Origin of the sequence: Candidatus Chlorohelix allophototropha (genome assembly GCF_030389965.1) — a bacterium.
Classification (GTDB): domain Bacteria; phylum Chloroflexota; class Chloroflexia; order Chloroheliales; family Chloroheliaceae; genus Chlorohelix; species Chlorohelix allophototropha.
On the sequence record NZ_CP128399.1, the window covers coordinates 2,127,955 to 2,358,640 of the forward strand.

Below are 230,686 nucleotides of genomic sequence, written 5' to 3' on the forward strand. Positions count from 1 at the left end.
AATATGATAAAGCCGATGATTTTCTGGCTGCGCTCGGCTATGGCGGTATAACCATAAATGCTGTAGCTAACCGCTTGCTAGAAGAGAAGAAAACCCAACAGAGCCTGCCAGAGTTTGCCCAACCCAATAGCATCGTTACCAGCGGTAACGACAAAGCGCCCGTACTAACTGCTAATATGCAGGTATCGGGGATGGATGGGTTACTTACCAGCCTAGCTAAATGCTGCCATCCCGTACCCGGTGATGAGGTGGTTGGTTATGTTACCATGACCAAAGGCATCTCAGTACATCGCTCGGATTGCTCGAATATTCTCCACATTCCAGAGAAAGATCAGGGTCGCCTGATGCGGGTAAACTGGGGAGATAAAAGCGTTCAATACTATCGCGTGCCTATACGTATGGAAGCAATGGATAGAGTAGGATTATTGCGAGATATTTCGGTACTTGTAGCGGACGAAAATATCAACATGAGCGATTTTCGAACGCTTCAGACCAATTCGCGTGGCATTATAACCATCCTTTTCAATGTGGATGTTACTAGTGTTGATCAACTCTATCGGGTGTTTCACAAACTTCAGGGTGTAAAGGATGCGCTTGAGGTGCGGCGTGACGTGCCCAATAGCAGTCGTACAAAAAGCTAAACTATCTACTTTCATCTTTATTTAAATATATCGGGACTATTATATGTCTTCAGTAATCCGACCACGTCTCGACGAATTCTTGTTAGCAGTGCTTTGGCTGGTTACTGTTCCTGTTTGGGCTTATTTTGGTCTAGCCGGGTACTTTATAAACCTGTCCGAACCCCCGAATTTCAAATTGCCCGGTTTTATCATCGGTTTCTTTTTTCTCTGTTTGATGGTATTTGGGCTTCGGTTTACCATAAAAATATTCTTGAGACTTCCCAAAACCCCACCAAAATGGGTTGATAGCGCCGCTCCGGTTGTTATGGGTATTACCCTTTTGCTGGGTTCTTTATTCAGCTTTTTCACTTTGGGAGTGGTGCTATATTATGTATTCTCAACCACTCTTGAGAAATTAATGTTTGCGTGGGGTTTCATTACAGCAGTAGGCATATTGGTATTTGGTATTTATCTGCTGCTGGCAGCCCTTTATAGTTTTGAGCCGTTTCTTCTGCTGTTTGATAAGTCGAACAATCAAAAACCGCCTTGGTTCTTGAATTGGGCTATCTGGATAAATCAATTTAGAGTAAAAATGCTTTCTAGCGGTTTGGCAAGGTCACAATCGGAACGTCGGTTGCATGGGCCGCTGGTGTTTGAGTCAGATTCACTCTCTATTATCCATGACGAAAAAGCAGGTGGTCGTCCTGCTCTGGAAAAGACCTTGATTGGGCAAGGTGGTTGGCACGTCACTACTTTGGGTATTACGGCTAATGCCTCAGTTATTTTCGCCGCCAGTGATGGCTCAGTCCCACACTTTCAGGCAGGTGGAAGAAAAGGGATTTTGTTCCCGCCCGAAATCAAGTTCTGGGATTGGCATAGCAATAAGGTACAAACTACCACTCTCGGCAAAACTCAGTCTTTTATAACCCGAAATCAGCAAGTACCCGAATCACTCCTTAATTATGCTTTCCTTGTGCCGGCGGGCGGAGGGAAATTTACTTGGATTACCCCCACTGCGGTTTATTTGGGTGACTGGCAAAATGATACAGTCAAAGTTTTAAAGCCGGAAGGTGAGCTATTCTTAAAGGGAAACGGGGGGTTTGCGCCCGTAGCTATCAGCCCTGAAGGCACAAAATTTGCGTGGTGTGATGCCACAGGGCAAATCTTTTTCTGGGATGTAGTCGCTGACCAGACCCGCCCACTGCGTTCGTATCCCATCGGGCACAATGCTCAATTTGGCAATGAAGAAGGTATTTGGGGTTTAATTTTTAGCCCTGACGGTACAAAAATAGCAACTATTGCTAAGAAAGGCGTATTGCTACAAAATGTTTATACCGGCTGGCGCTGGTTTGCCGAATTAAAAACAAGCGTAGAAAAACTGACTACCTTTGCTTTTAATCATGATGGGTTTGAAATGGCTATCGGTATAATGATTCTGGAAGAAGCGATTCGCCGACCTTCGAAACGTTCCAAATATAGCCGCCCACCTGTTCTCCAGCAATTGCCGCCCGGTAGTACCGATTCTTCCGGTAAGACATGGTATTCAGTAGTACGCATCTGGGATTTAAGAGCAGCCGATTATATTGATATTGTGGTTGGAGCTAGTCCCATCCGCGACCTCGCTTTTAGCCCCGATAATCGGGTTCTCGCGGCGGTTGACGAGGAAGGGGTTTTGAAGCTGTGGGATATTATGCCGGAAGGCAGCGCGATTAATCCCCCTCGCTTGGCGGCTTTGCTGGAATTGGGTATAACCGGGCGAAAGACTAGGGTAATTTTCTCACCCGATCTCAAACGCCTGATTTGCGCCACCGATAATCGCATTTTAATCTGGAATATTGAGAAAGTGCGGCAGGAGTGGAAAGCCGTGGATTCTCAAAAATCAGTAACAGATGTATGAATCAGGGATTCGCTTAGAGTAGTAAGAATGTGAAGACAAGGGGCTTAAACCCCTTGCCTGAAATCGCCTATAATTCCTTGCTGGAATAACCGAGCATGCGCCGTGCCACTACCAGACGGTTAATCTGTCCTGTGCCTTCGTACAGGTCGTTAATCTTGCCGTCACGCATCCACTTTTCGACCAAAAGTTTGCAGTCGTAGCCCTCTGCGCCTAGCAATTCCACCGCTTTCTGCGTAACCCACGTTACCGCTTCGCCCGCTTTCACCTTGCACATCGAGGCTTCCAGCGAATTGGAGATACCGATATCCATTTGCCATGCGGCACGTATGGTCAGCAACCACGCTGCCCGCAATTGCGCTTCCATCCGCATCACATCGCGCTCAACCGCCGTCAGTACATTAGGGGGCGCATCGTAGCGAATAGTAACCCCCTGTTTGAACAGGAAATCTTTAGTGAAATCGAGCGCGGCGCGTCCCACTCCGATGGCGCTGGCGGCAACCAAGGGGCGAGTGGCATCAAAGGTTTTCATTGCGCCTGCAAAACCCTTGCTATCCTTACCCTCTGCTTTTGCCAGTTCGGGGCTACCGATAATATTATCATAGGGGATGCGGCAATCGGCGAAGGTGAGGGCGGCAGTATCGCTGGCGCGAATCCCATGCTTTTTCTCCAAACGCGCTACCGTCATACCGGGAGTGTTGCCTTCTACCACGAAAGCGCGCATCCCGGCGCGACCCGTACCGGGGGCAATAGTAGCCCACACCACCACGATTCCGGGCGATTCCTGCGCTGCCATCAAACCGTTGGTGACGAAAATCTTTTCACCGTTGAGAATCCATTCCTTACCGTCTTCGGTCAGTTTGGCGGTGGTGCGGATATTGGCGGTATCGCTTCCGGCTTGCGGCTCGGTCATTGCCATTGCGCCCCACTTGGGTTCGCCCCCTTTGAAACGGGTGAGGAAGCGTTCGCGCTGTTCGGGGGTTCCGGCTGCTTCTACGGCGGCTGCCCCTAACGCGCCTCCGGCAGTGGAGAGGTATAAACCGCAATCGCCGTAGGAGAGCATCTCCACGGTGTACATCAGCGCGAGGTTGCGGATTTTCGGACCGCTGACCTTTTCGCCACCTTCGCCACCCGACATGGAGAGCAAATCGCCGCTTCCGGCACGTCCCCGATACCCGGCGTTATTGCCACCATCCCACATCAGCTTGATATAATCCCACGGGCGATCATGCTCATGCACATCAAAATGGCGGGAAGCAGGACGCATTACGTTTAACGCCACCTGCTCTAGAATTTGTAACTGTTTGCCTAAAGAGGCTGGAATTTCAAAATCAATCATCGTTTTGCCTCTTTCTTTCTACAGCATTGCCGCGCCGGTAAGGCTGGCAAAAGCGCGCGCGTTGCGTAAAAGCTGTTCAACCGGATTCTCACGGATGTAGCCGTGTCCGCCCCAAATCTGAACTGCTCGGTCTGCCACCGTCATAACCGTATCGTTAGCATAGTTCAAGCCTAACACACATTCGCGGGTAGCTTCGTTGCCTTTATCCAGATTCCAAGCCGCTTCCCATGTCATCAGTCGCGCCGAGTCAACTTCCATTTGCATTTCCGCCAACATAAAGGCGATGCTTTGGAACTGGGCGATAAATTTGCCGAAAGCCTGACGTTGTTTGGCGTATTCAAGGGCATGCTCAAGGGCTATGCGGGCTACTCCCACGCCCAAGCCCGCCACCGTCACGCGGGAAACGTTTAGCAAGTGGCAAATGTCGCACCCGCTATCCTCACCGAGACGTGCTGTTGCCGGAACGCGACAACCTTTCAAGGTAACGCTGTAAGTGGGCAAGGCGCGCAAGCCCATCAGCGATTCGCGCTGGCTTATCTGCAAACCCTCTGTGCCTTTTTCTATGATAAACGCTTGGGTTGCGCCGTTTTCATTGGCATAAACTAGAATGGCATCTGCCCCTTCTGCGTTTGCAACCCGTACCTTTACGCCGTCCAATATATATTCATCACCCTCACGGCGAGCGGTGGTTTTCATACTATTAGGGTCAAAACTCCAGCCGTTTTCGGTAAAAGCCGCGGTAAGGGCGGGTTGTTTGTCTTCGCCCAAAAGGGGCAACCAGCGCGCTTTTTGGGCATCGCTGCCGAATTTGAATACCGGCAAGCCAAACAACGCGGGGGCAAGCACCTGCAATGCCAGCGCAAGGTCACCGTAAGCCAATTCCTCAGCGTAAATAGCGGCGCTAATTGCCGAATGTGGCTCACCCAAACCGCCAAATTCTTCGGGCAGCCAGCCGCCTACTATACCGAGCCGCCAGCCTTCTTGTACCAGCGCGGGTGTAAAAGCGTTATTTTCGTCTGCATCATGGCGCGCCCGGCTTACCTTGTCGCGGGAAAAGCGGCGGATAGTATCAATAACCGCCTGTTGCTCTTCAGTTGGCGCAAAGGAAATCATTCTTACTCTCCAATTTGGTTTTATAGGGTCTTTTTGAACCGAGCACCACTGCTCGGCGTTACCTGAGAATAGTGGATTGAGCCGAAGGTGTCAATTACAATTACTTGTGATAAGATAAACGTGCAGGCAATACGGTAGTGTTAGATGGGGGCGCTACTGCTCCGTTTTTTAGCGAAGGAGAATGAGACGTGGATTTAAGGGACTGGATTCGCGATGTGCCAGATTTTCCCAAGCCGGGTATCCTTTTTAAGGATATTACGCCACTGCTGCAAAACCACGAAGCGATGACGTTCGCTTTTGATCAGATGGCGGGTTTATTCAAAGGGCAACCAGTTGATTTGGTAGTCGGAATTGAATCACGCGGTTTTATCTTTGGTGCGCCTCTTGCCGATAGATTGGGCGCAGGTTTTGTACCCATTCGTAAGGTTGGGAAGTTGCCTTACAGCACTATCTTCGAGGAATACGACCTTGAGTATGGCACCAACAAGATTGAAATTCATGAGGATGCCATCAAGCCGGGTCAGAATGTTTTAATCGTGGACGATTTGCTAGCTACGGGCGGTACGGTAACAGCTGCTGCCAATCTGGTAGAGAAGTTGGGCGGGAAAGTGCAGGGTATGACTTTCCTGATAGAGCTAAGATTCCTCAATGGGCGTGAGAAGTTAAGCCGTTTTGAGGTTAAGTCGCTGGTAGAGTATTAGAAGCCGAATTTAAGAGCAAAGGGTTCTTTAAAACTCCCTTTGCTCTTTTCTGTTACACTTGTTTTGCTTACCTTCAAAACTCTTGCAAAAATAGCAAGACTTATAAGCTGCTATATACATTATTTCAAAGAATCATAAGAGTAATCCTTGATGTCGGAAAATAACCTGCGAAAACTACGAGTAGCGAGCCTGCAACTGGAAGCGCTCGACCTCCCACGGGCGAATGAGGCATTGCAACGCGCTTTGGCTTTGATTGACCGCGCCGCCGCCGAATATCAGCCCGACCTGATTGTTACCCCCGAATGTACCTATCCCGCCTATGTGTTGGGTAATGAGAAAGAATTCAAGACACATTATCCCGGCGACCCGCTTCCTCACTTTGCTGAGAAAGCGCGTCAACATAATTGCCATATCATAGTGGGTCTTGCCACTCCCACCGAAGACCCGGAAGGCAAGTTGCTTCTATATAATGAAGCGGTACTGATTTCACCTGCTGGGGATGTAATCGGGCGGACTGCCAAGAGCCTGTTATGGCACTTCGATAGCAAATGGTTTTGCCCCGGCACAAGTTATCCGGTGTTTGATACGGAAATCGGGCGTATTGGAATGATTGTCTGTGCCGATGGACGGCAGCCCGAAATCAGCCGTATATTGGCGTTGCAAGGCGCACAAATCATCGTTGACCCAACGGCGTGGGTGACTTACGGCACAGACCGCCAGGCTCTTACCAACCCCCAAGCCGATTTTATGTTGGCAACCCGCGCTTTTGAAAATGGCGTTTGGTGCGTGGCTTCGGACAAGGTAGGTTTAGAACGCGGCACGGTGCTTTACGCCGGACGCAGCAGCATTATCAGCCCTGAAGGTAAGAAAGTAGCGGTAGGTTCATCCTATAAAGAAGAAATTGTTTTTGCCGAAATCGAGTTGAAGCCTCGCCCCTTGCCTTCTGCCCCACGTTACCCAAGCCTTTATCACGATCTAGTAAAACCTATTGAAAATCAGCCCATCCATTTTATTTTGCAAGAAGCAATTGTGCCACACCACGCCCATATTCGGGCAACCGTAGCGCAATATCGCTCTTTTACCAGCACCGAGGAGATGGGCGAAGTTGCGCGTACCCTGCTGAAGCAACTGACCCGTGAATCGTCTGATTTGGTGGTATTGCCCGATATTGCGCCCGGTTTTGCCGATGAAGCGGCACAGCGCGGCGATTTGGTCTTTCCTTTTTATCGTATTCTCAGCAAACTGAGCGGCGTGGCTATACTGGCGACTGCCGTTGAACACGAGGGTATTCGCCGCTACAAGACGGCGCGTCTATTTCAGAATGGAATAGAACTCGGTATGTGGCGGCAAACCCATTTTACCGCACAGGATGAGGGTTACTGGACACCTGCCACCGAGATTGGTGCTGTTATCAAGCTGAACGGTAGCGAGGCACGTATTGGGGTAATGCTAGGCGCAGATGGCTATGGTCCGGAAGTAGCGCGGTGCTTGATGCTCAAAGGGGCGGACGTGATTTTATATCCAACCCGCGCTGTTTTGCCTACTACCGATTTCAGCTTGGCACAGTTGGTACGTTCGCGCGCTTCTGAAAACAGGGTATATGTGCTGGCGGCTACTCCCTTGGAAACGCTTAAAGATTTGTCTGGAAATAGCCTGATCGGTTCATCGCTAATTGCCGACCCATCCGGCGCGGTAATTGCCCCTGCCTTGCCCGATACTGCGATGGCGGTCAGCGCACAACTTATGTTAGGCTTGAGCCGCAACAAATTAAGCGCACCCGGTACGGATGCAGTTTACAATCGTATGCCTGACGCTTATCATATGTTGGTAGAGGATGAGAACTCCGGGACATCAGAAAAGAATCCGGAATAAGCGGTAAGGGCTTTAAGCCTTATGCCCGATTGACTTCTGAATACTAGAACCAGGAGATGCTCGAAGATGATTGAGATAGAATTAGCTTCTACTACCGGTAACCGCCGGATTGATAATATTTTGGGTGGGGTGGTCGGTTTGCTGGAAATTGTTTTTCCCGGCAGAATCTTGAGTTATTACCTTACCGGAAGTTACGCTGATGGCAGCCAGGTTGAAACCAGCGACCTAGATATAGAGCTAATATTCAAAGGGGTTTTGACTTCGCAGGAGCGTGACCTAGTTAGAGATATAAGCATGCAACTTTCTTTGCTTGCTCAAATATTCATAGATGTGCATCCTCAAGGTGAAAGCACCTTGCAAGAAAAGGTTAACTATTTTATAAAATTGGGAGGACACTTTATCTACGGTGAAGATATTCGGGATACAATTCCAGAAATATCCACCGAAAAATATGTACATTGGGCGGCGCATACCCCGATCAGTCGCATGTTATTCTGGCGTGGTGTTCCCCAATTTTTGCGCTATCCGCTTGAGGCGGTAAATCCGGCTGAGGAATTTTATGGCTATGCTCAGCGCGAACTAATCTTGCCAGATGGCGAACATGTGCATAGTATCAAAGAAATGGTGGCAGCAGTGGGCTGGATGGCTACTGCAATCATTGCTATGAAAACCGGGAGAGTTGCCATTGGCAAGGAAAACTGCTTGCGGTTATACCTTGAATTGGTGGCAGATGAGTGGGCTGGTTTTGTAGAGGACGCTTTTTATAAGGGTCGCAACCTATGGCATTATTTAATACCACAGGAAGTGCAAGACCGCGAGGCATTGCGTGAAATCTGTGGACGTGTCCCGCTTTTTGAGAATCATTACCTGAACCTATATCGTAATTTCTTGTTAGATGAAATTAAATCTCCAGATCGGGATGCCCGTAGAGTGGCAATTCATCGGTTAGGAGAAATAATTTATCCCGGTGACGAAGCGTTAATAGCTTTAAAAGGCTTGGAATCGGGTGATGACCTAGAGTTGCAATCGGAAATTAATCAGGCTATATATAACATTCAAGAGGCGCAAAGCTTAAATGAGCAAAAAGGGTAACTTGCTAATCGGGCAATCGGGTGGCGCTACCGCTGTAATAAATAGCAGCTTGGCAGGCGCGCTCAGTGAAGCTCTAAAAAACGACAAAGTCGGCGAAATCTATGGCATGCTCGAAGGTGTGCAGGGTTTATTGAACGACCGCATTGTTGACCTGCGTATGCAAGCAGGCACTCCTGCCGTGCTTGAACATCTCAAACGCACTCCTGCTGCGGCGTTAGGGATGTGCCGCTTAAAATTGGGCGAAGCGGAAGCCGAACGGGTATTGAAGATTTTGCAGAAACACAATATCCGCTATTTCATTTATATCGGTGGCAATGATAGCGCCGATACTTGCCATCGCCTTGCCTCACTGGCGAAAGCGCAAGGTTATGATCTTTATGCAATCGGCATCCCCAAAACCATTGATAATGACCTGCCTGATATGGATCATTGCCCCGGCTACGGAAGTATTGCCCGCTACATTACCCAAGCAACACGCGACACCTCGATAGATACTGCGGCTGCGGCAGTAGTACATCCGGTCAAGGTGCTTGAAGTGATGGGTCGCAACGCCGGGTGGGTGGCTGCCAGCGCGGCTATGGCAAGGGTGAATGAGAATGACCCGCCGCATCTGATTTATACCCCCGAACGTGGCCTAAACCCTGATGATTTTCTGCGGGACGTAAAACGCACCTATGCGTTATACGGCTATTGCGTGGCGGTAATCGGTGAAACGGTCAAGGACCAGCACGGTAAGCCTTTGTCGGGTAGGGGCGAGCCTTACTTCGTGGATAGTTTTGGGCATCGTTATTATCAGGGTCCTGCCAGTTACCTGACCGGGTTGGTGATGAAGGAACTAGGGTTAACCAGCCGTTTTGATAAGCCCGGCACACTTCAGCGCATGAGTATGAACTGTGTGAGCGAGGTTGACTTAGAAGAAGCTTGGTTGGTAGGGGCTGAAGGGGTGCGCTTGGCTCTTTCGGAACACTCTGACTTGATGGTTACTATCCAGCGAGTAAATGCGCCAAACGAGGAATATGCAATAACAACCGGGACAACTCCTCTTTTGAATATCGCGCATAGCGAGCGCAAAATGCCTGCCGATTATATTAATAGCGCGGGCAATAATGTTACTCAGGCTTTTCTTGATTATGCGAAACCGCTAATCGGTAGCGCCATACCGGACTATTTCCACTTCGATAAAACTCGCCTTGTGGCGAAGAAGTAGAAAAGCTTCAAAATTTGGATTAGGGCGAGTCATAAGGCTCGCCTTTATTTATTCGGCTGCTTCCAGACATTTAGAGTTATCAGGAGGTTATCCGCTTGAAAAGTCTTACAAAGTATCTGACCGTCAATACCCGTAACGAGCATGAGTATATCAATATTACCCGTGAGGTTGCGGATGCAATTCGGGAAAGCGGTATTAAGGAAGGGCTGGCATATGTCGGCAGTATGCATATCACCAGTTCAGTTTACATAAATGATGCAGAAGATGGTTTAATCCACGATATTGAACAGTGGTTGGAGAAGCTTGCGCCCGCTCGCTCAGACTATCTGCATCATCGCACCGGAGAAACCAACGGCGATGCCCATCTTAAAAACCTGTTGCTACATTCTTCGGTAACGTGTCCGGTTACCAATGGCAAACTCGATTTCGGACCGTGGCAGCAGATATATTATGCCGAATTTGATGGTCGCCGCCAGAAACGAATCATAATAAAAATAATTGGGGAGTAGCGAATTATCATTGGGGGTTTGGTTAACTAACATTATATGGTAGAATACTCCTCAATTACCGCATTTATTATGATGTAGGGGCTACTCCTGAATGTGAGGTTTTGAAAGTTTGACTGAAATTAATCGGTATCCTACGCGCCATTTGAGCGACAGCCTGAAAGAATTACCCTTTAACCCTGATTATCGTGAGGGCGCGCTTAACGCGATCAATACCTGCCTTAAGGTTCAACCCGGCGAGGTAATGACGGTTGTAACTGATGAAGAGACAATCGAAATTGGGGCATCGCTGTTTGAGGCTTCCGTAAAAGCAGGCGCAATTGTTACGCCCTATGTAATAGAGGATTACAGCACGCGCCCGATGGTAAATATGCCTAAGCCCATCCTTGAAGCTATTGCCAAAAGTCAAGTGGCGCTTTACGCGGTGCAATCTCAGCAAGGCGAGTTACCTGCCCGCAAACAGTTTGTAAACATCATCGAGCAAAAGCAAATTCGCTATGCCCATATGGTGATGATTTCGCCCGAAATAATGCTGCAAGGTATGCGGGCTGATTACACTGTGGTAGATAGTATTGGGTCTAAAATCCATAGTATGGTATCTGCTTGCCACACTATCAATTGTAAAACCGCTGCCGGAACCGATATTGAAGCTACTTTTGACCCCGATATTAAGTGGATTAAGACCTGCGGGATGATTACCCCGCAAATCTGGTCGAATCTACCTGCCGGAGAGGTTTTCACTGCCCCGCAGAACGTGAACGGCATCTACGTAGTGGATGGCACAATCGGCGATTACTTTTCCCAGAAATACGGTAATCTTGAAGAATTTCCGATTACACTGGAGATTGAAAATAATCGGCTACGTTCGGCGCACTGCGATAACAAATATCTGCAAACCGAGTTCTGGCGTTATGTACATCTGAGCGAGAACAGCGACCGCATTGGGGAGTGGGCAATCGGGGCTAATATCGGCGTAAAGAAGATGATTTACAACCTGTTGCAGGATGAAAAACTGCCGGGTATGCACATTGCGCTTGGTGACCCCTATGGTAGCCAGACCGGCGCCGATTGGAGCGCACCTACCCATGTGGATGCCATTGCTAAGAATTGCAATATCTGGGTGGATGGCAACGAGATTATGCGCGGCGGCAAATTCACCTTCCTCGCACAATAGGAATCTGCGCGGTTCGTTCTTTAGGACGCGCCGCTTTTTAATTACCTCTGGTTCTGATACATTCCAGCATGTGGTAAAGTTCGAGGGTACGTTCGGCGGTTTTGCGCCACGTAAATTTTTGTGCCTGAATCGGACCTAGTTCTGACAATTCCCGGCGTGCGCTTGGGTCGGAAGCCACTTTTACGATAGCATTTGTCCAGCCTTTTTCATCTTCGGGCGCAACAAGCAATGCCGCTTGCCCCACTACCTCCGGTAGTGAAGTGGCATTTGAGCAGATAACCGGCGCGCCACTGGCTAAGGCTTCTAACGGATCGAGTCCAAACCCTTCGTAGCGGGAAGGAAAGACATACATATCTGCCTCGCAATAGAACAAAGGTTTATCGGCTTCGTCTATAAGCCCGGTAAAATGGACGCGCTTGGCATCCTCGCCCTCACCCAAAGCTTTGCGGATAGGCGTTTGCAAGTCTGGATACATAATCGGATTGCTACTATGCCGCTTGCCGCCCAATACCAACGTCCAACGTCCGCCGTCGTCCTGTTGTTCCAGTTCTTTTAAACGGGGGAGGGCGCGGGCAAAAGCGTTTACCAACATGGGTAAATTCTTTCGTACATCAAAGCCGCCCAGATAAAAAATAATGCGCTCATTCCCGTTCAAACCGTAGCGTTTTAAGAGGGCTTGCCGCTCTTGCTCAGCCACACGCCCCGCTTGATAACGCGCTTCTACCCCCAGATAGACAACTGCAACTTTAGAGGGAGGCACTTTAAGGAATTTCAGAATATCTTGTTTGCTGTACTCGGAGTCTGCAAAGATGAGGTCGGCACGTCGGGCTGCCGCGCTTACAAGACGAAAATATAACGAGGCAGCGCGACCGGAACTGTAAATCGGTAGGGCAAGAGGAATTAAATCATGGATGGTTACGGCTAAGGCAGCATTTTTTTTCAAACCGAGCAGTGGAGCAGCAAAATAGGGGTAATGCACCACATCGAGCGTTTGTTTGAGGGTAGAATTACGCTCTACTAGGGTGGGTAAGCCTATTTGCTCCCACCAAACCTTTTGAACATTACCCCCAGCGCGTCGTAGCGGAGCGAGCGGTTGTATCTGGAATTGTTGGTCGGTGGCAACCCCCTTAAAGGATACGCCATCGCCAAGCAGGTAATACGAATCTTCAAGCGCGGTATTGAGTTCTAAAAGTTCGTTCCAAAGGTGACGAGTATATTGCCCGCTTCCGGTAAATTCCTGATTCCAGAACTGCCCGTTTATTGCAACCCGCATTGAGATTAATTAATGCTCCAATTGTAAGCTATTCTACTATCTACCAGCGTGTAACCGGCTACGCTCGAAGAGGGCGTATAGATAACAGCTTTTTTAGGGGCGGGATTTGCATCCGCGTAACGCGCCCACTGTACTCCTAGCAAAACCAAACTTAACACGGCAGCGAACAATAAACCTAATAGTAAAGCTGTTCCAACTATTCTTGACAAGGCTTTTCACCTCTTTCATCTAGATAAAAAATCTGTAATGCTATAGATATATTTATTACATTACACATTACGTATCCTGCATTATAATTATTAAGTGGAGATATTGTACAGAAATTCACAGCCTCTATATTATAGCATAATTTTATTTGACCGATTTTGAGTTAATGTAATTAATGGGTTGTAATAATTCCTGTCACAAATAAATTTAACCCATCATTGGAGTATAAATGTCCCAGACGCTTAAAGAAACGTCTTTAAATCAAGAAATAAAGGAATTGCTAGGGCAGATTTACCCGGTAGAAGATGTTTATTGCCGAGTAGGTGCGCTACAAGTACATTATCAGGTCAGTGGCGCGCTGGATAAGCCACCGCTGATTTTGATACATGGTATTGGTGGCAAGCTGAACTGGTGGCATGAGAACATGCCCTTGTTCAGCAAGTTCTATCGTACTTATGCGTTGGATTTGCCCGGCTTTGGCAGGAGTAAAAGGCTGCCCGGTAGGTTTACGATTAATCGGGGCGCGGATTTTGTAAAAAGCTGGCTGGATTTAGTCGGATTAAAAAAGGTTCATTTGGTAGCGCATAGCATGGGAGGGCAAATAGCCGCAAGGTTAGCGGCGAATCACCCTGAAATGCTGGATAAATTGGTGTTGGTTGCGCCCAATGGCATTCCGCTCTCTTTTAAGGCTTGGGCGAGTTATGTCAGCAAAGTCCCAAAAGTGAAAGTGCCGCTGAACCAGACTATCTCAATTGCGGTTGGCACAATGCGCACCGATATGCTGGCGCTTGGGCAAAGTATTTATGCAATTTTCAATGACCCGGAAGTGGAAGAAACCCTGCGTAAAGTGGTTACGCCTACGCTGGTGGTATGGGGTACTGCCGATTCGGTATTGCCTCCACAGTTAGGGCAGCGCACCTTAGCTTTATTGCCGAATGCCCGTTTGGCTTTGATCGAAAACGGCACTCACAGCTTGATGTTTGACCAATCTTATGTTTTCAATAGAGAAGTTCTGACGTTTTTAAGAGCTGAACATTAGAGAAAAATTAACTTGATACTCTTTGACGTTAAAAGATGGTAAAAACGCATTGGTTTAGTTGCAGTCGTGTTTGATTTGGGTTATTCTTGGTTTCTAGGGACTGTTGCTTAACATTATCTCTCAGTTGAGGTTTGTTATGTAATGTAAAAAAGTTAATCGGCAACGATTTATCGCTTGATTAACTTTACCGAGTAGCAAATGCGCTTACCATTTTTGGATACCCACTTGCTAGAGGTTGTTTGTGAATATCTTGACAATTCTAGTAAACTAGAATTAGAGGGAAATATTCTAGGATCCAAAGGAGTATCGGAAGTTATCAAGGGGTATTCCAAGCCCATCCGCTCTTTAGGGAGCGGGGATAGCAATGGCTCAACCTGATTGAACGTTACAGAATCAATTCAGCTGGTTCCCGTATATGCGGTTGAGTCAGACTCTTTTTGGAGAAAATTCATAATGATTGTTAAGGAAGAATTCATCATCGATTGTCCCCACGCGGATGCTTGGGAGTTTTTATCTAATTTTCCTTCTCCTATTCTTGTCATTCCCGGCGTAATTAAAGTTACCGAAGCTAGTCCACTTCACTATTTAGGTGCAGTGAAGGTTCACATCGGTCCTTTTAATTTTGTGTTTACCGGAAACATGAATATCACCCTGATAGATCACAGAACCTGCCGGGTTGATATTGATGGGGGCGCAACCGATTGTATGACCGGGGCGCACTTTAAGGCTACTGCCAGAACGCAAACCTTACCGTTGGGGGAAAAACGTTCGAAGGTTACGATCGAGGTTGAGGTAGGTCTTGGGGGATTATTGGGCAAAATGGGTTGGTATATATTGCGCCCTAAAGCCCGACAGGTAGTGCAAGCTTACGCCAAATTGGTGCATAATGATATAGTAAGCCGTAAAAGGGCGCATCATGTCCCGGCACTACAATTGGCTGCTGTATAAGACCTGATGAAAATATTGACCGTTACGAAAGCCGCGCTTGGTGTAGGGCAGCGCAAGCTCGAAGAACTTGCCGCCATACCGGGAGTAGAGCAACTTACTCTTATTGTTCCACCTTATTGGGAAGAACCGAGAGTTGGGCGCACTTACCTAGAAAAGCTTTACACCAGCGGGTACGAACTTATTGTTGAGCCAATGACGCTCAACGGAAATTTCCATCTCCACTTTTACCCCGGTCTAGGAAAATGGATAAAACGCCTTCGTCCCGATATTGTGTTCATGGAGGAAGAGTCGTTTAATCTTGCCACCGCGCATGGTAGTTGGCTTGCGGAGAAATATGGGGCTGTTTCGGTCTTTTTTAACTGGGCTAACACCTATCGAGAGTATCCCCCTCCTTTCAAAAACTTCGAGAGCTACAATTTCAAGCATACTGCGGGCGCACTTGCCGGAAACGATGAAGCCCGCGCCTTACTACGGCGTAGGGGTTATGCTGGGGCGTTGGCGGTTTGTCCTCAGTTTGGGGTAGATACCACCCTATTTCAACGCTGCGAACCACCTACCGGATTCAAAAAGCCGGGTGTATTTACGGTGGGTTATATCGGCAGGCTCGTGCCGGAAAAAGGTTTGGTTACTCCGGTGGAAGCCTGCGCTCGTCTAAAGGGTGATTTCAGGCTCGTATATATCGGTGCAGGTCCGCAAAAAGCGGTTATCGAGGAAGCGGCGCAAAGGCTTGGCATTGCGCAAAAGGTCGAATTTATTCCGGCTGTCAGTAGCATTGAAATTCCCGCTTACATGAGTGGGCTGGATGCGCTTGTGTTACCTTCGCTCACTACCTCGAACTGGAAAGAGCAGTTCGGGCGAGTATTGGTGGAGGCAATGGCTTGTGAAACTCCGGTGGTGGGCAGCAGCAGCGGAGAAATCCCCTATGTGATTGGCGATGCCGGGTTGGTTTTCCCCGAAGGCAGTGCTCTTGCGCTGGCGGAAAACCTACAAAAGCTGATGGATGATAGCACCTTGCGCACAGAGTTAGCACAACGCGGCTTGGAAAGGGTCAACGCCAATTATACCCAAGCTCAAGTAGCACGTCGCCACTATGATTTGTTTGCGCAAGCGCTGAACACCTCAAAGAACAAGTAACTATTCATCCCCTAACCCCCGATGACATCCCGATTTATGTGTAGAGCAGCCTAATCTACAAATAGAATGACTTATAGATTTTCCGGTTACGACCTGCTAAGAATGATTGCGAATTTCCTTCAATAAAACCAAAATAAAATTGCTGATCGAAGGCCTTTTCCCCTCTTTAGGCACAAAAAGCCCACCTCCAACCTAACCACCAACCAGTGGTCTTGTTCTATAGCTTAAATTTTACCTGGAATGCGCCGGCTAGCATGGTTTCAATCCCCTTCCGAGGATTAGGTGTCTTCCGACCTTAAAGCCCGGTCAGAGCCTAGAAAAACTTCTAAGCTCGACTTATATAATAGTTTTGAAGAAAGAAGCCATCGTAGTTTGTCAAGCCACCTGAGCAACCAATGGTAACTCTTTGGCCACAAACTTAGCACCGATCCAGACTTTTTTCGGGTCGAAGGTGCTGTCGTTCTTTAACAAAGAGTAAGCTGTGATTAACATCTTACGCATAACCGCCATCAATGCACTGCGCCCATTCATGCCACGCTTCCTTAATTCGCGGTAATAGTCCCCAAAGGCAGATACTTTAAGACGCAAACTGACTAATGCCACCATGTATAACAGGCGCCGCAACCGACCACTGCCACGCTTGGAAAGTTTCACCTTGCCTTTCCATTTTCCGCTTTCCTTCACGGTTAAATCTAGCCCAGCGTAGGCCACCACCTGATTACAATTGGTAAAACGTCCAACTTCGCCTAGCTCTGCCCGTAACCCTGCGATGGTTTTTGGTCCAAATTCGGGGATTTCAGCCAACTTCTTGGCTGCTTCATCTTTTTGCAGTAGTTGAGCAATTTCACTTTCTAAAATCTCAAGGTTAGCCTGGGTATGTAGCAATTGGTCGCACAAAATCACTAAGCCATGGGCACGGGCATTACTGGCAAGCCCACTACTGGCAGATTTTTTACTCAATGTAAGTAGCCGTTCAGCGGTTTTCAAACCATAATGACCGTTACTTAATTCAATGAGTTTAGCACTTAGAATTCCTATAGGAACTTCTGCAATTGCTTGACGGCTAGGATATAAGGACAGGGCAGTGGGGCGGCAGGGGTCAGCAAAGACCTGAGTATATTCTGGAAATATAACAAAAAGTAAGGCGTGAATTTCATTTCGATAGCGACCAATTTCATCGGCTAGGTTGGAATGAAGCCGAACTAATTCGCGATAGGTCGCCACCAAATCACCTGGCACATAAGCTGGTCGAGCCTCATCGCTTAGGACTACCCTGGCAATCGTTCCAGCATCCAAGGCATCAGTTTTAGCCCGTAAACCACGACGTTGTGCGAACTGATGGGTTTGGACCGGATGTAAAAGAATTAAATTATAACCCAATCTGGCTAGATAGTGATACAAGTTTTCCCAGTAACGTCCAGTCGCTTCCAAGCCGATGGTGATTTGAGCTGGTATTACCCCTAAACTTTCGAGCTTAGTCAGCACAAAAGCATAACCTTGCGCGTCATTAGTAAATTCGAGAGGCTTGATGACTACTGTTTTGTCAGGGCGAAGTACACTTATACTACACTTCTCACAACCTACATCAATACCCACGGCAAACAGCCGACCTATTGAGGCTTGCTTTGGGGTTTCACATGGAGGAGTAATCATTTTTTGCACCTTAGTCCAGCTAAAAGGGCTGCTACACAATGCACTATTGAACTTACGGGACACCCAACCATTCAGCGCGTGCGTAAGCTTATCGCGGATAGCCAGTCGCATAACTGCGCTGTAACAAGCCTAATTGCCGCTACTAGCGCTAATGGTCGGGGAACAGTCTTTGCAAGTCGGTCTTCTCCACTGCTATCCAGTTATGAAGCCGTAAGTCGAGACCTCGGTTCTCCCGTTACCATCAGTCTATTAGCTTTTGAGTACTTTGCTGTAGTCTAAGCTTTTCTTTGTTCAAAACTATTATATAAGTAGAACTCACATCGAGACCAAGCAGAACCGGGGGAGATTTTTACAGAACATTTTGTTGAGCGATAATAAAGACTGGCTCATCCGCAATCTCGCTGATTCAGCTACATTTTGAACCGGAATTGTGTAACCTTAACCGTAATCTAATCTCAAAATGGATTACACATCAGCGAACCTGCGGATGAGCCAGTTTTGGTTCTGTCTCAATCTTGCTGATTCGGGGGGTAGGTACATACACTCAACTTTAAGTGTAATGATTAGGACTAGATCGGACACATATGCTAAACTAAAACCAAACACTAGCAGAAGGAGTGTCCGATGTCAGCCGAACAAAAAATCATTAAAGCCCGCGTGGGCTTGCTCAAATTAGCCGAGGAGTTAGGCAATGTCAGCCAGGTCCTGGGCTATTCCCGCGATACTTTCTACCGCTACCGCGAACTGTTCGAGAGCGGTGGTGAACTGGCCCTGCTCGATGTCAGCCGCAAAAAGCCTCTCCCGGCTAACCGGGTCGAACCCTAGGTCGAAGAAGCCGTGGTCACCTTCGCCTTTGACCAGCCGGCTTTCGGTCAGTTACGGGTCAGTAATGAGCTCAAGATGTTGAAAGTCAATTAGAAAGGTATGCGAATTGCCTCAAGAAAGAATCTTACCGGAGAGAAACCATTGCCTCACGAGTAATATTACCACTCCGAATAGCACAATTGATTGCTTCATTATAAATCTTACCCTACTCTACCACAATATCCTTCAGACTTTTACTATTTGCGACCGAAGAGCGGCCAGCTTGTCTGGTCGCGGTGAGGTCGGGCTGGCGGCACAAATGCCGCCAGCCTTTTCTTAAAATTACTTAACCCTTAACCGCGTGAGCAAGCTAAAATCAAACTTGGCTGGGCTCATTTTCCAGTATTAGAGTCATCTCACTCGCCCGTAATGGCCGTGGTAAAATCTCCTGAATAGCCAGATCTTCCTGCAACCAATCATCATCAAATTCGATTATCATCTCGGCCCGCCACTCTTTCATCCGACGCTGCAAAGTTCGCACTTGCACCGCCGGAAACTTACCAGGGTACTTCCTTTGTAACTTTTGAAACAGCGACGTTATCGTGCCACCAGGTTCTTCTCGAAGCCAGGTTTTCAATTCGTCGTTTACCTCTAAAAAAGGATCTATTCGGGTGCGATAGCTACGTGGTACTGCTGATTTCTGGCTACAATGATAGTGACGTTTACCTCTGGTTAAATCAAGGGCTATTTCTAGCGGCTGCAAAGTTAACTCGCCATCACCACTAATTATTCGACTATTTGCACCCACGCAACTTTTGACATCAAATTTGACGGCATTCGTAGGTGTAGTTGCTACCACTCCTACCGGCTCAAAAGCTTTTGCTGGTAAGAGAGCTTGCTTCTACAAAGCATTTTGTAATGTTTGGAGTTGCGCCAGAAGTTGTACCGGGTCAAGAGCACGGGCTACCTCTTCCAGCTGATTTTTAGCCTCAGCGGTCAGTATCTGAGCGTCCCCAAGCCGTTGGAAGGGAGTTTGGGCTTGATCATATTTACGGTAGAGGCTACTCCCTTTCCGAGTTTTAACCGGTAGTTTCATCGAGGGTTGGAAAAAATTGACATAGAGCCGCGTGGCCCGATAGACCTCCGCTAATTGCCGGTAGCTTTTTTCGCCTTCAAAACGGTCATAACCAATCAGTTGGCGTACCATCGCACCATTTTTCTGCTCGACAAAACACTGATCATTCTTTTTGTAAGGTCGCCCACGGGTGAAAGTAATTTTCTCCCGTTCACAATAAGCAATCAGCTCGTTATTAATAAACTCACTTCCATTGTCAGAGTCTATTCCCAGTATTGGAAAAGGTAAAAGTAGCCGGACCCGATCTAAAGCCTGAATTACGGTGTGTTGACTACGCTGAAGTAAAGCCTGACATTCAGTCCAGCCGGTGGCGACATCGGTTAGGGTCAGGGTGTAAAGGTAACTACCTTCAGCACTATTGCCACAATGAGCCACCAGATCAATTTCCAGAAAACCGGGTTTGACCTCATTCCATTCGGCGAAAGTGCGGATTGGCACCTGATGTTTAAGCAACTTCCCAGCTTTAGTGGTACTAATGCCGTGAGGCTGGTCAGCTTGTCGGGCAGCTTTAAGCAGGCGGTCAGCCGTAGCTGGACTAATTGAAAGGAGTTGAGCGCGAAGGGAATTGGTAAGGGTTAAATGACCGTGCCGCTCGAGAGCAAGGATTAGTTCTGGCAAGAATGGTACCAATCGTTTAGCACAAATAAAATTAGCGGCGGCCCAAGCAGTAGTCAGGGCATCTTTAACCGCTGGACCATAAATTGGTGGGCGAGGGCGGCTAATCCGAGTTAGTGGGGTGAGAGTAGGATCAGTCTGAGGCTGGGTAAGTAACCGAATAGCATATTTACGGGCATAACCAGTGGTAGCGATAAATTCGTCGAGGATCAGCGATTTTTGGGAAAGGTTAGCTTCCCGATACCGAGGGGCTACCCGATCCAGAAGTTCACGTTTGGATCCATAACTCATAGTTGATTTCATTTATTACCCTCCACAAGATTTTTTAGCTAGAAATGTTAGTAAAAAATGTTTCGGGTAATATTACTCGTGCGGCAAATTTCAGGTCAAGGTTACTTTTCCCGCGAGGAAGCGCGGTACAGAGCTTCAGCCTGATAGCAGAGAGCAAAAGCCGCCAAGATGACGATCCGCCCATCGGTAATCAGGCACAGGTGCAACCACTCCAACTGGCAGGAGTAGTGGCAGGCAAGAAAAGCAGCAGCCGCAAAAGCCGGAAAGCGGTCTAGCGGGAGAAGGGTCGGTAACCACTCCGACCCTTAAAAACTCACAAATCCCCCCACACTCCTCATACATCTCCATCGCGCCCCTTGCGAGCCAGCAGCGGTCAGTCCCGAAACGGATTGACCGCTAAATTGTTTTCAGTTCAATCCAACTCGGCTTTCATAGGATTTAGCTAAGTGAAGCGCTGCAGAATAATTAAGGGCTTTGACCTGGACGCTTATTTCTACTTCACGCCCAATGGGCATCCGGTTGAAGTTCAAGCCAAAATCCCTGCGAAGAAGAGTAGTTGCTGCCCTGAATTGGGGTGCTTCAATATTGGATTCTTCAATTAAGGTAACGTCTAAAGTTACCGTACGGGTTATATTTCGAATAGTAAGCCCCCCCTTTACCGATAAATGAGTCTCATCCGACTGTTCAATACTGGCGCTTCGGAAAGTGATGAGCGGATAGCGTTCTACCTCGAAGAAATCTGCTGTTTTTAGGTGTTTATCGCGTCGGGCATTTCCGGTATTTACGCTTGCAGGGTCTATCTCGGCGTAAACTGACCAATTCCCTGGATTGACCCCCTCAAGATTAAAATTAGCCAGTCGCATTGTCATTTTTCCCCTGACTTTAACCAACCCCCAAAACTTCTTAACCCTGAACTCAATCAGCGTGTTTTCACCTTCTATTTTCCAGCCCATTTTTGTTATCCTTTCTAAATCTGTTGGTACTCAGTAATTCAAGCTTATTTTTCTTTTCTGGAGCGCCAGCCACACGCTCATATATATCTACGGTAAAAACATTGAAGGTTTTTTTCAATCCAACACCTTGCGCATTATGGACTGAGTTTGGACAAAACCTTCGCGGCGGTAAAAGCTGATGGCGCGCTGATTGCTGGCGGTTACATAGAGTTGCACTACCGTCTGCCCCTTTTCCAACGCCCATTCACCAGCGGTTTCTAGCAAAGCTTCAGCCATGCCACTGCCCCGCCACTGATTCTCGATAAAGAGCGCTTCTACTTCTGCCCACTCCCGGCACCGCCAGAGAACTGAATCCCGGTGGATCGCCGCGATCAACATCCCGCAAGCTTTGCCACTTTCTTTATCGCGCGCCAGCCAGCAAATCGCCTTGTTTCCTTCCACTATTTCGGCTAGGTGCGTCTCAAAACAGCTTTCCCATTCCTCGGATAGAGCAAAACGATGATCCAGCGCAGAGTTAAAAGCGTGCAATTTCCAGAAAAGCGCCTTGATCTCAGCTCGATCATCAGCGGTGGCGGATGTCACCGTCCAGGTCAGCGTTTGTTGCCCGTTTTTGGCACGGGCGGTGTTCTCGAAAAGTTTGTTTGAACTGATTGCCGCTACCATCGCCTGCCTCCTTGAAAACTTTAGTTGAATTACCTGTTTAAGCTGGTTTCAGTTTAGCGTGGCAAACTAAAGTAGGCATCGGTGAGTACACCTAACACTCTCACCTATTCGCCCGCTTAGACTGAATAGGTGAGGTTACTTATTGTGGTTCAGGCATAAATGGAAGAGTTATATCAGGTGAGCTTATTTTCCACCGCGAAACGGGTGGCAGCAGTGCGAGAGGTGACATCTATTTTGGCGAATATAGAGCGTAAATGCGCCTCCACGTACTTCTACCTCGCGTTCTGATAGGCCCGCAGGAGAGGTTGAACCAGACGGGGATGTATCAGCCGGATAAGGTTTTAGTTCGGGTTCTGAGTTAACGATTTGTTGCGCCAGCGCCAGCGCTTCCTCCATTGCCAACCGTTTGCCTTCTGTTACCATAGCCTCGTAGGTGGCTTCGTCCAATTGAGAGCGAATAGCCTGCAGCAGCGGTTCTCTGATTCTTTTTGAGAAAGGCGGCTCATCTCCTAGGGTCCAGTTTTTTCCTAGCTCCATGGAGGCACTCATTAACCGTGCACCTAGTCGGGCGCTTTCCGGTCCTGTCTCATTGGCTTCCAAACCCGCCAACCCCGCAATATGAACCAGCGCCACCAGCATCGCAATTTTATTTTTATATTGTAATATCAGTGGTAAATTTTCCTTAAAAAGTTTTCTTGCTGCCTTGTAATCTCCCGCCACCAGCATCATAGAGCTAAGCCCAATGAAACCGGTGGTGGCGCTGTAGAAATCTCCCGTCTCCTGAAAAAGCCTGTTCCCTTCATAAGCCAGCGGAATAGAACTGACCGGGTCTTGGTCGGCGATAGCCAGCAAGCAACGTAAAGTAAGTGCGGCAGCGATGCGCCATTTATCGTTTAATTGGCGGGCTAATGCCTCGCTTTCCCGGCTCAAGTGGTGGGATTTCGCCAGATCATGCTGGTAATTGAAATATACCCAGCCCAACCCGTTATAGGCATCGGCAATGCCAGCTAGGTCGTTCATCTCTTGTCGCAAGCGCAGGTTTTCCTGGTGATAATATAGCGAACGTTCAAAATCCAGCGTGCTCAATAAAATAGCCAGCCCGTGATAAGCCCTCGCTTTAAGCTGAATCGGCACGGGTTTTCCTTCTGCCAACGCTACCGTTTTTTCCAGCCAGCGCGAGCCTTCTATGGTGTGAATATGCAATTGCCAAAAACGCCAGAGCGCCCCGCCTAGCCGTAGCCCCACCAGATAAGGCTCAGAGAAGTCAGGCGAAATTGAATCGTTTGTCTGCTCTGGTACAGGGGCAGTAGCCCAGCCCAATACCGCCCTCAGATTATCGTGCTCGGTTTCCAGCCGCTCCAGCCAGTAAATCTGCTCCGATCCGGTGAGTCTGGTACGGGCTTGTTCTGCCAGTTCTAGGTAATACGCGGCGTGACGTTGGCGGGTGACTTCAAGGTCGCCGCTTTCAGAAAGCTTTTCCAGCGCGTACTGGCGAATAGTTTCGAGCATGCGATAGCGCACATTTGGAGTCTGCTCCATCTGTACCAGCGACTTATTGATTAACTGACTCATTAGATTTAGCACTTCAGCCTGATCAATTTGCTTTTGCCCCGTTTTAGCTTGAAATCTACCGGCGCACACGGACTCTGCTGCCTCAAGAGTCCAACCTCCCGTAAATATTGACAGTCGGAGAAATACAACCTTTTCCCTTTCAGGTAACAGACTATAACTCCATTCAATAAGCGCATAAAGGGTTTGCTGGCGTGGCTCCGCAGTGCGGTCGTAATTGGTAAGAAGATGGAAGCGGTGATCCAGCCGTTCGGCAATCTGCTCTACCGATAAAGACCGAGTGCGAGCAGCCGCCAGTTCTAGCGCCAGCGGTATGCCTTCCAACTTCCGGCAAATCTGTGAAACCGGCTGCGCATTATTAGCATTAATAACAAAGTTGGGATGTACTGCCCGCACCCTCTCAGTAAAAAGCTGAAGCGCCTCGGAACCGTTAAGCCCTGTTTCAGCGGTTGGCAACGATAGAGGCTGAATAAGTAGAGTATTCTCGCCTGCAATAGATAACGCCTCTCGACTGGTTGCCAGAATTTGCAGATATGGGCAATTTTTCAAAAGTTGGGAGGTAATCCGGGCGCATTCCTCCACCAGATGCTCGCAGTTATCCAGAATTAATAGAATCTTTTTATCCCGCCAGTACACGGCCAGTGCTTCAAGCAGTGGGGTATCTTGCTGTTCAAGCAAGTCCAGCGCGCGGACGATAGTCTGGGGTATCAGTGTCGGGTCGGAGATAGCTGACAGCTCGATGAACCAGACTCCGTCGCGGTAGTTTTCAAGCAAAGAGGTAGCCGTTTCTATCGATAATCTGGTCTTGCCAGAACCACCCGGTCCGATGAGGGTAAGCAGTCGGGCGGTATTCATAAGTTGTCTGATCTGTTCCAGTTCTTTGCGGCGACCCACAAAGCTGGTTAGAGAGGCAGGAAGGTTATGCTTTTGACCGAAAATACTCATCATCTGACCAACTCACTTTCAAACTGATTGGAGCAAACCGTTTTCCACCGCAAAACGAGCCGCCGCTGTTCGGCTGGTTACGTCCAGCTTATTGAAGATAGAGCGCAAGTGCGCCTCCACAGTGCGACGACTGAGCACCAGTTTTTCAGCAATTTCCGGGTTAGATAATCCCTGCGCCACTAGCCGTAGCACTTCCACCTCCCGCTCAGATAGGTTTGCGGGATAACCAGTATCCGATTCAGGTTGCACTTCGGGTATATCTGGTTTTAGTATCTCAGCGGCTAAAGCTTTGAATTCTTCAAGAGTAAGCTTTTGACCGGTGGCGGTCTCCAGCGCGTATCTTTCTTCCCCAAGCCCCTGCCTTATTTCTTCAATTATTGGATTGAGAAAAGCTACTACATTGGGCGGTATTACTTGTAATTGATAATTTGATAAGTACCAATCACGTGTCTTGCCCATCAAGCGGGCGGCTTGAACCAGCCCTTTCGGTCGATTGTTTGCTTTAACGGCAATGGTAAATAACAAATTGCCCAGCATACCGCTTGCAATCGGGTTAGGTAATAGTAACAGGTTTTCGGCTAACAAAGATTTGGCTTCTTCGTAATGGCCCTGTTGCATCTGGATAATTAATAGTGTGGCGGAGCTTGAAAGCAAACTGCCGGCATCGCCCAATTCGCGCCAGAGCGCCAGCGCTTCTTCTTCTACCGGAAATACTTCATCAAATCTTTGGCTATGAAGCAGGGTAATCCCTTTGAGATGAAGCGCCGCCGCAATCGAGCGTTTATCGCCCGTTTCTCGCGCCACTGCCAGGCTTTCCTCAGCATAAGCCCGCGACTCGGTCAGTTTTACCTGGATAAAGTAGCACCAGCCCAGATCCATTAACGCTCTGGCAATCCCGACCCTGTCAGCTAATTTCTGCCAGATAGCCAATGCCGCGTGGTGGCACTCGACCGCCAAACTGTAGCGTCCGGTATTATGATATAAAATTCCAAGCCGATTCAGTAAATTAGCTTGTAAAGGCGCTGCGAGTGGCTGTTTTTTTATTGATTGGTGGATTAAATCTAACCAGTAAATCCCTTCAATCGGTATGGAATACATCCAAAAGTTATGGAGCGCGATTGCAAACCGGGCTGCAAAATCCATTTCCCCCTGTTCAATTGACCAGCCAATAGCTGCTCTCAGGTTATCGAACTCCTGCTCAAGTTTCCATTTCCAGCTTAGTTGTTCCGGGCCTTCCAACTCCCGCTCGACCGCTTCAGTCCATTTCAGGTAATAATCTCTGTGACGCCGGAAGGAGGTCTTTTCTTCTCCAGCCTCCTGTAATTTTTCCAGGGAGTATTGCCGGATAGTCTCCAGCAAGTAATAGCACCCTTCCTCCCGCTCCAACTGCACCAGCGATTTGTTGACCAGTTCCAGCAAGGTATCTAAAACTTCCCCCGTAGTAAGAATTCCGCCACCCGCATATTCTCCACTGCAAATTGCCTCGGCCGCCACCAGCCTCCATTTGCCGCTAAATACCGCTAGCCGCCTTAGCACTACCTTTTCTCGCTCTTCCAGCAGATCAAAGCTCCAATCTACCAATGCTTTAAGAGTTTGTTGCCGTGGAAGGGCCACCCGATTACCACTACTTAACAACCGGAAACGGTCGTCTAACCGCTCGGTTAGTTGCTCTACCGTCAGGCTGCGCAATCTGGCAGCGGCCAGTTCCAGCGCCAGCGGTATACCGTCCAGCCGTACGCAGATCTGGACCACCGGTCGAGCGGTTTTCCCGTTCAACTTAAAATCCGGTACAGCCTGTCTCGCTCTTTCCAGAAACAGCCGAACCGCTTCATAACCGGCCAGTTGCTCAGGGTTGTCAGGTAAATTGAAAAGGGCGGGCACGGGCAGGGAGGGCACTCGCAGAGTGGTTTCACCATCTATCATAAGTGCTTCACGGCTAGTAGCCAGAATTCGTAAGTCAGGACAGCTTGCCAGAATATTACTGGACAACCTGGCACACTCTTCCAGCAAATGCTCGCAATTGTCCAACACCAGCAAAAGGGTTTTATTATGCATGGAAGCCTTCAGCGTATCTACAACCTGATTATCGGTAGTTTCTTTCAAGCCAAGCGAACTGGCTACTTTTTCAGGAACCAGATTAGGATCGTTAAGCGTGGCTAATGGTACAAACCAGACCCCGTCCGGGAAAGTATCCGCCAGAGAGGCAGCAGTTTGGATGGCCAACCGGGTTTTGCCAACGCCGCCGGTACCGGTGAGAGTAACGAGTCGCTGATTAAGCACTAAAGTCTTGAGTTGCGCCAGTTCTGCCTGGCGGCCGATAAAACTGGAAATCTGGTGGGGTAAATTATGCAAAGGACGCGCAGGTTCTATCGTCATAAAAATCACTCTCCACAATGCAGCCGTGAAATTTAAACTGATAAAGTCAATTTTTGCTCCAGAAATGAATATGCTAAAAATTATATGATATATAAACGATAATTTCCACCAAAATTAAATTTCTGCAGTAACCAGAATATGGTTAAGGGTGTTTATGATAATTTAAAAATGGTTCTGGCGCACTATGCGTGAATCGGTGGAAAGGGTAGCTAGCTATTATTGGTATAATTTAGGGGGTAGTAATTGTGTTCTAATTCCTAGAAATAGCTAGCCTATGTTAGAAGAAATTGTTTTACCTACACGCTGGGAAATTCAGCTTGATGCCTGTAAAGAAGAAGGCAGTACCCTGCTTCTCGAAGCACATTTAACATACCAGACTACACAATGTCCGAGTTGTAGATTTACGGCGGAGCGGGTGCATAGCCGTTACAAAAGACAACCGACAGACTTGCCGTTAATCGGGCAACAAGTAAGCTTGAGTTTAACCATACGCCGTTTCTTTTGTGATAATTCTGGTTGCCCGCGTCGCACTTTTGCGGAACAAGTACCAATTCTGCTCGAAAGAAAAGCCAGGCGTACCATTCGCCAATATCATTTGCTCGAAAATCTGGCTTTTGCGCTGGGAGGTAGACCGGGTGTTCGGCAAGCTGCTAAAGAGGGTGTAAAAGTAAGCCGTGATACTCTATTACGCATTATTCGAAAAACGCCGATCCCTTTACAACCTACTCCTCGAATTCTAGGAGTGGACGATTGGAGTTACAAGAAAGGGGTCGAATACGGCACGATCTTGATCGATTTAGAGCAACATTGCCCGGTAGATTTACTAGCTGACCGAAAAGCCGACACATTAGCTAAATGGCTGGAGGAACATCCAGGGGTGGAGGTAGTCAGTAGGGATCGTGCCAGTGCTTATGCTGATGGTGCCAGGCGAGGAGCACCAGAAGCGATTCAGGTGGCTGATAGATTTCACCTCTTGGTGCGCCGTATAGACGCTTGTTGGATACCTTTTAGAGAAAGGAGCGGTTGAGAGTAACAGACCGTTAGGACGGTGGCTTACTCGATGGGGAAAACCCAGACAGGACAGTAGCATGCCACAAAACCTCAGCAGACTGAAGACGTTTAGGTCTGGTTGAGGGTGTCCTGCTCGCTATGGTGAAGCTGAATTGCCGAACCTAATCTACCAACGGTGGTAAGGAACACTCAGCGTTAATAACGTTTATCGCGCTGTCACCGAAATATGCATCAGATTACGAGGGATGCAAAACACTCTCTTCGGTGAGTGATGGGTAATGAACCCATTCAAGGAGATGAAAGGGCACCTAAGGCGAGCTAGAACGTCTAACAAGTGGGATGCGGGATGACCTACGGGTCGCGAGACCTACGGTCACGGAACCCCCATAGTAGTCCGGGCTGAGGAAAACTCAGTACATGGCGAAGGGGCAGCCTTTGAAAGAAGGCCAGAGTTGACCCTTTGACAAAGGTCAGCAGGGTAGGTGTCGGCGAGTTGAGTATAGAAAGGGGCGCGTGATGCGTGAAGCCCGTAATATCCTCGAACTCATCCAAAAGCGCGGTACTCAAAACTTACCACTAGAAAGAGTGTATCGCCTTCTCTACAATCCTAATCTCTACCTAATGGCTTACGGTAAGATATATCGGAACAAAGGAGCCATGACGGCAGGAGCGGATAAAGAAACCGCTGATGGGATGAGCCTGACTAAAATTGAAGCTATCATCGAGAAATTACGTCAGGAGAAATACCATTGGAAACCAGCCAAACGAGTTTACATTCCACGCAAAGATGGCAAACAGAGACCGCTCGGTCTACAATCTTGGTCGGATAAACTGTTACAAGAAGTAATTCGCCTCATTCTTGAAGCTTACTATGAGCAAAGTTTCAGCAACTTCTCACATGGATTTCGACCAAAACGAGGTTGTCATACCGCTTTACAACAAATCTATCATAATTGGGTTGGCACAGTTTGGTTTATAGAAGGAGATATCTCAAAATGCTTCGAGAGTCTGTCTCATGAAAAGATTGAGGCCAGGCTCAGAGAGGATATTAAAGATGAGAGGTTTGTTCGGCTCATCAGCCAATTGCTAAAAGCAGGCTACCTGGAAAATTGGCGATGGAATGCCACCTATAGCGGAGCACCGCAGGGTTCAATTCTTAGCCCCCTTTTGTCGAACCTACTTTTAGACCAACTGGACAAATGGGTCGAAACTACACTTATTCCAGAATACACCAGGGGCGAACGAAGAAGACTTAATCCACAATACGAGAAGATCAAGCACAGTGCCTATTACCAAACTTCCAAAGGGCGAACGGAAATAGGACGCGAACTATGGAAACAGGTTCAAAAACTGCCTTCGCAAGACCCTGATGATCCAAACTACCGACGTTTAAGATACATTCGGTATTGCGACGACTTTCTATTAGGTTTTATTGGCTCTAAGGCGGAAGCAGAAGAGATTAAGCGAAAAATCGGAGAGTTTTTAAGCCAGAAATTGGAATTAAAATTATCCGAGGCTAAAACGTTGATCACGCATGCCAAAACCCAAAAAGCCAACTTTCTCAATTACGAGATACACACAATCCACGAAAACAGTCGGCGCGATACAACTGGTCGTCGTTGTGTCAATGGAAACATTGGCCTCAGAGTGCCAAAGGAGGTTGTGAAAAGTAAATGCCAGCGTTACAAACAACACAGCCGCAAAGTTTTACAAAGAACGGAACTAATTAACGATAGCGTTTTCACCATCATAAATCTGTATCGTTATGAGTTTCGAGGGTTAGTCGAATACTACCGACTAGCCTACAACCTCCACACGTTTACCCGATTAGATGGGGTAATGGAAACTTCCTTAACCAAAACAATAGCGGCAAAACTCAAATTGTCGGTACCTAAAATCTACCAGAAATACCAGACAGAATATGAGTTAGAAGGAAAACGTTACAAAGTCTTGGAAGAAACCATTGAAAGACCAGGGAAGAAACCGTTGGTAGCACGCTGGGGCGATATTTCACTGAAGTGGGATATTAAAGCCTCGATTGAAGACGAGAAGAAAGTTTTCAACTGGCCACCTCGAACGGAATTGGTCAAACGACTTTTAGCGGACAAATGTGAAAATTGTGGAGCCAGCGGAAAAGCTGAGCGAATACAAGTCCATCACATTAGAGCGTTAAAAGAGCTTGAGCGATACCCTGGGCGAGAGAAGCCAGGCTGGGTCAAAGTAATGGCGGCAAGAAAGCGCAAAACTTTAGTTTTATGTGAAAGTTGCCATCAAGATGTAACCTATGGACGACCATTTCGACGAGTACCGAAGTCCGCGACAGGCTAGACCGATGCTGGAAAGCGGTGTGCATTGAAAGATGCCCGCACCGTTTGGGAGAAGGCCGTTGGAAAAGTGCTTTTCTTTGGAAGAGTAACTCGCTGGCGGCCCATCTCACGTGAATCTGGGAGACCATCTCAAAACTATGTTTGAGCGTAAAAGTGCTTGTTTACTCCCCAGGCAAGTTAAGACGGAGCAACTGGAATGTAGCCGGGTAGAACAAGTTGAAAACCAAGAATTTGAGCCTGTAATTCTTTCAGAGAACGAACAAAGAAGGAAGGTAGGGCTAAAACTTGAGACTGCTTTAACCACCCTAGAAAATGAAGATAAGGAAATTTCTGCTGAAGAAACGCCACTAACCATACCAATTAGTCGCAAAGATTATTTATTTGAACATATTAAGGCACTATGTGAGGAGGGCTTAACCCAACGCAGAATTGCCAGGGAATTAAGAATTAGCAGGCAAACTGTAAAGAAATATTTGATAGCCGAACAAGTACCACGTTACACTCCCCGTGCCTCCGGGCCAAGTATATTGGATTTGTACAAACCTTATATTGCACTGAGATAGGCAGAAGGAGTTTACAAAGGGGTACAACTTTTCCTTGAGATTAAAGAGCGTGGTTACACCGGGTCGTGGGCACTTATGGCTCAATATCTGGCAAAATACCGATTGAATCATCCTCCGCCAAAACCACTGAAAACTGGTCGTGGAAGACCACCTGGAGCAAGTAGTGCAGAAGGTAAGGCGCTCCCTAAGCTAAAACCACAACCACTGCTAAGTGCCAGAAAAGCCAGTTTTGTAATGTTGAAGAATACAGAGGATTTAACCGAAAAGCAGCAGGAGTTGTTGATCCATCTACGAACCTTTGATAGTGAAATAGAGACAGCTTACCAACTCAGTCAGGAATTTGTGAAAATGCTGCGAGGGCGGCAAGGTCAGAATTTAGAAGAGTGGCTGAAAAAGGTGGAACAGCAGGTGGGGCTGGCACAATTACAGGAATTGGGAAGTTTTGCGAATGGGATAAGGCAAGACCAGGCAGCAGTGAAAGCTGGTCTAACCTTGGAGTTCAGCCAAGGTCAGGTAGAGGGTCAGGTTAATCGATTGAAAACGATTAAGAAAACAATGTTCGGTCGCGCTAGATTCACGTTGCTAAGGGCGAGGGTATTACGCCCTACTGCGGCTTAACTAATCTGGGTTATCGCCCATATTTTCACGCAAAGTGCGCCAGAACCCTTTTTCCCTTGACAAAAACATGTCTAGGGCAAACTGGGTTAACACAGCGAAAACGGCGTACCGCAAGTAACAGACGAACTGCTTTATCAGTGACAGGCAAATCTTTAGGTCTACGAGTGTAATAACTGTGAACTCGGTTCGACAGGGTCTGACAAATGGGACAAGCGGCTTCCCTGGAAGTTGCATTAGCTGAAATCAATAATTTGGAATCATTCTGGTAAAAGCGGTTAAAGCTAAAGCCAGCTAAATTAAATGGAATAGTTATCAAGATTTCCACCGTTCTTCTAGACTTTGGGTTAAGTAATATTGGTCTATTCCATGTACGATTCACGGTTTCGTTACTTTTAGCACTAGAGTTGCGGCTGAACCGAATTTTCTAACCCATTATAAAATGCATGCCGCGCCACAGGTGAAAAAATCCGCCGAATCTTTATTGCACTGTGTTAAGGGGACAAATTCCCCAAGATATAACTTTTGACAACCGTGATTGTCATAAGTTACATGGAAATGTGGTATAATTAACTCCATTACAGAGGGAGAATCGCCTTATAAGGAGGCGTGGAACCTCTACCTATTAGATAGTGGATATTGCGATACAGTTAACTTGCTGGATTGAGCAACCGAAAGAAGTGCCCTAATATGCCAGAGCCTCAAGAGATAAATTCCGAGACCATCATTCTGCCTGCCGATTCCATGGAGTTGGTCACAGTAGAACTGCCCCCGTCGCTGCCCCTCGACCAGAACCCCGCTGCCATCTACCTCGCCTCCCTCCGTCCAGTTGGTCGGCGTGGCATGCGACGTGCTCTGGCTGCCATTGTTGAGACCATCAAGGGGGAACCCTCCGACCCACTCGACTTCCCCTGGCACTCTCTCCGTTTCCAGCACACCCAAGCCTTGCGCGCCAAACTGGCCGAACGCTACCGTCCCGCCACCGTCAACCACATGCTCTCCGCTTTACGGGGGGTACTCTCCCAAGCCGAGAATCTGGGGCTTATCTCCGCCGATGATTTCCGCCGCACCACCAAGCTTAAAGGCATCAGAGGCGAGAGCCTACCCAAAGGCAGGGCGCTGATTCCCAACGAAGTGACCCTCCTCTTACGGGTCTGCCAGAAAGATAAAAGTCCCAAGGGGGCAAGAGACTTGGCGCTGGTGGCGGTGCTGTACGGCGCAGGTCTCAGACGCAGCGAGGTGGTCAAGCTGGACTTGAAGGATTTTGATACCAAAGACAATTCCTTGAAAGTTCGCTCCGGGAAGGGGGGCAAGGATCGGATCACCTATCTAGGGCAGGGTTCGGGTACGGTGCTGGCAGCGTGGGTTAAAGTCAGAGGGGAAGAGAGCGGACCACTGTTCTTGCCGGTGAACAAAGTGGGAAAGCTGCAGAAGCGGCGTTTGAGCGACCAGGCGGTGCTATGGATCTTGTCGCAGCGGGGCAAGGAGGCGGGGCTGGAACATTTTAGCCCGCACGATATGCGGCGCACCTTCATTTCGGATCTGTTGGATGCGGGAGCGGATATTGCCACCGTGCAGAAGTTGGCGGGACATGCCAGCGTCACCACCACCGCCCGCTATGACCGGCGGGGAGAGGTTGCCAAGCAGAAGGCCGCCGAGTTGATCAAGCTGCCCTTCGACCAGGAGTAAAGTAAGGGATTGCCTTTCTTTGAGCGAATGTGTCCCCAATAGCAGGGGGTGAAGCCAGTAACAAGGCAACGCGATAGGCTGAAATGGGTTTACTAAAGAGGAGCGTAAGCAAGTAACCCCCGTTATGAGCGCTAAAGTAATAATCAGGGTTCCAACCCACTTGCGAAATTCTTCAAAATACAATGGAATAAAATGATACAATACTCAATACCTTGTACTCAGCAATCTGGGAATTGAGTCAGTCTATTCCGTTGCTGATAAAGTGGGTTCAGTTCCTGGTAAAGTGGCAACTAAAGAAACCGAAACCCTTATTTTGATTGAATTTGCCCTTCAATTCCGATAGTCTTCGGCAAATGAATGAGTTGATAGGTTCTATTTTTTGAGTGTTATCAACTCGCTCGGAAGACTACCAGAAATTCTATATATTCTTATATCTAACTTTTTTACTATTGGAGCAAACCATGCTGGTGCGTGCAATCCAGGTTAATAAATATTTCGGTGGCAATCTAGTTTTTGATAACCTGGACTTTGAAATTAAAAGGGGCGATAAAATTGCCTTGATCGGTGAAAACGGCAGCGGAAAATCCACGCTGTTTAAAATCCTGGCTGGCAAACAGCCGCCCGATTCTGGGACGGTGGTTATTCCACGAGGTACCTCGATTGATTATTTAGAACAAGAACCGCAGGCTAATCCGGATGATACCGTACTGGATATGGTAATGAGCGCAGACCCAAAAATTGTCAGTCTCCATAAGCAACTCCAGGAATTGGAAGCCCACATGGGTGACCCTGCGGTTACCGCTGACCCAGCCCAGTTCCAGAATATTTTGGACAAGTACGGCCTAATCCAGGAGCAGTTCGACCGGAGCGGGGGTTACAATTACGAGGCCAAAATTAAGTCGGTTCTTAAAGGTATCGGCTTTTCCGAGGAACAACTCAGCCAACCGGCTACCAAACTGAGCGGTGGTGAGAAAAAGTTAATCGGCTTAGCCCAGTTGCTGGTAAAGGAACCGGACTTACTTTTACTGGACGAACCGGATAATCATCTGGATATCAAAGCTAAAGACTGGCTAGAACAATATATTATGTCCCACGATGGCGCAGTAGCCACCATTTCCCACGACCGCTATTTTTTAGACCGTTTTATCAACCATATTTTCGAGCTGGAAGATGGCAAGATTTACGAGTACCACTGTAACTATTCGGGTTTCCGAGAGGCCAAACAACGCCGGTTGGAAAAAGAAGCCCAGCTTTACGAAATGCAAAAACGCGAGCTAAAGGAGTTGGAAAAAACCGCCCGTCGGTTGAAATTATGGGCTTCTTTGAACCTGAAGTTTGCAGGTCGGGCTCAGAGCAAAAAGCGGCAGCTCAATGCCCGCAAAGCCGAACTGGAAAATACCCCCAAGCCGACCCTCAACCGGAACACGGTCGAGCTTGAATTCGGGCAAGAGGAACGCAGCGGCAAAATAGCCTTGCGGCTGAAAGCAGTAGCAATGACCTACGGCACCCGCCAACTATACGCCCCTTTTGACCTTTCAATCCACTATGGTGAAAGAATTGGCCTGGTTGGGCCAAATGGCAGCGGAAAAACTGCTCTTTTCAAATTGATCCTTGGCGAAGAAATACCAACCACCGGCACCGTCCAACTGGGCGCTCGGGTAAAAGTGGGCTACTATTCACAAGAACAAGAAACACTCGACCTTCGTCAGACCCCGGTAGATTACGTTCGCTCGATCCAACCCATGATTGATGAAAAAGCAGTAGCCCTGCTTAAGGGCCGTCTGCTACTCGATTATGACGAATGTTTTACCCCCATCGGCAATTTGAGCGGCGGTCAGAAAAGCCGTCTGCAACTGGTCGGGTTGGGTCTGAAGGGTATCAACTTTCTGCTTTTGGATGAGCCTACTAACAACCTGGATATTCCTTCAATGATCGTGTTGGAAGATGCCTTGATAGATTTCGAGGGTACTATCCTGGTAATTTCGCATGACCGATATTTCCTTGACCAGGTGGTGGATAAAATTGTAGCTATCGAAAACGGACAGATCAAAGAGTACCTTGGCAACTTCACCGATTTCTACGAACGTACCGCCGGGAAGATCGACCTGGGTACTCTGAACATGCCCAAACGCAAAAGCTAAGTTTCAAGCTGGGGTATTAAATATCTAAGCTCGACTTATATAATAGTTTTAGGTAGTAACAGTTAGGTACAAAGAAGCCATCGTAGTTTGTCAAGCCACCTGAGCAACCAATGGTAACTCTTTGGCCACAAACTTAGCACCGATCCAGACTTTTTTCGGGTCGAAGGTGCTGTCGTTCTTTAACAAAGAGTAAGCTGTGATTAACATCTTACGCATAACCGCCATCAATGCACTGCGCCCATTCATGCCACGCTTCCTTAATTCGCGGTAATAGTCCCCAAAGGCAGATACTTTAAGACGCAAACTGACTAATGCCGCCATGTATAACAGGCGCCGCAACCGACCACTGCCACGCTTGGAAAGTTTCACCTTGCCTTTCCATTTTCCGCTTTCCTTCACGGTTAAATCTAGCCCAGCGTAGGCCACCACCTGATTACAATTGGTAAAACGTCCAACTTCGCCTAGCTCTGCCCGTAACCCTGCGATGGTTTTTGGTCCAAATTCGGGGATTTCAGCCAACTTCTTGGCTGCTTCATCTTTTTGCAGTAGTTGAGCAATTTCACTTTCTAAAATCTCAAGGTTAGCCTGGGTATGTAGCAATTGGTCGCACAAAATCACTAAGCCCTGGGCACGGGCATTACTGGCAAGCCCACTACTGGCAGATTTTTTACTCAATGTAAGTAGCCGTTCAGCGGTTTTCAAACCATAATGACCGTTACTTAATTCAATGAGTTTAGCACTTAGAATTCCTATAGGAACTTCTGCAATTGCTTGACGGCTAGGATATAGCTTTAATAAGGACAGGGCAGTGGGGCGGCAGGGGTCAGCAAAGACCTGAGTATATTCTGGAAATATAACAAAAAGTAAGGCGTGAATTTCATTTCGATAGCGACCAATTTCATCGGCTAGGTTGGAATGAAGCCGAACTAATTCGCGATAGGTCGCCACCAAATCACCTGGCACATAAGCTGGTCGAGCCTCATCGCTTAGGACTACCCTGGCAATCGTTCCAGCATCCAAGGCATCAGTTTTAGCCCGTAAACCACGACGTTGTGCGAACTGATGGGTTTGGACCGGATGTAAAAGAATTAAATTATAACCCAATCTGGCTAGATAGTGATACAAGTTTTCCCAGTAACGTCCAGTCGCTTCCAAGCCGATGGTGATTTGAGCTGGTATTACCCCTAAACTTTCGAGCTTAGTCAGCACAAAAGCATAACCTTGCGCGTCATTAGTAAATTCGAGAGGCTTGATGACTACTGTTTTGTCAGGGCGAAGTACACTTATACTACACTTCTCACAACCTACATCAATACCCACGGCAAACAGCCGACCTATTGAGGCTTGCTTTGGGGTTTCAGATGGAGGAGTAATCATTTTTTGCACCTTAGTCCAGCTAAAAGGGCTGCTACACAATACACTATTGAACTTACGGGACACCCAACCATTCAGCGCGTGCGTAAGCTTATCGCGGATAGCCAGTCGCATAACTGCGCTGTAACAAGCCTAATTGCCGCTACTAGCGCTAATGGTCGGGGAACAGTCTTTGCAAGTCGGTCTTCTCCACTGCTATCCAGTTATGAAGCCGTAAGTCGAGACCTCGGTTCTCCCGTTACCATCAGTCTATTAGCTTTTGAGTACTTTGCTGTAGTCTAAGCTTTTCTTTGTTCAAAACTATTATATAAGCTTGAGCTAAATGTCCCTTTTTAGCCTTAACCACCAACCAACCCAAAGGTAAAGCCCGCCCCTGATATACTACACTGATTACTAAGCCCATTCCACCAGCACCAACCTGACTGCCATCTATCACCAGTACCAGTGGACAATGACACAGGCTACTCAGCAATTGTTTGGCGAAAGGAGCATACACCACTTTTTGGTTAAAGTTATCATTTTTGAGCAATCGGCGCATTCGGATGATGCGGCTTTCCCGTTTAGTTTTATCTGGCACTTTGGCGGCGATATTAGGCAACGCACTATGCCGACTACCTACAATCCCACTGATCACCATCGCTAGAATTGTTAAATATTGTAATTCGCGCCCCTGCGCTTGTGGGTGGAGTTGCAACAATTGCTGTTTTATGGCACGATGTCGGCGAAGGTTGTCACTCATTTTGGTATCCTTTTGCTTTCTACTTTGGTCGGTAAGAAAACTACAGTTTACCACTCTGCCTCAACCTTCTCCTCCTTTTCCTCTCCTTTATATCTGTACGGTAGCAAAAAGATTAAAGACCAAATTTGATGCCGCTGCTCAAAAAACTCTAGTTTCTAGGGGTTGGTTAGTCTCGAGGAGGATGCCAACCCGTCTTTACCCATATACGCCTCGAACGCACCAGGTAATAGCGGTTTAGGTTCAGGGCTACTATAGTGGCTCTTCCGGTACTGGTTAACCCAATAATCCTATCGCCTTCAGGCGTCCAACGAAAATGTTCATTCCAAACTTGTTTGCGGGGGTTGAACAGCGCTACTTCTTCGTCTGTTAAAGGGTCACGGGCGGTTGTACGGTCATTTTTCGCGTTATTACAGGCTGAACAGGCTAGCCATAGATTTTCTTCGTTGGTTTCTCCCTGTTGTGCTCTTGGAACCAAATGATCTAATTCCATTTCCATTCCCACAACTTCTTCTTGGGTTAGGCAATAACCGCAACGATATTTAGCTTGCGCTGTCACCCGTTTTCTGAGAGCTTTCGGAATATATGTGCCGCTCACGCGATTTTCTTATTTGTCAGCTTTGTCAGCTTCGAAATATCGTAACCTCGCTCAATCAGAATATCCATTGCTTCGGAGCGGAGCACAATAACCTTTTCATAATCATTGATCAGGTCAGTCAATTCCTTTTCTTCAGCAACTGTCAACGAGTTATTACGGCGTTTATCATGCAGCTTTTCCATCCTACCTATTTGCTTTGCTGAGAGATGAGTACGAGCTGCCTGCCATACTGTTTTGTCATCTAATAATTGCAAAGCTGCTACTGTATTTGCCAAATCTGCTGGTAATTTCTCATCTTCCGGGATGATGGTGGCCGCAATCTCAACCAACTCGTCTTCAACGCTTCGTCGGGTTTGTTCTGCCCGTTCTTTAAGGCGCTGGTAGACCGGTTCCGGCAAGTTTACAGTTATCTCCTGGCTCATAATCTCGTTACCTTCTACGCTTTTAGGCAAGAATTTCTAATTTTTGAATCTTATCTACCCAGAATGAAAGAAATATACAAAATCACTTGATATCAAGCTGATTATACTTCAGAATGAGCTGGATAACCATAATTCTTACAATTGTGCTTTCAAAAACAGCGATGATTGTGGGAACAAATGAGGCTAACTGATTTCTGCAATCACTGATTGCAGTTTTTCAGAACCCATCTTTGGAGGCATTGTTCACAGTTTGGTTGATTTTAGAAGGTAACAAAGGGAACAACTTATGGGAAGGCTTGTTAGAGAAGCTTGAAAACATTTTTTCTATGCCAGTGCAGCGCTTCGAGGTCTGGCAATCTCTCTTCAATGTCAGGTTTGAAAATCGGTCTATCGCGTACCATCAGAAAAACACCCGGAGCATTACCGCTTAAATTAAGTTGCTCAGATGCTAGCACCAGGTAATTATTAGAAATTCCCGTCACCCCATCATCAAAAGCCCAGTGGCATAAATGACAAAGGGCAATTCCATTAGTAATACTATCGTTTTTACTGATACTCCAAGGAACAATATGCGCTGCTGCTACTGCGGTATGCCCTTCCGCTGTAATCACCCTTAAGCCACAAATAGCGCAACGATGATTGTAGGCTTTCACTACCGCTTTTCTGAAAGCCTGATCTCGCACCTGTTTTACATATTCTACCGAACCGTCTGCCACTTCCTTAATATTTAAGTTTTGAGCAGGCTTTTTAAGTAAATTCTCACTATACTCGAAAGCAGCTTTATTCACCTGGCTCAATTCTATGAGTTTATGCTGAATGCTCTCTGAAAAATACTTTTGGACCAAAAGATTTCTAAAAGCATCGCGGACTTCTTTAATAACTAACAAGCTGAATAGTGCATCGTCAAATTTTGCCCCGATCAACACTTTTTTCAATCGGGATGCGCTGGGTTTATCACCAGACAGATTTTCAAAACCCGGCTTCGGTAGAAGATGCCAGAAACCCTCGCCTGTCAGGTGATAAAAAGGCATTCCAATATTGCCTATCTTTTCCGGCGATAACACTTTTGAGCAATATAGAGTAAAAAGCTCTCCCAGTTCCTGGCTAAGCTCGATTAGATTTGTTCTTATGAACCCTTGTTCGAGGAGGTCTAAAATTGACAATAAAAGGATAGGTTTGTATGGGGCAGCATACAGAGTCTCCGCAGGCCATTGGCTGCGATCCTTACTCTGGCGCAAAGTTCCAAACATCTTCAAATAATTTTCAAAAGGTTCGCTACTCAAACTAATTCCTGATTTACTTCAAAATGCTTGAATCCTGAAATGAAATCTTCTATCCAAGATCTGTAGGGATAAAGTGACAATTTTTCCTTATAATATACTATGTAGTAGGCTGGACGTGAAGGTATCAAAAAACCGCGGAAGCGAAGTATCGTCAAAGTACGCTTCCGTACATAACAAAAGACCACTATATAGTGGTCTTTGTTTGGGCTTATCACAATATATTGTGGTATATATTGTGAAAAATTTTACGGAAGCGACGGGATTTGAACCCGCGATCTCATCCTTGACAGGGATGCATGTTAGGCCGCTACACCACGCCTCCACACTTAGATGATATTACCAGAAATGTACCATGTTGTCAAATAGGTTTTGAGCCTAGGTAATACCCTAACACTTCTTTTAGCTAGCAACGTCAAACTTGGACTTGAATTTAGCTACCAAACGAGATTTGCGACGAGCAGCCTGATTCTTATGAATAATGCCCTTTTGAGCTGCTTTATCCAATTTACTTATAGCAATTCGAACGCTTTCCAGGCTAGATTCCTGGTTTCCATTTTCAACGGAAATATTAGCGTTTTTCACATAGGTTTTAAGAGAGCTACGCACCGGACCGTTACGTAGGGTCTTGCGCTCATCCTGGCGGATTTGTTTAATTGATGCTTTCAGGTTAGCCAAAGCTTCCAGTTCCTCCTGCCCCATTCTATAAAGGGGTTCTAAAAATTCGCACTTCAGACTGATGGAGAAGTATTATATCAGAAAGATTAGTGCCTTGCAAACCGGCCAGGGCGTTTCAGAGAATAACAAAACAAGCAAAAGTTTCGATTCGCTAAAATGGTAGTGACCAAACAAACCAAAATAACGAAAGGAAGCAAGATGGATTTTAACAAATTTTTGGATGGGATAAAGTTAAGCGCCACTAAAAAGATTGAACCGAAATCGATGTGCGCTGCTCTGGAAAAAGTGACGGATAAACGAGGTGAAAAATGGTTTATCGCCAATTTATGTGGTAACTTGCTTTGCTTGCTGCTCAGATCTGATTCTCAAGCTCGCTTTATAGAAGTCATTGTATTCGTACCACACTGCTTGATGCTGCTATGAAAATCCGTTTCCGCCCTAACCAAATAGAGAATGCGGTCAGAAAATGATCAAGCTAATTTGGGTTCAGGGTTTTTAAGATTAACCTGATAACCCAGCCGCTCTAACTGTGTACTGTTTACCCGTAGCAACACCCTCTACTACTCTTCGAGACTTCGTAGCCCCCCTCAAATCCGGTGGAAAAGAGTTATATACTGAAAGTAACTTGTACCTTCGCTTGCTCGCTGTCCAGTGTAGGTGAAAGGATTAAAACAATGCAAGATGAAATGCACTGGCAAGCTGACCGGGTCCAACTTCGGTATCTGCAGCAACAACATCCCGATTGGTCTCGCCCTACTCTCGCCCAAACGCTCCACCGCTCCCTCTCCTGGGTCAAAAAGTGGCGCAAGCGTTTGCGTCTGGCTCCTCCCACCGACCATGCGGTGCTGCGCAGCTTTTCCACTGCCCCTACCCCACCCGATCCTTGTCTGGTAGAGCGTATTCTTTCCATCCGCGATAAACCTCCCGAAAACCTCCACCGTACCCCAGGTCCAAAAGCAATTGTCTATTACCTCCAGCGTGACGAGGGATTGCGACAGCAGGGGCTCAAACCCCCTACTTCCCTTGCTTTTATCTGGAAAGTGCTACACCAGTTCCAGCGTATCTTCAAACCATCTCCTAAAAAGCCCCACCAACCCAAGGTCAGACCAGCCCCTTTATCCCATTGGGAAGTGGATTACAAGGATGCTTCCACCGTAACTATCGGTCCTGAAGGTAAGAAACAGCATCTGGTAGAAGTTCCCACACTATACATTATCTGTAGGGGAGTAATGGAGTGTGTATCAAGTAAACGAAGTAGCCTAACTGACATTTTTGGTACTTTGTAGAAGAATTATCTAGAGCGGTTCTACAAAGTAAACCATCTATACAACGTGAGGCTACTTAACTATGAAAGTACAACGTTTAAGCCTGTCCGGGCCTGACCACCAAGTGGCGGGTGTAAGCTGGCTGCTTCTGGATGACAATTTTCTACCAGTCATTCCAGTGCAAGAATTTCTGTCATACCTGCATAACCTGGAGCGCTCTCCCAATACTATTCGATCCTATGCCCATCACCTCAAACTTTACTGGCAATATCTGACCGAATCCCAGCTGGACTGGAGTAAAGTCGGTTTAGATGAGTTGGCCGCCTTCGTTGCTTGGTTGCGCAACCCCTTGCCGGGCATTATTTCTCTTCAGCCGCGCCTGGCTAAGCGAAGTGAGTCAACTATCAATACCATAGTAGCGGTAGTCTCCGCTTTCTATGACTATCAGCAACGGCGAGGTTTTGCGACGGATTTGGCACTTTATCGTTCACAATCGTTTCCCCAACGCCGTTACAAAGATTTTCTCTACCATATTTCCAAATCCAAACCAGTGACCACCAGGCTCATCAAACTCAAGGTTCCTAAAAGGCTGCCTAAAACTCTGACTAATGCACAAGTTCAGCAATTGCTAGAGGCCTGCCACAATCTGCGGGATCGCTATCTGGTCAGCCTGCTTTACCAGACGGGAATGCGGGTGGGACAGGCTCTCGGTCTGCGACATTCAGATATTCACTCCTGGGATAACCTTATTCGGATCGTGACACGTCAAAATAACCTTAATCAGGCGCGGGCTAAAACCCTCCAGCCCTATTCCATCCACGTCTCACCTGAGCTTATGTCGCTTTATACCCGCTATTTGCTGGATGAATTTGGCGATACTGACAGCGACTATGTTTTCGTCAATTTGTGGGAAGGGGCAATAGGGCAACCCCTGCACTATGAGAGTGTAATCGATTTGTTTCACCGCTTAAGTAAGCAAACCGGTTTGGCAGTCCATCCCCATATGCTCAGGCATACGCATGCTACTGAGCTTTTCCAAAATGGCTGGGATGCAGCCCTTGTCCAAAAACGCCTGGGGCATGCTCAGGTACAAACCACCCTCAATACCTATGTTCATCTGACTGAAGCTGACTTAAAGAAAGCCTATCAGATCTATCTGGAAAGGAGAGCCCCACGTGACGAATAATCTGGAAACAGCCGGGGTAAGTACCCAGCAACAGCATTTAGCCGAGCAACCTCAAGGCTGGTGGGCACAGGACAGGTGGAAAATGGCAACTTGTCCCTTATTTGCTGGCAAGCCTGAGTTCTTAGCTGACAACCGCATAATTGAGTTTAGCTGCAAGTCTCCATTTCTCAATATTGAGCTAAAGTACGGTTGCTGGTATAAACTTGAGAGAGGGGATTGGAACATCCAAACCTGGTCTGGACCAGCCTTGGTAGCCAGCCTGAGCGACTGGCTGAATTCCACAGCACCCAAAGCAACTTCATTGATGATCTATAACCTGGATAAATGGCTTTTTTCCTTGAGAACTTACCTTGTCAGCATGGGTCGCGCCTATAGCCATCAGAGTGCCTATCTGGATAGCTCACAAAAGACCCGGTTCAGTCACTCCAATTCTCAACTTGTTTCAGCCTTTCGCCAAATTTATCTGGTAATTCAAGAAGCTTATGACGACCGTCCCGAATATGAGCGAGAAATCTGGGATTTGCGGCGATTAGGGGTAACACTCAACCCCGCTATTTCCAATTACAAGCTTAATTTCACTAAAATATCCCAACCCTGGTTAGTGCAAGCGGCTAAGCATTTTATGCGCTATAGCCTAGCCAGTTGTACCGCTGGTACCTGTAAAAGTCGGCTGATAGCGCTAACAATCTTTTCTAGTTTTCTAAAGGAGCAATATCCTTTACTAGAATCGGTCGATTTAAACCGAAGTGTGATAGAAGCTTACTTGAGTTACCTGAACAAAAGCGGCATGATGGCTTCCACCTGGTTCCATCACCTGGTTCACTTGCGAATTTTCCTAGAATTATGCAGTCGTGAAGATTGGGCTAAAGTCCCTGGCAAACGTTTAATTTACAATGAAGATTTTCCGCACCTGCCCAAGTTACAACCACGCTTCATTCCGGCTGATGTAATGGAGCAACTTAACTGTCACTTGAATACTTTCCCAGAACCTCTCCGACAGATGGTTTTTATGTTACGAGAGTGCGGGATGCGGCTGAGTGAAATGTTAACCCTCTCTCTGGATTGCCTATTGCAAGATGCCAGCGGCGATTGGTTTCTGTGTTATTACCAGCATAAGATGAAAAAGGAGCATACTATTCCGTTTTCTCAGGAAGTCGCCGCTGTTATTCAACAGCAACAAGCTACTGTCAAAAGCAAGTGGGGCAATACTATCGCTATCCTATTTCCGGGTCCTAAAGGACAGCCCTTCAAACAAAGGGGGTTCTTTAATGCTTTGAACCGGGCTTGCTGCGCCAGGGATATTCGTGATAGTAGTGGGCGGCTTTACCGTTTCCACGCGCACCAATTTCGGCATACCCTGGCTACCCAAATGATCAATAATGGAGTACCACAGCATATTGTGCAACGTTTTCTGGGACATGAGTCACCCGAGATGACAATGCGCTATGCTCATATTCACGACCAAACCCTTAAAGAAGCATATATTCGTTTTCGAAGTCAGGTTATTGACATTACAGGGCAGGTAGTAACAGCGACGCAGGTCAATTCAGGTGAAATGCAATGGTTCAAGAAAAACATCCTGGCTCAAACACTACCCAATGGCGATTGTGCTCTGCCGGTAGTTGCCGGACCGTGCCCACACGCTAATGCTTGCCTGACTTGTACTCATTTTCGCACGGATGCCAGTTTTCTGGAACGTCATAAAGTTCAAAGGCGAGAAACCGAGTGTTTGTTGCTGATCGCTCGTAATAACAATTGGCAACGCCAGGTCGAGATGAATGAGCGGGTCAAGGAAAATCTGGAGCGGATAATTGAGGCGTTGGAAAAAGAGGAGAAAAAAGATGCATAAACGCAACGTGGAAGGTCTCCGGCTGCAGGCACAAGCCCGGCATCAAGCTGCTTTGCAACGCGCCGAACAAGGAATTGCTAGGTTGTTACGAGAGGAACAACCCGTAAATTTTATGTCAGTAAGTAAAGTAGCAGCGGTTTCTACTGCCTGGCTCTACCGGCAAACTGCCATACGAGAACGGATAGAATATTTAAGGAACCAATGCAAAACGGATAATATGCAGCCAGAGAAGCTGGGCGTTAAGACAGGTGCTTCAGAAGATTCGAGGAAGGCTATACTGGTTACCTTGCGTCAGCACATTAAACAGCTTGAGGCAGAAAACCGAGAACTCAAACGACAAATTGAAGTAGCTTACGGACAGATCTATAAGCAGCCCAGTCCTAAACAATAACGCCGAAGGAGTGAAACAGCCCTCTAACAACTCTCCATACCTAACGTACTGCACGGCTGTTTCACGGATGTAGGCGGGTTCGAGGTCGCAACCTCGAACCTATGTATTTAAAAACTTCTACGTTGAAAGTATAGCTACGAAGTATTCATCCCTTTGTTAAGCCCAGAGCCTCTACTCCCCTACAGATAATGTATAGTGTGGGAACTTCGATATTGGTGGAGGCAGTGGCGCGTTCCGACTACAACGCCGAGAGTGCCCTCTTGACGATGAGTGAAGTGCTAAAACAACACGGTCTACCTTGAACAAATCACCTTTGACCGCGATCCTCGCTGGGTGGGTAGTCATAGCACCGTGATTTCCCTTCCGCCTTCGTCAAATACTGGACTTGTCTGGGCATCCTCGTCACGATTTGTCCACCCCATCGTCCTGATATGAATGGCTTTGTGGAGCGCTACAATGGCTCTTTTGGCAGGGAGTGTCTGGCAGCACTCCAGCCTCAAACCCTAGCACAAGTGCGAGAAGTAACGGCCCAGTACCGGCAACATTACAACTATGAGAGACCGCATCAAGGGCTGAGTTGTGGCAACAAGCCTCCACGAGTAGCCTTTGCTGAGTTGCCAGTCCTGAAAAGTCTGCCCTTGATAGTGAACCCAGATGGGTGGATAAAAAGCTGTCACGGCTTGAGATACCTACGCAAAGCCGATCATAAAGGGACAGTTCGAGTAGATAAACACCACTACTATGTAGGAAAAGAACTGGCGGGGAAGTATGTGCAGGCGGAAGTGGACGGCGTACAAGGACAATTGGTGTTTTGGAATGAACAGCGTGAAGTGAAACGGGTAGCAATCAAGGGCTTGATCGGACAAGAGTTAGGTTATGAGGAATTTCTGAAGTTACGGTTGAAGGAAGCAAAGAGTGAGCGGCGGCTAGCGGGAATGAGAACCAGAGCGAGGCAGGGCATCGCCTTCGATAGCTAGCCGGAATAGCTGAAAAGGGAGAAAGGCAGCACGCCAGCCGGAAAGCCGGAAGGTTAGAGGTGTACTTTTGCGGTCTGGAAGCGGAAGAGGAGTGGTATGTACGGTGGGGAGTGTAATTGAAGAAGGCAAAAGAAGTGGAAAACGAATTTCCAGACAAATACCAGGGGGAAATAGCCTGATGGGAAGGAGCTATTGCTCTCTCAGGGGGGCTACGAAGTGTCGAAGAATAGTAGAGGGTGTTGCTACGGGTAAACAGTACAGTTAGAGCGGCTGGGTTATCAGGTTAATCTTAAAAACCCTGAACCCAAATTAGCTTGATCATTTTCTGACTCCATTCTCTATTTGGTTAGGGGGGAAACGGATTTTCATAGCAGCAGCAGCAACCTGCGGAAGACTCTATTTTGTTGTCTTAATCTGGCACTCTACAAAGCCATGCAATAATCGACTGGGAATGTACCTTGAGAGATTTAGAATACCTAGTTACCCTGAGCAGGTATTTTAGGAAAATACATATATAGTTGACTAAAATAGATTTCAAAAGCTTTTGGAATTATTTTTCACTGAAAGTTAGGAATTCTGTAAAACCCATGAAAATGCCAAAATGAAGCTAATTTCCATTACAGTGAACCTAAATTCCCAACAAAATGAAACTAAATTCCAAAATTTACAGCGGGTAACCCTTTCCCTGCCTCCCCTCCCTGAGTAATTACGTAAATTTATTTGATCAGTGCTTTTATATTTCCATTGCTCACTCTTAGGTCTAGGTTAAGTACATTTCCACCTTTAGCATATTCAGCGTTTGTATAAATTGTTTGATTGCCTATACGGTTAAATCCTGGTGCGCTGAAATTACCGGTCGTGATTGTCGCAGTTACTTTAATGCCCAATCCGCTTGGCACAACAAAGGTAATATCACCATTGCCCACTCCGGCAACAGCGTAGTAAGTTGCATTTAGTCCTGTTGAGAAATCAAGCGTAATCTTACCACTACCTACCTTGATATTCATCGCGGGAGAGTTGGTATTAGCCAACCCTTTCATGCTGATAGAACCGGTTCCCACTTCAACCGAAAGCTGTTTTAGCGAGGTCTGTGGCTGTTCTAGGTTCAAATCCACACTACCATTTAGTACTTTCGCGTAAAAATTGCTTAGTTGTGCATTGCCGGTATTAGCAATTACACTCCCGTTGCCGATGGCTGCGCTGAAATCCAACCCTTCCTTACCACCGAATTGCAAATTCCAGCGGTTTACCAAGCCGTTGGAAGGCAACTTACTACCGCTAATATTTTGGTGGATTTTAAGGCTTGGTGAGCCAATTCCATCGGTTTGTGGCTTTAATTGGGGGATATTATAGTCAAGTTGCCCCATTAAGCCGGTATCACTGTTACCCTGCAATTGTATTTCGCCGCCTGCAATATCCAATGAAATAGCCTTTGAGTCATTGGATATTATGGATTCGGTCTGTAGCGTTCCGATAGAAAGTTCCTGTGTGGTATCGTCACCACATGCGACAAATATCCAGCTTGAAAACAAGACCAGTATTACTAAAAAACCTATTCTTTTGTTCACTGCCACCATGCTATGCTATTCTTTCTAGAGGTGTTAGATAATCGCGTTAAAAATCCGCATCGCTCTCACCAAGAGGTAAAAGCAGGTCAAAATACTGCCTTTGTACTACGAAACCCGGCGCTGGAGGATTACTACCGGATGGAAAGGCTATTGGTCGGTAATCGCTCGATTGAGGGCAGCCCAATTCTATCCATAAATCCCATACTTGTTCGACCAGTAAAAGAGCTTGGTTGGAAGTAGAGTCTGATATACCGATTCGCCAACCTAATAGCGATTCTGCATTTATTATAATCGCAAGATCTAAAGCTTGCTCATCTTCGGTTGGCACGACCAATACCATACCTCGCCAGTCAAACCGGATACTATTCCGATCGTTAGGGTTGCGGGCTTCCTGAGTAGAGACCTCATTACCAACCAATAGGCTACAAATTCGTTTTTCATGGGCAGCTGCCAGCAAAATGTTAAAACCTTGCGCCATCCCGATTGCGGTACGCTGTTCATTCTCTAATTGTGCCCATTTCTGTCTGTTATTGCCCCAATTTTTGTACCAATCCTGAAAAATATCGCTGGCAGGATCAAGCAATTCTCTCCGTAAATATCCATTAGCTTTCTGGTGGCTGTAATTAGCCTCAAGCAAAGCGCTATATTTATCCAGCGAAGCCTCACGGGTAACATAGATTTTCCCACCGTTTACTCGTAGATTAAGCGGCAAAATGGAGTCGAGCGGTAAACATGTGGTTACCAATTGTGAGTTTGGCTCAAACCGACGTGAAAGAGGGTGCAGCATAGATCCGCGCATTGGCATAAAACCACCTGTGCTTGAATCAATAGCACGCAAAATACCATCGGCATCCTTCCGAAAACAGGGTATTAACCCCCCCCAAACATGCCGACTAATTGAAATTGGTACCAGTAGCAACCCACCTACTTTTAATTGGGAAACCCATGCCGGGCTGACTTCCCATTGTTGTACCGTAACAATAATGCGGTCGTAGGGTGCTTCTTCCTCAAATCCACCTGCGCCATCGGTATTTATTACCTTTATTTTTGAGTAAATTTCTCCTAACTCTTGTAGCTTGCGGTAGGTATTTTTAGCAAGTTCAGTATCTAGTTCGACCGTAACAACCTGACCCTGTGTTCCGACTATATACGCCATAATGGCAGCGTTATAACCCACCCCCGCCCCTATTTCCAGCACTTTCATTCCCGGTTCAAGCTGCAAAACTTCCAACATGTCCGCCATCAAATATGGCTGTGAACTGCTACTACTGGGCATACCGTCGTCTGTGTATTTCACTACTATGGCATCGTCGGTATAAACTTTTTCAAGCGTTAATTCGGGTGGCAAGAAGTGTTCCCGAGGGATGGTCAGGAATGCTGATTCGATCAAGGGGTTTTTAAAAGCCAGACCTTGTTTGAGTAATTCTACTAACTGAGCACGTAACTCAGCCGCGTGGGAAGCCGCTAACCGGGAAATATCGCCATTATCCGCGTCTTTCTCTTCGCGTCCCATAGATTTACTCCGGTTCTGGAGGAAAAACATCAAGTTGCAGGAGTAAATTGTCCTCCTGCAACCGTGATTAGAGATAGGCAGAGAATAAATCTCTAGCTCTGTAATTTCTCGCGCACGCCCTCAATCGGTATCTCGAAATCTATTGCTGCGCGTACAATGCGGCTAATAATTAATTGCTGTTGTTCATAGGTGTAGCGATTTCGATTTTCCGCTTCACTAAAATAGGTAATCGCGTCGAAAATGTTACCTTCGGTATCAAGCGGGAATGTAAAGAAGTTCTGATAGTGCATAACTTCGTTCATTTTCAGTCCGGCTGAAAACGGATGGTTCTCATTTGTTTGCGCCGGGTTAGCATTCGCTTTTACCACACTAGGGTTAAGCCCGCCCGGTACATAAGTGACAGGCGCCAGGGCTTTTTCTTCATTAGGATTCTGGCTCATAACTCTCCTGATAGGCTTTAGAATTTGGAACAGTACGCTGAAATCATTATAACCTTTACCTTATTATGGGTCAATGTGACCGGAATAAAGAGACCATTGGCGATAACAAATAGCGTACAAACTTACACCCCGTTTACGCACCATCTGTCTAGCCCCCAGTTCGGCTGGATTGTTGTGTGTGGGGTCGTGGGCAAGTAGTCCGCAATCGCTTGGCTGTCCTTGATTCATTTGCGTTTGTTCTCGGCGAAAGCCCCTTCTTGTCCTAAAAGCTCGTCCACTTGACTTTGACCTAAATTTTACGCAGATCCGTGCTATAGGTTATAATAAGCGAACTTGTCTTAAGTATACTTTTTTGACATAGCAAAAAACAGTTATGAGGATATTACTAAATGGTGAAAGTGGTAATTTCACCATTACCAATGCGCTTGCGAAAGCAACCACCACTTTTGAGATTATTTGGCTAACAAGTGGGCAAGCTTATGCAGAAGCCGATATATTACTATTGGATATGGAAGCGCTGGATTATAAAGGTATTGACACCTTTGACCAACTACACCAACGTTTCCCCAATTTACCGATAGTGCTGCTTGCCAACATAAATCAGCAAGAAGAAGCCCTCGAAGCTATCCGCCGAGGCGCAATGGATTGTCTGATTAAATCAGAATTAAGCCCTACCCTGTTGACACGTACTCTCCACTTTGTATGTGAACGTTACTGTACACAACAAAAAATAATACAAGCCAAAGTTAAGCAATACCGCGAGATTCTTGATATCCAGACTGATCTAGTTTTCCGCTTCACCCCAGACTACAAGCTCACCTATGTGAACCGCGCTTACGGTCAATATCATAACCGCCTGTCTGAAGAAATGATCGGGCTGAATATTCTGGATTTTATTACTGAAGAAGACCGCGTTCGTATGGAGGCACTTGCCAAAAGCCTTAACCCCACAAAATCGGTAGGCTCTTCAGAGGATTGTCATGTTTTGCCAGACGGTTCAATGAAATGGTTATTGTGGACTAACCGGGCGCTCTTTGACGAAAACGAGGGAATTGTTGAATTTCAGTGTATCGGACGGGACATTACCAACCTAAAACAGGCAGAAATAGATGCCCGCGAAAAGAATAGACTTTACCGGATTGTTTTCGAGAACAGCGTGGATGGCTTAATGCTCACTGCTGCGGATGGTCGGGTTATTGATGTCAATCCTGCTGCCTGTACACTGCTAGGTTATACCAAAGAAGAAATCTGTGCGCTAGATCGTGAGACTCTTGTAGATAAAACCGACCAACCTAAGTTGGAGTTGCTCAGAAAACATGCTGCCACTGGTTATTCCACCGGTGAATTAACCTTAATACGCAAAGATGGCAGGAAGATTTTAACCAATGCGACTTCCCAACTATTTTATGACGAAAAAGCACAAGGGCTTGTCAGTTTACGCATCAGAGATATCACCGAAACCAAACGGCTGGAAGAAGCTTTACGTACCAGCGAAGAATTATACCGCAGTCTCATCGAAAGCAGCGATTCGATTATAGCCCTGATAGATTGGGCAGGGCGCTTGCATTTTCTAAATGAAATGGGCGCTAGACAAATGCGCTCAAAACCTTCTGAAACTATTGGGAAAGGAGTATTTGAATTATTTCCACCGGAAAATGCAACCAGTATGCTTGCAAATATTCGGCAGGTACTCCAAAGCGGTCAGGGTATAATCAATGAAACCCCTATTAGAATACCCGGTGCGGTTCATTGGTATCGTACCAGTATTCAGCCAGTTCGAAACAAAGAAGGTCAGCCGATTCTGGCTTTAATCAACTCCTCTGATATAACCGATCTGAAGTTAGTAGAAGAAAAACTTCGCCACAGCGCCTGGCGGCTGGAAGGATTGAACGCCATTGGTGAAGCAATATTGGCAGCTAAAACCGTTGAGGAACTTGGGAAACTGGCTATTGAACAACTGATTAGGCTAGTGCCCTGCCAACGTGCCACTATTTCTTCTATTGATCTGACTGATAATTCCCTTTTCCCGATTCATAGCTGGTCTCAACTTGAAACGAGCGTGTTACCCGGTAAAAGTTATCCTATCAATTCTGAGTTTCTCGAATTGATACGAGTTAACCCATTCATACTTCGTACTGAACTCGATAACTATCCTGCTGCAATACCACGACAGTTATATCAAGAAGGCTTCACCTCAATGCTATATGTTGGGCTGAAAGCAGGTGATGAGCTTATCGGGGTTCTAATGCTACTCTCAAGCGACAAAGCGTTCTTTAGCGAAGAATTTATTAGTATTGCCGTTGAAATTGGAGATGTGCTGGCGATTGGAATTACTAATGCCAGCATGAACCGTAAAATCCTAGAATATTCAGCCGAATTGGAAGAAAATGTGGCTTTGCGTACTGCCGACCTAGAGCAGACTCGCAACCGCATCGAAGCAATCTTCCAGAGCAGTAGCGATGGAATCCTAATTATTGGGGCAAACTCTGAGATTGAACTGTCTAATACACAAGCTACCGCTTTGTTTGGTATTAGCAATACTAAACAGAAATTGGTTTCTCTTACAGACGAGGCTGATCGCCCTGCCTTGGATAAGGCTCTCAAAGAGGCTTTGCTTAGCGGCAAGATTCAGCGTCTCGAAGTTTCAGTAAAGGGTAGTGCAGAAAATTACTTTGAGGCGGAGTTAGGAATTGCGCCAGTAATCGGAAACAAGTCTGACCAACCTTTACTAATTTGTACAGTACGGGACATTACCGCACGTAAACTTGCCGAATCTGCCATCCATGAAAGTGAAAAGCGTTACCGATTACTGGCAGATAACATCACCGATATGGTGGCAGTAATCTCACCGGATGGAAGATATACCTATGTTTCGCCTTCGAGTAAAACGTTGACTGGGTATGCACCGGAAGAACTGGTGGGAAAATCTTCCATAGAATTTATTCATCCGGCTGATTTATATGAATTAGAAGCTGCATTTTCCAGAGCTAGAGTCAAACGTACAAGTTACAATCCGATGACAGCACGTTTTCGACACAAAGAAGGGCACTATATCTGGTTGGAAACTGGGGGACAAACCCGCTACTCGGAAGAAACTGATGAACCAGTGAGCATTATTACTATCTCACGTGATGTAACTAGGCGCAAAGAGGTGGAAGAGGCGTTGGCAGAAGAACGAAACCTGCTACGCAGTTTAATCGATAACCTGCCGGACTATATCTACGTCAAGGATACGGAACACCGCATAATACTAGATAATGTGGCACATGCCCGCTTACTCGGCAAAGCCTCTCCTTCTGAGATTGTAGGCAAAACTGTTTTTGATTTATTCCCGCCGGAGTTTGCCGAAAAATACTATGCAGATGAGGAAGAATTATACCGAACCGGTCAGCCAATCATAAATAGAGAAGAAAAATCCCTGAGCTTGAATAGAGCAATCATTTGGGCTTCCACCACCAAAATACCGTTGAAAAACTTAAGTGGTCAAATTATAGGGTTGGTGGGCATAACCCATGACATCAGTGAATTAAAACACACCCAAGAATTGATACAGCAAGCGCTTGAGAAGGAGAAGGAATTAAACGAACTTAAATCGCGCTTTGTTTCAATGGCTTCACACGAGTTCCGCACACCCCTGACAGCCATTTTGCTTGCTGCTGAAATTCTAGACAACTACCGTCAAAAAATGGAAGAGCAAGAGATCGAGCAGCAACTCAATCGTATAAAGAGGCAAGTTAAGTATCTTGCAAATATTATAGAAGATATGCTCGATTTGTCCCGAATCCAAGCGAATCGCCTTGAGTTTAAGCCAGTAGCCACTGATCTATACGCTTTCTGCAATGAAATAATTGAAGAATTCAAGAGTAGACCGAATATCAGCCATACCTTTAGTTACACCTGTGAAACATCTCCGCTGCTGCTAAACTTGGACAGAACGCTTATGAGTCGGATAATAAACAATCTGATTTCCAATGCACTGAAATATTCCCACCCTAACACAACGATTTATATCAGCATAAAAAAGCAGGGCGATTCTATTTTTTTACAAATCAGAGATGAAGGCATCGGAATACCTGAAGCGGATATAAAACATCTTTTCGAACCATTTCATCGTGCCAGTAATGTAGGAGCTATTTCTGGTACCGGACTTGGCTTGGCAATTGCTAAACAGTCAATCGAGTTTCACGGTGGCAGCATCAGCCTTGAAAGTCAACCCAATATAGGTACAACTGTTACACTTTATATACCTGATTTATCATAGAAAAGTGCACATACATAATGAGTGAAACGCATAGTATATCAAGTCTAGGGCGAAATTTAACCTAATAAATGCAACTTGAAATAGAATTAACCATAGAAGGGAATACGACCGATGGATCCTTTGACAAAATTGATGGGTAGAACTGCGCTTTTATATCTGGCTTCTGGATTTGTTTTGGGGGCTGTTTTAATGATTGGCGAAGCACAGGGGGCAAGTTGGTACGGAGCTTGGACTGTGACACACGCCCATATTCTTTTTGTCGGATGGTTTGTCCAATTTGCGGTAGGAATAGCTTTTTGGCTGTTGCCTCGTCGTAAAACCCCAAAACAGCCGTTTGGTTATAATGAGCGATTGGGTTATTTAGCCTATGGCTTGGTCAATATCGGTATAATACTCAGGATTATTTTCGAGCCACTATTTCGACTGGGCAAATTGGATGAAGGCTTGGCTACTGTTAGTATGGCTACCAGTGGAATATTAATGGCGTCTGCCGGAATAATCTGGGCAAGCCAATTGTGGGGACGATTCTATCGACGTTATTCGGCAACAAACCAACCAGTCAAGGAATAATTATAGCTACCTTTAATAAGCATATATTATATTCGACTCAACAAACGGCATATCCAACCAATTACATAGCCTGTTTGTACCAGTCAAAACGATTTCTCGTATGCGTTCTATATGTAAGGCTAGAGACTCACAATTTAGAGCCACAGGCTCTGTTAGATCAAAAACCTTTCCAGATAATTCTGAAAAAAGTCTGATTTTTCCCGTTACGAGCGGATATTGAGCTTCTAATTGTACTGTCTGTTTTGACTCCATAACTAGAATAATCGCAGCTTGTTCCAAATACTGAAGATTGATGGGCAATGATTCATAGGTAGTTAGATCGAATCTATAATTCTTCATTACATATTCAACCACACCCGGTAGAAATTTCTTGTGAGAAGCCTGCTTAAGCCCGGTTGTAATGAGGTTGATCCGCTCTTTCAGTTTATTCCGCTCTATCATATCCTGAAGAAAAACACCTGCTAACATTGAACACGAAAGTGTAGAATTACATACCACTAGCACAATTTTGGGGGTTTGGTTATTTTCTAATCCCATAATTTTTAACAGGTACTTATGTGTTTTTAAGCTGCATAAATACCAATGACTCCTCCGCAAGCCATAGGAAATTGAACCAACAAGCCATCACAGTCAGATTTTTAAAAGCTAAATAAAGGATATTTAAATAACATGCCGCAAATTAGTCAGGTGTGGGATATATCAAAGGCAGTATTATAAAAGATGTAGTATTTTTACACCAGTGAACTTTATATCTCCTTGTTACTATTATAGTTCTTATTTAAATAGAAATAAAGTAGCAATATGGGAAATTTGCATTAATATTAATTTATTTATAGTGGTTCGGTTCTATATATAATCTACACTTGTTATACACAATTTAACTATTATGGTTAAATATTTTCTAATTATTATCTAAAGATTCTATATATAGAGTGGTAATAAATCAGGAGTTGAATAATTTGATAAGAACTATATCATTTTGGGTGGAATTTATAAAAACGTACACTGTTGAGCGATAATAAGAAAGAAAGGGTCTTCCCCAGCCTCGTTGATTCAAGTCAAATAGGCAGAGTTATTTCTATAAATTTGAGCGTATTATCTCTATAGAGATTCATTTTCTGCTCTTAGTAAAATGTTCTTTTCTTATGCTGTGGTTTTTAAAGTGTGCCAAACTAGTCAATCCTGCCAATTGTCTGATTTTTTGACCCTGCCTAAGTTGTGTTACGAAGATATTGATATACATCAAAGGCATTGGCATAAAAGTTCAAGTAATCTTTGACATGCGCAATCCAGTAATCGCCTCCGTGATTGCCAGTCCAAATATGCCATTCAAGGTTAGCATAGCGGGAGATCAATAAATCGCGGAATTCTTCAAAACGAGGCAGCCAGTCGGTATCAGCGTTTCCAATATCTAGGAAGATTTTATAACTGGAGATATTCTTGGTTCGCGCCAGTGATACAGGGTCAACCGTAGGATAATATTTTGGATCATTGAAGAAATACAAGGCTTGATCCAATGTTCGAAGAGTCGGGCTATGTGCGCCAACAATTCCGAAAATGTCCGGATTGTTTAAGGCAAGTTGGAGCGAGCCATGTCCGCCCATCGAGTGACCACCAATTGCGCGGTTTTGAGGGTTTGCCTGAGTTCGGTAGTGTGTATCAACATGCTGCACCACCTCCTGCACCATATAATCACCCCAACGCGGACCATTATTTTGCTGGTTCATCCAGTAACTTTGTTCACCTAGCGGTAAAACAATGATAAAAGGATTTAACTGCCGCGTTTGTATCATATCATCGGCGGTAGGTAGCAAACCGTAGTCCACCCATTCCTGATAGGTGCCAGAAAGACCATGCAACATATATAGTACCGGGTAGTGGCGGGTAGGATATTTGTAGTAATCCGGTGGCAGATAAATCCGATAGCTCATCTGCTTGCTCAGAATTGAGCTATAAAAATACTGATCCCACACTTTGCCGCGTGCGGAGCCCCAGTCAAACGGAATTGCATTAGGTGGTGCTGTAATAATGGGATTAGTAGCATTAACAGAGCTAGTTGTTACAGCTAACGGGATATTACGAACTGCCTCTGGAGTACTGATATTTTGAAGACTAGGTTGAGTTGTATCCTTAGGTATTAATACGTCGTCCAGTTGTGAATCGGTTATAGGAGATACAACTTTATTAGAGCAAGCGGTTAGAATAACCAGCGAGATTATTATTGTTACTAATATTAATGTTCCAACAGCTAGGGTCTTTCTCATTATTAAAAATATCCTAAAAAATAAAATTCTAAATACGAATCCAAATCATCTTATAATTTTATTAAAATCCCATAATGTTAAATATAGGTAAACTGCATGTAAGGTTTTTCATTTTATTACAAGGAAAGTACAAATGATGCATCACCTACACCAGTGATGCTTTGTTTAATTTGGCGGATGCGCTTTTGACAGAAAGCCAAGCACAGGCGGTACTTGAAATGACCGTTTCGCCAGTTTTGTGCGAAAATGGTTCAGTTTGTAAGAGGCTTTGCAAATGGTCAAGCTGAATTGTTACTCGGAAAATTATACGAGCTGTTTTATTACTTCATCCAAACATAAGCAGTGGGATCGCCAACTAAAGCTCTCAACCACCCGATTTCTGGCAGAAACGCCCATACGCTCACGCTCTAAAATATTATCAGGCGATAATAGTTCTAGAATAGCGCGGGCAAGGTCTTTTGCAGCACCTTCTCGAAACAGCAAGCCTTCCTGACCTTGCCGAATGATTTCATTTAGTGGGCGGAAATCGGGTACGATTGAGGGTAAAGCTAAAGCCATATATTCAAATATTTTCAGCGGCGACCAGTAAAAACCGGCTTCTCGTAACGGGGCGTGTTTCGAAGTATCAAAGGGGGCTACTCCGGCATGCGCCAGAGATAAATACAGGGGCATTTTCTGGTAAGATATTGCCCCGGTTAGTATTACTCTTTCTGTAAGACCGCTATCAACTACCTCTTTTTGAATATGTTCAAAAAGAGGACCACCACCTAGCATCAAAATAAATAAGTCTTTATCCTGCGGAATTGCCAATTTTGCCGCTTCTAGCAACACTTCCACCCCATGCCAGTGCCGGAAACTACCGGCAAAAGCAAGCACATGTGCCTTTTCTGGAATACCAAGCTCTTGTCTCAGCCGAATTTGCTCACTTGGCTTAATCCGTGTCGGGTTAAACATATCAACGTTTGCACCCCATGGAAGCTCTATAATTTTTTCGCGAGGAATAGCAGCTGGTATGGTTGTATGTAAAGGAGTGATAATGCGCGTAGCCCAGAAGCATTGTTTCTCCGACCACCATTTCAGACGATTGAAAAATACGGCGCGGTCAAGGCGACGCTTGGGACTGGAAAGCGGGTCAAGTATTAGGGCATTTACTTCCAACAACGAGGGTAAGTGGTGGCGAGAAGCAAATAACATGCCGGAACCGGCAAAATTATAGTACCGCTCCATTATTAGATCAGGCTTAAGCGCTTTCGCCAGCTTTTTAACAAGCGGGTAAAGGGCGATTGCCGTAAATTTCGGCAGGGAATGGCGATAAAACTCAATCGGTGAACCGCCTTCTACCCCCAATGTGATTCTTGTTGCCTCTTTACGGTTAGGGCGGGCGCAGATCACGTGTATTTCGTGACCAAGCTTTGCCAGTTCGCGAGAAACTTCTACCACATGGGTTGCCCCGCCATGGCTACCCGGCGCTACAATCGCGCTGGCAACATACAGGATTTTCATCGGTTACCCGGCGTTCCTACCTTGCGGATAAGAATAAAATAGGGACCGGTGCGCATTTTCCCGAACAACCAAATATCCAAGCGCATCATAAATGTAAGGACTCTCAGTATTAGCATATAAGTGTTAGAAGTGCGCTTATCCATAGAGCGTTTCAAACTCTTGCGAATAGCTAGATCGATTGCCGCATTTTGCTCAGTGTCACTGGCAACCTTCTCAGCTTCAAGTTCTACCTGACTTTTATCCTGTAGAAACTTTTCTTCCGACATACGTGGCTTGCCGCCATCTGCCCAATCCGGGCTAATTCCGGTTGTCCCTGCCACCAACCGAGTTGCGGCGCTACTATTGGAGTTTTCCGCTGCATTGGTGCGCTGTTCAATTCGTCTTTTTACACGTCTGCGCAACAGGTATTCGCCTGCTTTTACAATTACATTATCAACCAGACCTTGAAACACGCCGTTCCAGAATACAGTTCTTTCAAGCTTGAAACCGCCCTCTTTAATAGCCGCTTCCAATTCATCAAAGGTACGGATTGCCTTTATATGGTCACTCTTGCGTAATTCATCGCGCTTGAAATCAAATATTCCTTTGCGTGCAAAAAAATTGGCTACTTTCTTCTCCAACTTGATGACAGGAGCAAGCTTACCCATTTCACGAGTATTTGAGAAGATAAAAACCTGACCACCAAGGTTTAGAACCCGATTTAATTCAGCGAAATATGGAGCGATACCATCGGCAGGCAAATGTTCGAGCAAATCAATACTGAAAATCTTGTTAAAACTCTCCGGTGCAAAGGGCAGCAAGCGCACATCACCCCTGATTAGGGGTAATTCATCCAGCGCTTGTTCTGCAAATAAAGGCGCGGCATCTAAACCTACTACCGTCCCGAATCTATCGCGATTCCAATAACAGAACTTGCCGTTGCCACAACCTACTTCCAACGCGATATCAGCCCCGGAAGGCTTGAGCATTTTGCGAAGTAAATCATTGCGTACCGCCGCCCCAAGCCAAGGCAAGCTGATATATTCGTGATCAATCTCATGCTCAAATTCTTCTTCAAGGTAGCGAGTATTTTGCTCGAAATTATTTCTGGGCATTAAGTTGAGGTAGAAACCACGTTTTGGCAAAAGATCAAGGTCATCCGGCGCAAGTGCGCTGGTTGCCCAACCTACCCCATCCGTCGAGGGAGTTTTGTCATTATGTGCAGTATATTCCGTGCCGCAATTCCCACATTGAATTCGCCCATAACGCAGGGTAAGGCGACCAATTTCGCGGTCAACAACTTTTCCTTGCGCCAACGCCTTTTCGATACATTGAGGGCAGCGCACCAAATCGAGCAATTCGCTATCTATCAAGAGTCGCTACAACTTTCCACAAAAGTTTCAAACAAGCCGCGTATAACCTCTTGACCGGATACTATTGGCGAGAGGCATTATACATGATACCTTTCGCTTTCAGCTATGTCAAAACTTTATTGCTGTCTCGCAGGATAATTATAGGTGATTCCTCTGATTTTTTGATTATGCTAGCATAAATCGCCGATTCTGCCCTATTTCTTCCATTCTTATTACATCACTTTATGCTATATTTTTAAGCTAAGAAGCTGGAGGTATATGCGTTCAATACATTGGTTTAGGCGTGATTTACGCCTGCAAGATAATACTGCCCTCAATTTAGCGTTAAGGGAATCTCAGGAAGTAGTTTGCCTGTTCATTCTGGACCCTACCATAATTGATAATGTAAATACGGGAGAAGCGCGATTATCTTTACTACTTAGTAGCCTTGAAAACCTTGCTTGGGAACTTGAAAAATATGGGAACAGCTTAATTATAAGGCAAGGCGAGCCACTTCAAGAGCTAACAAAGCTAATGCAAGAAAGCAAATCTTCGACCCTCTATTTTAACCAAGATTACAGCCCCTTTGCCCGTAAACGCGATGAGAAGATTGAGCGCGAACTACACATGCAGGGCTATACCGTTAAAACCGCTAAAGATCTAGTAATTTTTGAAAAAGCTGAAATTGTATCGGGAAGCAGTACACCTTATACCGTTTTTACCCCCTATAAGAGGCGCTGGCTTGAAAGCATTTTAAGCGCTGACCTAACCGAGTTTGAAACAAATTATGAATTGTTGCGCTACCAGAGCGAAGACATTCGCAACCTGACAAGTTTGAAATTACCGCCAAGTCCGATTAAACAAGCTTGGTATTTACCTGCAAGCGCCTCAGTTGCACTTGATCGTCTAAAGCAATGGGCAGGTGAAAAGACAGGCAATGGCGATGAAAGCATAGCCCGAATCGAGAATTATGCCGAACAGCGAAACTATCCTGATAAAGGCGTTACCAGTCGTCTATCGCCGTTTCTACGCTTTGGGTTAATCTCTGTGAGGCAATGCTACCGAACCGCCTTTAACGCACGTGAAAGCGCCCCTCGCATAGCTTTAAGGGATAGTTGCGACACTTGGATAAGTGAACTGATTTGGCGTGATTTCTACCACCAGATTTTATGGAACTTTCCGCAGGTGTCTAAGAGGGCATTTCAGAAAAAATACGAGGCGATAGAGTGGAGTAAAAACTCTCTTGATTTACAAGCTTGGAAAGACGGGCGAACCGGTTATCCGATTGTAGATGCCGGAATGCGCCAGTTAAACCGCGAGAATTGGATGCACAATCGCTTGCGAATGATAACTGCAAGTTTCCTAACCAAACATTTGTTGATTGACTGGCGCGAGGGGGAAAAGTATTTCTGGAAGATGCTAGTAGATGGAGATAAAGCGGCAAATAATGGCGGATGGCAATGGTCGGCTTCTACCGGAACAGACGCCCAGCCTTATTTTCGCATTTTCAATCCAATTTCACAAAGCAAAAAGTTTGACCCACAAGGCAATTTTATCCGTCGCTATTTGCCGGAACTGGCAAAAGTACCAACCAAATATATACATGAACCTTGGAAAATGCCTCGTGCTATGCAGGAATACTTGGGTTGTATTATCGGCAAGGATTACCCTACACCTATTATAGAGCATACTTTAGCCAGAGAACGCACGCTTGCCGCATTTAAAAAGGCAGGCGCAAAACCGATTATCCAATAAAGTTCTGAATCTGAGTTAGGTAATATTACGAGGCTTGAGCGGCAACCGCAAAGCCACGCCCCGCAACAGCAAAAACAAGCATGGAAAACCTACTGCAATGCCGATTATCCCTGCCAGATAAAATTGGTTGCTGATATTGAGCGAGGCAAACATCATTAGATTCATCAAGTAGAGCATAGGTGGTATAAAGTGATACCGGAGTGGGGATATTTCAATTGGAAATACGATTTTTTTATCTCTTATAACATATATCAAAACCCATACCATTATATAGCTTATCACCGTCCAAGCTATGAAATTTGATAGTGGTACACCATAGTAGCCGGAATTCTGGTCGCCAGTCCATAGCCAATAACCATGCACATGGAATGCTACCGGCTCCATCAATAAATCGCTTGAGACAGTCAGTAAGGTAGTGAAAATAACCAGAGTATGGACGCTAGCGCCGGGTTTCGCCCATGACAAGATAAGGCGAGCGGTAAAATAAGAAGAGACAATTATCATCAACCATGCAAAGAGAATAGCAATAGGAACAATCCAGAGTTTAGGGTAAAGCGCATCAGTATAAACATAGGAACCGAAGGGAAATCCGGTAGTTTCTCCCAATGTTTCAACGGCAAAGCCTAGACCTAGCAAAGCTATCCCGGAAAAAAATGCTTTCTTGAAATCGTAGTTTACCGCTAACCAAAACAGCGCAACTATGCCAACATCTACCAGCATTGCCGTTGCCATCCACTCCTGATCTGCCGAAACTTGATTTGTTACAAGCTGAAAGATTGATCCCGGATAAACCAAACAATAGCAACTAAATGATGCCAGAAGTAGATATTTATATAATTTCAACCGTAGCTCCCTCTAGGATACCAGTTAGCACATTGACATCGGCTTTCAGATATTCGGTACAAACCCACGCTTCGGCTCCAAAACTGGTATGACCCATCGGTAAAACTCGGTTATTGGGCATTGGGCGGGTGCTATCACAAAACACAAGAGCTACTATTTCGCTTAAGGAATTCGAGTGTATCGGCGAATGTAGCGAATCTATAAGGACAACGCGCTCGTCAGCGAGTCCGGGTATAAATTGTGGTTCGACAATGGCAAGATTTTCTTCCGGTAAAGCCTCTGGTAGCCCTGTTTTTCCATATGCAAGTTTAATTGTAACCGGTCTCATCTATTCTCCCGCTCTTCTTCAAACCTGTAGGTACTCCACTGAATGAAATTGGACAACTCGTGTAGATACTCCAGCTATTTTGTGAATATTATAGCGACTTTGTTTACCTCCAAATCAATATAAACTGTTAAGGTAAAGTTCAGGTGTAGGTAATTGAGCATACCAGAAATCTAACACAAATCTAACACAGAATTATTGCTCACTATTATGGTAAAATGCTAGACTGAGAAATAATATATTTGTTATTAACAACTCAGCGTGGTTCTCAGGGGTAGCAACTCCAGTGCAGGGTCTAGGGGGTGTCCCCTATTACTCCTCTCCTTCTCTTTCCCCTCCTGAGGGAGCAGGGGAGTAAATAATTACATTTGTTAAGGATAAGAACACATCCGAATGGCATCCAAAGATTATTATAAAATTCTAGAATTACAACGTACCGCTACTGAAGCAGATGTTAAGAGTGCATACCGACGGCTTGCTCGCAAATATCACCCTGATGTCAACCCCAATGATAATCAGGCAGAGGAGCGTTTCAAGGAAGTAGGCGAAGCATACGAAGTATTAAGCAACGCCGAGAAACGCCGCAAATACGATCAATGGGGCGCTGATTGGGAAAAATATGATAAAGCCGGAGCAGGCTCATATTCAGGCTGGTCGGGTGGCAGCGGATACAACACCAAAGATAACGGATTCGGTGATATTTTCGACCAAATCTTCGGTAAAACCCGCAACAAACCTCCACAGGGTCAGGGTTATAATACTACAACCTTCAATCAAGGCAATCAAAGTGCAAACCCCAGAAGTTATGCAGCCCGTCCTCAAAAAGGAGAAGATCGGGAACAGCAAATAGAATTGACTCTCGAAGAATGTTATAACGGTACACTACGCCAGTTACAAATTCAATCGAGCGATATTTGTAACCTGTGCAACGGTACAGGCTTGAGAAGCGGTCAGCGTTGTTCCAATTGCGCCGGGCTAGGCATTGTACCGCGTACCAAGCGTTTAGAGGTACGAATTCCGGCGGGCGTTGAGGAAAGTAGTCGGGTGAGAGTTGCGGGTGAAGGTGGCGCTGGAATTGGCGGTGGGCAGCGTGGAGATCTATTTCTCAAAGTACATGTGCAGCCACACCCGCAGTTTGAGCGCAAAGGCAATGATCTACACACCAGCATTAATATTCCGGTTTACACCGCTATCCTTGGTGGTGAGGCAGAAGTTACCTCGCTTAAAGGCGGTAAATTCATCCTGAATATACCGGAAGAAACACCAAACGGTAAAGTTTTCCGTCTGAGCGGGCAGGGCATCCCCATCCTGAACCAACCCGGTGTCAGAGGAGATTTGTATATCAAACTTACCGTAGTGTTGCCAAGCAACCTTACTGTTCAGGAAAAAGAGCTTTTCCGAAAGTTAAAAGAGCAGCGACCAGACTAACCAGAAAATACAATTTTCAAGGAAATGAGGGGAAACACCCCTCTTTTTGATTTATATCTTTTTCTTTAACCTTTAATAGCATTACCATTTCTTCATTGACCTAAAATCAAGGCTGGGCTATCATCAATTATATGGAAAAGATTAATCCGGCTGAAAATAACAGCGAAAAACAAGATAATGAAGTTACCGAAACTCCACCCGATCAAACTATTACATCGGGTGAGGAGACGGATGACATTATGCCCTTAAAAGTTGCTTCCGGTATCGCTTCAAGAGGAGGCGGCAACCGCATTGCCTCGGCAATGACCCGCGCCAATAAATTCTTTGGTTTTGTGGATACAGAAGATAGCGAGACGGTTGCACGAATGGAAGGTGCGCCAGAGTTAGCAGGCTCACAACAAGCTGTCGCTAAACCCGGTCGTCAAATTATTCTCGGTAGAGGCGCAATTGCCGCTTTGATTGTTCTCCTCTTTACCATACCTCTACTATTATGGTTAGCTATTTCAATATTCGATTTGAACAGGCAAGTGAATGCCCTACAACAAGCTAACGTACGATTGCAAGATCAAAGCGGACAGAATCCGGCGTTGATAACACTATTAACCTCATCGAAACTTACAACCTATAAATTCGACAATGTTGACCCTGTGCCACAAGCAGAAGCTTATCTGCATGTTGGCGGCGCACGCTTATGGGCATTGAGTACCCGCCAACTTAACGGTAGCGTAGGGAAAGAGCGACAGATGGTTCTGTATGCCATCAAAAAAGTTCAGAATCCCGCTCCAGAAGATTACACTGTCTTGGCTATTTTTAGCCCCTTGTCTATCAGCCTAAATATGATAGATACAATTCCCGGTGATTTCAGCCCTCAAAATTATGCGCGCCTAATTATCACCGATGAACCGCTCACTCAAGAGCCAAAAGGCAAGCCTGTTGGTTTAATGAGATTCAGCCTGGATGTGTCGAAGATCACTGTTTTAAATCCCTAAGATTGTTTAAATTGTGCTAGTGTTTTATTTCTTATAAGTAGTTCGAGTAACAAACATGGAATATCAAGTTTTTCTTCAAAATTTAGCGCCATGGGGCTATGCAATCCTTTTCGCTGTAGTTATGCTGGAAAATGTGGGCGTGCCTTTGCCGGGTCTAACCATTGCGCTGGCGATGAGCGCATTATCGGCAGCAGGCTATTTTGATTTCTGGCTGGTAATGGTGCTTACAATCGTCAGCGGAACTCTTGGCGGGTTTATCGGCTACTGGATTGGGCTAAAAGGGGGCAGATACCTGATTCAAAAGTTCGGGCGTTTTCTGTTTATTACACCTGAACGTTTCTCACAAGCGGAGATGCTTTTTAATAAACATGGTAACAAAGCAATGCTGATTCGTTGCTACCTGCCTTTTATCTGCGTTTGGGGTTGTAATCTGGCTGGAATAACGCGGATTCATTTCCGGCGTTTTGCTCTCACAAACATCGGTGGTTTGGTAATCTGGTCGGTAACTAACCTCACACTCGGATTCCTGTTAGGGCAAAGTTTTGAAATGCTAAACAAGCTAATAAATGGCTTTGCCGCAGTTGTATTTATTTCAACTATTCTTGGCGGAATACTCGTCTGGCAAAAGCGTCGCCGAAAACAAAACAAACTTTATGTAAAGCTAGATGAACCAATACCTGTACCTATTCCCATAGATGAGCCGGAAATTTTGACACACAGGTAATTTAAGGATTTAGCAAATACCAGTCGGTATAAAGATTAGCAGAGACACCCACATAGGTTTGTGCAATGCCACCGACCCGCTTATTAATTACAATCGAGCCTAATTCAGCGTAAAGATAGATATAGGGTAAGTCTGTAGATTCAATTTGCTGTATCTGAGCCATCAACGCCTTGCGTTTGCCTGAATCCTGTTCCAACTGCGCCATCCGGTACAAATCCAGCAATTTATCATTGCGATACGCACCGTTGTTTAATTCCGGCACATTCGCCCAGATTTCCCCGAAATTCTCAGGGTCATAATCGGTTTGCCAACCACCAAGAAATAAATCGTAATTGCTATTTGGGTTCTGGAGTAGTTTTACAAAGCTGCTAAAATCCAACTCCTGCAACTCTAGGTTAATTCCCAACTGTTTGTAAGACTGTTTTAGCGATTGGGCGAAAGAGGAATAGACTGGGCTTGGCGCGTTAAAAGCCAGCCTCAAAGTTGAAAGGTCGGTGCCATTCGGGGTAACCAGTTTTGTACCGGAAGCGTTATACCCTGCCACTTTGAGTAAGTCGAGCGCCTTAGTAGAATCATAAGCGAACTTTTGCGAAGGCTCTTGATAGAAGGGATGCCATGGAAGCACATCTGAATATTGTAACCGTCCTAAGCCTGCCCCTGTGGTGGCTAATAAGCCCGAACGGTCGGTGGCATACGCCAACGCCTGACGCAACTTTATGTCCTGTAAATAAGGCTTTCTGAAATTAAAACCGACATAATGGAAAGTGGCGCGTCCCGGTGTCCAGCGATAGCTCTGCACATTTGAAAGATTCTCAAATGAAGCAAAGCTGGTTGTTTCAGGGCTATAAAAATCCAATTCATTGTTCTTTAACTTTTGCAAAGCAACCTGACTATCCGCCACAATCTTTATGGTGAGACTATCCAAGGTTGGTACGGGATAAAGGCTAGAGTTTGGATTGCGGACAAGGGTTATATATTCCCCCTGCTTCCACTCTTTTAAGAGCCAAGGTCCGCTAACTACGCTGGGCTTGTTTATTTCCGGGTTTTTTGCCGGGTTATTCCAATCCAGTTTTTCCCAAATATGCTTTGGCAGAGGCTCGATAACATCAGCCCGCGTAACCATATCAAAAGTAGCGGAATGAAGCTTAATCACAAGTGTTGAAGCATCAAGAGCGGTATAGCTTTCTATGCCTTCGGAACCGCTTTTAGCAGCCTGATAGAATGCGCCTGTAGCGTAATACCAGCCGTTTTCAGCTTTGCGGGCTTGCTCATAAGTCCACACATAATCATCGGCAGTAATCGGTTGCCCATCGCTCCATTTTGAGCTTGCTTTAAGCTTAAAGGTAACGGTGGAAGTAGCAGAATCGCTCGTCCAACTTTCTGCAGCATTTTTATCAAGCGCCAACGTCAAGGGATTGCGGCGAGTTAAGGAAGCAGCATAAAGCAAACTCAGGTACTCAAAACTGGTTGAGTTAGTAGTTTTATAATAATGTAAAGTATCGGCTTCTTTGATTTTCGCCCCACTTACAGTCCCTCCGCTAATTCCGGTACGTACTGGAATAGTAGGGATTTTAAGCAAGTCATTGGTAGGTGGGGGCGCTAACACGCTTGAAGAGGTAGAAGTAGTACCGACGCTACTACTGGTAGATTCATCACTGCATGCACTTAAGATAATAGCAAGGGTCAAGCATAAGGACATAAAGACAGGGACAGTTTTTAAACCGCCCCTGTGCAAGCTCAAGAACATTTAACTTATTATCTACCTTTCAATCGTGGGTCAAATGCGTCGCGCAAACCGTCGGCGGCGAGGTACACACACAGAATGGTAATGAATATAGCCACAGAAGGTAGATATACCATCCAAGGCGCTGAAGTAAAATAAAGTTGCGAGTCGGTCAGCATATTGCCCCAGCTAGGAATAGGTACGCTAATACCAAAGCCCAAATAGCTCAAACCGGCTTCACTCAACATTGCGCCTACCACATCAAAACCAGCTTGCACCAGCATCAATGAAACCACATTCGGCAAGATATGCACTAATATAATCCGGAAATTATTTGCCCCAACCACTCTTGCGGCATCCACATAATCCAAGTTGCGTAAGCTAAGCACCGAACCACGTACAATACGGGTAGCTCCTACCCAACTTATAACCCCGATGATAAACGAGAGGCTGATTACGTCCGGCTTCCATATCAAAGATAAGATTATCAAAAGGAACAGACTTGGAATATTCAGAATGATTTGAACCAGCGCATTTACTAGGTCATCAATAATTCCACCAAAGAAACCTGCCAGCAAGCCCAAGGTTGTTCCCATAAAGATAGAAATAAAGGCAGTCAGAAAGCCTACACTTAAAGAAACTTGCCCGCCATAGATTAAGCGCATCGCCATGTCTCGCCCTAATTCATCAGTACCAAGCGAATGTCCGGCGGTACCGGGTGGGACAGGCGGTTGAAAGCCTTGGGCAAGCAAGTCGAAGTCAATTGTATCGCGCTTTTGATGCAAAATATTATCGGCAATCAAAGGAGCGCTAAAACTGATAATAGTTATAATTACAAAGATTACCAGAGCAATTACACTGAGCGGGTCGCGGAAAAACCGTGAGAAGGAGGCGGCAAAAAACCCTTGCGAATCCAACCTGCGGCGCTTTTGCAAGGCTAGATTCGGCGGTGTTTCACTAAGTTTGCTTGTTGTGGTTTGGCTCATAATACTTTTCTATATACGTGATTAATGGTTATTCATACCTAACGCGCGGATCAACCAGACCATAGCCTAAATCGGCTAGGAATATACCTATAATAGTTGCAACACTGGCAATAAAGGTTATACCCAACATAACAGGCATATCGCGTCCGGTCGTAGCTTGATAAAATAAACGCCCCATTCCGGGCCAGTTAAAAATCGTTTCGGTAATAATTGCGCCGCTGAAAAGACTGGGCAAGAAATACCCCAATAAAGTTACTACTGGCACCAAAGAGTTGCGGAACACGTGCCAGCGGTCAACTTTCTTGGCTTCCAGACCTTTGGCGTTAGCGGTTCGGACGTAATCTTGGTTTAGTACCTCCAGCGTTTCCGAGCGCACAAAGCGCGTGAAGCTAATCAAAAATCCAACGGAAAGCAAGGCAGACGGAATCATCAGATGGAGGAACCAAGCCCCTACACTATCTTTACCTTCACCCTGCGGGAACCAGCGAATAGTATTAGCCGCAATTAGGATGAACATTAGTGAGAGAAACCACACCGGCATACAACTTCCAACCACAGTGATGACTCTAATTAAATTATCACTCATTTTACCACGATGCTTGGCGGCATAAACGCCCAAAGGAATACCTAGCATACCGATTACATAGCTGAAAAAGCCCAGTTGCATGGTAGGCCAAATGCGCTCACCGATTACCTGCATAGCCGGTCTGGGGTTGGTATAAGACCTGCCGAAATCCAGCGTGGCAACCCGCCCCATCCAGATAAAGTATTGCTCATACAGGGGTTTATTTAAACCATAAGATTCTCGGATATTGGCACGTTGTTCTGCCGTGATTTTTGGGTTCTGAGCCAAAATTAACTCAGGACCACCGGGCGCAGTTGCCACTAATAGCCAAGTCAGGCTCATAACTGCCCAGAGTAACAAAACTGATTGGAGAAGTCTTCGGATTATAAATCGGCGCATACTTATTTGCTTCTATTCTACTTAGCCAAGTATTAGTTTTAACTCTTTACGAATTTTACAAACAATTAAATTATTCCACTTTGATTTTATTGTATTTATAAACCCCACTGGTCTAACCCTTTCGGGAAAGACCAGTAGTAAGTTTTTGATACAAGGGCGTTAAACAGCAAACCCTTGTATCAAACCAATTTTAGCTCTGGAAGTACCAGCGCAATGACGAGGGCAGAGAAGTTTCATCTTCCCACGCATAGGTGCTATTGCTAAAGGGTAAGTAACCGGTTACCTTCTTGGCAAAAGCATTCGGGCTAGGCAAAGTCCACAGGAACGAGATCGGTACATCGTCATTCAAGATTTTCTGAATCTGATCGTAGATAACCTTGCGCTTCGCAGTGTCGGGTTCGACAATACCCTGTTTGAACAGATCATCCACAGTCTTGTTGGAATAGCCGGAATTGTTCTGAGTAGAATCGGATGTGATGCTAGTGCGGAACGAGTCCGGGTCAGGATAGCCACCACCAGCGGCGGATAGAGAAATATCCCAATCTTTGGTCTTGGTTAATTGCTGCAAATAGGCATTGAATTCCTTGCCGTCAACTTTGATATCAATACCCAATTGCGCTAACTGCTGTTGCAGGTAAGTGGCAATCAATTTGCGAGGGTTAGAGCTGGTTGGGAAGATTACGGTCAGAGAAATCTGCTTGCCATCTTTACCCAACAACTTGCCGCCATCCAGTTTGTAACCGGCATCTGCCAGCAACTTCTTGGAGGTGTCAAGGCTGTACTTGTAGTCGTTTAGGCTCTTGTTATAGAACGGGTCATTGGGTAAAATCCAACTTGCTACGGCGGTGCCCAAGCCATTCTCGGCAACCTTGCGGAGGTTGTCCTTATCCAACGCGAAAACTATCGCTTGGCGGAAGGCTTTGTCATCCATCGGGGTATGCTTGGTATTGTACTCAATGTAGCGATAGCTGCTGTTAACAATCGGCCAGTCCACCTGAGCATCCAAGCTCGGGTCAGCCTTTGCTTGAGCATACTGCGCCGGGGGAATGTTCTCCGCCCAATCAACCTGCCCGGTCTTGACTGCTTCCAGCACGATCTGAGCAGAACCCGGTTTTATAGTAAATTGATCAAAGTTTGCCTTGCCACGATACCAGTTCGGGTTTGGTTTCAAAACCAGCGCCGCCTTGGGATCGAAGCTTGCAACCATATAAGGACCGGAGGTTACGGTCGGTTTGCTCATTTCGGGGTTTTTGGTCGGGTCGTACCAAGTTTTGCCATCCCACACCTTCTTGGGAACCGGAGTCACCAGAGTAGAATATGCTAATGCTAGACTACTTGGGTAAAGCTTATCCAATGTCTGGATAATAGTACCGGTGGCGCTATCGGTTTTGAAAGAAGTGGTGCGTTGCAGATCTTCAATACCTACATAGTCATTATCCGGATTAGCTTTATCGTTCTTGCTGGCATTATCATAAGCGAACTGATAGTCGTCCACAGTGATAGCCGAGCCATCGCTCCATTTCAGGTCACTGCGCAGGGTCCAAGTGAAAGTCTTGAAGTCAGAACTAACTTTCAGGTCCTTGGCAGCTTCAAGGTGCCATTTCAGGTCAACGTAGCTGAAAGAAGCCAGTGAACCGCCCCAGATAAAATGACCAATTTCCGACGAAGTGTCGGAGTTGGTGGCAGCGCTAGGATAGGGGTGCACATCAGAGGGCAACTCAGCCATAATAATTTCAGAGAAATTGCCACCCTTGGAGGCAGCCGGAGGAGTTACCTGTTTTACGGGACTCAAAACATAGTCGCTACCGGCAGCCGCAGTAGTAGCAGCGGCAGTAGTGGCGGCGGCAGTAGTAGCAGCGGCAGTAGTGGCAGCGGCAGTAGTGGCAGCGGCAGTGGTCGCAGCGGCAGTAGTGGCAGCAGCGGTGGTTGCAGCTTTGGTGGCAGCAGCTGTAGTAGCGGGTACTGGAGTAGCAGTGTTGTCACCGCAGGCTGCCAGCAGGCTGGTTACCACCATGAACAAAGCCACGGCTACATATAGCTTTTTGGGCTTCTGCATGAAATAGTCTCTCCTTCTGTTACGCATTCTCGGCAAACAAAGTAATCCACCGGGTTTGCGGTAAAATAAACTAGTAACGATTTGCAGGTTTTTGTATCAATTTACCTGCTTTTTGCCGAATTATAAGCGTTCGGCACAGCGAAGTGGGCATAAAACGCGAAGAGATTAGTGCATTATACATCAGAAATTTTTTTTAGCAAAGAATACGCGACCATAGTCTTAAACTTTCAAATAAAACTTTTGTTTGATAGGAATTATATTGGGATATTTCTAGCTCCCGGCATAGAGTCATACATGAATCTATAACTTCTCAAGTGTGGGTCATGGCAAGCTTTCCACACTTAAGAAGCTGCAGGGTATTGTAATGTACCGATTAAAGTTTAGCCGAAGTGACCTTGACAGCGCCACTGGCTACATCTTCTGCAAAATGACAAGCAGAAAAGTGACCGCCACCGATGTCGTGAAACTCCGGTTCTACCTCTCTACATATCTTTTGAGCCAGCGGGCAGCGCGTATGGAAACGGCAACCATCTGGGGGATTTACCGGGCTTGGTACATCTCCGGTCAGAATAATCCGATGTCGCTTCTTCTCTATCTTAGGGTCAGGAATTGGCACAGCCGACAAAAGTGCGACGGTGTAAGGGTGGGAAGGGCGATAATATAATTCATCGCGGTCTGACAATTCAACTATCTTGCCCAGATACATTACTGCTACCCGGTCGCTAATATGCCGCACTACCGAAAGGTCGTGCGCCACAATCAGATAGGTCAAGCCGTATTTGGCTTGTAAATCTTCCATCAAGTTCACAATTTGCGCCTGAATTGAAACATCCAGCGCCGAAACCGGCTCATCTGCCACAATAAAGCTTGGGTTGGCAGCAAGCGCACGTGCAATACCAATGCGCTGGCGTTGCCCACCGCTAAACTCGTGCGGGTAACGGTTGGTAAAATATTTGCTAAGACCCACCTGTTCCAAGAGTTGCTCGACTCTTTCCTGACGGGCTTTACCGCTTGCCAGCCCATGTATGATCAGCGGCTCACTGATAATATTGGATACAGTCATGCGGGGGTTAAGTGAAGCGTAAGGGTCTTGAAAAATCATGGTCATATTGCGGCGCATTTGCTTGAGATTTTTACCTTTGATAAGGGTAATATCCTCACCGTTAAAATACATTTGACCACTGGTAGGATTATTTAAACGCAAAATTGCGCGCCCGGTAGTGCTTTTTCCGCAACCCGATTCACCCACCAAGCCAAGCGTTTCGCCGCGCTTCACGTCAAAACTAACACCATCGACAGCGCGAACTGCTCCAACTTTATGCTGGAAAATAATACCCCGCGTGATTGGAAAGTGAACTTTCAGATTTCTAATACTCAATAAAATATCTGAATTGGGTGGAACACTTCCGGCATCAGCGCTACCATCGGCTTTTGACTTCACCGCTTTAGCCTCAATATTTAGTGACTTGTTACTGTTATCTTTATTTTTGTCTTCCATTATCAGGTTCCATATATCTGTGCTAGGATGCGGTGGCTTCCACCCTTACTGCATCACCCATTTTCACTTCCGCATGGCAAGCAATCAAATGCTGCTCGTAATCTTCGCCTTCAGCTACTTCCAACTTGCTGTTAGTATTTCCGGGGGTATAGATACCCAACTTGTTTATAGTATCGACTTTGCGTAATTCCGGCAATTGCTTTCCACAAACCTCCAGCGAGTATTCGCAGCGCGGCAAGAAGGGGCAACCGATACCCAAATCCAACAAATCGGGGGGCGAACCCTTGATCGGATGCAATTTATCTTTTCTGGATTCATCCAGCCGGGGTATAGATTTGAGCAATCCCATAGTATAGGGCATTCGAGGGTTATCAAACAGTTCTTCGGCTGTGGCAGTTTCTACAATATGACCACCGTACATAACATGGATGCGGTTGGACATACCAGCTACAACACCCATCGCATGGGTAATAATCATCACTGCTGTGCCGAATTCTTCTTTTAAATTGTTCAGTAGCTCAAGAATTTGTGCCTGAATAGTAACATCCAGTGCGGTGGTTGGCTCATCGGCTATTACCAATTTAGGGCGACAAGCCAACGCCATAGCGATCATCACACGCTGGCGCATACCGCCGGAAAAATGGTGTGGATAGCTTCTTATGCGCTCATCCGCATTTGGGATACCCACCATCTTGAGAAGATCAATACTTTCTTTGCGCGCTTGTTCTTTGGTAAGTCCGAGGTGCGTTATGAGGGGTTCGCTCAACTGCCGTCCAACTGTCAATACAGGGTTAAGGCTGGTCATAGGGTCTTGGAATATCATCGCAATATCCTTACCCCGCACTTTCCGAATTTCTCTATCGGAAAGCTTCAAGAGATCTCGCCCTTCAAATAAGATCTCACCACCGGCAATCCTACCGGGTGGGTTAGGTATGAGGCGCAGGATAGATAAAGCGGTAACACTTTTGCCTGAGCCACTCTCACCCACCACACCCAACGTTTCACCTTTATCTATCGTAAATGAAACATCATCAACCGCTTTTACCAATCCATCACGAGTAGTAAAGTAGGTTTTTAGATTTTTCACCTCAAGTAGTGGGGGCATTCTTGATTCACACTTTCTATGTAGCTTTTAAAATATTGCTAAAAACAGTAACATTTTAAGTGCGTAAAAGACGTATTATACTGACCTTTGAGAGGTTATTTAACGGTATAGATAACTTGGAAACTCAGACGTTTGGTTAAAATAGATTAACCTGATGGCAAGAATTCTCATCAGCCTGATAACCAATTCATTTTTCACGCATATCTAACGGGCAGAAGCATCACTGAAAGAACTTGGCTAGATTATACATTATTGATTATAACCACGCAAACATTCATGAAAATTGTATTAAAGTAGGAATATTGCCGTAAAAATACGATGTTTATTTCTGGTGGAATTGATGATAATCAAGGTTAATCATAGAAGTGCCGGTTTCTTCAAAATACTGGCGCATTTCTGATTTAAAAGGTTCGGGTATGCCTACTTCTTCCAGAGCCGCAAGCATATGGTTAACCCATGCATCTCGTATTTTCTCATCAATGAGGAAAGTCATATGGCGCATACGTAGCCGAGGATGACCACGCTCTATTATATAGCGGGAAGGTCCGCCGAAATATTGAGTAATAAATAGAAATTGCCACTTTTTGCCCGGTTCAAGGTCTTCAGGGAAAATTGGGCGCAGTAATGGGTCTTTTTCAACTCTGGCGTAGAAAGCATCCACCAGTTTTTTGAAAAGCTCGTCTCCACCTAAATGTTCATAAATTGTTGTTTGTTGTTCTTCCATATACATATATTTTACCTTTTGTAGCCTCAAAATGCAACTACTTTGTTCTTGCAAGTAGTTGCGGACATCCTACAATGCTAGGGAATTTTTGCGGTAAGTTAGAATGCTGTAATGGCGAAGCGTCCTACGTTTTTGATTTACCCGGAGAAAAGCGATAATGGGTAGTTAATCCCAAAATCAAAGGAGAGACAGATTGACGGGTAAGCGCAGGTTGCCTAAAATCTCAGGTGTGATTATACAGGTCGTTTGAACGAAAAAGGGTGCAGGGAAATCCCTGCCGGGGTTGCAAGGAGTGTCCCCTTGAACCCATCTCTCTTTTCCCCCTTGAGGGGGTTAGGGAGTGAGTAATTACTATTATTTTAGCATTGGAAATGAGATTAATTTTGGAAGGTGTTTTTAGCCATTTAAATAGTAGCCGATATTCAGAAATCGAACCAAAAGCGATTTACTCTCTTCCTGAATTGGCTTTTCCCACTGAGGGGGTAAGCTTTGAATATTCTGCTAAAAGCTTGAAGCGCCCCTATATCTATTTCAACATGGTCAGCAGCGTAGATGGACATGCCACTACTGGAGAGGATAGCGCGGAGGGGCTTGGTTCGGAAATGGACAGAACCTTGATGTACAAATTGCGGGCGGCTGCAGATGCGGTTTTATGCGGCGCTTCCACTTTCCGGCGTGACCCTTTTCTGCCGGTGGTCAAGGATTGGCTGGCGGAAGAGCGCGCAAGCTACTTTCCAGTTTCGCCCCAACCGCTAGGCTGTGTGTTAACCAGTGATGGGAACTTGCCGCAGGATAAAAAATTCTGGTGGGCGGGGCGCGATTCGCGGGTGGTTTTTTTAGGAGAAGGGGCTAAGTCGCTAAAATGGCTAGAAGAAAAGGCGCAGGTTTTCAGGATAGAGTTGGATTCAGAAGGAAAGCCTGATCTGGCAATAATGCTAGATATTTTATATTCCCAACTAGGGGTTAAACGCTTGTTGGTAGAGGGCGGACCGACCTTGAATTATGCCTTGTTATCACATAGGTTTGGTGACGAGTTTTTCCTGACCACCGCTCCTCAATTGCTAGGAGGTGGTAAGCTATCTATCATTAATGGGAAAGAAACTGGCTTCCCGGCGGCTCTAAAACTGGATTTGCTCTCAATCTATCGCAACCAGAGCGAGTTATTTCTACGATATAAAATACAGTACGGCTAGGTTAAATGCTATTTCTGATTGGAATGACCGGGAAAACGAGGTTCAAAATTGGGTGCTAATCTGTTAAAAGATGGGCTTAGACCGTTAGTGGTAGTGCCGGGTTTGCTAGGCACATGGCTGCCTGCTTCTGCTCCTCGCGGCAAAATTGATCCGGTTTCGCATATCTACGATAACCTGCTGGATATTCTTAAAGCGGTAGGCTATGTGCCCGGTGTTTCGCTCTTTGCCTTTCCCTACGACTGGCGACAGGACATGCGGTTATTAGGCACAGATTTGGGTGATTTTATAAAGACGATTCGAGAGTTAGGCGTAAGTGGCAAACTCACCAAACCAGCCAGTATGACTCGTCCGGGCGCAACAGACTCGGTGCTTTTTTCCTTATTCAAAGCCTCCTACAATGCACCAAAAATCGATTTTTCTAAAGTTGATCTTATAGCACATAGCATGGGAGGATTGGTAGCGCGTTCCTATCTACAAGAAGGACATTACGTCGGAGATGTGGCACGGTTGGTCACGATATCCACCCCACATAATGGCTTGATGGCAGCCTACTATGCGGCAATTGGCGGCGACAGCACCAAAATAGGAGTTCCGCCAGCTATTGCCACCAATATGATGGGCATTATCAAAGCAAGGGAATTGGGATATGTCAGAAGCATCCCTCTCATAATTCAGTTGTTGCATGGAAAATATCAGACCGATTTGTTCAAGATTTTCAACCAGCAAATGCCCGCCGTCCAACAATTGCTACCCACCGCTAAGGAACCGTACCTATACACTTTAGCAGACGGTCAAGAAGTTGCCTTCCCTTATGGGGGCAACCCTTCCAATACTTTCCTCGATGAGCTTAACGCTCCGCAAAGCCTGAAAAACCTAAATTCTCTCGAAGAAATCTGGTGTTTTGTAAGCGCCTCCTACCAGACCCGATTCCGGGCGCAAGTGCAGAACAATTACGCGCAAACCCAACCGCGCTGGCAATATGGCGAGCCTTTAACCGACCAACCGCTCCAAAACTTTGAACCCGGCGATACACTGGTAACTAATCGCTGTGGTCAATTACCTATTGAGGATGGCTCACTTTTGGCTAATAAATACCGGGTTGTGGAAGTAGATAAGCAAATCGGTAAACTATTAAATCATGTGGAAATAGTCTATGACCCGGTGGCGCTTCGCTACATTCTCGGTCAAATATTGCGGGATGAGTCTAATAACCCCCGTGTTATCGGCGCAGAAGTCTGGAACAAGCCTGCGATAGACTCGAATAAAGTCGATTATATGGGGCTGTTCTTTTAGAGCAAGCGGTTTGGAATTGGAAAAACGCCTGAGCAATGCCTCCAGAGAAATGATGCCGATATCGTGCTAACAACTCGTCTCTATGCAGATAGTCTTTTATTGTGGTTATTTTTGGCAAAAATATGTGTTACTAAATTTTGACCTCACAAACAGGCAGGATATATAATACGCGAGGTTTTAATAAAATCGTAGATATAAATTGAAAGATTTCCCGCATACCAACTTGGGCAAACCATTACAGAAGTATTTAAAATGGCAGTACGTTATAATATTTGCGTTTTTACTGACATTTTCTGTTTTTGTCTTGCTTTTTAGAGCAACCTACCTCCAAAATCCTCGTTTGGTTATTGATTTTAATAACGTTGACCAATCAGCCGAGCAATTAATTGCACTAAGTGGCGATAGTTTCTTTTCAGTTGAGAAAAATCCTAACCTTGGCAATTTTCACTGGACAAAACCTGAGTTCAGCCTGAATTATCAATATCTTGCTAGTGGCGATTACTTATTAAGCTTATGGCTAGTGCCACCAGAACGAGCTAAGCCGGAACCTTTGACAATCAAAGTAAACAATCAGCCCTTAACGACTCTAACTCCAGAAGTAGCAGGCAAATATGAAGTAATCATCCCGGCAGCTAATATCAAGGATAATAGCCTCAACATTCAATTTCAGATAACGCCTCTGGTAGTTAAAGGAGACCAGCGAGATCAACTAGGACTTGTTCTGACCCGTTTTGAACTGGAAAGGCTCTCTAGTAATTTCAACCTTCCGCCTAGAACCTTATTAATTTCGATAGGGTTTCTAGAACTTTTCTGGTTTCTGGTAATTATCGGCTTTTACCCACAGCTTTGGCGTTGGCAATTCTGGCTGGCAAATCTAATTGCCTTTATTCTTAGCGTGTTGCTATTACTTTTCCAGTTCAACACACAGCCTTTAAGCCTGCAAGTAAATCTGAACAATATACCGGATGACTTTGGTCGATTACTAATAATTGAATATTCTTTGCTGCTTTGCGTTTGGCTTGCCAATATGCTTTTGAAGTGGCTTGGGCGTAGAAAAGAGCAAAGAGTAACAATCGAAAACCAGAGCATAATTTCGTCCCTGTCAGGTTTGCGCTATATAGCGGCGTTGCTGGTGTTTTTCTATCACCTTCCGGTGAATAATGACATTGCACCTGAGCTTTACCATATCGTACGCAGTGGCTATATAGGGGTAAGCCTCTTTTATGTTCTCAGCGGTTTTATATTGTGCTACAACTACTTTCCTACGCTTGGGAAACGGCTGAAGGGGAATCTTTGGAATTTCTGGCTGGCGCGATTTGCCAGAGTTTATCCAATGTATTTACTTACTCTTTTATTAAGCCAGTTATTAAAAAACAGCTTGCAACAAGTTGACCCATGGGTATCACTAGCTCATCTGCTGGCGCTACAATCATATATTCCCGATAGTGCGCTGGTGCTTTATGTTTATAATGGTCCTTCTTGGAGTGTTAGTGTAGAGCTTTTCTTCTATGCTTTGTTCCCACTTTTATTATATCTAACAGTAAAATATTTACGCACAGCCGCACAGCTTATTCTTTTCGCTGCACTCATCTGGGTCACCCAAATAGTTTGGATAACTCTTTCGGCAGATTGGAGCAGTAATTTCAAGGATTTTATTTTCTATCGCTTTGGTCCGGGTAGGCTTTGTGAATTTCTAATCGGAATACTTATTGGTCGTCTTTTCTTACTATGCCGTGATAAGCCGATAGGAAAGTGGGAACAACGCCTAGTTTCAGTGGTGGTTTTTGCCGGAGTTATCGGCACAATTTATATAATGTCACTGGAAAAGACCGTATTAACCGCCTATCGCTATGGGATAATTTACGCCCCGGCATTTGCGATATTGATTTTCTGGCTGGCGAGATATAAAACACGTACTCGAAGCTTCCTTTCCGCACCTTCCCTAGTTTTGCTTGGAGAAGCAAGCTATAGCTTTTATTTATTGCAGGATTTAGTAATTCGCGCGCTTACCAATGACTACCGCAACTCGGCAGAAGGCATCTGGAACTATCTGCTCTTGGGAGGTTTAATTATTGCCAACAGTTCTGTCTCAATACTGGCTTTTCGCTGGTACGAAACGCCTGTGCGAATATGGCTTAGAAACAGATTTAAAAGGTGACAAATTTGAGCAGAAAAATCTCGCTAAACTAAGGGAACTTTAACCTACACTCAAACGTCTAATTATTGTGAATAAATAGACAGATATCTCTTGAATCTTACTATTTTCTACTAAGAATGACCTCTTTTCCCACACAAAGACGTGTTTCAAATCGGTTAAACAAATAAAAATTAGGGGGATGCGCTGTCCCGGCTATCTAATCCCAATTTAGGGGGTATTTTCTTTGCATGACGTAATTATCTGGTACAGCATTATTTCTTTAATAGGGTTTCTAACTTTTCCTATTGTATTCAGACTCTTTCCTCTTTTGCCGGATCGTGGTTATGCCTTTTCTCGACCACTAGGATTGCTTTTAGCCGGATTATTGGCGTGGTGGACGGGTTGTCTAGGTTTGATTCCATTTCTGCCGGGTTGGGTTTGGAGTGCAGTCGGTTTATTAGCCGCTATAAGCGGGGTAATACTGGCGCGTTCCCAAGTGCGTAGGGAAATAGTTAGTTGGCTTAAGCAAAGCTATAATCTTAAATATATAGCTCTAACCGAACTGGTTTCTGTAATTACTTTCGCTTTTATGCTAAACTTGCGCTCTTTCTTCCCCCAATTGAACCAATCAGAGAAGTTTTTCAATCTGGCTTTTATTAACGCCATTGCCACTTCTCCAGTTTTACCACCACCTGACCCATGGTTTGCCGGGCAAACTATGAACTATTATTACGGGGGTCATTATCTTGTAGGTTTCCTTTGTAAATTAACCGGAACCGGGGCAGCCACCGCCTACAATATAGCCATGGGCGTGGTTTACAGTTTTCTAGCGGTAGCCATTTTTGGATTGGTAGCTAATATGGTTGGGTTGGCGCGGAAAAAGGGCAAGGTTGCGCCGCTATCTGGATTGCTAGGAGTATTGTTCCTAACGGTTCTGGGAAACTTATATCCCCTCCGGCAAGTGCTAACCAGCGGGCTATTACCACTGGGTAACCCAAACTTCCCCCTAAAAGTGGATTGGCCCGCTAGCGCTCGAATGATCTATGACCCAATGCCGGGCGGTAGAATGCTGGATATTCTAACCGAATACCCGATTTATAGTTATCTTAACGGTGATTTGCACGGTCATCTGCTGGGCGCACCATATGTAATACTTGTGTTGGGCTTGATATTGCAACTTTTTGCCGCTCCCGGAAAATGGGTTGTATCAAAGTTATCGTGGCGCACTGTTCCTCGATATTTGGGATTCGGGATGCTGCTAGGATCGCTTTATTTTATCAATCTAGCCGATTTCCCAACCTATCTTGGGCTGACGTTAGTAGCAATAGTTGTGCTGGAGTTGCAAGCGAGGGATAAATGGTGGCACGCTCTTGGGCGTATCGGCGTACAAACTGCCGCGCTACTTTCTACCATCTATTTGATCTATATTTTTCAGTTTACTACCTTTAGCGGCATGCTCCGCGCGGAACCTATGACAGATGTGGCTAATATCCCGGTGGTCAATTTCTTGAGTCGTTATTTGGGATGGGTTTATTGGCACGGTACAAACTTGAGTGAATTTGTAGAGATGTTCGGTCTTTTCCTATTACCAATTGCTACTTTCTTGACAATTAAATATGTACGGTTGGTACACCAAGAAAAAACTCCAGCTTATAGGCTGATATTGGAACTAATTACCGCCCTTACTTTTTTCATAGCAGGTTGGATGGTTAATTTCGAGTTACTTGGACCGGGATTGATTTTAGTGTATGTATCAGTGCGTATATTCCGTTTAGAGTGGAAACATCAGGAGAAAGATAACAAAGCACTAGCGGCAACCATGGATCTTTTGGTGTTACTATTACTTTTTTCTGCCGGATTTATAACACTTTTTTGCGAAGTTTTATACGTTAGAGATATTTATTATAATCGTTTTAATACCGTCTTCAAGTATTGGTATCAGTTGTGGGTGCTTTATGGATTAGCCGGAGCATACAGCACTTGGTGGGTGTTAAGTTGGGTCAAGGTTAACTCGCGTATACCCACTATAAGTTTCCGCCCTGTTAGAGCTAAGTCACAACCTACCGGACTTAACTGGCTTGCCTTTAACCCCACAAACCGACTACAACAGGTGGTATCCGAAAACCCATTGTTAGACGAAAAAACCAGCCTATTTTCCAGTTTCAGCAATAGAGATACCGCTGTCCCGGCTGTTAGACAAAAGCTGAAAACCCTTAGCCTGACTTCAAAGAATCACTGGATATTTGGCTGGATTAGCTTGCTAATTTTATTAGCAATCGCAGCCTCAGCCGTTCCAATTCTGGCTTACTGGCAAACCACTAACGGCTATACAAACCGGATAGGAATGGATGGGGAAATCTGGTACTCCAATCAATTCCCGGCAGAATATAAAGCGATGGTTTGGTTACGCGATTATACCGCCAACCAAAGTGAGCGGCGCGGAGTAGTGCTGGAAGCCAATGGTATGAATTATAGTTGGGCAAACCGAATCAGTACTTATACCGGCTTACCCACAATTGTAGGTTGGCCCTTCCACGAGTTACAGTGGCGAGGTAACCTAAATGAGAAAGTTATCTGGGATAACTGGCTGGATATGAACCGGATTTATGAAACTACTGATGTTAACTATGCAATCGAATTGCTAAAACAACATAATGTGAGATACGTTTTTGTGGGACAAATTGAAAACGGGAGTGGTTCTTTCTATCCTGATGGGCATGATCCTAAAAGTTACTCTGCACAAGCGTTGGACAAGTTCGGCTCATTTATGAAAACCATTTATGCCGACCCTGCTAATAATGTATTTATCTATGCCTTTTAAGAGTACTGTTTAGATACTTGGGCCACGGGTGGCGCAAAAGTAAGAGCTATTGGGCTATCGGCAAGGTGAAACTGAAGGTAGCACCCTTGCCTGCTCCGGCAGACTCCGCCTGAATTGTACCGCCCATTTCTTCTACCAACGCTTTTGCAATGGTCAGACCGATACCAGAACCGCCCAACGCCCGACTCCGGGATTTATCCACTCGATAGAACCGCTCGAACAGGTGTGGCAGATTTTCGGGAGCAATGCCCACTCCATTATCCGTTACTCGGTATTCCACTTCATTTCCTTTGTGGCTTAGCGTAAGTTGTACCTTGCCGGGGGCAGGGGTGTAGCGCAAGGAGTTGGTCAGCAGATTGGTCAGCACTTGCACCGTCCGGTCGTGATCGGCTTTGATTGTGGGCAGCTTTTGAGATAGTTCGGTGGAAAACTCCAGCCCTTTCTCGGCATATTGGTGGGAGAGTCGCTCAATCGCTACCTGTGCAATTTCAAGCGGGTTTACCGAGGCTATATTGAGCGGTACTTGCCGAGCTTCCGCCCGCGATAGTTCCTGCAAATCGTCCACCAACCGCCGCAATCGTCCGGCTTCATCGTGGAGTTTCGCCCAAGTGCGTTCGTTCGATTCAATTACGCCGTCCAGTAACCCCTCTAAATAACCTTCCAGAGTGGCAACCGGGGTTCTAAGCTCGTGTGCTACATCTCCGATCAGTTCCATGCGGCGATGCTCAGTTTCCTCCAACGTTTCCGCCATCTGGTTAAAGTTATATGCCAATTCTCCAAGTTCGTCTTTGCTTTTGGTAACCACTCGTTCGCTGTACTTTCCGGCAGCAATTCGGCGACTGGCTTCTGACATTCGGCGTACCGGTCCCGTTATCCTACCCGTAACTACCAAACTGGTAATGACCGCCACCACCACTGCCACTATACCAGCCACCAGCAGCGCATCATTAATAGCGCCCTGAAAGGCATCCGCCACCGCTGGATCGAGCGCCCCCAACCCACGCTGAGCAGTGCCACGCCCCTGTCCCGGTATAGTGGTTCCGCCCCGATACTGGCGCATCCGCCCGGTAAATGAGTCGATTGCCACCTGATTTACTGCCACCAGCAAAGTCAGCGTGCCTAGCCCTATTACTATCAGGTAGGAAAGGAACAATTTGATGGATAATCTTCCAACCACAGGACGTTTGAATGTCGCGGCTTTCATTTTATGTCCCTAACTTCAAAACGATAACCCACTCCCCGCACTGTTTCAATATATTGTAGGCTGTCGGGTTCGGTTTCCAGCTTTTTTCGCAGGTTGGCAATATGCACATCCACCACATGGTCATCATAATATTCATCGCCCCACACCCTTTCCAGCAGTTGGACGCGAGTAAAGACCCGACCCGGATGTGCACTGAGAGTTACCAACAGGGCAAACTCGCGAGCAGTAAGTGAGATTACTTCTTCTTGTCGCCTAACCTCATGCCTCAATTCATCTATGACCAAATCTCCTAACTTGTGAGGGGGAGTAACTTCAGGCTGTGACAATCCAGCAGCGCCACTGCGGGGTCGCCTTAACATCGCCTTCACTCTGGCTACCAGTTCGCGCGGGCTGAAGGGTTTGGTAAGGTAGTCGTCTGCTCCTACCGATAGCCCCACTATTTTATCTATTTCTTCGGTTTTAGCGGTAAGAATTATGACATAGGCATCAGAGAACTGGCGAAGTTGGCGGCAAACCTCAATTCCATCTAAGCCCGGTAGCATCAAATCCAGCACCACCAAATCAGGGGGATTAGCACGCGCCAGTTCCAACGCTGCTAGTTCGTCAAAGGCGGTCAATACCTCATAGCCTTCCCGCAGCAAGTAACTTTGCACCAGTTCCACCAAGTTTGTCTCATCGTCCACCACCAGCACTTTGGTCATTATCTTCTTCTCTCAGCTTTGGTTATTATGATCTAACTACGGGTACTTTTATTATAGCTGAACTGAAATGAGAAAAGGCTGGCAACCTGTGGCTACCAGACCTTTCCTTACTATTTAATCCGTTCTATTTGTTGTAAAGTTCCAACTCTTTCAAGTGCATATTCAGCGAGGCGCTTTGCAATTGGGTAAAGACCCTAGTTAACTCCGGTTCGCTGACCTGTTTCAGCAAAGTGTCGTACAGCGCAGCATCGTCCTTTTCAAGCTGAATGGCGGCGTTAAAGGCTTCACTCAAGGTAGCTGGCGCAGTAACCTTACCCGCCCAACTATCCGCCGGAACTGCCAACCCATGGTTGGTGAACTGGCGAGCCAAGACTGTTACATGCTGGTTTTCCGAATTAACAATATTGGAAAAAGGTAGCACCTGACCGAATTTGGCTAGGATGGCTTGATAGGTAGCGCGAGCAAGGTATTCTTCCTGAATTGCCTGATTTAGCGCATTTACGCTTTGCTCACTTAGTACGGTAGCATAAGCGCCCGTACCTTGCTGACCCATTCCGTTCCGAGCGCCACCAGCGCCGCGCATCTGTCCCATTCCCTGATTCATTCCCATGCCTGTACCGGGTTGCATTCCATAACCGCCCCCGTTTTGCGCTCCCGGCGTGGTAGTACCAGTACCGTTACCCCTGCCGCCCGATCCGTAAGCTTGCGCATCGGACGGAACCACTGCAGCAAATAGCCCAACTAATAGGGCGACTATCAATCCCAATCCCATAAACCATTTCGCTTTCATTTTTAATCCTCTTTCTGATTTAACTTGCTTTTTTTATCTCTTTCGGGGTCATCCCCGTCCTTACAACTGTATTATGGCTGGGAAAGGTCAAGTAAACGGTGGCTTTTAGATCAAGAATTGGTCAAGAAAAGACCAACTCTTTATTTAAACTTACTTCATAGTTCCCATAATTATTCCTCAGAACGTGTTTTAAATGGAGAAGCTAGGGCTATGACAACACTAATAAAAAAAAGCCTGCCCCAGCAATTTGACCGAAGCAAAATGGCAAATCATTTACCGCCACCTTGTCCAATCGGGCGCAAACCAAAAAATGGTCAATCCCTTCAAGGGATTGACCATTTCATCGTAGCGACCAGCTAATGGAGCAGTAGCTCGTTATCCGGCTGCCGGGAACAAGCGGTTCATAGGTATAACCTGCTTGTTCTGGCTGGGGCTAGCCCAAGACAGTTTTGCTACTGCCCCACCAGTGTTCTCGAAATACTCCATACGGATGTAATATTTTTGTCCGGCGGTAAGCTGGATAGTCCCACTATTCTGAACAGAAGCGTGATTAGTCCAGTTATCTACCAGCAATTGTCCGTTTACCCACAGCCTCACCCCATCATCAGATTGAGTGTAGAAAGTGTATGTTTCGGAGAATTGCGGTAGAACCTGACCCGACCAGCGCACGGAAAATGTATCTGCCCCGAGGGAAGGGTCTGGTGAGCTACTACCCCAATTAAAGTTAACGGTTTTGTCAACACGGGTTAGCTTAAGGTTTGTAAAATCGATATTGTCGAAATACTCCCCTTTAAGACCTGTACCAACCGTCCCACCCACAGTTGGAACTGGAGTAGGCGTACTAGTCACAGGTGGGGTATTGCCAACCGCAATTGTCCCGACATCGTTAAAGCTGACTTGACCGCTCCAACCCGGTAAAAAGAGACCTACCTTAATTATACACTGTGCGGCAGCGTGACTTGAAGGTACGTTCCAAGTATCGGTATATGAGAGAGTCTGACCTGCGCTAAAATTTTGTGAGTCCCGGTAATTCTGGAAATCCTTAGTCCAGTTTACGTTATTGGAAGAGCAATATATTTCGGTATCTACCAACCACTTAGCAGCGCTACTCCCGGCTTTTACATTGGTAGTAATATTCACTGATTGACCAGGACTAACGGTCGTTTTAGAAGTAGTTACCGAAGTAGAGATACCTTGCCCACCCGTAGTAGGTGTAGCAGTTGCGGTTGGGATAGGTGTGTTAGTGATAGGAGTAGACGTAGCAGTTGCTACAGGCGCAGTGGCTGTAGGAGTTGCTGTAGCACTGGCAGTAGCGGTTGGTATTGCTGTAGCAGTTGCTGTAGGTGTAGGCGTTGAAATTACATTACCGCTCGTCAGAATAATAGCAGTAGTGGAATACGCCGGGAAAGTATAGTTCAGCGAAGAACCTGATACCGCCAGAGCCACCGGCTTAATACTGCTCATACTAGTGGCTACATTCATCATATTAACAGAAGTGCCATTGATTGTAGCCGGTGCGGTTAGGCTGGCTACGCTAATATCTGTCGGGTTGGCGCTTTTCATCTGGTACAAGCTACCGGAACCAGCGTTAAACCCAGTAGTATTTAGTGTAGTAGGTAGGTCATTTGCTGAAATATTGGTGACCATCAGCTTTAGCTTAGTAGTATCAGTAGAATCTCGCGAAGCCCATACAGATAAACGGGCATTGTCGTTGCTACTGGATTCCACCATCTGATCACCGAAATAATTGGCATACATCAAATAGGCATAGTAAGCAGGACGCGCATAAAGTTGGGTGGGATTAAGGCTATCATTCGGATAAATCATACCGTAACTCTGCGTGCCGTAACCTTCCCAACGAGTGGCAAAATTGGTGCCATTGTAAGCCATACGTCCCAATACATCCGTAGTCCACAGCGCGTTCAAGAAATTCCCGTTCATAGGATTATCAAAATTGCATGCGTCGAAGTTAAGCTCGGTAACCCCCTGTGGAATCGAGTCATGGGTAATCTCATTGATAACCCGTGGTGGCATCAAATCGGCTTCTATTCGGGAATAATTATTACGCCATACATTGGTAGCCAATCCACTATATTGATAAAGTTGTAAATCCGTAGCGCTACTGCTGTTACAAGCCTGATACCAATGATACGATAAAGCCTTAATCTTATTACCTTTTGGAGAAACCATTGTATAAGGCTTGGTGAGATATTGAGAAAGCGTGGTAATAGTATCATTGTAACCCAACCGTGTTGCTTCGTAGGGGGAAGCCGCAGCCGAAGCAGTAATGCTAATAGTTGGGTCAACACTCATCATTGCGTCGGTATATTGACCAAGCCGAGTGACATATTCGTCCGGGCTGGGAGTAGAATTTGCTAAATCCAACTCATTACCAATTTCCCAGTATTTGAATTTGTAATTATGCTCGACATTGGCGTATTTAACCATATCAGCCCACATAGTGGGGTTATTGGTAGAAACGTTTACTTCAATCAATACGTCCGCCCCGGTTGCCTGCGCCAATTTAGCTAGGCTGTCAATTTCACGGGGATTAAATTGGAACCAGTAAGGTCCGCTTGAAGCATTGGGCCAACCGGTATAGGGAGTCCGTTCGGCGCTACGATCCCAACCAAGAGTATTAGTCCAGTTACCACCACCATATCGGATAAGACCGACTTTAGCAGCCTTTAAAGCCTGAGCCAATCCTGTAACATCGCCCGGATAGGGTTTGCCCCAAGCATGTTCCCAATTGACCATATTTATCCCTAGCATCTTGCTGGAAAAGTCATGCTTTACTACTGAATTATTCACAGTTAGAACGTTGGAAGCAGGAGTTGCTGCTTGTGTCTCAGTAGTATTACTACTAAAAACATAGGCTATGAGTCCTATCATGATGCTACTTAGCATAAGGAACAAGCCAAAGACGACAAATCGTTTGTTTCTCATCGCGTTAAAATCCTTACTAGCTCCAAAACAGGCAGCTTTGAATAGTTAGAGTTCTCTTTTGAAGCTGTTGAATACTACACGCCGCTGACTACAAACCCAAAAAAAAGGCAACACAAATACAAGGCTGTTCGCCACTCAACTTTTTAAATCAAATACAGGAAGAGCATTGGCGAGAATTTTGGATAATGAGCCTGGCTAACGTATTTTAGAAATGTTAGTGCAGGATGTGATGTTAATATGATGTTGTGCTAGAACGTATTATTGTCACTTAGGTAATATGAGATTTCCTTTTACAAACTCTGTTGCCAGATATAAAAAGATTAAATATTGATAAAAATAATTACATAAATTGATACATAGTTATTTATATATATAGTGTAATTTAAAGTTCGATATTTCACAATGTTACCTTAGTACCGGGTTATAAGATACGATTGGCGAACTAACCCAAACAACAGAACCCGGTTAAGCGGCAGATTTGAGTGATTTTATAAAGACGATTCGAGAATTAGGCGCAAATAGCAAACTCACCAAACCAGCCAACATGACTCGCCCGGGTACAACTTGCTGGGTATTCAGCCAACCCTACTTACTGTCGGTTTCTTTAATAAGCGAGGTTGCTATGCTGATACCTTCACCCCTGCTTTGCTGATTTGGTTGTCCATAAAAAGAGTGTAGTAGCTTGTTGTCTAAAATTTGAAGCTGCTGGCAGCTAACTTCAAAAAACCCGTACATTTGGCACAACAACCTCAGAACTGCTGGACTTACCGGATTGGCTTCTGAAGTAGGGAATTACCCATATCGCAATAGAAAAGTATCGGCGACTATTGGAAACCGATGCATAATATTCTGGAAGGCAACGTCGAGGTATTGCTATAGATGTTCAGATTAGAATTTGGAATCAAGCAGTAGAGATTGAGGAAGCTGTTTTAACAGCCAAGAACTTAAAATATCCCGAAATATATTCAGAAAGGGTTTGTAGGCACTTGCGCTTACAGGATAGATGCGCCATCACACCCAATAGTTGCTTATTTAACGACCTTAGCTGAATTCGCTAATTATACGGGCGTTGGTTGTAAGACCACAATGGAAATGGGGCAGGTCAGAATTCTACAATAGCGGTCTGCAAGCCTATTCATTATTATCTTGATAAAAGAAGCCCCGTCGTAAGAGACGGGGTATTTTGTTGGCTTAATCGGGCACTCTACAAAGCCATACAATAATCGACTGGGAATGTAATCGTTATCTGAGTAGGTTTTTGGAATATACTTATATAGTTGACCAATATGGGGTTTTACAGACTTTTGGAATTATTTTTCACTAAAAGTCAGGAATTCTGTAAAACCCCCCAAAACGTCAAATTGAAGCTAATCTACAAGTTCAGAAAGCGTATCACGCAGCGCACTTATATAATTGACCCTGACTAGTTGCGCTTGTTCCGCTCGACCAGACCTGTGAACTTATCGTCGAGCAGTTTTGTTGTACCCAGCCGGTGACAGATTGGCTATTATTGCCTCGCCCAATGCCACCGCTGCTATCGAGCAGCACAAAGCGCACCTCGTTATTTTTAACCATCTGCGCGAATTGTTGCACTGTTACGGTCTGGTCGCTGCCCATAAAGCCGCCCAACGCCATTACAGGCTGCCCGGTATTTATAATTATCGCTGAGGCATTCTGGCTTGAAGTAGTGACAAGTAAATAGGTGCTATTGGCTCGGTTTGCCTCAAGATATGCCAGTAATTGGTTGGTTGCCTTAAGTTCCATTGTTGGATTGCCGATCATGCCTGAAGAAACCGGAGCGGTGTTATTAGCCGAAGCGGGTGGTAACGCTTTGAATGATAACGAAATGCCCAGACTTGTTATTATTATAAGCGCTACGATTGTTAGCGCTTTGCCGTAAGTTTGGAGGATTCTTGCGTTCTTAAACACAAAGCGCACAAGTAATGGCATCACCACTAAACTTACCAACGCCACAATTAGAATAGTTAGCCACATATTCCAGTTTTTCAGCAAGTTATTTAACAGGTTAATACCTCCGCTGGAAGTATTGCTGCCTGTAGGTAGTGCAGTTGGCAAGGTTTCGTTAGTATAGGATTTATTCAGAACTGCGTTTATCGACCAAGCTAAAGGGGTAGCACAAAGTCCTGCAAATCCAACTCCTGTAATAAGGTTCGTCAATTTGTTTGAAAGCGGACGAACTAGTGCTGGCAAGGCAAGCAAAGCTACCACACAGATTAATTCAATCCCAAATACTGTCAGAGATAGAGTTCGATTCCAATCAGAATACATACTCAAAATGTTGAACTGGAATAGCGCCGTTGCTAAAAACACCACGGGCAAAAGTAATCTTTGCCAACTACCCTTGCGGTAGGCGTACCATAACGCTTCCAGTGAAATTCCACCCAGCGCGGCTATTCCGGGCGATAGCATAACCAGATAGTAGCTATGGAAAATGCCCCCCGCTATACTGAAAACCACCATAAAGGTTAAAAGCCAACCGCTCCACAGTAGCAAGTTCTGATAACGCTGCCTGCGAATTTGTCCCGCTGGAAATCTCCGCCGATACTGAATTGCTGCAAGCACTATCCCGGCGAGCGACAGTGGCAACAACCAGCCCGCCTCTCCAGCCAGTGAAGAATCAAACATCCTGAAGGGTCCGGCTTGCCCGGCGATAACTCCATTCATACCACCACCGTTGCCCGGTCTGACATTGCCGTTATTTACAGGTGGTTGGAAACCGTTCGGGGGTTGATTGCCCCTCGGTTGGTTAAATCCTCCGGGAGGGTTGCCGTTACTGTTTCCGGTACTTTGGCTTTCAATCCGGTTCAGCCCGTTATAGTCAAAAATCAGGTTCAAAACCGAATTAGTTGAACTGCTACCGATGTACGGACGCTGATCGGCAGGAGTTAAATCTACTGCCACCGCCCAAGAAAGTGAAACCGCCGCCAAAACTATGGTTGATAGCACAAGATGGATTATTCGTTTCCACCATTTCACCGGGGCAAGTAACAAATATACCAGATAAAATGCCGGCAGTACTATAAATGCTTCCAGCATCTTGATATTAAAAGCCACGCCTATCATTGCGGTGGACAGCGATAGCCATGCTATGCTGCCTTTTGCGGTTGCGCGGCTTAATGCCCATGCACCTACCAACATGAAAAATATTAACAAGCTCTCAGGGTTATTGTGGCGGCTCATTACTACAAAAATTGGAGTAATTGCTAGAATAAAAGCTGAGGCTAATCCGGCGATAGTTCCAAAATAGCGACTAACCATGTGATAGAGTAACGCTACGCTGCCAACGCCTGCCAACGCCGAGGGCAAGATAAGGCTCACCCCGTTGTAGCCCACCAACCACGCGCTTGCAGTTTGAAACCATAAAGCCACTGGAGGTTTATCTATAGTTATGAAGCCGCCGGGATCGTAGGCATTGAAGAAGAAATTATGCCAGTTTTGTAACATGCTACGTACTGCCGCCGAGTAATATTCATTGGTATAATAATCGGCTTTTAGCAAGGCAAGGTTTAAGATTGCGGAAAGAAATAAGATTCCCCCAAGGCTAACCCACCGCCAAGGTATTGCGTTATTACGTGCAGTTCTTTGTTTAACCTGATTTTCGATTTTTGTTTCTTGCTTTGTTTCTTGTAAAATGCTCATGTTTTTTCTCTGTGTATATAGGCAAGGAGCAACTCTCCCTGCCGGAAGAATTGCCCCTTGATAATTGCTATAGCTCGCTTTTAGCTGCCGCAAACATAGAGTTGCTCGCTGCCGCCCATTATCTTAATACCGTCAAAACTTATACCGCCGCCTGAACTCTGGCTGGTGTTGCTACCAGAACCTGAGTATTGGCTACTGCTTACAACAGTACATTTTTGCTGCACATACTGAGTGACTTGAGTATTTCCACCTCTACCACCATTGCCGCCTAATAGGAAGTAACGGACGGTATGGTTTGCTATCATCTGCTCTAGTTGGGTAGCACTGGTTACAATATTGTCGCTACCACTAAACCCACCCAAAGACATCACCGGCTTACCAGTTTCGATGATATAGGATGACGCTGAATTCGAGTCTGCTACTGCTACCAAATATTTGTAATCACCTTGATTCGCTACCAGATATTGAACCAACACGCTATTCGCTTGACCCTGACCGGGAGCACCGCCACCGAATGGCATGCCTTGCCCTGAGAAAGCGGAGGTATTTGTAGTGGTTTGTGCCTGCGCTGCATTAATCCACCACCCGGTACTACCTAGCAAGAGCATAACCAGTAACACACCGCTTATTACAGGTCGATTGAACCAACGCTGCTGCCTTAAAAGGTTGCGCAACCCGAACACCACTAAAAGTGCGCCGACTACTATCGCCAGAAGTATAAGCTGTCCGCTCAGGTTTTTCCCCACGAAAGTTAACCATGCTTGCGGAATAGCGCCGCTGCTAGAACTAGTGCTTAAACCGGGCAGTACCTGTACACCGCTTGGTGTTGCCGAAGGAAGCGACCCGGTGATAGAGGTAAATACTGCCCTGATTGATAAGACCGCCGGAGTGACTATTAAACAAGCCATGCTTACCCACATCACTATCAGTTGGAAGATATTTCCAAATCGTTCGGATTTCATGACTTTGCCAAGTACCAAGCCTAGCAAGGAGATAACTCCAACCGCTACCAATGCCGGACTAAGCCACCAATTCCAATCGGTGTAATCGGTCAAAAGGTAAGCCTGATAGAAAGCGGTGGCACCAATACCAAGCGGGAGTAGATAAGCCATCCAGCCACCTTTACGATACTGTTTCCACAACATTACAGTTGCAATACCGGCTAGGGCAGCTTCTGCCGGAGCCATAATATTCAAATAGTAGTTGTGGAAAACGCCTTTCGAGAAGCTGAACACAACCCCAAAAGTAAGCAACCACCCACCCCATAGCAATATTGATCGCAGTCGGCGAGAGCGTTCTTCGCCCTTACCCATCCCAAAGAAGGAGTAAATTCCACCATAAGCTATACCTAGCATTGCCAAAGGGAAGAACCAGTTAAACTCTGCCCCATTTTGAGGAGTTATTAACCGAGTCGCGCCCGCTTGTCCACCAAAGCCCGCGCCACCGGGTGCGCCGCCAGCCTGACCATTAGGACTAAATCCAGTCGGTGGGGTAATATCTACACCAGCCGGAAGGGGAGGCAGAGTTATACTATCAAAAGTAGGTGCTCCTTGAGCTTGCCCATCCGCATTATTATTTACCGGATTGATACTATTACTTCCTCCCATTTCATTACCGCTGATACGACCTAAACCGTTGTAATTTAGAATCAAATCTATTTCGCTATTGACTGAACTGCTATCTACATAAGGGCGTTGGTTTGTTGGGGTTAGGTCAACTGCAACTGCCCATGACAGCGATATAACCGCTATAACCACGCTCACTATCGCAAGGTGAATAATTCTTTTTAGCCAAGTTGTGCGAGCGAGTAGGAAGTACATCGCGTAGAATGCTGGCAATACCACATAAGCTTCTAGCATCTTGACGTTAAAAGCTACCCCGACCAGTGCGCCCGCCAGCAATAGACAGCGGAAACTCCCTTTATCGGCAGCCCGAAACATTGCCCAAGCAGCGAGCATTAGTGTAAATACCAGAATGCTATCGGGATTATTGTGCCGACTCATTACTACAAAGATTGGAGTAATAGCCAGCATTAGCGCCGATACCAACCCAGTGGCAGTTCCAAATGAACGCTTTACCATAATATAGAGCAGGAAAACACTGCCTACCCCGGCTAACGCTTCCGGCAAAAGAATGCTGAACCCGCTAAAACCTAGTACCTTTGCAAAAATAGCTTGCACCCAGAAAGCAACGGGCGGTTTATCAACAGTTACAAAACCGCCGGGGTCGAACGATACAAAGAAAAAATTACTCCAACTCTGGATCATGCTTTTAACGGCGGCGGCATAATAGTTGTTGGAATAGCCGTTAATACTCAAATTCCATATACCCAGAAAGCTAGATAGTAAAAGAATTGCTCCAAGCGGTAAAGATTGCCAACTCCAGCGAATTTTACCAAGCGGTTTTTGTATTATCTTGCTTTTGATCTCACTGATTGGTTCTAACATTGTACTCATAATTTGTAATTAACCTTTCTAACACTTCCAGGTCTTTGTGAACTACTACCAGCTTAATCAAATAGCATTAGGGTTTTATTGAAACTGTATGAGAAATTTCCAATAATTCCTCAATGTTTCTTTAATATTGATATACTAAGCTTAGAATAATTACTGATAAATATAAGGAAGCTGGCTTATTATGCATGTTCTAGTGGTTGAAGACGAACAAAAAATAGCAAGGTTATTGCGCCGGGTACTTACCGAAGAGCGCCATAATGTAGATATGGCTTTCGATGGAATATCCGGGCTGGAACTGGCAGAAACAGGCAACTACGATCTGATTATTCTTGATTTGATGCTTCCCGGTATGGATGGAGTTGAGATTTGCCGCCGTATTAGGAGCGAGAAAATCGACTCAATTCTCCTAATGCTCACCGCGCGTGGCGCTGTTGAGGATAGGGTGATGGGACTCAATGCGGGTGCAGATGACTATTTGACCAAGCCGTTTGCCATTTCCGAATTGATGGCAAGAGTAAATGCGCTACTTAGACGACGTGACCGCACTCCCGATATAAGCAATGCTATCCTAAAAGTAGGCGATCTCACGCTGGATTTGATTCGGCACGAAGTAACCAGAGGGGGTAGGCATATTGAACTGACTGCCAAAGAATTTTCTTTGCTGGAATATCTTATGCGCCATCCCGGTCAGGTGCTTACCCGCACCCAGATTACCGATCAAATATGGCGTTATGATATGGAAGCGCTCTCTAATGTGGTTGATACCTATATCCATTACCTGCGCGACAAAATAGACAAAGGTTTTTCTTCCCCTTTACTTAAAACCATCCGGGGCATCGGTTATAAACTCGAAGCATAACTAAGAATCATTCTAAACAAGCGTGTGAAATTTGATCACTTTATCCAGAAAAAATAAAACGACTAAATCATTAAGAGCTGAAAATTCTCAGGCGGGCAAGCACCTGTTTCGACAGGTAAGAGTTCGCATGACTCTTTGGTATGGTGGCGTGCTGACAATTGCTTTGCTGCTTTTCGGCGTGGCGCTTTTCTTCAGCGTACAACAAAATCTCTTGCAACCCGTTTTAAGTGAAATGAAGGCGCAAACTACACAGGTAGAGCAGCAATGGTTACGCCAAACCCCGCAAAGTTGCCCCTTGATTTCAACCGGGAATACCCCTGATAGACCATTTTCAGTGCCTGAACCCCCTCCGGATGGAAATAGGTTCAGAGCGCCCTTCTACTTTGCCTGTTATGATAGTACAGGAGTTATTTTAAGCCTCGACCCACGCACAACCGGAACAGGGTCTCTAAGCAACCCTGATAAATATCTTAACTCGGCGCTTGCCTTGAAAGCGTTGTCGATATGGAAGCAGAATGGGCAAACTGAAGTTACCGACACGGTGGATGGTGGTCAAAATGTTGGTCAAATATATCGCTATGCCAGCGTAGTAACTGATATATCCGGTCAAAAGGTATTGGGTGTGGTGCAAGTAGGCAGAGCAGTAGAGGATTTGCAGTCAGCGTTACAGGTATTGCGCGATTTACTGCTGGTACTTGGCTTTATTACATTACTGGTAGCGACTGCGGGCGGTTTGTTTCTGGCGGGGCGTGCCCTCCAACCTACCCGTCAGGCTTTTACACGCCAACAGGTTTTTATTGCCGATGCTTCTCATGAGTTGCGAACCCCGCTCACCTTGCTAAAAGCCGATGCTGAGCTATTACTACGCGGTTCAGAAACGCTTGACCCAGATGATGCTGAATTGGTAGTGGATATTATGACAGAAGCGGAACATCTAAATAATATCGCTAACAATCTTTTACAACTGGCGCGTCTTGACGCGGGTAAACAACACCTCGAACAGGATGTGGTTGACCTGAGTGAAATAGGCGCTGGCGTTCTGAAGCGCGTTAAGACTTACGCTACCGAAAAACGACTTGAATTGAAGGTTAACACTTCTGCGCCCGTGCTTGTTATCGGGGATAAGCAACTGTTGGAACAGGCAATCCTAATTTTACTGGATAATGCAGTCAAATATACCCCTGAAGGTGGCACAATAACTTTGAGAACCGATTCGGATGCAAAATGGGCATGGCTGGAAGTGGTTGATACCGGAATCGGAATTCCTCCAGAGCATCTTGCTCATTTAGGCGAACGCTTTTACCGGGTTGATAAGGCGCGTTCTCGTGAAGAGGGTGGCACCGGGCTTGGCTTAGCGCTGGCAAAAAGTATTGCCGGTTTGCATAAAGGTCGTTTACACATTGAAAGTGAACTTAATGGCGGTACCACTGCAAAGATTATTATGGCAGTGGTACGAGCGAGAGAGGTTAGTTCTATTTGAAAAATACCTACAATATATAGTAAATCATCTCAATTCCCTCGATAGGTACAGCATTGCTTATAGCATGTTACTGCGCTTTATTTTTTTCAGCAGAAATTTTGTAGGATATTATAATAGAGCATATTGCAGAAAGAATATTTTGCTATGCAAGAAACTTAGGTTTTTCGCATTTGGGAAGGTTGGAATATTTAAACCGGGAGCTTTATTTTGTCTAAATACAACGAGGGTAAACCTGAGAACCCCGCTACCCGTACCAGCATTTCAGAATCAGAGTCCTTAAAGGATAAGGCATTTAACACTCCGCTACAGAGAGCCGAATTAAAACGTACCTTTCGCCTCGATGTTATAGCTGCTATTCTATTTAGCACCTATGGAGTGGCAATTATTTCGTTTCCGGCGGTTCTTGCCCGTAAAGAAGGCGGCTCGGATTTTATAATCTCGTTGGTAATATCCGCTCCGGCAATCGGTCAGTTAAGTACCATATTATGGGCACACTATACACAGCAATTTCCCAAAATGAAAGTCATGGTTTTTCTGGGTAGCGCGGCGCGACTCTCGCTTGCCTTAGTATTTTTTGCCTTTCAGCCCTGGCTATTTGCAGTAATAATGATGATTTGCCTTACCCTAGAATTATCAATTTCTCCGGCATATGAAGGGATTATGCAAGGGGTGTACCCCGATAGTCAGCGTGGCATATATATGGGGATGGTGCGGGTTATCTCAAGCATTGCCACCGTGATTTGCGCCTTTTTACTGGGCGTTATTCTGGAAAATAGCTCATTTCGGGAAGTTTATCCCTTCGTTGCGCTATTGGGCTTTGGTTCAATACTTGTCTTTTCCCGGATTCATTATAAAGAGGTAAAATCAACGCGCCCACCCGTTACGTTGAAGGCAATTATTATGCTTGCCGGAAGGGATAAAAAATACGGTCTTTTTTTAAGAACAGTATTTATTATGGTCTTTTTCAACTTGTTGGCGGCGGCTGTTTATCCCTTAATCATGGTAGATGATTTGCATGTCAGCAACAGCTTTGTGGGAATTATGAATGCGCTTCAAAGTTTGGTTGCAATTTTATCCTATTATTTCTGGGGTAGATTTATAGATCGTCACCATCCGGCATTGATACTTTATATAACATTTATATTAGGCGCATTAGTTATTTTTATCTATATGGTTGCGTGGAACTACTTATTGCTACTGCCGGTGGCGCTTCTAACCGGAATAATCACAGCAGGCGCTGACCTTGCCAATATCAACAACGCGATTCGCTTTGCTGAAGATAAACAAGATGTGCCTCAATATATTGCATTGTATTCTTCATTGGTGGGAGTTCGCGGGGTAATAGCGCCTTTTCTGGCAACCTTTCTGCTTTTTTTTATGAATGCAAGAATGGTGCTTTTGATAGCTTTTATAGGCATTACTTTAGGGTGTATTAACTTTTATAGGGTTAGGAAAAAACTGTTGGACCCTACTGAATAAGAAACGAGCTTTAATTCAGAGGGCTACCGGTGAACTTGGGGTAAGCCCAGTTCACCGGATAATCCTCTTATTGTTTATTTTGAATGTTTCGATCTGTTTAAGCCGATTTGGCGAAGAAACACCCGTTTGCTATCTTGTACCAAATTATTTAAATCCTTGAAAGGATTTACAGTATCCAAACCTGCTTTGCCCGATGCTATTCCTTTAATTACGTAGGGATACATGGTGATGTAATCCTTTGAGGCTTGCTTGACACTGCCTAACAAAGCCCCCAAATTATCATTTTTATCCTGTATAGTAGGCGCTTTGAAAATACCAATGAATTGTTGCTTTACTTCTTCAGAGCGGGAAGTTACTCTAACTGTCCCTTTCTTCGCCTTAAAGACTGCCCGGCATGACAGCCGTGAGCCGTTTTCTAGGCGTTCGGCAGAAAGCCGGGATTTTTCATTGCCGGTTATTGGATTTAATAACTCTGCGCCTTCTTCAACTTTACACTCGCAAAAGGTACAAATCCCTCTGCGGCTGCAAGTAAAACCGATATGCGCGCCATTACGGCGGGCAACATCCATTATAGTTTCGCCCACTTCGGCTTCAAACACCTCATTATTAATAATTAGATCGGGCATTCTTGTCTCCTTTTTTCATCCAATGTGCAACCTTTGACGACTTCCTTTTACTTGTACTTTAGATCCGACAATACCACTCCTGCGGTATTGTAACCTGCTGCGCCGCTTACTCCTCCACCGGGATGTGTGCTGGCTCCGGTCAGGTACAAACCCCCTACTGGAGTATGATAATTGGAGAGTTCGCCTAAAGGACGTAAATGGAACATCTGTTTGAGGCTCATATCAACATGCATAAGGTTGCCGCGCACCATTCCGCCAATCCGTTCAATGTCCAACGGACTCTTGATATATTCGCCTACGATTTTAGCTTTAATTCCCGGCGCGTAATCTTCCACTACCTGAAGACATTTATCGGCTTCCCGTTTCTTGATTTCATCCCAGTTTTCCCCATTGGAAAGTTGGTAAGGGTGCGTTTGCGCCCAAAGATAAAGCACATTCTTACCGGCTGGCGCGAGAGTATCATCAATAGCGGATGGTGTCATAGCAATAACAGCCGGGCGAGTTGGAGGCAATCCCTTTTCCGCATCGCGGTACGCCTGTGCCAGATACTCGGTGGAAGGGCAAAGTAATTGCATCCCGTTGTGGGGTATTCCCGCTTGCACCTTGCCGTTTGCCTCTGGGGTTGGTAGTGCCGTGTAATTGGGAAGGCTGTCCGTGGCATATCTTACGGTCATTCCGAACCCATTTTGCACCTTGATATTTTCCACTTTCCGGCGGAAGTTAGGTTGCAGGGCTTCTTCTGGGGTAAGTTTTAAGAGAGTGGTTTGGACATGCGCATTTGAAATGACCGTAGAGCTAAAGAATTTCTCACCACCGTTTATTTCAACCCCTTTAACCTTGCCGTTCTCAATCAGGATTTGTGATACCTCGGCATTTACCTTGATTTCGCCACCGTAATGTTCAAGGCAACGCGCCATAGCTTGGGTTAACATACCGCTACCCCCGCGCGGTCTGCGCACGCCCAAAAGGTGGTAAAGTGATTGCTGCATTGCAAAGAGTTCGCCGCTGAACGGTTCATCGGGACCGGGACCACTTTGCGCACCGAGCCAAGTAAGCGCTGCCTGTACTTCGAGCGATTTGAAGTTGTCCTTTATGAGTTTCCCGTATGATGTAATGATTTCACGTAAACTGCCTAATAACGCACGTGGTGACGAGTTTTTGATTGCTGAGACAGTTTTATTCCAAACCGCATTAGTTAAGCCTTTGGTAGCAAGGTCGCCGATGCCAAGCATCAGTTTTTCGGTTTCCTTGATTGTAGCTCTTAATGTCATAGTTGAAAGGGAAGGCGGATAGCAAAAAATATCCATCATCGTTTCGTTAAAGCGCATCCAAAACTGCATAAAGCGGCGATAAGATTCGGCATCTTCCGGTGAAAACTTTGCAATAGTTTGGGCGGTTTTATCCACATCTCGATAAAAAATAATGTGATTTCCGTTCGGGAAGGGTGCAAAACCCCAAGGATCTACCTCAATATAGTCTAGCCCGAATTTCTCCAAATTAAGGTCTTGTACGACCGGAGTTCCGTTTATTACAACATGAAAACTGCTACAGGTATCGAGGCGATAACCGGGGAAAATGTCAGTTTCGGTAATAACAGCACCCCCAACTAAGCCTCTTCGTTCCAGCACCAGTACTTTATAGCCTGCTTTTGCCAGATAACATGCACTTGTAAGCCCATTATGCCCTGCTCCGATTACTATCACATCATAAGTTTGTGCAGTATTCACGGTTTAACCCTTCCTTTATATTTGTTTTTGACTTTCGATTATCCGCTTGTACTACAATCTGGAGTGACTAATATTTGGCATTTTGGCTATACCCACCAGTAAAAAAACCGATTCGCTAATTTAAAGCAAGGTGGTGAGCAGGAATCCTATTAAGGGGTTAGAGCTTTCAGTGCCTAAATTAGAAGTGAGGGGAAATTACCTATAATAATAATATTTTAGGCTAGTGTAAGAAGTTAGTCAAATTTCTTAATCTTAAAATAACTGTTTAGTCTTGTAGTAGAACAACTTGGTATCAGAATATTAACCAAGTAAATTAGCGAAAATAGCGAAAAAAACTAAAAGACCTGCTAATTTCACAGGTCTTTCTGGTTTTTTCTGCTTAGCACTTTTCCGGTTAACGGCGAAGCCCTAATTTACCGATAACAACACGGTAGCGCTCAATGTCTTTCTGGCTTAGATATACCAGCAAGCGACGACGACGACCTACCAATTTTAGCAACCCACGCCGTGAATGATTATCATGCTTGTGCGTGTTAAGGTGCTGTGTTAGCTGTAAAATGCGCTCTGTCAATAAGGCTATCTGCACTTCGGGTGAACCGGTGTCGCCGTTATGTACGGCATATTTCTCAATGATGCCGTCTTTTTCGGCTTTTTGCAGCGACATTCAAAAACCCCCTTTCGGTAGTTTTGTCCTCAAATCTATTTACCAAAATTAACGGGCTTTTGTGCCTGCCAACATAAATGTTTTGACACGCAACCCTAACGTTAAATACAGTGCTTTTTTGTTGCTCTTTGTTAACTGTACGCTGGGCGTTTCCCGCGTTACAGGGTAGTATATGAGCTACTATACCTGTTGCACTTGCTGAGTTAGTATAACATATCACACTCAACCATGCAATTTTTACCCAGTCCAGAAATTATAACTAGTTTATTCCACTACCGAGTGTAAAACTCGCCTCATAAATTTGGATTGTAAAGCTTATTTGTATTATGCTGCAAAGCTTTACAATTATGTTATTATTTTCCAAAGGCTAGAACTTCTATCCGTTCATCCTGCAAGGATCAATCTATGGCGAATAAACGCATATCAATATTTTCTCTACATAGTCTGAGTGGTAGGATTTATTTTACCCTTTTCTTCATTATCGTACTTGTTACAGTGAATGGGTTGGCTTCTTTCTATCTCTTAGGGCATATTACTACTACTCGAGATTTGGAAGAACAAAGTAGGGAACGGGTGAACTACGCTAAAGATTTAGAGTACTTATTGGATGAGCAAACAGAATTCTATCAGCTTTATGCTGATAATTTTAACAGTAATCTGCAACAGGAAACCTTGAAACAGGATTTGCGGGTTGAAGAGCAATTTCGCGAAATAACCCCTGCTTTTAGCGATCCGAAAATTAATTCAGGTTTTCAGAAAATAGTCCAAAACTATCAAGCGGTAGCCCAAATTTACAATATGTTGCAGAACCTTAACCTCAAACCTGAAAATGCAAAACAATTATTTTTCGATTCGCAGGCTAACCGCAGAAAACTTTTTGATGAACTCAAAAGTTATACCGCTGAATTAACTAAAATATACGTAGGTTTTGAACAAGAAGGTCGCGACAATGTAAGCTTAACACTCTGGATAGCCGGGCTTGCATTAATAGGAAGCATTACATTAGTATTATTACTGACATTTAGCATACCACGTCTATTATCACGCCCTTTGAGCGCATTAAATGATAAGCTGAAGCTTACTGCCGAAGGCGACTTAACTCCTAAATTTCTAGTAAAAGGCGCACAAGAAATAATGGAGTTAAGCGAGAACCTTAATAAAGCGCTGGCACGCTTGCGAATAGTTATTACCCGGATTCAATTACAGGCTAATACTGTTTCTATAACCAGTCATCACCTCGAAGAAGCCAGCACTAGGCAAGCAAGTAGCCTATCAGAACAAGCGGTGGCTGTTTCTCAGGTTTCAACTACCGTTAATGAATTGAGCGGAACAAGCCAGCAAATTGCAGAGAGCGCCAGTATGGTAGCACAAAGCGCAAATGAGTCATTGAATAGCGCAGAAATTGGCTATAACACAATGCATGCGCTCTCACAAAAGATGGCAGATATTACGCAGCGCGTAAACCTAATCGCAGATCGCATAATCGCTTTAAACTCTGTTTCACAACGAATTCGTGAAGCCACCAGCCTGATTAGCACACTTTCCGATGATACCCATCTGCTTGCATTAAATGCAGCTATCGAGAGCGCCGGAGCAGGAGAAGAAGGGGAACGCTTTTCGGTAGTGGCTTCACAGGTGCGAAAGTTGTCGCAACGCTCACGGCAAGCGGCGGTGGAAATCCAACAACTGATTAGCCAAATCCAACAGGCTACTACTGCCAGTGTAATGGCAACCGAAGATGGCATTAAGGTAGTAGCTTTGGGTCGTCAAATGGTCGAAGAAGCGTTGGAAGCCAATAAAGAAATAATTGAAGCGGCAAAGCACACCAGTCAGCTTTCATATGCAATTTCACTTGCCACCGACCAGCAAAGAGTTGCCAACACACAGGTTGCGGGTACAATGCAACAAATGTCGCATATGATAGCGAACATCAGCGAAGGTAGTAAGAGTTATCTTTCAAGCTCAAACGCACTAATTGAAATTGCACGACAACTAAACACGCTTATAGGCACAATTAAACTACGTGATGACCTCAAAATAAAAAAACCCGGCGCTACTCCTACATTCAAAATGAAACGGGTGAAAACCAAAAAGAATCTTGCTGAGTCGAAAAATGGCACACCATCTCAGCAAGTTAGTGGGGTTACCACTGAAACGACTGTCGGTCGCGAATAATAGGCAGGCTAGTTACCCGGCAAATAGCTGAGTTGAAAGTTGCTGAAAATTGCCTGAGCACCTGTATTATTGTAACTCCCCGTGGCAAGGCCTAACCCACCTGAGCCGATGGCTTTTACTGGTTGATTATTTACTGCCCGGTTGTTAACGAAAACTTGCAACCCTTTGCTATTTGCCACTATCCGCAACAGATTTGAAGCGCTTTTTTGCCAGTTATATGCGCTATTCCAAGGCATAATTTCAACCCATGACCCACCAGTATAATGGCTGATTTGCGTCATGCCGTCGCCTGAAACGGACAGCAGATAATAGTCATCCGGGCTTTGCAACCAGAAAACCAGCCCATAGATATTTTTGCTCTCCACTAACCCTTCCGCATTCACCTCCGCCGCAAAATTCCCAACTCGGATTTTTTCAAGCGGATACGCGCTCCAACTTAGCTGGTTGGGTGCTGCTGCCATTTGATATTGTCCATCTACATAGCGTCCCAAAGCTTGATTGGTCAACCCGGTTTGGACGCTTTTGAAATCGTCCCGAAAATCGGCTACCAAGGGGGCAGGGGTAGGTTGGGGCGTAGGACTGGCAATAGTAGTTGGAGAAATAACAACCGTTGGAGTTATTGAAGGGCGCGCTACCGTAATTTTAGCGGCAGTAGTAACCGTTAAGCCCGGAGGAGTAGGATAGCTATAATTGATCACAATACGAGTATCGGGGCTAAGATTGGGCGTGGGGGAAGGGGCAAGCGGGGCGCGACTGGTGGCGGCTGCACCGGGAATCTCTCCGGCAGTGGCACGTCCATAGCCGTAAATCAAGTCTGGTCCAGCCGGACCGAGGTCTTTAGCACGTTGTAACAAGAAAGTCGTAAGCTGGTCGGGAGTAAATGTTGGGTTTGCGCCTTTAATAACGACAGCGAGTCCCGATACTTCAGGACATGAGGCACTTGTACCGCCGAAGGTAGCAACCCCCTCTTGCTGGTAAGCCGCGCTACTAACATTGGTAGGTCCTGAAATCTCAGGCTTAAACACCCCCGTTACCAATGGTCCTTGGCTACTGTAAGAGGCTACTGTGTCTGTGCTAAATTCAACTGCGCCAACTGCCAGCGCACCTCTACTTGAAGCTGGGTCGCCGACTGACAGCGCCTGAACATAGAATTGGAATTGAAGTCGGTAAGTGAACAAATGCAGACGAAAAGGTTTGGCTGAAGCTTGTGTTCCCGGTTTCAAGCGTATTTTCAGATAGATAACTTGCCCCGGATTAAACTTAGCAGGAACCCATTCCAATGGCTCACGAGTTCGTTGGTCGTTCTGGCTACTGTATAAAGGCTTGCCATCTTCGGATTCGGCATACAGATCAAGGTCTGTTTTGTTTTTCTCGTACCATTGTTCCCAATTCAATACAATCGGGGTGCTGTAGGGAGCGGAATATTTCGGAAGACTGACAGCAATGCGAGTTACACCCGGCAAAAATTGGTGGAAACCGTTGGAATCAGGGTTAAAATTAGCAGCGTAATGGGCTTGGGCTTCGTTTCCGGCTGAGGCAATGAACATAATCCCTTTTTCAGCGCGCAAGCGTTCAATTTTGCGATCAATAGGGCCATTACCATCGCCCGCGGTAATATTGCGCCGCACCGACATTGAAATGATTTGTACCTTTTGCTCAACCATATAATCTATAGCTCTTGAAAGCTCTAAATCATTGCCATCCATTGCCGCAGCTATCATAGTTGCTTCAGGGGCGAGCGAATAGATTATTTCGGCAGTCCCGGTGCCATGCACGTCATATTCGATTAAAGGGGTATTTCCCATTTCATCAGCAATATCCACAGGCTGAAAATCCGGCGGTAGGTAAGTGCCGCGCAAGTCTTTGTAATATTTAAAACCCGCGTCTATCACTCCAATACGCACGCCTTTCCCCTTAAAACCGGCGGTATGCCATTTATCAACCCCCATAACTTTGACACCTTCGTTTTTCGCATTAAAGCCTACCTGCTGTAAAGCTTCTAACGTTTGCGGCAAGGTCTCCAGTCCGGAGGGTTGTGCTTGAAAGAGCAATTTGATTGCCGTTACACCATTAAATTGGGCTAGGTCGCGCAAAAAATCATCTTTGGTAGCGCTATTAACATAGGTGACCAGTGTTTTAACCGGAACTCTGACCAATAATTTAATCGTACCCTCAATATTATCGGCGTAAGCCACCTTACCACCCATCGCGCTAATTTTAGTAGTTACCGGTTCTTGCGCCTCTATTTTGTCCAATTCCAGTTCAAATGCGATTTCATCCCGGGCATTAATTAAGCCCAGACCACGCGCATATTCAATTGAAGCCTGTAATTTTTGGTCACCTGTACCTTCGGTAGTGGCATACCTGACTACTATTCCCAGCAATACCGTATCTATTTTCGACTCACTGGCGGGAGGAGTTGGAGAAGGTGTCGGTGAATTATCTGCGCCACAAGCTACCAGCAACAAGGATAACAAGATAGAAACAATAGTAATAATACTCAGAGTATTTTTGTGATCAGGCATAATCACCTCAGTTTTTTGGAGATTGGCGAAATTTTAATTTCTGCACTACCTTAGCACTTTCAATATAGCAGTATGGCTTTGACGTTTGAATATACCATTTATTGTAGTGGTATACTCCAAAACCATTTCAATATGCCAAAAGTGCAAAGATAGTGTTTTAGTTTTATAACTTCTCAGCTATGATTTTACATCAACAAGGTTAGTCTAGGTTCACTCCGGTTTGTAAGCATAATGCCGCTGCCCCAATTACTCCGGCTTTTTCACCCAGAGCGGCACGCCTTACTTCTAGCTTCTCCAAAAAGCTAAGTCGGGTTCTTCGTTCCAATTCGATTATAAGCGGTTCGAATAGCAAATCTCCCATCAGCGTAAGACCACCACCCAACACTACGCGGTCTAGGTCTAAGATAACCGCGGCGCTTGAAATTCCTCTGGCAAGGGCAAAAGCAGTGTCACGAATTAATTTCAGTGATAAGGTATCACCGCGCAAAGCTGCCTCATTAATTCGTGCACCAGTAATTTCAAGTAAGGGTAATTGCGACAGGCTGCTCTTTAACCCTCGCCGTATCGCTCTTCTTGCTCTTTCTGCCAAAGCAGTTCCAGAAGCGTAAGCGGTTAGGCAACCTCTCGAACCACAGTGACAGCGGGGACCTTTGGTAAAGACAGGAGTATGCCCGATATGACCACCGTTCCGGTTTGCGCCATCAAAAAGCCGCCCATTTACTACCAATCCGCCTCCAATTCCGGTAGAGACAACCATTCCTAGAACGCAATTCCCGCCCCGTCCTGCCCCGAATAAAGTCTCGCCCAACGCAAAGGCTTTAGCATCGTTGTCAACCTGCACCCTCATTCCGAAGCTCTCTTTTAAACGAGCTAGAAGTGGGAAATCTCGCCATGCCGGAATCAGGAAAGGAGAAAAAAGCCCTTTCTCAAAAAGCATCGGACCACCACAACCTGCGCCCACCGCCATAATTGGCTGGGTAAGTTGGGCATTTACTATGGCGTTGTTCGCCAACGCCACAATTGCTTCATAGAGTTGTTCACTGTTGTGTACAGTAGGGGTAGGCTGGTTAAGAAAAGATAAAAGCTCTCCTGAAGAGGATACTACACCAGCGGCTATTTTTGTACCTCCAATATCAATACCGAGAACATGCATGCTCAAAGTATTACCCCCCAAATAAGTATGACGATTATTTTTGCATTTTTCCACATAATAACAGAAAATCTTAGGGTGCTTTCTATAACATTTTTTCAATTTCTTTATAAAATTACAAGGCAACCTATTGACTTAGTCAGTCAAATTGACTTATAATAACGTCAATTATTACAACAATTCTCCCAACAATTCACTAAAAATACTTTTCGCTAAAGCACAAAATTTTTGAGTCTTCAAAATTCATGGAGGAATTCTTTGGAGAACAACGCAGGTAAATTACAAGTATTTATTTTATTACCCTGCGCTTTTTTGTAAGCATTTTTACTTGAATCTGCCGATTTTATTTCAATTAATGGCAGGTTCGATGGTTTTTTGCTGTCTTTTGTTCTAGTGTATCAAATCTATGCACTTGCATAATTGTCTGTATTATTCCTGTTCGAGGTACTGACTACTTTTAAGAACAGGAACAAAGCTCAAATTAAGGAGGAGCGAAGCATGAGTAAACGTGAACCAGGCAAAAAGTTTTCTCGTCGCTATTTTCTGAGAGGCGCTGCCGGCGTGGCGGGCGCAGCTTTCCTTGCAGCTTGTGGTGATAACACTGCTACTCCAGTACCCGCAACTACTGCGGCAGCAGCAACTACCGCAGCGGCGGCTACTACTAAGGCAGCAGCAACCACGGCGGCGGGAGCTACTACGGCGGCGGCTGGCAAGAAGTACACTATTGCTCTTGTGCAAGGTGTTAAAGGCGATCCTTTCTATGTTACTATGGAAAAAGGTGCGCGTGCGAAAGCTCAGGAATTAGGGGTAGATTTGCTGGTTGATGGTCCTGCTCAGTTCGATGCAGTGTTGCAAACTCCAATCGTTGATGCTCTAATTGCCAAAGGCATCAATGCCCTAATCATTGCTGCTTGCGACAAACAAGCCATGATTGCACCTTTGAAACGCGCAAGCGATGCCGGTATCAAGGTTATTTCCGTTGATACCTTCATCGGCGATGGCGACTATGAGAAGGGTTCGGTTACTTTCCCCATTTCTTACATCGGTTCGGATAACGTGCAAGGTGGAAAGATTGCCGGTGATGCGCTGATCAAATCAATCGGTGGCAAAGGCAAAATCTACATCCAGAACGTCAAGCCGGGTATCAGCACTACCGACCAGCGTGAACAGGGTTGCAAGCAAGCGATTGATGCTACCAGCGGTGCAGTAACTTTAGTAGGGGTGGACTATAACGGTGATAGCGCCGCTAAATCTGCCGAGCAAACCTCCGCGTTGCTACAACGCACTCCTGACTTGGGTGGTATCTTTGGCTGCAACCTGTTCAGCGCAGAAGGCGCAGCTCAAGCAGTCAAAAACGCCAACAAGAGCGGGCAGATCAAAATCGCTAACTTCGATGCGCCCGAACAAGCGATTGCCGACCTTCGCAGCGGCGTACTTGACTTGGTTATTGCCCAAAAACCGGGTGAAATGGGCAGTACCGCAGTAGATTATGCCGTTAAAGCTCTCAATGGCGCTACGACAGGGCTGTTGAAGCGCGTTCCTACCGGCTACGTGGTAATCGACAAGACCAATGTTGATACCCCGGAAGCCCAAGCCGCAATTTACAAGAGTAACTAAATTTTTTAACATGGGTCATTTTGCTTCGTATACAAGGAGCAGGATGACCCATTGAAATATAGGGCTGAAATGAAAGTAGATCAAATAAAGCCGGCGCAAGCCACCTCCCCACAAGCGCGCAATGCTTTCCAACTGATCGGGCAGTTATGGGCATGGATATTTTTGCTAATACTGGTGGTCATTTTCTCAGTTTTTGGTCAAGGCTTTTTCAGCCTGCTGAACTTTCAAAATATCGGCGCCAATATGGCTATCGTCTTGATAATGGCGCTCGGACAAACCTTCGTTATTATTTCAGGTGGAATTGACCTCTCAACCGGCTATGTTATGGGTCTTGCTACAGTGGTAGCCGCCGAAGCTATAAATAAGATGGGTAATAATTCCCCGTTTTGGTTGGTGGTATTGGTGGGACTTGTTGCTGGCAGCATTGCCGGACTCATTCCCGGCTTCATCAACGGCGTAATAATCGCGCGTCTGAATGTGCCGCCATTTATAGTTACACTTGGTATGATGGGTATTGCGCGTGGTGCGGGCTTTATTATTTCCGAAGGCATGCCTGTAAGCGTTCAATATCCCAACCTTGGACAGGTCGGAAACGGTTACTTGTTTTATGTAAGCCCCGATGCCGGTATCAGTTTCTTTAATCTACATGTCGGCTTATTGGATGAGCAACGCCGCCAAGTTGTCAGCGTTCTGCCGCACCCGCTGACTTTTATGCTTATTCTTGTGTTGGCGTGCCACTGGGTATTGAGCCAAACCAAATTCGGACAACATACCTATGCAGTAGGCGGCAACAAAGAAGCCTCTCTACGTGCTGGTATTCCGGTTATGTCTCATACCATCAAAGTTTATATGGTTTCGGCTTTTCTGGCAGCTTTGGCAGGGGTGCTTTACACCTTCCGCTTTACCAATGGCGCGGCTAATGCCGGTGACTCGCTACTGTTGGATTCGATTGCCGCAGTCGTAATCGGAGGGGCGAGCTTATTCGGTGGAGAAGGTACAATTATCGGCACGCTCATTGGAGCGTTGATCATTTCCGTCATACAGAACGGCTTAATCATACTTGGCATTAACCCATTCTGGCAGTTTGTAGCCATCGGCGTAGTGATTATTCTGGCAGTGCTGGTTGATCAAGCGCGGGCGAAATTAATGACCAGTAAATAGGACAGAGGGATTATTTATGACAGCCGAGGCACAACCAATTTTAAAGTTAGTAAACGTATCCAAGCGCTTTGGGGGCTTGACCGCAGTAGATCAGGTCAGCTTAGAAATATTCCCCGGTGAAGTGGTAGGTTTATTAGGCGATAATGGCGCGGGTAAATCCACTCTGATTAAAATGATTTCAGGGGTGTATCGCCCAGATGGTGGGCAGATAATATATCAAGGCAAGGAAGTGCATTTTTCCACCCCACTGGAAGCACGGAGGCAAGGTATTGAAACGATTTACCAAGATTTGGCGCTTTGCGAAAACCTAGATGCTACTGACAATATTTTTCTTGGGCGTGAGCCTATCAAACATACGCTTGGCATCTTTAATCGGGTAGATCGCAATTACATGTTGCGGGAGTCAAAGCAAGTGCTTGACCAACTCGACATCATAATTCCAAACCTAAAGCGTCCTATTCGGCAAATGTCCGGTGGGCAACGTCAGGCAGTATCTATTGCGCGGGCGGTTTATTGGAACGCTAAATTAATGATTATGGACGAACCAACCGCCGCGCTCGGTGTGCCGGAGCAGCGCAAAGTGCTGGAATTGGTACATACTTTGCGACAACGGGGTGTTCCGGTAATCGTAATCAGTCATAATATGCAGGATGTTTTTGCGGTAGCCGATCGGATGGTGGTTATGCGGCGTGGTACGAAAGCCGGAGAGCGCAGTGTTACCAACACTAACCCCAACGAAATAGTCAGCCTGATGGTGGGGGCAGAGTAGAATGTATGAGCAAGTCCGGTTGTAGGGTAACTGAACTGCTTCTCGCCGATTCGATGCGCTCAATACAACTTGAAAATGAATACCTATCCACTACCATACTGGTTGATAAAGGCGCTGACATATATCGACTGGAATACAAGCCGCAGGGTATTGATGTACTGTGGAAAAGCCCATGGGGATTAACACCCCCGAAGGGTTATTTTTCTAACTTTCGCTCAATGGATAATTGGCTAGAATTGTACGAAGGGGGTTGGCAGGTTATCTTCCCGAATGGCGGTGAAGCCTGTGACTACAAAGGTGTGGAGCTAAACTTTCATGGTGAGGCTTCGCTAGTGGCTTGGAATTATGAGATAATAGAAGCAAGCAAAGATAGAGTAGAAGTTTATCTCTCAACTCGTCTGCGCCGTAGCCCTTTTCGGTTGGAACGCACGCTACTGCTTGAAGCGGCTAGTCCAATCTTGACCATTCGGGAGAAAATTACCAACGAAAGCGGCGAAACCCTAGAAGCTATGTGGGGGCATCATCCTGCTTACGGTGCGCCTTTTCTAGGGTCTGACTGTCGGCTCGACATCGGGGCAGTTTATCTGAAAGCGGATGACCGAGACGACACTTTTCCCAATCCCCTAACGCCCGGTGAGCGGTATCGCTGGTCTTTGGGTGAGCGCGAAGGACGCTCAACCGATTTGTCGTTAGTTCCGGGAGAACAAACGCCCCGGCACTTGTTGGCATATTTTGATGAGTTTGATTCGGGTTGGTACGGGCTTACCAATACCCGTCTCGGCTTTGGAGTCGGGTTGGTGTGGGACAGCAAGGTGTTTCCTTATGCGTGGTTTTGGCAGGAAATGCATGCTTCGAGTGGGTTCCCATGGTACAAAGAAGCTTATGTAATGGCGGTTGAGCCGTTCAGTAGCTATCCAAGCCAAGGTTTGGCAAATGTTATAAACAAAACCGGCACGCAGCAAATCTGGCAACCGCGCTCTTCGCGAGAAACCGAATTGAAAGTTCTATTTTACGAATCGACAACCGGCATAGAACGGATTGAACCGGATGGAAAAGTTTGGAAGCGCACAGGCTAAAAGACCTGCTACCGGGCAACCCGTTATCATTATTGTATCGGGACCACCAGCCAGCGGTAAAACTAATCTGGCATTAAAAATTGCTGAGCATTTTACCTTGCCTTATTTTAACAAGGATAGTATTAAAGAAATTCTGTTTGATAAGTTGGGTTGGAGCGATATTGCTTGGTCTCGAAAACTGAATCTTGCCAGTATGGAAATACTATATCAGATAGCCGGGGCGCAACTCGTTGCTAAATGCAATCATATTCTCGAATGCAATTTCAAACCGGAATTTGATACATCCCGATTTCTAGATTTGCAAAAGCAATATGACTGTAAATATATTCAGATACAATGTATTGCAGATGGGGTTGTATTGTTGGAACGATTCAGGCAACGCGCGCAAGCGGGTATCCGCCATCCCGGACATGTAGATCACGAAATTGAAAGCTACCTTGAGCCGCTTCTACTAAGGGGACGGCAGGGCAATCTGGAAATTGGCGGTAGCTTGCTTGAAGTGGATACAACAGACTTTTCCAAGATAAATTATCAAGCTCTGTTCGATTTTATTTCTTCTCAGCTTGCGATAGCGTGAAAATCAAATGCGCAGCGGAACTAATCTACCCAGAGTAAAAGATTATAATCAAGGGGTAATCCTCGAAGCAATCCGGTCTGATGAAGGTATTAGCCGAACCGAACTTGCCACCAAAACCGGACTGACCAAACAAACGGTTTCGGTTATAGTAAAACGGTTGCTTGATCAGCAATTGGTGCGAGAAGATGGTATTCGAGCATCCAGCGGCGGCAAACGTGCCACCAACCTCCGCTTAGAACGAACTGCGCGCTATACCATTGGAGTCCAGCTTGATGTGGACTATACCAATTTGGTAGTAATGGCGCTAGATGGCAAAGTAGTCGCAGAATCTTACCACAATATTTCGACTATCCTCACCCCCTATGAGGTAATTTCCAAACTGGCGGAATGGATCAAGGAACTGGTAATTGAATCTGCTCTAAATAATGATAAAATTATTGGAGTTGGGGTCTGTGCACCCGGCCCTCTCAATTACTTTAAGGGAATTATTCATAATCCACCTGCCCTTAAGGTTTGGATTGATATACCACTCAAGCAACTTCTGGAAGTTCAGACTGGTTATCATGTGATAGTCGATAATGATGCTACCGCTGCCGCAATCGGAGAACGTTGGTCAGGGGGAGCGCAAGGGGTTAACAACTTCGCTTTCATTTACATGGGAACGGGTATCGGGGGCGGGTTATTTATTGAGAATCAGGTTTATCGTGGCAGCACCACTTATGCGGGAGAGTTTGGACATATGAGTCTCAACCCATATGGTGCGCCTTGTTTTTGCGGGAATCGGGGTTGCATTGAAGTTTGTTGCGCTCCACCAGCGATTGTTGACGTGATACATGCCCGGCTTGCAAACGGCGAACCGAGCATACTCACCGAGCTTTATAACACCGATCCCGTTAAAGTCGATTTTGAGGAGATTGGCGAAGCCGCTCTTTCGGGAGACCCGCTGGCTTTGCAAGAGATCGAACGTGTTGCTTGGCTCTTGGGTAACGGGGTGGTAAACTTAGTTAATCTTCTGGACGTTTCGCTGGTTGTGCTGGGAGGTAAAGGGTTTCGCAAACTTGGCACACTTTATCAACGCATAATTCAGGAAGTGCTAGACCAACGGGTAATTGCCCGCTCTCGACGTGATATTCGGGTGGAATTATCGGCGGCTGGTGAAAATGCCGGAGCAGTTGGCGCAGCCTCCTTGATACTACACGAATTCTTTGCTCCGCGTCTGGCAAGCCTGAATCCGACCTAACATACTTAACATAGCAAGGTAAAATATGGCAAAACCCGAAGTAATCGCTCTGGGTGAGGCTTTAATAGATATTACACCCAGACTGCCGGGCGGCAATATTGTTGCCACCGGGGAAATGTACATGTCTGCCAGCGGCGCACCGGCGATTGTTGCGGCGGCTCTGGCAAAACTGGGAACTGCTACCGGCTTTATCGGCAAGGTAGGCGCTGATTTCTTCGGCTATCACCTTAAGGATGCGCTTGATGTGCTTGGCGTGGATACTGCCGGATTAGCCTTTGACAAGGATCATAATACCGGACTGGCTTTTGTAAACTGGGACGAGCGCGGCAATGCCCAGTATCTCTTCTACCGCAAACCCTCCGCCGATACTATGCTGGCAACCACCGATATCAACCCGGAATATATTGCACAGGCGAAAGTGCTTCATTTTGGCTCACTCATGCTGGCTACCGAACCTTCCGGTGAAGCTACCCGATTCGCCTTGCAAGTCGCCAGAGAAAATAAACTGATTCTTTCTTACGACATTAATCTGCGCCTTGCCGGTTGGCGAGATGAAGCTACTGCTAGAGCAGGTGTTTCTTATCCGCTCGACTTCGCTACTATCGTAAAAGTTAATCGCCAAGAATTGGCTTTCCTAACCGGAGTGGATGACCCGGCAGAGGGCACTGCAAAATTATGGCGCGAGAACTATGGGCTGGTAATTGTAACTCTTGATAAGGACGGTTGTTATTATCGCACCGCCAATGCCAATGGAAAGGTAGCCGGTTTTGAGGCAAAGTCGGTGGATACGGTAGGCGCGGGTGATGGCTTTATCGCCGGAGTGTTGGATATGTTAAACCGGGGCAGGTTTGCTTTTGGGGATGAAGCTTTGATTAGAAAAGCTTGTTTGCAGGGCAATGCGGTCGGCTCGTTGGCAGTTTCCCGGCAGGGCGCTATACCATCGCTGCCCGCACGCCCAAAAGTTGAGCGTTTATTTCGAACAAGAATCATATGATACTTAATCTGCTGCCGAATCCCGCGCTAGATAAAACTGTGGTGGTGGAGGGTTTTGAAACCGGAAAGATTCATCGTCCGGGCGAAGTGCTAATTCTGGCAGGCGGAAAAGGCTTCAATTTTGCCCGCTCCTTAAAAAATCTGGGGGTGGATTCGCTGGTAGTTGCGCCACTGGGCGGACTTCTAGGCAATTATTTGCTGGAATTGGCGAAAACCGATAGCCTCGCTTGTGACCCACAACCTGTAAAAGCCGAATTACGAACTTGCCTGACAATAATCGACCCCGCAGCACAATATCGCTTGACCGAGCTTTACGAGAAGGGAAAACCGCTTGAGGAAACGGAATGGGCGAATTTAATCTCTCGCACTATCTCCCATTTTCCCGAAGCACAATTCCTGACCATTTCCGGTAGTTTTCCGCCCGGTGTGCCGGAAAGTGGCTTGGTAGCGCTGCTGCAAGAAGCGAACCGGATAAACCTGCTGGTATTAATCGACTCATACGGTGCACAAGTAAAACGAGTTTTTAACCTAGCCCCGGCTCTTCTGAAGATTAATCAGCATGAGGCAGCAGAGCTTACAGGCTTGCGCGTTAACAATCCATCTGAAGCGATTCAAGCCGCCAGAAAGCTGCAAAGGCAGGGTATAGCGCAAGTGGTGATTACTTTGGGGAAATTTGGGGCAATGGGATTGACGGCGCAAGGTGAGAGTTTTAGCTGGGCTTCTCCCCCTGTCACTCCGGTGGTTAGTGCAGTGGGCAGCGGCGATGCGCTTTTTGCCGGAATCGCTATGGGGCTGGCAAAAGGTTGGTCTTTACCAGAAGCTCTACGGTGGGGAGTAGCGGCAGGAGCGGCTAATACCCTTCAAATTGGGGCTGGTCGCTTTGAATTGCAACAAGTAGAGCAACTATTACCCTCAAACCCCATCGAAGGCGCTTAATAATATTAGCCTATTTTCCACGCTGAAATAAATTCCCCTACACCTCCAGATTTCCGAACAAAATCTCAAGAAAGCAGTAATTAAGTATTAATCAAAGTTGATTTGCTATTTGTAGGGCTGTTGCAAGTTCAGAAAGGGAGTGCAGGTGGAACGCCTGCCGGGGTCGCAAGGGGTGTCCCCTTGAACCCACCCTCTCTTCTACTTTCCGCCGGGAACAGCAGGTTATTGCCCTAATAACGTTTCTTGCAACTGCCCTGCTGCTATTTGAGCAGGTTTATTCTTTTTAAAGCTCTGATATAGAGCAAAACCTATTGGGAAGCAAAATAGCAGACAATAATTAATAAAATTAAATACCGTTGTAAGGCGATTCGTAACAATAATGCTGTAACTTTTAATTGATATATTAATTATAAAAATTTTCTTTTTAACAGCGAAGTAAAACAAATGAAGCAAATATTTGTACTGGGTGCTTACGGGCAGAACAATATCGGAGATGATGCGCTACTTGAAGTATTCAAGGAGCAACTCAAGGACTATAATCTCATATTCAATTCTGCCCGCCCTGCCGATACCGAAAAACGGTTTGGAGTAAAAGCCGTTCCAACCTATTTATCAATACCTCGCTTTGCTCGTCCCACGGCTTTTGCCCGCTCACAAGCAATAGTTTTCGGCGGGGGCAGTTTGCTAAAGGAAATCGAAGGCAGTACTCCCCGTAAAATCGCCTACTTGATTCGTATAATTTTGCTATTGTTAGCCGCCCGCATATTCGGTAAAAAAACCTTTATGCTAGGGGTGGGCATGGGACCATTACATGGCAAAATCTACAAAAAACTATCCTTATTTGCCGCAAATATGACCGACCTAATCTGTGTACGCGATACCGCTTCGGCTAAACTACTACAAGAGTTAGGCGTAAAAAGCAAGGTGTTGGTAACAGCCGATCCGGTATTTTTAATGCAACCGGGCGAACTAAAACCAGAAAATGCCTTTCCATTTGAAGATGCCAAAACGCCGCTCGTAATCGCAATTCCCAGATACTCACTTGAAAAAGAAGAAAAGCGTGCCTTTGCAGAAGCCTGTGACCTTATGGTCGAACGCTATTCCGCCCGAATTTTATTAATTCCATTTCAAGTAGGGTTTTCCAAAAAATTTGATGATGTAACGGCTTCAGAAGAAATCAAAAACATGATGCGATACGGGCAAGAAGCCCGAATCTGGACGGTATCAGAACCACGTGTAGCTTTGGCTGCCTTTGCCCGTGCAAATCTGATTTTGAGCGCAAGGCTTCATGGCTTAATCTTTGGCGCAATACAAAATGTCCCACTTGTAGCAATAAACTATGAAGTGAAAGTGGGTAATTTTATGTCCGAGCTTGGGCTGAGTCGACTTTCACTTACTTCTCAGGAGCTAAAAGAAGGTAAATTAAAAGAGGTAATGGAAACAGCATGGCAAATGCGCCAGAATATTTCTTACCAAATTTCAAATCGAGTCACGAAAATAAAAAGAATAGCTGCTTCAAACTTTGAAGCGGCACGCAAGGAATCTAAAGCGGCAAAGAGCAACAACATTATTAAAAGCGGCTCAATCCTTCTGGTAAGCACCACCATTGTAAATGCCGGAAACTATATTTCAAATCTGATACTCGGTAGGTGGCTAGGTCCGGCAGGGTTTGCTGATTTCAGCTTGATGGTAACTCTCTTACTGGTAGTAGCTTTTATCAGTTCTACCTTACAAATGGTTTCTGCTAAATTTACTGCAATGTATGCGGCTGAACGCGAACCCGCTAAAATTTTTGCGGTGCGTGCCTTGATAGGAAAATGGGCGTGGGGCTTAGGTATATTGCTAGGCTTAATACTGGGCTTGGGCGCACCGCTATGGTCTAGTTTCTTCTCTACTGCCTCGCCTCTACCCTTTGTGCTCTTGAGTATCGGCTTACCTATATATTTGGGTTTAGGCGTTGACCGGGGTGTTTTGCAAGGGCGTATTCAATTCGGAATACTCTCTCTGAGTTACCAGAGTGAGATGTGGACTCGTTTAATCGGAATCATCGTACTGGTAGCCCTCGGCTTTGCTGTAAACGGAGCAGTTGGGGCTATAACCTTATCGCTTGCTGTTTCATGGGTGGTATCAAGGAAAGCACGCAGCGGTTTGGCAAAAGGTGAGAAACTAACCCGCAAAGAAAAACTCCAAATATTGAGCTATTCTGGACCTGTTTGTGCCGCATTAATCGGACAGGTAATTATAAACAATAGTGACATATTAATGGTTAAGCACTTTTTTAGCTCGGAAGAAGCCGGACATTATGCCGCAGTTGCCTTAATCGGGCGAATTGTATTTTTCGCCACTTGGTCAATTGTAACCATCCTTTTCCCTATAGTGGCGCAAGCTCACCAGAAAGGGCAGCCTCACCGACATTATCTCTGGATTGGGTTAGGTATAGTGGGCATGATTTCAAGCATTATTGTGCTGGCTACAATTGTTATACCAAATCAAATCATACTGTTGCTTTTTGGGGAAACGTATTTGCACGATGCAGGGTTGCTGTGGCTCTATGCCCTTCTAACCGCTGTTTACGCAATGGCAAATGTGGTTATCAATTATCGCCTTTCGTTGGGCAATGGCGCTGGAAGCTTCTTTGCGGTTTTGGCAGGAATTTGCCAAGTTAGTGGCATATGGCTTTTGCATAGCAACTTAACGCAAATAATTCTAGTGCAATTAGTGGTTATGAGTGGATTATTGTTAATATTACTGGTTTGGAATTTTTTAGTGACACGCCGTTCAAAAAGTATAGTGGCGCTGGGATAGCGATATGGACAAACAAAAATTTCGAAAAATATTCTTGAATAAATGGATGGCGCTGGTATTCGGTTTGTTAATGGTAATAACAGTGATGTGGCGCATGGCAGATGCTGACGCGCCTACAATGAGTCATCCTGCGCAGAAACAGGTAAAAGACATCTTATATTCTTTACAAGATAGCGAAGCAGAACGCGCTAGCGGGGCTTACTTCCCCAGTCAGGGAGTTTTTATTTCGCTTGATTTGATTCGCGGACCAAATTCAGTAAAAGGTAGGCAATCCTTTGAAGGTGTACGGGATTGGGGCATCTATCTGATGCAAACCTTCGGGGGTAAGTTAACAGCCGTACCGAAAGAGGAAAACATCGCTATTTCGGTTGATTTCTATGATTTTCCTATGTTCGTTTACCGACAAGTCGTGTTTATCAGTAAAGCTGCGGATATTAAAGACCCCTCCAAATATACAATATATCTGGACGGCAAGCCATACGGTCAGGCAGCCGGACAAAGCACACAGTCCGCACAGGTTACTACTACCGCTGCGACTAAAAGCACAACACCGGTTGCCACTACAACTTCCGCGGCAAACAACACTGCTGCCAAAGCAACCACTCAAGCCTCTGCTACTACCGCTGCGACACCTGCTAAAACCGGTCCGGTTAAAGTCCAAGTAGATTTCACCGACCCACAGGCAGCCGCGCAACAATGGAAAGTAATCAACGGGCAGTGGGCATTTAACAGCGGCAGTTATGTGCAAAGTGAGCTAGGAAAATTCGACCTTGTCAGTATGTTTACTACTCCATTGGCAGGAGATATAAAGCTCCAGGCTGATATTAAGTATGTACAAGGCGATATGGGAGGAGGCTTGATCTTTAATGCGCCAAAAATGGACACAAAAAGCGGGGCATATATGGTCAGCTATACCGGTAAAGGTACATACTTGCAATGGGGTTATTACGATAGTACTGGGATATTCCAATATCAGGGTGGCGTATCCGTACAAAACAGCCAAGATGGCAAAGCGCATACCCTTGCAGTTAAAACCACCGGCAATCTCTATGAGGTGAGTGTGAACGGGGTAGTGCTAGGAAGCAAAATACCGATAAATGGCACATTGGGTGGTTATGCCGGGCTGCTGGTTTCAACTTCTCAAATTAATTTCGATAATGTTAAGGTGGAGAGTACACAGTGATTACCGATGTTCGCAACTTTAATACAAAAGTTGAGAAACCACGCCGTACACATCTGAAAGTGCTGGGGCTTAGTATAGAGCTTAAAACTCTAAAAGTTGTTTTACTCACTTTTGTAGTAACCCGCTTGATGATTTTCTTTATAATTTTGTTATCATCAACTACTTTCCCGATGAGACTAGGCGCATACTTATACTCAAACCCCGACAACCTACTTTTGGACGGTTTGGTACGAGATGATAGCTGGTGGTATCATAATATTGCTACGCGCGGCTACAATATGGGCAATATTCAGACTGGCGCACAAGGCAATACAGCCTTCTTCCCGGTTTATCCCTTGCTGGTAAAGACCGTTAGCGGGTTGGTAGGTGATGTCTTTTTTGCAGGAATACTCGTTTCCAATATTGCTTTTCTGTTTTCATTAGTTTACATGTACCGATTGGCGCGGCGCGAATTTGATGATGATACCGCCGGGCGTGCTATTTTTTACTTTGCTGCTGCGCCCACCGCTGTTTTCTTCTCCGCGATGTACACCGAAAGCGTTTTTATGCTAGCCATACTCGCTACCTTCTATTATGCGCGTGAAGGTCAATGGGATAAGGCAGCAATAGCGGGAGCAGTGGCTTCCGGCACACGCAATACGGGGGTAATAATAGCGCTCTCGGTGGCGTTGGAGGGGTTGTATCAAGCCGGATTCCGCTTTAAACCGCCGCGTTGGAAACGTGCAGCTTTAAAAAGACACTTTTTTGCTCAAGTGAAAATAGTTCCAAAAGCATGGCGGAGCTTTGTGGCAGCCGCGTTTGTACCTGCCGGATTGATTGGCTACATGGCTTATCTGGCAAATGCCTTTGGCGATCCACTAGGCTTCATACACGTTCAAGCTACTTGGGGTCGTGAGGTTACAGGAGCAGGTTTTACCAAGATTTTCAGCGATACCGCAACTCACCTGAATATCGGCAAAAACTTTATGGCAGGGCAATTTGATACCGGAACTCTGCTTAACCTGCTTTCAGCGGTGGGCTTTGGGGTTTTAGTAATTATTACACTTTTCAAACTACGCCCAACCTTTTCGATCTATGCGCTGCTTACTTTCCTCGTACCTCTCAGCACCGGGTCGGTTGGTAGCATGACCCGCTATATTCTGATGTTGGTTCCATGTTTCTTGCTACTGGCGAAATGGGGCAAGAATCCGATGGTGGACAAAGTAATTGTCGGGATTTTCGTACCAATGATGGGCTATATGTCCATAGTAATGTCTCATTGGTATTTTGCAGGTTAGGGAAAACGAGAGTGGGTGCTTGCCCACTCTTATAACCAATCTCAAATTTCCCCTTTTCCACTAGAATAGTTATCACCCCCATACTTCTAGACCTCGATCAAGTATATTGGGCTATTCCATGTGCGTTCCACAGTTCCAATACTTTTAGCAATAAACTTGCCTCTGAACCAATTTTTCTACCCATTATAAGTTCTGAAGTGAAAGAAGGAAGTATGGAACAGCCCCGTTTAGAGTCTACATGGAGTATATATATTATAATAGAATAAGCAGCAAAGAGATGTGTTTATTGGCAGAAAAGAGTAGAGAATACCTAACACCAAGCTAAATGAATTGGTTTCACTCAGCTAGAATCTTCTCAAAAAAGGCGTTTATATTTTCCGCGATAGCTATGGAAATGACATCTCAAAATTGAAAAGGTATGGTATCCATGAGCGGTGAATTGGTATTAGGAATAGATATAGGTACTTATAGCTCCAAAGGGGTCTTATGCGATGCCAGTGGTAAAGTGCTGGCTACAAGGGCAGTTGAGCATGGCTTGTCACTGCCAAAACCCGGTTGGGCGGAACAAGATGGCGAGACAATTTGGTGGTCGGATTTCATAAAACTATGTCGCAGCCTTCCCTCTGAGGCGGGTTGTTCGCCTGAAGAAATTGCAGCGGTGGCGGTATCCGGGCTAGGTCCAGACCTCTTACCACTAGATGAAAAAAGTCGTCCGCTACGTCCTGCAATTCTGTATGGAATTGATACCCGTGCCTATAATGAAATCGAGCAACTCAATCGCCAGTTTGGTGAGCAAGAATTATACGAATTGAGCGGGATGGCGCTCACTTCACAGGCAATCGGACCAAAATTATTATGGCTGAAGAATAATGAGCCAGAAATTTACCGTCAAACGCGCTATATAACTTCATGTAGTAGTTATCTGGTGCAACGCCTGACCGGAGAGTATGTGCTGGATTATCATACCGCTTCTCACTTCAACCCGCTTTTCGACATTCGTAACCTAAAGTGGACTGACCGTTTCGCAGAGCCAATCTGGGATGTAGAGAAATTGCCGCGCTTAGCATGGGCTACTGAAATTGGCGGGCAGGTAACGACGCAAGCCTCCAAAGAGACGGGGTTAAAAAGTGGTACGCCCGTAACCACCGGCACAATAGACGCTGTAGCCGAAGCGTTAAGTGTTGGCGTTGTAGAACCCGGCGATATGATGTTAATGTACGGCACTACCTTTTTCTTTATTCTGGTAGCAGAAAAGCCCGTGACAGACCCACGCATGTGGCTTACTGCTTACGCCAATTCAGGAAATTATGCGGTAGCGGGTGGAATGTCCACTACCGGCGCGCTGACCAGATGGTTTCGAGACCAACTCGCCCCGGATTTACTGGCAGCCGAGCAAAAAGGCGGCGCGCCCGCCTACGCCATTCTCAGCGAGGAAGCGGGGCATGTTCCTCCGGGCGCACGCGGTTTGCTGGTTTTGCCCCACTTTCAGGGAGAACGCACGCCCATTCATGACCCACACGCCAGAGGGTTATTCGCAGGACTAACCCTAACACATACTCGCACCGAGATGTATCGGGCTGTGTTGGAAGCCACCGCCTACGGCGTAAACCAAAACCTACAAGTAATGCAAGAGATGGGCGCAAAGCCAAAACGATTGGTAGCGGTAGGTGGTGGCGCAAAAAGCAAAACATGGCTGCAAATAGTCAGTGATGTGACCGGAACGAGTCAGGATGTGCCACAGCAAATCATCGGTGCATCTTACGGAGATGCCTTTCTAGCAGCTTATGCCTCTGGTTTAGTCAAAGATTTCGATACCCTATCAAAAGTTTGGGTGGGAACGCCTGCTAGAATCGAGCCGGATGCTAAAAATCACGCCCTTTATAACGAATATTACGACCTGTTCCTACAAATGTACCGACAAACCAGCGAAATATCTCATCGGTTGGCACGATTAGGCGCGCAGGATTTTTAACAAGTTTACCATAAGGAGAATTATGTCAACTAACCTCAACGGTTACGGAATAATCTGGGATATGGATGGCACTATGGTTGATACTATGCCAATTCATCTTGAGGTGCTGACAGATTTTATGACTTCGCAAGGCTTACAATTTACCGAAGAAGATTTTATCCGAACCAGTGGTATGCCCACTATCGAAATATTTAAGCCATACTTTCCCAAAGCCAGTTATGAGGAGTTGCATAACCTTAGCCTTTTAAAGGATGCTGCCTTCAGAGAAAAAGCCGAAAAAGTCGGGATTCCATTTCTACCCGGGGTAGCGCGTTTATTACAACAACTGAAAGAAGCAGGCTTTAAACAAGGGATAGCCACAGGCTCACCCGCTAAAAACCTAGAATTGGTATTTAACAGCAACCCGGGCAGTCAAAACTATTTTTCAGGAACAGTGGTAGCAGAGGATACCAAACGAGGTAAGCCCAATCCAGAAGTGTTTTTGAAAGCCGCCGAAAAATTGGAAATTGCTCCTGAGAAGTGTCTGGTGATTGAAGACGGAACTATGGGGATTGAAGGAGCGCACCGCGCGGGGATGCGTACCATCGCTTATGACCCCGATTTAAGCAGAGTAGAGCTTTTTAAGCGAACGGGCGCAACCGTTGTGATACAAACGCTTGAAGCATTAAGCGTGGATTTTATCTGGAAATTGCTGTTGAGTTAGTAACCAAAAGCCATCCCTGTGAGGTTCGGGAGCAGTGTACTCGGCAAGTGAGTACAGGTCGGATAATGCTGCCTGAGTATTCCTCTAAATCTGAGGGTAGTACACCAACGGTATCCCCTGCTCTGCTAATTACAGTATGATGATTGACATGAAATTGGCAAGCATATATGATTAAAAGGTTGAAAGCTTATGTATTAATATCTTTATAATTCCATACACCGGAGTTTGTAATAAATGCTTCAAAAGTTACTAATGTACACAAAGGCATTGAGGTCTTGTGTTCACTTAAGATATAGCTTGGCTAACTTTATATGTTTTTTCCTACCAAAATTCTTTAGTGGATTAATCAGAGCCAAAATTTATCGAGTTGCCGGTTTTGATATTGGAAAAGGTTCTTTTATTATGGGCAATGTTGAGTTGCTAAGTGGAAATCCTGATTTCTACAAGAACCTTAAAATTGGCTCCAGTACTCTGATTAGCACCAATGTAACCATTAATCTGGACGATAAGGTAGTTATAGAAGATTATGTTACTTTGAGTCCGTTTGTTCGTATTTATACCGGAACTCATACTATAGGTAATTCGGGACATCGGTGCAATAAGCCGCTCTATAAGCCGGTTACTATTGGACGGGGTAGCTGGATTGCCTTAGGAGCGATTATACTGCCCGGTGTTACAATTGGACGAGGTTGCGTTGTGGCTGCCGGTTCTGTAGTTACGAAAGATGTTCCACCTGACAGCTTTGTAGCGGGAGTACCGGCTGAAGTAAAAAAGGTTCTTACGAATAGTTTGCCTGTCTCTATTTAAAAGAAAAAGAAGCTGTAGATCACTGCTTTGAAAGAAAACCAGTATTTGTACCAGACGTTTCCGCTAACGAAACGTCTGGTTGGATAGCTCCAGAAACACCGTGTAAAGTTAAAATTAGGCGGTTGCACGTCGGAAAACGTTGGCAGCCCAATAAACACACAAGCCTGCTAGAATTATAACTAAGCTGTAACCAATCCACACTGAACTATCACCATAATCTCCGACGAAGAGTGAACGGGTAGCATTGACCACATAGTAAAAAGGGCTGATTTTTGCAGCGCCTTGTAACCAATCAGGTGCAAAGGTCAGCGGCAATAAAATGCCTGAGAGTAGTAATAAGGGCGTAGTCAGAAAGTTTAGAAGAGGGGCAATTGCATCCTCACTTTTAAGTAGCAAACCAAGTGCGTAGGAGAACGAAGCCAACGCGATGCCCATCGGGATTACCAGAATCAGGCTCAATAGCACGCCCCCAAAATCAGCCTTCAAGCCCATCAGATAAGCTACTGCTATCAGCAAGACACACTGTACCAGCAAAATCAAGGCATCTCGCAATGCTCGTGCCAGCAAAGGGGCGAGGCGGTTTACGGGCGTAACTCGAAGACGTTCAACCACTCCTGCGCGCAAATCGGCGATTATACTAAAACCCACAAACATAGACCCGAACATACCGAGCATCACCAGCATTCCAGGGGTAAAAATAGTCAAGGCGTTAGTGCCGGGCGCACCGCCGATAAGCATCTTTTCCAGCAACGGCCCGAACAAAAGTAAGTAGCAGATTGGGGTAAAAAGGGCTACGATAATCCAGACTGGCTGCCGCAGTGTATTTATCAAGTAATTTTTAAAGAGCAACCACGTATCGCTTATAAGTTTCATCTATTCTCTCCTGTAATCGGTTTATCCGGCTAAACTATTCTTCCACTTCTCGTAAGGAGCGTCCGGTTTTATGCAAAAACACATCGTCTAACGAGGGACGGTGTAGCGAGATCGAAGATAGTGCTAATTGTGCGCCATCCAGTGTGCGCAAAATGTTGGGTAATGCTTGTTCGCCACTTTCCACATATAACCGCAAGCCATTCTCAATCGGCATTACCTCGCGCACAAAGGGTTGCTGTTCCAGCAAGCTATGCGCTTTTTTACGTGCTCCGTTGTGTGCATCCAGACCCAGTACAACCGCATCCCCGGCAATCTCGCGCTTGAGTTCGTTTGGTGTACCGTTCGCTACAATACGTCCTCCATCGATAATTGCTAACCGATCACAAAGTGCATCCGCTTCTTCCAGATAGTGAGTGGTTAGGAACACAGTAGTACCGACTTCCCGCATCTTACGCACTTCATCCCACATTCGCGCTCGGCTCTGTGGGTCAAGTCCGGTAGTTGGTTCATCTAGAAATAAAAGGGCTGGCGTATGTACCATACCCAAGGCAATATCCAGCCGACGCTTCTGCCCGCCCGAATATCCCGAGGCGGGACGATCAGCAAATGCCTCAAGTTCTAAGTCTTTTATCAATAAGGTGGCTCTTTGTTGAGCATCATGTTTGTGCATGCCATAAAGCCGTCCTTGCAATATAAGATTCTCACGCGCAGTTGCTGCCACTTCCACACCACCACTCTGGCTCACATATCCAATGCGTTCTCGTACTTTCTTGGGTTGTTTAAGTAGGTCATAGCCTGCCACTTTTGCACTTCCTGAGGTAGGGTCTAACAAAGTTGCCAATATTCGAAGTGTGGTAGTTTTTCCCGCGCCATTTGGACCAAGAAAACCGAATATTTCACCCTGCTCAACACTCAAATTGACGCCTCGTACCGCCTCAACCGGTCCACGCCGGGATTTGAAAACTTTCCTAAGCTCATGTGTTTCTATAATTGACATTCTTTTACACTCCATTATTAATCTATATATACAAACTTGTATATTCAAGTTATATTAGCCGCAACTTTATTGCAATAGGTCTTTAGACCAGTTATTTAATTTCTAACAAAATAGTGCCTAGAAGTATCAAGGTAATTCGTCTCGTTCCACTTTTCCTATTGCTCTTTCAATCCAACGAATTTCTGTTTCCATATGGTCGGCAGCCAATCGTAGGTTTTCTAAAATATGGCGGGGAGTACCGGGATCAAGCAATTTGTTGGAATTCTCATCACATAACAACTCGACAATTCCGTTTAATGCATTTATCCGATGCTTAAAATATCCGAGAATTTCATCTTTTGGGAGGGCATTTATAAAAGTCAGGGCAACTTGAAAAGGATCAATTACCGGTTTTACGTCCTTCCAATATTCCCTTAACAGTCGATAAAATTCCTCTATACCCTTTTCGGTTATACGATATACGGTGCGCGCAGGGCGGTTATTGATTTGGTCAATCGCAACAACCTCTACCAATCCTTCCTGTGTCATTTTATTGAGCGAAAAGTAGATTGAGCCATATGCGATATTAGCCCATTGTTCGGCATTCCATGTTTCTAGTTCACGTCGCAATTCGTAACCATGTATCGTATCGCGTTGTTTCAAAACACCAAGAATTAAGACTCGGATTGATGACATTGCTATAGTCCTTATTCAAGTTTGAATATTTAATTTTTAGTAGTATAAAAATTTGGTGAAAAGATGTCAATACCACATCTTTCTGCGGCTAATGTCAGAACTGCTGCGAAATATTAAAGTAACATTAATACTCAAAAAAGAGCCTTATTCCAATAATTCTCCAATCTTTTAAATCTATGATATAACCAAGATAGTGAAATAATTATTTATCAATCAAAGGAGTTTTATTACTATTATGATTAGAAATTACCCCGGAATTGCTAAAAATCCTCAAACTGCTAAAAAAGGCTTGAGTATGTTCAAAATGAATTTGATAATGTTCACGGCAGTTTCTATACTGTGCGCTCTGTTGGTTTTCCAGATTGGACTTCAAGTAGGTAATTCAATAGCGCCTTCCAATTATACTGCGGTTGATGCAGTGCAAACCACTTCCTCCTCTGCGGGCGGCCCGCCGGACCCGATAGTAACAGTCGCTCCAGTACAAACTACTGCGGCGGCTCAAAGCGCACCCACTACTGCGGCAGCTACCGCTAAAGCAGCCACACAAACTACTGCGGCGGCTCAAAGCGCACCCACTACTGCGGCTACCGTTAAACCGGTGACTACTGCTAAAGTAATTGTTACCCAAGCTCCCAAGCCTGTCACAAAACACTCATAAAATATAAAGAAAATATATTGCAGGGGCAAACTTGATTGTTTGCCCCTTTGCAACTCGCAAGCAATAAATCGGAGGTAAGCTAGGAATGGGTCATAATAAAATAATACACGAAAATCCTCTTTTCAAAAACCGCAAACGAGTGTTGGTAGTACCCGAAGCGCGCAGAAGTCCTGCTACACGTAATTTCCGGCTTTGGATGTTAAATTTAACCTTAGCAATAATAATACTGTTTGCGTTTGTATTTGGCATTAACGCAGGTACCCAATCCAATATAATGAGTAATTTCATTGGGCAACGCTGGTCAGAACTCATGCAAGAACAATTCAATACACAGGGCGCAGTTCTGGCAGAAAAAACCCCCTGGATAATGGCACGTGTAACCGGCATAGTAGATTATATTTTGGTATTTGCCAGCGTCGCTCTTGGCTTGATGGTTTCGATGCGACTTACAGATCGCTTTATTCATCGCTCTAATCTAACATACGTACATAAAATAATTTCTTTACTGGTTCTAGTATTTACGGTATTGCATGTGGTTGGTCTGATGTTTGACAATTATATGAATATCAGCTTGCTCCAGAGTTTAACGCCATTTTCGACCGAATACCGTCCCATCTGGACTGGCTTAGGTACAATTAGCCTTTATATGATGATTTCATTGGTATTCAGCTTTTATCTGGTTAATAGAATCGGCTTTAAAGCGTGGCGAATTATTCATTACATCAGCTTTGCCGCTTTCGTACTTACGCTGGTTCACGGTATAACAGCCGGAAGCGATACCAATACCCCCTGGATGCAAGCAATATATCTGGCAACCGGCTTTATCGTAGCCACCCTGACAGGTACGCGGTTTATGGCACACCCTAATAAATTACCCGCTCGCAATTAGCTTGTGGGTATGAACACTTCATTAGCTATAGTGTAAAATGCTATAAGGGAGGATAAGTGAAGTGTATATATTAGTTGTTGAAGACGAAGAAAAGCTAGTAAAGCTAATAAAAAGGGTGCTGGAAGAAGAGCGCTATCAGGTAGATACTGCCCTTGATGGCGCGCAAGGTCTTGAAATGGCGCTGATCGGAAGTTACGACCTAATTATCCTCGATGTAATGATGCCGCATGTGACTGGGCTTGAAATATGCAAATCCTTGCGCGATGAAAAAAGCACAGTGCCAATACTAATGTTGACTGCCCTTGATGCTATTCAAGACCGGGTGCAGGGTCTCGATGTTGGCGCAGATGACTATTTAACCAAACCTTTTGCTTTTGATGAATTGCTGGCGCGTATTCGAGCCTTATTGCGACGACGTATTAATCCCGAAGACCCGGTCAACACAATATTGAAGGTAGAAGACCTTGAGCTTGACCTATCAAAGCATGAAGCCAGAAGGCATGGCAAGCATATTGAGTTAACCTCCAAAGAGTTTGCTTTACTGGAATATCTGATGCACAACAAAGGGCAAGTCCTTAGCCGCGATCAGATTATAAATCACGTCTGGGAATATGATTTTGATGCGACTTCAAATGTCGTAGATATATATATACACTACTTGAGAAATAAAATTGACGGGCATTTCTCGCGTAAATTAATTAAAACAGTGCGTGGGCTTGGCTACAGTATCAGAGTGGATTAGGGCTAGTAAGCTTAAATGTTTGAAAAAGCGCGACGGACATTAATTTTTTGGAATATTGGGGTGGCAATATCGCTGATCGCAATAGTAGTATTTACTATGTATATTACGATCTTTTTGAATTTGCAACAAGAAGTCAACGATAATTTACGCTACAATGCCGATAATATAATTCGCTCCATCCGCTATGTGCCGCCCACGCAAGCACAAACAACTCCTCCTACCAGAGAATCTGATGGCGATGATAACCACTCTGCGCCCACCTATAAAGGCGACGACGGTAGGCTGGTTCGCGAGAACAATCGCTTTATCGTCTCGAATGCTTTTTATATTTTAATAGATACTAAAGGGGTTGTTACCGAAAGTTCACTTGTTTACTCCAATACAAACCTACCAGACCTTTCAGTTCTTAAGCCGGTGCTTGAAGGTCAGACTTTATACAAAGACCTCAAGGTTGATGATACTGCGATGCGGATTTATTCTGCGCCGGTGCGCCTAGAAGGTGGACGTATCCTAGGCATGGTACAGGTAGGTGAAAATCTTGAACCGCATAAACAGCAGCTTAATACTATTCTCTTAATAGCTGGTTCTGTATCTTTGGTGGGACTTGCGCTTGCGGTAGCTGCTGCCATGATTCTTACTCGCCGCGCTTTGATACCGGTAAAACTGTCGATGGAGCGTCAGCGTGAATTTGTTGCCGATGCCTCACATGAATTGCGTACCCCTCTTGCCTTAATAAGGGCTAATGCTGAGGTTGCCTTACGTAGTAAAAATAAAAATTCAGAGCAGAATGTCGAACTGCTTGAAGATATACGCAAGGAAACCGATTACTTGAGTAGGTTGGTAACAGATTTATTAACGTTGGCACGCTCTGACATGGAAAAAGCGGAGTTAAAGCCGGAACCGGTTGAGCTGGTTCGCTTGGGGCGTTCGCTTACACGTGAAATGCAGCCCTTAGCAGAGGCTCGCAAACTTGAGCTTGAATTTGATAGTGGCGATAAATCGGAAATTTGGGTTATGGGCGAATCGGTACGTTTGCGTCAATTGTTGCTAATTCTGCTGGATAACGCCATCAAATATACCCCTTCTGGTAGGGTTGATTTATCGGTTACTCTCGATAAAAGTCATCATGCTATTATAAAGGTGACTGATACAGGCGTGGGAATTCCCGAAGATAAAGTGGATAAGATCTTCGAACGTTTCTACAGAGTGGATAAATCCAGAACCCGCCGTGAGGGTGGGTTTGGGCTAGGCTTGTCCATCGCCCGCTGGATAGTACAAATCCATAATGGTTCGATTCATGCAACCTCTAAAGTTGGGCAAGGAAGCGTATTTTCTGTATCTTTGCCAACCCGTATGCCTCATAAAATTTAACCTGCTTTGCGATACCCCTCAGCTACACTTATATGCAATTACCACCCTTAACAAGATTGTGATAAAATAGACGCGGTGTACATTTCTTAGTAATGAAGAGTTGGCGTTGGATATATTAAGCAAAGGAAATTAACTATGGCTAAAGTAGCAATTCACGGATTTGGGCGCATTGGTCGCTCACTTATGAAAGTAGCTCTTCGCGAAAATCTTTTCACTCCGGTTTCTATCTCTGATATTAAAGATCTTCCTACCCTTGCCGCTTTGTTTGAAGTGGACTCAAACTATGGACGCTGGCACGAAGCAGTAGCCACCAAAGGCGATACCCTGTTTGTAGGCGGTCGTGAAATCGCTTTCTTTGACTCAATGAAAGAATTGCCGGATTGGAAGGCATTGGGCGTGGATTTAGTGATTGATTGTACCGGACGCGCTACCACCCGCGCCGGAGCACAAGCTCACCTCGATCGAGGCGCAAAGCGCGTATTGGTTAGCGCACCCAGCAAAACCTTCCAAGATTGCGACGCAGTATTATTGAAGGGTATCAACCTCGACACCTTCGACCCTGAAGCTCATAAAATCGTGAGTATGGCTAGCTGCACTACCAACGCGCTTGCCCCGGTAGTCAAAGTGGTGCTGGAAAACTTCGGCATTAAGTACGGCTTGTTCTCCACCATTCACGCTTACACCAATACTCAATCTCTGACCGATCAGCCAATGAAAGACCGTCGCGATTCATGGGCGGCTGCCGAGAATATTATTCCTTCGTCTTCCGGTGCAGCTCGTGCTCTCCAGTTTATCTGGAAAGACCTGAAAATTACCGGCAAAGCCTATCGCGTGCCTACCCGCACCGGAAGCATCGCCGAACTTAACCTGATTACCGATCGCAACGTAACGGCTCAGGAAGTAAACGACGCTTTCCGCGCTGCCGCTAAGACTGACGCTCTGAAAGGCGTTTTTGGGGTGCTAGAAGACGAATGGGCTTCGTCCCGCATTCTGGGCGACTCACATTCTTCGATTGTTGACCTGCCGCTTACCTCGGTTCAGGAAGGCAATTTGCTTTCGGTAGCAGCTTGGTACGATAACGAGTGGGGTTATTCCTCCCGCCTCGCCGAAACTGCGGCGTTCCTTACCAGCAAGTAATTTAGAGTGAGAGCAGGGGTTTAAACCCCTTGTCTGAAGTAAAAGAATTTGAAATAAAAACCGCCTCCTTCACTTCCGAAGGGGGCGATTTTTTATTGAAACCCTTGAATGTTACACTTGAAGCAGGGGAAGAAGGAAGAATGGAACCTCGCCATTTAGAGCCTCTGTGGAGTATATATATTATAATGGAATAGGCATCAAAGATATATATATGGGCAGAAAAAAGAGGTGAGCATATCTAGTAATAAGCTAAGTGAATTTAAATCCATTCACTCAGCTTGAAAGTCCCTCACAAGAGGCGTTTATATTTTCCGCGATAACGATGGAAATGACACGCCTGAACTGTTACTAAAAATGAAACAAATGTAATTTAATCTGTAATGTAATTAGGTTATAACTGTTTTAGTATTAAGTCTATATTTAGATTTATCAGTGGGGAGGCATACAAATTGGATAGTAAGAGCCAACCCGGTCAATATGGCAAGCATAATTATTCCAGCGCACTTTCCGGTGGTAGTAAGGATGAACCTCTCTATCGAATAGCGCGCACCGCAGCTGAGACGTTGGCTGTGCCGTTTGCCTTTATTACCCGCGATAATCTTACTTTAAGGGCATCCTATTGTAATCCTGTGATTGAAACCTTGCCTGACCTCTTTTATTGTCAGCAGGTAATTAACACTAAAAAGCCCCTATATATAAGTGATACACATAAAGATCAAAGGTTTCCCCAAAATCCGCCACCCACATTTCGGTTTTTTGCGGGTATTCCTCTCTTCAGCCACGATTATAATGTGCTTGGTACTTTATGTTTGATTGACCACAAGCCACGACAGCTAAGTAATGCCAAACGCCAAATGCTGGAAGATCTTGCAGTGTGGGCGGAGAATGAAATTAACCTCCCTAAAATTAAAAAAGCCAGTGCAATGGCACGTGAAAGTGACACCCGTTTCTCTAAGGTGTTCAGAGCTGCACCCATTCCAATTGCGATTAATTTTCTGGAATCTGGAGAATTTATTGAAGCGAATGATAGTTTTCTGAAGCTTACCGGCTATAGTCGCGCCGAATTAATGAAATATTCTATTGTAAAACTGCTGGGTAATTCTTCTAGAGAACATTTAGCTCAACTGAAAAAGTTGATTCTGGACAGTGCTTTTTATAACCATGAAGTAACTTTCAAGAACAAAAATGGCGAGTTACGTGAGGTGGTTCTATCATGCGAAGCGATAGAGATAGACGGTGAACCTAGCTTCTTGACAATGGGTCGTGACATTACCGACGACCGTTTGTCGAGAGAAGCTTTACGACGCAGCGTAGCCACTAATCGGGCTTTGTTCGATGTAATACCCGATTTGATGCTTAGGATTAACCAAGACGGCTTAATTTTAAATTATAAACCGTCAAAAGAATCTCTGCTTCCGGTAACCCTTGAAAACCTAATTGGTCGCACATTGGTTGATATTTTTGAGCCGGGTCTTGCTTCCGTTTATCTTTCAAATGTTCGAGAGGCGTTGAATAATCTGGAAACCCGCGTTTTTGAATATCAACTTTTAATTGATAATAGTATTCGCGATTTTGAGGCGCGCATTGTAGTTAGTGGCGAAAATGAGACTCTGGCAATTTTGCGCGATATTACCGAGAGAAAAACCGTTGAGCGTATGAAGAATGAATTTATTTCAATCGTCAGCCATGAACTACGTACACCGCTTACCTCTATCCGAGGGTCACTGGGCTTACTGGTTGGCGGTGTGGTGGGAGAGTTGCCCGACCAAGCTAAAATGATGCTCGATATTGCGCACAAGAATAGTGAGCGTTTGGTGCGCCTGATTAATGATATTCTCGATATTGAGAAAATCGAGAGTGGCAAATCTAGCTTTAACATGAAACCGCTTGAAATTCAGCTGCTGGTAGAACAAGCGCTAGAAGCAAACCGGGGTTATGGTGAGTTGTATAACGTTAGCTTTAAACTGACAAAGAGCTTACCGGGTGTAATGGTGTATGCCGACCAAGATAGATTAATGCAGGTACTAGCAAATCTGATCTCCAACGCCACCAAATTCTCACCCAAAGATGGTGTAGTTGAAATAGCGCTAACCAGCACGCCACATAGCGTCCGAGTGGATGTAACCGACCATGGCAACGGCATCCCTAAAGAATTCCGAAATCGCATCTTCCAGAAGTTTGCACAAGCAGACTCTTCCGATACCCGCTCAAAAGGCGGAACCGGATTGGGCTTGAGTATTGCAAAAGCTATTGTTGAGAAACTAGGCGGGATTATTAACTTTGAAACCGAAGAAGACAAGGGCACTACTTTCTACTTTGTTATTCCGGTATGGAATGAAACGCCCGTAAACAAAGAACAACCTCAGAAAAATACTGCTGTGCTAATTGTTGAAGACGATGCCGAAATAGGTTTGCTGCTAAGCATTATGCTTAAACAAGCCGGGTTTGAAACGGATATTGCCTACTCAGCGCTGCAAGCTAGGCATTTGCTACAAAGCAAACCTTATTCCGCCATTACACTGGATGTAATGCTACCCGATCAGAATGGGCTTTCCTTGCTGCATGATTTTAAGAGCAGCGAGGCTACCATGAATATCCCAGTGGTTATGGTTTCGGCTAAAACAAAATCAAATCAGGATCCAACCCAAAATGCGACATTACAAATTGTTGACTGGATTGATAAGCCGATTGATCAGGAGAGGTTGGTAGAGGCAGTACAACTTGCCACCAATATTTTTTATGGTCATAAACCTAGTGTGCTACATGTTGAGGATGATGCTGATGTTTCAAGTGTGGTATCTGCCATTCTCAGCAATATTGCCCAAATTACAATTGCGGCAACCTTGAAGCAAGCCCGACGGTTGCTCCGAAATCAGGTATTTGATTTGGTGATACTAGACCTAGATATGCCTGATGGCTCAGGATTGAGCTTGTTACCTTATTTAAGTAAAGCGCCCGATCACAAAATTCCGGTGGTGGTTTTCTCTGTTTCTGATTTAGAAGAAGCGGTGGTAAACAAGGTTGATGCAATTTTAATTAAATCTCGCACCAGCAATGCAGAATTAATAGACACAATTAAAGCAATTATTCGAAGGACTAGGTTCAAACACTTGGAACATAGTGTAAAATAAATAATAATCGCAGCAACTAAATCATTAATGTGGTGAGAGCTTGTTGAAAGGATTATTTGCTTGAATGTCAGAAAAAATGCTAGAAAAAATCTTGTTGGTCGAGGATGAAGTAGATATTCAGGTTATAGCACAAATTGCCCTTGAAAGAATCGGCGGTTTCAAATTAAAAGTCTGTAAATCGGGTAAAGAGGCGCTTCAAGTTATTCCAGATTTTATGCCTGACCTCGTTTTACTGGACGTTATGATGCCCGAAATGGACGGTCCCACCACCTTAAAGCACATGAGAGCTAATCCTCTCATAGCGGGTATTCCTGTAATTTTTATGACCGCAAAGGTTCAACCTCAAGAGATTTCGCAATATACCCAAATAGGCGCAATAGGCGTTATCAGCAAGCCGTTTGACCCTATGATGATTGCCTCCAATATCAAAGACCTTTGGAGGGTGAGTAATGGCGGATGATAGTGAGTTGGAGATTGCGGCAGAATTAAAGTTATTGCGCAAAGCCTATGCCGGAAGATTGCCCAGTCGAATGGATGAAATCACCAATTGTTGGCTTGAGGCGCGTCGCAATAATTGGCGAATGGATTATTTTGAGAACCTCCATATGTTGGCACATAAGCTGGCAGGTTCGGGCGCTACTTATGGTTATAGTCAGATAGGTGATTCGGCTAGAACGCTGGAACAGAAATTAAAAAACCTTTTATCTTCCGGTATAACACCCGATAATTCACAAATTCATGAGCTTGATCGAAATCTACAGAATCTGTATCAGATTATTCAAAATACTTACCGTGCTAGCCAGTTTGACGATACAATACTAAATTCAATTGAAAAGCCTTATCTGAGTTTAGATACCCAATTCAGGACAATTATAATTATTGAACCTGATCCAGATGAAGCTCTAGCGCTTGCTCAACAAATCGGTTATTTCGGCTATGACGTACATATCTTTAAGGATATAGATGAAGCTTCCTTTATGCTAGAGCAAAGCCGCCCCGTAGCTATAATTACCGATATAATATTTGCTGATGATAATTTGTCAGGAACGCAAATGGCGGCACAGGTAATTAAAAATAAAGCTCAGAACTCAAGGCTTATTTTCCTTTCGTCACGCTCGGATATTGCGGCGCGTTTACATGCAGTGCGTGCAGAGGGATATGCCTTTCTAACCAAACCGGTTGATATTACCAGCCTAATTGATCGCCTCGACCAATTGACCGGCACGCGCTACAAGGAACCCTATCGGGTGATGATTATTGATGATGATGCGGAAGTGGCTAGTGCTATCGCGGCAACTCTTAGAAGTGCGCCGAACGACCTTTTTGAAACCCTCATTCTTACCAATCCTTTGAAGGTTCTCGCACCACTTACAGAGTTTAACCCCGATTTGATTTTGCTTGATATGTATATGCCCAGAGCAAAAGGGCAAGAGATTGCTATGATTATCCGACAACTCGATGCCTTTTTAACAGTTCCAATTGTGTTTCTTTCAGGGGAAAGTAGCGAAGAACACGAACTTGAAGCGATTACCTCCGGCGGAGATGATTTCTTAAGCAAGCAAGTTCTGGCTAACCACCTGATTTACTCTATTAAAGCCAGAATCGAGCGTTCCCGTTCTTTACGTTCCATAGTGGTGCGCGATGGTCTGACCGGCTTGCTGAATCACACCAAAACTAAAGAACAGCTTGATATTGAGGTTTCGCGCACCCGCCGCCGTAACGGTAAGCTGTCTATGGCAATGATTGATATTGATCACTTCAAGTTGGTAAATGATACTTATGGGCATCCCACCGGCGACCGAGTTCTGAAAAGCCTTTCTCGTTTATTGCAACAACGGTTACGCCGCACTGATATTATTGGGCGTTTTGGTGGTGAAGAATTCGCAATAATTCTACTTGATACCGATGCGCAAGCCGCCTTCAAAGTAATTAATGAAATTCGTGAGGGTTTTGCTCAGATTCGCCATCAATCTCAAGACCACGAATTCTCGGTTACTTTTAGCTGTGGCATCGCCTCTTTTCCTGAATTCGGAGACGCTTCCAGCCTAAACGATGCGGCTGATAAAGCCTTGTACGAGGCAAAAGATGCCGGACGAAACAGGGTGAATATAGCAGAGCAATATCTTTTCTAAATATAGAACTCGTATGCGCTACCTGCTATCGGTCAAATGCTCGCAAACTTATAATTATCCCACCAACGTGGAATTGACAATCAGGCGATTGTTATAGCTTCGACTAGAGGGGTCAAAATCCCCTGTACAGGTAATCAGGTTCAGATTGGAGGTTATGGACGGACCAAAAACGGATTCGCTTGCGCCGCCATATGCCGAAACACTAGAGACTCCGGTAACTACAAAGGTTTGCCTCTTATCTAGGCTACTTTGTACATAAATCAGATCGCCCGGTGACAGGCTATCCAGATTATAAAATACGACCTTGCCAATATTATACCAATCCCGATGCCCTGCAATAACGGCATTTCCGACTTCACCGGGACGCGCTCCATATTTGTACCAGCCTACATTATTGGGGTTGGAAGGAACATCCATATTTCCGTTCGGTAAAACACCCACATATTCGATAGCCGTATCAATACCGAGTTTAGGTATAATCAAACGGGTGCTAGGCTGGGTATAGGCTGGCGCAATACCATAAGTCGAAGAATATCGCCAATTGTAATAATGTCTACCCACATTGCCCATTTCGACCTGAAAACCGGGCGGGTTGGAAGGGGTATAGGTCAGGGCGCGACGCTCGAACAATTGCACCAGTACATCCTTTTCGACTCCACCCACCCGGGAGCGAGTCCAGTAAGCTTCGGTAATGGGATAGCCAAATGCGAAAACCCAGTTTTCTATGGTTTGAGAGCGCAAGTTTCGGTCAATCATCACCGGACCGTTCAGGTTCATAAAACTCCATAACACCCCCGGAATGTTATGTCCTAGTGTAGGTTCGTAGTAAGCAACGGCAGTTTCAGGATATTGGGTTATAAGGCTGTAGTCGGTGCTGACTACGCCATCTTTAGCGAGTATGGAAGTTATCGGCTTGCTACTTTGTGCAACGCGATTATCCATTGCAAGGCTGGCAAGGTCTTTAAAACTGGCGTAGGTAGGGCTGTCGGCGTTATACTCGGCAGGATCACCACTGACCGGAATATTGGCAGGAGAGTTTCTATAACTTTCTTCGGGGTTATCGCCCGTCTGCATTATACCGGATACCATTTCACGCACCAACAAACCATTGGTGACATACCATTTGCTATTGCGGTCACTGGCAGGTTGGGTTATTTCCATGCGACTCTTATCCCAATATTGCACGCGCCTGACCCCGTTTGGCGATTGGGCATAGACTTCACTGGTTACCGCAAAAGGCGCAGGTCCCCAGTACCATGAGCGAGAAGTAGCCCCTAATCCCACGGGCCAGTCGGTTCGCTCCCATACTTTCAAATAGTACCAGTCATCGTTTATGGCAAGTTCGGCTTTTGCCGGAGTAGGGATTAGCAGCAAAAGAGCGAGGATTTGCACGCTCAATATCATGAAGATAAATCGTTTAAAATGGAAATTCATAACAACTGTACTTAATCTCACTTCTTTATTATATTAATGCTAATTCTCAGGGTTTAAACCCCATTTTATGATAGTAGCCCCCCAACTAAAACCACCACCAAAACCTGCAACTGCCAGATACATTCCCTGTTTGAGCCTGCCTTCCTGCATAGCATCGTAGAGCGCAAGCGGAATTGAGGCAGAACTGGTATTGCCATACCGCTCTAGGTTCTGATAAGAAATGCCATCCGGCAACTCAAGGCGTTTTTGTACCGCATCTATTATACGGCTATTTGCTTGATGAGCAATCATTAGATTCAAATCACTCAACTGTAAATCAGAGTGTTTCAGGGCTTCAAGCGTAGTATCCGCCATCGCCCGCACTGCTGCTTTAAACACTTCCGCTCCGTTCATACGCAAAAAGTGGAGTTTGTCGCGGACAGTGTTTTCGGTGGTCGGGTAGCGGCTACCACCTGCCGGAATAATTAAGCAATCGGCTTTAGAGCCGTCACTTTTCAGCGCAACTTCCAGAATAGCGCCTGCTTTTTCATCGAAGCTAGCTTGCACTATTGCTGCGCCTGCCCCATCGCCGAAAAGAACACAGGTGCTGCGATCTTCCCAATCTACCACACGAGACATAGTTTCTGAGCCGATAACCAGCACTACCCTAGCCATTCCGCTGTGGATGAAAGCACGCGCCACGCCTAACGCATACACAAAACCGGCACAAGCGGCTTCAAGATCGAAAGCGCCCGCTTTGGTGGCGCCTAGCGCAGCTTGTACCAACGAAGCGGTACTGGGGAAGGGGTGTTCAGGAATGAGGGTGGCGCAAATAACTAGGTCTATTTCTTCTGGGCGAAGTTTTGCCATTTTTAGCGCATTTTTGCCGGCTTCATACGCCATTGTGAAAGTGGTTTCATGGCTCTCAGCAATGCGCCGCTGACTAATTCCGGTGCGTTGCTTAATCCATTCATCGCTAGTATCGACCATTTTTTCAAGATCATGATTGGAAAGAATTTTCGCAGGTAAATATATTCCTAGCCCGGTAATCGCAGCTGCGGGATGCCCCTTGTTCAAGCTGATTATCCTCCAGAACGAACATTATAGGTGGAGATAGCTATAAACCGATTAACCACGCTGTTAATATACTTTGGAATTAGGCTATTATACGTTCTGGGGGGTGTACTTACAAGGCATTTTCACGTATTGAGCAAAACCTCGACAGTTGCATGGTCGCGCAGGGTTTTAATATAAGCGCTAAAAGCCTCTTGGCGGCGCTGCTCTAATAAATCGAGAGGAAGTTGCCGTACTTCCCGCCCTTCTACTTTGATAATATGCCAACCAAGTGAGGTTTTGATTGGTCCGCTAAAAGTTCCAATTTTAAGGGAAAACGCGGCTTGCTCGAAGGACGGTTCGGTTTGCCCTTTGAAAACCCAATCTAGGTCTCCGCCCTTTTTGGCGCTGGCGACATCAAGGGAAAACTGGGTTGCCAGTGCGGCAAAATCTGCGCCCTGTTGCAAACGCACAAAAATATCCTTAGCCTCTTTTTCAGTGCCTAGCAAGATATGGCGAACTTTTACCTGTTCTTCTTTATCCTGAACGGTGGCGTGCTGTTCTAGCATTTTACTGAAAAGCAAACCCTGTTCAAGGGCGCGGCGGTTATCGGTATCGCTCATAAAGCGGCGAGATAGCCAGATTTTGTAGGTATCCTCACCACCAATTTGCTGCTTGAAATTTTCAAGTTGGTTGGTAACATCTTGGGCAGAAACGGTCACATTTTCTTTGCGCGCTTCACTTTCAATCACGGCGTAGTTAATTAATCCCTGCAATACCTGATCGCGTAATTCTTTCAAGCGTGTTTTATTGGTTTCGGTGTTCCAATCAATTGTGCCACCATTTTGTTCCTCGCTGGTTACACGGGTCTGGTCTAACGCTTGGTTAAACTCGTTCGCGCTGATTTCTGTCCCGTTCACCTTTGCAACGGCACCAGTAGCATAACCGATTCTAGGGTTTGAGGAGGGAGTGGGAAATGGTAACAAACCACCACCGCTAGGGGTAATTTGCGGAGTCGCGGCGGCTTCATCGCCACAGGCTGTCAATAGCAGCAATAGAATAATTAAAGACAATAGTTTTTTCATGCGCCTTATTTTAGCACAGATGCTTATTGTTGTTGAGCTTGAAGAATAAATAAAGGTCTCTCATATTTTGATAGTCCCACCGAATTTAGTTAAGCCTAATCAGCATATAAAGAAAATCCCCTACAATTTATTAGCAAAATTGTCTTAATATACACTTATATTTACCAGAACTTTTACATATCTGAAGTATTCTAAATGCGGTGAGATTGTGATATTTATAACAAACATTCATATGTGAAAGGCTACTTCTGTGACAAAACTCACACGGGGCAAACCCAAACTGGCAGTTTGGAAATTTACCTCCTGCGATGGTTGCCAGCTTACATTACTTAATCATGAAGATGAACTACTTAAATTACTGGGCGATGCCGACTTGGCTTATTTCCCCGAAGCTACCAGTTCTCACTTGAAAGGTCCCTATCAGCTATCGCTGGTGGAAGGCTCAATTTCAACTGCTCACGAAGCTGAAAAAATACAAGAGGTTCGCGCTGCCTCCAAATATTTGGTGACTATGGGTGCTTGCGCAATGGCTGGTGGTTTGCAGGCTCTTCGAAACTTTAAGGATGCTGGTGAATTTACGAGTGTGGTTTACCCAATGCCAGACTACGTTGAAACCCTACATAAATCTACTCCTATATCAGAGCATGTAACGGTGGATTATGAGGCGCGGGGTTGCCCGGTCAATACCGATACATTAATTCAGGTTGTCAGAGCTTTCCTATTCGGCGAACCCTTGCCTGAAACAAATAATCGCAGCGTGTGTGTGGACTGTAAAAAACTTGGGTTATCATGCATAATGCTGGATCAAGGTATTACATGTATGGGTCCCCTTACTCAATCAGGCTGTGGCGCGTTATGCCCTTCCTTTAACCGCGCTTGCGCTGGTTGCTACGGTCCCCGCAAATTTGCCCACCCGGAAGCCTTAGAACGACACTGGCGGCAATTGGGTATTCCCGAAGGTGAAATTGCGCGCGCCTTTAGAGGAATACATTCCTACTCAGAAACGTACCGGAATCATACTCTAAAAGAGGAGGCGAAGGTCGGTGAATCAAACTAGAACTATTAAGGTTGAAAATATAGCGCGAATTGAGGGTGAAGGTAAGCTGCTGATTAAAGTGAGGCATGGCGAAGTGGAAGCGGTTCATTTGGATATATTTGAACCGCCGCGCTTTTTTGAAGCATTCCTGAAGGGTCGGCACTATAAAGAAGTGCCGGATATGGTTTCGCGAATCTGCGGTATTTGCCCGGTTGCACATCAGATGAGTTCGATACACGCGCTTGAGCAAATTCTGGGAGTAACTATTGACCCGCAAGTAAGGGCGTTACGCCGGGTATTATATTTGGGCGAATGGCTCGAAAGCCACGCCCTTCATGTGCATATGCTGCATGCGCCCGATTTTGTAGGTACTACCGACGTAATTCAGATGACCAAAACCTACCCTGAAGAAGTACAGCGCGGTATCAAGCTGAAAAAACTCGGTCATGAAATTATGACTGTGCTTGGTGGCAGGGCTGTTCACCCTATTAACGTGAGAGTAGGCGGTTTTTACAAGAGTCCTAAAAAGGCTGATCTGGCAGACCTTATTGAACGGCTGAAATGGGGTAGAGAAGCCGCGCTGGATACAATACGTTGGGTTTCGACCTTGCCTTTCCCTGAATATGAGCAGGACTACGAATTTGTATCGTTGCGACATCCTGACGAATATCCGGTAAATGAAGGCAGACTAATTTCCAGTCGAGGCTTGGACATCCCGGTGAGCGATTACGAAAAGCATTTTGTGGAAGAGCAGGTTGCCAATTCTAATGCGCTACATTCGAGAGTTAAAGAGCGGGGTGCCTATCTAGTTGGACCGCTGGCACGCTTTAACCTTAACTTTGATAAACTTGCCCCAATAGCGCAGCAAGCCGCACAGGAAGCTGGTTTGAACGGAACTTGCAATAATCCCTTCAAAAGTATTATTGTACGCAGTATTGAATCGTTACACATCTGTGAGGAGTCGCTTAGTTTGCTGGGAAATTACGAAGAACCTGACAAAGCAGCGGTTGCTACCGAACCTCGCGCGGGCAAGGGTTATAGTTGTACCGAAGCGCCCCGTGGTTTGTTGTATCATTACTACGAGTTGGACGAGCAGGGGTTGGTAAAAGAAGCGCAGATTATTCCACCTACCGCCCAAAATCAGAATAAAATTGAAGAAGATTTGTTTCGCTTTGTAAGTGATAATCTTGAGATGCCCAAGGCTCAAATGACAGCCAAGTGTGAGCAAACCATTCGGAATTACGACCCTTGCCTGTCGTGTGCCACTCACTTTCTCAAGCTTGAGTTCGATGAGGAATAAACTTTGGTAACTGATAGTGTTATAAAATTGCCCATCCTAATTATAGGGGTGGGCAATTATTACAGAGGAGATGATTCAGCCGGGCTACTTCTGGCGCAAACTTTGGCAAGTAAAAATGTGCCGGGGGTTCAGGTAGAAGAATTTGATAGTGATGGTTCAGGCTTGCTCAGTTTGTGGGAAGATGTTGACGGTGTGATTGTCATTGATGCCGTATCTTCCGGTAACAAAGTAGGTCGAATCTATCGCTTTGAGCCACTTGCCAAGCCTTTGCCTTCCAGTTTTTTTAGCACTTCAACCCACAATTTTGGAGTAGCGGAAGCCATAGAATTGGCACGCGCTTTAGATTGCCTTCCATCCCGTTTAGTAGTGTTCGGAGTTGAAGGCACAAACTTCAAAATGGGCGACCCGCTCTCTCCAGAGGTTGAAGCTGCACTTCCTACTTTGCTACAGCAAATTCTAGATGAGGTAGATAAACTTAAGCTATCTTAATACCACCTGTTGCTATTTCACAAAAAGCCGTTGAATGGGTAAGGTATTTTAGCGGGATAAAACCAAAGTATCAGCAAATCATCTATAATAAGCTGTGAAAGTATCTGAGTATCTCAAAGGGAATTTGTATGTAAAGGTATAATGGAGCTTAACAGGCACATTGATTATTTTAGCTTCACAATCTGACTATCAAATACCCTGATAAACTTGAATTTTTACGAGAGTATGTTAATAATTTTGCAGTCTATTTTTTTACCAATCGTTGTTTATATTCCGCTTGTTACTGTGGAGGTTCAGTAATGGTAACCGCTCAACAGGCATATAACTATGTGTTGCAGCAAGAACGCCTGGGCAACTACCAGTCTGCTTATGAGACTCTTGTAGATTTACAGCATAACTATCCTAATTATTTGGATGTTCCGGTACGGCTCTACCAACTACAACAACGGGGGCTCACCTATACCGGGATGCAAAGCTTTTTCTATCAAAAGCCATTTGAATATAATAAGAATTCCGCGAAAAAAGGTTCTAGCAAAAGCAAACCATGGTTAGTAGTGGGTTTGGTGGTTTCAACCCTTGTGCTTATTGCGGCTGTGGTCGCGATTGTGTTAGTAGTAACGGGTAAAAAGGCAGATGACTCTACCAAGACTGCTAGCGCTGCCTCGGCTACTCCTGCGCCAAATGTAGAAAAAACCGGGATTATTCTACCTCCCAGAACGACTACGGTTACCACTACTCGGCAAACTACCGCCAGCACTACTGTGGCTGTTACAACGCCTGAGCCTACTACTAATGTTGCGCCTGATACAACTGCCAGCGATACAACTGATACTGTCGCTACCGCTACGCCAGAACCCACTTCTACACCTGAGCCGACTCCGAGCGCAACTCAAGACCCCGATGAGCTAAATAACCTCGATCGCATATTTGGTAATTTACCTAAAGGCGCAAATGCTATAGTAATATTGCCTACCGGGGATTTTGTAGCAGTAAACGAGAATGTCAAGATTCCGGCTGCCAGTCTTATCAAATTGTGGATTGCCGCCACAGTGCTCGATGAAGCGGAGAAGGGCAACATTAGCCTATCGGATACCTACGTTCTGAAAAAAGACGCCCAAGTATCCGGCACGGGGATAATGAATCAACTCGCTTTGGTTGGTACTAAGTTCACCTACGAAGATATACTGTATAACATGCTCGTCCATAGCGATAATACGGCGGCTAATCTCCTGATTGATAAACTGGGTGGATTCCAAAAAGTTAACGACTATTCCAAAAATAACGGTTACAAAGACACCCTTTTGCAACGCAAACTGGGACTTCCCGATGCTAATCACGAAAATTATACTTCGGCACAAGACCTTGGACAGTTTCTCTATGATCTAGTAGATGGTTATGTGGTTAGTGAAAAAGCTTCGGCTCAACTAATGCAAATTTTAAAGGCGCGGGCTACCAGCGGAGATAACAATGAAGACCATGCCCTTAATATGTTCGCTACAGACTTACCCAAAGGTGTAAACTATGGACATTTGAGTGGGCAAAACACCAATTTTCGAGGGGAAAGCGGCTTTTTCTTTAAAACAAATGGAAAGCCGGTTGTAGTCGTAGTTATAATCATCGGGAACGAATTGCAGGCTGAACAAGCAATAAACCGTTTCATTGGGGAAGCCTGGGTGGTTACATCAGGACGACCATAAATTTAGTTTACGCTCAAGTTTGTACTATAGCAGGCTAAAAACAAGCGGCAAAAACCAGCCTGTCGAGTACAGACTTGGGAATTAAATAAACATTCGGACTGGAAGCTTATATAAAAGTTTTGGAGAAAGTAGAGCTTAGACCCTAAGTTACAAGTTAAGGTAGTAAGGGAATGTCAAAACAAACGAGGACTCTTGGAAGGTCGTTTGACAATCCCTAATGTCATTTTGCGCTAGATATAAGGCTCAGAGTTTCTCCCCGCTTTAAAGTTTGACTGTAATGGTACAACCTTCGATAGACCATTTCTACCGAAATGGTCTAAATGGTTGCTTCAATTCTTCCGCTACGGTGTCAGTCAAATCCATTAAGACGCTGCCGGTTAAACAACGCTGTTCCAATACATTCGTCAGATAAATGTACCACTTTCCTTCATAAACTACTTCCACCAACCGCAGGATTTTGCTCATTGCTCGCTTCTTTGAAGCCTACCCGCACTAATTGCTCCACCACCCGGTAGTTCATATTGCTTTTGACCCATGTTACAAAATATTGGTGCCCCGGGGTCATTTTACGCTTTCGCCGCTTGCTATTAACTTGGTAATGTACAAATTGGGTAAATTCGAGTTTAAATACCCCGATATAATCAAGGTTACCTACTCAATTGTCATGCTGCTTTATGTTTATAAACTCGCATTGCGAAACCATACGCAACAACTAGAATACCTAAGCACCATGCAAGAGCGACCCATATATTATTGCCCACTGGCTGGTCTGACAATAACGCGCGGAGAGCTTCTACTATCGAAGTTACCGGTTGGTTTTCAGCAAAGGCGCGAACGACCGACGGCATAGTTTTGGTGGGTACGAACGCCGAACTGATAAATGGAAGGTAGATAAGCGGGTAGGAAAAAGCGCCTACACCGTCCACCGATTTTGCAGACAGTCCGGCAATCGCCGCAATCCAGGTCAAAGCCAGCGTAAACAACGTTAGTATCCCGGCGATGGCAAGCCATGAGAGTACCCCCGCCGACGAGCGGAAGCCCATAATGAGCGCTACGAGAATGATTACGACAACCGAAATCGCATTGGATACCAGCGAGGTCAGCACATGCCCCCACAACACAGCCGAACGCGCAATCGGCATGGAATGGAACCGTTCGAAGAGGCCTCTTTGCATATCAATAAATAAGCGGTAAGCCGTATAAGATATGCCACTTGCAATCGCAATCAGCAGGATACCGGGCAGCAGGTAATTCACATAGTTGTCCGTGCCGCTTTGAATCGCACCACCGAACACATAGACGAACAGAAGCATAAACGCAATCGGCATAATGGTGACCGTGATGATGGTGTCCATGCTGCGAAGAATATGGCGCATGGAACGCCCAAGCATAACGCCTATATCGCTGAAAAAGTGCTTCTTTATTATTTCCATATACTTTCCCTCTTTTTTAACCGATGATGGCGAGGAATATCTCCTCCAATGTCGGCTGTTTTTCAACATACTCCACCTTTGCAGGCGGAAACAGACTTTTAAGCTCAGCGAGCGTGCCGTTGGCAATAATCTTACCCTTATGCAGAATAGCAATTCGGTCGGCAAGTTGTTCAGCCTCCTCCAAATACTGGGTGGTCAGGAATACCGTCGTGCCATTGTCTGAAAGCTCTTTGACAATCTTCCAAACCTCAAGGCGCGCCTCTGGGTCAAGCCCAGTAGTCGGCTCATCGAGGAAAATAAGCGGCGGTTTTCCTACAAGACTCATGGTGATGTCGAGCCGGCGGCGCATACCACCCGAATAAGTGGACACCCTCCGCTCGGCGATGGCGGTTAAGCCGAGGCGTTTCAGCAGTTCGTCCGCAATCTGACGAGGCTGATTAAGGTGCCGCAGCTTGGCAATCATGATAAGATTTTCCCGTCCGGTCAAAATCTCGTCAACGGCGGCAAATTGCCCTGTCAGGCTAATCGACTGCCGCACATTGTCTGCCTTTGACACAACATCGAATCCGTTTACGATAGCAGTACCGCTGTCCGGTTTCAGCAGTGTGGTAAGGATTTTGATAATCGTGGTCTTGCCTGCGCCGTTGGAGCCGAGTAGGGCGAAAATAGTGCCAGCTTTTACTTGAAAATTAACTCCTGTCAACACAGATACGTTTTTATAGGATTTTTTCAACCCTTGCACCGAGATGGCGCTTCCATTTTGTGACATATTCATTACCTCTTTATGATGTTAACAAGGTGATATCGGTTATATCCGCTTTTCCGCTTTTCAAAAAAGCATAGGTCAACTTATCCGCTTTGCAGTTAATAAATCGAATCCGCTTCATGCTCTTATTTTTGAAGAAAGTGTTGGTAAGGGTGGCGTTCTGGAATATCACCTTGGAAAATTCACAGTTTTCAAAAGAGCAGTCGTTAAATGTGCCATCGAAAACGATAGCGGTAATTTGTGTGGCGTAAAAGGTGGTGCGATTCCAAATTGCACCGGACATTTTAGTTTTCAGCACGGCACTGACTTTAAAGACCGCTCCGGTAAAATCGGCGCCGGAAAAATCGCAATTTTTTATCTGATTTGATGAGAACTCAGCTTCTTTCAGAGAACAGTCTCTGAATGAACTATTAACTAAATTAGAAGTTTGAATGTGGCTGTTGCTGATGTCGGAATTGGAGAAGTCACAGCTATCTACATTGTTGCTTTCTAGCAGAAGCCCTGACATTTCTGAACCGATAAAAAGGCATCTTTGCATGTTGGAAGCGCTGAACTTTTCACCCAGATTCTTTAAACCGGAAAAGTCCGCGTCCACCCAATTCCCCTGTGACAAATCCCAACTAGGCTTTTTCTCCTGTATTTCGGACGGCGATTCAGTCGAAGGCTCGGCGGACGCTTTTTCCATGTTTGCCGCTTGAAAGCCTTCTGAAAAATAATTCAGATCTACCCCCAAGACTTCCGCGAGCCGATTAAAAGTAATGATGTCCGGCATTGACTCGCCGCGTTCCCATTTTCCAACTGCTTGTGAACTAATGGATAGCTGTTGAGCAAGTTGGGACTGAGATAAATTTTTCTCTTTACGTGCTTCCGAAATTTTATTTCCTAACATTATTGTTGTTAACATAGCGGGTACCCTCTCCTTATGTGATTTCGTCGACGCTATTATTTTAACCAAATTCGTAGTGCATCACAATGAAAAACATGAAACTAATAGTTGTTTTTAAGACACTAGAAGTTGTATTGTAAGCTAAATGTCAGTTGTTTTTAGGCAGAGTGAGTGGATGTTCTACATTTGAATAAAAGAATTTTATCTTGGTTAACGCTAATTCAGGAGTTTTGGTGAAATGAAACGGTTTACAGAAGGCACTTTATTTAGATTTAGACCCTGTGCACACATTGGGCGTTGGTAGCCAATTCAAGGGTAGTCAGGTTTTGCCTTATCTTTCAATCTAAATCTGTTCCTTAACAAACCATAATGGATTTGGGGCGGCTAATTTTGAGATAGATTGGCAAGACTGCCAAATGAAGTGACCAATGGGAAAGACAAGCAGTGATTGGAAAGAAGGCAAAAACTATCGTGACAAACTGTCTGGACTATTGCAAAACCCCAACGCTACGAACCAAATCTCATGAGAAGGGGAATTTATTTCCGGCGGCGTTCTCGGTCGAGGTAAGTTTGTAAAATCAGGGCAGCAGCAGTGGCGTCAATATTATCTCTTATCTTCTGCCCTCGCTTACCCGAATCAATCAAACGGCGTTCCGCTTCAACACTGCTCAAGCGTTCGTCCATAAAATCTACGGGTACCGAAATGCGTCCCCCCAGTTCGGCGGCAAACACACGGGCGCGTTCGGCTTCTATTCCTTCGCGCCCATTTAACTGAATGGGCAAGCCTATAATAAGCTTGCCCACCTCATTTTGTTTCACCAATGATTCGATTTCTGTAAATACCTGTTCAGAATGTCTAACCTGAATTACACCCGCAGGGGATGAAATCAAACCAGTTTCATCACTGAGCGCAAGCCCGATTCGCTTGCGACCCAGATCAAGAGCAAGGTATCTCATTTTGCCTCAATAAACATCAAGCCTTTGGCGTTGGTTGTGTTAACTGACCACTGGTAGAAACGGCTTGATAATCAAAAACCGGCTTCAGATCAAGCTTACTGGCATCAGGCAAAGTACCTGTAAAGCCGCTAAAATTCACATCAAACAGGTACTGGTTATATTTTTGCAATATTGCGGTGCGCGCTTCTTCTGGCGATTTACCAGCGCCAAGCGTTGCAATATCCTTCTTCATATCATCGGTCAAAGGGCTGTACAGGGTGGCAGTAACCGGCACAACATATATTAGTCTGCCGTTTTCTTGGTTGACCTGTCCATCCCCTACAAACTTCAAGCTGGTAGGGTCAATTTGCTGGCGAGGGTCTTTTACCAAGGCACTCCGAACCGCATCCGCTAAAGCAGTTTGATTATAGATATAAGCTTTTTGTGAGACAGAACAGGTCCCGCTGAATTCTGCGGCTTCATCTCCCACATTCTTGGAAAATTGGCATTGATTATCAGCAGCGTTCAAGAACTGGATACCTTGCGTATTCGGGTCATAGCGACCTTGCAACTCTTGTTTTGCCTGAGCGCGAGCATCTTCAACCAGCTTTTGCTCTAAAGCCGCTCTATCCTCTTTGGAAACCACCTGCACCTTGCGTTCGGTTCCACCTGTTACGGGTCCAATAGATGCGCCTAGCGAATCGGTCAAGAAAACGCGCGAAGCTCCTTCAAAATTACCGGATGAGCCGGCGGCACTCGCTTGAATTTGCCCAACAGCCCTACCAACTGCCCCGGTAAAGGGATCACCAGCCGGGATGGTCACAGCGCTTATTAAACGATACTGCACACCGCTGCGCTGATTGGTGTATATTACCGCCCCTGCCCCCAAAGAGCGAGGACTTGCGCCGCTATTCACAAAACTAGCTTGCCCTTGCGCTACGCCATCGGCTTTCAACAGCGAACCAAACGCCGGCCATGTACCGGTTTTAGTAATCTTTCCGGTGGTTACTTCCGTTACATTCAATCTACCGGGAGTCACACCTTGCGGCTGATCGGTCGGATTCGAAGTTGAGCTACTGCCACTAACTACTGTCGGGACGGCGCTAACACTGCTTGTATCTAGCAAAATCGGCACTGTATTGGTAACCTGTGAGGTAGCCAGTATCAGATTAACCCGTTGTAAATTTCCGGTTGAAGCATTGCCATTACCCTGATTCTGACCACCCCCTAGCGTTATTAATAACAAACCGATCAGAATTATAAATGCCCCCGCTACTCCCACCAAGGCGAACAACCCGAACCTATTTTTGTCACGGGCACGTTGGCTTTGAACATCAGGGGGTAACGGAGTACGTCCCATGGATACAGACGCAACAGCTTCTTTTGGGGCGCGGTTGCGAGGTAATAGACGACCAAAATTAGCAGTTAAGCCGGTAGCCATTGCCGCCAAGCCTGCCCCTTTAGGAGTGCGCTTACCTGTATCATCAAAAGTGTCGGCAGTTTTCTTCCGGCTGCGTCCAATATCGGCACTCCTACGAACCCCACTGCGCTGTTTGAAATCGGCGGCGGCATTATCCGAGGTAGTACCCAGTACCGAAGGAACATCATCATCCTGTTCATCGGTTAGGTCAAACGGGAATTGAGCAGTATTGCCTTCGTCACCAATCGGGGCTTCATCACCAAAATAGCCGAATTGTGCCGCTTCTTCATAGGTCATAGTTCTCGCGCCGCCGCTATCAAAGTCGGTTGAAGGAGCTGGTTTAGGAGGCGGAGAGTCTAATTCTAAGAACGAGCCCAATGTCTCACGGGGAGTGTCATTGATATCCTGTTGCAGAAAATTCACCGGAGGAGGTGGTGGAACAGGGCGTGACATCATATCCGGCACTTGTATATTGGGCATTTGGTTAAAAAATTCTTGGGTTGGGCGGCGTAACGGTTGCGTAGGTTCTAGCGGTGGAGGGGGTTGAGTCTGAGTTACAAAACCCTGCGGCACTCCATTAAATACACGGGTTGGTTGCTGAGAAGGAGTCTCACCGAAATTTGCAAACAAATTATCATCATCACTAGAATCGGCAGAAGGAATAGATTGGCTGGTTATACCATCACTCTTATCAGTCTGAAAACCCAACAATTTTGCAAGACCTTGCGCAGTTTTGCTGCCGCCCGAAAATGTTAGATTGATGCTTTCCTCGCGAACCACTCGCCGAAGCATATTGAACTGGTCGAGCGTTTCTAGCGCGCGGGTTTTACCGGGCAACATAACCAGCACATCTTTTGTGCGTGATTGCCGCAGCCGATTAATTACCGAATCTAAATCTTCTTCAACGCCGACCGTTATTGTTTCCTGGGCCATGGCTCAGAATCCTCCTGCCCCAATCTAAGAAGCCTTAAAACGAAAGCTATAGCTGATTATAATTCCGGGTGTTATCCGCTAAGGCTTCTGCCGACCCCAACAAAATCTTATTTAATAGTGCCCCGAACCAACCCTATCGTGAGGGATAGAGCTTCATCGAGTTTCTCCGGGTCGTTTCCGCCACCCTGCGCCATATTAGGGCGACCGCCAGCCCGACCACCAACCTTCTCTGCTATTGGCGCAATAATCTTTCCGGCGTTTAAACCTCGCTCTACGAGATCAGGCGTAACCATCACCAGCAAAGAGGGTTTTTCCTTGATAACCGCCCCAATAGCCACAACTCCGCTCTTGAGGCTATCGCGCAGTTTATCGCCGATGCTTCGCAGCACGTCAGCATTGGGCGCATTTACCTTAGCCGACAATACCCTGACACCTTCAACCTCAACCACACTCTTTAAAAGCTCACTGGACTCTGCCAGCGCCTGCTTTTGTTGGAGCAATGCCAGTTCGCGTTCGGTGTCACGTAATTTTCGTTTAAGTTCGATTGCTTCATCAACTAGTTGTTCAGGGCGAGCTTGCAATACACTCGCTAGCTTGTCTACCAGTTGCAACCGTTCTCCGATATATTTTTCCGCGCCTCTGCCGGTAACCGCTTCAATTCGCCGCAACCCGCTTCCAACGCTTCCTTCGTTAGAAATAAGCAGCAAGCCGATTTGACCGCTATTCTGGAGATGCGTTCCGCCACAAAATTCCTTGCTATAATCCCCAACGCTAAGAATGCGCACTACCTCACCGTACTTTTCACCGAACATCATTACGGCGCCGCTCTTTTTAGCTTCATCAATGGGCAGCACATTAACCGTTACGGGCAAACTGGCGCGGATTTTGTCATTTACAATTTGCTCAACCTGTACCAATTGCTCGGCAGTTACCTGATTTGGGAAGGTAAAGTCGAAGCGCAACCGCTCCGGTGAAACCAACGAACCGGCTTGCCCTACATTATTTCCAAGCACATCCTTCAAAGCCTGATGCAGAATATGCGTGCCGGTGTGGTTGCGAGCAGTATCTAGGCGGCGCACTTCATCCACTACGGCGCGAGCTTTTTGCCCCTCACCGATAAAGCCTTCCACTACCTTACCCTGATGTGCTACTACATCGCCAACCGGTTTGTAGGTATTTTCAATCTCTATCCGCCCAAACTCAGTTTCGATATAGCCCGTATCGCTTATCTGACCGCCGCTTTCTACATAAAAGGGCGTTTGCGCCAGCACAATTTCAGCGTCTTGCCCTGCATCGGCACTCTTGACACGCTTTCCATTGACCAGCACTGCCAGCACTTCAGTTTCCAAACTGGTAGTTTCATAGCCCTTGAAAGGAGTTTTCTGCAAACCTAGCGCTTTATAATCCTCTAGGTCAACCCGCGCTACCTTCCAGCGATCGGGATTAGTACTGGCTTCAGAATGCTTTTGCTTCGCCCGCTCAAAACCTTCCCAGTCAATTTCAAAACCGCGTTCCTCGGCAAGTTCGCGTGTTAGATCGGGCGGGAAGCCATGTGTAGCCAATAGGTCGAAAACATCCTCACCACTGACAATTTTGGTATCAAGCGGGTTATTTTCGATAAGTATCTCAAAACGGTTCAAGCCCATTTGTAAGGTATGCCCGAATTTCTCTTCCTCATCCGCCAATACCGCGAACACATGGTTCTTGCGCTCGATAATCTCAGGGTAAATATCGCCCAGCATATCCATTACAACTTGGCTGGTATGATGCATAAAGGGTTTATCCTGACCTAACAACCGTCCGTAGCGAATAGCACGGCGCAAAATCCGGCGCAAGATATAACCTCTGTCCACGTTACCGGGCAGCACTCCATCGGTAATCAGCATGGTGGCAGCGCGGCTATGATCGGCAATAACCCGTAGGCTTATATCATCTTTCTCATTCGCCCCATAACGTTTTCCGGTAATATCGGCGGCGCGTTGGATAATCGGCTGGAATAAATCGGTGCTATAAATTGAGCTAACACCTTGCAAAACCAGACTCAGGCGTTCCAGACCCATTCCGGTGTCAATATTCTTGCGCGGCAGCGGAGTATCCACCCCATGCGTATCGCGGTTGAACTGCATAAACACCAGATTCCAAATTTCAAGATAACGCGGCGAATCACCAACCCGCGCATCGGGGTCAGGGTCGAACTCAGGTCCTAAATCATAATAGATTTCGCTGTCAGGTCCGCACGGACCGGTTTTACCCACCGGACCCCACCAGTTATCTTCAATTCTGGTAATGCGGCTGGCAGGAAGACCGATCATTTTAGTCCATAACTCTAGCGCCTCTTCATCGGTAGGAAAAATTGAGGGGTAGAGTTTATCTTCCGGCAGTTTAAAAACTTGAGTCAGCAATTCCCACGCGAAGGAAACTGCCCCTTCTTTGAAATATTCGCCAACTGAAAAGTTTCCGAGCATTTCAAAAAATGTCAGATGGCTTGGGTCACCCACTTCATCAATGTCAACGGTGCGAAAACACTTCTGTACGGTCGTGAGACGGCGGTGAGGAGGCGTTTGGACACCCAGAAAGAAGGGAGTCATTTGTTGCATCCCGGCAGTCGTCAACAGAACCGTCTTGTCACCGGAAGGTGGGACAAGCGAAGAACTGGGCAAATGCAAATGCCCGTTTTTGACAAAGTAGTCTACATAAGTTTGTCGGATTTCTCGACTACGCATAAAGCCCCTATTCTAGTTAGCAAATCGCTTAGTTAATTTTATGCCAGTTATTATTTATTGTCAAGTTGTTTTCAGTGTGTTAAGCTCAAATTTAGGGATAAGTAATCTAAAAGCTGTCAATTCAGCATGAACTTTTAGAAAAATCTCTTTACTTGACCGTTCATGCTAAACTAAAGTTGTATTTTTCACTTTAGCAGAGTTCATCATTATAATGAGTAGGAGGTTTCAAAATGCCTTCAGACCCAAACACGCCAGATAATCAACCCACACAACCCAATTCTGATACACCTAGTATAGCAGACAATCAAACTCAACCAAACAACTCTTCTGCACCACTTTCCGATAGTGGCGCGGATCAGAGTAATAACAGCCCAACTTTTGGCGCTTATAGCGATGGCGTGGTTTTCCTTTTACCACCCGATAATGACCAAAATCTTCGCCCACGCATAGAACGCGATAAACAAGGTGAGCCGGATTCCGCAGAAGGCTTGCTGGCAGATGGCGTATTTCCAGAGGATGACGGCAGCACTTCTACCGATCCCAATAATCTGCAAGAAAGCTCAGAGGCTACCAGTGCGGAAAGCGGTTCGGTTGGCGCATTTTCGGCAGGCGGTTCGGCTTTCGATATAGTCTTTAAAAGTAGCCCTAACTGTTGGCAAGGTCGTAATGGGCTAACCGCCATCGCAATAGTTGACCATATTATGCAAGGCACCCTCGATGCTACTACGGGTTGGTTCATGAACCCAAGCGCAGAAGCCAGTACCCATTTTGGAGTTGGTAAAGACGGTCGAATTATCCAGTACGTGCGTCTTGAAAATAGCGCGTGGGGCAACGGTCCGATAAATAAACCAGACCCAAATATTGAGTGGTTAGCAGATGCAATAAGCAAAGGCATTAACCCTAACCGATTGACAGTTTCAATTGAGCATGAAGGCAAAACAGGGGAAGCCTTTACCGAAACAATGTATCAGGCAACTTTTTTCCTCCACAAACAAATCATTCGTCAGCTTAATATTCCGGTTGACCGCCACCATATAATCGGGCATTACCAAATTGATTCGGTAAATCGCCCGCTTTGTCCCGGCAAAGGCTTCCCGTGGGATAGATTAATGGCAGATTTGAAGGCAGAGTTTAACCAACCTGCCGCCAACCCCCAACCTGCTACACAACCCCAAGGTGACCCGCCCGGCTACACCGATCTCCCGTTTGGTCCCGGCGCAGTGGCATTTAACAACGCTTATGTTCGTGCCTATCCCTCTTTCGACCCCTCAATAGGCGCGGTTCAACGAAAACTCACAAAAGATACAATGCTCCACTTTGACGGCTATACCGATCAAGGACCTGCTTTTCAGGGCAGCACTCGCTGGTACAGAATCAACCAGCAAGACGGTGGCGGTTGGATTCACGCCCGCATGATAAGCTAATTAAGCTAATTAAAAGACCGGACTACGCCATTGTAGCCCGGTCAAAAATATTTGAAATCAGAATAAAGTCTTAGCTGGCTCTACGGGTTGACTTATCAAGTCTTATACCCATAAGTTTGGCTTGTTTCTCTATAGCTTTAATAATACGTTGATGTCTCGGTGTTAAAAGTTCCGCACGCACGGTTGGGTCTTCATGATAAATTTGCTCTGCCCAAACGTGGTTATAATCCGGCAGAACGCTTAGATGAAGGCTATTTGCGAACGGGTAAGTGATATAGATATACTTCCATAATTCACGGTCAGCACGCAGATTCAAGGGTAATGCCATATTTTCAAGCTCCTTTGCTTAAAAAAATTAATGTCGGCGCTAATTCTATAAGAAGAAATTTTCCAAACCTGACATCAATGCGCTACCAACCACATTGTTAGCGGCTACTATCCTACTATGATAGTAATACTGATGCCCATCCAGACCTCATATCTCTGGTCGACTCAATTGCACATATGTAACAATTGTTGAAGTGCGTTTGTGCAATTCATAACAATGTTACAACAATTATAGTAAAAAAATTATATACCTATCTCAACGCTTTTACAACAAAATTTTAATAAAAATGTCATTAATAAAAGCCAAGATGAATATACTCTAACCTTGCAACCACAAAAGCTGGTAAATATCCAAGCTAACCGCTTCGTTCGCCCGGTATTTAATCCCACTCAGCAAATCCAGATATTCTTGCCCATGATCAGCGCCTATAATGCTAGAAATAGAAGCAAGAGTTTGCACGCGGTCTGTCACATTCAGGAGGCACAGAATCCGCTCTGAACCATCCGGCGCAGTTCGCTGCAAGGCAAATATAGCGGGTGAAGTTTCCAAAAGCTCTTGCGCGGCATTGGGATGAAAGGTTTTATGCCTTGCCCTTAAGTGCAAAAGCTCTGTATATGCCTCGAAAATCCGCGCCTCTCTAGTTGACGAGTCTGCCAACGCCGCTTCCAGTTCGGGCAGTTTAAGCTTCTGACGATTAAGCGTGCGCGCGCGTCCGGTTTGCGCAAAACCCTCCTGCCAACTTGGCGAGCCGAACAAGCTGTGAAAATAAATTCCCGGCATCCCCTGAAAGGATAGCAATATCGCTTGTGATGCCATAAATCGCTTGATTTTAATTTCCTCGCCCTCGGTAGGGTTAGATAATGCATCAAAGTACGTTATGTTAAGTTCATAGGGGCTTTGGCTACCGTCAGGGTTGTTCTTATAACTTACCTGCCCGCCGTGCTGCAAAGTAGTCGCCACTAGATTCTCAATCTCAGCATCACTCAGGATGCCCTTTGCCGGAACTACTCCTATACCATCATGCGAAGCTAGAAAGTTAAAGAAAGTGGTTTGCGCAGAAGGGGCAGCCAAATCTCTCGCCCACAGCCTGAGTTTGCTCGAATCTCCCGTTAACAGGGTGTGCAGGGTCAGTGGTACAAGCGGGAACTGGTACACCATTTGCGCTTCATTATAACCATCGCCAAAATAGCTGATATTATCACGGTGCGGCACATTGGTTTCAGTCACCAGCAATGTAGCAGGCGCGAGTTCATCCAGTACGGCGCGCCACAGTTGCACTACCGCATGCGTTTGGGGCAAGTGAATACAGTTTGTGCCAACCTCCTTCCACAAATAACCAATGGCATCCAGCCGAATCAAACTTGCACCTTTGGAAACATAGAATAATAGCAACTCAGTTATGTCAAGTAACAATTGAGGATTCCTAAAATTCAAGTCAATCTGATCGACGCTAAAGGTTGTCCAAACATGTTGCCTACCTCCCGCAGTTTCAAAAGCGGTTAGCAAAGGCAAAGTGCGCGGGCGAGTTACGCCGGAGAGGTCAAGACGCGGGTCAGCAACAAGAAAATAATCTTGGTAAAGCGACTCCCCTTTCAGAAACCCTTGAAACCAAGCGCTACTGGCAGAAATATGATTAATCACCGCATCGAACATCAGCTTGAAATCGCCCTCTAGCACGGCAATATCGCCCCAGTCGCCTAGATTGGCATCAACCTGACGATAATCAACCACCGAAAAGCCATCATCGCTGGTATAGGGGTAAAAGGGCAGAATATGTACGCTATTGGTCAAACCCTTCAAATGGGAGGCGAGGAACTGATGTAGGGTGGCGAGGTGGGTTTGCCCCTCCTGCTGCACCTGATCACCATAGGTAATTAAGATTGCGTCTTTCTCGCTGAATCGCCCGGCTGGGTTTGGCGGACGTTCTTTTAGAAAGGCATATTTCAACAGAAGCTTTTCCAGCTTATCGAAAGTTTCTTGCCCTAATTGAGCGCCGTAAATAAACTCCAGTTTCTGCTTGATTTGACCGATTCCAACCATTTGTCGTTCTCTCTTGCTACTACTATCCTACATTAATAGTAGCAAAGTATAGAGCGCATAACAATGGGAATTTATGGTAGTTTCGAGTATAATTTCGGGCGTATTGGTTCATTTAATCATATGTGGGGAGTAAAATAAATGTGCTATGACGATAAAGCGCAACCGCCGATTCCACCGGGTGCGGGTGGTTCGGCACAGGGCGAAGAATTGATTCTGGAAGCCGCCGACGGCAACAAGTTTTTGGCATTTGCGGCGCATCCTGCCAAGCCAGGCAAAGCGGCAGTACTGATTTATCCCGATGTGCGAGGTCTGCACAACTTTTACAAAGAATTGGCGCTACGTTTCGGGGAAATTGGCATTACCGCGCTGGCAATAGATTATTTCGGGCGTACCGCCGGGCTAACCTCACGCGATGAATCCTTCGAATTTATGCCCCATGTCCAGCAATTACTAATAGACAACTTCTTTCAGGATGTAGCAGCGGGCTTGAGTTACTTACGTCAACAAGGTGAAGCTGGTTCAGCTATATTCGTGGTGGGTTTCTGTATGGGCGGTTCGCTTACGCTGGTTAGCGGCACAAATAAAGAGTTCGGTTTCGCGGGACTAATTCCATTTTACGCCGGGCTAACTCGAAATTTTGGAGGCAGAGGCACAGCCCTTGATCTAGCGGATAGGGTGAGTTATCCGGTGCTAGGTTTGTTTGGCGGTAACGACCCCGGAATCCCTGTAAATGACGTAAATGCGCTGGAAACAAAGTTACGCGCTACTGGGATTGAAACCAATATCAAAATCTACGAAGGTGCGACTCACAGCTTCTTCGACCGTCGCTACGAAGAATTCGCCGATGCTTCCGCCGATGCATGGAATCAGATATTGAGCTTTATTTCATCTCATTAATCTAAATGGCGCATCCTATCAAGATGCGCCATACTTTTACTTTCAGGGCTAATACCGATGACGCACTAGCGCATAATAGGAGGGCTACGAAGTGTCGAAGAATAGCAGGGCACCCTCCCTTCCTTACCTACTCGCCTGAACTTCTACTTCCGAGACACTTTATCTAGCCGCTGCTTCTCGTCCTCGGTGAGTCGCCAGCCCATTGCTCCGGCATTTTGTTCGGATTGACGCGGATTCTTTGCACCAGGAATCGCTACAATCAGTTCGTCCTTTGAGAGTAACCAGTTCAAGGCTACCTGTGATGGGGTTTTATCGCGTTCTAAAGCTATTGCCAGCACCTCGCGAACTACCGAATCAGCCTTTGCCAAACCAGACGCTCGAAAATCGGGCATGAAACGGCGTATTCCCGGTACGGCTTGTGCCGCTGTTCCACTATATTTGCCGCTCAACAAGCCTTTTGCCAATGGACTGTAGGCAATCAGTGTGATGTTCAAGCGGCGGCAAGTTTCCAGCACTCCGTTTGCTTCTGGCTTGCGATATAGCAAGTTATATTGCACCTGATTGGAAGCCAAAGGTACTCCCATTTGTTTGAGCAGCGAATAAGCCTGCTTCATTTGCGGGGCGTTATAATTGGAAATACCTACCGCGCGAACCTTACCCGCTTTGACCGCTTTTGCCAGCCCATTCATAAGATCGGACTGACTAATAAGGCTAAAAGGCCAGTGAATCTGATATAAGTCAACCGTTTCCAAACCGAGTCGCTTGAGGCTATTGTCCAACGCTTTTTCAAAAGCCGCTACGTTCAACCGTATCGGCAAAGGCGCGTACTTGGTGGCGACAATCGGCTTTTTTTCACTTTTCCTGACAGCTTTGCCTAGCAATGTTTCAGACAAGCCCTTGCCGTACACCTCGGCGGTGTCGAAGAAACTGATACCATTCTCCATGCTAGCTTTAAATGCGGCATTTACGTCAATGGCATTGAAATTCGCGCCGTATTGCCAGATGGTAGTATCGCCCCACTGCCATGTACCTGTGCCAATAGCAGAAACCTCGACTGTCGATCCACCTAATCGGCGCATATCAGTAGCAAGCAACATTTACTTTAACCCCCTATCTAATTCTTCCAGAAATAGCTTCTCTATTGTAACAGTTTGGTCAGCAATCTTAAAAATTAAGCCTCTATTTACGAATGTGCTAAACTTAATTGTAGAAAAGGAGGCTATTTCGAGCTATGAATTATCGTCAACCTTATAACGTTGTAAATAGCGGAATGCCCGGTAGAAACACTGTAGGATGTGCCCTTGGTCTTATCATGACTGTGTTGGGAGCAAGTGTTTCATTTGCCTTATTGAAATTCCCATTACCTGAAAAAATCGAGCCTTCGGTCTTTTTTCCGGCTATGATACCCTTGATAGTCGGTTTTATCATTGGCTACCTAATGTATCTTTCGCTGCGGGTAGCACGCCAATGGGAAAAAGCTATAGTCTTGCGGTTAGGGCGTTACAGCCATACTGCCGGACCCGGCATCTTTTTCCTTTTACCCATTGTGGACACCATAGCGGCAATGATTGATAGCCGGGTACAACTTACCCCCTTCAAAGCAGAACAAACCTTGAGCCGTGATACCGTTCCGGTTGATGTCGATGCAGTGCTGTTCTGGTTTGTGTGGGACGCGCAACGAGCTTCGTTAGCTGTCTCCGATTACGCACAGGCAGTAAGTTGGGCAGCCCAGACCGCGTTAAGGGATACTATCGGCAAAACTGAATTGTCGGCTTTGCTGGCAGGACGCAGCCAAATCGAATTTGAACTTAAGAAAATAATTGATGAGAGAACCGAACCATGGGGTATAACGGTGCAATCGGTGGAGATGCGCGATGTGCTGATTCCGGTTGCGCTCCAAGATGCCATGTCCAAAGAGGCACAGGCGCAACGAGAACGTCATGCTCGTGTTATTCTCAGCCAAGCCGAAGTGGAAGTGGCGCAAAAGTTTAATCAAGCAGCGGAGATTTACGCTTCCAGCCCTACCGCTTTGAGCCTGCGTTCGATGAATATGCTGGCAGATGCGATCAAAGAGCGGGGCGCGTTGGTAATCGTCCCCAATAATGCAGTTGAAACCCTCGGTTTAGGTACAATCAGCGGGTTTAGCGCCTTGGCACAAACTCAGCTAAAACAAAGCGGTATTACACCCCCTGAACCTATCTTGGATATGCGACCGCCCGAAGTACCGCCGCAAATGCCGCGTCAGATGCCGCCTCAACAACCGGGTAATCCTAGCCCCTACTCACCGTGGCCACCAAACCAGCCGCCCAAAATTTAAGGGATTTTCAGCTTGCCGCTCTTACTTTTGAATAAGAGCGTCTTTTCATTTGCTCAACCTAAAGCGCGTACCAATATTTCCAGCCCTTTGAAAAGCATTTCAGGTTCGGTAAGACACGACACCATAATATGCGCGCCCGCCCCTTCATAACCGTAATAATAACCGGGGTGTACCAGCACCCCTTGTTCGAGCAGGTAAAGCGCCAACGCCTCCTCATCACTCCAAGTTTCCACCTTTGGAAAAAGATAATAACCGCCGTCCGGTGGAATAACCTTTAGATAACGGCTATGCCCCATGATTTCTATTGCCCTAGCTAGGCTATCCCGCACCCGCTGCGTCATCGCTGTAACAAAGGGCATACCCTGTTCAAATAGCGTCGGAAGCATATATTGAACCAGTGAGCTTGCGCTTAAATAGGTATCATTCAATAGTTCCAACCTGTCGCGATATTCGAGCGCAGACCCAGAAAGAGCAATCCAGCCTAACTTCATATCAGGCAAAGCAAAAAGTTTGGAAATACCGTTTAGGTGAAATATGGGCAAAGTGGGATGAAGCGCACCGAGTGGGGGAGTATGGGTTGTTCGATAAGTAAATTCGGCAAATACCTCATCGCATATAATCGGCAAACCGATTTCTTCCAACACCGCTTGCGCCGATTGTATTATCATTCCGGTTGGGTTGTGCGGGGAAATCAATAATATTGCGCGGGTATGCTCATCAACCTGTTCTCTCAAACTGTCCGGTATTAGCGCCCAACGCGCCGCCTCATCCATACGATAAGAGCGCAATTCCACATGGTGTATTGCGGCAAGATACTCGAACAGGGGATATGTAACCTCTGGCATCAGCACATTATCGCCGGGTTGGCAGAGCAGCGCAAAAAGATGCGAGTAAGCTTCGCTGGTGCTGGCGGTAATAAAAATATTATCTACGGATAAGGATAAAGGAGGAGTGCGAGAAGCATAATAGTGTGCAATAGCTTCACGTGCAGGCAGCCAACCAAAGGGGTCGGGCTTGTAGAGTCGCGTTTTCCAATATCCGATTGAAGCAGTCTGTAATATTTCAGGGGGAAACAACAAGCCTTGCGAAGTCGGATTACTGCCGGTAAGGTCGAGGTAACCACCTTCTAACTGTTTGCGGCGGCGTGCTATTTCAAGACGGTTTGGGGTTAGATCGCCTTCCGCGAAAAAGCCGGTCATGCGCTAGTACTCATCATTTTAATTCAAGGATTGGTATAACTCTAGCGTGTCGGCAGCTGCCTTTTCCCAAGTATATTGGGCGGCACGTTCTAAGCCTTTGATCCGTAATTCATCTATCAACTTGTGATCTCCATCAAGACTGGTAAGAATCTGCCTAATTCCTTGAGCGATTGAATCAACCTGCAATGGGTTACACATCACCGCAGCGCCTTCAAAAACTTCGCTCAGCGCCGAATTGTCAGATACCAGCACCGGAGTGCCACAAGCGAGCGCTTCGAGTGGTGGAATACCAAAGCCTTCGTACAGGCTAGGAAAGACGAATAAATCAGCGAGATTGTACAAAGCAGGTAAATCTTTGTCAGATACAAAATCGAGCCAGACAATCTCATTCTGCATTTTTAGTTCGGTGATACGCCGAAAAATCGGCTCGTATTTCCAACCGCGCCGCCCTGCCAGCACCAGTTTTCGCCCTTTACCCTCCGGTGTATTTATAATATTGCGCCAAGCTTCCACTAAGCGCACCAGATTCTTGCGGGGTTCAATCGTACCAACGAAAAGAGCAAATCGGGGTGGTAAGCCCAATTTTGAGCGCACTTCTTCTAAAGCTTGCGTGTCGGTGAGAGAGTGAAATTTAGGGCTTACTCCATTATAGATAACCTTTATTTTATCAGGGGGTAATTTCAACCGTTCTACCAACTCACGTTTGATGCTTTCGGAAACCACAATAATTCGCTCGGCTTGCCTAGTAGCACGAGGCACTGCCTCAGTCAGATAGCGGCGCAACTTATCGTCTGCACACTCCGGCACCACAATGAAGCTCAGGTCATGAACCGTCACAATATCTTTGCCAGAGCGATGAGGAGCCATTACAAAATCGGGGAAATGTACTATATCAAGTTTCCCAAGTTGATTTGGAAAAGGAAAGGGATTTTCAAACCGGACAACCCACTCTAGAGGAAGGGGTACACGTGCCCTTTGCCACACCCGAGTCAGAAATGGCTCGGAGAAGGGCAGACGCGCAAATGAGACAACCGGACGATACTTTATTTCAAGGCTGCGGATATAATTTTCCTGCTGGTTGGTAAGTTTGCCACCAGCATAAAATAGGACAAATTCAAGACCATGAGGTTCATTTTCCAGCAACGTAGTAACCAAACTACGGGTGTGTCGTCCTACACCCGCCGCTTGTCGAATTGCTGCCGTAAAATCTATACCAATCCGTTTCACTTTTTCCTGCTGAAAATATAAACCAATCCGCCAATAAGTATGATACTCCAATAATTTACTACTCTATCCAAAATAGCTACTGAAGCTGCCATGTTCTTCTCGACGCTGAAAGCGGTCAGAACTCCCACCACCGCACCTTCAACTGCACCCAGACCGGCAGGAGTAAAGGGAAGTGTCGTCAAAAGCGAACTGGTTAAGGCAACAAAGATTGTTACCGACAGACCTAACCCTGTTATACCCAACGCTTGCATTACAAAGAAAAGCCGCATGCCTTCCAACATCCAAATTATACCAGTCAAAAAGTATAACTTAAACAGGGTTTTGCGATGAAAAGTGCTAACTGTCCCCTGCTGGAATTTGTGATAGATTCCGTGCAGGCGTTCTGGAATAAATTTCTCTATCTTGTGGCTGTAAAAACGCAAGGTCAACAAACCGACCGCCATCCCCAGCACCAACACGCCACCAAGCGCGAAAATCAAGGACAGATCGGTGAATTTGCTTTCTACCCGGCTAAAAGCTACTGCGCCGCCAAAGCAAAGCAGACTGAATAAAACCAATAGGTCAGCAACACGCTCTCCGAAGATAGTACCAAGCGTGCGACTAAAGCTGGCATTGGCGTTCTTCTTGAGAAGATAGCCTCGGTAAGCATCTCCCAATTTGGCAGGAACTATGCAATTGACAAACCAACTCAGGAAAATTATCTCAATCAAACCGGGTAAGGGTGGTAATGTAACCCCGTGTTCTTGGTCAAAGCGGGCATTGCGCAGCAACATACGCCAGCGTATTCCTCGGATTAAAAAGGTGGAATAATAAAGCGCAAAAGCTGCCAGTAGATAGAGTAAATTGGCTTTCAGGATGTTGTCGAAAGTAGTAGCAAAGTCAATTTTGACGGTAAGAATAAAGAAAACGATGATAGCCGCCGAGATACCAAAGCCTAAAAGGGTTTTGACATCCAGAAGGCGGTCTTTGAGTGAAATATATGATGCTTCGACTTCCTGCTCATCCTCAAGCTCATCATCAAACATTTCCACGGGCAATTTCTCTTCCAAAGTATTTTTTCTCAAAATCTCTGTCCTTAAATAATAACTGGCAAGAGTTAGCCTTCCCTACCTTCACTCTTGTACCAATCAAAAAATCGACTATAGCCCTCCTCAAATGTAGTAACAGGCTCGAAATCGAGCAAGCGACGGGCTTTTGAAATATCGGCAAAGGTAATAAGCGGTTCGCTGGCAGGGCGTTCTAGATAGTTAATTAGCGCGGGTTTACCCAAAGCTTTTTCTGCCGCACGGATAAAATCCATTTCGGTATGAGTGTTGCTATTGCCGAGATTGATTATTTCATAATTAAATGGGCGATCGAGCGACGCAATTACACCCCTGACCGTATCCAGCACAAAAGTCCAATCACGCCGAGCTGACCCATCTCCAAAAAGATTTATCGGTACATCCCGGTCTATGGCATTCGTAAATAGGTAAACAGCCATATCAGGGCGGTTGCGTGGACCATACACTGTGAAGAATCGAAGCGCCGTTACTTTTAGATCAAAAACGTGGCTGTAAGTATAGCCTAGCAATTCGGCGGCGCGTTTGGTGGCAGCATAGGGATGCGGCGGAAAATCCACCCGGTCTTCCTCATTAAAAGGTACATTGGTTCTACCACCATAGACCGAGCTACTACTTGCCATTACAAAATGGGGAATGCCGAATAGGCGCGCAAGTTCGAGCAGGTTTTGAGTGCCTTTTACGTTTACCTCTTCGTAAAGTAGTGGGTACTTAAGAGAGTAACGTACCCCTGCCATACCGGCTAAATGGCAAATTTTATCCGGTCGTTCGTGCTTGATTATAGTTTCAAGCGCCTCGTAATTGCGAAGGTCAGTTCTGTAAAGTGTAAAATTCTTATTTGTGCAAGCAACTCGCAGGTTTCGTTCTTTGCGCACCGGATTATAGTAATCGTTAAAATTATCCACACCAACAACTTCATCGCCCCTAGCCAGCAATGCTTCTGCTACGTGGCTGCCGATAAAGCCTGCCGATCCGGTCAATAAAACTTTCAAAACGATCTATTCCCCCTAAATGCAGATGAGCAATTCTTCAGTATGACAGTATATCATACTCGCTCTTTGTCTAATTTACCTACCAGATAAAATAGAGCCAGTACTCCACACCATTGGATTCCCAGATTTAAAACATGCAGATTCTCTACCAAATTATGGAACATTACAGCAGACACAATTCCCAATGCACCCCAAGCTACATAACGCAGCGATATGTCACAGGTTAAACGCGCTGTTTTCCAGCCGTTTACAAATACTGAGATTACCAGTAGCAGGTAAGCGGTCAAACCAACCAACCCGGTTTCTGCCGCTGCATGTATATAATAATTATGGGCATGACCACGCGAATAAATCCATTGTGGGGCATTGAACATATTGTAGGTAACATCGAAATTTCCGATTCCAACTCCAAAAAATGGATTGGAGAGGAACATATTTCCACCTGCCTGCCACATCGCCATGCGCTCAACCACTGCGTAATTATCGGGATTCGGCACTACATCCCTCACATCAAATGGGGTCAACAAATCTGCAATGCTGGTAATACGAGTGGCAATACTTGGTGATAAAGCTCCGGTTTGTAGCCCTAACCCCCCGAAAATAACTAAAGCCACCAATGCCAGCCATACCCAAAGGGACTTTTTCCCGCGTACTGCGATCATTACCAGCACGCCCACCAGCAAGCCAAGCCATGCCCCGCGTGAATAACTTGCCACCACCGCTACAATTACAATGGTTGCGGAAGGCAATGTTATCAGCAACAAAAGATAAGAACGGATAACAGCTTTTCGTTCTGTCTGGCGAGGTTGCCCTTCTTTGTACAGCCACGCACTCATCGACTGGTTTCTGAGTTTCCAAGCCAAGAAGATAAGCGCAACCACAATGGGCAGGCTCATTTCAAGATACCCGGCAAAAGGATTCGGAAAAGTAAATGTCCCAAACGCGCGAGAGAGGTCTTGACTGATAGCGAAACTCTCCGGTCCTAGATTCAATCCGGTTTGAAGAATACCTAAAGCTGCCTCAAAAATACCGCCAATTGCTAAAACTCCCACCAATTGCCAAAACTGGCGGCGCGTTTCAATAACACTAGTTGCCAGTAAGTAGGCAAAGAAGGTAATCAGCCACCGACTAATCGCGTTCAAGCCTTCACCGAGATTATATGCGGTAAGCAATGAGATAATCATTGCGCCAATATAAACAAGAAACCATTTTAGAAGGGGCGGCGTAGGCGTTTTTACAAAAGGCTTATGGAAGGTACAGCGATTCACGAAGTAGGCGGCAAGTGTTAGCAATACTACAACCTGTGTTACCGTCAGCGTTTGTCCACCACCTAACGGGAAGGTAACTACATCCTGCACCGGCACAGACAAAATCATTAAGTACAAACCGTACTGTGGATAACGCGCAATTACCAAAAAAGCGCAGATGCCAACTATTATCGCCGGAGCTATATAAAAGGGTTGGGTAATGAAAAGCCAGAGGAACAGTGGCACAAGCAGGGCTGTTACTAATTGTATAATGGTAAATTTAGCCGAAGCGAAACGGCGCACCCGATAGATTGTATTAAAAATAACCGTCACTTTTTATCAAACTCGCCGGCAAAAAACGCCCGTACAAAAAAAACAAAGGATGATAGGATGAAAAGTATACCCACCGATGATAGTATTGCGCCGCTGGCTGAAATCAGGCTATCCTCATTACTCTTGAGTAGCAGGCCTGCTAGACCCGCGCCAAGACCAATTATGAAGATGCGGATGCCAAAGGCAGTATTATGCGAAAGTGCGCGGGTTAAAAACCAGACCACCAGCACTACCACTAAATATATACCAATTATAATTAGAGGCATTTGTTTACCGCCCTTCGTAACATCTTACTATTTTCGGCTGGCGCTACGAAAATACTCAATTGTATGACGTAGCCCTTCTTCAAGGCTAACAACGGGTTCCCAATCAAGCAACCGCCGAGCTTTGCTAATATCAGGGCAACGTTTGTTGGGATCATCGGTGCGCCCATCAAAAAACTCTATTTTCGCTTCAGAGTTACAAACCTCTAATACTCTGTTGGCAAAATCGAGAATAGTACGTTCGTCCGGGTTGCCCAGATTAATAACCTCACCTTTGGTAGCGGGATGGAACATCGCCCGCATAATCCCTTCCACAATATCAGATATATAGCTGAAAGAGCGGGTTTGCATGCCGTTACCGTAAATTGTAAGCGGGCGATTCTCCAACGCTTGCATGATGAAATTTGGCACTACCCGTCCATCTTGGGGGTCATTGCGAGGACCGTAGGTGTTGAATAAGCGTACTATACGCGCATCTAGGTTAAACTGGCGCACATATTCGATGGTTAGGCTCTCCCCAAATCTTTTGCTCTCATCGTAGCAACTGCGTGGACCAACCGGATTCACATTTCCCCAGTAATCCTCACGCTGAGGATGTTCGAGGGGGTCTCCGTAGGCTTCGGACGTGCTGGTATAGAGCAATTTCGCTTCACTGGCAAGCGCCAATTTTAGCATGTTATGAGTTCCTACCGAGTTTACCAGATGTGTTTCAATCGGATTACGGGTATAGCCAACCGGGCTGGCAGGGCTTGCCAAGTGGAATATTGCGGATACAGGGTCTCCACTCGGTTGCCAAGGCTGAATTATGTCATGTTCATAAAATTCATATTCCGGATGTTCAATAAAACTCGCAATATTTTCTCGCCGTCCGGTAATCAAATTATCCAGCGCAATAACATGATGCCCTTGTTCCAGTAAACGTTCGGTAAGATGTGAGCCGATAAACCCCGCACCCCCGCTAACCAGTATCTTCACTATTTTCCCCTCTGTATTTTTCTAGCTATATGCCTGTTCTAAAATATCCTGACGGATTAATTGTCGTTATCTTTCCTCAAACTTACCCTGCGCATAGCTTCAAGCAGACCAAAGGATAAACAGAAAATAGCGGCAAGGTCAACAAGGAAATATGAGTTATCCACCAAACCATGTGCGACAAAATCAACCATACTGCCAGAAAGCCCCAGCACTAATACTTGTCTTACTTTAGCGTCAGGGGTATTTAAGCTTTTAAAAATCGGTGACCACGCTGTCCTGAAAAATACAACTAGCAACCATATTATGAGCACTGGTCCTATTATACCCAATCTAAGCCAGTAATCCAACAAAATGTCATGGGGGTGACTGGTAAATCGTTCCAACCAAGCTTCCGGTCTTACATATTCAAGCTGATATTTGTACAAAAACTGATCCAACCCAATTCCGGTAAGTGGGTGGTCGCGTATCATATCCAACGAAGCCTGCCAGACATGCAAGCGCGTATTATTGCTGCCCGTCACGAAACTGAATAGAGAAGTGATTCTTTCCAGCTTGATAAAAGGTATGGAAGCTACCAGACCTAACGCCCCGATTCCGAAGATTATTAACCCGCGCCGGGAACGCACAATGATAATCATTACCAGCAAGGCAAGCGCAGATGCCAGCCACGCCCCTCGCGAAAAACTGAGAATTAATGTACCCAAAAGGGGCAACAACGCTAAGCCGTACACTACACGCCGCCGCGCCAACTCTTTAATTGCCCCACCGAAAAATGCAACGGCTGTAACTAGCGGTATTATGCGTCCGATGTACAAACCTAGATTATCCGGGTGAGAATATATCGAAATTACTCGGCTAACTCCCTCCGCTGATACGGTATTATCTTTGGATAAAAGAAATTGGTAAAATGCCCCTGCCGCAATTAATAAACTAGCCAACACCAACACATCGAAGATTCGAATGAACTGTTCACGCTTGCGGATAAAGCGAACGGTTAGCAGGTACAGAATGAGCGGTTCTACGATTACCACCCGGAAATCGCGCAAGGCTTCCCGCAAATGGCTAGGCTCAGGAGTTAATAGCGATATGGTCGCAGCAAGTCCGAACAACAGCAACGGCAAGGCAAAAGCGCCCTGTCTGCGCCACCATGTTAACCAATTAGTGGGGAAAGTAATTGTGCGAGTTCGCCATATTTGATATAGAGTGCTTGCAAGCCACGCAAACGCCGCAATAACAATGATTACTTCAAATAAGGAAAACTCCAGAGGGTTTTGAGGCAGATTATTGGGGTCGCGCGGCACTACCAGATTTTTAATTCTGGTAAAGGGGTCAAGGCTCTCTCTCAAATTGCGCGGATTTAGATATAGCGGGGCGGTGAAAATCGCCAGATATATCATCCAATCCGGGCGCACAAGAGCTAAGGGAAAGAGCAGCAGTGCGCCAAATATTGCCAAGGGCGCGGGGGGCGCAAAATAAAATAATAACAATGCGAAAATCATGCCATAGGGCGCAAGGCTGTAACGGTTTTGCCATATTCGGCGCAATTGGCGCAACACCCATAGCCAAAAGAGCGGCAAGCCCTTCTCCAACGCTCTAAAGGTGCGCCAACCCAGCACAGAACCACTACCAAGCGTAGTCAAACCACTGAGTAAATATAGCGGCAGAAATAGCCAACCCCATGCATTATCATTAGAAACATAGAAACCATATGAGGCAAGTTGCCCAACTGGTAAAGTCATTTCCAGCGTGTGTAGCCCGTAGCTCAATCCGTCCGCCAATTGCAAACGCTCTGTTTGAGGCGAAAGCTTGATAGTTGGGGAAGTTTTGCCATCAATGCTATAGCTTATTTCAGTTTCCTTCGATACCTTGAGTCCGGCGAGGTCAAGTTGCTGCCCTTGAAAGCGGAACTGCAAGCGTTGGTTTTCAAGCGTAATAGCCGGGCTATTCTGAGCATGAAAGCCAGTAGTCGCAATGCTATAGTTCGTTAAAGCATACTGCTGAAGCGCGGTATAAGCCGGACGCACCGACCAATCCGGGTTTATCAGCGCAAAATAACGCGCTTGTCCCCATAAATCGCTTCTATCTAGCAAGTATTTGTCCGCTTTAAGGAACCAAACGTTGACTACGCCAACCCAATCCCACTCCTTACGCGCCCGCTCGATACCCTTTACCAAATACTGCGCTTGGGTAGCCTCATCAATATTTTCACCCCAAGGCTTTAGCGGGTATTGCTGTACCACTTTATCCGGCATACTCAACCAACCGTACTCGGTAATCCACACCGGACGTTTGCCGTCATCATGTTTCAGCATCACCGCGCGCATATCAGCTAACCGCGAGAAATTAACCCGTTTCAAATCCTTTTCGCGAAAATCAGGCTCGGTAAAACGGTAATCCGGCGAATAACCCAAGCCGTATGCCTGTGCCGCCAAAATATCAAAATATTTCGCGCCGCCAGCCTCATAAAACTGGTCAAGATATTTCAGGTCATTCAGGCTGTTAAACTCGGCGCCATCCTGATTACTCGGAGCAAGCGCAGCCGTAATAATCACTACATCAGGGTTAGCGGCTTTGGCACGTTCATAAGCTACTTTGAGCAAATCCACATAACCCGCAGGGTTTACCCGTTTGGCATTCCATTCCACTTCCAGATTAGGCTCGTTCCATATCTGGAAATATTTTATTTTCCCCTTGTAGCGGGTAACTGCCGCTTCAACGAAATTGCCCCAATCGTTTAAATCATCCGGTGGCCCGGTTACATCTAAACTTGGTGGTATGGTTTTCAAGACTTGCTCTCGCGCCCACACCGGCGGCTGATCGAGACGCGCTATTATTTTTATGCCGCGTGAGCTCGCTTTTTCCACAATCGCATCATATTTAGCCCAACCGTTTTGACCATCGCGGTCATTATAACTGCCTTTTAACTCCTGAATATCCTTCCACGGAAAAAGCTGGCGAATATAACCATAGCCCCCCGCTTTTACCAAATCAAGAATTCGATCTATATTTGCAGTATCTTCTAGGTTTAGAAAGGTATTGACCCCTAACGGGTTAGCGCCTAAATCTCCCGCCTGTGTATAGGGTATAGCGGGGTGATTAGTGTCGTAGGTTACGCCTTTATTAAAGTAAAGATCGGCGAAAGCAGTGGCAGCAAGGGAAAAAAGACTGAGAATGAGTAATAAGAGTAAAAGGGTAACTTTTAGCAATGAACGCCCGGTTGTAACTTTTAGGGGAGTTGGCACTTTCAGTGGTTCTTCTTCTCTTTAATAATTCGCAAACGCAATGCCCCAACTTGAACTACCAGACCTATTAGAGTCACCCACATTCCCCAGCCATAGGTAGTTTCGTTAAATAGAGGGGTAGTGCTGCGTTGAGTTTGATTAAAGGGCAGCCATGCCAGCAAAGGTATGGCAACAATCAAGAACAAGAAAGCCCCCATCCATTTTAGAACTTCACGCAGCACGGTTTTACCTTGACGATAACATAATTCTAGGTAAGAAAAACAATTTGCCACTGAAAAAATAATGAACAGGTTCAAACCTAAGAAATTTAGTAACAACGCCCAGACGGGTTGCCAACCAAAATCCGGTGTTTTCCCCAATGGCCCGTATTGCCATGGTCCGGCAAACCCGGCAAGCAGCAATAAAAAAGAGAGCCATTGCAGAACGAGATAAAAACGGGCACTCTGCTTCATGTGCCTTGCCTCAAAACTGAGGTTACCAAGCGCTTGATTACCGTTTGCCATTCCGAGCTTGCCGGATCAGTTTCTTCAATCGGGAAGGGGTTGTAATTTACCTGTAAGCCACTGCGCGCTAACTCTTCCGCTACTGAACGGTTGCCTGCCATAATTCGCCATGATTCGGCAAGTCCGCGTCTCTCCGATTGCAAAAGTGAAGACACATTGCCATGCAAATCAAGATTTGCGCCCCCATTTGTATCTTTTGAGCGAGGAGGGTTTGCGCTACTACGGCGCGTTACAAAATTGGGTAAGTTAATCAGCCAACTTATTTTATGCGGGTGACTCAAAGACCATGCCGGGAAATCTAGACAAATCACTAGGTCAATGCTGCGCCCGTTGCTTTCCTTTAAATCCAGCAAGCGCCAGCCAAAAGCGGCTTTTGCAATGTCCCGTGGCTGAAAACTGCGCAAGGGCACTTTAACTATATCGCTATCAACTCCGGCGAGCTTTAAAGCAGCTACAAGCAAACGTGCTTTTTCTGGAACTAAATGTGCTTGGCGCGTGGCTTCATCTTCCTCAGTAGCAGGATTCTCCGGTTCAAGATTTTCAAAGCTTGCTTGCGTGTAGCAAACTAGCGCGGTTTCGAGTTTTTCCAGCATCATCTTATAGAAATAGCCGGAATGTGCTATTCCGGCATTTCCCAACGATCAGGGTATTTGTTGCAGGTAATCTTTGGCTGCCCAACCGGTGAATTCCTTGTATTTTATCTGCCACCATTCTTTACCTTCTGCAAACTGCGGCGCACCGATTATAACTACCTCAGAGCCTTCCGGGATACGAGTAATAATATTTTTATCGTCTTTTGTGCTGGTATCTTTTCTTAGATTTACACTTTTGGAAGTGCCTGTGTTGACCACCTTTGCTCTTTTTTCAGTTGAAACTACAGTAGTTTTAACTGGCAGAGGGGTTGCAGTAGGCAGCGCATTAGATAGGGTTGGGGTTGCAACCGCAATACTGTTACTCGAAGCCGTTGTAGTTGGCACAAGCACAACAGCCGAAGTAGTAGTAATCAAAGGCGTAACAATCGGCGCAGTGGTAGGATTAACTGCTTCCTGTTTCTTGCTTCCTCCAAAAATATTGGCAAAAATGATTAACAAAGCCAAAAATATAACCAGCCCTGGTAGCACAATAGTCCAAGGGACACGCGAGATAGGGCCGTCCACTTTATCGTAATAGGGGATATTTTCCAGCAACCAACGGCGCAATTGATTAGGATGCTGAACCATGCCCGGCAAAGCTTCTGTTTTCTCTCGTCCGGGCACTTCTCGTTGGATACGATTAATAACTGGACGAACAGGTGGTTTGGGACGTAATACGCCTTCGGAGGAAACACGAGGCTTCCCACCGGCATCGGCATTACCTTCGATGGGGTTTTCCGCAATTTGCCCTAAAAGGCTATGCTGAGGGATTAGTTCCGGTTCAGGAATCGGTTCCCAATAAATTCGAGCGCGAAATACCTGCTCACAGTCTATACTGGAAGCGTCAACCAGATGGTTAGCACGACGATCATACAGGCGGGGATTACGGCACCAGCCCTTACGCCAGAGGGGCGCAGGCTCGAAATAACGACAGTTGCCGCACTTGCGGTTGCGCGGCAGTGACTTTGTTTCCTGTCTTGGTTCCATTTAGTAGTTGTTAAATCCTTTTCAAAATCAAACAATAGCGCTTATCAGCTACTGCTAAAGGTTCTTCCAATTGAGCAGTTTAAACGATTTACACATGGAACGTCAAGTTTTAAGTGCATTTAATATTTATGCATTGTTTTTGTGTTGCTGTATCTGATTTTTACTACAAATTGACTTAACCTAACCACACCAAATTTCATCTAGGTAATGGGCAAAAGCTTGCTACATAGCAATTAATCCCTATAAGGTTCAAGGTTGTCCCAGATATATGCGACCTGCCGGGTAATCAATAGTCATCCAGCGGCGCGACTCAAAAAGGTTGAGGGATATAAAACCTACAGCATCTTTGTTAGCAAAAATACCCTGTTCCGGTTGGACTACCACACTAGGATAATCAAAGCGGAGTGATCCAATTTCAAGTGAACCAATTCGAGCAACGTTTAACTCTACCGGACCGCCCATGCCACCCGCATTTAATGTAGTATAAAAATAATACTCTGGATGTTTATCACATAGCTTCTTCCAGACCGCAACAGGCAAATTAAGGTAAGGTCCTGCTAAGGAAAGGGAAGCTGCGCCGCTATCCACGCGCAAATCAACCTCTAACCAGCCATCCAAACGACCTTGCACTCGCATAATATGGTGACCATCTAGCCAAATGTTAATAAAACGAGTTCCATCCACTCCGGGCGGCAAGTACCCTTGAGGACGGTAGATATGTAGCGCGGGTGGTAAAAATTCCAATTCCACAATAAAATGACGCAGAAAATTATTGCCAAGTAGCCCGGCTTCATGGGTAGCCGGATATGGAACTTTGAATTGTGACAAATCTTGGGTAGTGGCAATCAAGTCATATTGGGTGAGTTCTGTGACGGGCAACATCCGGCGGAGAGGGGCAAGAGTATCTATTTGTTTGATAGGTACATTTATCACCCCGGCAGTTCCCGCCAATTCGGCATAACCAATGGTTGTCAAATTTAGCGATTGCGCTAAACTTACATCAATGGCACTCATCCCTGCGCCGGTATCGAGAATAAAATAATGAGGGGGGAAGGTGCTACCATTAATTGCCAAAGGAAGAAAGAATTGCCCTAACTCCTGAATCGAATCTACCTGTGGCATGCTACCTACACCTCTATTTCCTTTTGATATAGGCTCAAATTGAATAAGCTTGATAATACACGTTTTATTCTACCACACGCCACAGATAGGCATTATTCTAGTAACAAAACCAGCGGGGATTGCTAGAAAAAATTGAACGCCCTCGCCTATGATTAACTGGTAAGTTACTAATATACCGGAAACTAGCAAGCGCTCAACTTCACTTGCCAAAATCAAATCCTACCATTATTTGCCGCTCTTCATCCCATAATCGCAAGAAAATGCTCTTTAACCCCTTACGAAGGGTTAGAATCTCGGTCTGGCGGAAAAGAGAATTTGAATCGTGGCATTTTTGCAAATTGTAGTTAGGAATGAGAGGACTGAGGTGATGAATATGATGAAAACCGATATTGCCGGTGAACCATTGAAGTAATATTGGAAGCTTATAGTACGAACTTCCTTTTAAAGCTGCGCGCATAAAGTTCCATTTGACCCCTTGCTCCCAATAGGTCGCTTCAAATTGGTGCTGGATATAAAATAACCAGACTCCCATAATTGATGCGCATAACATAAGCGGTAGCTCAATCAGAAGTAAAGGTAAAAATCCGATACTAAAGCCCAATAACAAGGTAATTCCCAATAGAGCTAAATTAGTCCAGTAAACGCTGTAACGCTCTCGCCTAGCTGCTCTGGGATTGGGGAAGCGATGCAGCACTACAAATAGTATCAGCGGCATTATAAGCAAAAGTAAAAATGGGTTGCGGTAGGTTCGGTAAATCAGTTGTTCTCTGCTAGACAATTGTATATATTCATTAACTGTCAGGGTTAAAACATCCCCATTGTTTTGGGTAAACTTTTTGATAGAAAGCGGTAGAAGCTCACCCTCAACCCGCTTACCCAAATTTCCAACTGTTGCATGATGTAAAGCGTGGAAGTAGCGCCAGTGATAGTAAGGTGTAAGGCACAATAAACCGCAAATCGAGCCGAGAATGTCGTTAGCCTTTTTAGCTTTGAAAAAGGAATGATGACCGCAATCGTGAAAAATAATGAAAATTCTTATCAAAAAACCGGCGGCTAAAGGGGATAGGGCAAGAGTAATCCAGTAGGAATAAGCCTGGCTGAGGTACATCAAGTACCATAGGAAAATAAAAGGGAAAAAGCTATTGATAAACTGCCAGAGGCTACTTCGTAGATTAGGATGGCGGTAAGCGGTTATCAGTTCACGCCAATCAATTGCTTGATTGGTAGTATTAGTTTGAATATCAAGGTATGCCATATTAATTATAGCCCCTATCTGTGTTAATCGTTCGCATCACGGTAGTATGCAACTCCATTTCAACTTGACAAGCAGGTATCAAAAAAGTTACATCCTTACATCTAGCATAAAGTAAAGATAAGTAAAGGTCGGTTCGCCATCACACATAGGGTAAAAACTTAGCCAATACCAAATAATGTACCTTACCACACAGACAATTGCTCTTTTAGCTATTAGGCTTTAGTTAGGAGCAAAGAAAAAAGAGTAGATTAACTTAACATTTATATAATTGAGGGGGAATTTATGTGACTACAACCGAAGATCTTAAATGTTTAATCCTGGTATTGGAAGACATCGAAGAAATTCGCGATGGGCTGAGTAAGCTGTTAAAAGTGGATGGTTATCGGGTGGAACTGGCAAGAACGCTAGAAGATGCCATTCTAAAAGCTATCTGTCAGCCTCCTGACTTAATACTGGTATGCCTGGCTGGCTCAACTACTTCGATTATTCAGGTTGCTATCCAGATAAGACAAGGGGCTGAGTTAAAGAAGGATATACCAATCGTATTTTTTGATGTCGAGGAGGTGGAGGAAGGCGCGGAAGTTGCTCTTGAAGATAATTTGTATCTTACCAAACCGGATAACTTCAACCAGTTAAGAGCTTTGTTACGGAAGCTTTTAATAAGTAAATCCCTTACGCCTTGATCTATTTACTAGCTGAAGCCGAGTAAACGTTGATATTCATTCTTGACGACATGGTAACATTCACACACCGAGTCTTCAAGACCTTTTCGATCGAGGATAGTGATGTGACCCCGCGCATACTGGATTAGACCCTCATCTTGTAACCGCCCTGCCGCTACCGTAACACTCTCACGTCTGCCGCCCAACATTGTGGCGATAAGTTCTTGGGTCATTACTAATTGGTCAGTTTTAACCCGGTCGTGACTTAAGAGCAACCAGCGGCAGAAACGTTGTTCTACCGGATGAAGTCGGTTACAGATGGCAGTTTGGGAAATTTGAGTTATGAGTGCCTGAGTATAACGTAGAAGTACCTGCTGGAAAACTTCGCCCCGCTTGAATTCTTCCTGAACTGTTTTGGCGCTTAGTCTCAAGGCAGCGCCGCCAATTTGAACTACCGCTTGGTTGGGGGCGGTATCACCACCCAGAAAGAGTGCGATGCCTACCACGCCTTCATTCCCGGTTAAACCTACCTCTGCGGTCATTCCATCTGCCATAGTGTAAAGCAAAGAAACCATTGAGGTAGTGGGAAAATAAAGATATTCCATTTGCTGTGCGTAGTGATAAACCACCTTGCCCAGTTCAAAATTAACCGACTCAATTTTGGGCAGTAAGCGTTGGTATTCTTCTTGTGGTAGCGCTGCCAGCAAATGGTTTTGGATTTTAACTCCGTCATTAGAATTTGCAGAGCCAGCCATGCAGTAGCCACCTTTCTTATATTTTACACATGGAATAGTTCAATTTCAGGTCAATTATTGAAGCTAATAACACAACGAGAGGTAGGACGGGAGAGTACGATTATGCCTTATAAATCTTATATCTCTAGTTTATCATGATATCAAGTAAGAAACTGCCCCACAACTATATTTCTTTGTCCAAGAAATAAGTAAGCGTAAAAAGACCAGCACCTCGAAAAATAAAACCAAACCACCTCTAATTTTGAAAAGACCCAGTTCTAGGTGGGTATTAAAAAGCCACTTAGAAGTAAGCGGCTGAGTTAGTGGGTTTTCTTATTCCTAAATTTATAAGCCGAGAAATTCCATAAGTACCTGCACCACTAGGCGATGGTCTTCTTCTTGCGGTAGCCCGGAAACTGTAATTGTACCAACTACCCCTACGTTTTTGATAATAATAGGAAATGAGCCACCATGGGGAGCATATTCTTCGGGATTTAGAAAGTGCTTTTCCTCAATAGTGGTATTGCGGCTTTTGTAATAAATTCCCATGAAATATGAGCTATGATTAAAGCGGTTCACCACCCGATTCTTGCGCTTAATCCATTCGTCATTGTCGGGGGTAGTGCCGGGCAAAGCGTAGTGGTATAGTTGTTGCCCGTTACGGCAAATATCTACGGTAAAACTCTTGCCTTCTCTTCTACCAATATCCACCAACCATGTTCCAATTTCGTAGGCAGTGTCATTGGTAAATTCAATGAACTGGATTAAATCCTCTTGCTGCTGTAACTCTTGCAGCAATTTATTAAAATCTTCCATGAATTTATTCCTTCTTAGTCTACTAACAGCACTTGTTTTTCACGGCTGCTTTGCCCTGCCAGTTGAATAAACTTGATTACTTCCAATGCCTCTTGCGCTGTCACTGGCGGAGGTGTGCCATCTGTTAGGGCAGTGTATATGACATTATAAAAGGCTTCATAAGAACCGGGTAAGGTTTCGATTTTCCCGCTTAGAGTCAGTTCTCCTGCGCCTGTAAAAAGCTCACCGTATAATTCCGAACTCTCTTTTCCCCAACCCGAGTCACCGGGACGCATGCCTCTTTTGAGCGCATCTTCTTGTGGATCAAGCCCGTATTTAATATAACTGCCTTTGGTACCGTGTACCTGAAAACGAGGACCAGGTTTTTTATTGATTGTACCAGAATGGAGTATTACCCGTAAGCGCTCATAACCGAGGATAAGGTGGAAATAATCAATAGTAGTTGCGCCCGGACGTTGTGGGAAAGCATCAGCCCAGATTGTTTGAGGCTTGCCAAATAACTGCAATGCCTGATCAATCAGGTGTGCGCCCAGATCGAACAGAATACCCGAACCCTCTAGCGCTTGTTCGCGCCACTTGTTGCCTACTTCAAGTCGGAAACGATCAAAGTGGGATTCGTAAGTGTAAATTTCGCCCAGCACATCACTTTCAATCAACTTCTTTATAGTCAGAAAATCGCCATCCCAACGCCGATTCTGATACACGCTCAATATACATTTGTTTTCAGCAGCAAGGCGAATTAATTCCTCGCCCTCCTCAAGCCGATTAACAAATGGTTTTTCCAACACGACATGCTTACCAGCATTGAGCGCTTGACTTGTCAAGGAAAAATGGCTGGTGTTAGGGGCACAAACTACCACCAGATCAACTTGTGGGTCATTTATTAGCGCATCGGGGCTGGCAACTACCAGTGTCTCTGGGTAATCTTTATGTACTTTATCGGGGTTTGAAGATGCTATTTTGTAAAGCTCAAATTCTTTGAGGCGTGAGATCAATGGGGCATGAAAAACTGCGCCCGAAAGTCCGTAGCCGATAATACCAACTTTGATTATGGACATACTTTTACAGGTTCTCCTTCATAAAATAAGTGAATTTATCCTACCACTTAAGGAGAGGAATGACAATTTAGATGTGCTTATTTATTTCTCCCAAAGAGAGCTAACCAGACTAAAGTAGTATGCGCGGGTAGCTTTAAAGGATAGTATTAAGATAATATTAAATACGATAAAAACCATCCATTTTATCCTTTAAAAATTGAATGAAGTAATCTATTATGTTAGATATATAATCATCAAAAATGAGGGTTTAGATCAAAGTATTTGCGTAGTAAAGGGTATGTATTATGGGTAAAATACTTAAGCCAGTCGGCACTGCAAAGCAAATAGATGAAAAGATAGTATATGGGGAGTGGGAAAACTTTACCGATACCGTTATTAGTGATATAAGAACTGGGGTACTTACCCGGTTGCTACCTACAAAACCTGACAACAAGCAAAACGCTCAACAAAAGTTGGTAAAGTAGCATTAAGCAACACCTACCAAAGCTTAATCCTCAGTCTGAATCATAAAGGGGCGATGCTGTCGCCCCTTTGCGATTTATCAATCTACTGCTGAGCTTATTTCTACTAAACGCGAAGTCATAACTATCTCGACTGAACCCGCTAGGCTGGCAGATACTGAGCAATATTTCTCGTGTGAAAGGGCAATGGCTTTATCAACCGACTCTTGATTCAGGTTGTGACCTTCAACCACATGTTCCACCACAATCCGGTCAAATTTCTTGGGGTGTTCCTCATGTTCCCAGCCCTTTACTTCTAAACGATAGCCGATTACCTCTTGTCGCATCTTTTTCAACATGGAAATCACATCCATTGCAGTGCAGCCTGCCAACGATACCAGCAAAAGCATTTTAGGGGTAAAGCCTTCATCAGAACCCCCGAACTCGGCTTTGGTATCCATTATAACAGTGAAACCACTTTCGGCAGTGGCGGTGAACTTCATTCCAGATTCCCAGTTTACTGTAACTTCTTTTAGCATAATGCTGTTCTCCTTCTCTCGACTTCATCTATTTGTTTTGATGCTTATTCCATTATAATATACATACTCCATATATATAGGCATAAAACGAGATGAAATCCTGATTTTTGTATAATGACCAACCTAGTTGAACTCAGTTGCTCTCCCATTACAACTTTCGAGATACCTCGGTTTCTTCTACCACGCAAATTTCTGATGTTTACCCAGTTATACAACAAGCTATTTATTTAGAATTAAAGTTGACTTAAAATAATAAGGACAGTATTGTGCAATATTTTTAGCCACAGTCTTTACCTTTTAAATTTAAGGATGAAACAAAATGCTTTGTCCAAACTGCCAGTTTGCAAATTTAGCAAGCGCAACTCATTGTCTTATTTGTAATTCGCCCTTAGCTCGCTCAGAAAGTCCTGATTCCAATCTTTATGACGGATTTATGCCTTCTTGGATGAAACCGACACAGACGAGTGTTACTGCCGGAAATACAACAGCCAATCCATCCGCTATGTCAGCTTTATCAATTGAAGATTTGTTGCAAAAAAGTATCCCGGCAGATAAAAACGAAACGAATAAGCCACCCGCATGGCAACAGGTTGAACCCTTACCAGTAGCAGAGACAATAAAAGCTCCGCCACCACCACCGCCTTTTGGTCAGCCAAAAGCGCCTCCTTCTCCAAAGGTTGAAACTGGAGTTTACAAAGGCTGCTACTATTATGTTGGAGAAGAGGGAGAAACCGTCATAATGCGACTAGCCGGATTAATGGAACGGTTCTGGGGCGCAGTAATCGACTCGATTATCACCTATCTTTTGTCGTTTTTATTCTATTTCATTTTCTTTATCTTTATTGGTATTGCCAGCGTAACTATGCCCACTAGCTCTAGCCAAAAATCAAGGTCTTATACCAGCACCGAGTCTAGCTTATCCAGCAACTCCAATTTCTTTGAGTGGATATTCTCGAATTTACTCACCATAATTATGGTTAGTACGATTCCGTTTCTCTATCATGTGATAACAGTATTTATGGGCGGACAAACTATTGGGCATCGTATCAACCACATCAAAGTCATTCACGGCGGTGGTACTCCCATAACTTTGGGTTCAGCCGTTTTGAGAGCATTATGGGGAATCCTTTATAGCTTTGGGTTGGGCTTAGTAGCCGGAATAGCGGTTAATTTAGTGCTGCCTTTGCTAATAGATGACAACATCCTAAACCAATCGAATTCTAGAATAGCAGGGCAATTTATTAGCGCATTGTTTACCATTATGATAGTGGTTTTGGCAATATATATAATCGGCTATATAGCAGTGTTGTATGTAATGCTGGTGGATAAGGGGAAACAAGGTATGCATGACAAAATGGCAAGTACGTATGTAGTCGAAGCCATCCCTCTATCTACTGGAAATTGAGCTTTGAGAGGCTAAACTCCTGTCAAGAGCCTTTTATAGTGCTAAATCTCGATCCTGATGATAGGGCAAACCTAAGCGGATGCTCATAGCAGCTTTGTAAAGTTCGCGCCCCAAGTAAAAGGCGTGTGAAGCATTATCAACCCCAAGCTGACGAAACAGTGTTCGCAGTTCCTTATCCTCGATACCGCCGGACACAAACAACTGATCATTAAAGGCATAGATACACTTGCCGTCAGTAAAGATTCGGATATTTGAATCGGTCAGGCGTGCTTGTATCTCCCGCAACTGTTCTTCAGTATAGTAATGGGTGGCGTTAGACGAAGCCTTAGTGCAGCGAATCTGTAATTCCAACCAACTTTCCAGTTCCGTCAGGTCGGTTGGTCCTAAGACTGCTTTTATACCACTGATTCGTTCAAGAGAAGCCAGATCGCCTTTAGCCCAACCGGGAATAACCAGCAAGTCGTAAATACCGGATTCTTCTTCGGGAAGCTTGAGATGGTCGGCAATATAGCGCACGCTCATAAAAGCAGCGACATCCATATCCATTTTAGCTATACCGTAGGTAAAGTTAAGCTGAGTGCTTAGATCATGCAGAAATTGTTCCAGAACAGGAGCAGCTAGCTTGCCAGTTACAAAAAGAAAACGGGGGGGAGGAATTTGCAAGCCCGGTTCGGCGCAATAACGAAATACGCCTTCCTTTTCAAGGTCGAAGGTAGCCAGTAAATCTTCAATAGTGCTTTGAAGTTGAGGGTGGGTAAAACGGGGGGCAAACTCGTTAAGCGGTGCAAGCACAAAGGCACGTTCATGCAAGCGCGGGTGCGGAACCTGAAGCCTATCTTCATTGACCAAGTGATCACCATAAAAGAGGATATCAAGGTCAAGCGGGCGGGGATAATTACGGGGGGCAGAGAAATCTCGCCCCGCCAATAATTCTATCCGTTTTAGGCTATCGAGCAAATCAAGTGGAGACAGTTCGGTCTCCCCTTCCAACGCCATATTCAGGAAATCGGGTTGATTAATGTACCCCACCGGGCGGGTTTCGTATAAGCCGGAAACCGCTCTGATCTTAAACTTGCCGCCTAGCCGGAGACGTTCCAGCGCGGCAGCAAGATTAGCTCTTCTATTTCCCAGATTAGCGCCCAGCGCAAGATAAACGGTAGTCACAGATAATTAACGCTTTGCCAGATTTTTCAGAGTTTGGCGCGCCACTACCAAGCGTTGAACCTGTTGCGTACCCTCATAAATCTGAGTAATCTTCGCATCACGCATATGCCGTTCAGCCGGGTACTCTTTGATGTAACCGTAACCGCCAAAGATTTGTAGCGCATCGGTGGCTACTTTCATTGCGGTATCTCCGGCAAATAGCTTTGCCATACTGCTTTCGCGAGCGCAGGGGATACCCTTGTCACGCAAGTAGGCAGCACGGAGAGTCAGCAAGCGAGCCGCATCAATCGCAGTAGCCATATCTGCTAGCATAAACTGGATGCCTTCAAATTCGGTAACAGCGGTATTAAATTGCTTGCGTTGTGTAGCATATTCGATACAGTCTTCAAGGGCAGCGCGCGCAATGCCGATTGCCTGTGCCGCTACGCCTACCCGACCGCCATCAAGGGTGTCCATGGTAATCTTGAAGCCATCACCTTCTTGACCAAGCAGATTTGAAGCAGGTACGCGCACATTATCAAAAAATACTTCGGTAGTCATGCTGGCAGTAATGCCCATCTTGTGCATCGGCTGACCAAAACTCAAACCGGGAGTGCCCTTTTCCACCACGAAATCGCTGATGTGGCGATGCTTTGCCCGCAACTCAGGGTCGGTTATAGCAGTAACCACGTAGGTTTCAGCCACACTACCCAGCGTAATGAAGGTTTTGGAGCCGTTGATAATATAGTCGTTGCCGTCACGTACTGCGCGGGTTTTGATACCGGCAGCATCGCTTCCAGCACCCGGTTCGGTCATAGCCAACGCGCCCAGTTTCTTGCCACTTGCCATACCCGGCAACCATTTCATTTTCTGCTCTTCATTTCCGAAAAACAAGATCGGCTCTGCCCCGAGGCTCATATTCACATCAAATACCAACCCGGTAGAGGCGCAAGCGGCGCACAATTCTTCCACTGCCAGCGCAAAGAGAATATAACTCTGCCCTGCCCCGCCGTATTTCTCTGGAAACGATAGCCCCATAATACCCAATTCGGACATCTGCTCTACGAGGTCGGCAGGGTATTCGCCTGTAGCATCATTGTCGGCGGCGCGAGGCTTTACTTCATTCTGGGCAAAGTCGCGTACCATATTAAGTATCTCGCGTTCGTCATCGTTTAACTCGAGATTAAAATCATCTTTGCTATACATCTTATAAGTGTTGGTAGTGGTTGACATCTTTGTACCTCTCCTCTGTTTGCTCGCCAGTTTATAGACAGCTATTACCCCATAATTTTAACAGAAATAAGCCAGTTTCACCAAATTTCACAAGTAAAATTTTGTCCATAAAATAAGGAATGAAACTACAGTCATATTTTTATTTCGATAGTTGCTGTGACTGTTATGCTCGCTATACGTTATAAAAGATGAGGATAGTCGCATTTTGGCTTTCCCTGTTCAAGCCGTTATAACAAGCGTGATATAATTAATTAGGGTCTGTTTCTTGGTAATTAGCAGAACTAATAAACAAAAGGCAGGATGTGCGGTGGAAGGAAAAGCGATGAACAGAAATTTTAGAAAATTAACCTTAATGCTGGTTTTGCTTCTCTTTGCAGGGCTGATAGTTGCTTGCGGTGATAGCACCCCTACCACCACGCCTGCCACCCCAATCCCTGTCACAGCCACCGCCGTACCGGTTGTTGCTACTAAACCAACGACAACGGCTGTTATTGAAGTGCCGACAGTTACGCCGACCACTATCGCAACCACTACGCCTGCCACTACAAGCGCAATAAGCACCACTGCTGCAACTACTACCACAGCGGCGGTTGTAACCCCCACACCGACTCGCAGTAACCTGCTGGCTTATGTAGAAAACGGCAATGTTTATACGCTCGATACCGATACCAAAGAAAAGAAACAGGTGGTGGACGGCACGAAGCTAGGCGCATCCGGCGATATTGCGCTTTCGGCGCAGGGAAATATGCTGGCAGCAAGTTTGCGAGGACAGAACGGGGTAGACTCTCTATACCTTTCAAATCTGAAAGATGCTCCCACCAAATTAGTTTCCGAGCAACCCGCTGCCACCAGCGATAGCGATCCAGAATTTTCGTCCGATGGGAAATTCTTGCTGTTTACCCGCATTCTGGATAGCAATAAAGACGGTAAGTACGATTTCAAGGATAAACACGAACTCTGGATCACCGAGTTGGGCAACATAAACCCGCGCAAGCTCGCTGATGGGCAACAAGGCGCATGGGCTTCCGATAGCAAACGCATCGTCTTTGTAACGGATGGGCGTATTCCCGCCGATTATAACTACGCGACAGAAAACGCAGTGCATATCATTAACAATGAAGGGAAAAACGAATGGGAGCCGATTAACACTAAAAAATTCCCATCCGATTGGAGTCAATCTGGCTTCCCCTTCCAAGTATTTCCCGAATTTATTAACTCCCCGGCGTTCGTGGATGGAGGCAAGCAAATTGCTTTCACTACGCTAGGGCATAGCGGCTTACTGTTCAGCCTGAATGCCACCGACGGCAAGGAACTAAAGCTGTGGAGTACCAATTACGAGGGCGGCTTCAACCGCGTGTTGGGTGCGCCGGGTAGCAGTTTGATGGTAGTCGAGGGTTTGCCCGCAACCGGCGTGATGGATTTGGATATTTTTGATTCCTCGAAAGCTCAACCAAAACTGGATGCCAGCACGGAAACCAAAATCGGCGGGGTACGCGCCGGATTTGGCGCAACTAAGCCGGCATGGTCGGCTGATGGCAAAAAACTGGCTTATATCAAAACCGGCACTTCCAGTTCCGCGACTGGCGCAGTGCGTGGCACGCTGGTGGTAGTGACTCTTAGCGGACAGAACGTGGCGAGTTGGGTGGAACTTGGCAGCGGCACTTATAGCGTGTTGGCATGGGCAAAATAAATCAGCTAATTTTTCGACTAAAACCCTTACGGAGCCTGCAAAGGCTCCTTTTTGATTAACCACTTGATAGTGTCTATAATCATTGCACCTAACTGGAGCTTTCTACACTCTTTTTCTTTCACCGCATAATTTAAGGATAAAATAGATGTCAGATAAAATGTTTGACTTTAACTCTGGATTTGTAGAGGCATATGATAATTTCGTACGCCAATCAATTTTCGGCTACGAGCAGATTTTTAGTATGGTCACGGCTTTATTAAAAGACAGGCTGCCAACAGATGCAAACCTATTGGTGGGCGGTTGCGGAACTGGAATGGAACTGGTTACTTTCGGTACAAAAATGCCCGGCTGGCGCATGACCGGCTTTGACCCTTCCGAACAAATGATGAGTATTGCGAAGGCTAAAGTGGAACAGCATGGTTTGGGTGAGAGGGTGCGATTAGTGCATGGTTATGCCACCGACCTGCCGGAGGGTGAAAGCTATGATGCCGCAACTTTAATGCTGGTGTTGCATTTTATACCGGATGTAGCAGGTAAGCTGTCTTTGCTGAAAACAGTATCCAGCCATATCAAATCGGGAGGAAGTCTAGTATATCTTAGCCACCATGGAGATACCGCAGACCCGGATTTCAAGGAAATGCTCAACGGATGGCGTGACTTTATAATCCACAACGGTGTCAGTGCCAAAAATGTTGATAATGTGCTACAGACAGCCCTCACAGGTGGGCAATTCTCACCTGAAAACATGGTATTGACGTTGCTGGAACAAGCCGGATTCAGTGATATAAAACGTTTTTACAACGCTTTTCTGACTTCAGGTTGGATAGCCCGAAAAGCATAATCCAGCCTGAGTCATATGAATTAAACTGTTAATCGCGTTCTTTAAGAGTTAAGCTGCCCAGCGTTAATACTATCAACCCGTAAGCCAGCAACCCTGCGATACTGCTCAAATCATCGCCCAATGAACCGTTGGGCAGAATCAGTTTTTGCAGCGCGTTATTGGCGTAATATAAGGGCGAGATACGGCTGATAGGTTGTACCCAATCCGGCAGTTTGTCCACTGCTACGATAATCCCGGATAAAAACACCGAAGGCAGAATTACCAACGGGATGGTGGGTATCATCTGCGCTTCGCTATGGGCGAAGTTTGACAGGAAGATTCCAAGCGCAACCGAGATTACCGCCAACAGCCAGATAACCAGATAAATAGAAGCGTATATTTCAAAGGCGTAGCTTAGTTCAAAGAGCCAGCCTAGCAATACCAGTACAATCAGGCTTTGTAGCGTAGCCAACAACGAATATGCCAGCAGAAAGCCTAGAATAATTTCCCCACGCCGAAAGCCATTTACAAACATGCGGCTTAGAGTTTCATGGGAGCGTTCGCGCACTAACGCAATAGCGCACAGGATATAAGTGAAGAAGTGAATCAGGAAAGCCCCCATGGGCACAATAAAGCGGCTTACCACGAAACCGGGACCCTTCATGCTATCGAAAAAGATTTTGAGAAATAGCACCATAATAACCGGAGCCAGCAACGATAGTGCCAAAAAAAGGCGGTCGTGTCGTAGTTGAAGCAGCACCCGCCGAGAGATGGTAATCAAACGCTTCCCGCTGAACCTGCCACTGGCGCGATGCACTTCGCCGGGATTGCCTCCCCTAGTAACGCTAGACATGGTTAGCCTCTCTCTCCGATTGCTCAGGCTTGGTTTGGTTAAGCAACTTTAATACTATGGTTTCAAGGGTGTCTTCTTCAATCTCAATTCTCGATACACCGTTATCAAGGTTAAACTCGCGCAATAGAATCGGAAGTTGCGCCCGGTAATCCTCAATGGCAAACACTTTTTCCTGCCCACCACTCCATACATGTACCTGACTATGTCCCATTTGCATGATATTTTTGGGCGTATCCTGCACCAGCACCACCCCTTGATTCATAATCGCCAGCCTATCACACAGTATCGCTTCATCCATCATGTGAGTGCTGACGAAAATTGTTTTACCCTGCTGCGCCAGTTCCCTAAAATGCTTCCAGAATTGTTCTCGTAGCTTCGGGTCAACCCCTGCTGTTGGCTCATCTAGAAAAAGCACATCGGGCTGGTGAACCAAAGCACATGCCAGCGAAAGACGTTGCTTCATTCCGCCTGAAAAGCCGATTACTGCATCATTCTGGCGAGCGGTAAGGTTGGTAAATTCCAGAACTTCTTTCACACGCTGTTTAGGATTATCAATGCCATGCGCCGAGCAAAAGAATAATACATTGCTAAAAGCAGACAGGTCATCGTACAGGGCGGGTAATTGCGGCATATAGCCGATACGATGGCGCAACTTGTGTGAATCGTGGAAAGGGCTTAACCCTAGCACCTTCACCTCTCCTCCACTTGCGTTCGATGAACCTACCAGTATCCGAATCATTGTAGATTTACCCGCGCCGTTCGCCCCCAGTAACCCAAAAATAGTACCCTTCTCCACCGTAAGGTCGATACCTCTTAGCGCTTCAATTTTCCCATAGGACTTGCGAAGACCTTTTATTTCTACGGCAAATTGTCCAGCTACGCCGTTTACCATAAATTATTCTCCCTTCTGTTCAACCAAAACACCGTGTAAATAACCATCTACTAGGCTATTTACATATTCTTCCCTAGCAGGTATTTGTATAGGAAAGACTGAAAAGAACCCTAATGAATTTAATAAGACGCGCTGAAAAAGAGGGCTGAAGAATTGGAAAAGTAACGTTACCGGATTAGCCGACTTAAACTTGCCCTGCTCTACTTGCTCTGTAATATATTGGGCTAGCGGCATCACCACCGAAGGCACAACTCGCTCTGCTACTATACGTGCCAATTCAGGATGGGTTTGCACCTCGGTTAGTAACATCCTCATCAAACTGGCAGTAATCGGATCTTCAAATAATTCCAGATAAGTTACCCCGATATTCCGCAGTAAAATTTCAGGCGGCGCGTCCACATTATCCTGAATAACTTGGCTGAGTTTCTGAGGGGGCGGAAACTGGTTCACCACTGCCTTGAATAAATCTTCTTTACTGGCATAGTAATGATAAATGAGTGCAGGAGTAAAAGAAGCTCCGGTCTGTTGCTCCATCTCTTTTGCAATCAAACGGTTGGTAGTACCCTCATAACCATACTTGGCAAAAACGGTGGTAGCCATTCGCGCAAGCTGTGCCTTCTTTTCTTCAAAATTTGTGTCGGGTCTTGCCATCAGGTCTTGCTCCCTTTTTATTAATTAACCAATTAGTTAATTAACTTAACCCCATCTTACTCCCAACCAAATAAGTTGTCAATAGGGATTTATACTAATAAAGGTCATAAACTGAGAATAATGTTAAAATAGCTGCAAGTAGCAAAAAGGAGAAGAAGTAATGTTGCAGCTTAACATCAGTGAGACTGAACTTAAAGAAATTGAGTACCAACGCTACCACCATCCTCACCCGCGAGTGCAACGCAAGATGGAAGCTTTGTACTTAATAAAGGTCTACCCATTCTCAAATTGCTCAATTGGTGGGTATTTGTGACATTTCCTTCAGAGCTTACTTTGAGCAATACCAACTCGGTGGCGTCGCCGCACTCACCCAGATTAACTTTTATCGTTCCACTAACCAACTCCAAGCCCATTATGCGAGCCTCGAAGCCTATTTCTTAGCACATCCGACTGTCAGTATTCCACAGGCAGTGGCAAAGATTGAAGAATTAACTGGTCTAGTCCTACTCAGGTTGGTATCTTCCTCAAAAGCGCGGTCTCAAACGCTTAAAAACCTACAGTGTGCCAGCCAAGTTTGATCAGGCACAACAATGGGACATTATAGACCACCCCGACCCATTTTCTTGAACGATCCTAGCCATAAACATTCGTCTGTCTGTCCTTTCAAGGATTTGGTCGCGTCAATCAGGGTCTGTTCTAAGCTGTCGCTTAGTGCAAAGGTAGTGATTTTTAATAAAAGTATTGATTTTTTTTGAAAAACCCTATATTATGTTTATGACGCACTGCGTCATAAGATTGGACAATTATATACAAGGGGTGACAAGCTTATGGCAACTGAAGTAAGACAAGAAGAAGTAAAGGCCGCTTCTGCTAGTATCGAAAATCTTTTTCGACAACTAGTAAATCTGCAATTTGAATTAATATCCATTCCCTTCAGCTTTCTGCCGGGTGAGTCTCGGAAGTATGCCACTGACACTGTCCGCTCTGCTTTCAAAGCGGTAAGAGTTGTGGTTGACGATGTAAGCGAGCTGATTGATTCGACCTTGGTGCGCAACCTGGATCGCAGCGATAAGTCTGCAAAGTAGTAACACAACACTCTAGCGCTGTTGTAACTACTATTTTATAACTTATGGCAGTTAAAATATTAAGGTGGTCAGGTATAAACAAACCGCAATATGCGATATACCAAAGACCACCTTATTTTTATTAATCTAGCTGGCTGGTTTTATTTGTCTGCGGCTGGTTAAAGAAATCATCCAGATGCGTTTTTAAATTGGAATAGGAATCCGTAAGCAGTTCTGGCATTGTGCGAGTTTGTGCCAGTACCGGCATAAAATTGGTGTCACCATTCCAGCGTGGCACAATATGTTGGTGAAGGTGGTCATCTATTCCAGCGCCCGCCACTTTGCCCAGATTCATGCCCAAATTGAAACCATCCGCCCGATAAACCGCTTTTAGCATTGCCACACAACGTTGGGTCAAATCGAAGATTTCCTGTACAATTTCAGGGGCAAGCGCAGTTAGGTCACTGGTATGCTGGTAAGGTACTACCATCAAGTGTCCGTTGTTGTAAGGGTAAAGGTTTAAAACAATGAAGCTATGTTGCCCTCGGTAGAGCAACAGATTAGAAGGGTCATTTTCCGAGTTTTCATGAATCTTCTGGCACAGTACGCAACCGGGTTGTTTTGCGCCAAGAATATAGTCCAAACGCCATGGTGTCCACAGAATATCCACCGAATGGCTCCTCTCAGATTAGAAGCGACTCTCCACCGTTGCAAATACGGTGGAGAGTTACAAACCTAACTATTTTTTGAACCCACAGCAAGTAGGGAAGCCGTAGGTATTATCCTTAGCAAAAGACGTTTCGCTCTTACCCGTTAGGTCGTAGGAGCGTACTTCAACCGATTTGTCCCGTGCGCTTGGCTGGAACAAGTAGTATAGGCGCGTTCCATCTGCACTGAAAGTCGGGTTCAGGCGTGTACCGGCTTCAAGACCGCCCTCTCCGGCAATAATTTTAATCGGCTGACCTGACCCGTCCAGAGTTACCAATTGAATACCTGCGGAATCTTTGTTGAGAAGAGGAACTGCCACTTTTTTGCCATCTGCCGAATATGCCGGACCCATCCGATAATACGGCTTACTGCTCAGGAATGCCACACCCTCTGCACCATTATTGATATATGCCGCCAACATACTATCGGCGCTTCTATTGTTGTTATCCTCAATAGTTACCAATGTTTTTAATCCACTACCATCCCGGTTAACACTATACAGGTTAGAAACCTGATTAGGCATTGGGGTGGGGCTAGGAATAGCGGTAGGTGTAAGAAGCGGGGTTGTTGGCGTACCCCCTGCGGTTGTAGTTGCAACTGTAGTGGGGGTGTTGCTCGGCAATGGGCTAGGCGTAGGTGTTAAGAAAGATGCATTTAAATCTAAACCGGCAGAAAGGTAATTCGCATTAGGTGTGCCGTAGAAGATAATGTTCTTTCCATCCGGAGTATATGCCGGGAACCAAACTCCCAGATTATTAGGCAACGTTAATTGTCGCACTGTTGCGCCCAATTTAGGCTCAACTGTAAAGGCTACCAAGTTTCGAAGTGAGAAAAATACAATCTCATTACCATCGGGTGCCCAAACCTGCCCAAGCGCGTCATAGGCGATTGCTTGCTCAGTACCGGGCTTGCCATCGGCGCTGATCACATAAAGTATGCGCACTGAGCCATCATTATTTGGTCCGCGCCCATCTTTAGCTGTTTCCGAGCGCAGGAAAGCAATTTTCTTGCTATCTGGCGACCATGCCGGAGAAAAGCTGTTATAAGCCAGAGTATGCAGCCCGGAACCATCATAGTTAACTATCTGTACGCCTGCGTTTTGGGCAGTAAAAGCAATCTGCTTTCCATCAGGCGACCACACCGGATTAGATTTAATTTCAGGTGTATTGGTCAACTGCACAGCCTCTGAACCATCCGGATTAGCGGTGAAGAGTTGCTGCCCCTTCTGAGGATCAGGTGAAGCTAGGAACAAAACTCGGTTACTAGTTTGGTTTGCCGCAGGTTGAGGCGGCGTTACATATGAACCAGCGGTCGGGGTAGGCGCGACAGTCGGTATAGGAACGGCAGTCGGTTGGGGTTTAAAGCTGAAACCGTCTGTAGCACGATACAACAAAGCCAATACTACAATAATTACTGGTAGCCCGATTATAAGCCCCCATCCGAAATTTTCCCGGATAGTCTTCCACAAATCACGTTTTGGAGGTGGTACACTGCCGGGTGTTTTGTTACGACGTGATGGTGCTTCCTGTACTAACGGGCCAGCGCCCGGTTTATGACTCCTGGGGGGTTTGGTTTTTTTGTCTGCCATTAGCCTTTAAATGCTCCTGAAACATTCTTTTTCGTAATAAGAACTATAATATTACAGGTTGAAGCCCTGACTGTCAAAAATCCGAATGCCGCGCAAAATTTCGGAAATAAGATAAGAATTAATGAGGTGTTATACAAGGAACTCTCATTCAGAGAAATTCAGCTATAGCAGATAGTTATTTTTTTACTTGTGCTTCTATTTCCTCCAATATTTGGCTTAAAGCATTGGCAGTCTCAACCTCATATTGATTGGTTTTCAGTCTATTTCGAATCAGTTCAAGAAAAATATGTACTCTGTCCCCTTCAATTTTGCGAGCCGCCAACAATTTTTGTAACCATCCCAATTCTGAATTTACCAGGAAGGGTAATCCTACTTGCAAAGAACTAATCAATACATCTCGGAAACTGTTAACTCCTTCTATTGAGAAAGAATGTAATTCTACAGGTTTATAACGCTTGTAAATAGAAGGTTCATTGAGCATAGACTGGTATAAATCTTCGATCAGGTCAGGTGTTATCTCAATTAACATTGTACATATTTGTTTAACTTGTGCTTCGTCCATACGATAACTCCTCAGTTATAAAATATTAGCTTGTTATTCAAAAGGCGGGTGCTACGTAATAATTACACCCGCCTTTTGAAAGAGCGGCACGTTTTCTTAACTGCTCTAACAGCCCCGCGCACTGATACTTCTTAACACCATAATCATGCTAAATTTAGCCGACCAACTTGGCTTCCAGCAAGATTTCGACTCCCGTGAGCGCTCTGGATACTATACAGGTCTTGCGCGTATTTTCCGCAAATTCCTGGAAAGCGCTATTATCCAATCCCGGTACTTCTGCTTCGGTTGATAATTCAATAGTGGTAATCTTGAAGCCCCCTTCCACCAATGCCAAATTCACTTTAGCTTCGGTGCGAACGCTTTTGGGAGTATGTCCTGCTTGACTGAGTCCGTGTGCCAACGCCATCGAGAAACATCCAGCTTCGGCTGCACCCAATAGCTCTTCAGGGTTTGTATCTCCGCTGTTTTCAAACCGCGAAATGAAAGTGAAAGGTCCTTCAAAGGCTCCACTACCCACTTTCAAAGTGCCTTTACCATCTTTCAGGTTGCCTTCCCATGTCGCGCTTGCTTTTCTAATTGCCATTATCATTTCTCCTAATCTTATAAAAATCCATTGAGTTACATCTTTAGTTTATCTTATGTGAGTGGCTACAGTCCAATAATTTTCCTTTTAACTTTTCTTTCGAAGTAATATGTCTTTTCCATCCCTATCGCTGTTCATTTAGCAATCTTGGCGGAATTTGCTAACTATGTCGACGTTGGTTATAAGACCACCATAGAGATTCAAGGAATCTAGTTACCTGCGTAGATATTTTAGAAAAACACATATATAGTTGACCAAAATGAAGCTAATTTCCGAAATTTACATCAGGGAATCCAGCCTTGCTTATCCGATTCAAATCCAAAAGGGCGAGGCTTATGGCGTAACACGCGAGAAATCGTTTTATGTAGCTTTACCTAATCATTCATCAATAATCCACCGGGCGTAAATAATAATCGTTTATCGAAGTGCTGCTGAGCATAGCGGTGGTGGGCAGGTGGCGTTTCCAGTGAGTGCTGTCGAGCCTCCCCTTTACCAAATCAACCTCGCTTGCTGGAAAGCCTGATTCGATAATTCGCTCTCGGTTGTAGCCGCGTAACAGCAAAGCCAGAATCTTATCAGCTTTGTAGTAGCTAATACCAAAATCGCCTTCATCGGTCTGTCCCTGAATTAAATCGGCGCTGGCTGGTTTATCTACGATAACCGAAGGCACTCCCATAAAGCGGGCAAGTTCCCACACCTGCGTTTTGTAGAGATCGCCAATCGGATTGATGGGCGGCGAGTCATCAGCGTGCCAAGTATAGTAACCGAATAGCCGCTCACTTTTGTTGCCCGTACCCACCGGAAGGGCGTGATACCTTTCTGATTGGTCAAAGATAATAATCATCCTCTGGCGTGCCATCACATTACCGCGCCGTCGTCCACTAGCTTCCGGCTCATACGCGCCGATATAACCCTCTACTGCTCCGGTTATCTCAATGGTGCGGGTTTCAATGCCTAATGCATCAATGACCAGTTGGGCGTGTTCAAGACTTTCGGGATTGCTGGTACGGTAGGGCATACGAATAGCCACCACATTTTTCGGTCCCAACGCTTCGGCACATAGGTAAGCCACTAACGCGCTATCTACTCCCCCTGAAAGCCCGATGATTGCCTTATTGTAGTTGCGCCTGCGAATAATTTCATCGCGGAGAAAGGCTACGAGCCAATCTCGCACCAACGCTGGGTTTACTTGGATTAAGTGTGAAGCAATCTCGTCTCCGCTCAGATTAGGTTGCTTGATAAGGCGAAATCTCTTGGTTTCTGACGTAAATTTATGATTCATAGGTTAATTTCCTCTTAGTGGCGCTCAATAGCATTTAGTTCTGTAATCAGGTCGGGCAAGCTGTTGAGTAAATCAGCCAGCAAAGGGTTTTCCGCCCGCGCTACTATCATATCTCGCACATCTAGTTCAACCGATAACAGGCATTCTTCGGCAACAGGTCCGTTCAAAATTACCTCACCAAAGGGGTTGGTCACAATTGAACCGCCAATAAAACCCTTGCCCCCTTCAAAGCCCACTAGGTTCGTCAACACGGTATAAAGATTATGCTCGTCCGAGATATTTTTTACCAGTTCCCGCCAGCGTGTCAGGTTACCGGGTTCGTGTGTTTCAAAGTGACGCGCCGGACTGGCATTACCCACAAAGATTACCTGTGCGCCTTGTAAAGCCAGAATTGTGCTGGTGATGCTATGCCATACATCTTCGCAAATTAGAATACCAAACTTGCCGAAGCGGGTATCAAACGCTGCCACGCGCCTACCCCTGCTCACAAAACGCTCTTCATCAAATACGCCATAGGTTGGCAGGAAAAACTTGCGGTGGTTGTGGATAATACCGGGTTTCCAGATGCCTTGTGATTGCCGTTCTGCGCCGAGCGTAAGGTATAGAGCCGCGTTAAAAAACACACCGTTTACTTCCTCATAATAACCGAGCGTAATATCCAATAGGGGCGCATCCAATCCTCGCCGCTTCAGGTATTCGCTTTGCAAGTCTTCAAACACTCTTTGCTGCTTACGGGCTGATTCGCGCACCCCACCTTCCAGAAAATAGCCGTTCATAGCCGTTTCAGGCATGGCAATTATATCTACATCCAGATTATCCGCTTCAATTTGCTCGAAGATGTCGCCGATGCGGCTCAAGTTGTGATTATAATCTCCCTTTTTGGGATGGAACTGTGCCAACAGAACTTTAAGCTTATCGGACATGGCGTCACCTTTCAGAAATTCTGAGTTAATGTCAAACATACATTAACTGGCATTATAGGAGAAGAATCGGGCAATTTCAAGTCATTTGCGAAGCTGTAATAGCCATTGTAATGTAAACTGATTACAATTTTGTTACATCGTTTATATTCTTGAGTTCTATTAGCTACTTTCAACAAAAAGCGAGGATAGGATGATTGAACAACCATTACCCGCGCGAAAAATTGCACTACAAAATGAGGGTATCCTACTATGGCAGGCTTACTTGTTGGTGTTTATCAGCAGTTCCAGCGGATTAATTTTAGAAATGGTAGCCAGCCGTATAATGGCTCCTTTTGCGGGCACTTCGCTATATACTTGGACAAGCGTAATCGGGGTGGCGCTGGCAGGGATAAGCTTTGGTAATTGGTTGGGCGGCAGACTTGCAGATAGAAGCGCTTCTTTCCAACTATTGCGCCGTCTATACTATGTAGGCGGGCTGACCAGTTTATTGATTATACCCTTGACATTACCGGTCATGGGCAGCGACCCTATCAACGGTTTGCCGTTGCAATTGCGGGTTTTGGTTTCGGCAGCACTCTTGTTTTTCGTCCCGTGTAGCGTCTTTGGCACAATATCTCCGGTTGTTATCAAACTATCCCTCAAAGACTTGACTACGGCAGGGGGTAAAGTCGGTTCAATATATGCCGTTTCTACGCTAGGCAGCATCGTTGGAACTTTTGCAACCGGCTTTTTTCTTATTTCTCTTTTCGGCACTACAATGATAGTGTGGCTGGTCAGCCTTTTAATGCTGCTTACCGGGGCAATTCTCTGTCTCTTGTTCAGCAGTGAAGGTCGTCCCAACCGTCAATACTTTATGGAAGTGGGGTTGGTGCTGGTTATATTTATCGCTATATCTGCTCCCAATTTCCTGAACGGTAGAATTAACGGTTTTTGTTTCAAAGAAACCGATTATTATTGTATTCGAGTGCAGGATGGCGTAACTCCGGATGGTCGTCCGGCTAAAGCTATGATGCTAGACCTGTTAATCCATAACTTTATCGTACCTGATTTGGCGGAATTAGGGGGCTATGGCTACGAGCAAGTATATGGAGATGTCGCTAAATGGATGAACCGCCAAGACGAGAAGATTGATTTATTGGTTATCGGGGCGGGCGCATTTAGTTTCCCACGTTTTGTCAGGTCAAATTTCTCTGATAGTAGCGCAACTGCGTTAGAAATTGATCCCGGAGTGGTTGAGGTAGCGCATAATCAATTTGCCTTGTCGCGCAATACCGATATAAATATCTTCACCGAAGATGCCCGCACCTATATGAATCGGAAAGATATAGCGGGAAAATACAGCCTTGTGCAGGGCGATGCCTTTCTGGATGTTACTCCGCCTTACCACCTCACCACATATGAATTTAATGAGCGGGTAAAAAACGCCATGAGTTCAAACGGAATCTACATGGTGAATCTAATTGATATTGGGGCTTATGGCGATTATCTCCGTTCAATGCTCTTCACCATGCATCACTCTTATAAGAATATAGCGGTTTACGTGCCGGGTGGGGATCTTTATACGCCTGACCGCCAAACTTTCGTAGTAGTAGCCTCGAATCGTGAGGATACCTATCCTGAAACGCCAAACTGGAAGTTGTTTACCTATCCCGAATTGCAGGAATATTTATCTAAAGGTAAAGCGATTCTGCTTACCGATGATTACGTTCCGGTGGATAACCTGTTGCTTCCGGTGGTAAATAAAGAACTTGATAGGTCAAAACATTAGGAAGTAAGCTCAGAATAAGGTTAAGCCCTCAATAGTTAGTCGGAATAACTGGGTTCTTAATAAGTTAAAAGGGCATTATGGACTCCAAAAGCCCACCGGAAATTCACTTTGTATACCCTAAGCTACTTGACCATAGCAGGCGTCAGGATTTAGAATCTAATGTGATATAATCGTAGTTAATGTAAGGAATCTGTTCTTCTGTTGCGCCGTATTAGGTACTCTAAAAGACCTGTGAAAATAAAGCTGGAAACGAATCTATCTATAATGGGTACGTTTACCCGGAAAGCCTCGTAACGATGCAAACCAAAAAAAAAGATAAAACTACACGCTCCTCTAATCCTTTCAAAAATGACCCTTTTTTAACAGTAACTGTCACTTGGTCTCTGGGTTTAGTTGCTATGGTTTTGGTGCTAACTTTTGTAAGCTATCAGCTAGAAGATCGCTATAACTTGTTGGTAACCGGCATTCCCTTCTTTGTAACGCTCTTTGGCTGTGCTTACATGGTCAAGTTTATTGGGCGCAGACCAGTCTTTTATACCGGTATGGCAGGGTTCTTTGTTGGCGTAGGGCTTGCTTTCGTCGGTTTAGTGGAAGAATTGCTCAGCGGTTTGTATTGGGAGTCCTTCGCCCGTTTCATCTTTGTCTCCATAGCACGCGGCGCACCACTGGTATTTGTGGGAATGTTCGCAGGTTGGTGGTCAACACGCGGTCGAATCCCGATTGAGATTGAAATTCCGGGCAAGAAAGAAGTAGAAGCAGCAACTAAATCCGGCTTAGCCGAGCCTCCTCCCCGTATAGTAACTCCGCTTTCGGCAATGCCCGGTTCCAAAGCAACCAACGCCGCTATACTGAATCAACTCGAAAAAGACCCAGCCTCGTTGCTTTCCGAACGGGAACGTCATAAGCGTTTTAAGGGTTCAAATTAATAATTCGATTAGAGATTCGTGCCACACGCGAGTCTCTATTTGTGTTCAGTGTAACCGTTTAGATTTATAAACGTTTTATCATTAGGGACATTAGACAAAAAATAGTTAGTCATGTTAGACTAGCCCAGGTTTAGAATTGTCCCCTTTCTAACCTGATATGGTTCCGGCAATATCACCTTACAAGCGCGGTACAAATATTTGTGAACCTGCTTATGGGAGATGGAAAGGCATCTGTTAATTCGTTGCGTTTTGCTTAACGCATTACAGGCACATAGCTAATAGCCGGTGTTAAGGTTAAGGGTCCGGGTTTAGCCCGGTTTGAATGTTAGTGCATCCAATTTGCTAGGTTCGCAAGGAGGAAACCTGTGAAGAAACGCTTACCGCTTGTTGCGGGGTTGTTGGTAGTATTTTTTGCATCGCTTGGTCCAACTTTTGTAGAAGCGAGCGCAGCGACCACATCAACCATTACAAACGCTGTCGCTTCATCTGCAGCAGTACCGGGGTTTGTAAACCCGGCATTCCAAGATTTGTGGCTAAAAACCGATTTGCCGGTAGAAACCGGAAAAGCCGTTCGCAGTTTCTTATGGGGACCGGCTGTACAAGCCGCTCAGGGGCAATTCGCCGAGTTCTATGACAATTCGCCGAACAATTACCGCCTAGTACAATATTTTGACAAAACCCGCATGGAAGTCAATAACCGCTATGCTAATCCTAGCGGAGATTTCTATGTAAGCAATGGCTTGCTGGTAGCTGAACTTATCAGTGGTTATCAGCAGGAAGGTGACACTCGTTTTCGGTTCGTAGGTCCTGCTGAAGTGCCGATTGCCGGTGATCCGGGTGAAGTGAATCCCCTGTCTCCGGTGTATGCCAGCTTCCGCAATGTTGCCTCTACCGACCAGTCCAATCCCCTCAGTAAAGCCGCTACCAACCAAATCGGTAAGCGTACCACCGGTACAATCAATAAAGCCGGTGATGTCGGGAACGACCCTACCAAAGCCGGAATTGATGGAACCGACATCGTTTATTACGATAGCAGTTTTGGTCACAATATCCCTCGCAAGCTTTGGGATTACCTGAATCAGGTAGGTCCTACCCTTGCTGCGGATGGCAGCACTTTGGTTCAAGGGCAGAAGGTCTTTAACTGGGTTTCGGCGATGGGCTTTCCTATCACCGAGCCATACTGGACTCAAGCAATGGTAGCAGGCAAGCCGACAGATGTATTGGTACAGGCTTTCCAACGGCGTGTGCTTACCTATACCCCTAGCAACCCTAAAGAATTTCAGGTTGAAATGGGTAATGTAGGTCAACACTACTACAAATGGCGCTTCCCCAGTGGGCCTCGTAACTATATTCCGCCGCGCGATGTGCCGCTCCAAGCTCCGCACATTTCCTACGGTATTGGCGCGCACCTTTATTATGAGGATCGTACCCAAATCAACAACCAATTGAAAGATTTGGGCGTGCGTTGGGTAGTTCAGAAAGTTTCGTGGAGAGATATCGAGGTTAACGGGCAACCGGGGGTATTTATTTGGGACGAACTCGATAGGGTAGTGGATTCGCTTTACTCCAACGGAATCCATACCATACTCGTTCCGAAAGACACCCCGAATATGTACAAAGATAACCCCAATTCCACGCAGCTACCAAACGATGTAAGCGCATACGGGCGCTTTATGGCAGCAATGGCGCAACGTTACCGACTCAAGGTGGACGCTTACGAAATCTGGAATGAGGAGAATCTCTCTTGGGAAGTAGGCGCGCCGATCAGTCTACAACGTTATGTAAAGGTCCTTGCGGTAGGCAGCGAGGCAGTTAAGGCGAACGACCCGTGGGCTTTCGTAATATTGGGAGCGCTTTCACCTACAGGCGTGACTGATGCAAATTCAATTGATGATGTCGAGTATCTTAAAAAGCTCTACGAATATAATAACGGCGAAGTTTTGCGCAATCATTACTTTGATGTACTAGGAGCGCATCCCGGTAATCAATGCAACCCGCCCGATAACCTTTGGCCCAGCAATCCGACCCCGGCAAATATTTGCAGCGGTTGGAAAGATCACCAGAGTTTCTACTTCCGCCGTATTGAAGGGCTACATCAGGTTATGGCGGATCATGGTGATGCTACACGCCAAATCTGGTTGACCGAATTCGGTTGGGCAAGTAGTAAAACTATCTCACCAAGCTCAAATTATAGCTATGCCCTGCAAGTTAGTGAACAACAGCAAGCAGACTATATCAAACGAGCTTTTGAGAAGGCACAGGCGGATTATCCCTATATGGGGGTGATGGCTCTCTGGAATCTCAATTTCTGGAAACCCAGCTTACGTCCCGACAGCAGCGATGTTGATGGTTCTATCGCCTACAGCATCTTCCGGCGGGATGGCACAAAACGCCCTGCCTACGATGTGGTCAAGGCGTTGGCAACAGCCGTTAAACCTTAAACGCTGATAACCGCTTTATAAACTTTCAAGCAAGGGGCGCATGCCCCTTGTTTTATTTTCTGCCTCAACCTGCACGTGCGGCAGGCAATGTTTCTTTCAACTTGGCGATAATATCCGTTGCTTGTTCGGCACTAAGCTCGGCTAGCCCAGTACCGTATAATTCACGGCAGCGTTTTTCGATGCCTTGCATGCTGAGTTTACGCCGAGCAGCTAATTCTCTAATTTCTGCCAAATAAGTTGGGTTGTTTTTACCCGCCTGTTCCGGTTGGGAAGTTTTATTCGTGGCTAATTTAGGATTCCCAGCTTTACGAACAGCAGCGCGTTGCTCGGAAATGTAGGCGCGGTCATACAAACTGTTACCAAGTTGCTCTCCATATATCCTGAAGCAGCGTTTCAAAGCATCGGTTATCGCGCCCTTTCGCCCTTTGTCATGTTCTAACACCAGACCTTTACCCTTTACCAACTCAACTGGGCAAACCCCTTCCTCAGTCACCGGGATACAGCCTCGCACCTCCAACCGTACCCGTGCCGAGTAGAACGCTCCTACCACCTCTCCTGATGAGGGGTCAGCCACTTCGTGGTATTGTACTTCAAGAGTTTCATGTCCCCACTCACCCGGTAAGAATATTTCATTGGCTTTGTCTATAACATCATAGCCTTCAAGATAGGAAAGGCGAGTACCACCCGGTCCGGGTCTCTCTTTCACACGCGCCCAATCAAGTGGTTGGCGTAGCGCTTCGATTTGATCTTTGTGTAACATATAAGCACCTCCTAATATAATTATAGAACATATGTACATGTTATAATATCTGTACAATTAGGAAAAGAGGGAAAACCCGTACATTTTAGACTTTCGCTACCTCTGGGTGATTGAAATTTCGGAAGGGATGGGTTAAATTTAAACTAGGCGGGTAGGGGAAGCATGCGGCAAGAAAAGGCAAGAAAAAGGAGTCGCGATGCTTCAATTTGTTTCACCGGATGACCTGAAAGATAAAAAACCAACCCCACGTTTCCGGCTGATTATTTTAGCTCTTGTTTTGGTTTGTTTATTTGGAGTTGGTGCATTCTTGCTCATTCCCCCTGTGCAAGCGCCTACTTCAAAAACCCATGAGGTAACACTGGACGGAAACGCGATGTCGCCGACCTATCTCAAAGGCTCAAGACTAATCTATGAACCGCGTTTGCAATATATGCAAGGTGATGTCATCGTTTTTCATGACCCTCAGCAGCAACAAGAACGAGTGCGGCGGGTAGTGGCAACTGCCGGACAAACTTTGCAAATTAATAGTGGGGTTTTATTTGTAAACGGCGTGCAAGTAGTAGAACCCTACTTAGCCACGAAAAGCAACCGTGATTTTCCGATTATTACTGTGCCAGTCGGCGCAGTCTTTGTGTTAGGCGATAATCGTGATAATAGCCTCGATTCTCGCGATTTTGGCGCAGTGCCGTTAAGTAACATTCTGGGCGCGATAAAAGGATAGAGCCTGATGCTGGTTGGATACTGCGGTAACGAGCCAAAAAACCCTACCCTATTTGAGCAAGTGGCAAAATCCTGCGGGCAACCGCTAATCGTCCGTTTCAACTCTTACGGTGGGCTTGCTGCCAACAAGTTATATACAACCAAAACAGGCGCTTTGCTGGCAATTGAGGGTACATTGCTCGATACCAGCGGTGAGGAACTAAGCGCAACCCTTGAAAATCAGGTGGCAGCGGTTCTGGCTGAAACTCAAGGGCAATGGGCAATCGCATATTTGTCAGAAAAGCTAACGCTCGCCCGTGATCATTTCGGGGCATGCCAATTATTCTATGCCCGCGCTGGTTCTACCGTCTGGTTCAGTTCCAGCTTGCGTTTATTGCTGACTATCCCCGAAATAGCCCGCACTCGTAAGCTGAATCTAGAAGCGTTATACGCCTATCTTGCTTTCTCTTTCATACCTGCCCCCTATACTTTGCTGCAAAACGTGCAAGCCGTACCACCCGCAACCGCGCTAACCTTTGATAGTACTTTACCGCATGCGTTAGATCTATTTCCGCTACCTGAAACAGATATAAACCCCTTAACCCTCACCGACTGGCAAGCCGCTTTGCAAACCCGGCTTGAAAGCGCAATGCGCCGCCGTTTGCCCAACCCGACAAAAGAGGTTGCGCTGTCCCTCTCCGGTGGGCTAGACTCAAGTGCGGTTGGGGCATGGCTCAAGCACTTGAACATCAAATTCAGGGCGTTTCATTTGGATTTTGGCGATGGATTTAACGGAGAGGGATATCAGGCGCGAAATGTAGCACAGCATTTGGGCGTTCCTTTGGAAATTATTCCGATTGCGCCAGGTAAAGATACCGGACGCGCCTTGCAGGAAATGGTGCGCGAACTAGAACAGCCGTTTGGCGACCCGGTTACACTCCCACTTCACATGCTCTATCGCACTATCGCGCAACAAGGCTATAGCACGGTTTTTAACGGCGAAGGTGGCGACCAACTTTTCGCAGGCTGGCCCAACAAAGCGATGTTCGCGGCAGAACTTTATGGGGCAGAGGATCGCGCCGAAAGCTATCTACACACTTTTCACCATTTCTATGGTAAGCAAATTGCAGCGCACCTGTTTGGTGAGAGGTTGAATGAGGTGGCAAAAGCTACCGATTTACGGCGTATAATCGAGCCATACTTAGAAACACCGCCGCTATCCGGTTTATTCGCCCGCTTGCGCTGGACTAACTACCGCCTCAAAGGTAGCCAAAACATTATGCCCCGCGCTGCTACCCTTGCACGCGCCGCCGGGCTGGAAATGCACGCGCCGTTGTTTGACCTTGATTTGGCGCGTTTCGCCCTGACAATTCCGGGTGATATGTTGCAAAATGGCTCGGTAGAGAAATATCTTTTTAAGTTAACGCTTGGCAATATGCTGACTCCTGAAATTATCGAACTCCCCAAGCGCGGCATGGGCGTTCCGGCAGCGGAGTGGTGTCTAGGGGCATTACGTCCGCTGGTTAAAGAATTGGTAGGTAAAAACCTGCTAAAACGAGGGCTATTTCGCCCAGATTATGTGCGACAATTGCTGGCAGGCGAAGACTTGCCCAGCGAGATTCGGGCGCGGCGTGTAGGTGAAAAGCTCTGGCAATTGCTTATACTGGAACTTTGGCTACAACTCTTTTTCGATGGTAAAGCGTTATAAAGGAAAGTATATGAAGTGTATTTATTGCAATACCGATAGTCGCTATAAGGAACGAACTGACGGAACCTGCAAGAAGTGCCATCGTCCGTTCGCTTTTGAACCTACCAAGCTGAAGGATTTTGTAATCACCGATCCCGGCTTTAAAGCGACGGCGGACGCGGTTGCGGAAAAGCGCACCATGTTTTACACCGCACGCCAGCTATATTACCAACTAATGAAACGTAAGAGCAAGCAGATACAACGCGCCTCTTGCTATAACTCATTGATCGGATTGTTATTCATCGCTTCTATCGCCTTGCTGATCTTCACAAAAAATAAATTCCTTCCAGCCACTATAGTTATGCCCGTAGCTTTGTTTCTATCTTTTTTCCTGTCGCGTATATTTGTTCCGGCGCTTGGACTATTCTCTATACTTTCCGCGCTGCTATTCTCAGGTTTATTCCTTGCAACCAAAGACCTGATAGTTTCGGTAGTAGCCGGAGCAACTTTGCTGATAGTAGGTTTGGCGCTGGTTATTGCTGTACCCTCCGGCAAGAAAAACAAGCAAAAACTGGCAGGTACTCCCCAGATAAACTTCCAAGCCTTCGAGCAAAACTACCTCGGCGCATGGATTAGAGCGCATGGCATACCCGAAAAGATGCTGCCGAGGGGAGGACGCTTGCGCCCAGAATTGCGCCAACAACCCGCGCCTGATTTGCACCTCTACAGCTTTGACCGTCTGCTGGTGGTAGATAACGCCGAAATCGCCGATATGCTGCTGGCTAATAATTTCCATACCGAAACCAATACCCCGGTGGTAAGCATAGACGGCTACCCACAAGATGTATTCCGCAACGTGATGGAGATGGTGCGCCGCAATCCAAATCTGAAAGTTTTTGCGCTTCACGATGCATCGGTAGAGGGTTGCCTGTTACCGTTGCGCTTGCGTGAAGACCCTGCGTGGTTTCCCCAGCCAAACATCGCGGTCATTGACCTCGGTTTGCGCCCTCGTCAGCTTGCAAGTTTGCCTAATTTGCCCGTGCAAAAAGGCTACCGTGGTGAACAATTACCGCCCGACATGAATCGTGCCTTATCACTCTCTGAAAGACGCTGGTTACAGGGCGGCTATTATGCCGAACTGGGAGCATTTAAACCTTCCCAACTGATAAAAATTATCTATCGCCAGATACAACGCGCCGCCGACCTTGAGAATCAGCATAAATTTGCCGCCGTCCAAGACCCGCATGGGTTCTTCCAGACGACTCTGCCCGGCGCTCCGGCAATTGGTATTGCTTATACCGGGCAACCCGGTGAGAATCCGGGCGGGGGCTTTCCGCCACCAACGGTGAGGAGTTAAGACGAGATGAGTCAATCGCAACCCAATTTTAGAATCAATTTTATGGATTATGTGCTACCGGACGGCTCGATAGAACGGCGTTATCGGGACGGAACCAGCGAAAGGCGCACCATTGCCGGACCCGGTCGTATCCAATGGAACGATAATCGAGGGCGTAGCGGTGTTGACATTAACCTCGGCAACGGACAAGTACAGCGACAATTTGCTAACGGGCAGGCATCTTTCGGGCAAGATTTGGGCAACGGCATAACTTCGTGGAACGGCGGTCAATATGTGACAATTAACGAAACTCCCCTTCCTGAGCAATTGCCGCCCCCTCCTACACCCCTAAAAGGTTTGGGCGGTTTGATGGTGGGGCTAGGGTTAGGCTGGATGTTCGGACTGAGCGCGTATGCTAACAACCCTTATGGGCTTGACCCAAATGCGCCTGAATACGCCCTATTCGCCGAGTATGAAATGCAACAGGAACAGTTGCGCCGACAGCAGCTTGCTGCATCGAGCAGTAGTAGTGGAGATGGCGGCGACAGCGGTTCGAGCAGTAGTGATTCGGACTGGAGTGGAGATAATTCCGGCAGTGGCGGAGATTTTGGCACAGATAGCTTCGGGTGAGCATTATGCAATATCGTAGTTGGTTTAGCGGCATTTTCGGACTTGAAGCCGAAAGGGTTTTGCCTACTCTATTCGGGCATGGCGAACTGGTAAGCAGCCGAATAATTGGCAAAGTCGCTTTTGGTTATCTCAAACGAGTGGATGGAACGCAACCTGATTTCTACACCGACTTTTCAGGACAGGTAGTATTAGCAGCCGACGCCACCCTATACAACCTGTCCGAAATTGTCGCCACGTTGCGGCAACGCGGTTTGGCAAGCAGTGAGAGAGCGAGTCCGGGCGAATTATTATTAGGGCTATATCTCGAATTCGGCGCAGAATTTGCCAAACATGTGCGCGGCATGTTTACGGTGGCAATTTGGGATGGGCACACCGATAAGCTTATTCTTACCAGAGATGCCATTGGGGCGCGTTCGCTCTATTACGCGCCTACCCGTTCGCGGTTGGCTTTTTCCTCCACGTTGCGCTCGTTGCGGCGTTTCCCCGACCTCAAGCTGGAAATAAACCTTGATGCCGTTCGCAAGTACCTGACGTGCGCCTTTGTGCCGGGGGAAGTCACCCTGTTGGAAGGGATATACGAATTGCTACCGGGGCATTATCTGGTGGCACAGCAGGGTGTGAACGGCGCAATCGACTACGAAACGCGCCCTTACTGGCAGGCTCGCGAGGGCGAATGGGATGAAAACGCGCCGGTGGAAACCTACAGCGACCCCCTACGCCGTATGTTGGAGCAAGCGGTCAGCGAACGCTTACCGAATAACGGTGCAGTAGGGGTCTTGTTGAGTGGCGGGCTAGACAGCAGCGCCATCACTGCCCTAACCACCCGCTTGTATGGCGATGAAGCGGTACATACCTATTCCATCTCCTTTGGCGCAGAGTATCCCAACGAACTCGAATTTAGCAGCATGGTAGCGCGTCACTGTGGCACTCGTCACCGTATTCTTGAAATCGGCGGAGAAGAAATCGCCCGCCTTTTGCCAAGCACCGTTGCCTTACTAGACGACCCGGTTGGCGACCCTCTCACCGTACCCAATTTCCTGCTAGATCGTACTGCCAGCCAAGACACCGATATTGTGCTAAACGGAGAAGGCGGCGACCCCTGCTTTGGTGGACCTAAAAATCTACCGATGGTTTTGCACGAAATGTATCTGGATGGCGCTTCCGCCAGCCTTGCACGAGAGCAAAATTACCTGCGCTCTTACCAGAAATGCTACGACGACTTGCCCCAACTTCTAACACCCGCCACGCTGAATAGGCTGGAAAAGCTGCCGCCGCTTGAAGAACTGGTCGCGCCTTATTTGGATGAACGTAGCGGTATGCAGCACTATCTCAACCGCTTGATGCTGGTTAATGTTCGTCTCAAAGGGGCGCATCACATTCTCCACAAGGTTGACCGCATGACCGCTGCGCATGGGATAGAGGCGCGTTCTCCTATGTTCGATAGGCGTATTGTGGATTATAGTTTCTGTATCCCGCCGCGCTGGAAGCAATACGGCAATGTCGAAAAATATGTCCTGAAAAAAGCGGTGGAAGATATTCTCCCTCGTGAAATTATCAATCGTCCTAAAAGCGGCATGATGGTTCCGGTACAAGCGTGGTTCAGAAAACCCTTACGAAAGCTGGCAAAAGAAACACTCCTCGGCAAACGCGCCCGTGAACGCGGTATCCTGAACCAGAAATTATTAAAAGATTGGCTGGATTATCGTGATATTACTTTCCCCCGACATGGAGTCAAGCTGTGGCTGGCATTGACGCTGGAGTTGTGGTTTCAGGCGTATGTGGATGCGCCTCGCGCTTGAGGCGGCTTGACAAAATTTGGTAAAAGCGGTTTCATCTAAAGCGGTATTTTCGACATTTTGCTGCTTTTACCACAGATTGAGAACAAGAATGACCAGACGTTTTTCGCTAACCCTTCTTTCGGTACTTGCCACGCTTATGCTACTGGCTGGTTGCGGCGATACTTCCACTGCTATCCCCACAACCATTGCATCTACCGCTACGGCTGTACCTATTGCAACGATTGTGCCAAGTTCCACCCCTATACCCACGCCCACCACCATACCGCCAACCGCTACTCCAACTTTCACGCCTACGCCGTTACCTTCGCCTACACCCGCCTATCGTTTCGGCGAAGAAGTAGCCACCTTGCAAGGGCATAGCGGGGGACTATGGCAAGCGGTGTTGAGTCCGGATGGCAAAACCCTTGCCTCAGCCTCGGCTGACAAAACTATCAAGTTATGGGATTTTGCCAGCCACAAAGAGCTTTTAACGCTCAAAGGACATACCGCCGAAGTAAGGGCAGTTGCTTTCAGCCCGGACGGGAAATTGCTTGCCAGCGGTTCGGTGGATAAAACCATTAAATTGTGGCAATTGCCCGGAGGCGAAGAATTGGCTACTCTGAAAGGGCATACCGATGAGGTAGCAGCGGTCAGTTTTAGCCCGGATGGCAAAACCCTTGCCAGCGGCTCAAAAGATACCACCCTGCGCCTGTGGGAAATTCCATCCGGCAATGCGCTTGCCACCCTTAACGGACATACCAATTGGCTGGAAAGCGCGGTATTCAGCCCCAATGGCAAGCTCATCGCTACCGGTTCGCTGGATTACACGGTACGCCTGTGGGACGTGGCGACCCGTAAATCTGTGGCGGTGCTGCGTGGGCATACTAACTGGGTCTTGCCAGTCACTTTCAGCCCCGATAGCAAATTGGTGGCAAGTGGCTCGAAGGATGCCAATGTGCTGGTGTGGGAAGCAGACACCGGAAAATTGCGCTACACCCTCAAAGGGCATACTGAGGAAGTGCGTTCGGTAGCTTTCAGCCCTTCCGGCAAGGTGCTGGCAAGCGGTTCGGAAGACCAATTCACGCGCCTATGGGATGTGACTAGTGGTTCGCCGCTTGCCAGTTTTAAAAACGGCTCATCCGCAGCGTGGGTCACTTTCAACGCCGATGGCAACTTGTTGGTAGCCGCACTTGGCAACGGGCTTATTAAAATTCGCTACGTGGGAGTCTCGTAGTATTCTTATACAAATCTTTAACATATCTGAAACAAAATTTCACCAAGCCTATCTTTCGGCAAAACCATTTTTGTGAGAAAATCCTGTTAGTGTAGTATAAACTACCTAAATAGTGGGGCAAATTTGATAATTTTAAGCAACACCACACTAATTTATTGGAAACAGGAAAAGAATCATGAAAAGCGTCATAGAGATTGCGCGAACCTCGGAAGAAGTCTTTGAATATCTTTCCGATGGGAATAAAACTAACGATTATTTTATCAAGGATTTCGAGGTTAAACCCCTATCGCGCCCGCCCTCAACTGATGGCATTTACCGACTCGGCACTTATGTAAGGGGCAAAGGCGCGTTTTTTGGTAAAAAGGTGTCAATCCTTTATAAAGTAGTGGTTTTTACACCCGGACAGGAAGTACGGCTGTGTTCCGAAGATAAAGAATATGATAGCGAGGTTGTCTGGCTATTGCATAAAACGGACGAGGGGAATACTCGTGTTTCGCTGGAGTTACAATTGGCGATGAAAAAGACTTTTATTGGGTTTTTCGCCAACACCGCCATCCAGATGCTCGAACCTGTGCTTAATGGCTACCTGCAACATAGCCTCGCACGCCTCAAGCATATCCTTGAGGGAAAGCCGAGCGAACACTTCGTGCAAACCGCTCTCAGTCAGAATTAAAAAGCTTGAAATGGACGCTCGCTTGGGAGCGTCCTTTCTTCTTATCCAATCAACTCTTTCATTACTTCTCTTACTGCCTCAAAAGGGATATCACGGCGAATAGAGATACGCCCAACTCCTTCTGGAATTATCCAGCGAATTGCGCCGCCATCGCTTTTCTTATCCAGACCCATCGCTGCCAACGCTCTTTCCGGGTCAACGGCTGCCTTGAGCTTGAAACCGAAGCTTTCGAGGAGATTGCGCTGCCTTTCTACAAAAGCGGCATCGCAGTAGCCTAATTGTTGTGCAAGTAACGCCACCCCGTGCATCCCAATCGCCACAGCCTCGCCATGCAATAGTAGGCTGTAGCCACCCGCCGACTCAAGACCGTGTGCGTAAGTATGTCCGTAGTTAAGAGTCATACGCAAGCCTGTCTCATGCTCGTCCTGCGCCACTACACCAGCCTTTACTGCCACCGACTCACGCAAAATCGCGGCAGTTATTTCTGCCTCTCCAGCCTGCAAACGGGACAAGTTCGCTTCCAGTCGTGTCAAGCGTTTCAGTGCGCCATGCTCATCGGGGTCTGCACCGGGAATAAGGGCATGTTTTATAACTTCTCCCCAACCGCTGCGCTTTTCCCTTTCTGGCAAGGTATCGAGCAAATTGACATCGGTTAGAACCAAGTTCGGTGGGTAAAATGAGCCAACTAGATTTTTGCCCTGTGGCAGGTTAACCCCGGTCTTGCCACCCACGCTGCTATCCACCATTGCCAGCAAAGTGGTGGGAACTTGCACCAAGGGTACTCCGCGCAACCACGTAGCCGCTACAAACCCGGCTAAATCTCCCACTACACCACCGCCCAACGCCACGATTATATCTTTGCGTTCGGCACGCGCTTCTGCCAATTTTTCGTATAGCTCTGCTACACGCTCAAGGCTTTTGGACTGCTCGCCGAAAGGCACGCTCAAAAGAGTGGGGCGAAAGCCTTCCGAGCGCAGTAAGTCGAGCGTTTTCTCTCCGTAAAGTACGGCTACATTAGAATCGGTGATTACAAACACTGCGCGATTTTCGCTACCCGGCAAATGTGTTTTTATAAGACTTCCTAGCTCTTTTAACAAATTCGGCGCAAACAAAACATTATAACTGCGATTCGAGGCTTTGATTTCAAGCAGATTAGAATCCGGAGCAGGAGGAGTGAAAACCATCGCGTCTGCGGCGGCTCTTCCGGCGGGAGTAGTCGCGCCACCCTTGCCTTTTTCACCGCGTCGCTTTACCAGTTCTAACGCTCGTATAACTTCTGCTGCAACAACTTCTGGGGTCAAAAAATCGGTATGCACTGTCCAATCCGACTCGGCATAAAATGCTTGCCGGGACGCTTTTAGGCTGGTAATACGAGAATATGAGTCGCTACCCTGAAGTAAAGGACGCACCGAACCGGGTTCGCCACTTGCCAGCATTAGACGCACCATAATTGTTTCTGGGCGCGCCTCAAGGCAAAATACATAGCCATTAGCAGTCATCTTTGTGCGATTGGTCGCCGAAATAACGATGCCACCTCCGGTAGATACCACCTGATAATCTTCGCGGCATACCGACTCTAGCACTTCACTTTCAAGCTGACGAAAACCCGCTTCGCCATCTGTAGCAAAAATCTCAGGGACACTTCTTCCGGTATTAGCTTCAATCTGGAGATCGGTGTCAACAAACTCGTAACCGAGCATACGGGCAAGTAATTTACCTACGCTGGTTTTACCTGTGCCGCTGAATCCTACCAGAAAAATGTTTTCTTTCAAACTTTCCATGTTATCCTCTAGTTTATTTTTGCCTCATTTTATGCCAAAAGCACCTATGCGGCAAATAGGCACAAAAAGAAGGTGCATTTTTACTTTCGGTGGCTTCTATCATTGTTTGACACGGCTCTCTTTTCATTATGAGACAGTGAGTAGAAATATGTTAATTATACTGGTAAACATAGCCAAGTTCAGTGAATCTGCGGAATACCTATTGAGATAAACTAATTTTCAAATATTTGACCTAATTTTTACCTATTTTTCCATTCTGTATACCTCGCGATTCTATAATTAGTTGTGGTATTTGGCTAACTGTGCAAGGATATTGGACAGCACCCGGGGCATTCAAATTTTGGTTTTAGCATATCCCGACATCTTTCAAGGACGAAGGAATCGTGTCTTATAAACCGGTAATTTTAATAACCCGGCGAGCTAAAGCAAAGAAAGACCCGCAATTATGTCATTAAAAGTCAGCGAAAAAGTTGTGGTACAACGCCCACACTTTCCACAGCTTTTTGAAAACCTTGTGCAACAGGGTTATCAGATTGTAGGTCCAACTGTTCAGGATAAAGCCATTGTATATGCAGAACTTGAGTCTCCCGATGAGCTTCCTGAAGGCTGGGCTGATGAGCAAAACAACGCATTTTACAGGCTGAAAAAGCGTGAGGATAAGACGCTTTTCAGCTATGTAGTAGGTCCTCATTCTTGGAAAAACCTTTTATTTCCATCCAATCTGCAAATGTGGCGAACCGATGCCGGACTAACAAGTTTTGAAGAATCCTCAGAACCGCCTCCCAAATATGCCTTCCTCGGGGTGCGAGCCTGCGAATTGCACGCCATGCAGATTCAGGATAAGGTTTTTTTACAGGGCAGTTATGCCGATAGCGATTATCGGAAAAAGCGCGAAAACCTTTTTATTGTAGCAGTGAATTGCACTCAACCGGGGGGCACATGTTTTTGTAGCTCTATGCAAACCGGTCCACAGGTTGAATCAGGCTTTGATATTGCATTGACCGAAGTTTGTGAAGGGGCTTTGCATTACTTTGTGGCAGAGGCAGGTTCAGAGTCAGGCTTAAAGGTTCTGCAACAACTTCCCCATGAAACCTCTTCACCCACCGAGATTGAAAAAGCTGCCAGCCTAGTAAAGCAAGCGGGAGAGCAAATGGGACGCACTCTTGATACTGAAGGGTTAAAAGAGTTGCTCTATCGCAATACAGAAAATTCGCGCTGGGAGGAAGTAGCTAATCGCTGCCTCACTTGCGCAAACTGTACTATGGTATGTCCAACCTGCTTTTGCTCTAGAGTCGAGGATGTTACCGATTTGGACGGCGCTGGTGCGGAACGTTGGCGCAAATGGGATTCATGTTTCACCGTTGAGTATTCCTATATAAAAGGTGGCGCGGTACGTCCTTCTGTACACTCACGTTATCGGCAATGGCTCACTCACAAACTCGGCGCTTGGTACGATCAATTTGGAACTTCCGGGTGTGTAGGTTGCGGGCGCTGCATAACTTGGTGCCCAGTAGGGATAGACCTGACCGAAGAGGCGCGTGCCATTCGTCAGAGCGAGCTATCACGCTGAGAAAGGAGAGGTCATTATGTTTGAGCAAGTTATAGCAAACCATCCTTTCTTTATGGGGATGGGCGAATACAATACCAATCTAATTGCAGAGCATTGCATCAATACTGAATTTAAACCGGGAGAGTTTATCTTTAAAAGTGACACCCCGGCGCAACAATTTTATATTATCCAACATGGTAAGGTCTCGCTTGAGATTGCAGGCGCCAAAACCGGCTCGGTTATCATCCAAACCTTGCGAGAAGGTGATGTTCTAGGCTGGTCATGGCTATTTGCGCCTTATCGTTGGCATTTTGATGCCCGTTCGGTAGAACATACTATTGCGCTTTTTATAGAGGGTAAGTGGTTGCGCGAATATTGCGAACAAGATCATGACTTGGGTTATATCTTGATGAACCGGGTAGCGCAATTGACCATCCAAAGGTTGCAAGCTACTCGGCTACAATTGCTGGATTTGTACGGCAAATCATCAGAAAGACGGTGAAAAATGACTAACCCGTCCATTATTTCATCTGCCTTACCTAACCCCATGCTTCCTGCTCCCTTTGTAGTTGAACAGGTGCGCAAAGAAACAAATGACACCTTTACACTACTGCTTGAACCGGTAAATGAACATCGCGAGTTTCGCTTCCAACCCGGACAATTCAATATGCTCTATATGTTTGGGGTAGGCGAAGTGCCTATTTCAATCAGTGGAGACCCAGCACACCCCGAAACTCTTGTGCATACTTTGCGGGCGGTTGGCTCGGTCACGAATGCTATGCGAATGTTGAAACCGGGTGATACGATTGGAGTGCGGGGCCCATTCGGGGTGCCCTGGCCCGTTGATAAAGCTATTGGCAAGGATATTGTACTTATAACGGGTGGAATTGGACTCGCGCCCTTGCGTCCAGCCATTTACCATATTCTCACAAATCGTCCAAATTACGGTAAGTTTGTGCTGCTATACGGGGCGCGTACTCCCCAAGAGGTACTTTACAAAAGCGAACTGGCTAAATGGCGCAGTCGCTTTGATATGACGGTAGAAGTAACAACCGACCGCGCTACCGGAAGTTGGATGGGCGATGTCGGCGTAGTGACTACTCTAATACCCAGAGTGCCATTCGACCCGCATAATGCCTTGGCACTGGTATGCGGACCAGAAATAATGATGCGTTATACCATTATGGAATTGGAAAAACGTGGCGTGCCGCTTGACCATATTTACGTTTCAATGGAACGAAATATGCAGTGCGCTATAGGGCTGTGCGGGCATTGTCAGGTGGGACCGGTTTTTGTGTGCAAGGATGGTCCCGTTTTCAGATTCGACCAGATTCAAGACTGGTTCAAGAAGTGGGAGGTTTGAAATGCAACCTGAGAAAAAACCAAAACTGGCAATCTGGAAGTTCGCCTCATGCGATGGCTGTCAGCTAAGTTTGCTCGATTGCGAGGACGAGCTACTAGCGGTGGCGGATAAAGTAGAAATTGCCAATTTTCCAGAAGCTTCTAGCACCGTACTCAAGGGCCCTTATGATATATCGCTGGTGGAAGGCTCGATTACCACTTTGCATGATGCCGAACGCATCCAGAAAGTACGCAACCTTTCAAAATACCTGATTACGATTGGAGCTTGCGCCAACGCGGGTGGTATTCAAGCACTCCGCAACTTCAAAGATGTAAAGGAATTTACCAGCGCGGTTTATGCCAACCCTGCCTTTATAAGTACGCTGGATCGCTCAACGCCTATCGCGCAACATGTAAGAGTGGATTTTGAGTTGCAGGGCTGTCCAATCAATAAATACCAGTTACTGGAAGTAATAAATGCCATGCTTAACGGGCGCAGACCCAATACTCCGCCTTATAGCGTATGCGTGGAATGCAAAATGCGGCAAACTGTATGCGTGATGGTCGCAAGTGGAACGCCTTGCTTGGGCCCAGTCACACACGCTGGATGCAATGCGCTCTGCCCTTCTTACCAACGTAGTTGCTTTGGCTGCTACGGACCAAAAGAAACCCCCAATACTGCTTCTTTAGGTGCACAATGGGCAGAAATGGGCAAGAGCAAACCCGAACTTGTGCGTGCGTTCCGAAGCTTCAACGCTTATGCCGAAGCTTTTAGAAAAGAGAGCAGGTCACATGAGCACTAAAACAATCAAAGTTGATTACTTGGCGCGGGTAGAGGGCGAAGGCTCGTTATACGTCAAAATCAAGGATAATACGGTGGAGGATGTAAGACTGCAAATATTCGAGCCTCCTCGTTTCTTTGAGGCTTTCTTACGTGAGCGCGATTTCCGCGAAGTGCCTGATATAACCGCGCGTATTTGTGGTATTTGTCCGGTTGCCTATCAGATGAGTTCGGTACATGCTCTGGAAAACGCTTTTGGGGTCAAGGTAGAAGGGCAATTGCGAGCGTTAAGGCGTTTGCTTTACTGTGGCGAGTGGATAGAGAGCCATGCACTACACGTCTTTATGCTACATGCGCCTGATTTTCTCGGCTATCCAGATTCTCTGGCGCTTTCAAAAGATTATCCCGAGTTGGTAAAAAGCGCATTACAATTGAAAAAAGCCGGCAATGAAATTGTCGCGCTGGTAGGCGGACGCGAGATTCATCCGATTAACGTCAAAGTTGGCGGATTCTATCGAGTGCCGCGCAAAAAAGAGCTAAAACCTCTGGCAGAGAAACTTAAACAAGCGCGGGAAATAGCAATTCAAGCGGTAAAATTTACCGCAACCCTACCGATACCCGAATTTGAACGGGAGTACGTCTATGTGGCTTTACGCCATCCCAATGAATATCCCTACAATGAAGGAAGGCTTGTCTCGAATAACGGTCTGGATATAGCGATTTCCGAGTACGAAACCCACTTTAGAGAAGAGCATGTCAAGCATTCTAACGCGCTACATTCGCGCTTGATCGGTAGCAGACCTTACTTTGTGGGACCATTGGCACGTTACAATCTAAATTTTGACAAACTTTCCCCGCTTGCGCAGGAAACCGCCCTTGCAGCAGGGCTTGAAACCACCTGCAACAATCCCTTCAAGAGCATTATAGTGCGTGCGGTAGAAACACTTTACGCTTGTGATGAGGCGTTACGCTTAATTGCACAATATGAAGAACCGGATGCGCCTGCTATCGAGGTTGAACCGCGTTTATCCAGCGGTTGTGGTTGTACCGAAGCGCCTCGCGGTATCCTCTATCACCGCTACAATGTTGACAAGGAGGGGTTGATTACCGAAGCTAAAATTGTACCGCCTACCTCACAAAATCAGAAAATTATCGAGGATGATTTGCTGAAGTTTGTAACCAAAAATATGAACATGCCTACAGATGAACTTACTCTCAGATGTGAACAGGCAATTCGCAATTATGACCCCTGTATTTCCTGTGCTACTCACTTCCTGAAACTTCACATTGAGCGAAGCTGACAAGAAACCCCTCTACTGCTGCTTACAGTAGAGGGGTTCTCTCCTTATGTCACTACAATCTCATTTATCGGGAACCGTGTATTGCTGCAACAACTCCTGCACTTCTTCCCCCGACATTTTATTGATTCGTTGCCAGATTTCAGCAATCTTTTGGATTTGACCGGAACTTTGCTCCATAGTAAGCAGACTCCGCGCAATCCCTGCCACAGTGGGCATTTCAAAAAATGAACGCAGCGGCATCCTTACTTGAAAGATGCTGCCCAACCGGGATACAACCTGAGTTGCCAATAGAGAATGCCCGCCCAATTCAAAGAAATTGTCGTTGACCCCGATTCTTTCAAAGCGCAGTATCTCGCTCCAAATTGAAGCTACCACTTCTTCAACGGCGTTGCGGGGCGCTACAAAAGGTCGCTCACTTTCAGGGCGTGAAAGGTCGGGTTCAGGCAATGCCTCATAATCAATCTTGCCGTTTTGAGTCAAAGGAAACTCGCGCAATAAAACATAATTTGAAGGGAGCATATAATCCGGCAGCAGTTCGCCCAAACTAGCCCGCAATTTGGGCAACCATTCGCGCAGCAATTTTGGCTGAATCGGTGAGTTAGCAAACTTTTCCAATAGAGTGACCGAAACAGGGCGTTGTTGCCCCTTAACCGAGCGTGTTGAGTAAGATTCTGGCTCAAAAAATACCGCGTCAAAACAATCCGGTTTTTCTGACCAGCTTAACAAAACCGGGCGTGAAAATTCTTTGCCGATAGAGAGTACATGTTCAGGGTCAACCCCTTTCTTTTCAGCCTGTGCTAATTGTTTTCGCAAGTTCTCTATTGTTTCAGATTCGCTAGAGTATTTCAGCATAGTTGTCAGGCGATAATCCGCTAGTACCCTGCCATTGGGAATATGGTTAAAGCCGATTGCCTCTTTTGCTTGTGCCAATAAAGAGCGCAGATTATCCGAGGTTAGGTGTTCATCCGTCCAGTTATGCCATGTTAAGACGGTTTCTAGTATAGGCTCACCGTTGACACGAAGGAATACGTCATAGCGAAACTTGTTAAGCTCGTTCTGAAAATAACCTTTCTTCAAACTAATCTCAACCCCGCTCAGTTCGGGGATGTATTGGGGAAGGGCATAGAAAAAGGAAGGTTCAAGAATAAGCTCGCTTTCCCGCTCTAATTGTTGTTTAACCAGTTGTGCTAGTTGTTCCAGTCGCAGGTCTGGTTGAGCTTTTTGCAATTGAACTGAGGCGTGAAATGCTTCCAACAAAGCTAGATTGCGCACATCGCCTATCAGTATATACCCACCATTTTTTACCAAGCGGGTCGTTTTTTGCAGAACTTGTAGCAGATAATCCACGCCGGGAAAATACTGAATAACCGAGTTCAGAATTACCAAATCGAAGTGTTGTGCTGGCAAATCTTCTAAATCTTCGGCGGCACGTTCCAGCAATTTAACTCGTTCCGGTTTAATATCCGTACTTGCCAGCGCTTTGCGGGTGTACCCCAAAATTTCCGATGAAAAATCAGTACCCCAATATTCTTCACAATGTGGCGCAATCGGTAATAATAATAAACCCGTACCGCAACCTATTTCCAGCACCCGTGAGGGCTTTAATTCCAACACGTTTTGAACAATATAGTTCACCTGTTCGTGGATTTCTTCTTCCGGCATCGGCTCTCCGGTATAGCTACTGTTCCAACCGAAAGGATTGAAAGTTGCATCCGCTCTGACTTCAATCTGGCGGTGCGTTTCATTAAAGACCTGTTTCCATTCTTCCAGTTGTTGGGCATAAAGCGACTGAGCATATTTCGCCAAATACTCACGTTCTGCCAGCATGTAAGCGATTAGACGCAATTCACCAAGTTGGTCAGGTTGTGGTAAAACCAACGCAGTATCTATACCGGGCAATTGGCGTAATGCCTGCTCGATTTCACCCAACTCCACCCGATAGCCCCGCATTTTGATTTGGTTATCCAACCTACCCAGAAATTCTACCGCTCCATCCGGCAAGAATCGGGCAAGGTCTCCGGTTCGGTACATGCGTGAACCTAATTCAGGGTTGTAAGAATCTGGCAGGAACTTTTCAGCGGTTGCAGCAGGTTGGTTCAGATAACCTCTTGCCACCCCTGCCCCTCCGATAAATACCTCACCGGGTAGACCAATCGGGACAACTCTAAATTGTGAATCAAGTATATAAACTCGCAGATTATCAATTGGTCGTCCTAACGGTGGCGTGGCAGCGTAAGGAATTCCGTCAGATTTTTCAAATCGATAGGTTAACACCCCAACGGTGGTTTCAGTAGGACCATAGTGATTTATCACGGTACATTCAGGTTTGAGCGTTTGCAATTGACGGCAAAATTCCCAATTCCAGCTTTCGCCTCCCAATATCAGGTAACGTGCTGGAAGTAAGTTTGCAGGATTGCCCATTTTTAGCAAAGTTATGAGATGAGACGGCACAATTTTCAGGCAATCTATCTGGTTGTGTTGAAAGTAACCCGCCAAGGCAGCCGAGTCAAACATCAAATCCCACGAAATGATATGCAGGCAACCGCCTCCGCAAAGTGACGGGAAAATCACAGTGTTTCCCAAGTCGGCAGCGATAGTTGAAACGGTGGCATAATTCGCGCCTGCTGGCAAAGCAAGCTGTTTCTGGATACTTAGACAATAATTCAAAAGCTGGCGATGCTCTACCACCACCCCTTTGGGCTTTCCGGTTGAACCGGAAGTGTAAATTACATAAGCCGCATTTTCCGGCAGCACCTCATAAACCGGGTTCTCGGCATCCTCCATTTCCCAGAGTTTGTGCTGTGTATCTAGACAAACAAGCTTTCGGTTATCAAATCCAAGATTCTCAGCTAAGGTTTGTTGGGTTAATACCAGCGTAACCCCGGTATTATCAAGCATGTAATTTATCCGGTCAGGTGGAAAACGCGGGTCGAGTGGTAGGTAAGTTCCTCCAGCTTTTAGTATAGCCAGCAATCCCACTATCATCTCTGTCGAACGTTCCACACAAATACCCACAACGGTTTCTTGACCAACCCCCAAACGGCGTAAATATCGCGCCAATTTGTTAACGCGCCTATTTAGCTGGCTATAGGTGAGCCGTTCGCTCTCAAAGACGGTTGCAAATGACTGGGGGGCTTGTAGAACTTGCGCTTCAAATAAAGCAATGATACTGCTTTCGGATGAAAAGCTGGTTTTTGTTTCATTCCATTCTAAGGTGATGCGTTTACATTCGGTGTCGCTAATAAGCTCTAACTCACTCAGCGGTAACTCCGGCGATTCTACAATATTTGCCAGCAGGGTATTAAACTGTGCTGCTATTCTGGCTATTTCGGCGGCTTCAAAATCAGACGAATTATAATGCCATTGCAGCATTACCCTATTATTTTGCACTACACACTGAAGTTTGAGCTTAAATTTAGCAATATAACTATGCCCTGAAAAATCGCTAAAAGCCTGTTCCCGTAAGTCAGGTACTTCCTCAAAAGAGAAAATAAAAGGAATTTGCGCTGTTTCATCGGTAAATTGTTCAGGGCTAAAATATTCTTGCCAACGTATACACTGCTTCACCTGTTCAGAAATATCTTTGCAGCGCACCCTAAAAGGTGTCGTAGCCTGAAAGACATCTTTGATGGGAATTGTCCGGGCTACCAGCCCAACTAAAGGTTCTAATTCATCATAAACTCGCCCATTATATTCATAACCGCTAACGCCTTGCTCACTCTGGGTTAAGCGTCCTAATAGCGTTTGCCAAGCAGTAAATAGCAAATCCGAGAGGGATAAGCTGGATAAGTGGGCTAACTCAGCAATTTTTGTTGCCAACTCTTGCGCCAACTCAGCAGAAAGGCATGCAGACTCAAAATTAATTTGCTCAGGCTGGTTAAATTCCAAAGGAAGCTTTGCTTTAACAGGCGATTCGGTAAATTGTTTCTTCCAAAAATTATCGGCTTCTTCTTTTTCAGGCTCTTCTAGTAAGGCGTTTTGCCACTCTGAAAACTGCACATACTGAATCGTTTCTTCAGGAGCGGATTGGTTTCTCGCAATAGTCTCATAATGCTGCGCAATTTCTTCAAAAATATTCCATAAAGAACGATAATCTGCACATAGGGCGGGGAGGGTTACAAGCAAGCTAAAAGCTTCCGGGTTCAGTTGTACCAGCACAAAACGGCATAAAGTACCATTTTCCAGATCGAAAGAAGCGTTCTTCTCTGTATCACAAAGCTTTGTAAGCGCAACGTTTTGGTTTTCTAAACTCAATGCGGTGAAATCTTCTAGTCGAAAGAGTGGGGCAAGGTTTGGGAGAATAACCTGAACTGGAAGGCGCAATTCCGGCACAGGACGGAAAACTGTTCTAAGTATCTCATGCTGTGCTACCAGCAAATCCAACGCTTTTATTAAAATATCAGGGTCAATTCTGCTTTCCCACCTAACAATTCCCTGTGCTGTAAATATCCGCTTGTTTTTTTGTAAAGCCCAAAGATAACGCTGTTGAGGAGAAAGTAGATAACCTCTGGTTGGCTCATTTTTCATTACATTTCTCCAATAATTGCAACTGGTATGGTTAAATGATTTTGTGATTATAATTCAGGAATATTCAACGTTACTCTGGAGAGTCAAGTACATCGGTGTGTTTAACGTATTGGTTACTCCACAAATGGTCACTATTGTACGAGGTTTTGATGAAACAGTACAACATAATACGATCAGCCCTATATGAATAAAAAGGCACAATGTTGACAGTCAATATAGAGCCAAGTATAATTTTAAGAACAGGTTTGCCCATGTCTAAGGGTTCTGTACCTGTTAGAAATATCACAACGTTTAACCTTTCCCGCGCGTATCACTCATACTGGACTGTTTCTTACCGAAACCGGAAACTTATACTTGGGTAATCTAATACTCGCCCATATTGGAGGTTTTTAGATATGGCTAATCAAAACGATTATAAGAAAGCAATTTTATCTCTGGCTGATGCCAACCCACAACTCGACAGAAAAATTTTGGAGCATGTAGCAGACCTTTACGATCCTAGTACTGGAAAAGTATCAGCAGGTTCTGCTGAAATGAGCTTGGATGAACTGGATAGTGTAGCAGGTGGCACCAGTTTCTCACAATATCAGGGGGCTGTTTTGTCGTTAGGCTCCAAATTTCCCGGCTTGAACTCAGGCATACTTCAGCAAATTGCTAATACCAAACTGCACATGTGCTGGTAAGCCAGTTTACGCGGGTATTTTTCCTAGTTAAGAACTTTTTTGAGGATTTCCACCCTTCATATAGGGTGGAATTTCATTACTTTTAGCGCCTGCAAAGAGTTATCGCAAGTTTAGGCTGTATAACCCACACAGGCTTATTTACTTTTAGACCTTCCCTCCTCAAATTACATGCTAATGTCGCAAATAACCAACCCCCTGCTAATATTATGTCCTGATATAGCGGCGTATGAACTGGTAATTTCCAGCCTTGCGAACAAAGCGGCTGCCCTACAGTTTGTACCAGTGCTAGCGAATGATGCTAAACGCCTGAAAGGCTTCCCGCAAAACCAGCCAACACTTCATTTTTCTGAATGGACTGCACCTAACTATTATGAAGAAGCTCTATTCGGTAGCAATGAAAACCGGGTGTGTGCAGTGTTAGGGGAAGAACCCTCTTGTATGCTGGCAGCACGCTACCTTTGCCTCGCTACGGGCAAAACGCTGGTTAATTGTAGAAATGGGACTGATTGGACTGCTACACTTCGCAGGCTGGTGCTTGATAAAAACCTGACCAGCTTAACGCTCATTTTTCCTTCATGGCGTGATGCTAAACTTGAGCCGGGTCAATTGGTAGAGGTGCTAAATTTCATGCGCCAGCCTGACTTGCTACCTTTTACATCGTCTCTATCTTACGGAATAATCACAGGTACTCAGCCCGAGGTTATTGCTATGCAGGTGGCTAAAGCGGTGTTGCAACCCTCAATCATTAAGGCATATCAAGCTAGTACAACTAGGGTAATTACCACCTATTATCAGGAAAATTTAAATACGCCAATTCCCCGTTTTGAGGAGGAATCCGGTCAGACTCCTTTGCAATTGTTTGATTACCAGAGCTATCAAGAAGGCAAGACTTGGCAGAACCTTAAACAGCCTTTTGAGGCAATATTATTCAAAGGTCACGGGCGCAACTATTGCGCCTTGGATGGCTTGCTATGCGGCGCTAGACACTTGGCAGAAAACCCCTTCAGTTCCGTAAAATCCTGCGTTATAGGCATGCAATGTGCTGATCCTTCTTTCCCGCAGCTTGACCCGCGCCAATTCAATACTCCGGTTATGGTGATGGATAGTTGTGGCACAGGCAATTGGGCTGCGTATGCTTGGGAAACAGGCATTCCTTCTCTGGCTTTTTACGCGATAGCTGGCGCGCCTTCGGCTGTTATCACGGAAGATGCGGTAACTATTAACTCCGCCATAGATTATCTGGATAGTCTATGGGCTTTACAAACTGCCGATACGCTGGGTAATGCGACGGTTAGGTTTAATCATATTCGTCGCTCCGAAAACGCTATACCGCCTTACTTCTTGATGGGAGACCCTGATATTCCGGCAGGCGCAGCGCGTTGGTCGGGTTGGGCGTATGAGTTTTCCAATTTACAGCCATTACCGTCCCGACATCCCGGCGGTTTTAGCTGGGTTGCGGGCTTACCACCGTTGCAAGAGCCTTTTGTGCGAATACAGTTTCCGCCGCACCCCGGTGATAATTTGCTAACTTTTGCGTGGTCGCCCCAAAAAGAGGTTGAAGTCAATAGCTGCCGTTTCTACCAATTTGGAGAAGAGGCGGAAGCATGGGTCACATTCAATGCGCCTCTCGGTGCAAACACTATGCTTATCCTTGAGCGCATACCATGCCCTTCCCTTCCTAAAGGTTTGTTGGAAGCCGCCACCCAACTGCCCTTGACTTTTACAAGTTGGAAGTCTCCGCTTGAAGAAGCAAAACTACCCTTACTACAAGCCGCCGAAACAATAATCGAGACCGCCCGCTTGCTGGATAAAATTAAAGGTGGTGCATTGGCTTCTTCTCCTGAGCATTTGCAGAGCATGCTTAGGCAAGCTCAATTAGAATGGATAAGCGCGCATGCCAGCGCGGTACAGGTTATGCTCAAATCTGCTCCGAAAAGCCTGTGGCCCTTTAGCCTTTGGGAGGCTTATAACTATATGCCGGAACAAGTAGCTACACCTTGTCCGCATTGTGGCTTAGCTCCAACGATTGTACGCACTTACCAATCGGGTCCGGTTAGTGGTCAAGTGCGACAGGAAATTGAATGCAAGCGTTGCGATATAGTGCAAGACCTTCCATTAGTGCAGGGCTATCCTCAGCTTAATATGCCAGTACCACAGGTTATCAGACCCGGTAGCGCCATAATTGAGCTTGAAATTGATAATTCCCTCGGTGAGGTTGATTGTCTTGGCGCTGGCGCAATTTTGATGGATCGTAGCGGTCATGGGGTAACAGCCAATCCGGAAATATTTACTGCGCTGGTAGCAAGGGGTAATAGTTTCAAAACACAGGTAACGCTAACGCTCGATGGAAATCCTCCGATTTCGCACCAATACCGGGTACGTGCCTTACTGCTGCTTAACGGCAATTGGTTCTGGTTGTCCCGAACTGTAAGGGTATATGGGGTCGAAGAACCCGAATCTGGCGGCATCTAAATTCAACCTAAATAAAGTTGCGTTATGGAATTATTTACTCTTACCGATTTAAATCCTATTTTTTTCTTTCTGTTTTTGCTGGCATTAGGTGTATCACTTTCGTTGGGTTTGTACTTGCTAAAAATGCCGAAGCCTGTTCCTGCCACTGCACCCCTCGATCTATTTTCCTCAGAACGTGCCATGCAACATCTGCAAGCTATTGGACGCGAGCCTCACCCTAGCGGAAGCCCAGAACATTGCCGGGTTGGAGATTATTTACTGCTGGAATTACAAAAACTCGGTTTGGATTGTCAGGTTCAGGAAACTACTGCAGTTAATGATTCGCGTGGTTGTGGCAGAGTCCGTAATATAATGGGGCGTTTACCGGGCGAAAATCCCTTAACAAAGATATTGATTTCGGCGCACTATGATACGGTTCCCCATAGTCCCGGCACAACCGATAATGGTGTGGCAGTGGCAACGCTATTGGAAACGGCAAGAGCTTTACAAAAACAACCAGCGTTACATAATGATATTGTATTTCTGTTTACCGATGGTGAAGAAGCCGGGCTTTTGGGAGCGCAAGCTTTTGTGGATAGCCATCCTTGGGCTAAACAGATCGGGCTGGTATTAAATTTTGATGCCAGAGGCACACGCGGACCACTTTTGATGTATGAAACCAGCAATGACAACGGCACGCTCATTCGGGAATTTGCCAAAGCTGTGCCATTTCCGGTGGCTTCCTCCTTCTCATATGAAATATCAGAGCGTTTACCTACACATACCGACTTTGATGTTTTCAAAAAAGCCGGGTGGATGGGTTTGAGCTTCGCTTGTATCGGCAACCTATGCCAGTACCATACCATGCTTGATAACCTAGAAAATTGTGACGAGCGTCTTTTGCAGCATGCGGGCAGTTATGCGCTAAGCTTACTCAAGCATTTTGGTAATATAAAACTGGAAAATTCCAAACGCACCAACGCAACTTATTTCAACCTTTTCCGCTCTTTATTGATTCATTATCCTTCCTCGTGGAATACACCTATCGCGCTATTAGGGGGCGCGGGATTAGCTGCCACTGTTTACGCTGGATTTAACCTTAAATTATTATCTTTTCCGGGTCTGTTGTGGGGATTAATTCTATTTTTGCTAACTGTATTGGCGGTATCGGTTGTTACATGGCTTGGCTGGGAAACGCTTAAGCTACTGCATCCACAGTATCGGATATTACGTTTTGGCGATACCTATAATAGCCACCATTATTATTTAGCTTTTGTGCTGCTGGCGGTTGCGCTGACCAATTTGGCAAATGGATGGTTTTCTAGCAGTATCGGGGCTACAAATCTTTGTTTTGGTGTATTATCAGGTTGGGTTATCGCTTCTATAGTTATGAATCTTGTCGTACCTAGCGCGGGATATGTATTTGCTTTGCCCATATTAAGCAATCTGGCTGGGTTTGGTCTTATTTTTGCCCTGCGCAATTTTGCCTTTGACCCGCAGTTTTACCTTGCGCTTTATGGTATAAGTGTCATTCCCACCCTACTAATTCTACCCGCAACAATAGCATTAATGTTTGAGGCGTTGGGTATCCGGCTGATGTTTGTGACGGTGATTCCGGTAGTATTTATTACCGGGTTGCTTGCGCCATTTTCAATTCTTTTAGCTGATTCCAATGGCTGGATTGTTTCTGGTATTCTATTTGTTGGCTGTGCGGTTTTTCTGGTGATCGGTAGTATGAGCGCTTCTTTCAACCAACAACGGCGCAAACCCGATAATATCTTTTATGTAATGAACGCTGATACGGGGCAGGCGGTTTGGGGTAGCACCGATGCTCAACCGGATGAATGGACTGACCAGTTTTTTGGACAAGGTTATAACCTTGATACCTTTCCGGATTATTTTTCTGCCCCCTCCCAAATCGGACGTAAGGTACTACTGAGCCAAGCTCCGGCAGTAGCTTTGCAAGCCCCTCTTTGTGAGGTGTTGGGAAAAACCATTGAAGATGATTTAGTGGCTATTCGGCTCTGTATTCGTTCTCAACGGAATGCCCCTGTTATGAACCTATACATTACCAATCCATCAATACTGGAATCTAGCGTAAACGGGATTCAGCTAGTTGAGACAATACAAGTAAAACCGATTTCACGTTGGGGTTTGCGCTTTGCCAACCCGCCTGAAGCCGGAATTGAATTGGTGTTGAAGGTGAAAAAGAATTTGCCCTTGACTTTACAGATTATTGACCAATCCTATGAACTACCCTCAATACCGGGGTTTGTGTTTAAACCGCGCTCTAACCATATAATGCCTGTGCCGTATATGGGCTTTATACCGGATTCTACGCTGGTAAAGAAAACTTTTGAGATAGGTTGGAATGCACCAGTCGGGAGCTAGGGTTTAGGTGGATTATCAAGCCTTGAAAGAAAATAACTGCGAAAGTGATACCAAAAACCTTCCAGCGGCGAAAATACCCGGTAGCGTGAAATCTGTCCATTCATTTTAGATACTTTGCAAAAGGATGCAATATGCGCTTTATTATTTTGGGTGATTTGCACTATGCCACATATAGTAAACCAGAAGTAGCAGCCGCCCGTGACCGCTTTTTTAATGCCTTTTTTGGTCAGGTAGCGGCACATCAGGCTGATATAGTTTTCGCGATCGGGGATGTTACCCAACATGGCAGCTATGCCGAGTTGCAGAATCAGGACAAAATTGAGACATATGCGGGGTTGAAATTAGTAAGGTTAGTGGGAAACCACGATGCTGATAGCCTAGAAAAGGCTGAGTTAGCCCCCTATTTTTTGGGTGGCATGCGTTCGGTCGGTGAGGATGGGTTGTACACGGCTTTCACGTTGGGTGATGTGCGCTTTGTGTTGTTAGATACCGCCCGTGTTAAAGAAAGTCACACCGATTACGGTGGGATTATACACCTCCGGCAATTGACATGGCTAAAAAATGAAATCGCACAATTCAATGCTGCGCTCTCACCCCGCTATCTGGCGGTTATGGCACACCACCCCATCACCAATACCACACATCGTAGCGAGAAGCCTATGTTGAGTATTTTGAATAGTTCGGAAGTCCAGCAAGTTTTGGCACAGGTGCAACGTAAACCCGCCTTCTACTTCTGCGGGCACAACCATAGTAATAGCATTTTTGGACCAGATGCAAACGGCTGGTATCATGTGCAGGCGGGTGCTCCCTTAGAAACAGAAGGCTATCGGGTAATAACGGTGAAGCGTGATTTTATAAAGGTAGAAACGGTTGATATAGATTTCGGTGATTCAGCTTTGCGTGCCGATTTCGATTTGATTCGCTATAACTTCGATGACGATTTCACTATCCACGATTTCACCCTATTCTATGGCAATTCCACAGACCGCGAGTTTGTTTTTGATGTGTCATAATAAAGAACAAGGTTTAAAGTTCGCTAATACTTTGGCTGCGGAGAACATATCAGTTTTGGGGCGTTTTTACTTTTCATTTCCCTTACTTCCCTAGCGACCACTTTCTTAACACGAAAAACTGATGCATACCCAGCACAGCTTAAGTATTTACATATATGACAGCTTAAAGTACAATTTATAATAGGATATAGTTCTGGTGAAGGATTCAAATTACCCTATAAGGGATTTCTTGCGTCTTACTACTTTTATTTAGTTGACCAATCCTCACTTAACCGCAATAGTGTTTCTCACGAATCCTGTGAGGCTAAAGTAAGACAGCATCGAGGTATTCCTCCAGAATTGATCAGATTGATGCCAAACTTCGCAAGATTACACCGCAAGCGGTGGGAAATTTACTCAGAGAAATTAAATGGATCAAGTGAACCTGCACATTGACAATGAAGATCCAGCACTGACCCACAGTGAGTCTATCAACCCGATAGCAACTTTTCTAAATAATATACACGGAAGCATCTTTGTCCTTAGCTCGCATGGTGATTTTACACACCTGAACGTCGCTGCTGCCCAATTACTCCAACGTAAGCAGGAAAAGTTACTGGGGAAAAATATCTGGGTCGAATTTCCCGTGCTAAATGATAATCAATTTAAATACAATTTCCAACTGGCATTAGAAAAAAAACTGGCTTCCGAGTTTCAATTCTATTATCCGCCTTTGTTAAGCTGGCTAAATATTCAAATGTACCCTATGGAAGAAGGGTTACTGGTTATACTGAAAAAAACTTCTGACAAAACCATTTCAGAACCCATTCCTGCCAAAGAAAATGAGGGTTTGCGGCGGTTCGATCGCGATGTCGGCGAAGATATTTTGATGCTCCAAACAGTTTTTGAGAATAGCCCTGATGGTCTAATATTCGGAACCACCCAAGGAAAGATTCTGGAAGTTAACCCGGCAACCTGTAAGATTCTTGGCTATACCAGAGAAGAGCTATTGCAATTAAGCAGAATCGATATTGTAGATATTGCCGACCCTCGTTTCAAGGAGTTTCTGGGTAAGCGTAACAAAGATGGCTATGCCTTTAGTGAATTGATACTCACACGAAAAAGTGGCGATAAATTTCTGGCAGAAGTGACCTCGAATATTTTTTATATTGCGAATGGTGAAGCGCGTGCCAGCCTGATATTTCGGGATATAAGCCAACGTAAGCGAGACGAGCAGACCTTACACGAAAGGGAAGAGCAATTTTACAAGGCTTTCAAATCTGCTCCAATGGCGCTTTCCATCAGCACGCTGCATGAGGGATTATATATTGATGTAAATGATAGTTTTCTGGAAATAACCGAATATAGACGAGATGAAGTAATTGGACGTAGTGTGTTCCAAGTATTAGGAATCAAGTTAGCTGAAAGAGAAGAATGGCTAAAGCAAGTCGCATCTTTTGGGGTACACAAAAATTTTGAAACTATTATTACCAACAAAAACGGGCAGAAGCTTATTGTCATAGCCTCTACGAGCAAAGAAGTTATTAATGGCAAGGAATATCTTATCACATCATTCTATGATGTTACGGAATTGAAAAAAGCTCAAGAGACTTTGCAACAATCTAAAGAAAGATTTTTCGAAATATTCCACAATGCTCCGGTCTTAATTACAATCGCTAATGGCACAGATGGCAGAATTTCAGAGGCAAACGATAAGTGGTTAAAAGCCACCGGGTATACCCGTGAAGAGACAATAGGGCATACCAGCACCGAACTTGGTATTTGGGATAGTACTGAACGGAACACGGTGTATAGTGAACTGGAAAAATTCGGCACAGTTAATAATTTTGAAACAAAATTCAGAACTAAAAACGGCGAATTACGTGATGTGTTGGTATCGTTCAGTGAAATTAAAATAAAGGAACAAGCTTATTTTCTGGGAATGGCGCTGGATATTACCGAGCGCAAAAAGCTGGAAGAAGCCTTGCATCGTAGTGAAATTCGGTTCCAGGCATTTATGGAAAACAGCTCTACTTCTGCAATGATCGTAGATTATAACGGCGATATTCAATATGTGAACAATGCGTACAAGCTAATGACCGGAATTGAACTAGAAAAACTAATTGGTCATAGCGCGTTTGAAATCTTCCCACCTGAATATGCCGACCAATATATAAAGCCTATAAGACAAGTGCTGGAAACTGGAGTCCCAAAAGAAATATTTGAAACTTTCGTCAAGCCTGATGGTTGCATTGGTACAGCCTTAGTACATCTTTTCCCTATTCCCGATTCAAACGGTGAGAAAGTTATTGGAGAAATTGCTGTTGATATTACTGAGCGAGTAAAGGCAGAGGAAGCGCTGCAAAATGAGAAAGAACGCCTTGATATTACTCTGCGCTCGATTCGGGATGGGGTTGTGGTAGCCAACAGAGAAGGTAAAATTGAGATATTTAATCAGGCTGCCGAGAATATGACCGATTGGTTACAGGAGGAAGCGGTTGGGCAACCGTTGGATAAGGTTATCCAAATGGTAAACAGCAGAACGGGAGAACATTTAGAAAGCCAATTATTACAACAATTGCTGAATGGAGAAAGTGTTCAACAAGAAAACGAACACTATATATTAGTAGCCCGAAATGGAAATACACGTTATATTTCCTATCAGGGCGCTCCGTTGCTCAACAAAAAGGGGGATTTTCTAGGAACGGTGCTGGCTTTTCTCGATATTACCGATAAAAAGAAATTGACCGAAGAAAGGCTAAAAGCCCGTAACCTCGAATCGCTGGGAGTGCTGGCAGGGGGCATTGCTCATAATTTTAACAATATTCTTACAGCAATTCTCGGCAATATTTCTCTGGCAATGATGGAAACTGACGAAACCAGCTCGAATTTTGAATATTTGCAAGAGGCTGAAAAGGCTTCATTCCGCGCCAAAGATATGGCACAACGTTTGGTTACCTTTGCCAAAGGGGGTTCACCTCACAAACAATCAATCAGAATCCAGGATGTGGTTAAAGGCACAGTTCAGTTTATGCTACAAAGCACTAAATCTCACGCCGAGTTTGATTTAAGTGATGATACCTGGAATACTATGGTTGATCAGGGACAATTTAGCCAAGTAATTCAAAACTTGGTGCAAAATGCGCTCGATGCCATGCCAAATGGGGGAGTGCTGAATGTCCGTACCACAAACATAATCCTCGAAGCAGAACAGATTCCCACGCTAAGCAGTGGCAAATATGTGCTTCTTACAATTCGTGATCAGGGTGTGGGTATTCCTGCTGATAACATGTCGATGATTTTTGACCCTTATTTTACTACCAAAATTGCGGGTAGTGGATTGGGTTTATCCATATGTTACTCGATCATGAGAAAACATGATGGGCAAATTGCGATAGAAAGTGAAGAAGGCAAAGGTACAATCGTTTCCCTATATCTTCCGGCTTTCATTAGACCCGGTACCGGAAAGCTCAGCACTTTAAGCACATCACCTATTCGCTTGCGGCGAATTCTGTTTGTAGATGAGGAAGAAAGTACCAGAACTATAGTGAGTAAGTTGCTCATTAAGATAGGTTATGAAATAGAAACAGTTGAAACAAGTGAAGCCGCAATTCAAGCTATCCAAACTGAGCAACCCTTTAATGCGGTCATACTCGAATTAGGTGGTTCAGGAAGCAACAGAGCTAAAAATTTAA

Annotated in this window: 189 protein-coding genes, 1 tRNA gene and 1 pseudogene (2 of these 191 running past the window's edge); 96 read left to right on the forward strand and 95 right to left on the reverse strand. The window is 45.8% G+C overall.

Going from position 1 to position 230,686, the window contains the following annotated elements; translation table 11 throughout:
- A protein-coding gene (locus OZ401_RS09405; protein WP_341467970.1) for a RelA/SpoT family protein crosses the window boundary here: on the forward strand, positions 1-641 show its 3' portion. The gene continues 1,702 nt to the left of window position 1, outside the view; the window shows 641 of its 2,343 coding nt (coding positions 1,703-2,343); the start codon falls outside the window, past its left edge; it ends in the stop codon at positions 639-641.
- Positions 642-684: 43 nt separating this feature from the next.
- Positions 685-2,517, forward strand: coding sequence for a WD40 repeat domain-containing protein (locus OZ401_RS09410; protein WP_341467971.1), 1,833 nt, complete (start codon positions 685-687; stop codon positions 2,515-2,517).
- A gap of 67 nt (positions 2,518-2,584) precedes the next feature.
- Here the strand turns inward: OZ401_RS09410 and OZ401_RS09415 are convergent, their stop codons facing one another.
- Positions 2,585-3,853 carry an acyl-CoA dehydrogenase family protein gene (locus tag OZ401_RS09415; RefSeq protein WP_341467972.1) on the reverse strand — a complete coding sequence of 423 codons (1,269 nt, stop codon included), beginning with the start codon at positions 3,851-3,853 and terminating at the stop codon, positions 2,585-2,587.
- Between the two features lie 18 nt (positions 3,854-3,871).
- Positions 3,872-4,966 (reverse strand): acyl-CoA dehydrogenase family protein, encoded by a 1,095-nt coding sequence (locus tag OZ401_RS09420; protein WP_341467973.1) that lies wholly within the window; start codon positions 4,964-4,966, stop codon positions 3,872-3,874.
- 188 nt (positions 4,967-5,154) lie between these two features.
- On the opposite strand from OZ401_RS09420, the gene OZ401_RS09425 reads away from it, so the two are divergent.
- The 6 genes from OZ401_RS09425 to OZ401_RS09450 all read left to right on the forward strand — a co-directional run bounded on the left by OZ401_RS09425 (position 5,155) and on the right by OZ401_RS09450 (position 11,518).
- The gene (locus tag OZ401_RS09425) at positions 5,155-5,667 is read left to right on the forward strand and encodes an adenine phosphoribosyltransferase (protein ID WP_341467974.1); all 513 of its coding nucleotides are present in this window, start codon (positions 5,155-5,157) and stop codon (positions 5,665-5,667) included.
- A gap of 150 nt (positions 5,668-5,817) precedes the next feature.
- Positions 5,818-7,539, forward strand: a complete 1,722-nt coding sequence (locus OZ401_RS09430) for a carbon-nitrogen hydrolase family protein (protein ID WP_341467975.1) — start codon at positions 5,818-5,820, stop codon at positions 7,537-7,539.
- A 66-nt stretch (positions 7,540-7,605) separates the two neighbouring features.
- Positions 7,606-8,631 carry a hypothetical protein gene (locus OZ401_RS09435; RefSeq protein ID WP_341467976.1) on the forward strand — a complete coding sequence of 342 codons (1,026 nt, stop codon included), beginning with the start codon at positions 7,606-7,608 and terminating at the stop codon, positions 8,629-8,631.
- On the forward strand, positions 8,615-9,838 hold the full coding sequence (locus OZ401_RS09440) for a 6-phosphofructokinase (protein ID WP_341467977.1): 1,224 nt from the start codon (positions 8,615-8,617) through the stop codon (positions 9,836-9,838). The genes OZ401_RS09435 and OZ401_RS09440 overlap by 17 nt, the downstream gene beginning before the upstream one ends.
- Positions 9,839-9,933: 95 nt before the next feature.
- A complete protein-coding gene (locus OZ401_RS09445; RefSeq protein WP_341467978.1) occupies positions 9,934-10,347 on the forward strand; it encodes a secondary thiamine-phosphate synthase enzyme YjbQ in 414 nt (137 codons plus the stop codon).
- Positions 10,348-10,456: 109 nt separating this feature from the next.
- The gene (locus OZ401_RS09450) at positions 10,457-11,518 is read left to right on the forward strand and encodes an aminopeptidase (RefSeq protein WP_341467979.1); all 1,062 of its coding nucleotides are present in this window, start codon (positions 10,457-10,459) and stop codon (positions 11,516-11,518) included.
- A gap of 37 nt (positions 11,519-11,555) precedes the next feature.
- Here the strand turns inward: OZ401_RS09450 and OZ401_RS09455 are convergent, their stop codons facing one another.
- Together OZ401_RS09455 and OZ401_RS09460 are read right to left on the reverse strand one after the other, a co-directional pair.
- The gene (locus tag OZ401_RS09455; protein ID WP_341467980.1) at positions 11,556-12,791 is read right to left on the reverse strand and encodes a glycosyltransferase family 4 protein; all 1,236 of its coding nucleotides are present in this window, start codon (positions 12,789-12,791) and stop codon (positions 11,556-11,558) included.
- Between the two features lie 5 nt (positions 12,792-12,796).
- The gene (locus OZ401_RS09460; RefSeq protein WP_341467981.1) at positions 12,797-13,000 is read right to left on the reverse strand and encodes a hypothetical protein; all 204 of its coding nucleotides are present in this window, start codon (positions 12,998-13,000) and stop codon (positions 12,797-12,799) included.
- A 227-nt stretch (positions 13,001-13,227) separates the two neighbouring features.
- Here OZ401_RS09460 and OZ401_RS09465 point away from each other — a divergent pair, with 227 nt between their 5' ends.
- The 3 genes from OZ401_RS09465 to OZ401_RS09475 all read left to right on the forward strand — a co-directional run bounded on the left by OZ401_RS09465 (position 13,228) and on the right by OZ401_RS09475 (position 16,119).
- Positions 13,228-14,037 carry an alpha/beta fold hydrolase gene (locus tag OZ401_RS09465; RefSeq protein ID WP_341467982.1) on the forward strand — a complete coding sequence of 270 codons (810 nt, stop codon included), beginning with the start codon at positions 13,228-13,230 and terminating at the stop codon, positions 14,035-14,037.
- A 453-nt stretch (positions 14,038-14,490) separates the two neighbouring features.
- Positions 14,491-14,985 carry an SRPBCC family protein gene (locus OZ401_RS09470; RefSeq protein WP_341467983.1) on the forward strand — a complete coding sequence of 165 codons (495 nt, stop codon included), beginning with the start codon at positions 14,491-14,493 and terminating at the stop codon, positions 14,983-14,985.
- 6 nt (positions 14,986-14,991) lie between these two features.
- Positions 14,992-16,119 carry a glycosyltransferase gene (locus tag OZ401_RS09475; protein WP_341467984.1) on the forward strand — a complete coding sequence of 376 codons (1,128 nt, stop codon included), beginning with the start codon at positions 14,992-14,994 and terminating at the stop codon, positions 16,117-16,119.
- A gap of 375 nt (positions 16,120-16,494) precedes the next feature.
- On the opposite strand, the gene OZ401_RS09480 is transcribed toward OZ401_RS09475, so the two are convergent.
- Positions 16,495-17,883: an IS110 family RNA-guided transposase gene (locus tag OZ401_RS09480; RefSeq protein ID WP_341467985.1), complete on the reverse strand. Its 1,389-nt coding sequence runs from the start codon at positions 17,881-17,883 to the stop codon at positions 16,495-16,497.
- Between the two features lie 513 nt (positions 17,884-18,396).
- Here OZ401_RS09480 and OZ401_RS09485 point away from each other — a divergent pair.
- Positions 18,397-18,669, forward strand: a pseudogene (locus tag OZ401_RS09485) (helix-turn-helix domain-containing protein); the annotation flags it as partial.
- Positions 18,670-18,952: 283 nt separating this feature from the next.
- On the opposite strand, the gene OZ401_RS09490 reads toward OZ401_RS09485, so the two are convergent.
- Together OZ401_RS09490 and OZ401_RS09495 are read right to left on the reverse strand one after the other, a co-directional pair.
- Positions 18,953-19,435, reverse strand: a complete 483-nt coding sequence (locus OZ401_RS09490; RefSeq protein ID WP_341467986.1) for a hypothetical protein — start codon at positions 19,433-19,435, stop codon at positions 18,953-18,955.
- A gap of 42 nt (positions 19,436-19,477) precedes the next feature.
- Complete coding sequence (locus OZ401_RS09495; RefSeq protein ID WP_341467987.1) at positions 19,478-20,629, reverse strand: DDE-type integrase/transposase/recombinase; 1,152 nt, start codon at positions 20,627-20,629, stop codon at positions 19,478-19,480.
- 32 nt (positions 20,630-20,661) lie between these two features.
- On the opposite strand from OZ401_RS09495, the gene OZ401_RS09500 reads away from it, so the two are divergent.
- The gene (locus tag OZ401_RS09500; RefSeq protein WP_341467988.1) at positions 20,662-20,892 is read left to right on the forward strand and encodes a hypothetical protein; all 231 of its coding nucleotides are present in this window, start codon (positions 20,662-20,664) and stop codon (positions 20,890-20,892) included.
- A 132-nt stretch (positions 20,893-21,024) separates the two neighbouring features.
- Here the strand turns inward: OZ401_RS09500 and OZ401_RS09505 are convergent, their stop codons facing one another.
- From OZ401_RS09505 to OZ401_RS09520, 4 genes are all read right to left on the reverse strand, one after another.
- Entirely contained in the window at positions 21,025-21,570 is a 546-nt protein-coding gene (locus OZ401_RS09505; protein ID WP_341467989.1) for a YceI family protein, read from the reverse strand.
- A gap of 114 nt (positions 21,571-21,684) precedes the next feature.
- Positions 21,685-22,233 carry a GNAT family N-acetyltransferase gene (locus OZ401_RS09510; protein WP_341467990.1) on the reverse strand — a complete coding sequence of 183 codons (549 nt, stop codon included), beginning with the start codon at positions 22,231-22,233 and terminating at the stop codon, positions 21,685-21,687.
- A gap of 183 nt (positions 22,234-22,416) precedes the next feature.
- A complete protein-coding gene (locus tag OZ401_RS09515; protein ID WP_341467991.1) occupies positions 22,417-24,750 on the reverse strand; it encodes an ATP-binding protein in 2,334 nt (777 codons plus the stop codon).
- Positions 24,751-24,765: 15 nt separating this feature from the next.
- The gene (locus tag OZ401_RS09520; protein WP_341467993.1) at positions 24,766-27,123 is read right to left on the reverse strand and encodes a LuxR C-terminal-related transcriptional regulator; all 2,358 of its coding nucleotides are present in this window, start codon (positions 27,121-27,123) and stop codon (positions 24,766-24,768) included.
- Positions 27,124-27,397: 274 nt separating this feature from the next.
- Between OZ401_RS09520 and OZ401_RS09525 the strand changes: the two genes are divergently transcribed.
- From OZ401_RS09525 to OZ401_RS09540, 4 genes are all read left to right on the forward strand, one after another.
- A complete protein-coding gene (locus OZ401_RS09525) occupies positions 27,398-28,150 on the forward strand; it encodes an ISL3 family transposase (protein WP_341467994.1) in 753 nt (250 codons plus the stop codon).
- A gap of 500 nt (positions 28,151-28,650) precedes the next feature.
- The gene (locus tag OZ401_RS09530; protein WP_341467995.1) at positions 28,651-30,462 is read left to right on the forward strand and encodes a reverse transcriptase/maturase family protein; all 1,812 of its coding nucleotides are present in this window, start codon (positions 28,651-28,653) and stop codon (positions 30,460-30,462) included.
- A 136-nt stretch (positions 30,463-30,598) separates the two neighbouring features.
- Positions 30,599-31,024 carry a helix-turn-helix domain-containing protein gene (locus tag OZ401_RS09535; RefSeq protein ID WP_341467996.1) on the forward strand — a complete coding sequence of 142 codons (426 nt, stop codon included), beginning with the start codon at positions 30,599-30,601 and terminating at the stop codon, positions 31,022-31,024.
- A gap of 75 nt (positions 31,025-31,099) precedes the next feature.
- Positions 31,100-31,642: a transposase gene (locus OZ401_RS09540; protein WP_341467997.1), complete on the forward strand. Its 543-nt coding sequence runs from the start codon at positions 31,100-31,102 to the stop codon at positions 31,640-31,642.
- Between the two features lie 25 nt (positions 31,643-31,667).
- Here the strand turns inward: OZ401_RS09540 and OZ401_RS09545 are convergent, their stop codons facing one another.
- Positions 31,668-32,021 (reverse strand): transposase family protein, encoded by a 354-nt coding sequence (locus tag OZ401_RS09545; RefSeq protein ID WP_425607601.1) that lies wholly within the window; start codon positions 32,019-32,021, stop codon positions 31,668-31,670.
- A gap of 308 nt (positions 32,022-32,329) precedes the next feature.
- Between OZ401_RS09545 and OZ401_RS09550 the strand changes: the two genes are divergently transcribed.
- Complete coding sequence (locus OZ401_RS09550) at positions 32,330-33,328, forward strand: tyrosine-type recombinase/integrase (protein WP_341467998.1); 999 nt, start codon at positions 32,330-32,332, stop codon at positions 33,326-33,328.
- A gap of 461 nt (positions 33,329-33,789) precedes the next feature.
- Positions 33,790-35,469, forward strand: coding sequence for a ribosomal protection-like ABC-F family protein (gene abc-f, locus OZ401_RS09555; protein ID WP_341467999.1), 1,680 nt, complete (start codon positions 33,790-33,792; stop codon positions 35,467-35,469).
- Between the two features lie 90 nt (positions 35,470-35,559).
- On the opposite strand, the gene OZ401_RS09560 is transcribed toward abc-f, so the two are convergent.
- From OZ401_RS09560 to rpsT, 7 genes are all read right to left on the reverse strand, one after another.
- Positions 35,560-36,957: an IS110 family RNA-guided transposase gene (locus tag OZ401_RS09560; protein WP_341468000.1), complete on the reverse strand. Its 1,398-nt coding sequence runs from the start codon at positions 36,955-36,957 to the stop codon at positions 35,560-35,562.
- A gap of 130 nt (positions 36,958-37,087) precedes the next feature.
- Positions 37,088-37,582, reverse strand: coding sequence for a hypothetical protein (locus OZ401_RS09565; RefSeq protein WP_341468001.1), 495 nt, complete (start codon positions 37,580-37,582; stop codon positions 37,088-37,090).
- A gap of 166 nt (positions 37,583-37,748) precedes the next feature.
- Positions 37,749-38,177, reverse strand: a complete 429-nt coding sequence (locus OZ401_RS09570; RefSeq protein ID WP_341468002.1) for an HNH endonuclease — start codon at positions 38,175-38,177, stop codon at positions 37,749-37,751.
- A complete protein-coding gene (locus tag OZ401_RS09575; protein WP_341468003.1) occupies positions 38,174-38,599 on the reverse strand; it encodes a FitA-like ribbon-helix-helix domain-containing protein in 426 nt (141 codons plus the stop codon). Before OZ401_RS09575 ends, OZ401_RS09570 begins: the two co-directional genes overlap by 4 nt.
- Positions 38,600-38,898: 299 nt before the next feature.
- Positions 38,899-39,882 (reverse strand): HNH endonuclease, encoded by a 984-nt coding sequence (locus OZ401_RS09580; RefSeq protein WP_341468004.1) that lies wholly within the window; start codon positions 39,880-39,882, stop codon positions 38,899-38,901.
- Positions 39,883-40,130: 248 nt separating this feature from the next.
- Positions 40,131-40,204: transfer RNA gene (locus tag OZ401_RS09585), tRNA-Asp, on the reverse strand.
- A gap of 77 nt (positions 40,205-40,281) precedes the next feature.
- Positions 40,282-40,557 carry a 30S ribosomal protein S20 gene (gene rpsT, locus OZ401_RS09590; RefSeq protein ID WP_341468005.1) on the reverse strand — a complete coding sequence of 92 codons (276 nt, stop codon included), beginning with the start codon at positions 40,555-40,557 and terminating at the stop codon, positions 40,282-40,284.
- 198 nt (positions 40,558-40,755) lie between these two features.
- Here rpsT and OZ401_RS09595 point away from each other — a divergent pair, with 198 nt between their 5' ends.
- From OZ401_RS09595 to OZ401_RS09620, 6 genes are all read left to right on the forward strand, one after another.
- Complete coding sequence (locus OZ401_RS09595) at positions 40,756-40,980, forward strand: hypothetical protein (protein WP_341468006.1); 225 nt, start codon at positions 40,756-40,758, stop codon at positions 40,978-40,980.
- 251 nt (positions 40,981-41,231) lie between these two features.
- Positions 41,232-41,843 (forward strand): COG3415 family protein, encoded by a 612-nt coding sequence (locus OZ401_RS09600; RefSeq protein WP_341468007.1) that lies wholly within the window; start codon positions 41,232-41,234, stop codon positions 41,841-41,843.
- 61 nt (positions 41,844-41,904) lie between these two features.
- Positions 41,905-43,008 (forward strand): tyrosine-type recombinase/integrase, encoded by a 1,104-nt coding sequence (locus OZ401_RS09605; RefSeq protein ID WP_341468008.1) that lies wholly within the window; start codon positions 41,905-41,907, stop codon positions 43,006-43,008.
- On the forward strand, positions 42,998-44,857 hold the full coding sequence (locus OZ401_RS09610) for a tyrosine-type recombinase/integrase (RefSeq protein WP_341468009.1): 1,860 nt from the start codon (positions 42,998-43,000) through the stop codon (positions 44,855-44,857). Before OZ401_RS09605 ends, OZ401_RS09610 begins: the two co-directional genes overlap by 11 nt.
- Positions 44,850-45,248, forward strand: coding sequence for a DUF6262 family protein (locus tag OZ401_RS09615; RefSeq protein ID WP_341468010.1), 399 nt, complete (start codon positions 44,850-44,852; stop codon positions 45,246-45,248). The genes OZ401_RS09610 and OZ401_RS09615 overlap by 8 nt, the downstream gene beginning before the upstream one ends.
- A 407-nt stretch (positions 45,249-45,655) precedes the next feature.
- Positions 45,656-46,225 (forward strand): integrase core domain-containing protein, encoded by a 570-nt coding sequence (locus tag OZ401_RS09620; protein WP_341469871.1) that lies wholly within the window; start codon positions 45,656-45,658, stop codon positions 46,223-46,225.
- A gap of 716 nt (positions 46,226-46,941) precedes the next feature.
- On the opposite strand, the gene OZ401_RS09625 is transcribed toward OZ401_RS09620, so the two are convergent.
- The 4 genes from OZ401_RS09625 to OZ401_RS09640 all read right to left on the reverse strand — a co-directional run bounded on the left by OZ401_RS09625 (position 46,942) and on the right by OZ401_RS09640 (position 49,974).
- Entirely contained in the window at positions 46,942-47,793 is an 852-nt protein-coding gene (locus tag OZ401_RS09625) for a hypothetical protein (RefSeq protein WP_341468011.1), read from the reverse strand.
- Between the two features lie 46 nt (positions 47,794-47,839).
- Positions 47,840-49,306, reverse strand: a complete 1,467-nt coding sequence (locus tag OZ401_RS09630; protein ID WP_341468012.1) for an rRNA adenine N-6-methyltransferase family protein — start codon at positions 49,304-49,306, stop codon at positions 47,840-47,842.
- Between the two features lie 92 nt (positions 49,307-49,398).
- Complete coding sequence (locus OZ401_RS09635; RefSeq protein ID WP_341468013.1) at positions 49,399-49,746, reverse strand: hypothetical protein; 348 nt, start codon at positions 49,744-49,746, stop codon at positions 49,399-49,401.
- A 63-nt stretch (positions 49,747-49,809) separates the two neighbouring features.
- On the reverse strand, positions 49,810-49,974 hold the full coding sequence (locus OZ401_RS09640; protein WP_341468014.1) for a hypothetical protein: 165 nt from the start codon (positions 49,972-49,974) through the stop codon (positions 49,810-49,812).
- Between the two features lie 145 nt (positions 49,975-50,119).
- Between OZ401_RS09640 and OZ401_RS09645 the strand changes: the two genes are divergently transcribed.
- Positions 50,120-54,007 carry a PAS domain S-box protein gene (locus OZ401_RS09645; protein WP_341468015.1) on the forward strand — a complete coding sequence of 1,296 codons (3,888 nt, stop codon included), beginning with the start codon at positions 50,120-50,122 and terminating at the stop codon, positions 54,005-54,007.
- Positions 54,008-54,118: 111 nt separating this feature from the next.
- Positions 54,119-54,577 carry a hypothetical protein gene (locus tag OZ401_RS09650; RefSeq protein ID WP_341468016.1) on the forward strand — a complete coding sequence of 153 codons (459 nt, stop codon included), beginning with the start codon at positions 54,119-54,121 and terminating at the stop codon, positions 54,575-54,577.
- Between the two features lie 12 nt (positions 54,578-54,589).
- Here the strand turns inward: OZ401_RS09650 and OZ401_RS09655 are convergent, their stop codons facing one another.
- From OZ401_RS09655 to OZ401_RS09670, 4 genes are all read right to left on the reverse strand, one after another.
- Positions 54,590-55,114, reverse strand: coding sequence for an arsenate reductase/protein-tyrosine-phosphatase family protein (locus tag OZ401_RS09655; RefSeq protein WP_341468017.1), 525 nt, complete (start codon positions 55,112-55,114; stop codon positions 54,590-54,592).
- 674 nt (positions 55,115-55,788) lie between these two features.
- A complete protein-coding gene (locus tag OZ401_RS09660) occupies positions 55,789-56,841 on the reverse strand; it encodes an alpha/beta hydrolase (protein ID WP_341468018.1) in 1,053 nt (350 codons plus the stop codon).
- A gap of 303 nt (positions 56,842-57,144) precedes the next feature.
- Positions 57,145-58,344, reverse strand: a complete 1,200-nt coding sequence (locus OZ401_RS09665; protein WP_341468019.1) for a glycosyltransferase family 4 protein — start codon at positions 58,342-58,344, stop codon at positions 57,145-57,147.
- A complete protein-coding gene (locus OZ401_RS09670; protein ID WP_341468020.1) occupies positions 58,341-59,696 on the reverse strand; it encodes a class I SAM-dependent methyltransferase in 1,356 nt (451 codons plus the stop codon). Before OZ401_RS09670 ends, OZ401_RS09665 begins: the two co-directional genes overlap by 4 nt.
- 258 nt (positions 59,697-59,954) lie before the next feature.
- On the opposite strand from OZ401_RS09670, the gene OZ401_RS09675 reads away from it, so the two are divergent.
- Positions 59,955-61,430, forward strand: a complete 1,476-nt coding sequence (locus OZ401_RS09675; RefSeq protein ID WP_341468022.1) for a cryptochrome/photolyase family protein — start codon at positions 59,955-59,957, stop codon at positions 61,428-61,430.
- Between the two features lie 15 nt (positions 61,431-61,445).
- On the opposite strand, the gene OZ401_RS09680 is transcribed toward OZ401_RS09675, so the two are convergent.
- Positions 61,446-62,273, reverse strand: a complete 828-nt coding sequence (locus OZ401_RS09680) for a carotenoid biosynthesis protein (RefSeq protein ID WP_341468023.1) — start codon at positions 62,271-62,273, stop codon at positions 61,446-61,448.
- The gene (locus tag OZ401_RS09685) at positions 62,260-62,601 is read right to left on the reverse strand and encodes a lactate racemase domain-containing protein (RefSeq protein ID WP_341468024.1); all 342 of its coding nucleotides are present in this window, start codon (positions 62,599-62,601) and stop codon (positions 62,260-62,262) included. The genes OZ401_RS09680 and OZ401_RS09685 overlap by 14 nt, the downstream gene beginning before the upstream one ends.
- Before the next feature lie 390 nt (positions 62,602-62,991).
- Between OZ401_RS09685 and OZ401_RS09690 the strand changes: the two genes are divergently transcribed.
- From OZ401_RS09690 to OZ401_RS09700, 3 genes are all read left to right on the forward strand, one after another.
- Positions 62,992-64,026, forward strand: coding sequence for a DnaJ C-terminal domain-containing protein (locus tag OZ401_RS09690; protein ID WP_341468025.1), 1,035 nt, complete (start codon positions 62,992-62,994; stop codon positions 64,024-64,026).
- 131 nt (positions 64,027-64,157) lie between these two features.
- Positions 64,158-65,015 carry a hypothetical protein gene (locus tag OZ401_RS09695; protein WP_341468026.1) on the forward strand — a complete coding sequence of 286 codons (858 nt, stop codon included), beginning with the start codon at positions 64,158-64,160 and terminating at the stop codon, positions 65,013-65,015.
- A 55-nt stretch (positions 65,016-65,070) separates the two neighbouring features.
- Positions 65,071-65,739 (forward strand): DedA family protein, encoded by a 669-nt coding sequence (locus tag OZ401_RS09700; protein ID WP_341468027.1) that lies wholly within the window; start codon positions 65,071-65,073, stop codon positions 65,737-65,739.
- A gap of 1 nt (position 65,740) precedes the next feature.
- Here OZ401_RS09700 and OZ401_RS09705 read toward each other — a convergent pair whose 3' ends face one another.
- From OZ401_RS09705 to OZ401_RS09735, 7 genes are all read right to left on the reverse strand, one after another.
- A complete protein-coding gene (locus tag OZ401_RS09705; protein WP_341468028.1) occupies positions 65,741-67,438 on the reverse strand; it encodes an ABC transporter substrate-binding protein in 1,698 nt (565 codons plus the stop codon).
- Between the two features lie 56 nt (positions 67,439-67,494).
- Positions 67,495-68,448: an ABC transporter permease gene (locus OZ401_RS09710; protein ID WP_341468029.1), complete on the reverse strand. Its 954-nt coding sequence runs from the start codon at positions 68,446-68,448 to the stop codon at positions 67,495-67,497.
- Between the two features lie 28 nt (positions 68,449-68,476).
- Positions 68,477-69,412, reverse strand: a complete 936-nt coding sequence (locus OZ401_RS09715) for an ABC transporter permease (protein ID WP_341468030.1) — start codon at positions 69,410-69,412, stop codon at positions 68,477-68,479.
- A gap of 190 nt (positions 69,413-69,602) precedes the next feature.
- Positions 69,603-71,468: an ABC transporter substrate-binding protein gene (locus OZ401_RS09720; RefSeq protein WP_341468031.1), complete on the reverse strand. Its 1,866-nt coding sequence runs from the start codon at positions 71,466-71,468 to the stop codon at positions 69,603-69,605.
- Between the two features lie 373 nt (positions 71,469-71,841).
- Entirely contained in the window at positions 71,842-72,966 is a 1,125-nt protein-coding gene (locus tag OZ401_RS09725) for an ABC transporter ATP-binding protein (protein WP_341468032.1), read from the reverse strand.
- Between the two features lie 22 nt (positions 72,967-72,988).
- Complete coding sequence (locus OZ401_RS09730; protein ID WP_341468033.1) at positions 72,989-74,071, reverse strand: ABC transporter ATP-binding protein; 1,083 nt, start codon at positions 74,069-74,071, stop codon at positions 72,989-72,991.
- A 322-nt stretch (positions 74,072-74,393) separates the two neighbouring features.
- Positions 74,394-74,801, reverse strand: coding sequence for a globin domain-containing protein (locus tag OZ401_RS09735; RefSeq protein ID WP_341468034.1), 408 nt, complete (start codon positions 74,799-74,801; stop codon positions 74,394-74,396).
- A 365-nt stretch (positions 74,802-75,166) separates the two neighbouring features.
- On the opposite strand from OZ401_RS09735, the gene OZ401_RS09740 reads away from it, so the two are divergent.
- From OZ401_RS09740 to OZ401_RS09755, 4 genes are all read left to right on the forward strand, one after another.
- Positions 75,167-75,988, forward strand: coding sequence for a RibD family protein (locus OZ401_RS09740; RefSeq protein WP_341468035.1), 822 nt, complete (start codon positions 75,167-75,169; stop codon positions 75,986-75,988).
- A 48-nt stretch (positions 75,989-76,036) separates the two neighbouring features.
- On the forward strand, positions 76,037-77,281 hold the full coding sequence (locus tag OZ401_RS09745) for a PGAP1-like alpha/beta domain-containing protein (protein WP_341468036.1): 1,245 nt from the start codon (positions 76,037-76,039) through the stop codon (positions 77,279-77,281).
- A gap of 340 nt (positions 77,282-77,621) precedes the next feature.
- Positions 77,622-79,439, forward strand: coding sequence for an acyltransferase family protein (locus tag OZ401_RS09750; protein WP_341468037.1), 1,818 nt, complete (start codon positions 77,622-77,624; stop codon positions 79,437-79,439).
- 223 nt (positions 79,440-79,662) lie between these two features.
- Positions 79,663-82,239: a DUF2298 domain-containing protein gene (locus OZ401_RS09755; RefSeq protein WP_341468038.1), complete on the forward strand. Its 2,577-nt coding sequence runs from the start codon at positions 79,663-79,665 to the stop codon at positions 82,237-82,239.
- Positions 82,240-82,285: 46 nt separating this feature from the next.
- On the opposite strand, the gene OZ401_RS09760 is transcribed toward OZ401_RS09755, so the two are convergent.
- From OZ401_RS09760 to OZ401_RS09770, 3 genes are all read right to left on the reverse strand, one after another.
- Positions 82,286-83,443: a sensor histidine kinase gene (locus OZ401_RS09760; protein WP_341468039.1), complete on the reverse strand. Its 1,158-nt coding sequence runs from the start codon at positions 83,441-83,443 to the stop codon at positions 82,286-82,288.
- Complete coding sequence (locus OZ401_RS09765; protein WP_341468040.1) at positions 83,440-84,144, reverse strand: response regulator transcription factor; 705 nt, start codon at positions 84,142-84,144, stop codon at positions 83,440-83,442. The genes OZ401_RS09760 and OZ401_RS09765 overlap by 4 nt, the downstream gene beginning before the upstream one ends.
- 124 nt (positions 84,145-84,268) lie before the next feature.
- On the reverse strand, positions 84,269-84,934 hold the full coding sequence (locus tag OZ401_RS09770; protein WP_341468041.1) for a ferritin-like domain-containing protein: 666 nt from the start codon (positions 84,932-84,934) through the stop codon (positions 84,269-84,271).
- A 210-nt stretch (positions 84,935-85,144) separates the two neighbouring features.
- Between OZ401_RS09770 and OZ401_RS09775 the strand changes: the two genes are divergently transcribed.
- Complete coding sequence (locus OZ401_RS09775) at positions 85,145-85,294, forward strand: hypothetical protein (protein WP_341468042.1); 150 nt, start codon at positions 85,145-85,147, stop codon at positions 85,292-85,294.
- 15 nt (positions 85,295-85,309) lie between these two features.
- Here OZ401_RS09775 and OZ401_RS09780 read toward each other — a convergent pair whose 3' ends face one another.
- On the reverse strand, positions 85,310-87,880 hold the full coding sequence (locus OZ401_RS09780; RefSeq protein ID WP_341468043.1) for a PA14 domain-containing protein: 2,571 nt from the start codon (positions 87,878-87,880) through the stop codon (positions 85,310-85,312).
- Between the two features lie 963 nt (positions 87,881-88,843).
- Here OZ401_RS09780 and cas6 point away from each other — a divergent pair.
- The gene (cas6, locus tag OZ401_RS25895) at positions 88,844-88,999 is read left to right on the forward strand and encodes a CRISPR system precrRNA processing endoribonuclease RAMP protein Cas6 (RefSeq protein WP_425607616.1); all 156 of its coding nucleotides are present in this window, start codon (positions 88,844-88,846) and stop codon (positions 88,997-88,999) included.
- A gap of 273 nt (positions 89,000-89,272) precedes the next feature.
- Here cas6 and OZ401_RS09785 read toward each other — a convergent pair whose 3' ends face one another.
- Together OZ401_RS09785 and OZ401_RS09790 are read right to left on the reverse strand one after the other, a co-directional pair.
- Complete coding sequence (locus OZ401_RS09785) at positions 89,273-91,540, reverse strand: ArnT family glycosyltransferase (RefSeq protein WP_341468044.1); 2,268 nt, start codon at positions 91,538-91,540, stop codon at positions 89,273-89,275.
- Positions 91,541-91,620: 80 nt separating this feature from the next.
- Positions 91,621-93,996 (reverse strand): glycosyltransferase family 39 protein, encoded by a 2,376-nt coding sequence (locus tag OZ401_RS09790; protein WP_341468045.1) that lies wholly within the window; start codon positions 93,994-93,996, stop codon positions 91,621-91,623.
- 181 nt (positions 93,997-94,177) lie between these two features.
- Between OZ401_RS09790 and OZ401_RS09795 the strand changes: the two genes are divergently transcribed.
- From OZ401_RS09795 to OZ401_RS09805, 3 genes are all read left to right on the forward strand, one after another.
- Complete coding sequence (locus OZ401_RS09795; protein ID WP_341468046.1) at positions 94,178-94,855, forward strand: response regulator transcription factor; 678 nt, start codon at positions 94,178-94,180, stop codon at positions 94,853-94,855.
- A 127-nt stretch (positions 94,856-94,982) separates the two neighbouring features.
- Positions 94,983-96,335: a sensor histidine kinase gene (locus OZ401_RS09800; protein WP_341468047.1), complete on the forward strand. Its 1,353-nt coding sequence runs from the start codon at positions 94,983-94,985 to the stop codon at positions 96,333-96,335.
- A 207-nt stretch (positions 96,336-96,542) separates the two neighbouring features.
- Positions 96,543-97,814, forward strand: coding sequence for an MFS transporter (locus tag OZ401_RS09805; protein ID WP_341468048.1), 1,272 nt, complete (start codon positions 96,543-96,545; stop codon positions 97,812-97,814).
- Positions 97,815-97,888: 74 nt separating this feature from the next.
- On the opposite strand, the gene OZ401_RS09810 is transcribed toward OZ401_RS09805, so the two are convergent.
- The 3 genes from OZ401_RS09810 to rpsO all read right to left on the reverse strand — a co-directional run bounded on the left by OZ401_RS09810 (position 97,889) and on the right by rpsO (position 100,831).
- Positions 97,889-98,440, reverse strand: coding sequence for a 2Fe-2S iron-sulfur cluster-binding protein (locus OZ401_RS09810; RefSeq protein WP_341468049.1), 552 nt, complete (start codon positions 98,438-98,440; stop codon positions 97,889-97,891).
- A gap of 47 nt (positions 98,441-98,487) precedes the next feature.
- Positions 98,488-100,167 (reverse strand): phytoene desaturase family protein, encoded by a 1,680-nt coding sequence (locus OZ401_RS09815; protein ID WP_341468050.1) that lies wholly within the window; start codon positions 100,165-100,167, stop codon positions 98,488-98,490.
- Between the two features lie 394 nt (positions 100,168-100,561).
- Positions 100,562-100,831: a 30S ribosomal protein S15 gene (gene rpsO / locus OZ401_RS09820; RefSeq protein ID WP_341468051.1), complete on the reverse strand. Its 270-nt coding sequence runs from the start codon at positions 100,829-100,831 to the stop codon at positions 100,562-100,564.
- A 405-nt stretch (positions 100,832-101,236) separates the two neighbouring features.
- On the opposite strand from rpsO, the gene OZ401_RS09825 reads away from it, so the two are divergent.
- Positions 101,237-103,006, forward strand: a complete 1,770-nt coding sequence (locus tag OZ401_RS09825) for a methyl-accepting chemotaxis protein (RefSeq protein ID WP_341468052.1) — start codon at positions 101,237-101,239, stop codon at positions 103,004-103,006.
- Positions 103,007-103,014: 8 nt separating this feature from the next.
- Here the strand turns inward: OZ401_RS09825 and OZ401_RS09830 are convergent, their stop codons facing one another.
- On the reverse strand, positions 103,015-105,531 hold the full coding sequence (locus OZ401_RS09830; protein ID WP_341468053.1) for a S8 family peptidase: 2,517 nt from the start codon (positions 105,529-105,531) through the stop codon (positions 103,015-103,017).
- A 199-nt stretch (positions 105,532-105,730) separates the two neighbouring features.
- Positions 105,731-106,684: an ROK family protein gene (locus OZ401_RS09835; protein WP_341469872.1), complete on the reverse strand. Its 954-nt coding sequence runs from the start codon at positions 106,682-106,684 to the stop codon at positions 105,731-105,733.
- A gap of 495 nt (positions 106,685-107,179) precedes the next feature.
- Between OZ401_RS09835 and OZ401_RS09840 the strand changes: the two genes are divergently transcribed.
- The 14 genes from OZ401_RS09840 (at position 107,180) to OZ401_RS09905 (ending at position 123,797) form a co-directional block, all read left to right on the forward strand.
- The gene (locus OZ401_RS09840; RefSeq protein WP_341468054.1) at positions 107,180-108,298 is read left to right on the forward strand and encodes an ABC transporter substrate-binding protein; all 1,119 of its coding nucleotides are present in this window, start codon (positions 107,180-107,182) and stop codon (positions 108,296-108,298) included.
- A 69-nt stretch (positions 108,299-108,367) separates the two neighbouring features.
- Entirely contained in the window at positions 108,368-109,459 is a 1,092-nt protein-coding gene (locus OZ401_RS09845) for an ABC transporter permease (RefSeq protein WP_341468055.1), read from the forward strand.
- Between the two features lie 16 nt (positions 109,460-109,475).
- The gene (locus tag OZ401_RS09850) at positions 109,476-110,228 is read left to right on the forward strand and encodes an ATP-binding cassette domain-containing protein (protein WP_341468056.1); all 753 of its coding nucleotides are present in this window, start codon (positions 109,476-109,478) and stop codon (positions 110,226-110,228) included.
- A gap of 5 nt (positions 110,229-110,233) precedes the next feature.
- The gene (locus tag OZ401_RS09855; RefSeq protein ID WP_341468057.1) at positions 110,234-111,304 is read left to right on the forward strand and encodes an aldose 1-epimerase; all 1,071 of its coding nucleotides are present in this window, start codon (positions 110,234-110,236) and stop codon (positions 111,302-111,304) included.
- Entirely contained in the window at positions 111,276-111,881 is a 606-nt protein-coding gene (locus tag OZ401_RS09860; protein ID WP_341468058.1) for a P-loop nucleotide/nucleoside kinase family protein, read from the forward strand. Before OZ401_RS09855 ends, OZ401_RS09860 begins: the two co-directional genes overlap by 29 nt.
- Positions 111,882-111,888: 7 nt before the next feature.
- A complete protein-coding gene (locus OZ401_RS09865) occupies positions 111,889-113,121 on the forward strand; it encodes an ROK family transcriptional regulator (RefSeq protein ID WP_341468059.1) in 1,233 nt (410 codons plus the stop codon).
- A gap of 25 nt (positions 113,122-113,146) precedes the next feature.
- Positions 113,147-114,115: a carbohydrate kinase family protein gene (locus OZ401_RS09870; protein ID WP_341468060.1), complete on the forward strand. Its 969-nt coding sequence runs from the start codon at positions 113,147-113,149 to the stop codon at positions 114,113-114,115.
- Positions 114,112-115,050, forward strand: a complete 939-nt coding sequence (locus OZ401_RS09875) for a 1-phosphofructokinase family hexose kinase (protein WP_341468061.1) — start codon at positions 114,112-114,114, stop codon at positions 115,048-115,050. The genes OZ401_RS09870 and OZ401_RS09875 overlap by 4 nt, the downstream gene beginning before the upstream one ends.
- A 444-nt stretch (positions 115,051-115,494) precedes the next feature.
- Positions 115,495-117,855 (forward strand): polysaccharide pyruvyl transferase family protein, encoded by a 2,361-nt coding sequence (locus OZ401_RS09880; protein WP_341468062.1) that lies wholly within the window; start codon positions 115,495-115,497, stop codon positions 117,853-117,855.
- 4 nt (positions 117,856-117,859) lie between these two features.
- A complete protein-coding gene (locus OZ401_RS09885) occupies positions 117,860-119,038 on the forward strand; it encodes a hypothetical protein (protein ID WP_341468063.1) in 1,179 nt (392 codons plus the stop codon).
- Positions 119,035-120,315: a glycosyltransferase family 39 protein gene (locus OZ401_RS09890; RefSeq protein ID WP_341468064.1), complete on the forward strand. Its 1,281-nt coding sequence runs from the start codon at positions 119,035-119,037 to the stop codon at positions 120,313-120,315. The genes OZ401_RS09885 and OZ401_RS09890 overlap by 4 nt, the downstream gene beginning before the upstream one ends.
- Before the next feature lie 427 nt (positions 120,316-120,742).
- Positions 120,743-122,287, forward strand: a complete 1,545-nt coding sequence (locus OZ401_RS09895) for an FGGY-family carbohydrate kinase (protein ID WP_341468065.1) — start codon at positions 120,743-120,745, stop codon at positions 122,285-122,287.
- A 22-nt stretch (positions 122,288-122,309) separates the two neighbouring features.
- A complete protein-coding gene (locus OZ401_RS09900) occupies positions 122,310-122,990 on the forward strand; it encodes an HAD family hydrolase (protein WP_341468066.1) in 681 nt (226 codons plus the stop codon).
- 402 nt (positions 122,991-123,392) lie between these two features.
- On the forward strand, positions 123,393-123,797 hold the full coding sequence (locus OZ401_RS09905) for an acyltransferase (protein WP_341468067.1): 405 nt from the start codon (positions 123,393-123,395) through the stop codon (positions 123,795-123,797).
- A gap of 114 nt (positions 123,798-123,911) precedes the next feature.
- On the opposite strand, the gene OZ401_RS09910 is transcribed toward OZ401_RS09905, so the two are convergent.
- The 3 genes from OZ401_RS09910 to OZ401_RS09920 form a co-directional block, all read right to left on the reverse strand.
- Positions 123,912-124,670: an ABC transporter permease gene (locus tag OZ401_RS09910; protein ID WP_341468068.1), complete on the reverse strand. Its 759-nt coding sequence runs from the start codon at positions 124,668-124,670 to the stop codon at positions 123,912-123,914.
- A gap of 34 nt (positions 124,671-124,704) precedes the next feature.
- Positions 124,705-125,661, reverse strand: coding sequence for an ATP-binding cassette domain-containing protein (locus OZ401_RS09915; RefSeq protein ID WP_341469873.1), 957 nt, complete (start codon positions 125,659-125,661; stop codon positions 124,705-124,707).
- A 132-nt stretch (positions 125,662-125,793) separates the two neighbouring features.
- Positions 125,794-126,342, reverse strand: coding sequence for a PadR family transcriptional regulator (locus OZ401_RS09920; RefSeq protein ID WP_341468069.1), 549 nt, complete (start codon positions 126,340-126,342; stop codon positions 125,794-125,796).
- Between the two features lie 235 nt (positions 126,343-126,577).
- Between OZ401_RS09920 and OZ401_RS09925 the strand changes: the two genes are divergently transcribed.
- The 8 genes from OZ401_RS09925 to OZ401_RS09960 all read left to right on the forward strand — a co-directional run bounded on the left by OZ401_RS09925 (position 126,578) and on the right by OZ401_RS09960 (position 136,402).
- Positions 126,578-127,000: a hypothetical protein gene (locus tag OZ401_RS09925; protein ID WP_341468070.1), complete on the forward strand. Its 423-nt coding sequence runs from the start codon at positions 126,578-126,580 to the stop codon at positions 126,998-127,000.
- A gap of 85 nt (positions 127,001-127,085) precedes the next feature.
- Positions 127,086-127,889: a ferric reductase-like transmembrane domain-containing protein gene (locus tag OZ401_RS09930; protein ID WP_341468071.1), complete on the forward strand. Its 804-nt coding sequence runs from the start codon at positions 127,086-127,088 to the stop codon at positions 127,887-127,889.
- 61 nt (positions 127,890-127,950) lie between these two features.
- Positions 127,951-128,631, forward strand: a complete 681-nt coding sequence (locus tag OZ401_RS09935) for a response regulator transcription factor (protein ID WP_341468072.1) — start codon at positions 127,951-127,953, stop codon at positions 128,629-128,631.
- Between the two features lie 60 nt (positions 128,632-128,691).
- A complete protein-coding gene (locus tag OZ401_RS09940; RefSeq protein ID WP_341468073.1) occupies positions 128,692-130,002 on the forward strand; it encodes a sensor histidine kinase in 1,311 nt (436 codons plus the stop codon).
- A 135-nt stretch (positions 130,003-130,137) separates the two neighbouring features.
- Positions 130,138-131,139: a type I glyceraldehyde-3-phosphate dehydrogenase gene (locus tag OZ401_RS09945; protein ID WP_341468074.1), complete on the forward strand. Its 1,002-nt coding sequence runs from the start codon at positions 130,138-130,140 to the stop codon at positions 131,137-131,139.
- A gap of 449 nt (positions 131,140-131,588) precedes the next feature.
- Positions 131,589-134,270 carry a response regulator gene (locus OZ401_RS09950; RefSeq protein WP_341468075.1) on the forward strand — a complete coding sequence of 894 codons (2,682 nt, stop codon included), beginning with the start codon at positions 131,589-131,591 and terminating at the stop codon, positions 134,268-134,270.
- A gap of 64 nt (positions 134,271-134,334) precedes the next feature.
- Complete coding sequence (locus OZ401_RS09955; RefSeq protein WP_341468076.1) at positions 134,335-134,730, forward strand: response regulator; 396 nt, start codon at positions 134,335-134,337, stop codon at positions 134,728-134,730.
- Positions 134,720-136,402, forward strand: coding sequence for a GGDEF domain-containing response regulator (locus tag OZ401_RS09960; protein WP_341468077.1), 1,683 nt, complete (start codon positions 134,720-134,722; stop codon positions 136,400-136,402). Before OZ401_RS09955 ends, OZ401_RS09960 begins: the two co-directional genes overlap by 11 nt.
- A 54-nt stretch (positions 136,403-136,456) precedes the next feature.
- Here OZ401_RS09960 and OZ401_RS09965 read toward each other — a convergent pair whose 3' ends face one another.
- From OZ401_RS09965 to OZ401_RS09975, 3 genes are all read right to left on the reverse strand, one after another.
- Positions 136,457-137,836, reverse strand: a complete 1,380-nt coding sequence (locus OZ401_RS09965; protein WP_341468078.1) for a class F sortase — start codon at positions 137,834-137,836, stop codon at positions 136,457-136,459.
- Positions 137,837-137,875: 39 nt separating this feature from the next.
- Positions 137,876-138,892, reverse strand: coding sequence for a beta-ketoacyl-ACP synthase III (locus OZ401_RS09970; RefSeq protein ID WP_341468079.1), 1,017 nt, complete (start codon positions 138,890-138,892; stop codon positions 137,876-137,878).
- A gap of 122 nt (positions 138,893-139,014) precedes the next feature.
- The gene (locus OZ401_RS09975; RefSeq protein WP_341468080.1) at positions 139,015-139,941 is read right to left on the reverse strand and encodes a peptidylprolyl isomerase; all 927 of its coding nucleotides are present in this window, start codon (positions 139,939-139,941) and stop codon (positions 139,015-139,017) included.
- Between the two features lie 262 nt (positions 139,942-140,203).
- Between OZ401_RS09975 and OZ401_RS09980 the strand changes: the two genes are divergently transcribed.
- The 4 genes from OZ401_RS09980 (at position 140,204) to OZ401_RS09995 (ending at position 144,475) form a co-directional block, all read left to right on the forward strand.
- Positions 140,204-141,010, forward strand: coding sequence for an NADH-quinone oxidoreductase subunit B family protein (locus OZ401_RS09980; protein WP_341468081.1), 807 nt, complete (start codon positions 140,204-140,206; stop codon positions 141,008-141,010).
- Positions 140,997-142,289 carry a Ni/Fe hydrogenase subunit alpha gene (locus OZ401_RS09985; RefSeq protein WP_341468082.1) on the forward strand — a complete coding sequence of 431 codons (1,293 nt, stop codon included), beginning with the start codon at positions 140,997-140,999 and terminating at the stop codon, positions 142,287-142,289. Before OZ401_RS09980 ends, OZ401_RS09985 begins: the two co-directional genes overlap by 14 nt.
- A 3-nt stretch (positions 142,290-142,292) precedes the next feature.
- A complete protein-coding gene (locus OZ401_RS09990; RefSeq protein ID WP_341468083.1) occupies positions 142,293-142,778 on the forward strand; it encodes a hydrogenase maturation protease in 486 nt (161 codons plus the stop codon).
- 299 nt (positions 142,779-143,077) lie between these two features.
- The gene (locus tag OZ401_RS09995) at positions 143,078-144,475 is read left to right on the forward strand and encodes a serine hydrolase (RefSeq protein WP_341468084.1); all 1,398 of its coding nucleotides are present in this window, start codon (positions 143,078-143,080) and stop codon (positions 144,473-144,475) included.
- A 303-nt stretch (positions 144,476-144,778) separates the two neighbouring features.
- Here the strand turns inward: OZ401_RS09995 and OZ401_RS10000 are convergent, their stop codons facing one another.
- The 7 genes from OZ401_RS10000 to alaS form a co-directional block, all read right to left on the reverse strand.
- Positions 144,779-144,940 carry a hypothetical protein gene (locus tag OZ401_RS10000; RefSeq protein ID WP_341468086.1) on the reverse strand — a complete coding sequence of 54 codons (162 nt, stop codon included), beginning with the start codon at positions 144,938-144,940 and terminating at the stop codon, positions 144,779-144,781.
- A gap of 197 nt (positions 144,941-145,137) precedes the next feature.
- Complete coding sequence (locus OZ401_RS10005; protein WP_341468087.1) at positions 145,138-145,908, reverse strand: ABC transporter permease; 771 nt, start codon at positions 145,906-145,908, stop codon at positions 145,138-145,140.
- Positions 145,909-145,924: 16 nt separating this feature from the next.
- The gene (locus tag OZ401_RS10010; RefSeq protein ID WP_341468088.1) at positions 145,925-146,677 is read right to left on the reverse strand and encodes an ABC transporter ATP-binding protein; all 753 of its coding nucleotides are present in this window, start codon (positions 146,675-146,677) and stop codon (positions 145,925-145,927) included.
- A gap of 13 nt (positions 146,678-146,690) precedes the next feature.
- The gene (locus tag OZ401_RS10015; RefSeq protein ID WP_341468089.1) at positions 146,691-147,578 is read right to left on the reverse strand and encodes a helix-turn-helix domain-containing protein; all 888 of its coding nucleotides are present in this window, start codon (positions 147,576-147,578) and stop codon (positions 146,691-146,693) included.
- Between the two features lie 519 nt (positions 147,579-148,097).
- On the reverse strand, positions 148,098-148,517 hold the full coding sequence (gene ruvX / locus OZ401_RS10020) for a Holliday junction resolvase RuvX (protein WP_341468090.1): 420 nt from the start codon (positions 148,515-148,517) through the stop codon (positions 148,098-148,100).
- 16 nt (positions 148,518-148,533) lie between these two features.
- On the reverse strand, positions 148,534-150,849 hold the full coding sequence (locus OZ401_RS10025) for a hypothetical protein (RefSeq protein ID WP_341468091.1): 2,316 nt from the start codon (positions 150,847-150,849) through the stop codon (positions 148,534-148,536).
- A 107-nt stretch (positions 150,850-150,956) separates the two neighbouring features.
- Positions 150,957-153,572 carry an alanine--tRNA ligase gene (alaS, locus tag OZ401_RS10030; RefSeq protein ID WP_341468092.1) on the reverse strand — a complete coding sequence of 872 codons (2,616 nt, stop codon included), beginning with the start codon at positions 153,570-153,572 and terminating at the stop codon, positions 150,957-150,959.
- A gap of 230 nt (positions 153,573-153,802) precedes the next feature.
- Here alaS and OZ401_RS10035 point away from each other — a divergent pair, with 230 nt between their 5' ends.
- Complete coding sequence (locus OZ401_RS10035) at positions 153,803-154,996, forward strand: N-acetylmuramoyl-L-alanine amidase (protein WP_341468093.1); 1,194 nt, start codon at positions 153,803-153,805, stop codon at positions 154,994-154,996.
- Positions 154,997-155,066: 70 nt separating this feature from the next.
- Here OZ401_RS10035 and OZ401_RS10040 read toward each other — a convergent pair whose 3' ends face one another.
- Positions 155,067-155,324, reverse strand: coding sequence for a hypothetical protein (locus tag OZ401_RS10040; RefSeq protein WP_341468094.1), 258 nt, complete (start codon positions 155,322-155,324; stop codon positions 155,067-155,069).
- Between the two features lie 318 nt (positions 155,325-155,642).
- Positions 155,643-157,364: a sugar phosphorylase gene (locus OZ401_RS10045; RefSeq protein WP_341468095.1), complete on the reverse strand. Its 1,722-nt coding sequence runs from the start codon at positions 157,362-157,364 to the stop codon at positions 155,643-155,645.
- Between the two features lie 138 nt (positions 157,365-157,502).
- Between OZ401_RS10045 and OZ401_RS10050 the strand changes: the two genes are divergently transcribed.
- A complete protein-coding gene (locus OZ401_RS10050) occupies positions 157,503-158,261 on the forward strand; it encodes a dienelactone hydrolase family protein (protein WP_341468096.1) in 759 nt (252 codons plus the stop codon).
- 143 nt (positions 158,262-158,404) lie between these two features.
- Here the strand turns inward: OZ401_RS10050 and OZ401_RS10055 are convergent, their stop codons facing one another.
- Positions 158,405-159,358, reverse strand: a complete 954-nt coding sequence (locus tag OZ401_RS10055) for an aldo/keto reductase (RefSeq protein ID WP_341468097.1) — start codon at positions 159,356-159,358, stop codon at positions 158,405-158,407.
- A 134-nt stretch (positions 159,359-159,492) separates the two neighbouring features.
- On the opposite strand from OZ401_RS10055, the gene OZ401_RS10060 reads away from it, so the two are divergent.
- Positions 159,493-160,578 carry a slipin family protein gene (locus tag OZ401_RS10060; RefSeq protein ID WP_341468098.1) on the forward strand — a complete coding sequence of 362 codons (1,086 nt, stop codon included), beginning with the start codon at positions 159,493-159,495 and terminating at the stop codon, positions 160,576-160,578.
- Between the two features lie 53 nt (positions 160,579-160,631).
- Here OZ401_RS10060 and OZ401_RS10065 read toward each other — a convergent pair whose 3' ends face one another.
- From OZ401_RS10065 to OZ401_RS10125, 13 genes are all read right to left on the reverse strand, one after another.
- A complete protein-coding gene (locus OZ401_RS10065; protein WP_341468099.1) occupies positions 160,632-161,777 on the reverse strand; it encodes a pyridoxal phosphate-dependent aminotransferase in 1,146 nt (381 codons plus the stop codon).
- 18 nt (positions 161,778-161,795) lie between these two features.
- Entirely contained in the window at positions 161,796-163,004 is a 1,209-nt protein-coding gene (locus OZ401_RS10070; RefSeq protein WP_341468100.1) for a glycosyltransferase family 4 protein, read from the reverse strand.
- On the reverse strand, positions 163,001-164,068 hold the full coding sequence (locus OZ401_RS10075; RefSeq protein WP_341468101.1) for a lysylphosphatidylglycerol synthase transmembrane domain-containing protein: 1,068 nt from the start codon (positions 164,066-164,068) through the stop codon (positions 163,001-163,003). Before OZ401_RS10075 ends, OZ401_RS10070 begins: the two co-directional genes overlap by 4 nt.
- A gap of 32 nt (positions 164,069-164,100) precedes the next feature.
- Positions 164,101-165,057 (reverse strand): GDP-mannose 4,6-dehydratase, encoded by a 957-nt coding sequence (locus OZ401_RS10080; protein WP_341468102.1) that lies wholly within the window; start codon positions 165,055-165,057, stop codon positions 164,101-164,103.
- Between the two features lie 53 nt (positions 165,058-165,110).
- Positions 165,111-166,637 (reverse strand): O-antigen ligase family protein, encoded by a 1,527-nt coding sequence (locus OZ401_RS10085; protein ID WP_341468103.1) that lies wholly within the window; start codon positions 166,635-166,637, stop codon positions 165,111-165,113.
- Complete coding sequence (locus OZ401_RS10090) at positions 166,634-166,903, reverse strand: hypothetical protein (RefSeq protein ID WP_341468104.1); 270 nt, start codon at positions 166,901-166,903, stop codon at positions 166,634-166,636. Before OZ401_RS10090 ends, OZ401_RS10085 begins: the two co-directional genes overlap by 4 nt.
- 27 nt (positions 166,904-166,930) lie before the next feature.
- Positions 166,931-167,875, reverse strand: a complete 945-nt coding sequence (locus tag OZ401_RS10095) for a UDP-glucuronic acid decarboxylase family protein (RefSeq protein WP_341468105.1) — start codon at positions 167,873-167,875, stop codon at positions 166,931-166,933.
- A gap of 56 nt (positions 167,876-167,931) precedes the next feature.
- On the reverse strand, positions 167,932-171,117 hold the full coding sequence (locus tag OZ401_RS10100) for an O-antigen ligase family protein (RefSeq protein WP_341468106.1): 3,186 nt from the start codon (positions 171,115-171,117) through the stop codon (positions 167,932-167,934).
- Between the two features lie 2 nt (positions 171,118-171,119).
- On the reverse strand, positions 171,120-171,569 hold the full coding sequence (locus tag OZ401_RS10105) for a hypothetical protein (RefSeq protein WP_341468107.1): 450 nt from the start codon (positions 171,567-171,569) through the stop codon (positions 171,120-171,122).
- Positions 171,566-172,258 carry a hypothetical protein gene (locus tag OZ401_RS10110; RefSeq protein ID WP_341468108.1) on the reverse strand — a complete coding sequence of 231 codons (693 nt, stop codon included), beginning with the start codon at positions 172,256-172,258 and terminating at the stop codon, positions 171,566-171,568. Before OZ401_RS10110 ends, OZ401_RS10105 begins: the two co-directional genes overlap by 4 nt.
- A 3-nt stretch (positions 172,259-172,261) precedes the next feature.
- The gene (locus OZ401_RS10115) at positions 172,262-173,239 is read right to left on the reverse strand and encodes an SH3 domain-containing protein (RefSeq protein ID WP_341468109.1); all 978 of its coding nucleotides are present in this window, start codon (positions 173,237-173,239) and stop codon (positions 172,262-172,264) included.
- A gap of 249 nt (positions 173,240-173,488) precedes the next feature.
- Positions 173,489-174,361 carry a retropepsin-like aspartic protease gene (locus OZ401_RS10120; protein ID WP_341468110.1) on the reverse strand — a complete coding sequence of 291 codons (873 nt, stop codon included), beginning with the start codon at positions 174,359-174,361 and terminating at the stop codon, positions 173,489-173,491.
- Between the two features lie 199 nt (positions 174,362-174,560).
- A complete protein-coding gene (locus tag OZ401_RS10125) occupies positions 174,561-175,616 on the reverse strand; it encodes a fatty acid desaturase (RefSeq protein ID WP_341468111.1) in 1,056 nt (351 codons plus the stop codon).
- Positions 175,617-175,900: 284 nt separating this feature from the next.
- On the opposite strand from OZ401_RS10125, the gene OZ401_RS10130 reads away from it, so the two are divergent.
- Positions 175,901-176,299: a response regulator gene (locus OZ401_RS10130; protein WP_341468112.1), complete on the forward strand. Its 399-nt coding sequence runs from the start codon at positions 175,901-175,903 to the stop codon at positions 176,297-176,299.
- An 8-nt stretch (positions 176,300-176,307) separates the two neighbouring features.
- Here OZ401_RS10130 and OZ401_RS10135 read toward each other — a convergent pair whose 3' ends face one another.
- The 3 genes from OZ401_RS10135 to OZ401_RS10145 all read right to left on the reverse strand — a co-directional run bounded on the left by OZ401_RS10135 (position 176,308) and on the right by OZ401_RS10145 (position 178,886).
- Positions 176,308-177,033, reverse strand: a complete 726-nt coding sequence (locus OZ401_RS10135; RefSeq protein ID WP_341468113.1) for a Crp/Fnr family transcriptional regulator — start codon at positions 177,031-177,033, stop codon at positions 176,308-176,310.
- A gap of 324 nt (positions 177,034-177,357) precedes the next feature.
- On the reverse strand, positions 177,358-177,828 hold the full coding sequence (locus tag OZ401_RS10140; RefSeq protein WP_341468114.1) for a heme-degrading domain-containing protein: 471 nt from the start codon (positions 177,826-177,828) through the stop codon (positions 177,358-177,360).
- Positions 177,829-177,842: 14 nt separating this feature from the next.
- Positions 177,843-178,886 carry an oxidoreductase gene (locus OZ401_RS10145; protein ID WP_341468115.1) on the reverse strand — a complete coding sequence of 348 codons (1,044 nt, stop codon included), beginning with the start codon at positions 178,884-178,886 and terminating at the stop codon, positions 177,843-177,845.
- Positions 178,887-179,170: 284 nt separating this feature from the next.
- On the opposite strand from OZ401_RS10145, the gene OZ401_RS10150 reads away from it, so the two are divergent.
- Positions 179,171-179,350 carry a hypothetical protein gene (locus OZ401_RS10150; protein ID WP_341468116.1) on the forward strand — a complete coding sequence of 60 codons (180 nt, stop codon included), beginning with the start codon at positions 179,171-179,173 and terminating at the stop codon, positions 179,348-179,350.
- 77 nt (positions 179,351-179,427) lie between these two features.
- Here OZ401_RS10150 and OZ401_RS10155 read toward each other — a convergent pair whose 3' ends face one another.
- Positions 179,428-179,865 (reverse strand): OsmC family protein, encoded by a 438-nt coding sequence (locus tag OZ401_RS10155; RefSeq protein WP_341468117.1) that lies wholly within the window; start codon positions 179,863-179,865, stop codon positions 179,428-179,430.
- Positions 179,866-180,310: 445 nt separating this feature from the next.
- Between OZ401_RS10155 and OZ401_RS10160 the strand changes: the two genes are divergently transcribed.
- Positions 180,311-181,270 (forward strand): RDD family protein, encoded by a 960-nt coding sequence (locus OZ401_RS10160; RefSeq protein ID WP_341468118.1) that lies wholly within the window; start codon positions 180,311-180,313, stop codon positions 181,268-181,270.
- A 33-nt stretch (positions 181,271-181,303) separates the two neighbouring features.
- Here the strand turns inward: OZ401_RS10160 and folK are convergent, their stop codons facing one another.
- Both folK and OZ401_RS10170 read right to left on the reverse strand, forming a co-directional pair.
- Entirely contained in the window at positions 181,304-182,434 is a 1,131-nt protein-coding gene (folK, locus tag OZ401_RS10165; RefSeq protein ID WP_341468119.1) for a 2-amino-4-hydroxy-6-hydroxymethyldihydropteridine diphosphokinase, read from the reverse strand.
- Positions 182,435-182,440: 6 nt separating this feature from the next.
- Positions 182,441-183,646, reverse strand: a complete 1,206-nt coding sequence (locus OZ401_RS10170; RefSeq protein ID WP_341468120.1) for an acyl-CoA dehydrogenase — start codon at positions 183,644-183,646, stop codon at positions 182,441-182,443.
- Positions 183,647-183,968: 322 nt separating this feature from the next.
- Here OZ401_RS10170 and OZ401_RS10175 point away from each other — a divergent pair, with 322 nt between their 5' ends.
- Both OZ401_RS10175 and OZ401_RS10180 read left to right on the forward strand, forming a co-directional pair.
- Positions 183,969-185,336, forward strand: a complete 1,368-nt coding sequence (locus OZ401_RS10175; RefSeq protein ID WP_341468121.1) for a TolB family protein — start codon at positions 183,969-183,971, stop codon at positions 185,334-185,336.
- A gap of 145 nt (positions 185,337-185,481) precedes the next feature.
- Complete coding sequence (locus OZ401_RS10180) at positions 185,482-186,177, forward strand: class I SAM-dependent methyltransferase (protein WP_341468122.1); 696 nt, start codon at positions 185,482-185,484, stop codon at positions 186,175-186,177.
- Between the two features lie 28 nt (positions 186,178-186,205).
- Here the strand turns inward: OZ401_RS10180 and OZ401_RS10185 are convergent, their stop codons facing one another.
- The 4 genes from OZ401_RS10185 to OZ401_RS10200 form a co-directional block, all read right to left on the reverse strand.
- Positions 186,206-187,009, reverse strand: coding sequence for an ABC transporter permease (locus tag OZ401_RS10185; RefSeq protein ID WP_341468123.1), 804 nt, complete (start codon positions 187,007-187,009; stop codon positions 186,206-186,208).
- Positions 187,002-187,901, reverse strand: a complete 900-nt coding sequence (locus OZ401_RS10190) for an ABC transporter ATP-binding protein (RefSeq protein ID WP_341468124.1) — start codon at positions 187,899-187,901, stop codon at positions 187,002-187,004. The genes OZ401_RS10185 and OZ401_RS10190 overlap by 8 nt, the downstream gene beginning before the upstream one ends.
- Positions 187,902-187,904: 3 nt before the next feature.
- Positions 187,905-188,552 carry a TetR/AcrR family transcriptional regulator gene (locus OZ401_RS10195; protein WP_341468125.1) on the reverse strand — a complete coding sequence of 216 codons (648 nt, stop codon included), beginning with the start codon at positions 188,550-188,552 and terminating at the stop codon, positions 187,905-187,907.
- A 191-nt stretch (positions 188,553-188,743) separates the two neighbouring features.
- A complete protein-coding gene (locus OZ401_RS10200; RefSeq protein ID WP_341468126.1) occupies positions 188,744-188,965 on the reverse strand; it encodes a hypothetical protein in 222 nt (73 codons plus the stop codon).
- A 414-nt stretch (positions 188,966-189,379) separates the two neighbouring features.
- Here OZ401_RS10200 and OZ401_RS10205 point away from each other — a divergent pair, with 414 nt between their 5' ends.
- On the forward strand, positions 189,380-189,637 hold the full coding sequence (locus OZ401_RS10205; protein WP_341468127.1) for a hypothetical protein: 258 nt from the start codon (positions 189,380-189,382) through the stop codon (positions 189,635-189,637).
- Between the two features lie 121 nt (positions 189,638-189,758).
- Here OZ401_RS10205 and OZ401_RS10210 read toward each other — a convergent pair whose 3' ends face one another.
- The 6 genes from OZ401_RS10210 to OZ401_RS10235 form a co-directional block, all read right to left on the reverse strand.
- On the reverse strand, positions 189,759-190,286 hold the full coding sequence (locus tag OZ401_RS10210; RefSeq protein WP_341468128.1) for an HIT family protein: 528 nt from the start codon (positions 190,284-190,286) through the stop codon (positions 189,759-189,761).
- 69 nt (positions 190,287-190,355) lie between these two features.
- Complete coding sequence (locus tag OZ401_RS10215; RefSeq protein WP_341468129.1) at positions 190,356-191,912, reverse strand: TolB family protein; 1,557 nt, start codon at positions 191,910-191,912, stop codon at positions 190,356-190,358.
- Between the two features lie 175 nt (positions 191,913-192,087).
- Positions 192,088-192,474, reverse strand: coding sequence for a hypothetical protein (locus OZ401_RS10220; protein WP_341468130.1), 387 nt, complete (start codon positions 192,472-192,474; stop codon positions 192,088-192,090).
- 154 nt (positions 192,475-192,628) lie between these two features.
- Positions 192,629-193,057 (reverse strand): OsmC family protein, encoded by a 429-nt coding sequence (locus OZ401_RS10225; RefSeq protein ID WP_341468131.1) that lies wholly within the window; start codon positions 193,055-193,057, stop codon positions 192,629-192,631.
- 385 nt (positions 193,058-193,442) lie between these two features.
- Complete coding sequence (locus OZ401_RS10230) at positions 193,443-194,339, reverse strand: NAD+ synthase (RefSeq protein WP_341468132.1); 897 nt, start codon at positions 194,337-194,339, stop codon at positions 193,443-193,445.
- Positions 194,340-194,353: 14 nt separating this feature from the next.
- Positions 194,354-195,262, reverse strand: a complete 909-nt coding sequence (locus OZ401_RS10235; protein WP_341468133.1) for a nitrilase-related carbon-nitrogen hydrolase — start codon at positions 195,260-195,262, stop codon at positions 194,354-194,356.
- Positions 195,263-195,452: 190 nt separating this feature from the next.
- Between OZ401_RS10235 and OZ401_RS10240 the strand changes: the two genes are divergently transcribed.
- The 3 genes from OZ401_RS10240 (at position 195,453) to OZ401_RS10250 (ending at position 200,397) form a co-directional block, all read left to right on the forward strand.
- Positions 195,453-197,030 carry a fused MFS/spermidine synthase gene (locus OZ401_RS10240; RefSeq protein WP_341468134.1) on the forward strand — a complete coding sequence of 526 codons (1,578 nt, stop codon included), beginning with the start codon at positions 195,453-195,455 and terminating at the stop codon, positions 197,028-197,030.
- A gap of 296 nt (positions 197,031-197,326) precedes the next feature.
- Positions 197,327-197,956, forward strand: coding sequence for an MFS transporter (locus OZ401_RS10245; RefSeq protein WP_341468135.1), 630 nt, complete (start codon positions 197,327-197,329; stop codon positions 197,954-197,956).
- Positions 197,957-198,321: 365 nt separating this feature from the next.
- On the forward strand, positions 198,322-200,397 hold the full coding sequence (locus OZ401_RS10250) for a glycoside hydrolase 5 family protein (RefSeq protein ID WP_341468136.1): 2,076 nt from the start codon (positions 198,322-198,324) through the stop codon (positions 200,395-200,397).
- 64 nt (positions 200,398-200,461) lie between these two features.
- Here OZ401_RS10250 and OZ401_RS10255 read toward each other — a convergent pair whose 3' ends face one another.
- The gene (locus OZ401_RS10255; RefSeq protein ID WP_341468137.1) at positions 200,462-201,157 is read right to left on the reverse strand and encodes a Rad52/Rad22 family DNA repair protein; all 696 of its coding nucleotides are present in this window, start codon (positions 201,155-201,157) and stop codon (positions 200,462-200,464) included.
- A 196-nt stretch (positions 201,158-201,353) separates the two neighbouring features.
- Between OZ401_RS10255 and lepB the strand changes: the two genes are divergently transcribed.
- The 7 genes from lepB (at position 201,354) to OZ401_RS10290 (ending at position 209,194) form a co-directional block, all read left to right on the forward strand.
- Positions 201,354-201,878: a signal peptidase I gene (gene lepB / locus OZ401_RS10260; protein ID WP_341468138.1), complete on the forward strand. Its 525-nt coding sequence runs from the start codon at positions 201,354-201,356 to the stop codon at positions 201,876-201,878.
- A 6-nt stretch (positions 201,879-201,884) separates the two neighbouring features.
- Positions 201,885-203,564 carry an asparagine synthetase B family protein gene (locus OZ401_RS10265; protein WP_341468139.1) on the forward strand — a complete coding sequence of 560 codons (1,680 nt, stop codon included), beginning with the start codon at positions 201,885-201,887 and terminating at the stop codon, positions 203,562-203,564.
- Between the two features lie 10 nt (positions 203,565-203,574).
- On the forward strand, positions 203,575-204,900 hold the full coding sequence (locus OZ401_RS10270; RefSeq protein ID WP_341468140.1) for a toprim domain-containing protein: 1,326 nt from the start codon (positions 203,575-203,577) through the stop codon (positions 204,898-204,900).
- Positions 204,901-204,906: 6 nt separating this feature from the next.
- A complete protein-coding gene (locus OZ401_RS10275) occupies positions 204,907-205,509 on the forward strand; it encodes a hypothetical protein (protein WP_341468141.1) in 603 nt (200 codons plus the stop codon).
- Positions 205,510-205,514: 5 nt separating this feature from the next.
- Positions 205,515-207,308 carry an asparagine synthase (glutamine-hydrolyzing) gene (gene asnB, locus OZ401_RS10280; protein ID WP_341468142.1) on the forward strand — a complete coding sequence of 598 codons (1,794 nt, stop codon included), beginning with the start codon at positions 205,515-205,517 and terminating at the stop codon, positions 207,306-207,308.
- 88 nt (positions 207,309-207,396) lie between these two features.
- Positions 207,397-208,521, forward strand: coding sequence for a WD40 repeat domain-containing protein (locus OZ401_RS10285; protein WP_341468143.1), 1,125 nt, complete (start codon positions 207,397-207,399; stop codon positions 208,519-208,521).
- Positions 208,522-208,696: 175 nt separating this feature from the next.
- The gene (locus OZ401_RS10290) at positions 208,697-209,194 is read left to right on the forward strand and encodes an SRPBCC family protein (protein WP_341468144.1); all 498 of its coding nucleotides are present in this window, start codon (positions 208,697-208,699) and stop codon (positions 209,192-209,194) included.
- Between the two features lie 41 nt (positions 209,195-209,235).
- Here OZ401_RS10290 and aroB read toward each other — a convergent pair whose 3' ends face one another.
- Positions 209,236-210,975, reverse strand: a complete 1,740-nt coding sequence (gene aroB, locus OZ401_RS10295; RefSeq protein ID WP_341468145.1) for a 3-dehydroquinate synthase — start codon at positions 210,973-210,975, stop codon at positions 209,236-209,238.
- Between the two features lie 445 nt (positions 210,976-211,420).
- Between aroB and OZ401_RS10300 the strand changes: the two genes are divergently transcribed.
- Genes OZ401_RS10300 through OZ401_RS10320 form a run of 5 tightly spaced genes read left to right on the forward strand, consistent with a single transcriptional unit; the run spans position 211,421 to position 215,947 of the window.
- The gene (locus tag OZ401_RS10300; RefSeq protein ID WP_341468146.1) at positions 211,421-212,545 is read left to right on the forward strand and encodes a 4Fe-4S dicluster domain-containing protein; all 1,125 of its coding nucleotides are present in this window, start codon (positions 211,421-211,423) and stop codon (positions 212,543-212,545) included.
- Between the two features lie 16 nt (positions 212,546-212,561).
- The gene (locus OZ401_RS10305; protein WP_341468147.1) at positions 212,562-213,026 is read left to right on the forward strand and encodes a Crp/Fnr family transcriptional regulator; all 465 of its coding nucleotides are present in this window, start codon (positions 212,562-212,564) and stop codon (positions 213,024-213,026) included.
- Between the two features lie 3 nt (positions 213,027-213,029).
- A complete protein-coding gene (locus tag OZ401_RS10310; protein ID WP_341468148.1) occupies positions 213,030-213,887 on the forward strand; it encodes an FAD/NAD(P)-binding protein in 858 nt (285 codons plus the stop codon).
- A gap of 1 nt (position 213,888) precedes the next feature.
- Positions 213,889-214,668 carry an NADH-quinone oxidoreductase subunit B family protein gene (locus OZ401_RS10315; RefSeq protein ID WP_341468149.1) on the forward strand — a complete coding sequence of 260 codons (780 nt, stop codon included), beginning with the start codon at positions 213,889-213,891 and terminating at the stop codon, positions 214,666-214,668.
- Entirely contained in the window at positions 214,658-215,947 is a 1,290-nt protein-coding gene (locus OZ401_RS10320; protein ID WP_341468150.1) for a Ni/Fe hydrogenase subunit alpha, read from the forward strand. The genes OZ401_RS10315 and OZ401_RS10320 overlap by 11 nt, the downstream gene beginning before the upstream one ends.
- Positions 215,948-216,007: 60 nt before the next feature.
- Here OZ401_RS10320 and OZ401_RS10325 read toward each other — a convergent pair whose 3' ends face one another.
- Positions 216,008-220,474, reverse strand: coding sequence for an amino acid adenylation domain-containing protein (locus tag OZ401_RS10325; protein ID WP_341468151.1), 4,467 nt, complete (start codon positions 220,472-220,474; stop codon positions 216,008-216,010).
- Between the two features lie 395 nt (positions 220,475-220,869).
- On the opposite strand from OZ401_RS10325, the gene OZ401_RS10330 reads away from it, so the two are divergent.
- The 5 genes from OZ401_RS10330 to OZ401_RS10350 form a co-directional block, all read left to right on the forward strand.
- Complete coding sequence (locus OZ401_RS10330) at positions 220,870-221,157, forward strand: hypothetical protein (protein ID WP_341468152.1); 288 nt, start codon at positions 220,870-220,872, stop codon at positions 221,155-221,157.
- A gap of 174 nt (positions 221,158-221,331) precedes the next feature.
- A complete protein-coding gene (locus OZ401_RS10335) occupies positions 221,332-223,629 on the forward strand; it encodes a hypothetical protein (protein ID WP_341468153.1) in 2,298 nt (765 codons plus the stop codon).
- A gap of 24 nt (positions 223,630-223,653) precedes the next feature.
- Entirely contained in the window at positions 223,654-225,999 is a 2,346-nt protein-coding gene (locus tag OZ401_RS10340; RefSeq protein ID WP_341468154.1) for a M20/M25/M40 family metallo-hydrolase, read from the forward strand.
- A gap of 131 nt (positions 226,000-226,130) precedes the next feature.
- Positions 226,131-227,012 (forward strand): metallophosphoesterase family protein, encoded by an 882-nt coding sequence (locus OZ401_RS10345; RefSeq protein WP_341468156.1) that lies wholly within the window; start codon positions 226,131-226,133, stop codon positions 227,010-227,012.
- Between the two features lie 409 nt (positions 227,013-227,421).
- Positions 227,422-230,686, forward strand: the 5' portion of a protein-coding gene (locus OZ401_RS10350) for a PAS domain S-box protein (RefSeq protein WP_341468157.1). 170 nt of this gene lie beyond the right edge of the window; the window shows 3,265 of its 3,435 coding nt (coding positions 1-3,265); its start codon is at positions 227,422-227,424; the stop codon falls past the right edge of the window.

Bases quoted from the DNA above. Each gene is read 5' to 3' on its own strand.
- OZ401_RS10000 (WP_341468086.1), bottom strand. From the start codon at position 144,940: ATGAGCAAAATCCTGCGGTTGGTGGAAGTAGTTTATGAAGGAAAGTGG.
- OZ401_RS09710 (WP_341468029.1), bottom strand. From the start codon at position 68,448: ATGAGCCAAACCACAACAAGCAAACTTAGTGAAACACCGCCGAATCTA.
- OZ401_RS09800 (WP_341468047.1), top strand. From the start codon at position 94,983: ATGACTCTTTGGTATGGTGGCGTGCTGACAATTGCTTTGCTGCTTTTC.
- OZ401_RS10235 (WP_341468133.1), bottom strand. From the start codon at position 195,262: ATGTCCGATAAGCTTAAAGTTCTGTTGGCACAGTTCCATCCCAAAAAG.
- OZ401_RS09825 (WP_341468052.1), top strand. From the start codon at position 101,237: ATGGCGAATAAACGCATATCAATATTTTCTCTACATAGTCTGAGTGGT.
- OZ401_RS09780 (WP_341468043.1), bottom strand. From the start codon at position 87,880: ATGAGAAACAAACGATTTGTCGTCTTTGGCTTGTTCCTTATGCTAAGT.
- OZ401_RS09955 (WP_341468076.1), top strand. From the start codon at position 134,335: ATGTCAGAAAAAATGCTAGAAAAAATCTTGTTGGTCGAGGATGAAGTA.
- OZ401_RS09665 (WP_341468019.1), bottom strand. From the start codon at position 58,344: ATGAAAATCCTGTATGTTGCCAGCGCGATTGTAGCGCCGGGTAGCCAT.
- OZ401_RS09525 (WP_341467994.1), top strand. From the start codon at position 27,398: ATGTTAGAAGAAATTGTTTTACCTACACGCTGGGAAATTCAGCTTGAT.
- OZ401_RS09930 (WP_341468071.1), top strand. From the start codon at position 127,086: ATGGGTCATAATAAAATAATACACGAAAATCCTCTTTTCAAAAACCGC.
- OZ401_RS09530 (WP_341467995.1), top strand. From the start codon at position 28,651: ATGCGTGAAGCCCGTAATATCCTCGAACTCATCCAAAAGCGCGGTACT.
- OZ401_RS09500 (WP_341467988.1), top strand. From the start codon at position 20,662: ATGTTAGTAAAAAATGTTTCGGGTAATATTACTCGTGCGGCAAATTTC.
- OZ401_RS09410 (WP_341467971.1), top strand. From the start codon at position 685: ATGTCTTCAGTAATCCGACCACGTCTCGACGAATTCTTGTTAGCAGTG.
- OZ401_RS09760 (WP_341468039.1), bottom strand. From the start codon at position 83,443: ATGAAAGCCGCGACATTCAAACGTCCTGTGGTTGGAAGATTATCCATC.
- OZ401_RS09420 (WP_341467973.1), bottom strand. From the start codon at position 4,966: ATGATTTCCTTTGCGCCAACTGAAGAGCAACAGGCGGTTATTGATACT.
- OZ401_RS10150 (WP_341468116.1), top strand. From the start codon at position 179,171: ATGGGTAAAATACTTAAGCCAGTCGGCACTGCAAAGCAAATAGATGAA.
- OZ401_RS10010 (WP_341468088.1), bottom strand. From the start codon at position 146,677: ATGTCACAAAATGGAAGCGCCATCTCGGTGCAAGGGTTGAAAAAATCC.
- OZ401_RS09415 (WP_341467972.1), bottom strand. From the start codon at position 3,853: ATGATTGATTTTGAAATTCCAGCCTCTTTAGGCAAACAGTTACAAATT.
- OZ401_RS09615 (WP_341468010.1), top strand. From the start codon at position 44,850: ATGCATAAACGCAACGTGGAAGGTCTCCGGCTGCAGGCACAAGCCCGG.
- OZ401_RS10050 (WP_341468096.1), top strand. From the start codon at position 157,503: ATGTGCTATGACGATAAAGCGCAACCGCCGATTCCACCGGGTGCGGGT.
- OZ401_RS09430 (WP_341467975.1), top strand. From the start codon at position 5,818: ATGTCGGAAAATAACCTGCGAAAACTACGAGTAGCGAGCCTGCAACTG.
- OZ401_RS10255 (WP_341468137.1), bottom strand. From the start codon at position 201,157: ATGTTACACAAAGATCAAATCGAAGCGCTACGCCAACCACTTGATTGG.
- OZ401_RS09790 (WP_341468045.1), bottom strand. From the start codon at position 93,996: ATGAGTACAATGTTAGAACCAATCAGTGAGATCAAAAGCAAGATAATA.
- OZ401_RS10300 (WP_341468146.1), top strand. From the start codon at position 211,421: ATGTCATTAAAAGTCAGCGAAAAAGTTGTGGTACAACGCCCACACTTT.
- OZ401_RS09435 (WP_341467976.1), top strand. From the start codon at position 7,606: ATGATTGAGATAGAATTAGCTTCTACTACCGGTAACCGCCGGATTGAT.
- OZ401_RS10015 (WP_341468089.1), bottom strand. From the start codon at position 147,578: ATGTTAACAACAATAATGTTAGGAAATAAAATTTCGGAAGCACGTAAA.
- OZ401_RS10065 (WP_341468099.1), bottom strand. From the start codon at position 161,777: ATGACCGGCTTTTTCGCGGAAGGCGATCTAACCCCAAACCGTCTTGAA.
- OZ401_RS10310 (WP_341468148.1), top strand. From the start codon at position 213,030: ATGACTAACCCGTCCATTATTTCATCTGCCTTACCTAACCCCATGCTT.
- OZ401_RS09945 (WP_341468074.1), top strand. From the start codon at position 130,138: ATGGCTAAAGTAGCAATTCACGGATTTGGGCGCATTGGTCGCTCACTT.
- OZ401_RS09775 (WP_341468042.1), top strand. From the start codon at position 85,145: ATGACAACACTAATAAAAAAAAGCCTGCCCCAGCAATTTGACCGAAGC.
- OZ401_RS10220 (WP_341468130.1), bottom strand. From the start codon at position 192,474: ATGGACGAAGCACAAGTTAAACAAATATGTACAATGTTAATTGAGATA.
- OZ401_RS10035 (WP_341468093.1), top strand. From the start codon at position 153,803: ATGCCTTCAGACCCAAACACGCCAGATAATCAACCCACACAACCCAAT.
- OZ401_RS10340 (WP_341468154.1), top strand. From the start codon at position 223,654: ATGGAATTATTTACTCTTACCGATTTAAATCCTATTTTTTTCTTTCTG.
- OZ401_RS09700 (WP_341468027.1), top strand. From the start codon at position 65,071: ATGGAATATCAAGTTTTTCTTCAAAATTTAGCGCCATGGGGCTATGCA.
- OZ401_RS09850 (WP_341468056.1), top strand. From the start codon at position 109,476: ATGACAGCCGAGGCACAACCAATTTTAAAGTTAGTAAACGTATCCAAG.
- OZ401_RS09795 (WP_341468046.1), top strand. From the start codon at position 94,178: ATGCATGTTCTAGTGGTTGAAGACGAACAAAAAATAGCAAGGTTATTG.
- OZ401_RS09895 (WP_341468065.1), top strand. From the start codon at position 120,743: ATGAGCGGTGAATTGGTATTAGGAATAGATATAGGTACTTATAGCTCC.
- OZ401_RS09765 (WP_341468040.1), bottom strand. From the start codon at position 84,144: ATGACCAAAGTGCTGGTGGTGGACGATGAGACAAACTTGGTGGAACTG.
- OZ401_RS10240 (WP_341468134.1), top strand. From the start codon at position 195,453: ATGATTGAACAACCATTACCCGCGCGAAAAATTGCACTACAAAATGAG.
- OZ401_RS09920 (WP_341468069.1), bottom strand. From the start codon at position 126,342: ATGTCATCAATCCGAGTCTTAATTCTTGGTGTTTTGAAACAACGCGAT.
- OZ401_RS10315 (WP_341468149.1), top strand. From the start codon at position 213,889: ATGCAACCTGAGAAAAAACCAAAACTGGCAATCTGGAAGTTCGCCTCA.
- OZ401_RS09995 (WP_341468084.1), top strand. From the start codon at position 143,078: ATGGTAACCGCTCAACAGGCATATAACTATGTGTTGCAGCAAGAACGC.
- OZ401_RS09835 (WP_341469872.1), bottom strand. From the start codon at position 106,684: ATGCATGTTCTCGGTATTGATATTGGAGGTACAAAAATAGCCGCTGGT.
- asnB (WP_341468142.1), top strand. From the start codon at position 205,515: ATGCAATATCGTAGTTGGTTTAGCGGCATTTTCGGACTTGAAGCCGAA.
- OZ401_RS10115 (WP_341468109.1), bottom strand. From the start codon at position 173,239: ATGGAACCAAGACAGGAAACAAAGTCACTGCCGCGCAACCGCAAGTGC.
- OZ401_RS09640 (WP_341468014.1), bottom strand. From the start codon at position 49,974: ATGAATCAAGGACAGCCAAGCGATTGCGGACTACTTGCCCACGACCCC.
- ruvX (WP_341468090.1), bottom strand. From the start codon at position 148,517: ATGAGATACCTTGCTCTTGATCTGGGTCGCAAGCGAATCGGGCTTGCG.
- OZ401_RS10205 (WP_341468127.1), top strand. From the start codon at position 189,380: ATGGCAACTGAAGTAAGACAAGAAGAAGTAAAGGCCGCTTCTGCTAGT.
- OZ401_RS09560 (WP_341468000.1), bottom strand. From the start codon at position 36,957: ATGCGACTGGCTATCCGCGATAAGCTTACGCACGCGCTGAATGGTTGG.
- OZ401_RS09475 (WP_341467984.1), top strand. From the start codon at position 14,992: ATGAAAATATTGACCGTTACGAAAGCCGCGCTTGGTGTAGGGCAGCGC.
- OZ401_RS09965 (WP_341468078.1), bottom strand. From the start codon at position 137,836: ATGAATTTCCATTTTAAACGATTTATCTTCATGATATTGAGCGTGCAA.
- OZ401_RS09900 (WP_341468066.1), top strand. From the start codon at position 122,310: ATGTCAACTAACCTCAACGGTTACGGAATAATCTGGGATATGGATGGC.
- OZ401_RS09510 (WP_341467990.1), bottom strand. From the start codon at position 22,233: ATGGTAGCGGCAATCAGTTCAAACAAACTTTTCGAGAACACCGCCCGT.
- OZ401_RS10090 (WP_341468104.1), bottom strand. From the start codon at position 166,903: ATGCCTCTAATTATAATTGGTATATATTTAGTGGTAGTGCTGGTGGTC.
- OZ401_RS10060 (WP_341468098.1), top strand. From the start codon at position 159,493: ATGAATTATCGTCAACCTTATAACGTTGTAAATAGCGGAATGCCCGGT.
- OZ401_RS09685 (WP_341468024.1), bottom strand. From the start codon at position 62,601: ATGAGACCGGTTACAATTAAACTTGCATATGGAAAAACAGGGCTACCA.
- OZ401_RS10135 (WP_341468113.1), bottom strand. From the start codon at position 177,033: ATGGCTGGCTCTGCAAATTCTAATGACGGAGTTAAAATCCAAAACCAT.
- OZ401_RS09495 (WP_341467987.1), bottom strand. From the start codon at position 20,629: ATGAAATCAACTATGAGTTATGGATCCAAACGTGAACTTCTGGATCGG.
- OZ401_RS09720 (WP_341468031.1), bottom strand. From the start codon at position 71,468: ATGCAGAAGCCCAAAAAGCTATATGTAGCCGTGGCTTTGTTCATGGTG.
- OZ401_RS09480 (WP_341467985.1), bottom strand. From the start codon at position 17,883: ATGCGACTGGCTATCCGCGATAAGCTTACGCACGCGCTGAATGGTTGG.
- OZ401_RS09565 (WP_341468001.1), bottom strand. From the start codon at position 37,582: ATGAGTGACAACCTTCGCCGACATCGTGCCATAAAACAGCAATTGTTG.
- OZ401_RS10225 (WP_341468131.1), bottom strand. From the start codon at position 193,057: ATGGCAATTAGAAAAGCAAGCGCGACATGGGAAGGCAACCTGAAAGAT.
- OZ401_RS09645 (WP_341468015.1), top strand. From the start codon at position 50,120: ATGAGGATATTACTAAATGGTGAAAGTGGTAATTTCACCATTACCAAT.
- OZ401_RS10320 (WP_341468150.1), top strand. From the start codon at position 214,658: ATGAGCACTAAAACAATCAAAGTTGATTACTTGGCGCGGGTAGAGGGC.
- OZ401_RS10265 (WP_341468139.1), top strand. From the start codon at position 201,885: ATGCTGGTTGGATACTGCGGTAACGAGCCAAAAAACCCTACCCTATTT.
- OZ401_RS09630 (WP_341468012.1), bottom strand. From the start codon at position 49,306: ATGGGACGCGAAGAGAAAGACGCGGATAATGGCGATATTTCCCGGTTA.
- OZ401_RS09870 (WP_341468060.1), top strand. From the start codon at position 113,147: ATGGCAAAACCCGAAGTAATCGCTCTGGGTGAGGCTTTAATAGATATT.
- OZ401_RS09845 (WP_341468055.1), top strand. From the start codon at position 108,368: ATGAAAGTAGATCAAATAAAGCCGGCGCAAGCCACCTCCCCACAAGCG.
- OZ401_RS09635 (WP_341468013.1), bottom strand. From the start codon at position 49,746: ATGAGCCAGAATCCTAATGAAGAAAAAGCCCTGGCGCCTGTCACTTAT.
- OZ401_RS10055 (WP_341468097.1), bottom strand. From the start codon at position 159,358: ATGTTGCTTGCTACTGATATGCGCCGATTAGGTGGATCGACAGTCGAG.
- OZ401_RS09675 (WP_341468022.1), top strand. From the start codon at position 59,955: ATGCGTTCAATACATTGGTTTAGGCGTGATTTACGCCTGCAAGATAAT.
- OZ401_RS09505 (WP_341467989.1), bottom strand. From the start codon at position 21,570: ATGGGCTGGAAAATAGAAGGTGAAAACACGCTGATTGAGTTCAGGGTT.
- OZ401_RS10335 (WP_341468153.1), top strand. From the start codon at position 221,332: ATGTCGCAAATAACCAACCCCCTGCTAATATTATGTCCTGATATAGCG.
- OZ401_RS10120 (WP_341468110.1), bottom strand. From the start codon at position 174,361: ATGCCACAGGTAGATTCGATTCAGGAGTTAGGGCAATTCTTTCTTCCT.
- OZ401_RS09730 (WP_341468033.1), bottom strand. From the start codon at position 74,071: ATGCCCCCACTACTTGAGGTGAAAAATCTAAAAACCTACTTTACTACT.
- OZ401_RS10275 (WP_341468141.1), top strand. From the start codon at position 204,907: ATGAGTCAATCGCAACCCAATTTTAGAATCAATTTTATGGATTATGTG.
- OZ401_RS09770 (WP_341468041.1), bottom strand. From the start codon at position 84,934: ATGAAAGCGAAATGGTTTATGGGATTGGGATTGATAGTCGCCCTATTA.
- OZ401_RS10215 (WP_341468129.1), bottom strand. From the start codon at position 191,912: ATGGCAGACAAAAAAACCAAACCCCCCAGGAGTCATAAACCGGGCGCT.
- OZ401_RS09520 (WP_341467993.1), bottom strand. From the start codon at position 27,123: ATGACGATAGAACCTGCGCGTCCTTTGCATAATTTACCCCACCAGATT.
- OZ401_RS09880 (WP_341468062.1), top strand. From the start codon at position 115,495: ATGAAGCAAATATTTGTACTGGGTGCTTACGGGCAGAACAATATCGGA.
- OZ401_RS09515 (WP_341467991.1), bottom strand. From the start codon at position 24,750: ATGATGAGTATTTTCGGTCAAAAGCATAACCTTCCTGCCTCTCTAACC.
- OZ401_RS10185 (WP_341468123.1), bottom strand. From the start codon at position 187,009: ATGTCTAGCGTTACTAGGGGAGGCAATCCCGGCGAAGTGCATCGCGCC.
- OZ401_RS09715 (WP_341468030.1), bottom strand. From the start codon at position 69,412: ATGCGCCGATTTATAATCCGAAGACTTCTCCAATCAGTTTTGTTACTC.
- OZ401_RS09960 (WP_341468077.1), top strand. From the start codon at position 134,720: ATGGCGGATGATAGTGAGTTGGAGATTGCGGCAGAATTAAAGTTATTG.
- OZ401_RS09830 (WP_341468053.1), bottom strand. From the start codon at position 105,531: ATGCCTGATCACAAAAATACTCTGAGTATTATTACTATTGTTTCTATC.
- OZ401_RS10330 (WP_341468152.1), top strand. From the start codon at position 220,870: ATGGCTAATCAAAACGATTATAAGAAAGCAATTTTATCTCTGGCTGAT.
- OZ401_RS09810 (WP_341468049.1), bottom strand. From the start codon at position 98,440: ATGCCCGATCTAATTATTAATAATGAGGTGTTTGAAGCCGAAGTGGGC.
- OZ401_RS09470 (WP_341467983.1), top strand. From the start codon at position 14,491: ATGATTGTTAAGGAAGAATTCATCATCGATTGTCCCCACGCGGATGCT.
- OZ401_RS09875 (WP_341468061.1), top strand. From the start codon at position 114,112: ATGATACTTAATCTGCTGCCGAATCCCGCGCTAGATAAAACTGTGGTG.
- OZ401_RS10305 (WP_341468147.1), top strand. From the start codon at position 212,562: ATGTTTGAGCAAGTTATAGCAAACCATCCTTTCTTTATGGGGATGGGC.
- OZ401_RS09855 (WP_341468057.1), top strand. From the start codon at position 110,234: ATGAGCAAGTCCGGTTGTAGGGTAACTGAACTGCTTCTCGCCGATTCG.
- OZ401_RS10290 (WP_341468144.1), top strand. From the start codon at position 208,697: ATGAAAAGCGTCATAGAGATTGCGCGAACCTCGGAAGAAGTCTTTGAA.
- OZ401_RS10175 (WP_341468121.1), top strand. From the start codon at position 183,969: ATGAACAGAAATTTTAGAAAATTAACCTTAATGCTGGTTTTGCTTCTC.
- OZ401_RS09655 (WP_341468017.1), bottom strand. From the start codon at position 55,114: ATGGGATTAGAAAATAACCAAACCCCCAAAATTGTGCTAGTGGTATGT.
- OZ401_RS10325 (WP_341468151.1), bottom strand. From the start codon at position 220,474: ATGAAAAATGAGCCAACCAGAGGTTATCTACTTTCTCCTCAACAGCGT.
- OZ401_RS09535 (WP_341467996.1), top strand. From the start codon at position 30,599: ATGTTTGAGCGTAAAAGTGCTTGTTTACTCCCCAGGCAAGTTAAGACG.
- OZ401_RS10040 (WP_341468094.1), bottom strand. From the start codon at position 155,324: ATGGCATTACCCTTGAATCTGCGTGCTGACCGTGAATTATGGAAGTAT.
- OZ401_RS09905 (WP_341468067.1), top strand. From the start codon at position 123,393: ATGGGCAATGTTGAGTTGCTAAGTGGAAATCCTGATTTCTACAAGAAC.
- OZ401_RS09785 (WP_341468044.1), bottom strand. From the start codon at position 91,540: ATGAGCATTTTACAAGAAACAAAGCAAGAAACAAAAATCGAAAATCAG.
- OZ401_RS09575 (WP_341468003.1), bottom strand. From the start codon at position 38,599: ATGAGCCAGGAGATAACTGTAAACTTGCCGGAACCGGTCTACCAGCGC.
- rpsO (WP_341468051.1), bottom strand. From the start codon at position 100,831: ATGTCGCTGCAAAAAGCCGAAAAAGACGGCATCATTGAGAAATATGCC.
- OZ401_RS09650 (WP_341468016.1), top strand. From the start codon at position 54,119: ATGGATCCTTTGACAAAATTGATGGGTAGAACTGCGCTTTTATATCTG.
- OZ401_RS09600 (WP_341468007.1), top strand. From the start codon at position 41,232: ATGCAAGATGAAATGCACTGGCAAGCTGACCGGGTCCAACTTCGGTAT.
- OZ401_RS10200 (WP_341468126.1), bottom strand. From the start codon at position 188,965: ATGGGCTTGGAGTTGGTTAGTGGAACGATAAAAGTTAATCTGGGTGAG.
- OZ401_RS10140 (WP_341468114.1), bottom strand. From the start codon at position 177,828: ATGGAAGATTTTAATAAATTGCTGCAAGAGTTACAGCAGCAAGAGGAT.
- OZ401_RS10345 (WP_341468156.1), top strand. From the start codon at position 226,131: ATGCGCTTTATTATTTTGGGTGATTTGCACTATGCCACATATAGTAAA.
- OZ401_RS10195 (WP_341468125.1), bottom strand. From the start codon at position 188,552: ATGGCAAGACCCGACACAAATTTTGAAGAAAAGAAGGCACAGCTTGCG.
- OZ401_RS09925 (WP_341468070.1), top strand. From the start codon at position 126,578: ATGATTAGAAATTACCCCGGAATTGCTAAAAATCCTCAAACTGCTAAA.
- OZ401_RS09695 (WP_341468026.1), top strand. From the start codon at position 64,158: ATGGAAAAGATTAATCCGGCTGAAAATAACAGCGAAAAACAAGATAAT.
- OZ401_RS10145 (WP_341468115.1), bottom strand. From the start codon at position 178,886: ATGTCCATAATCAAAGTTGGTATTATCGGCTACGGACTTTCGGGCGCA.
- OZ401_RS10285 (WP_341468143.1), top strand. From the start codon at position 207,397: ATGACCAGACGTTTTTCGCTAACCCTTCTTTCGGTACTTGCCACGCTT.
- OZ401_RS10005 (WP_341468087.1), bottom strand. From the start codon at position 145,908: ATGGAAATAATAAAGAAGCACTTTTTCAGCGATATAGGCGTTATGCTT.
- OZ401_RS10190 (WP_341468124.1), bottom strand. From the start codon at position 187,901: ATGGTAAACGGCGTAGCTGGACAATTTGCCGTAGAAATAAAAGGTCTT.
- OZ401_RS10125 (WP_341468111.1), bottom strand. From the start codon at position 175,616: ATGGCATACCTTGATATTCAAACTAATACTACCAATCAAGCAATTGAT.
- OZ401_RS10245 (WP_341468135.1), top strand. From the start codon at position 197,327: ATGCAAACCAAAAAAAAAGATAAAACTACACGCTCCTCTAATCCTTTC.
- OZ401_RS09550 (WP_341467998.1), top strand. From the start codon at position 32,330: ATGCCAGAGCCTCAAGAGATAAATTCCGAGACCATCATTCTGCCTGCC.
- OZ401_RS10230 (WP_341468132.1), bottom strand. From the start codon at position 194,339: ATGAATCATAAATTTACGTCAGAAACCAAGAGATTTCGCCTTATCAAG.
- abc-f (WP_341467999.1), top strand. From the start codon at position 33,790: ATGCTGGTGCGTGCAATCCAGGTTAATAAATATTTCGGTGGCAATCTA.
- OZ401_RS09910 (WP_341468068.1), bottom strand. From the start codon at position 124,670: ATGAAACTTATAAGCGATACGTGGTTGCTCTTTAAAAATTACTTGATA.
- OZ401_RS09660 (WP_341468018.1), bottom strand. From the start codon at position 56,841: ATGAGAAAGACCCTAGCTGTTGGAACATTAATATTAGTAACAATAATA.
- OZ401_RS09690 (WP_341468025.1), top strand. From the start codon at position 62,992: ATGGCATCCAAAGATTATTATAAAATTCTAGAATTACAACGTACCGCT.
- OZ401_RS09540 (WP_341467997.1), top strand. From the start codon at position 31,100: ATGGCTCAATATCTGGCAAAATACCGATTGAATCATCCTCCGCCAAAA.
- OZ401_RS09605 (WP_341468008.1), top strand. From the start codon at position 41,905: ATGAAAGTACAACGTTTAAGCCTGTCCGGGCCTGACCACCAAGTGGCG.
- OZ401_RS10025 (WP_341468091.1), bottom strand. From the start codon at position 150,849: ATGGCCCAGGAAACAATAACGGTCGGCGTTGAAGAAGATTTAGATTCG.
- OZ401_RS09465 (WP_341467982.1), top strand. From the start codon at position 13,228: ATGTCCCAGACGCTTAAAGAAACGTCTTTAAATCAAGAAATAAAGGAA.
- OZ401_RS10180 (WP_341468122.1), top strand. From the start codon at position 185,482: ATGTCAGATAAAATGTTTGACTTTAACTCTGGATTTGTAGAGGCATAT.
- alaS (WP_341468092.1), bottom strand. From the start codon at position 153,572: ATGCGTAGTCGAGAAATCCGACAAACTTATGTAGACTACTTTGTCAAA.
- OZ401_RS10045 (WP_341468095.1), bottom strand. From the start codon at position 157,364: ATGGTTGGAATCGGTCAAATCAAGCAGAAACTGGAGTTTATTTACGGC.
- OZ401_RS09455 (WP_341467980.1), bottom strand. From the start codon at position 12,791: ATGCGGGTTGCAATAAACGGGCAGTTCTGGAATCAGGAATTTACCGGA.
- OZ401_RS09860 (WP_341468058.1), top strand. From the start codon at position 111,276: ATGGAAAAGTTTGGAAGCGCACAGGCTAAAAGACCTGCTACCGGGCAA.
- OZ401_RS10105 (WP_341468107.1), bottom strand. From the start codon at position 171,569: ATGAAGCAGAGTGCCCGTTTTTATCTCGTTCTGCAATGGCTCTCTTTT.
- OZ401_RS09840 (WP_341468054.1), top strand. From the start codon at position 107,180: ATGAGTAAACGTGAACCAGGCAAAAAGTTTTCTCGTCGCTATTTTCTG.
- OZ401_RS10170 (WP_341468120.1), bottom strand. From the start codon at position 183,646: ATGTCAACCACTACCAACACTTATAAGATGTATAGCAAAGATGATTTT.
- OZ401_RS09735 (WP_341468034.1), bottom strand. From the start codon at position 74,801: ATGTATATGGAAGAACAACAAACAACAATTTATGAACATTTAGGTGGA.
- lepB (WP_341468138.1), top strand. From the start codon at position 201,354: ATGCTTCAATTTGTTTCACCGGATGACCTGAAAGATAAAAAACCAACC.
- OZ401_RS09595 (WP_341468006.1), top strand. From the start codon at position 40,756: ATGGATTTTAACAAATTTTTGGATGGGATAAAGTTAAGCGCCACTAAA.
- aroB (WP_341468145.1), bottom strand. From the start codon at position 210,975: ATGGAAAGTTTGAAAGAAAACATTTTTCTGGTAGGATTCAGCGGCACA.
- OZ401_RS09885 (WP_341468063.1), top strand. From the start codon at position 117,860: ATGGACAAACAAAAATTTCGAAAAATATTCTTGAATAAATGGATGGCG.
- OZ401_RS10155 (WP_341468117.1), bottom strand. From the start codon at position 179,865: ATGCTAAAAGAAGTTACAGTAAACTGGGAATCTGGAATGAAGTTCACC.
- OZ401_RS10160 (WP_341468118.1), top strand. From the start codon at position 180,311: ATGAAACCGACACAGACGAGTGTTACTGCCGGAAATACAACAGCCAAT.
- OZ401_RS09740 (WP_341468035.1), top strand. From the start codon at position 75,167: ATGAGATTAATTTTGGAAGGTGTTTTTAGCCATTTAAATAGTAGCCGA.
- OZ401_RS09865 (WP_341468059.1), top strand. From the start codon at position 111,889: ATGCGCAGCGGAACTAATCTACCCAGAGTAAAAGATTATAATCAAGGG.
- OZ401_RS10270 (WP_341468140.1), top strand. From the start codon at position 203,575: ATGAAGTGTATTTATTGCAATACCGATAGTCGCTATAAGGAACGAACT.
- OZ401_RS09725 (WP_341468032.1), bottom strand. From the start codon at position 72,966: ATGGAAGACAAAAATAAAGATAACAGTAACAAGTCACTAAATATTGAG.
- OZ401_RS09705 (WP_341468028.1), bottom strand. From the start codon at position 67,438: ATGTCCTTATGCTTGACCCTTGCTATTATCTTAAGTGCATGCAGTGAT.
- OZ401_RS09440 (WP_341467977.1), top strand. From the start codon at position 8,615: ATGAGCAAAAAGGGTAACTTGCTAATCGGGCAATCGGGTGGCGCTACC.